Annotated in this window: 162 protein-coding genes, 1 tRNA gene and 2 pseudogenes; 88 read left to right on the plus strand and 77 right to left on the minus strand. The window is 69.3% G+C overall.

The window, feature by feature from the left end; translation table 11 throughout:
• Positions 1-30: 30 nt before the first annotated feature.
• The 6 genes from pheT to infC all read right to left on the minus strand — a co-directional run bounded on the left by pheT (position 31) and on the right by infC (position 6,255).
• Positions 31-2,604, minus strand: a complete 2,574-nt coding sequence (pheT, locus tag QMK34_RS02000) for a phenylalanine--tRNA ligase subunit beta (protein WP_326410715.1) — start codon at positions 2,602-2,604, stop codon at positions 31-33.
• Positions 2,605-3,672 (minus strand): phenylalanine--tRNA ligase subunit alpha, encoded by a 1,068-nt coding sequence (gene pheS / locus QMK34_RS02005; protein WP_326410718.1) that lies wholly within the window; start codon positions 3,670-3,672, stop codon positions 2,605-2,607.
• A 381-nt stretch (positions 3,673-4,053) separates the two neighbouring features.
• On the minus strand, positions 4,054-4,899 hold the full coding sequence (locus QMK34_RS02010; protein WP_326411063.1) for a TrmH family RNA methyltransferase: 846 nt from the start codon (positions 4,897-4,899) through the stop codon (positions 4,054-4,056).
• Positions 4,896-5,276 (minus strand): 50S ribosomal protein L20, encoded by a 381-nt coding sequence (gene rplT / locus QMK34_RS02015; RefSeq protein WP_326410721.1) that lies wholly within the window; start codon positions 5,274-5,276, stop codon positions 4,896-4,898. Before rplT ends, QMK34_RS02010 begins: the two co-directional genes overlap by 4 nt.
• Positions 5,277-5,339: 63 nt before the next feature.
• Positions 5,340-5,534 (minus strand): 50S ribosomal protein L35, encoded by a 195-nt coding sequence (gene rpmI / locus QMK34_RS02020; protein ID WP_326410723.1) that lies wholly within the window; start codon positions 5,532-5,534, stop codon positions 5,340-5,342.
• A 67-nt stretch (positions 5,535-5,601) separates the two neighbouring features.
• Positions 5,602-6,255 carry a translation initiation factor IF-3 gene (gene infC, locus QMK34_RS02025; protein WP_326410725.1) on the minus strand — a complete coding sequence of 218 codons (654 nt, stop codon included), beginning with the start codon at positions 6,253-6,255 and terminating at the stop codon, positions 5,602-5,604.
• Positions 6,256-6,471: 216 nt separating this feature from the next.
• On the opposite strand from infC, the gene QMK34_RS02030 reads away from it, so the two are divergent.
• The 3 genes from QMK34_RS02030 to QMK34_RS02040 are packed head-to-tail and all read left to right on the plus strand — an operon-like array spanning position 6,472 to position 8,540.
• On the plus strand, positions 6,472-6,831 hold the full coding sequence (locus tag QMK34_RS02030) for a DUF1844 domain-containing protein (protein ID WP_326410727.1): 360 nt from the start codon (positions 6,472-6,474) through the stop codon (positions 6,829-6,831).
• A 58-nt stretch (positions 6,832-6,889) separates the two neighbouring features.
• Entirely contained in the window at positions 6,890-7,534 is a 645-nt protein-coding gene (locus QMK34_RS02035) for a GntR family transcriptional regulator (protein WP_326410729.1), read from the plus strand.
• Between the two features lies 1 nt (position 7,535).
• Positions 7,536-8,540, plus strand: coding sequence for a 1-aminocyclopropane-1-carboxylate deaminase (locus QMK34_RS02040; RefSeq protein WP_326410731.1), 1,005 nt, complete (start codon positions 7,536-7,538; stop codon positions 8,538-8,540).
• Between the two features lie 65 nt (positions 8,541-8,605).
• Here the strand turns inward: QMK34_RS02040 and QMK34_RS02045 are convergent, their stop codons facing one another.
• Genes QMK34_RS02045 through QMK34_RS02055 form a run of 3 tightly spaced genes read right to left on the minus strand, consistent with a single transcriptional unit; the run spans position 8,606 to position 10,718 of the window.
• Positions 8,606-8,992 (minus strand): RidA family protein, encoded by a 387-nt coding sequence (locus tag QMK34_RS02045; RefSeq protein WP_326410733.1) that lies wholly within the window; start codon positions 8,990-8,992, stop codon positions 8,606-8,608.
• A complete protein-coding gene (locus QMK34_RS02050; RefSeq protein ID WP_326410735.1) occupies positions 8,989-9,753 on the minus strand; it encodes an IclR family transcriptional regulator in 765 nt (254 codons plus the stop codon). The genes QMK34_RS02045 and QMK34_RS02050 overlap by 4 nt, the downstream gene beginning before the upstream one ends.
• A complete protein-coding gene (locus tag QMK34_RS02055) occupies positions 9,750-10,718 on the minus strand; it encodes a sugar kinase (RefSeq protein ID WP_326410737.1) in 969 nt (322 codons plus the stop codon). Before QMK34_RS02055 ends, QMK34_RS02050 begins: the two co-directional genes overlap by 4 nt.
• A 112-nt stretch (positions 10,719-10,830) precedes the next feature.
• Between QMK34_RS02055 and QMK34_RS02060 the strand changes: the two genes are divergently transcribed.
• From QMK34_RS02060 to QMK34_RS02095, 8 genes are all read left to right on the plus strand, one after another.
• Positions 10,831-12,150, plus strand: a complete 1,320-nt coding sequence (locus tag QMK34_RS02060) for an amino acid deaminase (RefSeq protein ID WP_326410739.1) — start codon at positions 10,831-10,833, stop codon at positions 12,148-12,150.
• 11 nt (positions 12,151-12,161) lie between these two features.
• Positions 12,162-13,757: an N-acyl-D-amino-acid deacylase family protein gene (locus QMK34_RS02065; protein ID WP_326410741.1), complete on the plus strand. Its 1,596-nt coding sequence runs from the start codon at positions 12,162-12,164 to the stop codon at positions 13,755-13,757.
• Positions 13,754-15,139, plus strand: coding sequence for a GntP family permease (locus QMK34_RS02070; RefSeq protein ID WP_326410744.1), 1,386 nt, complete (start codon positions 13,754-13,756; stop codon positions 15,137-15,139). The genes QMK34_RS02065 and QMK34_RS02070 overlap by 4 nt, the downstream gene beginning before the upstream one ends.
• A gap of 30 nt (positions 15,140-15,169) precedes the next feature.
• On the plus strand, positions 15,170-16,300 hold the full coding sequence (locus QMK34_RS02075) for a lactonase family protein (RefSeq protein WP_326410746.1): 1,131 nt from the start codon (positions 15,170-15,172) through the stop codon (positions 16,298-16,300).
• 72 nt (positions 16,301-16,372) lie between these two features.
• On the plus strand, positions 16,373-17,659 hold the full coding sequence (locus tag QMK34_RS02080; RefSeq protein ID WP_326410748.1) for an extracellular solute-binding protein: 1,287 nt from the start codon (positions 16,373-16,375) through the stop codon (positions 17,657-17,659).
• 6 nt (positions 17,660-17,665) lie between these two features.
• Positions 17,666-18,616 carry a carbohydrate ABC transporter permease gene (locus tag QMK34_RS02085; RefSeq protein ID WP_442785081.1) on the plus strand — a complete coding sequence of 317 codons (951 nt, stop codon included), beginning with the start codon at positions 17,666-17,668 and terminating at the stop codon, positions 18,614-18,616.
• Entirely contained in the window at positions 18,613-19,479 is an 867-nt protein-coding gene (locus tag QMK34_RS02090; protein WP_442785085.1) for a carbohydrate ABC transporter permease, read from the plus strand. Before QMK34_RS02085 ends, QMK34_RS02090 begins: the two co-directional genes overlap by 4 nt.
• Before the next feature lies 1 nt (position 19,480).
• A complete protein-coding gene (locus QMK34_RS02095; RefSeq protein ID WP_326410756.1) occupies positions 19,481-20,875 on the plus strand; it encodes a beta-N-acetylhexosaminidase in 1,395 nt (464 codons plus the stop codon).
• 139 nt (positions 20,876-21,014) lie between these two features.
• Here the strand turns inward: QMK34_RS02095 and QMK34_RS02100 are convergent, their stop codons facing one another.
• Together QMK34_RS02100 and QMK34_RS02105 are read right to left on the minus strand one after the other, a co-directional pair.
• Positions 21,015-21,683: a response regulator gene (locus QMK34_RS02100; RefSeq protein WP_326410759.1), complete on the minus strand. Its 669-nt coding sequence runs from the start codon at positions 21,681-21,683 to the stop codon at positions 21,015-21,017.
• Positions 21,680-23,314 (minus strand): sensor histidine kinase, encoded by a 1,635-nt coding sequence (locus QMK34_RS02105; protein ID WP_326411066.1) that lies wholly within the window; start codon positions 23,312-23,314, stop codon positions 21,680-21,682. Before QMK34_RS02105 ends, QMK34_RS02100 begins: the two co-directional genes overlap by 4 nt.
• Before the next feature lie 179 nt (positions 23,315-23,493).
• Between QMK34_RS02105 and QMK34_RS02110 the strand changes: the two genes are divergently transcribed.
• On the plus strand, positions 23,494-24,828 hold the full coding sequence (locus QMK34_RS02110) for a cation:dicarboxylate symporter family transporter (RefSeq protein WP_326410761.1): 1,335 nt from the start codon (positions 23,494-23,496) through the stop codon (positions 24,826-24,828).
• Positions 24,829-24,956: 128 nt separating this feature from the next.
• On the opposite strand, the gene QMK34_RS02115 is transcribed toward QMK34_RS02110, so the two are convergent.
• Positions 24,957-25,367: a winged helix-turn-helix transcriptional regulator gene (locus tag QMK34_RS02115; protein ID WP_326410763.1), complete on the minus strand. Its 411-nt coding sequence runs from the start codon at positions 25,365-25,367 to the stop codon at positions 24,957-24,959.
• A gap of 104 nt (positions 25,368-25,471) precedes the next feature.
• Here QMK34_RS02115 and QMK34_RS02120 point away from each other — a divergent pair, with 104 nt between their 5' ends.
• Positions 25,472-25,744, plus strand: a complete 273-nt coding sequence (locus tag QMK34_RS02120; protein WP_326410766.1) for a hypothetical protein — start codon at positions 25,472-25,474, stop codon at positions 25,742-25,744.
• Here the strand turns inward: QMK34_RS02120 and QMK34_RS02125 are convergent.
• The 4 genes from QMK34_RS02125 to QMK34_RS02140 all read right to left on the minus strand — a co-directional run bounded on the left by QMK34_RS02125 (position 25,720) and on the right by QMK34_RS02140 (position 28,071).
• Positions 25,720-26,169 (minus strand): SRPBCC family protein, encoded by a 450-nt coding sequence (locus tag QMK34_RS02125; RefSeq protein WP_326410769.1) that lies wholly within the window; start codon positions 26,167-26,169, stop codon positions 25,720-25,722. The genes QMK34_RS02120 and QMK34_RS02125 overlap by 25 nt on opposite strands.
• Entirely contained in the window at positions 26,166-26,855 is a 690-nt protein-coding gene (locus QMK34_RS02130) for an anti-sigma factor family protein (protein WP_326410771.1), read from the minus strand. The genes QMK34_RS02125 and QMK34_RS02130 overlap by 4 nt, the downstream gene beginning before the upstream one ends.
• Positions 26,852-27,403, minus strand: a complete 552-nt coding sequence (locus tag QMK34_RS02135) for a sigma-70 family RNA polymerase sigma factor (protein WP_326410773.1) — start codon at positions 27,401-27,403, stop codon at positions 26,852-26,854. Before QMK34_RS02135 ends, QMK34_RS02130 begins: the two co-directional genes overlap by 4 nt.
• Before the next feature lie 149 nt (positions 27,404-27,552).
• Positions 27,553-28,071, minus strand: coding sequence for a COG4315 family predicted lipoprotein (locus tag QMK34_RS02140; RefSeq protein ID WP_326410776.1), 519 nt, complete (start codon positions 28,069-28,071; stop codon positions 27,553-27,555).
• A 194-nt stretch (positions 28,072-28,265) separates the two neighbouring features.
• On the opposite strand from QMK34_RS02140, the gene QMK34_RS02145 reads away from it, so the two are divergent.
• On the plus strand, positions 28,266-28,925 hold the full coding sequence (locus tag QMK34_RS02145) for a fibronectin type III domain-containing protein (protein WP_326410778.1): 660 nt from the start codon (positions 28,266-28,268) through the stop codon (positions 28,923-28,925).
• Between the two features lie 4 nt (positions 28,926-28,929).
• Here the strand turns inward: QMK34_RS02145 and QMK34_RS02150 are convergent, their stop codons facing one another.
• The 3 genes from QMK34_RS02150 to QMK34_RS02160 form a co-directional block, all read right to left on the minus strand.
• Positions 28,930-29,331, minus strand: coding sequence for a hypothetical protein (locus tag QMK34_RS02150; protein ID WP_326410780.1), 402 nt, complete (start codon positions 29,329-29,331; stop codon positions 28,930-28,932).
• An 87-nt stretch (positions 29,332-29,418) separates the two neighbouring features.
• Positions 29,419-32,274: an excinuclease ABC subunit UvrA gene (gene uvrA, locus QMK34_RS02155; protein WP_326410782.1), complete on the minus strand. Its 2,856-nt coding sequence runs from the start codon at positions 32,272-32,274 to the stop codon at positions 29,419-29,421.
• 87 nt (positions 32,275-32,361) lie between these two features.
• Positions 32,362-33,606, minus strand: coding sequence for an acyltransferase family protein (locus QMK34_RS02160; protein ID WP_442785086.1), 1,245 nt, complete (start codon positions 33,604-33,606; stop codon positions 32,362-32,364).
• A gap of 125 nt (positions 33,607-33,731) precedes the next feature.
• Between QMK34_RS02160 and QMK34_RS02165 the strand changes: the two genes are divergently transcribed.
• The 3 genes from QMK34_RS02165 to QMK34_RS02175 all read left to right on the plus strand — a co-directional run bounded on the left by QMK34_RS02165 (position 33,732) and on the right by QMK34_RS02175 (position 37,025).
• Entirely contained in the window at positions 33,732-34,409 is a 678-nt protein-coding gene (locus QMK34_RS02165; protein WP_326410787.1) for an MBL fold metallo-hydrolase, read from the plus strand.
• Positions 34,410-34,539: 130 nt separating this feature from the next.
• Complete coding sequence (locus tag QMK34_RS02170; RefSeq protein WP_326410789.1) at positions 34,540-35,790, plus strand: ATP-binding protein; 1,251 nt, start codon at positions 34,540-34,542, stop codon at positions 35,788-35,790.
• Between the two features lie 131 nt (positions 35,791-35,921).
• Positions 35,922-37,025 carry a hypothetical protein gene (locus QMK34_RS02175; protein WP_326410792.1) on the plus strand — a complete coding sequence of 368 codons (1,104 nt, stop codon included), beginning with the start codon at positions 35,922-35,924 and terminating at the stop codon, positions 37,023-37,025.
• Between the two features lie 64 nt (positions 37,026-37,089).
• Here QMK34_RS02175 and QMK34_RS02180 read toward each other — a convergent pair whose 3' ends face one another.
• The 5 genes from QMK34_RS02180 to QMK34_RS02195 form a co-directional block, all read right to left on the minus strand.
• Positions 37,090-37,494, minus strand: a complete 405-nt coding sequence (locus tag QMK34_RS02180) for a type II toxin-antitoxin system VapC family toxin (protein ID WP_326410794.1) — start codon at positions 37,492-37,494, stop codon at positions 37,090-37,092.
• Positions 37,495-37,605: 111 nt separating this feature from the next.
• Positions 37,606-37,716, minus strand: a complete 111-nt coding sequence (locus QMK34_RS47655; RefSeq protein WP_442785087.1) for a hypothetical protein — start codon at positions 37,714-37,716, stop codon at positions 37,606-37,608.
• Positions 37,717-37,957: 241 nt separating this feature from the next.
• Complete coding sequence (locus QMK34_RS02185; RefSeq protein ID WP_326410796.1) at positions 37,958-40,126, minus strand: xanthine dehydrogenase family protein molybdopterin-binding subunit; 2,169 nt, start codon at positions 40,124-40,126, stop codon at positions 37,958-37,960.
• Positions 40,126-41,076, minus strand: coding sequence for an FAD binding domain-containing protein (locus QMK34_RS02190; RefSeq protein WP_326410798.1), 951 nt, complete (start codon positions 41,074-41,076; stop codon positions 40,126-40,128). Before QMK34_RS02190 ends, QMK34_RS02185 begins: the two co-directional genes overlap by 1 nt.
• The gene (locus QMK34_RS02195) at positions 41,063-41,515 is read right to left on the minus strand and encodes a (2Fe-2S)-binding protein (RefSeq protein ID WP_326410800.1); all 453 of its coding nucleotides are present in this window, start codon (positions 41,513-41,515) and stop codon (positions 41,063-41,065) included. Before QMK34_RS02195 ends, QMK34_RS02190 begins: the two co-directional genes overlap by 14 nt.
• A gap of 215 nt (positions 41,516-41,730) precedes the next feature.
• On the opposite strand from QMK34_RS02195, the gene QMK34_RS02200 reads away from it, so the two are divergent.
• The gene (locus QMK34_RS02200) at positions 41,731-42,303 is read left to right on the plus strand and encodes a TetR/AcrR family transcriptional regulator (protein WP_326410802.1); all 573 of its coding nucleotides are present in this window, start codon (positions 41,731-41,733) and stop codon (positions 42,301-42,303) included.
• Positions 42,304-42,341: 38 nt separating this feature from the next.
• On the opposite strand, the gene QMK34_RS02205 is transcribed toward QMK34_RS02200, so the two are convergent.
• From QMK34_RS02205 to QMK34_RS02235, 7 genes are all read right to left on the minus strand, one after another.
• Positions 42,342-42,932 (minus strand): DUF7711 family protein, encoded by a 591-nt coding sequence (locus tag QMK34_RS02205; protein WP_326410804.1) that lies wholly within the window; start codon positions 42,930-42,932, stop codon positions 42,342-42,344.
• Positions 42,933-42,988: 56 nt separating this feature from the next.
• Positions 42,989-44,197: an endonuclease gene (locus tag QMK34_RS02210; RefSeq protein ID WP_326410806.1), complete on the minus strand. Its 1,209-nt coding sequence runs from the start codon at positions 44,195-44,197 to the stop codon at positions 42,989-42,991.
• Positions 44,198-44,348: 151 nt separating this feature from the next.
• The gene (locus QMK34_RS02215; protein ID WP_326410808.1) at positions 44,349-47,486 is read right to left on the minus strand and encodes a helicase HerA domain-containing protein; all 3,138 of its coding nucleotides are present in this window, start codon (positions 47,484-47,486) and stop codon (positions 44,349-44,351) included.
• On the minus strand, positions 47,483-48,106 hold the full coding sequence (locus QMK34_RS02220; RefSeq protein ID WP_326410811.1) for a hypothetical protein: 624 nt from the start codon (positions 48,104-48,106) through the stop codon (positions 47,483-47,485). Before QMK34_RS02220 ends, QMK34_RS02215 begins: the two co-directional genes overlap by 4 nt.
• A gap of 53 nt (positions 48,107-48,159) precedes the next feature.
• The gene (locus QMK34_RS02225) at positions 48,160-49,233 is read right to left on the minus strand and encodes a hypothetical protein (protein ID WP_326410813.1); all 1,074 of its coding nucleotides are present in this window, start codon (positions 49,231-49,233) and stop codon (positions 48,160-48,162) included.
• Positions 49,230-49,754 (minus strand): DUF4365 domain-containing protein, encoded by a 525-nt coding sequence (locus QMK34_RS02230; RefSeq protein WP_326410815.1) that lies wholly within the window; start codon positions 49,752-49,754, stop codon positions 49,230-49,232. The genes QMK34_RS02225 and QMK34_RS02230 overlap by 4 nt, the downstream gene beginning before the upstream one ends.
• A 233-nt stretch (positions 49,755-49,987) precedes the next feature.
• Complete coding sequence (locus QMK34_RS02235) at positions 49,988-50,812, minus strand: DUF1684 domain-containing protein (protein ID WP_326410817.1); 825 nt, start codon at positions 50,810-50,812, stop codon at positions 49,988-49,990.
• A gap of 191 nt (positions 50,813-51,003) precedes the next feature.
• Between QMK34_RS02235 and QMK34_RS02240 the strand changes: the two genes are divergently transcribed.
• From QMK34_RS02240 to QMK34_RS02250, 3 genes are read left to right on the plus strand one after another with little or no spacing between them, the layout of a single operon-like run.
• Positions 51,004-51,654 (plus strand): hypothetical protein, encoded by a 651-nt coding sequence (locus tag QMK34_RS02240; RefSeq protein WP_326410819.1) that lies wholly within the window; start codon positions 51,004-51,006, stop codon positions 51,652-51,654.
• A gap of 44 nt (positions 51,655-51,698) precedes the next feature.
• On the plus strand, positions 51,699-52,412 hold the full coding sequence (locus QMK34_RS02245) for a DUF5710 domain-containing protein (protein WP_326410821.1): 714 nt from the start codon (positions 51,699-51,701) through the stop codon (positions 52,410-52,412).
• Between the two features lie 38 nt (positions 52,413-52,450).
• The gene (locus tag QMK34_RS02250) at positions 52,451-52,831 is read left to right on the plus strand and encodes a YchJ family protein (RefSeq protein WP_326410823.1); all 381 of its coding nucleotides are present in this window, start codon (positions 52,451-52,453) and stop codon (positions 52,829-52,831) included.
• A gap of 414 nt (positions 52,832-53,245) precedes the next feature.
• Here the strand turns inward: QMK34_RS02250 and QMK34_RS02255 are convergent, their stop codons facing one another.
• Complete coding sequence (locus tag QMK34_RS02255) at positions 53,246-53,437, minus strand: hypothetical protein (RefSeq protein WP_326410825.1); 192 nt, start codon at positions 53,435-53,437, stop codon at positions 53,246-53,248.
• Positions 53,438-53,564: 127 nt separating this feature from the next.
• Entirely contained in the window at positions 53,565-54,197 is a 633-nt protein-coding gene (locus QMK34_RS02260; protein WP_326410827.1) for an FAD-dependent oxidoreductase, read from the minus strand.
• Positions 54,198-54,395: 198 nt separating this feature from the next.
• On the opposite strand from QMK34_RS02260, the gene QMK34_RS02265 reads away from it, so the two are divergent.
• Positions 54,396-57,773, plus strand: a complete 3,378-nt coding sequence (locus tag QMK34_RS02265) for a glycosyl hydrolase 2 galactose-binding domain-containing protein (protein WP_326410830.1) — start codon at positions 54,396-54,398, stop codon at positions 57,771-57,773.
• Between the two features lie 78 nt (positions 57,774-57,851).
• Here QMK34_RS02265 and QMK34_RS02270 read toward each other — a convergent pair whose 3' ends face one another.
• From QMK34_RS02270 to QMK34_RS02280, 3 genes are all read right to left on the minus strand, one after another.
• The gene (locus tag QMK34_RS02270; protein ID WP_326411068.1) at positions 57,852-59,261 is read right to left on the minus strand and encodes a carboxylesterase/lipase family protein; all 1,410 of its coding nucleotides are present in this window, start codon (positions 59,259-59,261) and stop codon (positions 57,852-57,854) included.
• A gap of 85 nt (positions 59,262-59,346) precedes the next feature.
• Complete coding sequence (locus tag QMK34_RS02275; protein ID WP_326410834.1) at positions 59,347-60,579, minus strand: HNH endonuclease signature motif containing protein; 1,233 nt, start codon at positions 60,577-60,579, stop codon at positions 59,347-59,349.
• Between the two features lie 525 nt (positions 60,580-61,104).
• Entirely contained in the window at positions 61,105-62,622 is a 1,518-nt protein-coding gene (locus QMK34_RS02280; protein WP_326410836.1) for a family 20 glycosylhydrolase, read from the minus strand.
• A 165-nt stretch (positions 62,623-62,787) separates the two neighbouring features.
• On the opposite strand from QMK34_RS02280, the gene QMK34_RS02285 reads away from it, so the two are divergent.
• Together QMK34_RS02285 and QMK34_RS02290 are read left to right on the plus strand one after the other, a co-directional pair.
• Entirely contained in the window at positions 62,788-64,647 is a 1,860-nt protein-coding gene (locus QMK34_RS02285) for a Na+/H+ antiporter (protein ID WP_326410839.1), read from the plus strand.
• A 19-nt stretch (positions 64,648-64,666) separates the two neighbouring features.
• The gene (locus QMK34_RS02290; protein WP_326410841.1) at positions 64,667-65,350 is read left to right on the plus strand and encodes a histidine phosphatase family protein; all 684 of its coding nucleotides are present in this window, start codon (positions 64,667-64,669) and stop codon (positions 65,348-65,350) included.
• An 11-nt stretch (positions 65,351-65,361) separates the two neighbouring features.
• Here QMK34_RS02290 and QMK34_RS02295 read toward each other — a convergent pair whose 3' ends face one another.
• Positions 65,362-66,159 carry an ABC transporter permease gene (locus QMK34_RS02295; RefSeq protein WP_326410844.1) on the minus strand — a complete coding sequence of 266 codons (798 nt, stop codon included), beginning with the start codon at positions 66,157-66,159 and terminating at the stop codon, positions 65,362-65,364.
• Positions 66,160-66,806: 647 nt separating this feature from the next.
• On the opposite strand from QMK34_RS02295, the gene QMK34_RS02300 reads away from it, so the two are divergent.
• Positions 66,807-67,481, plus strand: a complete 675-nt coding sequence (locus QMK34_RS02300; RefSeq protein WP_326410846.1) for a helix-turn-helix domain-containing protein — start codon at positions 66,807-66,809, stop codon at positions 67,479-67,481.
• On the opposite strand, the gene QMK34_RS02305 is transcribed toward QMK34_RS02300, so the two are convergent.
• Positions 67,453-68,706: an MFS transporter gene (locus QMK34_RS02305; protein WP_326410848.1), complete on the minus strand. Its 1,254-nt coding sequence runs from the start codon at positions 68,704-68,706 to the stop codon at positions 67,453-67,455. The two genes, QMK34_RS02300 and QMK34_RS02305, sit on opposite strands and share 29 nt — an antisense overlap.
• 75 nt (positions 68,707-68,781) lie before the next feature.
• On the opposite strand from QMK34_RS02305, the gene QMK34_RS02310 reads away from it, so the two are divergent.
• Positions 68,782-69,333, plus strand: a complete 552-nt coding sequence (locus QMK34_RS02310) for an ArsR/SmtB family transcription factor (RefSeq protein ID WP_326410851.1) — start codon at positions 68,782-68,784, stop codon at positions 69,331-69,333.
• Here QMK34_RS02310 and QMK34_RS02315 read toward each other — a convergent pair.
• Positions 69,308-70,483: an LLM class flavin-dependent oxidoreductase gene (locus QMK34_RS02315; protein ID WP_326410854.1), complete on the minus strand. Its 1,176-nt coding sequence runs from the start codon at positions 70,481-70,483 to the stop codon at positions 69,308-69,310. The two genes, QMK34_RS02310 and QMK34_RS02315, sit on opposite strands and share 26 nt — an antisense overlap.
• A gap of 103 nt (positions 70,484-70,586) precedes the next feature.
• On the minus strand, positions 70,587-71,036 hold the full coding sequence (locus QMK34_RS02320) for a group II truncated hemoglobin (protein WP_326410856.1): 450 nt from the start codon (positions 71,034-71,036) through the stop codon (positions 70,587-70,589).
• A 145-nt stretch (positions 71,037-71,181) separates the two neighbouring features.
• Here QMK34_RS02320 and QMK34_RS02325 point away from each other — a divergent pair, with 145 nt between their 5' ends.
• Positions 71,182-71,397: a hypothetical protein gene (locus tag QMK34_RS02325; protein WP_326410859.1), complete on the plus strand. Its 216-nt coding sequence runs from the start codon at positions 71,182-71,184 to the stop codon at positions 71,395-71,397.
• Positions 71,398-71,453: 56 nt separating this feature from the next.
• Here the strand turns inward: QMK34_RS02325 and QMK34_RS02330 are convergent, their stop codons facing one another.
• On the minus strand, positions 71,454-72,116 hold the full coding sequence (locus QMK34_RS02330; RefSeq protein WP_326410861.1) for a M4 family metallopeptidase: 663 nt from the start codon (positions 72,114-72,116) through the stop codon (positions 71,454-71,456).
• Positions 72,117-72,215: 99 nt separating this feature from the next.
• Positions 72,216-73,709, minus strand: a complete 1,494-nt coding sequence (locus QMK34_RS02335; protein WP_326410863.1) for an FGGY-family carbohydrate kinase — start codon at positions 73,707-73,709, stop codon at positions 72,216-72,218.
• A 91-nt stretch (positions 73,710-73,800) separates the two neighbouring features.
• Here QMK34_RS02335 and QMK34_RS02340 point away from each other — a divergent pair, with 91 nt between their 5' ends.
• The 5 genes from QMK34_RS02340 to QMK34_RS02360 all read left to right on the plus strand — a co-directional run bounded on the left by QMK34_RS02340 (position 73,801) and on the right by QMK34_RS02360 (position 77,678).
• A complete protein-coding gene (locus QMK34_RS02340) occupies positions 73,801-74,781 on the plus strand; it encodes a LacI family DNA-binding transcriptional regulator (protein WP_326410866.1) in 981 nt (326 codons plus the stop codon).
• 335 nt (positions 74,782-75,116) lie between these two features.
• Entirely contained in the window at positions 75,117-75,698 is a 582-nt protein-coding gene (locus QMK34_RS02345; RefSeq protein WP_326410868.1) for a DNA-binding protein, read from the plus strand.
• A gap of 50 nt (positions 75,699-75,748) precedes the next feature.
• On the plus strand, positions 75,749-76,405 hold the full coding sequence (locus QMK34_RS02350) for an RES family NAD+ phosphorylase (protein WP_326410870.1): 657 nt from the start codon (positions 75,749-75,751) through the stop codon (positions 76,403-76,405).
• A gap of 77 nt (positions 76,406-76,482) precedes the next feature.
• Positions 76,483-77,091: a ClpP family protease gene (locus QMK34_RS02355; protein ID WP_326410872.1), complete on the plus strand. Its 609-nt coding sequence runs from the start codon at positions 76,483-76,485 to the stop codon at positions 77,089-77,091.
• Positions 77,088-77,678 carry a ClpP family protease gene (locus QMK34_RS02360; protein ID WP_326410874.1) on the plus strand — a complete coding sequence of 197 codons (591 nt, stop codon included), beginning with the start codon at positions 77,088-77,090 and terminating at the stop codon, positions 77,676-77,678. The genes QMK34_RS02355 and QMK34_RS02360 overlap by 4 nt, the downstream gene beginning before the upstream one ends.
• 11 nt (positions 77,679-77,689) lie before the next feature.
• Here QMK34_RS02360 and QMK34_RS02365 read toward each other — a convergent pair whose 3' ends face one another.
• From QMK34_RS02365 to QMK34_RS02375, 3 genes are all read right to left on the minus strand, one after another.
• The gene (locus QMK34_RS02365) at positions 77,690-78,007 is read right to left on the minus strand and encodes a helix-turn-helix domain-containing protein (RefSeq protein WP_326410876.1); all 318 of its coding nucleotides are present in this window, start codon (positions 78,005-78,007) and stop codon (positions 77,690-77,692) included.
• A 389-nt stretch (positions 78,008-78,396) separates the two neighbouring features.
• The gene (locus QMK34_RS02370; protein ID WP_326410878.1) at positions 78,397-80,334 is read right to left on the minus strand and encodes a S9 family peptidase; all 1,938 of its coding nucleotides are present in this window, start codon (positions 80,332-80,334) and stop codon (positions 78,397-78,399) included.
• A gap of 35 nt (positions 80,335-80,369) precedes the next feature.
• Positions 80,370-81,335, minus strand: a complete 966-nt coding sequence (locus QMK34_RS02375; RefSeq protein WP_326410880.1) for a TerC family protein — start codon at positions 81,333-81,335, stop codon at positions 80,370-80,372.
• Between the two features lie 318 nt (positions 81,336-81,653).
• On the opposite strand from QMK34_RS02375, the gene QMK34_RS02380 reads away from it, so the two are divergent.
• The 4 genes from QMK34_RS02380 (at position 81,654) to QMK34_RS02395 (ending at position 86,892) form a co-directional block, all read left to right on the plus strand.
• Positions 81,654-84,545, plus strand: coding sequence for an alpha/beta fold hydrolase (locus QMK34_RS02380; RefSeq protein ID WP_326410882.1), 2,892 nt, complete (start codon positions 81,654-81,656; stop codon positions 84,543-84,545).
• Positions 84,538-85,488 (plus strand): ABC transporter permease, encoded by a 951-nt coding sequence (locus QMK34_RS02385; protein WP_326410884.1) that lies wholly within the window; start codon positions 84,538-84,540, stop codon positions 85,486-85,488. Before QMK34_RS02380 ends, QMK34_RS02385 begins: the two co-directional genes overlap by 8 nt.
• 26 nt (positions 85,489-85,514) lie before the next feature.
• The gene (locus QMK34_RS02390) at positions 85,515-86,273 is read left to right on the plus strand and encodes an enoyl-CoA hydratase/isomerase family protein (protein ID WP_326410886.1); all 759 of its coding nucleotides are present in this window, start codon (positions 85,515-85,517) and stop codon (positions 86,271-86,273) included.
• A gap of 196 nt (positions 86,274-86,469) precedes the next feature.
• On the plus strand, positions 86,470-86,892 hold the full coding sequence (locus QMK34_RS02395) for a hypothetical protein (protein ID WP_326410889.1): 423 nt from the start codon (positions 86,470-86,472) through the stop codon (positions 86,890-86,892).
• A 40-nt stretch (positions 86,893-86,932) separates the two neighbouring features.
• Here QMK34_RS02395 and QMK34_RS02400 read toward each other — a convergent pair whose 3' ends face one another.
• Together QMK34_RS02400 and QMK34_RS02405 are read right to left on the minus strand one after the other, a co-directional pair.
• Positions 86,933-87,970 carry an LLM class F420-dependent oxidoreductase gene (locus QMK34_RS02400; protein WP_326410891.1) on the minus strand — a complete coding sequence of 346 codons (1,038 nt, stop codon included), beginning with the start codon at positions 87,968-87,970 and terminating at the stop codon, positions 86,933-86,935.
• On the minus strand, positions 87,970-88,467 hold the full coding sequence (locus tag QMK34_RS02405; RefSeq protein WP_326410893.1) for an SRPBCC family protein: 498 nt from the start codon (positions 88,465-88,467) through the stop codon (positions 87,970-87,972). Before QMK34_RS02405 ends, QMK34_RS02400 begins: the two co-directional genes overlap by 1 nt.
• A 76-nt stretch (positions 88,468-88,543) precedes the next feature.
• Between QMK34_RS02405 and QMK34_RS02410 the strand changes: the two genes are divergently transcribed.
• From QMK34_RS02410 to QMK34_RS02420, 3 genes and pseudogenes are all read left to right on the plus strand, one after another.
• Positions 88,544-89,056: a winged helix-turn-helix transcriptional regulator gene (locus QMK34_RS02410; RefSeq protein ID WP_326410895.1), complete on the plus strand. Its 513-nt coding sequence runs from the start codon at positions 88,544-88,546 to the stop codon at positions 89,054-89,056.
• A 69-nt stretch (positions 89,057-89,125) separates the two neighbouring features.
• On the plus strand, positions 89,126-90,571 hold the full coding sequence (locus QMK34_RS02415; protein ID WP_326410897.1) for a S28 family serine protease: 1,446 nt from the start codon (positions 89,126-89,128) through the stop codon (positions 90,569-90,571).
• Positions 90,572-90,629: 58 nt separating this feature from the next.
• Positions 90,630-90,824: pseudogene (locus QMK34_RS02420) on the plus strand (VOC family protein); the annotation flags it as partial.
• A 68-nt stretch (positions 90,825-90,892) separates the two neighbouring features.
• Here QMK34_RS02420 and uvrB read toward each other — a convergent pair.
• The 3 genes from uvrB to QMK34_RS02435 are packed head-to-tail and all read right to left on the minus strand — an operon-like array spanning position 90,893 to position 95,009.
• On the minus strand, positions 90,893-93,052 hold the full coding sequence (gene uvrB, locus QMK34_RS02425) for an excinuclease ABC subunit UvrB (RefSeq protein WP_326410899.1): 2,160 nt from the start codon (positions 93,050-93,052) through the stop codon (positions 90,893-90,895).
• A 32-nt stretch (positions 93,053-93,084) separates the two neighbouring features.
• Entirely contained in the window at positions 93,085-93,723 is a 639-nt protein-coding gene (locus tag QMK34_RS02430; protein ID WP_326410901.1) for a carboxymuconolactone decarboxylase family protein, read from the minus strand.
• 11 nt (positions 93,724-93,734) lie between these two features.
• On the minus strand, positions 93,735-95,009 hold the full coding sequence (locus QMK34_RS02435) for a DUF5685 family protein (RefSeq protein WP_326410903.1): 1,275 nt from the start codon (positions 95,007-95,009) through the stop codon (positions 93,735-93,737).
• 184 nt (positions 95,010-95,193) lie between these two features.
• On the opposite strand from QMK34_RS02435, the gene QMK34_RS02440 reads away from it, so the two are divergent.
• From QMK34_RS02440 to QMK34_RS02460, 5 genes are all read left to right on the plus strand, one after another.
• Positions 95,194-95,730: a DUF402 domain-containing protein gene (locus QMK34_RS02440; RefSeq protein WP_326410905.1), complete on the plus strand. Its 537-nt coding sequence runs from the start codon at positions 95,194-95,196 to the stop codon at positions 95,728-95,730.
• Between the two features lie 108 nt (positions 95,731-95,838).
• Positions 95,839-96,747: an ABC transporter ATP-binding protein gene (locus QMK34_RS02445; protein WP_326410907.1), complete on the plus strand. Its 909-nt coding sequence runs from the start codon at positions 95,839-95,841 to the stop codon at positions 96,745-96,747.
• A gap of 9 nt (positions 96,748-96,756) precedes the next feature.
• Positions 96,757-97,500 carry an ABC transporter permease gene (locus QMK34_RS02450; RefSeq protein WP_326410909.1) on the plus strand — a complete coding sequence of 248 codons (744 nt, stop codon included), beginning with the start codon at positions 96,757-96,759 and terminating at the stop codon, positions 97,498-97,500.
• Between the two features lie 49 nt (positions 97,501-97,549).
• A complete protein-coding gene (locus QMK34_RS02455) occupies positions 97,550-98,833 on the plus strand; it encodes a sensor histidine kinase (protein WP_326410911.1) in 1,284 nt (427 codons plus the stop codon).
• Entirely contained in the window at positions 98,830-99,456 is a 627-nt protein-coding gene (locus QMK34_RS02460) for a response regulator transcription factor (RefSeq protein WP_326410913.1), read from the plus strand. Before QMK34_RS02455 ends, QMK34_RS02460 begins: the two co-directional genes overlap by 4 nt.
• 66 nt (positions 99,457-99,522) lie before the next feature.
• Here QMK34_RS02460 and coaE read toward each other — a convergent pair whose 3' ends face one another.
• On the minus strand, positions 99,523-100,707 hold the full coding sequence (gene coaE, locus QMK34_RS02465) for a dephospho-CoA kinase (RefSeq protein ID WP_326410915.1): 1,185 nt from the start codon (positions 100,705-100,707) through the stop codon (positions 99,523-99,525).
• Positions 100,708-100,925: 218 nt separating this feature from the next.
• Here coaE and QMK34_RS02470 point away from each other — a divergent pair, with 218 nt between their 5' ends.
• On the plus strand, positions 100,926-101,159 hold the full coding sequence (locus tag QMK34_RS02470; RefSeq protein ID WP_326410918.1) for a hypothetical protein: 234 nt from the start codon (positions 100,926-100,928) through the stop codon (positions 101,157-101,159).
• A gap of 193 nt (positions 101,160-101,352) precedes the next feature.
• Here QMK34_RS02470 and QMK34_RS02475 read toward each other — a convergent pair whose 3' ends face one another.
• Positions 101,353-102,054 carry an OsmC family protein gene (locus tag QMK34_RS02475; RefSeq protein ID WP_326410920.1) on the minus strand — a complete coding sequence of 234 codons (702 nt, stop codon included), beginning with the start codon at positions 102,052-102,054 and terminating at the stop codon, positions 101,353-101,355.
• A 299-nt stretch (positions 102,055-102,353) separates the two neighbouring features.
• Between QMK34_RS02475 and QMK34_RS02480 the strand changes: the two genes are divergently transcribed.
• Positions 102,354-102,992, plus strand: a complete 639-nt coding sequence (locus QMK34_RS02480) for a TetR/AcrR family transcriptional regulator (RefSeq protein ID WP_326410923.1) — start codon at positions 102,354-102,356, stop codon at positions 102,990-102,992.
• Between the two features lie 240 nt (positions 102,993-103,232).
• Here QMK34_RS02480 and rpsA read toward each other — a convergent pair whose 3' ends face one another.
• Positions 103,233-104,750, minus strand: coding sequence for a 30S ribosomal protein S1 (gene rpsA, locus QMK34_RS02485; protein WP_326410925.1), 1,518 nt, complete (start codon positions 104,748-104,750; stop codon positions 103,233-103,235).
• A gap of 323 nt (positions 104,751-105,073) precedes the next feature.
• On the opposite strand from rpsA, the gene QMK34_RS02490 reads away from it, so the two are divergent.
• The 6 genes from QMK34_RS02490 to QMK34_RS02515 all read left to right on the plus strand — a co-directional run bounded on the left by QMK34_RS02490 (position 105,074) and on the right by QMK34_RS02515 (position 111,094).
• Positions 105,074-105,958, plus strand: a complete 885-nt coding sequence (locus tag QMK34_RS02490) for a class I SAM-dependent methyltransferase (RefSeq protein WP_326410927.1) — start codon at positions 105,074-105,076, stop codon at positions 105,956-105,958.
• The gene (locus tag QMK34_RS02495) at positions 105,955-106,863 is read left to right on the plus strand and encodes a GNAT family N-acetyltransferase (protein ID WP_326410929.1); all 909 of its coding nucleotides are present in this window, start codon (positions 105,955-105,957) and stop codon (positions 106,861-106,863) included. The genes QMK34_RS02490 and QMK34_RS02495 overlap by 4 nt, the downstream gene beginning before the upstream one ends.
• Positions 106,860-107,786: a GNAT family N-acetyltransferase gene (locus tag QMK34_RS02500; RefSeq protein WP_326410931.1), complete on the plus strand. Its 927-nt coding sequence runs from the start codon at positions 106,860-106,862 to the stop codon at positions 107,784-107,786. The genes QMK34_RS02495 and QMK34_RS02500 overlap by 4 nt, the downstream gene beginning before the upstream one ends.
• A 121-nt stretch (positions 107,787-107,907) precedes the next feature.
• On the plus strand, positions 107,908-108,609 hold the full coding sequence (locus QMK34_RS02505) for an ABC transporter ATP-binding protein (protein WP_326410933.1): 702 nt from the start codon (positions 107,908-107,910) through the stop codon (positions 108,607-108,609).
• Positions 108,606-110,501, plus strand: a complete 1,896-nt coding sequence (locus tag QMK34_RS02510) for a YhgE/Pip domain-containing protein (RefSeq protein ID WP_326410935.1) — start codon at positions 108,606-108,608, stop codon at positions 110,499-110,501. Before QMK34_RS02505 ends, QMK34_RS02510 begins: the two co-directional genes overlap by 4 nt.
• Entirely contained in the window at positions 110,498-111,094 is a 597-nt protein-coding gene (locus tag QMK34_RS02515; protein WP_326410938.1) for a TetR/AcrR family transcriptional regulator, read from the plus strand. Before QMK34_RS02510 ends, QMK34_RS02515 begins: the two co-directional genes overlap by 4 nt.
• Positions 111,095-111,120: 26 nt before the next feature.
• Here the strand turns inward: QMK34_RS02515 and QMK34_RS02520 are convergent, their stop codons facing one another.
• The 5 genes from QMK34_RS02520 to polA form a co-directional block, all read right to left on the minus strand.
• A complete protein-coding gene (locus QMK34_RS02520; protein WP_326410940.1) occupies positions 111,121-111,510 on the minus strand; it encodes a MarR family winged helix-turn-helix transcriptional regulator in 390 nt (129 codons plus the stop codon).
• Positions 111,511-111,580: 70 nt separating this feature from the next.
• Positions 111,581-111,706: a Scr1 family TA system antitoxin-like transcriptional regulator gene (locus QMK34_RS02525; RefSeq protein WP_326410943.1), complete on the minus strand. Its 126-nt coding sequence runs from the start codon at positions 111,704-111,706 to the stop codon at positions 111,581-111,583.
• 22 nt (positions 111,707-111,728) lie between these two features.
• On the minus strand, positions 111,729-111,941 hold the full coding sequence (locus tag QMK34_RS02530; RefSeq protein WP_326410945.1) for a Scr1 family TA system antitoxin-like transcriptional regulator: 213 nt from the start codon (positions 111,939-111,941) through the stop codon (positions 111,729-111,731).
• Between the two features lie 43 nt (positions 111,942-111,984).
• Positions 111,985-113,472, minus strand: a complete 1,488-nt coding sequence (locus tag QMK34_RS02535; protein ID WP_326410947.1) for an ArnT family glycosyltransferase — start codon at positions 113,470-113,472, stop codon at positions 111,985-111,987.
• Between the two features lie 152 nt (positions 113,473-113,624).
• The gene (gene polA, locus QMK34_RS02540; protein WP_326410949.1) at positions 113,625-116,369 is read right to left on the minus strand and encodes a DNA polymerase I; all 2,745 of its coding nucleotides are present in this window, start codon (positions 116,367-116,369) and stop codon (positions 113,625-113,627) included.
• A 61-nt stretch (positions 116,370-116,430) separates the two neighbouring features.
• Between polA and QMK34_RS02545 the strand changes: the two genes are divergently transcribed.
• The 6 genes from QMK34_RS02545 (at position 116,431) to QMK34_RS02570 (ending at position 122,320) form a co-directional block, all read left to right on the plus strand.
• Positions 116,431-116,871 (plus strand): PaaI family thioesterase, encoded by a 441-nt coding sequence (locus QMK34_RS02545; RefSeq protein WP_326410951.1) that lies wholly within the window; start codon positions 116,431-116,433, stop codon positions 116,869-116,871.
• A gap of 618 nt (positions 116,872-117,489) precedes the next feature.
• Positions 117,490-118,647: a branched-chain amino acid ABC transporter substrate-binding protein gene (locus QMK34_RS02550; RefSeq protein WP_326410953.1), complete on the plus strand. Its 1,158-nt coding sequence runs from the start codon at positions 117,490-117,492 to the stop codon at positions 118,645-118,647.
• Between the two features lie 110 nt (positions 118,648-118,757).
• Complete coding sequence (locus tag QMK34_RS02555) at positions 118,758-119,720, plus strand: branched-chain amino acid ABC transporter permease (RefSeq protein WP_326410956.1); 963 nt, start codon at positions 118,758-118,760, stop codon at positions 119,718-119,720.
• Positions 119,717-120,847 (plus strand): branched-chain amino acid ABC transporter permease, encoded by a 1,131-nt coding sequence (locus QMK34_RS02560; protein ID WP_326410958.1) that lies wholly within the window; start codon positions 119,717-119,719, stop codon positions 120,845-120,847. Before QMK34_RS02555 ends, QMK34_RS02560 begins: the two co-directional genes overlap by 4 nt.
• A complete protein-coding gene (locus QMK34_RS02565) occupies positions 120,844-121,617 on the plus strand; it encodes an ABC transporter ATP-binding protein (RefSeq protein ID WP_326410960.1) in 774 nt (257 codons plus the stop codon). Before QMK34_RS02560 ends, QMK34_RS02565 begins: the two co-directional genes overlap by 4 nt.
• The gene (locus tag QMK34_RS02570) at positions 121,607-122,320 is read left to right on the plus strand and encodes an ABC transporter ATP-binding protein (protein ID WP_326410963.1); all 714 of its coding nucleotides are present in this window, start codon (positions 121,607-121,609) and stop codon (positions 122,318-122,320) included. The genes QMK34_RS02565 and QMK34_RS02570 overlap by 11 nt, the downstream gene beginning before the upstream one ends.
• A 62-nt stretch (positions 122,321-122,382) precedes the next feature.
• On the opposite strand, the gene QMK34_RS02575 is transcribed toward QMK34_RS02570, so the two are convergent.
• Together QMK34_RS02575 and QMK34_RS02580 are read right to left on the minus strand one after the other, a co-directional pair.
• Positions 122,383-122,910: a hypothetical protein gene (locus QMK34_RS02575; protein WP_326410965.1), complete on the minus strand. Its 528-nt coding sequence runs from the start codon at positions 122,908-122,910 to the stop codon at positions 122,383-122,385.
• A 106-nt stretch (positions 122,911-123,016) separates the two neighbouring features.
• Positions 123,017-123,631, minus strand: a complete 615-nt coding sequence (locus QMK34_RS02580; protein WP_326410968.1) for an ANTAR domain-containing response regulator — start codon at positions 123,629-123,631, stop codon at positions 123,017-123,019.
• A gap of 171 nt (positions 123,632-123,802) precedes the next feature.
• Between QMK34_RS02580 and QMK34_RS02585 the strand changes: the two genes are divergently transcribed.
• Positions 123,803-123,879, plus strand: a tRNA-Leu gene (locus tag QMK34_RS02585).
• A 269-nt stretch (positions 123,880-124,148) separates the two neighbouring features.
• On the opposite strand, the gene QMK34_RS02590 is transcribed toward QMK34_RS02585, so the two are convergent.
• From QMK34_RS02590 to QMK34_RS02610, 5 genes are all read right to left on the minus strand, one after another.
• Entirely contained in the window at positions 124,149-124,907 is a 759-nt protein-coding gene (locus QMK34_RS02590) for a GAF and ANTAR domain-containing protein (RefSeq protein WP_326410970.1), read from the minus strand.
• 378 nt (positions 124,908-125,285) lie between these two features.
• The gene (locus QMK34_RS02595; RefSeq protein WP_326410973.1) at positions 125,286-125,726 is read right to left on the minus strand and encodes a hypothetical protein; all 441 of its coding nucleotides are present in this window, start codon (positions 125,724-125,726) and stop codon (positions 125,286-125,288) included.
• Between the two features lie 122 nt (positions 125,727-125,848).
• Positions 125,849-126,025 (minus strand): hypothetical protein, encoded by a 177-nt coding sequence (locus QMK34_RS02600; protein ID WP_326410975.1) that lies wholly within the window; start codon positions 126,023-126,025, stop codon positions 125,849-125,851.
• Between the two features lie 58 nt (positions 126,026-126,083).
• Positions 126,084-126,314, minus strand: coding sequence for a hypothetical protein (locus tag QMK34_RS02605; protein WP_326410978.1), 231 nt, complete (start codon positions 126,312-126,314; stop codon positions 126,084-126,086).
• Between the two features lie 19 nt (positions 126,315-126,333).
• Positions 126,334-127,362 (minus strand): LacI family DNA-binding transcriptional regulator, encoded by a 1,029-nt coding sequence (locus QMK34_RS02610; protein ID WP_326411070.1) that lies wholly within the window; start codon positions 127,360-127,362, stop codon positions 126,334-126,336.
• Positions 127,363-127,587: 225 nt separating this feature from the next.
• Between QMK34_RS02610 and QMK34_RS02615 the strand changes: the two genes are divergently transcribed.
• The 5 genes from QMK34_RS02615 (at position 127,588) to QMK34_RS02635 (ending at position 132,601) form a co-directional block, all read left to right on the plus strand.
• Positions 127,588-128,874, plus strand: coding sequence for an ABC transporter substrate-binding protein (locus QMK34_RS02615; protein WP_442785082.1), 1,287 nt, complete (start codon positions 127,588-127,590; stop codon positions 128,872-128,874).
• A gap of 79 nt (positions 128,875-128,953) precedes the next feature.
• Positions 128,954-129,943 carry a carbohydrate ABC transporter permease gene (locus tag QMK34_RS02620; protein WP_326410982.1) on the plus strand — a complete coding sequence of 330 codons (990 nt, stop codon included), beginning with the start codon at positions 128,954-128,956 and terminating at the stop codon, positions 129,941-129,943.
• Positions 129,943-130,806, plus strand: a complete 864-nt coding sequence (locus tag QMK34_RS02625; RefSeq protein WP_326410984.1) for a carbohydrate ABC transporter permease — start codon at positions 129,943-129,945, stop codon at positions 130,804-130,806. The genes QMK34_RS02620 and QMK34_RS02625 overlap by 1 nt, the downstream gene beginning before the upstream one ends.
• 2 nt (positions 130,807-130,808) lie before the next feature.
• Entirely contained in the window at positions 130,809-132,227 is a 1,419-nt protein-coding gene (locus QMK34_RS02630) for a GH1 family beta-glucosidase (protein ID WP_326410986.1), read from the plus strand.
• A 41-nt stretch (positions 132,228-132,268) separates the two neighbouring features.
• On the plus strand, positions 132,269-132,601 hold the full coding sequence (locus QMK34_RS02635; protein ID WP_326410988.1) for a hypothetical protein: 333 nt from the start codon (positions 132,269-132,271) through the stop codon (positions 132,599-132,601).
• Positions 132,602-132,869: 268 nt separating this feature from the next.
• On the opposite strand, the gene QMK34_RS02640 is transcribed toward QMK34_RS02635, so the two are convergent.
• Entirely contained in the window at positions 132,870-133,667 is a 798-nt protein-coding gene (locus QMK34_RS02640; RefSeq protein WP_326410991.1) for an alpha/beta hydrolase family protein, read from the minus strand.
• Positions 133,668-133,975: 308 nt separating this feature from the next.
• On the opposite strand from QMK34_RS02640, the gene QMK34_RS02645 reads away from it, so the two are divergent.
• The 4 genes from QMK34_RS02645 to QMK34_RS02660 all read left to right on the plus strand — a co-directional run bounded on the left by QMK34_RS02645 (position 133,976) and on the right by QMK34_RS02660 (position 137,795).
• Entirely contained in the window at positions 133,976-134,809 is an 834-nt protein-coding gene (locus QMK34_RS02645; protein ID WP_326410993.1) for a polysaccharide lyase family 7 protein, read from the plus strand.
• Positions 134,810-135,201: 392 nt separating this feature from the next.
• Positions 135,202-136,428 carry an HNH endonuclease signature motif containing protein gene (locus QMK34_RS02650; RefSeq protein WP_326410995.1) on the plus strand — a complete coding sequence of 409 codons (1,227 nt, stop codon included), beginning with the start codon at positions 135,202-135,204 and terminating at the stop codon, positions 136,426-136,428.
• Positions 136,429-136,742: 314 nt separating this feature from the next.
• Positions 136,743-137,009, plus strand: a complete 267-nt coding sequence (locus QMK34_RS02655; RefSeq protein ID WP_326410996.1) for a DUF6924 domain-containing protein — start codon at positions 136,743-136,745, stop codon at positions 137,007-137,009.
• A gap of 36 nt (positions 137,010-137,045) precedes the next feature.
• Positions 137,046-137,795: a class I SAM-dependent methyltransferase gene (locus QMK34_RS02660; RefSeq protein WP_326410998.1), complete on the plus strand. Its 750-nt coding sequence runs from the start codon at positions 137,046-137,048 to the stop codon at positions 137,793-137,795.
• 33 nt (positions 137,796-137,828) lie between these two features.
• On the opposite strand, the gene QMK34_RS02665 is transcribed toward QMK34_RS02660, so the two are convergent.
• Entirely contained in the window at positions 137,829-138,056 is a 228-nt protein-coding gene (locus tag QMK34_RS02665; protein WP_326411000.1) for a hypothetical protein, read from the minus strand.
• A gap of 42 nt (positions 138,057-138,098) precedes the next feature.
• Between QMK34_RS02665 and QMK34_RS02670 the strand changes: the two genes are divergently transcribed.
• The 3 genes from QMK34_RS02670 to infA all read left to right on the plus strand — a co-directional run bounded on the left by QMK34_RS02670 (position 138,099) and on the right by infA (position 139,935).
• Positions 138,099-138,671: a hypothetical protein gene (locus tag QMK34_RS02670; RefSeq protein WP_326411002.1), complete on the plus strand. Its 573-nt coding sequence runs from the start codon at positions 138,099-138,101 to the stop codon at positions 138,669-138,671.
• Between the two features lie 224 nt (positions 138,672-138,895).
• The gene (locus tag QMK34_RS02675) at positions 138,896-139,663 is read left to right on the plus strand and encodes a GNAT family N-acetyltransferase (protein WP_326411004.1); all 768 of its coding nucleotides are present in this window, start codon (positions 138,896-138,898) and stop codon (positions 139,661-139,663) included.
• Between the two features lie 50 nt (positions 139,664-139,713).
• Complete coding sequence (gene infA / locus QMK34_RS02680) at positions 139,714-139,935, plus strand: translation initiation factor IF-1 (protein ID WP_326411006.1); 222 nt, start codon at positions 139,714-139,716, stop codon at positions 139,933-139,935.
• A gap of 159 nt (positions 139,936-140,094) precedes the next feature.
• Here infA and QMK34_RS47660 read toward each other — a convergent pair.
• The 3 genes and pseudogenes from QMK34_RS47660 to QMK34_RS02690 all read right to left on the minus strand — a co-directional run.
• A pseudogene (locus QMK34_RS47660) lies at positions 140,095-140,361 on the minus strand (2-oxo acid dehydrogenase subunit E2); the annotation flags it as partial.
• The gene (locus QMK34_RS02685; RefSeq protein ID WP_326411008.1) at positions 140,336-140,563 is read right to left on the minus strand and encodes a 2-oxo acid dehydrogenase subunit E2; all 228 of its coding nucleotides are present in this window, start codon (positions 140,561-140,563) and stop codon (positions 140,336-140,338) included. The pseudogene QMK34_RS47660 and the gene QMK34_RS02685, both read right to left, overlap by 26 nt.
• Positions 140,564-140,888: 325 nt before the next feature.
• Positions 140,889-141,050, minus strand: a complete 162-nt coding sequence (locus QMK34_RS02690) for a hypothetical protein (protein WP_326411010.1) — start codon at positions 141,048-141,050, stop codon at positions 140,889-140,891.
• 88 nt (positions 141,051-141,138) lie between these two features.
• Between QMK34_RS02690 and QMK34_RS02695 the strand changes: the two genes are divergently transcribed.
• Positions 141,139-141,711, plus strand: a complete 573-nt coding sequence (locus QMK34_RS02695) for a TIGR03086 family metal-binding protein (protein WP_326411012.1) — start codon at positions 141,139-141,141, stop codon at positions 141,709-141,711.
• A gap of 7 nt (positions 141,712-141,718) precedes the next feature.
• Here QMK34_RS02695 and QMK34_RS02700 read toward each other — a convergent pair whose 3' ends face one another.
• Positions 141,719-142,189, minus strand: coding sequence for a thioesterase family protein (locus QMK34_RS02700; RefSeq protein ID WP_442785088.1), 471 nt, complete (start codon positions 142,187-142,189; stop codon positions 141,719-141,721).
• A 228-nt stretch (positions 142,190-142,417) separates the two neighbouring features.
• Between QMK34_RS02700 and QMK34_RS02705 the strand changes: the two genes are divergently transcribed.
• Positions 142,418-143,389 carry a hypothetical protein gene (locus QMK34_RS02705; protein ID WP_326411016.1) on the plus strand — a complete coding sequence of 324 codons (972 nt, stop codon included), beginning with the start codon at positions 142,418-142,420 and terminating at the stop codon, positions 143,387-143,389.
• A 131-nt stretch (positions 143,390-143,520) separates the two neighbouring features.
• On the opposite strand, the gene QMK34_RS02710 is transcribed toward QMK34_RS02705, so the two are convergent.
• The gene (locus tag QMK34_RS02710) at positions 143,521-143,991 is read right to left on the minus strand and encodes a GNAT family N-acetyltransferase (RefSeq protein WP_326411018.1); all 471 of its coding nucleotides are present in this window, start codon (positions 143,989-143,991) and stop codon (positions 143,521-143,523) included.
• 171 nt (positions 143,992-144,162) lie between these two features.
• Between QMK34_RS02710 and QMK34_RS02715 the strand changes: the two genes are divergently transcribed.
• On the plus strand, positions 144,163-144,879 hold the full coding sequence (locus QMK34_RS02715; RefSeq protein ID WP_326411020.1) for an SDR family oxidoreductase: 717 nt from the start codon (positions 144,163-144,165) through the stop codon (positions 144,877-144,879).
• 170 nt (positions 144,880-145,049) lie between these two features.
• Here QMK34_RS02715 and QMK34_RS02720 read toward each other — a convergent pair whose 3' ends face one another.
• On the minus strand, positions 145,050-145,877 hold the full coding sequence (locus QMK34_RS02720) for an NmrA family NAD(P)-binding protein (RefSeq protein WP_326411023.1): 828 nt from the start codon (positions 145,875-145,877) through the stop codon (positions 145,050-145,052).
• An 81-nt stretch (positions 145,878-145,958) separates the two neighbouring features.
• Here QMK34_RS02720 and QMK34_RS02725 point away from each other — a divergent pair, with 81 nt between their 5' ends.
• Positions 145,959-146,903, plus strand: a complete 945-nt coding sequence (locus QMK34_RS02725) for an AraC family transcriptional regulator (RefSeq protein WP_326411026.1) — start codon at positions 145,959-145,961, stop codon at positions 146,901-146,903.
• A gap of 52 nt (positions 146,904-146,955) precedes the next feature.
• Here QMK34_RS02725 and QMK34_RS02730 read toward each other — a convergent pair whose 3' ends face one another.
• Positions 146,956-147,837, minus strand: a complete 882-nt coding sequence (locus QMK34_RS02730) for an SDR family oxidoreductase (RefSeq protein ID WP_326411029.1) — start codon at positions 147,835-147,837, stop codon at positions 146,956-146,958.
• Positions 147,838-147,922: 85 nt separating this feature from the next.
• Between QMK34_RS02730 and QMK34_RS02735 the strand changes: the two genes are divergently transcribed.
• Complete coding sequence (locus tag QMK34_RS02735) at positions 147,923-148,501, plus strand: TetR/AcrR family transcriptional regulator (protein WP_326411031.1); 579 nt, start codon at positions 147,923-147,925, stop codon at positions 148,499-148,501.
• 26 nt (positions 148,502-148,527) lie between these two features.
• Here QMK34_RS02735 and QMK34_RS02740 read toward each other — a convergent pair whose 3' ends face one another.
• A complete protein-coding gene (locus tag QMK34_RS02740; protein ID WP_326411034.1) occupies positions 148,528-150,918 on the minus strand; it encodes an excinuclease ABC subunit UvrA in 2,391 nt (796 codons plus the stop codon).
• 124 nt (positions 150,919-151,042) lie between these two features.
• Positions 151,043-151,387 (minus strand): VOC family protein, encoded by a 345-nt coding sequence (locus tag QMK34_RS02745; protein WP_326411036.1) that lies wholly within the window; start codon positions 151,385-151,387, stop codon positions 151,043-151,045.
• Positions 151,388-151,580: 193 nt separating this feature from the next.
• Between QMK34_RS02745 and QMK34_RS02750 the strand changes: the two genes are divergently transcribed.
• The 7 genes from QMK34_RS02750 (at position 151,581) to QMK34_RS02780 (ending at position 157,058) form a co-directional block, all read left to right on the plus strand.
• Positions 151,581-152,207: a DinB family protein gene (locus QMK34_RS02750; protein ID WP_326411038.1), complete on the plus strand. Its 627-nt coding sequence runs from the start codon at positions 151,581-151,583 to the stop codon at positions 152,205-152,207.
• Positions 152,208-152,406: 199 nt separating this feature from the next.
• Entirely contained in the window at positions 152,407-152,790 is a 384-nt protein-coding gene (locus QMK34_RS02755) for a DUF5684 domain-containing protein (RefSeq protein ID WP_326411040.1), read from the plus strand.
• An 86-nt stretch (positions 152,791-152,876) separates the two neighbouring features.
• On the plus strand, positions 152,877-153,935 hold the full coding sequence (locus tag QMK34_RS02760) for a medium chain dehydrogenase/reductase family protein (RefSeq protein WP_326411042.1): 1,059 nt from the start codon (positions 152,877-152,879) through the stop codon (positions 153,933-153,935).
• 97 nt (positions 153,936-154,032) lie between these two features.
• Positions 154,033-154,437 (plus strand): cupin domain-containing protein, encoded by a 405-nt coding sequence (locus QMK34_RS02765; RefSeq protein ID WP_326411044.1) that lies wholly within the window; start codon positions 154,033-154,035, stop codon positions 154,435-154,437.
• A gap of 124 nt (positions 154,438-154,561) precedes the next feature.
• A complete protein-coding gene (locus QMK34_RS02770) occupies positions 154,562-155,185 on the plus strand; it encodes a TetR/AcrR family transcriptional regulator (protein WP_326411046.1) in 624 nt (207 codons plus the stop codon).
• Positions 155,182-156,357 carry a GDSL-type esterase/lipase family protein gene (locus QMK34_RS02775; RefSeq protein WP_326411048.1) on the plus strand — a complete coding sequence of 392 codons (1,176 nt, stop codon included), beginning with the start codon at positions 155,182-155,184 and terminating at the stop codon, positions 156,355-156,357. The genes QMK34_RS02770 and QMK34_RS02775 overlap by 4 nt, the downstream gene beginning before the upstream one ends.
• Before the next feature lie 32 nt (positions 156,358-156,389).
• Positions 156,390-157,058, plus strand: coding sequence for a GNAT family N-acetyltransferase (locus tag QMK34_RS02780; protein ID WP_442785083.1), 669 nt, complete (start codon positions 156,390-156,392; stop codon positions 157,056-157,058).
• Positions 157,059-157,108: 50 nt separating this feature from the next.
• On the opposite strand, the gene QMK34_RS02785 is transcribed toward QMK34_RS02780, so the two are convergent.
• Entirely contained in the window at positions 157,109-159,775 is a 2,667-nt protein-coding gene (locus QMK34_RS02785; protein ID WP_326411050.1) for a helix-turn-helix transcriptional regulator, read from the minus strand.
• A 215-nt stretch (positions 159,776-159,990) separates the two neighbouring features.
• Between QMK34_RS02785 and QMK34_RS02790 the strand changes: the two genes are divergently transcribed.
• The 5 genes from QMK34_RS02790 to QMK34_RS02810 form a co-directional block, all read left to right on the plus strand.
• Entirely contained in the window at positions 159,991-160,314 is a 324-nt protein-coding gene (locus QMK34_RS02790) for a hypothetical protein (RefSeq protein WP_326411052.1), read from the plus strand.
• Positions 160,311-161,690 (plus strand): FAD-dependent oxidoreductase, encoded by a 1,380-nt coding sequence (locus QMK34_RS02795; protein ID WP_326411055.1) that lies wholly within the window; start codon positions 160,311-160,313, stop codon positions 161,688-161,690. The genes QMK34_RS02790 and QMK34_RS02795 overlap by 4 nt, the downstream gene beginning before the upstream one ends.
• Positions 161,690-162,400: a DUF6875 domain-containing protein gene (locus QMK34_RS02800; protein WP_326411057.1), complete on the plus strand. Its 711-nt coding sequence runs from the start codon at positions 161,690-161,692 to the stop codon at positions 162,398-162,400. Before QMK34_RS02795 ends, QMK34_RS02800 begins: the two co-directional genes overlap by 1 nt.
• The gene (locus tag QMK34_RS02805) at positions 162,397-165,627 is read left to right on the plus strand and encodes an amino acid adenylation domain-containing protein (RefSeq protein WP_326411059.1); all 3,231 of its coding nucleotides are present in this window, start codon (positions 162,397-162,399) and stop codon (positions 165,625-165,627) included. Before QMK34_RS02800 ends, QMK34_RS02805 begins: the two co-directional genes overlap by 4 nt.
• Positions 165,624-167,409: condensation domain-containing protein (locus QMK34_RS02810; RefSeq protein ID WP_326411061.1), on the plus strand; the 1,786-nt coding region annotated here is incomplete at its 3' end. The genes QMK34_RS02805 and QMK34_RS02810, both read left to right, overlap by 4 nt.

Below are 167,409 nucleotides of genomic sequence, written 5' to 3' on the forward strand. Positions count from 1 at the left end.
CCCCCCCCCCCCCCCACGACCAGGCTGGTCCTAGGTGCGCAGCTTGACGCCGAAGCGCTTGCCAACGGCGGTGACGGCCGCGTCGCGGGCCTGGGTGGCCTCGTCGACGGTGAGCGTCCGATCCGGCGCGCGGAAGCGGAGCTTGTAGGCCAGCGACTTCTTGCCCTCGCCGACCTGCTCGCCCTGGTAGACGTCGAACAGCGAGATCTCTTCGAGCAGCTCGCCCGCGCCGTCACGCAGCTCGCTCGCGAGCTCCGCCACGGCCAGCCCGGCGTCGGCGACCAGCGCCACGTCGAGCAGCACCGGCGGATAGCCGGAGATACGCGGAGCGGGGCGGCCCTCCGGCAGCGGGATCGCGTCGAGGTCCAGCTCCATCGCCACGGTCCGCGGCGGCAGGCCGAGGGCCTCGACCACCTTCGGGTGCAGCTCACCGGCATGCCCGACCGGCCAGTCCCCCACCCGCAGCTGAGCGCAGCGGCCCGGGTGCCAGGGCAGCAGGTCCGCGGACTGGACCGTCAGCTCGACACCGGCCGCCGCGGCGACGGGGCGGGCGGCCTCGACGGCGTCGGTCCAGGCTGCCGCCTCACCGGAGCCCCACCAGCCTGCCCGCTGACGCTGACCGGTCAGCACGACGGCGACATGCACCGGCTGCGGAGGCACGGCGGCCTCGAGCAGCGCGAGCTCGTCGTCGGCAGGCCGGTGGCCGACACCGGGGGCCGGCACCCGCAGCGGGTTCGGCGCGGGCAGCACGACCTGGCCGATGTGGAACAGCGAGACGTCCTTGAACCCACGGGAGACGTTGCGCTGCAGGGTTTCGAGGAGCCCGGGCAGCAACGTGGTCGCCATCCGGTCCTTGTCAGCCTCCAGCGGGTTGCGCACCCGCAGGGTGTTGCGCCGGACGTCGTCCGCCGCGAGCCCGAAGGCGTCCCAGACGGAGTCCGCGATGAACGGGAAGGGCAGCACCTCGACGTACCCGGCCTCCGCCAGTGCCCGCGACACCGTCCGGCGGCGACGCTGGACGTCGGTGAGTCCGGTCCCGGCCGGGGCGGCGGGCAGCGTCGACGGGATGCTGTCGTATCCCTCCAGGCGCAGCACCTCTTCGACGAGGTCCGCGGGCTGGACGAGGTCAGCACGCCAGCTGGGCGGGGTCGCGGTGACCGAGGAGACCCCGTCGTCGCTGGTGGAGAGCTTGACCTTGCAGCCGACCTGCTGGAGCCGGTGCGCCGTCGCGCCGGGCTTGTAGCGCACCCCGGCCACCTGGTCGGGCAGGCTTATCGGCATGGTCACGGGCGGGAGCGGCTCGACGACGCCCTCGTCGGTGCGGCCGGGCTGGATACCACCGTCGCCGTACTGCTTCAGCAGCTTCGCGGCGAGTTCCACCGCCGCGGCGCAGAGCTGAGGGTCGGTGAACCGCTCGAACCGCTTGGCCGCCTCGGAGAACAGCTTGTGCCTTCGCGCTGTCCTGCTGATGGCGGCCGGGTCCCAGTGCGCCGCCTCGAGCAGGACGTCGGTGCTGTCCGGGGTGATCTCGGTGCTGGCGCCACCCATGGTGCCGGCCAGCGAGATGACGCCGGAGTCGTCGGCGATGATCACGTCGTCGGCGTCGAGTGTGCGCTCGACATCGTCCAAAGTGGTCAGTTTCTCACCGGGCTTCGCCTTGCGCACCACCAGATCGCCCTTGACCGAGCTGGTGGCGAAGGCGTGCAGCGGGTGCCCGAGCTCGAGCATCACGTAGTTGGTGACGTCCACCGCGAGCGAGATCGACCGGATGCCGGACAGCATCAGCCGCCGTCGCATCCACCACGGGCTCGGCGCGGTCGCGTCCAGGCCGGTGACCCGGCGCAGCACGAACCGGCGGCAGCCCTCGGTGTCCTCGATGTGCACCGGCCAGGCGTCACCCTCGGCCTCGGGGATCTCGATCTGGGCCGGGTCGCCGAACGGGACGTCGAGCGCGTTGGACAGCTCCCTGGCCAGGCCGCGGATCGACAGGGCGTACCCACGGTCCGGGCTGGGGGTCACCTCGATGACGGTGTCGTCGAGCCCCAGCAGGGCCTTCGCGTCGTCACCGGGGCTGGCCGTGCCCGGCGGCAGCACCAGGATGCCCGAGTGCTCCTCACCGAGCCCGAGCTCGCGGGCGGAGCAGATCATGCCGTCGCTGACCCGGCCGTAGGTCTTGCGCGCGGCGATCTCGAAGCCGCCGGGCAGCACCGCGCCCGGGAGCGAGACGACGACGAGGTCGCCTTCGTCGAAGTTCCGCGCGCCGCAAATGATCCCGCGTGTCTTGTAGCCGGAGGGACGGTCGTCGTCCTCGTCGTCCTCGTCCACCAGATCAGCTGTCAGATCGGCTGTCAGATCATCGTCGGCGGCGTCGGCCGAACCGTCCTCACCGACCTCGACCCGGCAGAACCGGACGGGCTTCTTGAACTCGGTCAGCTCTTCGATCTCGGCCACCCTGCCGACCACGAGCGGCCCGGTCACCGGGCCGAGCTCGCTCAGGTCGTCGACCTCGATACCGATGCGCACGAAGGCGTCGGCCAGGTCCTGCGGGGTGACGTCCTCGCCGAGGCCGAGGTGCTGGGTCAGCCAGCTAACCGCGACTCGCACTCAGGCCTCCGTTCCGAAGGGGAGGGTGAATCTGATGTCACCCTCCACCATGTCGCGCATGTCCGGGATTCCGTTGCGGAACTGCAGGGTGCGCTCGATGCCCATGCCGAAGGCGAAGCCCGAGTACACCGCGGGGTCCACGCCGCAGGCCCGCAGGACGTTGGGGTTGACCATGCCGCAGCCGCCCCATTCGACCCAGCCGGGGCCGCCCTTCTTCTGCTCGAACCAGACGTCCACCTCGGCGGACGGCTCGGTGAAGGGGAAGAAGTGCGGCCGCAGCCTGGTCTTCGAGTGCTCGCCGAACATCTCCTTCGCGAAGGTGTCCAGCGTGCCCTTGAGGTGCGCCATCGTGATGCCCTTGTCCACCGCCAGGCCTTCGACCTGGTTGAACACCGGGGTGTGGGTGGAGTCGAGCTCGTCGGTGCGGTAGGTCCGGCCGGGGCACACGACGTAGACCGGCAGGTCGCGGTGCAGCAGCGTGCGTGCCTGCACCGGCGAGGTGTGCGTGCGCAGCACCAGGCGGGAGTCCTCGTCGCCGACGTAGAACGTGTCCTGCAGCTGGCGCGCCGGGTGGTCCTTGCCGAAGTTCAGCGCGTCGAAGTTGAACCACTCGGCCTCGAGCTCGGGCCCTTCGGCCACCTCGTAGCCCATCCCGACGAAGACGTCGACGACCTGCTCGCAGAGTGTGGTGATGGGGTGCCGGGCGCCCCGCGGGAGGCGATCCCAAGGCAGGGTGACGTCGACGGCTTCGTCGCGCAGCACCCGCTCGTCACGCTCGGTCTGCAGCTGGGCGCGGCGCGCGTCGAACGCGCCCTGGACGGCCTGCCTGGCTTCGTTGACCAGCTTGCCGGCCTCGGCCTTCTCCTGCTTGGGCAGCGCGCCGATCTCCCGGCGGGCCAGCATCAGCGGGGCCTGGTCACCCAGGTGGGCCGGCTTGACCGCGGCCAGCGCCTCGAGATCCGGCGCCGCCTCGAAGTCCTTTTCGGCCTTCAGCGTCGCGGCTCGCAGCGTTTCCGGGGCGAGCGCCCCGGCCGGCTGCGGATCCTGCTTTTCGGTGGCTCCGGACATAACTCCTCGGCGTCCAGCTGGGACTGGGGTTGGGGCGGCGGCCGCGAGATCGCGGGCACCGTGGTTTCAAGCTTGCTGATTCTATGGGATCGCCTTGAACGGCCGACCGGTCACCCTTGGCTGATGGACCTGTGTTCAGCGCGTGACGAACGCGCGGGGGAGGCCGGCTCCGGTAAACGGGCTGGACACGACCCCGTCGACGGCGAATCGTACGGCGCGGTCTGGTGGATCGCCGAAAGCGTCGAGGTCACGATCGAGACCAGCAACACCCACACGAGTGAGACCCACGCGCGGGCGAACAGCGGTTCCGGACTGCGCGTACGAACGAGCGGGCCAGCCCATGGAATCCCCCACCAGCCAAGAAAAAGTGATGCGGTGAGACTACTCGCCGCGGCTCCGGACGGCCATCGCGTTTGTGTAGACACAGACGGCGGCGGCCGTCGCCAGGTTCAGGCTCTCGGCCTTGCCGTAGAGCGGGATCCGGACGGCTTCGTCGACCGCGTCCAGCACGTCGCCCGGCAGGCCGTGCGCCTCGTTGCCGAACACCCACGCGACCGGGGTGTCGAACACGACCTGGTCCAGCTCGGTCTCGGCGTAGCCGTGCGCGGCGAGGGTGCGCAGCCCGGCGGCCGCACAGGCGGCCAGTGCCGCGTGCACGTCGCGGACGCGGGTGATCGCGAGGTGGAACAGGCTCCCGGCCGCGGCACGCACGCATTTGCCGTTGTGCGGGTCGACGCTGTCGCCCGCCAGCACCACGACGTCGGCTCCGGCGGCGTCGGCGACCCGGATCACGGTGCCCGCGTTGCCAGGGTCGGACACGTCCACGAGCACGACGACCAGCTTGGCGTCCGGGCCGAGGGCAGTCCCGAAAGGACGGTCCACGAGGGCGCACACCGCGACGATGCCCTGGGGCGTCACGGTTTCCGACAACCCCTCGGCGGCACGGTCGGTGATCCGCGAGATCGGCACGCCCGCCTCACGGGCGATCGCGAGCAACGGCTCGTGCTGCTCGGCCGCGCGGGGCGTCACGAACAGCTCGTACACCGTTCCGTCGCCTTCACGGGCGTGGCCCAGCGCGGCCTCGACCGCGTTGGCACCCTCGGCGAGGAAGCGGCGCGCCTTCTCCCGCTCGGAGCGCCTGGTCAGTTTGCGCGCAGCAACAACCCGGGGGGTCCGTTCGGTGAACGGTTCCGCCCCGGGTCGTGGAAGTGCGCTGCGACCGGTCAGGCCGACTTCTTCTCTTCGCCGGTGTTCACGTTCGCCTTGGCCAGCTCGGCCAGTGCGGTGAACGCCGCGGCGTCGTTGACCGCGAGGTCAGCGAGGATCTTGCGGTCGACCTCGACACCCGCGGTCTTGAGACCCTGGATGAAGCGGTTGTAGGTCACGCCGTTGGCGCGCGCCGCCGCGTTGATACGGGTGATCCACAGCTGGCGGAAGTCACCCTTGCGGGCACGGCGGTCCCGGTAGGCGTAGTTGAGCGAGTGAAGCGTCTGCTCCTTGGCCTTGCGGTACAGCCGCGAACGCTGGCCGCGATAACCGCTGGCCAGTTCGAGAGTCGCGCGACGCTTCTTATGGGCATTTACCGCCCGCTTGACGCGTGCCACTGGTCCATCCTGTCGATTCGGGGGCCGGAAAAGCCCCGGGTGGTTAGAGCAAGTTCTGCGGAGTCAGAGGCCGAGGAGGCGCTTGACCCGACCGACATCGTTCTTGGCGATCTCGGTGGTGCCCTCGAGACGGCGCGAGTACTTGCTGGACTTCTTCTCCATCAAGTGACGACGGCCGGCCTTCTGGCGACGCAGCTTGCCCGTGCCCGTGACGCGGACCCGCTTGGACGTGCCACTGTGCGTCTTCATCTTCGGCATTACGTTGTCCTCTTTCGTGCGGCGGCACACCGGAGACCGGTGTGCCGCTGACATGTGCTGGTCGGCGCTACGCCTCGGCGGGCGGCTCGGCGTCGGCGGACTCCTCGTCCTTCGACACCTTGGCCTTCGCCGGCTTCACGTTCTTGTGCGGAGCCAACACCATGATCATGTTGCGACCGTCCTGCTTCGGCGACGATTCCACGAAGCCGAGCTCGGTCACCTCGTCCGCCAGCTTCTGCAGCAGGCGGAAGCCCAGCTCCGGCCGCGACTGCTCGCGTCCACGGAACATGATCGTGACCTTGACCTTGTTCCCGGCGGCGAGGAAGCGCGAAACGTGACCCTTCTTGGTCTCGTAGTCGTGCTGGTCGATCTTGGGCCGCAGCTTCTGCTCTTTGATGACGGTGAGCTGCTGGTTACGGCGTGACTCGCGGGCCTTCTGCGCGCTCTCGTACTTGAACTTGCCGAAGTCCATGAGCTTGCAAACCGGCGGGCGTGCCTGCGGCGCGACCTCGACGAGGTCGAGGTCGTTCTCCTGAGCGAGCCGCAGCGCATCCTCGATCCGGACGATGCCGACCTGTTCACCGGCCGGTCCGACGAGGCGGACCTCCGGTACCCGGATTCGGTCGTTGATGCGTGTCTCGGCGCTGATGGGGCCTCCTTGGTCCGAGGTAAAATCTTCTACCGTTTCGACCTGGTGCCCACAGACGAAAGGCCCCGCCATCAGTCACCTGATGTTCGGGGCCCACTCTTTTTCCGATCGCACTCCGCCACCGCGAGCCGAAGGCCCACGAGGACTGAACACTTCGCCCTGGGTGACCTCTCGATCGCCTGGGCGAGACCGGACCCGGAAACCTGTACGGTCACACGGGTGGGAGCGGGGCTCCACTTGCCGCCCCCGATTGCTCGGGAGCTGGTCGCACGTGGAAGGGTACCAGACGTGTCTGAACAACCCGCTGAGCAGCCCCCCTATTCCCCGGACGTCCGCGATCTGGAGGACATCCCGAGCGTCGAAGTGATCAGCAGGGCGGCCGTGATGCTGCTCTCCGCCGGGGCCGAACGCCTCGGCCTCGCCGACGCCGAGCCCGAGAACTCGCCGCACCGTGACCTCGACGAGGCGCGGCGGCTCATCACCGCGCTCGCTGGGCTGATCACCGCGTCGGCCGAGTACCTCGGCCTGCACGCGGGCCCGCTGCGCGACGGTCTCCAGTCGCTCCAGAAGGCGTTCCGCGAAGCCTCCGCCGTGCCCGACGCACCCGGTCAAGGACCCGGCGAGAAGTACACCGGTCCAGTTTACTGACACTTCATTCCGGCTGGAAACCTTCCCAGCCGGTCCTCGATCAATTAACATTTTAGATGTGAGTGAGTTAGCCAAGGTGTCCCGCGCCCTGCTGCGGGACGAGGCCTACGAGAGCATCCGGCGCGCCATCGTGGACGGCAGCCTGCCGCCGGGGGCCAACCTGCGTGACGCCGACCTGGCGGAGCAGCTGGGACTGTCCCGCGCGCCGGTCCGCCAGGCACTGACCCGCCTGGCCGCGGACGGGCTGGTCGACTCAAAACCCCAGAGCTACACGAGGGTCGCCGCAGTCGTCCCCGACGACGTCCGCGACGCCCTGCACCTCGTGCGGACGCTGCACGAGTTCGCGGTGCGGACCGGCACCCCGCGGATGGGCCCCGCCGAGGTCTCGACGATGCGCGCGGCGAACGCCCGGTTCGCCGCCGCGATCGCGGCCGGGGACCCCGCCGCGGCGATCGCCGCCGACGACGAGGTCCACGACGTCCCGGTCGCGACCTGCGGCAACCACGCCGTCGCCGCCACGCTCGAGCGCTACACCCCGCTACTGCGGCGCCTGGAGTACGCGCGGTTCAGCACCCTGCCCGCCCACCACTCCGTCCGGCGCCACGACGAGCTGATCGACGCCATCGAGGCCGTCGACGTCGACGGCGCCTGCCGAGTCACCGCCACCATCTGGACCGAACTCGAACGACTTCTGGAGGACTGACATGTCACTGGGTGACTTCCCCCGCTATCCCCTGCTGTTCGGCCCCTCCCCCGTGCACCCGCTGGAGCGGCTCACCGCCCACCTCGGTGGCGCGAAGGTGTGGGCCAAGCGCGAAGACGTCAATTCGGGGCTGGCGTTCGGCGGCAACAAGACCCGCAAGCTCGAGTACCTGGTGGCCGACGCGCTCGCGGCAGGCGCGGACACGCTGATCTCGATCGGCGGGGTCCAGTCCAACCACACCCGCCAGGTCGCGGCGGCCGCGGCCCGCGCCGGACTGAAAGCCGTGCTGGTGCAGGAAAGCTGGGTCGACTGGGCGGACCCGCTCTACGACCGGGTCGGGAACATCCAGCTGTCCCGGCTGCTCGGCGCGGACGTCCGGCTGGTCGACGCGGGCTTCGGGGTCGGGTTCAAGCAGAGCTGGGAGAACGCCGTCCGGGAGATCGAGGAAGCGGGCGGCAAGCCGTACGCGATCCCGGCGGGTGGCTCCGACCACCGCCTCGGCGGCCTGGGTTTCGCGAACTGGGTCGTGGAGTTGGAGGCGCAGGAACGAGAACTCGGCGTCCACTTCGACACGATCGTCGTCTGCTCGGTCACCGGCAGCACCCAAGCCGGGATGATCGCGGGCGCCGCGCTGAGCGACCGCCCCCGCCGGATCCTGGGGATCGACGCCTCGGCGAAGCCCACCGAGACCCGCGACCAGATCACCCGGATCGCCCGGAACACGGCCGAACTCATCGGCGCGCGCGAGGTCACGCCGGACGACGTGCTGCTGGACGAGCGCTACCACGCGGGGATCTACGGCATCCCGGACGAGTCCACGCTGGACGCCATCCGCACGTGCGCGCGGCTGGAGGGCGTGATCACCGACCCGGTGTACGAGGGCAAGTCGATGGCCGGGCTGATCGACCTCGTGTCGCGCGGTGAGATCCCGCGCGAGTCGACCGTCCTGTACGTCCACCTGGGTGGGCAGCCCGCGTTGAACGGGTACACGAGCGTGCTCGGCTGAAGTGTCATGAAAGGGTCTTTCAGGGCAAAAATTGCCCTGAAAGACCCTTTCATGACACATGAGGGTCAGTCGCCGAGCACGGCCAGCACGTCGATCTCGACGAGCAGGCCCGCGGGCAGGCCGACGTAGACGGTGGTGCGGGCCGGGTGCGGGCCTTCGCCGACGAGGGTGTTGTAGACCTCGTTGAACTCGGCGAAGTGCGCGGTGTCGGTGAGGTACACCCGCACCATCATCGCGTCGGCGAAGCTCGAGCCGCCTGCCGCGAGGACCGTTTCGATGTTCTTGAAGGTCTGCTTGGTCTGCTCGACGACGTTGTCGCCGACCACGGCGCCGGTGGCGGCGTCGAACGCGACCTGACCGGCGACCTGCAGGATGTTGCCCTTGCGGACCGCCTGGGAGAACGCGGCCGGCGGCGGCGGCGCCTGCTCCGTGCTGATCGCGGTCTTGCTCATTTCAACTGCCCCTTTCGGTTCTCCGTCCATCCACTGTGGACGGAAGCTTCGGTGGTCGCGGCGACGAGTTCGGGGACCAGCGCGAGCAGTCCCTCGTAGTCGAGCAGCACCTTCGGCACGGACATCGAGGCCGCGGCGAGCACGTCACCGTTCGGCCCGCGCACCGGTGCGGCGACGCAGTGGATGAAGTCCTCGTGCTCGGCGTTGTCGACGGCGTAACCGCACTCCGCGACCTTCTCGAGCTCTGCGAGGTAGGCCGCCGCGTCCTTGATGGTGTTCGACGTGAGCACGACGTAGTCGATGGCCTCGGCGATCGTCTCGCGGCGAGGCTGGGGCATCGCGGCCACCAGCACCTTGCCGACCGCGGTGCAGTGCAGTGGCGCGCGCTTGCCGATCCTCGAGTACATGCGCACCGAGTGGCGGCCCTCGTACTTGTCGATGTAGACGACCTCGCCCTCCTCGTAGGTGGCGAGGTGGACCGTGTGCCCGGTACGCGCGTTGAGCGCCGCGAGCGCGGGCTGCGAGCTGCGCCGGACGTCGCGATCTTCGAGTGCCTGGTTGGCGAGGTCGAACAGCGCGCTGCCGAGGCGGTAGTACCTGGTCCCCTCGCGGCGGACGAAGTGGTGCGACTCGAGCGTGCGCAGCAGCCGGAGCACGGTCGACTTGTGCACGCCGACCTCCTCGGCGAGCTGGTCGAGGGTCTTCGCCTCCCGCGCCAGACCCGCCAGGATCGTGAGCGCCTTGTCGAGACTCTGGCTCACGTGAGCACTCCTTCGTCGGTCAGCCGGGCGGCGCTCCAGGCGTCTTCGTCGGCGCCGAGCAGGGTTTCGATCACGGAAGCCGGGAGCGGTTCCCCGACGTCATCGTGGGTCAGCAGGGTGGCGGCGGCCTGCAGGTGCCCCCGGCGCAGGCGTGTCGCGGGGTCGGCGCCACGCAGCGTGGCCGCGAGGAAACCGGCTGCGAACGCGTCTCCCGCGCCGACCGGCTCGACGACCTCCACGCGCAGTGCGGGAGAGAACAGGGAGACCTCTTCGACGAGAGTGGCGCCGCGCTCGCCGTGTTTGACGACCAGCGTCTTCGGCCCGGGAAGCAGCGCGCGCAGCTTGCCGGGGTCGCCTGTGCCCCAGACCGTCTGCGCTTCGTCGTCCCCGGTGAGCACGATGTCGGCCAGCCCAGCGAGCTCGGTCAGGACGCGACTGTCCCGCCCGGCCCACAACGCGGGCCGGAAGTTGACGTCGAAGGAGATGAGGGTGTCCCCTCGCGGACGCTCCAGCAGCGCACGCACCAGGGCGAGACAGCTGTCCGACAAGGCCGGGGTGATCCCGCTGAGGTGGATCACCTTGACCGCGTCGAGGTCGAGGTTCGATAACAGTTCGGGGCCCATCCCGGAGGCCGCCGAGCCCGTCCGGTAGTACCGCACGGGGCTGCCGTGGGCGCCGCTTTCCTTGATGTAGAGCCCGGTCGGGCGCACCGGATCGACGGCCACCGCGCTCACGTCGACCCCGGCCGCGCCGATCTCGCGCAGCAGCACGCGGCCGAACGGATCGTCGCCGACGGCGCTCACCCAGCCGCTGGTGACGCCGAGCGCGGGCAGGTGACAGGCCACATTGGACTCGGCGCCGCCGAGGGTCCGCAGCCAGGTCCGCACCTGCTCGGGCGGGCCCTGTTCGGCAGGCACGAACAACACCATCGACTCACCGACGCAGAGCACCTCAGGCGCGGTCATCACTTCCAGTCTCCCCATCGTTCACCCCGTTGACCTGTCGAGACTCGGATGCTACACCTATGACGCGCATCCTGCGCAACGTCCGTTGCAAAATACGCAACCGAGGTGAGTAATGGCTTCGAACCGGAGTGCGGCCTGCACGCTGGACCCCACCGCGCTCGCGTCCATCCGAGAAGAGCACCTCGGCCGGCGCCACCGGTCCCTCTCCCCTGTCCTCGAAGGGCTGACGCTCGACGAGGCTGCCCAGCGCCGGACAGCCCTGTTCGGCGACGGCTTCTTCGGCCCCTTCGTGGTGCTCGACGGTGAAGCGCTCGAACACAACCTCAGCACGATGAGCGCGTGGTGCGCGGCTCGCGGAGTGGCACTCGCACCGCACGGCAAGACCACGATGGCGCCCCAGCTGTTCGCCCGGCAGGCCGCCCACGGCGCCTGGGGCATCACCGCGGCGAACGCGGGCCACCTGCGGATCTACCGCGAGTTCGGCGTCTCCCGGATCCTGCTGGCGAACCAGCTGCTCGACCCGTCAGCGCTGCGGTGGCTGGCGAACGAGCTCGACGGCGATCCCGCGTTCGAGTTCAGCTGCTGGGTCGACTCGGTCCGCGGGGTGGAGCTGATGACCAAAGCCCTGCAGGGCGCCCGGCGCCAGGTGGACGTCCTGGTCGAGCTGGGCGGCGAAGGTGGACGCACCGGCGTCCGCGACACCGCCACCGCATTGGCCGTGGCCGAGGCCGCCCACGCGAGCCCGGCGCTGCGGCTGCGCGGCACCGGCGGGTACGAAGGCGCGCTCTCGCACGACACCGACGAAGCGGCCCTCACCAAGATCAGCTCCTATGTGGACGGTCTCCGCGAGCTGGTGATCTCGTTGGCGGAAAAGGGACTTCTCGACCAGACTGAGCAAATCCTCGTCACCGCGGGCGGCAGCGCCTACTTCGACCGTGTCGCCGACTCGCTGACCACCGGCTGGCCCGAGGGCCTCGACGTACTGCCGATCCTGCGCAGCGGCGCATACCTGACCCACGACGACGGCTTCTACCGCGAGATCTCCCCGCTCGGCGCGCATTCGCGCATCGCGGGCGTCGAGTCGCTCCGGCCAGCACTGCGGGCCTGGGCCCAGGTGACGTCGAAACCGACGGACGAGCTGGCGCTGCTCACCATCGGCAAGCGCGACGCGTCCTTCGACGAAGGCCTGCCCGAACCGCAACTGCACCGCAAGCCCGGTCAGGACGCCGTCGCGCTCGACGGCCACACCGTCACCAAGCTCAACGACCAGCACGCGTTCCTCGCACTGCCGGCAGGATCGCCGATCGAGGTCGGCGACTGGGTCGGGCTCGGGCTCTCGCACCCGTGCACGGTGTTCGACAAGTGGCCGCTGATCCCGGTGGTGGACACCGACGGTGAGACCGTCCTCGACTTCGTCCGCACCTACTTCTAGAAGGAAGTGTCATGGACCTCGTCTTCCGCGGCGCGCTGGTCGCCGACGGCACCGGAGACCCGCTCACCCGGCGCGACGTGGGGGTGACCGGTGCTCGCATCACCAGCGTCGCCGCGTCCGGCTCGCTGACCGGCCAGCGCGTGATCGACGCCGACGGGCTCGTGCTCGCGCCCGGGTTCATCGATATGCACTCGCATTCCGACCTGCAGCTGCTCGCCGAACCCGACCACCTGGCCAAGCTCTCTCAGGGCGTCACGACCGAGGTCCTCGGGCAGGACGGCCTGTCCTACGCCCCGGTCGACGACGCGGTGCTCGAAGCTCTGCGTCAGCAGCTCGCGGGCTGGAACGACGACCCGGCGGGCTTCGACTGGAACTGGCGCTCGGTCGGCGAGTACCTCGACCGGCTCGACCAGGGCGTCGCGGTGAACGCCGCGTACCTGGTGCCGCAGGGCACCGTGCGGATGCTCGCCGTCGGCTGGGACGACCGGCCCGCGACCGACGCCGAGCTCACCGCGATGAAGGACCTGATCGCCACCGGCCTGCACGAAGGCGCGCTGGGCATGTCATCCGGCCTGACCTACACCCCGGGCATGTACGCCGACACCGTCGAGCTGATCGAGCTGTGCCGGGTGGTCGGCGAACTCGGCGGCTACTACAGCCCGCACCACCGCAGCTACGGCAAGGGCGCGCTGGAGGCGTTCGCCGAGATGGTCGACGTCTCGCGCCGGTCCGGTTGCCCGCTGCACCTCGCGCACGCGACGATGAACTTCTCCGTCAACAAGGGCAAGGCCCCGCAACTGCTGGAGTTGCTGGACAACGCGCTCGACGACGGCTGCGACATCACCCTCGACACCTACCCGTACCTGCCCGGCGCGACCTACCTCTCCGCGCTGCTGCCCAGCTGGGCGACCGAAGGCGGACTGGACCCCACCATGGCCCGGCTGTCCGATGTGGACACCCGTGAGCGGATCCGCACGGAGATCGAGGAAACCGGGTCCGACGGGGCGCACGGTGTGCCGATCGACTGGGACGTCATCGAGATCAACGGCGTCCGAGGGGAGCACAACTCCGCGCTGGTCGGCTACTCGGTGGCCGCGTCCGCGCGCACCCTCGGCATCCCGCCGTCCGAGCTGTACTTCGACACGCTGCTCGACGAACGCTTGGGCACCTCGTGCCTGATGCACGTCGGCCATGAGGAGAACGTCCAGGCGATCATGCGCCACCGCACGCACACCGGCGGAAGTGACGGCCTGCTGGTCGGGGCCCGGCCGCACCCGCGCGCGTGGGGCACGTTCCCGCGCTATCTGTCCCGATACGTCCGGGAGCTCGGGGTGCTCGACCTGGCCGAATGCGTCGCGCACCTGACCGGCCGCGCGGCACGACGGCTCCGGCTGCCCGACCGCGGCCTCATCCGCGAGGGTTACGCCGCGGACCTCGTGCTGTTCGATCCCGAGACCGTCCGCGACACCGCGACGTTCGACGACCCGCGTCGCCACGCCGCCGGAATCCCCCATGTCTTCGTCAACGGCATCGCCGCCATCGACGACGGTCACCCGACCGGCGCCCTTGCCGGGCACTCGCTGCGGAACCCCAGGAGGGGCCGATGATCAACTGGCTGCAACACTCGACAGGGGGCCTGCTGACACTCGCCGTGGTGTCGATCGCCCTCCTGCTCATCCTGATCGTCAAGGTCAAGATCGAGCCGTTCATCGCGTTGATCGTGATCGGCCTGCTGACCGCGCTGGCCGCCGGACTGCCGGTCGGCACGATCGTCGGCACGGCACAGAGCTCCGCGAACTCCTTGCTGGAAAAGGGGTTCGGCGGGATTCTCGGGCACATCACCGCGATCATCGGGCTCGGCACCCTGCTGGGGTCGATCCTGGAACGGTCGGGCGGCGCCCAGGTGCTCACTTCGGCCCTGCTGCGCGCGTTCGGGGAAAAGCGCGCGCCGCTGGCGATGGGCATCGCCGGGCTGATCTTCGGTATCCCGGTCTTCTTCGACATCGGCATCTTCGTGCTGGCGCCGCTGGTCTACGTCGCCGCGAAGCAGGGCGGCAAGTCGCTCGTGCTGTACGCACTCCCGTTGCTCGCCGGGCTTTCGGTAACCCACGCGTTCCTGCCGCCGCACCCTGGCCCCGTGGCCGCGGCCGGGCTGCTGCACGTCGAGCTCGGCTGGATCATCCTGATGGGACTCGTCTGCGCGATCCCGGCGTGGTTCGTCGGCGGCATCCTGTACTCGATCTGGATCGGCAAACGCATCCACATCGAGGTCCCCGACGAAATGATCGTCACCGATGGCACCGAGGTGGACGAGAACGCTCCTTCGCTCGGCCTGGTCGCCGGGATCATCGCGGTTCCGCTGGTGCTGATCCTGGCAGGCACGTTCGGCAGCATCTGGCTGCCCAAGGACTCGACGCTCGCCGGGGTGGCCGCGTTCATCGGCACGCCCGCGGTGGCGCTGACCATCTCGGTGCTGCTCGCGTCCTGGCTGCTCGGCATCCGCCGGGGCATCAACGGGAAGGCGCTGAACGAGCTCGCGGGCAAGGCGTTGCGGCCGGTCGCGATGATCCTGCTGGTGGTCGGCGCGGGAGCGTTCTTCGGCGCTGTCCTCTCGGCCACCGGAATCGGCAAGGCAGTCGCGGGTTCGCTGAGCGACGCCGGGCTGCCGGTCATCCTCGCCGCGTACGTCATCAGTTGCGGTATGCGCATCGCGCAGGGTTCGGCGACGGTCGCGATCGTGACCACCAGCGGCATCATCGCCCCGACGGTCACCCAGCTCGGCTATTCGCAGATCCAGCTGGCCCTGCTCGTCGTCGCGATCTCGTCGGGCTCGATCATCGCCTCGCACGTCAACGACGGCGGGTTCTGGATCGTCTCGCGGTACTTCAACATGTCCGTGCCGGAAACGCTGAAGACGTGGACGGTCTTGGAAACAGTCCTTTCCCTTTCCGGTTTCGGCGTGGCAGCATTGCTCATGGCAGTGGTCTAAACCATACGAAACCCTCTGGGAGAAACCACGATGACCGGACTCAACCGCCGTACCTTCCTCGGCGCCGCGGGCGCCGCGGGACTCGGCACCATTCTCGGTTCCCAGCTCGCCAACGCGGCCGTGCCCTGCGGCCCGCGGGGCGCCTCGGCTGTTTTCATCAGCAGCTACACCAAAACCGGCCACGGACTGGATGTCGCTCACCGGGACGCCGGTGCTTCCGCGCTGAAGGTCGACCGGACGATTCCCGGCATCAACAACGCGTCCTGGTTCGACGTCAGCGCCGACCGCAAGACGCTCTACGTGACCAACGAGGACGACGAGGGCGGCCAGATCTCGGCGCTGAGCCTGGCCGACCCCACCAAGCCCAGGCTGCTCAACAAGAAGTCGTCCAAGGGCGACGCGCCGACGCACCTGTCCGTCCACTCCAGCCAGAAGTACGTGCTGGCCGCCAACTACAACAGCGGCAGTGTCGTCGTGCTGCCGATACTGGCAGGCGGCAAGCTGGGCGACGTCGTGGACCTCGCCCAGCACAAGGGCACCGAGCGTGACCCGCACGCGCACCAGGTGGTCAACGACCCGACCGGCAAGTGGGTGGTCTCGGTCGACCTCGGCGCGGACTCGGTCTACGTCTACAAGCTCAACGTCTCCACCGGCAAGCTGACGCTGAACCAGCAGCTCAAGCTCCCGTCCGGCTCCGGTCCCCGGCACCTGACGTTCCACCCGAGCGGCAAGTACGCCTACATCCTCGGCGAGCTCCGCGCCGAGGTCACCGTGGCCAGGTGGAACTCCACCACCGGCAAGCTGACCGCGGGCCAGGTCGTCCCGGCCGTGCCCGCGGGCACCCCCGGCGACCAGTTCCCCGGCGACGTCCAGGCCTCTTCGGACGGCCGGTTCGTCTACGCGAGCGTCCGCGGTTCCGACACCCTCGCCACCTTCACCGTCGCCGACGGTGGCAAGTCGCTGAAGCTCGTCAGCAACGTCCCGGTCGGGGGCGTGTACCCGCGCCACGTGACGCTCGACCCGACCGAGAACTGGTTCTACGTCTCGTGCGACACCTCCGGGACGCTGAGCTGGCTGCCGCGCGACCCGGCGACCGGGCTGCCCGGCGCCGTCGCGGGATCGCTGTCCATCCCGCAGGTCAATTCCGTCCGTTTCCTCTGACGTTCGTCTAGAACCTCCTGGGTGGCACGCCGCGCCACCCAGGAGGCCCACGCATTCTGGGAGGACCCACTCATGAGAACTCGACACTTCGTGGCCGGGCTCGCCGTGCTGGCGCTGGCCGTCGGCTGCGCCCCGGCCCAGTCGGGCCCCGCGGCCGCGGGCGGCGACGAAAAGACCGGCACCGTCCGGGTCTGGCTGTTCGACGAGGCCAACCGCGCGCCGAAGGAGGCGGTGGTCAAGACGGCCATCACCGAGTTCAAGGCCGCCCACGCGGGCGTCGAGGTCGACGTGCAGTGGATCCCGGTCGAAGGCCGCGCCGACAAGTTCTCCGGTGCCTTCAACGACCCGTCCAACGCGCCGGACGTCGCGGAGTTCGGCAACACCGACGTCGCGAGCTACGCCGCCACCAAGGCTTTGGCCGATCTGACCGGTGACCTCTCGGCGTGGAAGGAAGGCACCGACATCATCCCGTCGGTGCTGGACACCGCGAAGGCCGACGGCAAGACCTACGGCCTGCCCTGGTACACCGGTATCCGCGCGTTGTACTACCGCACCGACATCTTCACCGAGCTCGGCCTCAAGCCCCCGGCAACGCTCGCCGAGCTGATCGACTCCGCCCGCAAGATCCGCGCCGCCAAGCCGGACCTCTACGGCATCTCCGTCGGTGGCAAGTACACCTACGCGATGCTCCCGTTCCTCTGGGCCTCCGGTGGCGAACTGGCCAAGTCCGACGGTGCGAAGTGGACGTCCACAGTGGACTCTGACCAGGCGAAGGCCGGTGTCACGGCGTACGCGAACCTGCTCAAGGACGACATCTGCCCGCCCGCGTCGTGCGCCAACCTCACCGGCACGCAGAGCGTCCAGGCCTTCTCCGGCGGCAAGGCCGGGATGACCATCGGTGGCGACTTCAACCACAAAGCCATCGAGCAGGGCACGGTCAAGGGCAAGTACGCCGTGGTCCCGATCCCGGGTACCACGGCGGGATCCATCGCCCCGGCGTTCGCCGGTGGAAACCTCCTCGGCGTGTTCAACGCGACCAAGCACCGCGGCCTCGGCACCGAGTTCATCGAGCTGCTCGGCGGCGCGAAGTACCAGGACAAGATGTACACCGCGATGGGAAACCTGCCGACGCTGGGCAGTGTCCAGCAGAAGCTCGCCGCCAGCGACCCGTTCCTGAAGCCGTTCGTCGACACGCTGAAGGCGGGCACGAAGTTCGTGCCCGCCACCCCGGCGTGGTCGAAGATCGACAGCCAGAACGTGCTGCCGACCGCCGTCCAGCAGATCGCGACCGGCGGCAAGGACGCCAACGCCGCACTGGCCGACGCGGTGGCCGCGATGAACAAGGCCTTCGGTGGCTAGCCAGTGGTGACCCAGGAGCTCACCAGTCCCGTCGCCGCCCCTCCCAGGCGCCGCCCCAAGCGGCCCCGGGACGGGCGCGCGGCGGCGCTCTACCTCGCCCCGGCGGGCATCCTGCTCGCAGCGATCCTCGCGTACCCGATCTACCAGCTCATCCTGATCTCGTTCTACGACTACGGCCAGCCGCAGGCCGCGGGTACCGCGCCCCTGGTGTTCATCGGCTTCGACAACTACGCCGAACTGCTCGACAGCGTCACGTTCTGGACCGTGCTCGCCAAGACCGTCGGGTTCGCCGGGGCTTGTGTGGTGGGCAGCCTGATCGTCGGCACCGGGCTTGCGGTGCTCTCCACCCGGGTCCGCGCGCTGCCCCGCATGCTGCTGTTCCTCGCCGCGCTCGGCGCTTGGTCGACACCGGCAATGGCGGGCTCGTACGTCTGGCTGTTCCTGTTCGACACCGACTTCGGCCTGGTCAACGAGATACTGAACGCCATCGGGTTCACGAGCATGGCGCACCACTCGTGGACGTTCGGCACGTTCGGCGCCTTCGGGCTGGTGGCCGCCGAGGTGATCTGGTGCTCGTTCCCGTTCGTCATGGTGACGATGTACGCGGCTCTCCAGGGCGTCCCGGACGAGGTCGTCGAGGCCGCGCAGCTCGACGGCGCCTCCTCGTGGCGGACCACCTGGTCGATCCTGCTGCCGATGGTGCGGCCGCTGCTGATGATCGCCACCATCCAGTCGATCATCTGGGACTTCAAGGTCTTCACCCAGATCTACGTGATGACCAGCGGCGGCGGCGTCGCCGGGCGCAACCTCGTGCTCAACGTCTACGCCTACCAGCAAGCCTTCGCGGGCCAGGAATACGGCCTCGGCGCCGCCATCGGAGTCGTGATGACCGTGCTCCTGCTGTCCATCACCGGACTTTACGTCCGCTCACAGCGACGGAGTGACTCGTGGCTGTGATCGCCGCACGCAGACGGAAAGTCAAGAAGCCTGGACGGCTGGTCGCGGAGATCGTCACCGTGGTGATCGCCGGGCTGGTCGCGTTCCCGCTCTACTGGATGGTCCTCTCGGCACTCAAGCCCACCGGGGAGATCCAGTCCGCGAACCCGCGCCCGTGGACGTTCTCACCCTCGTTCGACAGCTTCGAGCGCGTCCTGACCGTCTCGGGCTTCGGCCGATTCTTCCTCAACAGTGTCATGGTCGCGGTCGCCGTCGTGGTGCTGTCGCTGCTGTTCTCGTTCCTGGCGGCGGTGGCGCTGACGCGGTTCAACTTCAAGGGCCGCACGGTGCTGCTGGTGATGCTGCTGGTCGCGCAGATGGTGCCGATCGAGGCACTGACCATCCCGCTGTTCTTCCTCATGCGGTCGGTCGGCGACGTGGCACCGGCGTTCGGGCTGAACGAACTGGGCTCGCTGGTGCTGGTGCACCTGGCGTTCAGCCTGCCGTTCGCGATCTGGATGCTGCGCGGCTTCGTCGCGGCGGTGCCGGTGGAACTGGAAGAAGCCGCGAAGCTGGACGGCGCGAGCCGGCTGCGGTTCACCTGGCAGATCCTGTTCCCGCTGGTGGCGCCCGGACTGGTGGCGATCAGCGTGCTGGCGTTCATCCACGCCTGGAACGACTTCCTGTTCGCGAAGACGTTCATCATCTCCAAGACCGAGAACCAGACGCTGCCGCAGGCGATCCTGGTGTTCTTCAAGCCCGAAGACACCGACTGGGGCGCGGTGATGGCGTCCTCGACCCTGATGACCATCCCCGTGCTGGTGTTCTTCGTTCTGGTGCAACGCAAACTCGTGTCCGGTATGGCCGGCGCGGTGAAAGGCTGAGATGCCGGACTTCGACACGCTGCTCCCCCGTCCCGCCGCGGCCATCCGCGCGGACGGCGAGTGCGCTTGGCCCGCCGAGGTCACCGTGCGCACCTCGGCCGACCTGCCTGCCGAAGGCTACCGGCTGGAGATCGAACCGGACGGCGTCACCCTGCACGCGGCCGACGCGGCGGGTGAGTTCTACGGGCGTCAGACGCTGCGTCAGCTCGCGGGCCCAGCGGAGTTCCGGGCGGCGTCCATCCACACGGGACAGTCCACTGTGCCCTGTGGGGTGATCGCCGACCACCCTCGGTTCGGCTGGCGGGGCTGCCTTTTGGACGTCGCCCGGAATTTCCGCACCAAGGCGGAGGTGCTGCGGTTCGTCGACCTGCTGGCCGCGCACAAGCTCAACGTGCTCAACCTGCACCTGACCGACGACCAGGGCTGGCGCGTCGAGATCCCGGCGTACCCCCGGCTGACCGAGGTCGGCTCGTGGCGCGCGTCGTCGATGGTCGGCAGGCACGACGGGCCGGAGCGCGACGGCAGGCCGCACGGCGGGTTCTACACCGTCGACGACCTGCGCGAGATCGTCGCGTACGCCGCCGAGCGCGCGGTGACCGTGGTCCCGGAGATCGACATCCCCGGGCACGCAAGGGCGGCCATCGCGGCGTATCCCGACCTCGGGCTCGCCGGGGACAATCCCCAGGTGTGGAACTCCTGGGGCATCAGCACTTCCCTGCTGAACCCGACGGAGTCCACACTGGACTTCTTCCGCGCGGTGTTCGACCAGCTGCTCGACATCTTCCCGTCGCCGGTGATCGCACTGGGCGGCGACGAAGTGCCCGGCGCGACCGGCGAACACGGCGAGTTCGTCCGCCTGCTGGCCGAGCACCTCGCCACGCGCGGACGGCGTGCGATGGGCTGGGACGAGGTCCTGGACATCGAAGGCCTGCCCCCGATGGTGATCGGCGCCTGGCAGGAGGCGGCAGCCGGGATCCGCGCGGCCGACGCGGGCCACGACGTCGTGATGTGCCCCGAGGAGTCGGTGTACCTCGACCACCGCCAGTCCGACCACCCGGACGAGCCGATCCCGGTCGGCTACCTGCACACGCTCGAAGACATCTACGCCTACGACCCCATCCCGGGCGAGCTGACCGAGATGCTCGGCACGCAGGCGCAGGTGTGGACCGAGCACCTGGACTCGGCGCGGCGCGTGGACTACGCGGTGTTCCCGAGGCTGTGCGCGTTCGCCGAGGTCGCGTGGAGCGCACCGGAAGGCCGGGACTTCGCGGAGTTCCTCCCCCGGCTCCGCGACCACCACCTCCCCCGGCTCGACGCACTCGGCGTCGAATACCGGCCCCTCGACGGCCCCCGCCCCTGGCAAACCCGCCCCGGCGTCCCCGGCCGCCCCCGCTGACCCCGGACACCGGCACATCCGGGTTTCGATGCCCCTGAAGGCCACCATGACGGCGTTTACCGCGTTCAGGGTGCCATTGTGGGGCATATACGGGCGGCTGCGCGGGGCCGCCCGCCGAGCCGGATAGGTCGTTATACGGTCAGGTTTTCGCCCGGTACCAGACTTCGGGGCGGCCGACCTGGCCGTAGCGCGGTTCGCGCTGGGCGAGCCCGTTGTCGGCGAGGTACTCCAGGTACCGGCGCGCGGTGACGCGGGACGCGCCGATGACCGTCGCCGCGCCGCCGGCGGAAAGCCCGTCGGCGGCCGCGGCGAGCGCCTCGGTGATCGCGTCGAGGGTCTGCGTGCTCATCCCCTTGGGCAGCGGTCCCCGGTCCGGGGTCCGCAGGGAGGCCAGCGCGCGGTCGACGTCGGCCTGGCCGCTGACCTCGCCCGAAGCGCCGCGGAACTCGGCGTAGCGCTCCAGTTTTTCGCGCAGGGAAGCGAAAGTGAAGGGTTTGAGCAGGTACTGGACCACGCCGGCGGAGACCGCGGCCTTCACCAGCGCGAGGTCGCGCGCCGAGGTCACCGCGATGACGTCGATCGGCAGCCCGGCCGCGCGCAGCGAGCGGCAGACCGCGAGCCCGTGGGTGTCGGGCAGGTAGAAGTCGAGCAGGACCAGGTCCACCGGCTCCCGCTCGCAGAAGCGCAGCGCGTCGCCACCGGAGTGCACGACCCCGGCCACGCTGAAACCGGCAAGCCGCTCGACGTAGACGCGGTGTGCCTCGGCGGCCACCGGTTCGTCCTCGACCACCAGGACCCTGATCGTCACCCGTGCTCCCGTCGTGGCAGGCGGACGGTGAACACGGCGCCGACCTCACGGCCGAGCACGATGTCCCCGCCGTGGCGGCGGACGGCCTGGGCGACGAGCGCGAGCCCGAGTCCGTGCCCCTCCCCCGGTTTGGTCGACCAACCGCGCCGGAACACGTCCGAGGCGGCGTCCTCGGCGACCCCCGGCCCGGTGTCGGCGACCCGCAGGACCAGGCCGTACAGATCGGACCGCGCGGTGACGACCACCCCGGGACGGCCTGCTCGCCCGGCGGCCGCCTCGATCCCGTTGTCGATCAGGTTGCCGAGAATGGTGACCAGGTCGCGGGCGGGCACGGCGGTGGCGCTGTCCTCGATCACGGTGTCCGGGGTGATGGTCAGCTCGACACCCCGTTCGCTGGCCTCGGCCGCCTTGCCGAGCAGCAGCGCCGCCAGCACCGGTTCGGCGACCGCGCCGACCACCCGGTCGGTGAGCTCCTGCGCCAGCGCCAGCTCGGCGGTCGCGAACTCGACGGCCTCGTCGGGACGGCCGATCTCCACCAGTGACACCACGGTGTGCAGCCGGTTGGCCGCTTCGTGCGCCTGCGACCGCAACGCCTCGGCGAGCCCGCGGACGGTGGTGAGCTCTCCTGTCAGTGCTTGCAGCTCGGTGTGGTCGCGCAGGATCACCACGGTGCCCAGCGCCCGGCCGCGCGACCGCACCGGCGCGGTGCCGACCACCAGCACCCTGCTGTCGGTGAGGTGGAGCTCGTCCGCCCGTTCCCGCTCCGAGGTGAACGTCTCGGCCAGCTCCGGCGGCAGGTCCAGCTCGTCCAGCCCCTTGCCGACGGGATCACCGTCGACGCCGAGCAACTCCCGCGCGCCGTCGTTGCAGAGCACCACCCGGCGGTCTCCCCCGACCAGCAGGACCCCTTCGCGGACGGACCGGAGCACGGCCTCGTGGTACTCGAACAGGTGGCGCAGCTCGTCCGGTGCGATCCCGCGGGTCTGACGCCGCAGCCGCGCGCTGACCAGGTAGCTGCCCGCGCCGCCGACCACCAGCGCGACCGCCGCGACCCCCAGCAACGGCCACAGCCGCTCCCGCAGCTCGGCCGAGATCGTCGCGACGGTGATGCCGACGGCGACCAGCGCGACCACCCGGTGTCCCGCGTCGAAGACGGGCAGGACCACACGCGCCGACGGGCCGAGGGAGCCGCTGTAGGTCTCCTGTACCGTTCCGCCGCGCTGGGCGTCCGCGATGGTGCCGATGAACCGCTGCCCGATCAACGCGCGGTTCGGGTGGGTGTAACGGATCCCGGCCGGGCTCATGATCGTGATGAAGTCGACCCCGGTGTCCGCACGGACACGTTCGGCGTACGGCTCCAGCATGACGCTCGGGTCCGGAGTGGACGCTGGAGTCGATACAGGGGTCGATACGGCCGCGAGCACGCTCGGCGCGTCGGCCACGGTGGCCGCGACGGCCCGGACCTGGTCGAAGGCGCGGTCCTTCGTGGCCCGTTCGGAATCGGCGTAGGCGAAGGCGAGCCCGGCCGCGACCAGCGCGGCGAGGATGACCAGCTGCAGCACGAGCAGCTGGCGGGCCAGGCTCCAGCGCTGAGGCCGCGGCGACGGGGTCACCCGTCCATACCAGCACACCCGCGGCCCGGCCGGTGGGCGGCCCGCCGGTTCCCACCCCGGCAGGCACCCGACCTGTGACAGATTGGCGAACTCGCGTTCGACCACGGTGGCACGAACTCAATGAACACAACCGTGACCCAGCTCACCAGGCCAGCCATAGTGACCGGCAACCCCGACAGACCCCTGAGCTGGAGGCAATGGTGCCCACACCGAACCCCGACGTGGCCCCGCGCCGCCGGGACAAGACGCACTACCTGTACCTGGCGGTGATTGTCGCCGTGGTGCTGGGCATCATCGTCGGCTTCGCGGCGCCGGACTTCGCCAAGGACCTCAAGTCGCTCGGCACCGGGTTCGTGAACCTGATCAAGATGATGATCTCCCCGATCATCTTCTGCACGATCGTGCTCGGCATCGGCTCGGTCGCCAAGGCCGCGAAGGTCGGCAAGGTCGGCCTGCTGGCGCTCGGCTACTTCCTGGTCATGTCGACCTTCGCGCTGGCGATCGGCCTCGTCGTCGGCAACCTGCTGCACCCCGGCTCCGGGCTGCACCTCAGCCCCGCCGACGCGGCGAGCGCGCACAAGCAGGCCACCGGCAGCGAGGGCAGTGTCGACTTCCTGCTGGGCATAATCCCGAAGACGCTCGTCTCGGCGTTCACCGAGGGCGAGGTGCTGCAGACGCTACTGGTCGCGCTGCTCGCCGGGTTCGCGCTGCAGAAGCTGGGCGCCAAGGGCGACCCGATCCGGCGAGGCATCGAGCACATCCAGCGGCTCGTGTTCCGGATCCTCGCGATGATCATGTGGGCGGCGCCGATCGGCGCGTTCGGCGCGATCGCCGCCGTGGTCGGCAGCACCGGCTGGGGCGCGCTGCGGAGCCTGCTGGTGATCATGCTCGGCTTCTACGCCACCTGCCTGATCTTCGTCTTCGGTGTGCTGGGCACCGTGCTGTGGCTGGGCGCGCGGGTCAGCATCTTCAAGCTGCTCAAGTACCTGGGCCGCGAGTTCCTGCTGATCCTGTCGACCTCGTCCTCGGAATCGGCCCTGCCGCGGCTGATCGCGAAGATGGAGCACCTCGGTGTCAGCAAGCCCGTCGTCGGGATCACCGTCCCGACGGGCTACTCGTTCAACCTCGACGGCACCGCGATCTACCTGACGATGGCCACCCTGTTCATCGCCAGCGCCCAGGACAAACCGCTCGGGCTGGGTGAGCAGATCTCCTTGCTGCTGTTCATGATCATCGCGGCGAAGGGCGCGGCCGGGGTCAGCGGCGCGGGCATCGCCACGCTCGCCGGCGGCCTGCAGTCGCACCGCCCGGAACTGGTCGACGGCGTCGGGTTCATCCTCGGCATCGACCGGTTCATGTCCGAAGCCCGCGCGCTGACCAACTTCGCGGGCAACGCGGTCGCCACGGTGCTGATCGGCTCCTGGACCAAGGAGTTCGACCGCGACCGGTCGGAACTGGTCTTCGCGGGCCAGGCGCCGTTCGACGAAGCCACCCTGCTCGACGAGCACGAACCCGAACCCGCCAAGGAGTAGTGCTCACGCAGGGATGACGCGGTGCCTCGACCCCCTGGAGGCACCGCGTGACCGAAAAAACGATGCCGTCGTGCGAGCGTCCCCCGTGCTCGCACCACGGCATTGCCATTCTCATCGTCATGTCCTGCTCAAACCCGCGCCTTCTCCCTTGCCGCGAACGCCGCCGCCTCGTCGTAGGTGTCACGCGCGCACGCGATGCCTTCGCGGTGTCGCTCCGCCCAGCCGACGAGTTCGAGCAGTGACGCGTAGAGCTCCTTCGCCATGCCGGTGGCGACGTACTCCACTTTCGGCGGCACAGTCGGGTAAACGGTCCTGTCCAGCAGGCCGTCGCGCTCCAGGTTGCGCAGGGTCAGCGTCAGCATCCGGCGGCTGATGCCCTTGATCGACCGCTCCAGCTCGGTGAACCGGACCGGCCCCTGGCTGGCCTCCAGCAGGATGCCGATCGCCCATTTGCCGCTGACCCGGTTGATCACCTCGAGCACCGTGCAGGCGTCCCCGTGCTTGACCTGGTCGGTCACATCGCTGGTCCCCTGAGACATGAAAGTGCCTCCTTTCGCCGCTTTGGATAGTCACACATGATGGCAACTGTTACAAGAGATGCACTGAGCTTGTACAGGGGAAACACCGTCATGAAGGGGAGATCATGCCCGAAAACGTCCGTTCACGACCGCTCGCACTGGTCTTCGCGGCCCGGCTCACCACCCGCTTCGGCGCGCGGCCGGTACTGGTGACGGGCCTGGCCGTGGTCACCGACGCGCTCGTCCTGCTCGCCAGGGTCCCGGCCGACGGGAGCTACGGCGTGGACCTGCTCCCGGCGCTGGTGCTGCTGGCCGCCACGGTCGTCGCGGCGACGGTGCTGCGACGACGTCCGGTACCCGAGATCGAGCAGCGTCAGCTCTGCGCCACGGCGAGGTAGCTCCGCAGTCCGCGCTGGCCACGGCGCATCATCAGCGCGTGGTTGGCGCGGAACAGCGGCCGCCCGATGACGTCGAGCCGGCGCAGCAACGGTTTGGTCGCCGTCACCTCCTGGGTGATCTCGAGGCTGGTGTCCCGGCCTGCCCCCAACACCCGGCCGGCCAGCACGCCTTCGAGGTCACCGCTGAGCCGCACCCGCATCAGCCCGGCCCGTTCGTCCTGCTCGTCGCGATGCATCCGCAGCACCAGCGCGTACGGCAGGCGGGACCGGCAGACCAGCTCGGCGGTGTCCTCGTCGACCTGCCGGACCGACCGCACATCGGACCACCATCGCGGATACTCGGCCAGGTCGACGACCGCGCCGAAGACCGCCGACGGCTCGGCGGCGAGCGACCAGACGCTGCGGAACCGGTACAGCCCGCTCATGCCGTCGCCGAGACCAGTTTCCGGCCGTCCATGGTCACCACGTCGACGGATTTGACCTCGTCCGGCGCGATCAGTGCCGAACCGTCGAGGCCGGTGCCCTCACGCTCGCCCTTCGCCGAGACCAGCCAGCTGCCCGCGACGACCGACTCACCGCTCTTCGAGACGACCAGGACCTGGCATTTCTCGCCCTCCCGGACGCCTTCGACCGACAGATGCAGCTTCACCCAGCCCGCGGCCGGTGTCAGCCGGACGGCCAGTTGCGCGCCGGTGGCGTCGTCGATGGCCTTCAGGTCCTTCCCCGGAAGCGGGGCGCTCGTGGACGGCGGCGGGAGCGCGACGTTCGACGGCGCTGTCTGCCTGCCGACGAGGATTCCCGCGCCGAGTGCGACGACGACCAGAGCGGCGGCACCGGCGACAGCCAGAAACCTGGACTTCCGGGGTTCCTCCGCCCGGACCCGGCGCAGGGTGCGCTGCAGCAGCAGCTCCCCGCCCTCCGGCGGCCCGTCGAGGAACGCCTCCGGTGGCACTTCGTCGAGCTCGGCGCGCAGCTGCCCGAGCTCGTAGACCTCACGGCGGCATTCGGCGCAGGTGACGAGATGGCGCTCGAACTCCGTGGCCTCCGCCGAATCGAGCGCGCCGAGGACGTAGGCGCCGAGCCGGGCGTGTCCGTGTTCCACCGCACTCATCGCACTGCCTCCCTTCCGCTGCCCGACATCGCGGCCCGCAGGGCGCGCAACGCGTAATAGGACCGGGATTTCACGGTACCCGCGGCGACGCCCAGTCTCTCGGCGGCTTCCGCCACGGTCCGTCCCCGGTAGTAGATCTCCACCAGTACTTCCCGATGTTCGGCCGACAGGCCGTCCATCGCGCCCAGCACCGCCATGGAGTCGACCACGCCCTGGGCGTGATCACGCTCCACGGCCGGGGTCGGGACGCCCTCCGGGGGCTCCGCGACCTCGTGTGGCCGGGACGCTCTGGCCCGTGCGCGGTCGGTGATGATGTTGCGGGCCACGGTGAGCAGCCAGCCGCGCACCGAGCCCTTGCCGTCGGTTTCGAGGTCGTCGGCGTGTTTCCACGCCCGGACCAGCGTCTCCTGAACCACATCTTCGGCCGCCGCGCGATCGCCGGTCAACCTGGTCGCGTAGGCGAGCAGGCTCCGTCCGTGCTCGGTGTACAAGTGCCGGATCAGGTCTTCGCCCTTGGCCTTTTTGGGCCGCCAGCCTCCGATCGCCACCCGCGTCCTTCCGCCGGTCGTGTGGGTCGGCGAGGACGTTACTGCAAGGCGGAGGGTGAACGGTGATCGCTGGGCCCCACCGGCCACGATCGAACTGCTCATCAGCGATCGCCTCTCGCTGTGCCGGGGATGGACGCTCGTGTCCGGGCTCAGTAGCCGTAGCCGCCGTCGGCGGGCGCCTGCGCGGCCTGGACGGCGGCCTTCTTCCCCTCCGGGGTCGCGGCGAACCAGGTCTGGTTCACGCCCTGGCCGTTGGTCTGACCGGGTGCGGTGTCCTTGGCGAAGGTGTAGAGCGGCCAGCCGGCGAGGGTGAGCTGCATGGTGCCGTCCGTGCGGGTGATCACGGCGACGAGGTTCTGGTCGACGCCCTGCACGGTCGCCGCGCCGGAGCCGGCCACCGCGGGCGGCCACATCGCGACGCACTGACCGTCGCAATGGGACACGGACGGCTTGGCGGTGTCCTTGTCGAAGCGGTACAACGTCTTCCCGGCGGAATCGGTGACGACCTTGCCGAGGTCGCCGACGTCGGCGGCGACGAGCTGCGCGCCACCGGCGGCCGGGCCCGGCGCGGCCGGAGCGGCCGAGTCCGAGGTGCTGCCGCACGCGGTCAGGAGCGCCAGACCGGCGAACGCCGCGGCAGAGGCGACGGCGAGGCGAGTAGGGTTCACGGTGGACCTCCGAGGGAGTGAGCGGGTCCCGCGGTACTTCGCGGTGACACCCTCAACACGGAAGCCCGGCCCGAACGGTTCATCCGGGTTCGGACTGCTCGGCGGTCCCGCTCACCGGCACACTCTTGTTCGATCACCCGCCGCGCTCGTAGGCTCACCCGCACCTCCGCCGCCGGAACGACAGGAGGTCGCCGATGTCGAAGCCGCTCGCACCGGCCTGGGGCCCGCTGGCCATGGTGGCGCTGTTCGGCGTCACCGCCTGCACCTCGCCGCCGCCCGCGCCGCCATCCGCTCCCCCGCCGCCGACAGCGGGCTTCACCGCCACCCTGGTGTCGCCGACGGACATCGTGCTGCGCTGGCCGGACGACGACTCCGGCGTCGCCGGGCGGATGGTCGAATACGCGACAGCGCCCGAGGGCCCGTTCACGACGTTGCAGTTCCTGCCCGCGCGCCAGAGCAGCTACACCCACCCGGACCTGATCCCGGAGACGCCGTTCTACTACCGGCTGCGGCCGTTCTCGGGCCCGGTCACGGACCCGATCGAGGTGGGCGCCTCGCCGGGCGGCTCCGGTGGGGACCCGGCTGCGCCGGGAGACCCGCTGGCCGTGATCATCGACAGCAACGACAACGTGCGCTTCACCTGGACCGACCGCGCACAGGGCGAAAGCGGCTACCTGCTCGAAGTGCGCAAGCCCGGCTCGGCCGAGTTCGTCCCGGTCGAGGTCGCCGATCCCGACAGCACGTCCAGCGTGCTGGCCGAACTACCGGACGAGCATGGCGCGGCTTACCGGATCCGCGCCTTCTTCTACGGCCCGCAGTCCCCCGTCGTGCACCAGACCACCGGCAAGGACTGACTGCTCAGGACGTCTCGGGATAGAGCAGCCGCGCTCCGCGCAGGACTTCCGCCCGCAACCGGTCCGCCGGTTCGTCCGGGTAGGCGATGACCGGGTCACTGAGCATCGCGATGGCCTGTGCCGCGCGGATGCGCTCGCGCAGATCGGGATCCGGGCCCGCGACCACCCGGTTGGCCTGCGTCATCAGCTGGGGAAACCGGCGGATGACCGCGTCCTGCACCGCGAGCGCCAGGTCGGAGACCAGGTTGTTGCGCAGGACGTACCGGTGCTTCAGGTACACGTCGAGCACGCGCTCGAGGACGTCCCACCGGCTACCCGGCTGCTCGATCGCCGCCTGGAAGTCGTCCAGGAAGGGCTCGGCGAGCGCGCCGAGGATGTCCGACTTCGCCGGGAAGTGGTAGAGCACCGCGGTCTTGGTCAGGCCGAGCTGTAACTGCCCCTGAAGGCCACCTTCACGGCGTTTTACGCCGTGAAGGGGGCCTTCAGGGGCTTCTCAGGCGAGGACCTGCTTCAGGAACTGGCCGGTGTGGCTCTCCTCGACCGTCAGCAGGTGCTCCGGGCTGCCCTCGGCGACGACCATGCCGCCGCCGGAACCGCCCTCGGGGCCCATGTCGATGACCCAGTCCGAGGTCTTGATGACGTCGAGGTTGTGCTCGATGACGATCACCGAGTTGCCCTTGTCGACCAGCCCGTTGATCACACCGAGCAGCTTGCGGATGTCCTCGAAGTGCAGGCCGGTGGTCGGCTCGTCGAGGATGTACACCGTCTTGCCGGTGGACCGCTTCTGCAGCTCGCTGGCCAGCTTCACGCGCTGGGCCTCACCGCCGGACAGCGTCGGCGCGGGCTGCCCGAGCCGGACGTACCCGAGCCCGACGTCGGCCAGCGTCGCCAGGTGCCGGTGGATCGCCTTGATCGGCTCGAAGAACTCGGCGGCCTCCTCGATCGGCATGTTGAGGATGTCCGCCACCGTCTTGCCCTTGTAGTGCACTTCCAGGGTCTCGCGGTTGTACCGGTCGCCCTTGCACACCTCACACGGGACGTAGACGTCCGGCAGGAAGTTCATCTCGATCTTGATCGTGCCGTCACCGGCGCAGGCCTCGCACCGGCCGCCCTTGACGTTGAACGAGAACCGGCCCTGCTGGTACCCGCGGACCTTCGCCTCGGTGGTAGAGGCGAACAGCTTGCGCACGTGGTCCCACACGCCGGTGTACGTCGCCGGGTTGGACCGCGGGGTGCGGCCGATCGGCGACTGGTCGACACGGACCAGCTTGTCGACCTCGGCGAGCCCGTTGATCCGCGTGTGGCGGCCCGGCACCTGGCGGGCGCCGTTGAGCTTGTTCGCCAGCACGGTGGCCAGGATGTCGTTGACCAGCGTGGACTTGCCCGAGCCGGACACGCCGGTGACCGAGACGAGGCAGCCGAGCGGGAACGCCACGTCCAGCGAGCGCAGGTTGTGCTCGCGGGCGCCGACCACGGTGAGCTGCCGCTTCTTGTCGATCGGCCTGCGCAGCGCCGGGACCTCGATCTTGCGGCGGCCGGCCAGGTAGTCGCCGGTCAGCGATCCCTTGGCCTTCAACAGCTTCTTGTACGGTCCACTGTGGACGATGTGGCCGCCGTGCTCACCGGCGCCGGGGCCGATGTCGACCACCCAGTCGCTCGAGCGGATGGTGTCCTCGTCGTGCTCGACGACGATCAGCGTGTTGCCGAGGTCGCGCAGCCGGGTCAGCGTCTCGATGAGCCGGTGGTTGTCCTTCTGGTGCAGCCCGATGGACGGCTCGTCGAGCACGTACAGCACGCCGACCAGGCCGGAGCCGATCTGCGTGGCGAGCCGGATGCGCTGCGCCTCGCCGCCGGACAGCGTGCCCGAGGCACGATCCAGCGAGAGGTACGTGAGGCCGACGTCGAGCAGGAACCGCAGGCGGGCCTGGATTTCCTTCAGCACGGCGCCCGCGATCACGGTCTCGCGCTTGCCAAGGGTCAGCCCGTCGAGGAACTCCGACGCCTCCGAGATGGACAGCGCGCAGACCTCGGCGATCGACCGCTCGCCCTTGGTGCCATGTTCGAGCGTGACCGCGAGGATCTCCGGCTTGAGCCGCGTGCCCTGGCAGACCGGGCAGGGCACCTCGCGCATGTAGCCCTCGTACCGCTCGCGCATGTACTCGGACTCCGTCTGCTCCTGACGGCGCTCGAGGAACGGGATGACGCCCTCGAAGTTCGCGTAGTAGGAGCGCTGGCGGCCGTAGCGGTTCTTGTAGCGGACGTGGACCTGCTCGTCGACGCCGTGCAGCACCGCCTTCTGGATCTTGGCGGGCAGCTTGCGCCACGGCATGTCCATCCGGAAGCCGATGGTCTCCGAAAGGGACTCGAGCAGGCGGATGAAGTAGTCGGCGCTCTGGCCGCCCGCCCACGGCGCGATCGCGCCCTCGCCGAGCGACAGCTCGTCGTCGGGGACCACGAGCTCCGGGTCGACCTCCTTGCGGATGCCGAGGCCGGTGCACTCGGGGCACGCGCCGTACGGGGCGTTGAACGAGAACGACCGGGGCTCGAGGTCCTCGATGGCCAGCGGGTGGCCGTTCGGGCAGGCGAGGTTCTCGGAGAAGCCGCGGATTCGGTGCGGGTCGTCCTCGGCCAGGTCGACGAAGTCGAGCTCGATCAGGCCGTCCGCGAGCCGCAGCGCCGTCTCGACCGAGTCGGTGAGACGCTGGCGCGAGCTCGACTTGACCGACAGCCTGTCGATCACGACGCCGATCTCGTGCTTCTCCTGCTTCTTCAGCTTCGGCGGGTCGGTGAGCTGGTGGATCGTGCCGTCCACCACCACCCGCGCGTAACCCTGCTGCTGCAGGTTCGCGAACAGGTCCTGGTACTCCCCCTTGCGACCGCGCACGACCGGGGCGAGCACCTGGAAGCGGGTGCCCTCGTCCATCTCGAGCACCTGGTCGACGATCTGCTGCGGGGTCTGCTTGCTGATCGGCTCGCCGCACTTCGGGCAGTGCGCCTTGCCCGCCCGCGCGTAGAGCAGCCGGAGGTAGTCGTAGACCTCGGTGATGGTGCCGACGGTCGACCGGGGGTTGCGGGAGGTCGACTTCTGGTCGATCGACACCGCGGGCGAGAGGCCCTCGATGAAGTCGACGTCCGGCTTGTCCATCTGCCCGAGGAACTGCCGGGCGTACGCCGAGAGTGACTCCACGTAACGCCGTTGTCCCTCGGCGAAGATGGTGTCGAAGGCGAGACTCGACTTGCCGGACCCGGACAGGCCGGTGAATACGATGAGGCTGTCGCGGGGCAGGTCGAGATCCACGCCGCGCAGGTTGTGTTCGCGGGCGCCGCGAACAACAAGGCGATCAGCCACGCCAGGGTCCCTTCAGAGTTCATTTTGCGTCATCAAGCTTGAAGCGCGCCGCGGCGTCGAACGAGTGCACGGGCGGCTGCGGTCATGCTAGGACGCACCACCGACAGAAACCGGCGCCACGCCTTCCACCTGCGACGGAGCGGCACCTGGAGCACCTTCGGCCACCGGTTCGGCGGGAACCGGACGGCCCCGCCGTGCGGTCAGGACCCGATGGACAGGACGCTCCACGAGCTTCGTGAGCAGCCAGCCGCCGAGCACCGCCGCGCCCAGCACCGCGACCAGCCGTAGCCAGCCGGGGACACCGCGATCGAGCAGCACCCTCGCCAGGATATAACCGAGCTCCTGGTGCACGAGATACAGCCCGAACGAAATTCCGGCGATCCAGGTGATCACCGGCCTGAGCCGCCGGACGAAAGGCACATCCCAGTCCGGCCCGCGCGCCGCCAGGCAAACCAGGATAAGCATGACCGCGAACCCCACGATCGAGGGAACCCGTTCCGGATCGATCGGCGTCGGGTGGTGCAGCGGGAACATCTGGAGGTCCTGCGCGGCGACGGTGGCCACGAGCAGCAGGCCCAGGTGCCAGGTCGGCAGTCGGCGCTGCGCCCAGAACCAGGCGGCGACGCCGAACGCGAACGCGTTCAGCCGGTGCAGCCCGAGCCCGAAGAAGATGTTGTTCAGCGCCGGCGGGATGGTCTCCGGGGTGAACACGACGAACCGGATGACCACGGGCACGGCGATGAGCGCCCACAGCAGGACCACGACCCGGCGGTCGGTGCGCCACCGGCGCGGCCACAGCAGCGCCGCCGCGGTGAAGGCCATCAGCTGGACCGGCAGTGTCCAGTAGGAGCCGTCGAGGTACTGGAAGTCGAACGACCACGCCTGGATCATCGTCAGGTTGGCGAACAGGTCCAGCCCGGTCGGCGTGTACCACGGCACGGGTCCGGCGTTCAGGGCTTCCGAAGGCACGCCGAACAGGAAGCCGCCGATCCCGCCGGGGAGGGCCTGCCCGTTAAACAACGTGACCGCGTACCGGGTGACCACGTAGGTGAGCAGCACCGCGACCAGGTACACCGGTACGAGCCGCGCGACCCGGCTCCACAGCCAGCGGCCGGGGGAACCCTTGCGCAGGCTCGCGCAGACGAAGTACGCGGAGATGGTGAGCAGGATCGACGCACCGAACTGAGCTGTCACCCGGAAGGGGTACCCCGAGAGCTCGGGATGCAGCAGGGCCGACTGGTGTGTGACGTGTCCCAGCATCACCGCGACGATGGCGACGACCCGGAGGATGTCCCAGCTGATCCGGCGCGGGGTGCGCTGCCCGGTCGGCACTGCGGAGTTCGGCACGGTCGTCCTGTGGCTCGGCGGGGAGGGGGACTCGCGGAGCCTACGTGCCGAGACTGAGAGCCGGATGTGTGGGTGGAACCGCTTGCAGGGAAACGACTACGGTGTGCCAGGTGAACATCGTCGAGAACTACACCGGCCACGTCGAGCCGGGCGGCGACGCCGCTCGGCGGACGCTGGACGCGCTCACCGTCACCAAGTTGTCGGTCGGGCCGATGGACAACAACGCGTACCTGCTCGTGTGCCGCGACGGGAACGACGCGCTGCTGATCGACGCGGCCAACGACCCCGAGCGCATCTCCGACCTGATCGGCCACGGCCCCGACCGCCCCGCGCTCCGCACGGTCGTCACGACCCATCAGCACCAGGACCACTGGCAGGCGCTGGGCGCGGTCGCCGGCGCCAACGGCGCCAACACCGCCGCCCACCCCCTCGACGCCGGGCCCCTCCCGGTGCCGCCGGACTTCCTCGTCGAGCACGGCGACACGCTGACCGTGGGCGAGGTCACCCTCGAGGTGATCCACCTGCGCGGCCACACCCCCGGCTCGATCGCCCTGCTCTACCGCGACCCGGCGGGCCACGGCCACCTGTTCACCGGTGACTCCCTGTTCCCAGGCGGTATCGGCCGGACGACCTCGCCGGAGGACTTCGCGTCACTGCTCGACGACGTGTCGACGCGGCTCTTCGACGAACTGCCGGACGACACGTGGGTCTACCCGGGCCACGGCGACGACACCACCCTGGGTGCCGAGCGGCCGAAGCTCGCGGAGTGGCGCGAACGCGGCTGGTGACTTCCCCGCGCAGATACCGTCCAGATGACCACCAACATACCGTCCAGATGACCACGTTGTTACCGACCAGATGACCACCAACATACCGACCAGATGACCATTGATCTTGCCAATAGGGCACACTGTCACCATGCCTCAGCCCTACGACTTGATCCCACGCCGCGCCGAGTCCCTGGTTCACGAGGCGCTTGAGGACACGCGCGTCGTCTTGGTCAATGGAGCTCGCCAGGCCGGCAAGAGCACGCTGACCAGACTCGCCACCGGCCGCCAGCCGACGGTTATCCGCCTGCTCGACGACCCGGCGACGTTGCGTGCGGCTCAAGACGACCCGACGGCATTCGTAGAGCACGACAGTCTCATGGTCATCGATGAAATACAGCTGGTCCCAGAACTTCTGCAGCCGATCAAAGTGTCGGTGGACCTGGATCCGACACCCGGCCGCTACCTCCTGACGGGCTCATCGCGGATCCTGGCCTTGCGAACCCTCCCCGACGCGCTGCCCGGCCGTATGGAGGTGATCGAACTATGGCCGTTCTCCCAGGGAGAGATGCATGGAGCACCCGACCGGTTCGTGGACACCGCATTCCGGCACGGCCCCGAGATCGACCACTCATCAGAACTGCGCCGCCGCGACTACCTGGAACGCCTTGTGGTGGGCGGCTTCCCCGAAGCCACGCGTCGCACCCCTCGCCGCCGAACTGCCTTTTTCGACTCGTACCTGTCAACCTTGATCGAACGCGACGTCCTGGAACTGGCGAGCATCGAGCGTCGCGGCGACTTGCTCAAACTGATCGCACTTCTTGCCGGGCGTGCCGGGGGGCTACTGGAACCATCATCGCTTGCCGCTCAGTCCGGTATCCCCAGAACCACCCTGATTCGCTATCTTGAATTGCTGGCGTCGGTCTTTCTCATCAAGAGTGTCCCCGCCTGGGCCACCGGCCAAACTCGGCGTGCGGTAGGCACACCGAAACTTGCGTTCGTAGACACCGGTATCGCATGTCACCTCATCGGCCAAGACCCAGGGCGGCTGGGCGAGCCCAGCGGAGCCGCAGGATCGATGATGGAGAACTTCGTGGTGATGGAACTGGCCCGCCAGCTCACCTGGTCCGAGGAGCGCGGACGGCTGTACCACTACCGTACCAAGGACAAGCAGGAGGTTGACGCGGTCATCGAGACGCCTGACGGCAGGGTGATCGGCGTGGAGGTCAAAGCGGGCGCGACAGTGCGCACCGAAGACCTCACCGGCTTGCGTAATCTCGCCAACCACCTCGGCGATCGATTCGTCGCCGGGTACGTGTTCTACACCGGCCAGCAGACTTTGCCGTTCGGAGGCAAGATCAAAGCCCTTCCTTTGGACGCACTCTGGAGCCTCACTCCATAGTCCCGCCGAAGCAACATCACCGGTATTCACCGCTGACGCGATACTCTGTTCCCTGGCGGCCGAAACTCGCGGAGTGGCGCGAACGCGACTGGTGAGGTGGCCGGGACCCTCGCTGGATGGGACACTGAAGCGTGGATCTTGATCACGCGCGGAAGATCGTCGGTTCGTACGCCCACCTGCACGGAGAAAGCAGTGACGGACTCGTCCGCCGCGTCATGAACGCACCGGGCTTCGTCAATCCCGGCAAGCCTCTGTCCTCGGCCAGCAGTTTGGAACAAGGTGTGGTGCTTCGACCGATCGAAGCACTACACCAACTCGCTTATGCGACAGCGTCCCACTACCAAGACGATGTGCTCGAGATAGGGATCGCGTTCGGCGGCCTCTTGGCTCGCCGGTGGTTCGCTTGGACTGGAGCAGGCCGCGCCCCCGTCAGCATCGTCGACGTGGATGTAGCATTGGATGGTCGCTATGTTTTCGCTGGCGGAGCGCGACGCCCAGTGCGGAAAATCGGAAAATATCGCCCCGACTATCTCCTTATCGCCGCTGATCCCCAAGCCCGCGGCAATTACCGGATCCGCACGCTCGAATGCAAGGGAACCAAAAACCCCAGTACCGCTATTAAACAGCTCGGAAAGGCAGTCCAGCAACTCGACGGCATCACCGTCGATGGGAGAATTCTCCCTGGCCTCGCCACTTCCATAATCGCCTCCAACGACGCGCTTTCGTACCTCGCGATCGATCCCGCCGACGGGGAAGAGCCAGCATACGAAGTCAACTCGGCCACGATCGATGAGGCTCGCCACTTTCGATTACGAGAAGACACCGGGGATCTGCCATCACTCGCGCTCGCAAACGCTGCGGTGAGCGCATCGTGGGCGATGCTCGCCGACTTCGGCGGCAACTTCACCGCACTCGAACACTGGGTGCCCGACGTCATGCGCACCCGACTCACGCGTCGCCCGCGAGATCGTGAGCACTTTGACACGCCATTCGGAAGAGCCGTCGGCACCAGCGTCACGTTCAGTTTCGCAGGAAGGCAGGTCACCGCCAGGAATGCGATCAGCGAAGCTGTCGACCTGGAACTCGGTCAGGACACAGCCGAACGTGTCATCGAATCTCAGGCCAGATTCGCCGAACAATTACCCCAGCCTGAATATCAAGTGGGGCTGGACGACTCGAACGAGTTTTACTCGGCTACGACCGACGGATCGATCTTCTCGCTGAGCTTCCGATAGGCCATCGCACTCTCCCACGCAGCGCCGACCAACGGAGCCAGGTCGCGGGTCAGATCGAAGCCGTTCAGACGGCGATGACCTCGATCATGCTGTCCAGCCCTTTGAAGTCGTCTGCGTTTCCGGTGTAGAGCGGCAACTCTCGCGAGGACGCGATGGCGGCGATCATCAGATCCATCCGGCGAGGCCGCGGGTCCCGCTTCGCCACGAGAACCAACGCAACCAATGTCCCATAGCGGGCGGCCGCCTCACCGTCGAACGGCAGCGGCGCGAAGTCGACGATGGCGGCACCGAGCTTCTCGGTACGCGCCGCACGGACAGCGGCGTCCTTCGCCACCACCACCCCCTGATGCAACTCAGCCATGGTGATGGCGGTGAGTTCCGGAATCTTGGGCAGCGCCACAGGGTCGAGCAGACCAAGGTCGAGGTAAGTGCAGGTGTCGAGCACACCTGTCTCATGACGCTCAGCCACGGCTTCGACTCCACGGATCATCGGCGCCAACACGGTCCTCGGCGCCGAGGAACTCGTCTGCTTCCTCGCACATCCGGACAGTATCCACTGGGGGCAGCTTTCGGTGTCGCTCTACCAACTCCTCAGCGGTAGGGCGACGCCTGCGCGGTATCGCCGCAACTCGGCTACCTCCACACCATTGCGAGTGACGTGGTACGTCTCACCTGCCTCGACTCCGTCCATGACGGCAGCAGAGTTGTTGCGGAACTCCCGCTGAGTGATCACCTTCACAAAGCAGCTGGTGATCCGCACGTGTTTCCACTGCAAAACCGTCTACCCAGTACTCGGGCTACGCCTGGGACTGCGAGCACTGGCACGAAAGACCCGCAGTCCCCTGATCGCCCGGCCGACGACGAAGAATGGCCTCGATCCCCTGTGGGAGAAGGGATCGAGGCCATCCGTTACGAGAATCCCAAACGCGGCGCTAGACCAGCAGGTCCTCGATCGTGATGGGGATGTGCCGGACGCGGACGCCGGTGGCGTTGTGGATGGCGTTCGCGACCGCCGCCGCCATGCCCACCATGCCGATCTCGCCGACGCCCTTGGCCCCGAGCGGGTTGTGCAACGTGTCCGGGTATTCCACGAACTCGACCTCGACTTCGGGGATGTCGGCGTTCACCGGGAGCAGGTAGCCCGCGAAGTCGCCGTTGGCCAGCCGTCCGCTCTCCTCGATCTCCAAGCCCTCGTGCAGGGCCGAGGAAACTCCCCAGATCATCCCGCCCGCGATCTGGCTGCGAGCCGTCGTGGCGTTGATGATGCGGCCCGCGTCGAACACACCGAGCATGCGGGACACGCGAGCTTCGCGCGTCCACTTGTGCACACGGACCTCGCAGAACTGCGCGCCGAAGGAGCAGAACGAGTGCTTCGTCAGCTCCTCGCCGGGCGCCGACGAACCGATCGCGGAGATCGACGGACGGTCCAGTGCCCGCAGGAGCTCGCCGAAAGGCATCGCCCGGCCATCCGTGAACACGCGACCGTCCGCGTAGGAAACCTCCGCGCCCTCGAACGGCGCGCCCGGGGACGAGGCCAGTGCCAGCAGGGCGTCGATCACCTGTGACGCGGCGACCATGATCGCCGAGCCCGCGCTGGCGGTGGCCGTCGATCCGCCGGACATGCCGCCCGGCGGGAAGGCGGAGTCGCCCAGCCGTGGGGTGACCCTGTCTTGCGCGATGTCGAGTGACTCGGCGCCCACCAGGGAAAGCACCGTCAGCAGGCCGGTTCCCGGGTCCGCGCCGCTGGTCGAGACCACGGCCGTCTCGTCGTCGCGCAGGGTGACCTCGATCGAGGCCGGGAAACGGAGCGCGGGGAACATGGCCGTGGCCATCCCGACGCCGACGAGCCAGTCGCCGTCGGTGTGTCCCCCGGGCGTGCGGTTCGCCCAGCCGAAGCGGGCCGCCCCGACGCGGTAGCACTCGTCGAGGTGCTTGCTCGACCAGAGCAGGTCGTTGCCGGGAGGCGCGGTCGAGTTGTTCTTCAGGCGCAACTCGATCGGGTCCATGGTGAGCGCGATCGCCAGCTCGTCCATCGCGCTCTCCAGCGCGAAGGAACCCGGCGCTTCGCCCGGCGCCCGCATGAAGGTGGTCGGCGGGACGTTCAGCGGCACCATTTTCTGGCTCAGCGCGAGGTTCTGGGTGGAGTACCACTCCTTCGAGGTGCCGTGCGAAGTCGGCTCGACGAACGAGCGGTCCACCGGGGTGGAGCACCACGAGTCGTGGCGCACCGCGACCAGCGAGCCGTCCGCGGTGGCGCCGAGGGCGATCTTCTGCACCGTCGCCGCGCGGGTCGCGGTGGCGGTGAAGACCTGCTCCCTGGTCAGCGCGACCTTGACCGGCCGCTCGTGGATCTTCGCCGCCGCCGCGGCCAGGAACGCCGCGACGGACGTGCGGGCCTTGCCACCGAAGGCTCCGCCCACGAACGGGTTGACCGAACGCACCGACGCGATATCCACGTCCAGCGCCGCGGCCAGGTCCATCGCCTGGAGGTTGGACCCCTGGTTACCGCTGTACATCGTCAAGACGCCGGAGTCCCACACCGCGACAGCCGAATGCGGTTCCATCGCGGCATGGGCCTGCGTCGCGGTGGAGTAGGTGGCCTCGACCACCACGGGACTGGCCGCGAGCGCGTCCTCAATGGACTCGACACCGGGCGCGAGGACATTGAGCGTCGAGGACCCGCCATCCCTGCCCGGTGCGTCCTCGGCGGACGCGAGCCCGTCCTGCAGGGAGGTCAGGGCCGGACGCTGGTGGTAGGAGACCTCGACGGCCATCGCCGCGTCCCTGGCCTGCTCGAAGGTCTCCGCCACCACGAGGCCGATCGGCTGCCCGTAGTACACGACTTCCTTGTCCTGCAAGGGAACCCAGGTGTCACCCAGCATCTGGCCGGTCGGCGTCCGCAGCTCCAGCGGGTCGAAAGGCGAATACACGCCAAGCACCCCCGGCGCGCTCCTGGCCGCCGTCACGTCCATGCCCCGGATCTCGCCGTTGGCGATCGTGCTGACCACGACGCAGCCGTACGCCATGCCGGGAAGATTGTGGTCCAGCCCGTACCTGGCCTGACCGGTGACCTTCAGCGGGCCGTCCAGACGACTGGGCATCAGCGACTCCCCTCGATCAATGCGCGGACCACGGTCCGCTTCAGCAAGGACACCTTGAACTCGTTGCCGGACAACGGCTTAGCCCCTTCGGCCGCCACCGAGGCGGCGGCCTCGAACGTCTCCAAAGTCGCGGGCGCACCGCGCAGCGCGGCCTCGACCGCGCCCAGCCGCCACGGCCTGGTCGCCACGCCGCCGACGGCGACCCTGGCGTCGACGATGTGCGAGTCCCGGATGTCCATCGCGACCGCCGCGGAGCACAGCGCGAACTCGTAGGACTGCCTGTCCCGCACCTTGACGTAGGTGGAGCGCTGGGCCCAGTCCAGGCGGGGAACCACGATCTCGGTGATCAGTTCACCGGGACGCAGGTCGTTCTCGACCTCCGGGGTGGCACCGGGCAGCCGGTAGAAGTCGGCCAGCCGCACGGTCCGGGTGCCCGAGGCGCCGGTCAGCCGGATCTCGGCGTCCAGCGCGACCAGTGCGACGGCGACGTCGCTGGCGTGGGTGGCCACGCACGAGTCGCTCGTGCCCAGCACGGCGTGCATCCGGTTGGCCCCCGAGACGGCCGAGCAGCCGCTGCCGGGTTCACGTTTGTTGCAGGCCGTGCCGACGTCGCGGAAGTAGCCGCACCGGGTGCGCTGCAACAGGTTGCCGCCGAGGCTGGCCATGTTGCGCAACTGCTGGGAAGCGCTCAGCAGCAGGGCGCGGGAGATGGCCGGGTACACGCCGGGGTGCTCGGCGACGTCGCTCATCCGCTCCAGTGCGCCGATCCGCAGGCCGTCGCTGGTGTCGATGCCGCGCAACGGCAACGCGTTGATGTCCTGGACATGCCGGGGCGTCAGGACGTTGAGCTTCATCAGGTCGACAAGGGTGGTCCCGCCGGCGAGGAAGGTCCCCGGCGAGGCGAGGGCGGCTTCGACGGTCTCTGGCGCCGTCAGCTCAAAGGGTCGCATCGGCCCGCCTCGCCTGTTCGACGGCAGCGACGATGTTCGGGTAGGCCGCGCACCGGCAAAGGTTGCCGGACATGAACTCCCGGACGTCCTCGACGTCCTGCTCGACCGCCGCGACCGCCGACATGATCTGGCCGGAGGTGCAGAACCCGCACTGGAGTGCGTCCCGGTCAAGGAAAGCCTGCTGAACCGGGTGCAAGCGCTCCCCGTCGGCCAGTCCGTCCACAGTGGTCACCGGCCGCTTCACGGTCGCGGCCAGGGTGAGGCAGGCGAGTACGGGCCTGCCGTCGACGTGCACGGTGCAGGCGCCGCACTGACCGCGGTCGCAGCCCTTCTTCGGGCCGGTGATGTCGAGGCGCTCACGGAGCGCGTCCAGCAGCGTCACGCCGGGGTCGACGTTCAACTGTTCTTGCCTGCCATTGACTTCGAGGGTGATGTTCACCAAATCTCTTTCCCGCAGACCGCTCGGAACGTCCACAACGGACACAGATGACGTCCGGGCCGGGCCCGTCGCCGAGCGAAACCGGACATCCATCCGGGTATAGTTCGACGCTACCGGATTCTTATCCGCTTCGCAATCATGGAGTAACACCAGCTCCGCCGCCGGGTGCACTACATTCACCTGGGCAAACCGCGGCACGTCACCAGGGAGGGACGATGACGGTCAATCCCCGGCGCGCGGACACGCGGCGCAACCACGAGCGCATCCTCGCGGCGGCGCTGGAGTCGCTGACCGCCTCGGGCGAGCTTTCGTTCAACGCCATCGCGAAGAAGGCGGAGGTGGGCGTCGGCACCGTGTACCGGCATTTCCCCACGCAGGAGGCACTGGTCCTGGCCGTCTACCGGCGCGAGGTACAGCACCTCGTCGACGTCGTGCCGATCCTGCTCGACACGAACACGCCGGAACAGGCCTTCCGGACGTGGACCGGCCACCTGGCCCGCTACATGATGACCAAGCGGGGCCTGGCCAACGCCCTCCTCACCGGCACGACCTCCCGGGAGGAACTGTTCGCCAAGGCCTACGAAACCATGCTCCACGCGGTGTCGACCCTGCTGGAAGCCAACGTCCGCGCCGGCTCGGTCCGCGCCGACCTGGATCCGGAGACCGTGCTGCGCGCGCTCGGCGGGCTGCTGCACCTCAGCCCCCAGAGTGACTGGCGGAGCCAGACGGCGAGTCTCACCGACCTGCTCTGGTCCGGCATGTGCGCGGACAAGGGCGGCGGGAGCTGAGGTCCCCCTGGCTGCCTGTGTTGCCGCGAGGCGCCTGATCACTCACCGCGCTCGCCGTCCACCAGGTCGACATAGCCGTTCGTGGCTTCCCAGAGCGGGTCGGAGACAGCGGTGAGCTTGCCCGGCTTCCACCGGCGCTCCTCGTAGGTCCGGGTCCGTTCTCGCACCGCCTTCAGGCTGACGGCGATGTCGTCTTGCTGCCGGGCGCGGAACTCGTCTTCGGACGGCGCGGGGGCCCGCACGTCCTCGCCCTTACCGGCGCGCAAGGCGTCGAGGACGTCCTCGGCGAGGCCGGTCTCGTGGTCCCAGAACTGGGCGGGCCGGTCGAGCCAGTGGTTCCAGACCGGCGCGTGCGCCGAGCGCCACAGGGTGACAGCCGGCATCTTCGCGGCGCGGGTGCTGTACTCCCAGTGCTCCGCGCCCCGGGGTTTGGTCAGCCAGGCCACTTCGTCCACCGGCAGGTCGACGACCACCCCGACGGTGACCCACGCCAGGTCGTCCTGTGGCTTTCCGAGGATCTCCCACGCCGCCCACAGCTGGGTCACCGGGAGCGTGTACGACGAGTCGGCGACCTGGTTCGCGGCCAGTGCCAGGTCCTTCAGGGTGCGTATCGCGGTCGCCCATTTCATGCGCCGATGCTCCCACCAGGCCGCCGCGCACGGGAAATCCGGGTGGTAGCGCCGCTTCAGTTCCAGATCGAGTTAACCCAGTCGGGACGGTCGATGAACGGGTTGCGGTTGTGCTGGTAGACGTCGTAGATCACCTGGTTGCGGTGCTGTTCGAAGGCGTCCGGCGGGTCCTGGGCGTTCCACTGGCGCAGCACCGACAGGCGGCCGATGTAGGGCGCGGAGCCGTTGTTGACCTTGTCGTCGACCTCGAGGTCGGGGAAGCCGTCGCCACCCTCGTAGCGCACGGCCATGTAGAAGATCATCCGCGCGACGTCACCCTTGTAGGCGTTGGACGGCTCCCAGGAGTCGGCGTCGGTGTAGCTGCCGGGCGCGTCCGCGACCGCGGTGCCGCCGTTGTCGAAGTCCTTGTTGCCGCGCTCCCCGTTCACCGTCACGTTGGCGGGGCGCAGGTGGTGCAGGTCGGTGCCGGGCCCGGTCGCGGTGCCGAAGTCGCCGTGCGACTTCGCCCAGACGTGCTCGCGGTTCCAGTCGTTCACCCCGCCGCCGTTGGAGGTCTTGCTCTGCGAGACGCCGGTGTAGAACAGCAGCACGTCGGCGGCGTTGTTCGGATCCTGGTCGGTGACCTTCAGCGCGTCCCAGACCTGGTCGTAGGTGATCTTGCTGTTGGTGCTGATGATCTGGTGCAGCGCGGTCTTGAGCGCGGCGCCGGTCTTGCCCGCCGCCGGGCCGTAGTAGTCGCCGGGCGCGGGCGTCGTAGTTGGCGGCGTGGTGGTCGGCGGCGTGGTCGGCGGCGCGGTGGTGGTCGTGGGCGGCGGGGTGCTGGTCGGCGTGCCCGACGCCGGGGTGAACGCCGTCGGCGAGGTGAGGCCCGCGTGCGCGAAGTAGGCACCGAGCGGTCCGGTGACGTCGAGCTGGCGGCCCATCAGCGACGGATTGCTCTTCAGGCCGTACGCGGCGCGGAACGCCGCGGTCACCTGGACGTAGACCATCCGGCTGATGCTGGTCTCGGCCGCGGTGTCCGCGAGGGCGAGGGCGGTGTCGCCGGGGAAGTTCGACCGGACGACCGTGCTGGTCGCGGTCGGCTGCCCCACGACGTAACCGCGGACAGTGGCCGCCGCGCCGTTCTGCTGGCCGATCGCCTGGGCGACCGTGATCGGCGACGCGGCGGTGGCAGTGCTCGGGGCTTGCAGGACGAACGCCACCGCGGCGATCGTGACCACCAGCAAGGCCAGCGGTTTCCAGGGGTTACGACGGGCGACGGGCACGGGCGATTCCTCTCCCCAACGTCCGCACGCCCACGATCGAAGATCGTTATCGTTGACACAGCGCGCTTTTCACGCACACGTTAGGGTGAAGCCTGCACCAAAAACAGCCACCATCGTATGAATTTCCGACGTCAGACGTGGTCAGGCGTGGTCAGGTCCGCCGCGCTCGGTCGAGCACCTCCTCGGTGGTCAGCGGGCCACGCGGGTGATGACTCAGCGACATCGGGACGCGGACCTTCTGGAACGCGATACCCTCACCGGTGACGTAGAACTCCCCCGGCGGCATCCGCCCGAGGTCGTAGAGGTCCCTGCCCTTGTTGCGGGCCAGGTTCCGCGCCGCGTCGATATGCGTCGAATGGCTCAGCAGCCCGAAGAACTGGGTGGTCGCGCTCCCCGAGATGCGGTTGTGGACCGCCTTCGGCGACTGGGTCGCGAGGACCAGCCCGAGGCCGTACTTCCTGGCCTGGGTGGCCAGCCGGATGCTGCTCTCCGTGCTCGGCGTGCTCCCGGCCGACGGGGCGAGTTCGTGCGCCTCGTCCATCACCAGCAGGCCGCCGAGCGGGCGATCCCGCGCCGGATGCCGCTTGACCCAGGCGAACAGCTCCATCTGCAACTGGTTGACGAAGCCCTGCTTCTCCTTCATCGAGGGCAGCCCGTCGAGGCTGATGACCGACACCCGGGCCGTCTTGTCCGGCGGCGGGGTGAGCAGCATCCCGGGATCGACCGGGTGGTCCGTCTCACGCAGGAACGGGTCGTTGATCCTGGCCGCCCGGAGCGATTCCGCGATCTCGGCCGCGAACATGGCAGCGCCGGAGAGCTCGCACACCCCGTCCGGCAGATCGGTGAGGACGCCGATGAGCGCGTCCAGGCTCCGGCCGCCCGACCTGCCGAAGTAGGTCACCGTCTCCTTCAGCACCGCCCGGCCGAGTTTCGCCTTCCTGCTGTTGCCGCCGACCCCCGCGCTCGGGGTGAGCGAGGCGACCGCCGCGCTGACGGCGAACTCGAACTCGTCGGCGTCGTCCGAGGCGCCGGCGAAGTCGGGCAGTGGCGGGAAGGTGAGCGGGCGGCCGTTCGCCCGTCCCGGCGTCCAGATCACGACGTCGGTGTCGCTCAGGTACTTCCTGGCCTTGACCTCGTCCCCGTCGAACCAGAGATCCGACGGCTCGGGCCAGGGATCGCCGAGCAGGGCGAGGTCGTTGTTCATGTCGAGCACGATGGACGACACGCCCAGCAGCGCGCTCTCCTCGACGATCCGGCGCAGCAGCACCGTCTTCCCCGAGCCCGGCCCGGCGAAGACCACGACGTGCTTGCGCAGCGACTCGAGCTTGACCCGCACGCTCGCGCCGTCCGCGACGAGCACCCCGATCGGCACCATGGGGACCTCGTCCGGCTGCGGCTCCACCACCGGCTCGGGCACCTCCCGCGCCACCACGGCTTCCGGTGCTTCGACGACCGGGCGGGGTAGGACGGTGGTGAACAGCTCGGTCCCGCTGGCGGGCCGCCGGTCGTCGAGCCAGTCGTAGAGCCCGGGCCGGTGTTCCTCGAACATCTGCCGCAGCGCGCTGAACGTCCTGAGGTCGTCTTCGGTGATCGGCACGGAACAGCCACCGGCCGCCTCGACGTCGTCGAGACGCTTTCGGGTGGCGACCCCCTTGGACCACGGGATGTTCCGGATCAGCACCAGCCTGCGGCCCGTCACGCCGAGCCGGCAACCCGAGGCTTCGACCGCTTTCTTGAGCCTGCTGGCGGCAGCGGTGCCGTTGGGATTGCCGACCGCGCGGAACGACCAGTGCTCCTCGTCCTCCAGCTCCTCGTCGATGGTCTGCCGCAGCCGCGCGTGCAGCGGGGCGACCTTGCCGACCTGGGGAGGGTCCACCGACCAGCTCAGTGCCGGACCGTGTTCCGCGATCCACGCGGTGAGCCCGGCGGACAGCAACAGCGGCATCAGGCCGTTCTCCTCGGCCGGGTCGAGCGGCGCGGTGGCGTCGGCGGCCAGTTTCAGCTCCTCGAACCGGGCGTCGAACCGGTCGAGGTCCTCGCCGGAGGGCAGCGACAGCTGGCCGGAAAGCTCGCCCGACAACGGCAGCGCCTCGACCGCGTCCTCGGTGAAGCTCGCCAGCTCCCGCACCTCCCCGCCGCGCAGGCAGGTGTCGACGTGCTTGCCGATCCGGTTGAGCAGCGCGCGCGGGGTGAGCTGCTTGACGTCGTCGAACGCCGACGGGATCACCGGCCAGGTCGGGTACGGCGGCTCGAAGCCGATCCTGTCGTAGGTCCTGGCGAGCCAGGCCTCGACCAGCTCCTGGCCGATCCGGGCCTCCGGGATGCGGGACAGCGGCGGGGTTTCGGTGAACCGGTCGGGAACGGAGTTGACCGCCTTGTGCTTGATCAGGTCCCAGGACTGCGGGAGACAGGCGACCACGGTCACCGTCCGGCGGGTTTCCTCCCGCAGCAACATGAGCCCGTCGGAGATCAGCGCTATCCGCTGGTCGACGGTGTCGCTGTCCGAAGAGCCGCTGATCGCCGTGGTCGCCTTGGTCGACAAGGTGACCAGGGTGTCGATCTGGTCGACCGCGATGATGCTCGGACCGGTCAGCGCGAGCAGCTTCGAGACGTCGGCCACCACCCGGCGGGGCTCGTGCGGCTGGGCGCGAAAGCCCCATTTGGCCCGGTCGCCTGGCGCCATCTCGTCGGAGGAGGTCAGATAGTCGGCGCCCACGTTCGCGTCCCTGACGTTCGGCGAGGCGGTCAGCGCGAGTGCCCGCGCCGCGTCCTGGCACTCCGTGCCGACCCGCCGGTCGAGGCGTTTGATCGCGCCGACCAGCTCGTCCAATGTGTCCGGCGTCAGCCGCACCACGCCGGTGACGGCGTCAGTGAGCGCGGGTGACAGGCCCGTCGCGGTCGCGAGCCTGCGCAGGAAGGTGTCGAGCTGGCTGAGCCCGTCCTCGCCGTCCTGGGCGAGGCCGCTCTGCAGGGTTTCCACCATCTTCGGCCAGAATCCCGCGCTGTCGTTGAGATTGCTGAGGAAGAAGTAGCCACCCTCCCGGCGCACCTGCTGGCGGAACCAGCCGAGCAGATGCGTCTTGCCCGCACCGCTGCGGCCGTTGAGCACCACGCCGGTCGGGCTGGAGCCGGTGCTGTCCCGCGCGTCCTTCAGGCTCCTGGTCAGCACGCGCTGCGCCTCGAGGTGCAGACCGGCGACGTGGGCCTGCGTCGAGTTCCAGACGTTCTCCTGGGTGAGCGTGGTGTCGAGCCGCAGTTCCGCCAGTGCCTCGCGCTGTTGCTCGGTCATGAACCGTCCATCGAGATCAGGTGGTTTTGCTCGCCACCGATGGTGATCGCCGCGGCGTGGTCCTTCGCGGTGAGGGTCTTCCGGTTGGCCTCCGGGATGATCGTGACCTCCGGGGTGCCGTCGAGCCGGAGCAGGACCTCGTCGACCTCGACCCGCGGTGACCCGTCGAGCAGCGGACGCAAGTCGGTCAGGCTCACCCACGCCTTCGGCCGCTCCGCCAGCTCCTCGTAGGCGGCGCGGATGCGGCCTTCCAGGTCGGGCGGCAATGGAGCGGTGACCTTGAAGACGTCGGCGATCTCGAACCCCTGGCGCAAGACGAACGCGGCGAAAGCGGCCAGCGCCTCGTGGAGCCCGCGGTCCAGCAACCGCGAGCCTGCGGGCGGGGTCGCGGAGAATTCCTCGACACAGCGCTTCCAGCCGAGGCCGGTGAGCGCGTGCCGGTAAGACCTCCCGTGCAGGCGGCTGGTGACCAGCTTCTGCTCGTTGAGGGCGCGCCGGACCGGCCCGGTGATCGTGAAGTTCCGCTTGTCCTTCAGCTCGGGGTTCGACACCTCCTGCCCCTCCAGCATCAGGGCGAGCAGTGCCGCGCGCTGCGCGACCCCCAGTGTGTTCTCCGCCATTTCCGCTACTCCCAATCCCTTGCTCGTGTCCGTGTGGTCCGTGGAAAAAGAGGTCAGCCAGCCAGGACCTCGAACCCGTCGGCGCCGGCGACCAGTTCGGTCCGGCGGCCGCGGCCCGCCAGCTCGCCCCGCGCCCGGACCGGCCTGCCCTCGCGCTGGGCGGCGATCGCGGCCTCGTAGGCGGCGCGACCGGGCAGCCGCACCCAGACGGTCCGGCGCCCGCCGCCCGCGGCGGGCAGGTCGCCACGGACCTCGATCGACCAGTCGTCGTCACGGGACAGGTCCTGCCGCAGGCTCCGCACGAGTCCGGTCACGGTCACGGTGTCGGCCTCGCCGAGCTGACGCAGCTGCTCGGCCGTGGTGCGGATGACCGCCCCTGCGCCCTCCGGAAAACGGTATGTGGCCTCGGGTTTCGGCGACGCCGAGCCGTTCGCCCAGCGGAAGCGGACCTCGAAGGCCGACTGCCCCTCGTCCCCGCCGAGCTCGGCGAGCGACTTGCAGAGGTCGGCCGAGATGCCCGCGGCGAGCAGGTCGCCGACGTCGGGCAGCTCCGGCGCCTCGCCGAGCGCCGACACCGCCGCCTGCAGCCCGGCGGTCACCTTCCGGCCCAGCGGCAGCTCGTCGCCGTCAGCGGTCTCGCCGAGCGGGACCCGGACCGGCAGCACGTAACTCCCTGCCCGCGCCGGACCCAGCTGGACCTGGGACAACAGCCGTTCGACAGCCAGCGGCGCTTCGCCGCGGAAGGACAGCCGAGGACCTTCCACCACCGAACGGGTGACCGCGCGCAAAGCGCCTTCGACGCCTTGCAGCACCTGGAGTCCCTGTCGCAGCGTGGCGAAACCGGACGGCAGCCCGACCGGGAAGACCCTGAACCACTGCGTGTCGGCAGGCGGCATGGTGAGGTCGTGGACGATCTCCTCGCGCGACCGCTGTTCGACCGCGGCGAGCACGTCCACGATCTCGCGCACGCGCAGCTCGCCGTCGCCCATGCCGTCACGGGCGGGCACGAGCACCTCTCCGTCGCCCAGCGACCAGATCGCGGCGCCGCGCCAGTGGTAGGGCTGCCGCTGCCAGCCGTTGTCGCGCAGGTAGCCGGTGATGCCCGCGACGCCCGGCCGGTCGGTCACGCGGTGCTCCTGGCCAGCAGTTCCACGGGGTGGATCAGGTTCAGCAGGCTCTGCGCGGTGAGCACGTTCGACGTCGGGACGCGCAGCGTCCGCCGCCGTCGGGGATCCGGCGTCTCGATCAGCGGTTCGTCCCGCAGCGAGTGGTAGTAGGCGAGGTGCCGAAGCAGCATTCCCTCGGTTTCGAACGTGACGTAGCCACCGCTTTCCGGCGGTGTCCGGACCATTACCAGAAACCGGGGAACAGTGAAATCGGCCCCGGCGAGACGATTGAAGTTGACCTCGTCCAGACCGGCGAAATGCCATTCCGCGCCACGCGGTGTGGCGCTGACCCTCGACCATGTCCTGACCTGCACCTCGACGCCGGGCGACGCCACCCCGCCACCTTTCCCCGGCAACCGCAGGCCCAGGTCGATCCCATCGTTTTCCAGGTCATAGCCGTACACGAGCAGCCCGGCGGCCGCGGCCAGCGCCCGGACGTAGGCCGTCGCGAACCGGCCCTGGTGATTCAGCACATCGAGCACACAACCTCCCCCCGGCTGCGGTCCGGACAAACACAGGGCGGGAGCCTACGCGTGGCCGTCTCCCGATGTCAGCACCTTGAACCCGGATGGACCACGCCGATAACAATCGGATATCGAAGGCTTTTTAATGATCGTTTATTTCACTGACATTTGCTGGACAAATAGCGGACAGATCATTGTCTTTCCGCTGGTTCGACGTGCTGGGCGCTTGCGGGCCCTTCCCGGGCGCAGCGTCACCGGCCGTCCGCGCCCCGTTCGTAGGGCAGCTTCTCCCCCGCCTCGACGGCGAACGGCAGGCGGTTGCCCGCGGGCGGCAGCGGGCAGGTGGCGTAGTCGGTGAACGCGCAGGGCAGGTTGGCCGCGCGGGTGAAGTCCAGCACGACCGTGCCGTCGGCGGCCGCGGCGGGCACCGGGAGCGACCGGTTCGCCGCGTAGGTGGTGACCCCGCTGGTGGCGTCGGTGAACAGGACGCTCAGCCCGCCGTCCTTGCCGTTGAACGCGGTGAGCGTGTGCTCGGCGCCGTCGTGCTCGAACCGCACCACCCCGGGCGCGACGTAGACGTGGCTCAGTCCCTCGACGACTGCGCCGACGGTGGTGGGCCGCGGCTCGTCGAACGGCTCGAACCGCCCGGTCAGCACCCATTCGGGGCGAGGTTCGTACGCGGGCACGCCGTGGAAGTCCCGCAGGACCGGGGCCGCCGGGTCGTGCACCCGGATGAGGTACCCCCCGCGGCGAGCGATCTCGATCTCGACCCCGCCCGCCGAGACCCGCGTTCCGGCGCCGCTGTTGACCAGCTCGATCCGCCGCACCCCGGTGAACGGCTCACCGTCGTGCTTCAGCTCGGCACCCTGGGTGTCGACGTGGGCGGCGTCCTGGTCCTGCCACCAGAGGCCGGGCAGCCCCGGGTACGTCCGCGGTGAGTCCTCGAGCCAGTCCAGCGAAACCAGCGCCAGCCAGCCGTACGGCTCGGCGAGGTCACGCTCTCGCTTGGCCTTCCACTCCCGCCACGCGCCGACGAACCGCGTCGTGTCCGCCGCACCTTGGAGATCCGTGCTCATCGTCGTTTCCTTCCCGTGCCCGGCCTGCCCTGTCCCGGGTGCCAACAACGGGGCCGGAGACCTATTCCCGCTCCCAGCCCGTGGAGGGCGGCGCAGGCTCCGCTGTTCGGGGGGATTTTGCCGCTGGCTCGTCCTTTTGACGGCGAGTGCGAGCAGGATCAACGGTCCGGACGGGGAGGGACGGGTAACCGATGGTGGATCAACCGCGCGACGACAAGGGGCGATGGAAGAAATCCGGCGTGGGGGTCGCGGCGGTGGCCACCGTCGGGGTGGTCGCGATCGCCGGGGGTGGCGGGCTCGGCGGTGCAGCCTCGACGGCCGACTCGGCCACGAGCTCCGGCAGTCACGGCAAATCCTCCGGCAAGTCCTCGGGCAAGGACGCCGCCCGGAAAGGTCAGCGGGACGCGGCCTGGCAGCGGATGGGACTCAAGGTCGTCAAAAAGGCACTCAAGCGGGAACTGCTGTGCTCGACGCGCTCGTTCGGCGAGGTCCAGCGGTTCTTCGTGCGGACGCCTTGCCGCAAGCTGGACCGGATGGTGCTGGCCATCGGCGACGGCGGCGGCAACACCGTCGTGGTGTCGATCGCCTGGGTGCGGATGGCCACGGCCGACGACGCCGCGCGGCTGAAGCGGCTGACCGACACCGACGGCACCGGCAACGTCTCGCCGCTCGGGGCCGCCGCGCTGGGACTGGCCGAGATCCGGTTCGACGGCCACCACTACGACTCCCGCCAGGACGGCTCCCTGGTCGTGATCGCCGAAGCCGCGCCCGCCGGTGGGCAGCCGGACAACGCGGCACTGGACGACGCGGCCGACGTCGCCGACGAGTTCCCGCCGCCCTGAACACAGGCACCCGATACGCTGGGAGCGACGCACGGAGAGGTGGCATGGGCGGCGAACGCGGTTGGCTGGACGTCCCGTACTCGGACAAGGACGAGGCGAAGGCCCTCGGCGCCCGATGGGATCCGCGGGCGAAGCGCTGGTACGCGCCGGGCTCACGCGGGAAGGATCTCCAGCGCTGGGCGGCGCTACCCGAGGTTCCGGACCTGCTGCCGGGCGAGGACCGCGCGTTCGGCTCCGGCTTGTTCGTCGACCTGGTCCCGCGCTCCTGTTGGTTCACCAACGTCCGCTCCTGTGTGGACCAGCGCGACTGGGAACGCCTGCGGCGTATGGTGATCCGCCGCGCGGGCGGGCGCTGCGAGGTCTGCGGGCGGGAGGAGGCGCGCGAGGAGCACCGGTGGTTGGAAGTGCACGAACGCTGGGCCTACGACGCCGCGAACCTCGTGCAGTCGCTTCGACGGCTGATCTGCCTGTGCACCGACTGCCACCAGGTCACCCACCTGGGTCTCGCGCAGGTCAACGGCCTACTGGAGCAGGCGCTGTCCCACCTGATGACGGTGACCGGACTGCCGGAGTCCACAGTGGAGGACCACGTGCACGCCGCGTTCGCCCGGTGGGAGGAGCGATCCCGGTCGTTCTGGACGCTGGATCTCGCCATGCTGACCGACGCGGGCGTCACGATCACCGGCGCACCGGCCGCCGCCGAACGGGACCTGCTGTCCCGGATCGACGCGCTCGTCGACGGCGAGCAACCGGGCTGACCGGCGCGGGACACGGGCGGGCTGACAGAATCGGGCCCATGCGCGCGAAGAACTGCCCCTGTGGCCTCGGTGAGCTCTACGCGGATTGCTGCGGCCGATTCCACGAGGGCGCCAAGACGGCACCGACGGCGGAGCTGCTGATGCGGTCGCGGTTCTGCGCGTTCGCCGTGGCCGACACCGGCTATCTGCTGCGCACCTGGCATTCGAGCACTCGCCCGCGGACGTTGTGGCTCGGCGACGAGCAGCGGTGGACCCGGCTCGAGATCCTCGGCAGGACCGGCGGCGGGCTGTTGCACACCGAGGGCACGGTCGAGTTCCGGGCGCACTACGTCCATCAGGGGCAGCCGGACCACATGCACGAGAACAGCAGTTTCGTCCGCGAAGACGGACAGTGGCTGTACGTGGAAGCCCTCGGCTGACAAACACGAGCCGTCTTTTGCCGTAACTTTCCCCGGCAAAAGGAGGAGACGTGGTTTCTCGAATTCGCTCACCCGTCTGGGCGGTTGACCGTCCGTGCCCTTTTGGATACTTTTTAGCACGCCCGCCGCGCCGATCACCTGAATTCGATTCGCCATTTCCGATGGCCCGTTTCGTTGCCCTCGCCGACGAGGTGTCCACTACAGGCCCACGAAATACTACAAACAATTCGACGAAGACCTGTCGAATCAGGAATTGCCGGCAGTCACCACGATCCGCACCACAAAAGGTGGACGGGATCGAGAACAGCGGGTTCCGGCCGCCTCTCGGAACCCGCTCTGCGCTCTTTCCGCCCGCCCTTGCCAGCCGTTCGGGCTTCCGCCTCGTCGCGGAAGCCCGAACGCGCGCCCCGCGTCTCAGCGCACGCCGAGACGCGGATTCACTTGAGCGTCGAAATCGATGCGATGGCCGTAGAGCCAGTCGAGCGTGCCGGGTTTGGCGAACCTCTTCATCATCGCCGGCATCAGCGCGTCCCGCAGCATCCTGGACACCCCGGTGGCGCTCTTGCCGCGGTTGATCTGCCGCGCGCCGTCATGGACCTTCTTCACCCTCGACTCCCGAAGCCGCTGGTAGGCCAGGAAAGCGGAATCTACGTCGGAGAAGTCGCGCAGGCAGCGAGCGAGCTCGACGGCGTCCTCGATCGCCAGCCCGGCGCCTTGCCCCGAGCTCAGGAGGTCACGTGCGCGGCGTCACCGATGAGCACCATGCGGTCGCGGGACCACCGCCGCGGCGCGGCCATCTGGTGCATCGTGATCCACTCGTAGCGGGCAGGAGACCCCTCGATCGCGCGAGCGGCGGGCGAGCTGTCAGCGGAGAAAAGCTTGACAAGCCGTCGTTTCCACTCCTCGCCACCGATCGCGTCGAGCTCGCCCGGGTGCCGTCAGCGAACTCGGCCGTCACCTGATCGCGCTGGTGACTGACGCCGACCAGGCGCTTGCCGTACTCGATCCGGACACCCCTGTCGAGCGCCTGCGCGGTGAGCGCGGCGTAGAGGTCGGCGCGCCGCAGGCTGACCGTGGTGGTGCCGTCGGACAACGGCGTGCCAGTGGCATCACCGCCCAGCAGCCTGCCGTCGCCAAGGTGCATGACGCCTCTGTCCAGCGGGTAGCCCACCTCCCGCACCGCTTTGTGCGCGTCGAGCTGCTGCAACGCCGAGAGCCCGTTCGTCGACAGGGCCAGCCCGGAGCCCACACCGTGCGCGGCGACCGCGTACGCCTCGTGGACGACCGCCTCCATGCCCACCTGTCTCAGCGCCATCGCCACGACCGGCCCGGCGACCCCGCCACCGATGACCAATGCCTTCTTCATCGTCTTCCTCCCCCAGGTATATCTCTCAGATATTCATTATCTTAGCTAATGAGATACTCGTGTCACGTCCAATCGGACACAAGGCCTGCCGAGGACTGTCCCCGCGACGGCGAGGCGGCTACTATCCCGTAATTGTTAGGAAAGTTGCTTAACAATCAGCCAGGTTCCCCGCCGCCGTGTGCCCGAGGAGGCGCGCTCGTGAGTTTTCGGCAGAGAAGATCCCGGATCCCCCTCCGGCTCCTGACCACCACGGCGCTCGCCGCCGCGGTCTGCGCGGTGGCGGGCGGTCCTGCGGCCACCGGTCAGGAATCGGCCCACGCCTCGCTGTCCGTCACCGACGCGGCGGGCACGGCCACCCCGATCCCCGGCTACCTCATCCAGACCTCGGCGGGGGTGAGTGACGACTCCGCGGTCTCCAAGCCCGGCTTCCCGACCACCGGCTGGTACCCCGTTTCTTCGCGCTCCACCGTGTACGCGGGCCTGCTGCAGAACAACAAGTACCCGGACCCCTTCTACTCCGACCGGATGAAGAACGTCCCGAAGGCGGACTTCACGGTCCCCTGGTGGTACCGCACCGACCTCACCGTCGACGACACCGCGTCACGCACCTACCTCGACTTCAGCGGCGTGCTGTCGAAGGCCGACGTCTGGGTGAACGGCACGCGAGTCGCGACGAAGGACGAGGTCAACGGCGCCTACACCCGCCACGACCTCGACGTCACCGCGCAGGTGCACGCGGGCGCCAACAGTGTGGCGTTCAAGGTCTACCCGAACAACCCGGAGAAGGACCTCTCCATGGGCTGGATCGACTGGGCGCAGACCCCGCCGGACCAGAACATGGGCATCGTGCGGGACGTGCTCGTGCGCCGCAGCGGCGCGGTCGCGCTGCGCGGGGCGCACGTGGTCACGAAACTCGCGCTGCCGTCGCTGAACCACGCGGACCTCACGGTCAAGGCCGACGTCCGCAACGACTCGGCGAGCGCGGTGTCCGCGACCGTGTCGGGCACGGTGGCGGGCACCCCGATCAGCCAGACCGTTTCGCTGGCGGCCAAGGAGAAGAAGACCGTCACCTTCGGCTCGGTCGGCGTCGACAACCCGAACGTCTGGTGGCCCGCCGGGATGGGCGGGCAGTCGCTCTACAACCTCGATCTCACCGCTTCGGTGTCCGGTGCCGCTTCGGACGTGTCACACACGAAGTTCGGCGTGCGGGACATCAAGGCGCCGCTGAACTCCAGCGGCGGGCGGCAGTACAGCATCAACGGACGCCCGCTGCTGATCCGCGGCGGCGGCTGGTCCCCCGACCTTTTCCTTCGGTGGGAACAGAAGTACGTGTCCGACAAGCTGAAGTACGTCAAGGACCTCGGGCTGAACACCGTGCGCCTGGAAGGGCACATCGAGCCCGACGAGTTCTTCGATCTCGCCGACCAGTACGGCATCCTGACGATGCCCGGCTGGGAATGCTGCGACAAGTGGGAGGGCCAGGTCAACGGCAGCGAGAAGGGTGACCCGTGGACAGCAGCGGACTACCCGATCGCGAAGGCGTCGATGACCGGCGAGGCCGAGCGCCTGCGCAACCACCCGAGCGTCATCTCGTTCCACATAGGCAGTGACTTCGCGCCCGACGCGACCATCGAGAAGGGCTACCTCGACGCGCTGAACGCCGCCGACTGGCCCGCCCCGGTGATCTCGGCGGCTTCGGCGAAGTCCTCGCCACAGCTGGGCAAGTCCGGCATGAAGATGAACGGCCCGTACGACTGGGTCCCGCCGAACTACTGGTACGACAAGGCACACGACGTCAGCGGCGGCGCGTGGAACTTCAACTCGGAGACCAGTGCGGGCCCGGACATCCCGACCATGGACACGCTCCAGCGGATGATGTCCGCAAGCGAGCTCGACACGCTGTGGAAGAGCCCTTCGGCAACGCAGTACCACCGGTCCTCTTCGGACACATTCTCGAACCTGAAGATCTACGGCGAGGCCCTTTCCGGCCGTTACGGCGCGCCGTCGAACCTCGCCGACTACGTCCGCAAGGCGCAGCTGGCGCAGTACGAGAACGTGCGGGCGGAGTTCGAGTCGCACGCCAGGAACTACTCCGACAGCTCGAACCCGTCGACCGGGCTGATCTACTGGATGCTCAACAGCGGCTGGACTTCGTTGCACTGGCAGCTGTTCGACACCTACCTGGACCAGAACGGCGCGTACTACGGCGCGAAGAAGGCCAACGAGCCGCTGCACATCCAGTACTCGTACGACAACAAGTCCGTGGTCGTGGTGAACTCCAATCACGACACCGCGAGCGGCCTCACCGCCACGGTGAAGCTGTTCAGCACCGACGGCACGCAGAAGTTCACCCAGACCAAGACCGGTGTGACGATCGCGGGTGACGGTGCGAAGACCACCGCGGTGACCATTCCGTCGGTCTCCGGGCTGTCCACGACGTACCTGGCGAAACTGGTGCTCACCGACTCGTCCGGCAAGGAGGTCAGCCGCAACGTCTACTGGCTGTCCACCAAGTCCGACACGATGGACTGGGCCAACAACGACTGGTACTACGTGCCGACGACCAGCTACGGCGACCTGTCCGGACTCACCAACCTGGCCCAGGTCAACGTCGGCACCATCGCCGGCTCGACCAGCTCGGCCGAAGGCAACACGACCACCACGGTCACGTTGAAGAACAACTCGACCGGCAAGGTCCCGGCGTTCTACGTCGACACGCACGTGGTCGGCGCGAACGGCGCGCCGGTCCTGCCGATCCAGTGGAACGACAACGCGGTCAGCCTGTGGCCGGGCGAGTCGACCACGCTCACCGCGACGTACCGCACGGCCGACCTCAAGGGCGCTTCGCCGTCCGTGCGGGTGTCCGGGTGGAACACCGGGACACAGACCGTCCCGGCCGGTGGTGACAGCGGCGACCAGCAGCCGCCGTCGGTACCGTCGAACCTGCGCAGCACCGGCGTCACGGCGAACAGCGTGTCGCTGGCCTGGGACGCCTCGACCGACAACGTCGGCGTGGCGGGTTACGACGTCACCGCCAACGGCGCGGCGTCGAGCAGTGTCACCGGCACGACGGCGACGGCTTCCGGGCTCACCGCGGGCACGGCGTACACGTTCACGGTCCGGGCGCGCGACGCGGCGGGCAACCCGTCCGGACCGAGCAACCAGCTGACCGTGAGCACCACCGGCGGCAGTGGCACACCGGTGGACTACGAGGCGGAGAACGGCGTCATCGGCCAGGGCGTCGTCGAGTCCAACCACGCCGGGTACAGCGGCACCGGGTTCGTCAACTACGACAACACGGTCGGCAGCTCGGTCGAGTTCACGGTGAACGCGGCCGGTGCGGGTGCGGCCGACGTGGTGCTGCGGTACGCCAACGGGACGACGGCGAACCGGCCGATGGACATCTCGGTCAACGGCACGGTCGTCTCGGCGGGCCAGGCGTTCGCCGGAACGGGTGACTGGACCACCTGGGCGACCAAGACGGTCCGCGTGAACCTCGTGGCGGGGGTGAACAAGATCAAGACCGTCGCCACCACAGCCAACGGCGGCCCGAATCTGGACCGGATCACCTTGTAACGCCTGGTGTCATGAAAGGGTCTTTCAGGGCAAAAAGTGTCCTGAAAGACCCTTTCATGACACCAGGGACCCGAGGGCTCAGCGCCAGAGGAGGCGCTCTGGCTGGGCGGGATCGTCGACCACCGTGCTGACGTCGTCGAAGAGCATGGTCGTGCGGGCGGGCGGGTCGTATGGCGCCCAGCCGGGGTCGCCCGTGGTGACGAACCGGACCCACGCCGAGTGCATCTCGGTCGCCATCGCCTGCAGCCGCGCGCGGTCCGGTTTGACGGCGGCGAACAGGAAGCGCCAGTTCGGGTTGTCCAGGTCGTCGAACATCAGCAGCAGGTCGAGCCCGTGCGGGGCGCCCATGCCGCGGCCGCGCGGGTTGATCCGCCAGTCCAGCCGGTACATCCAGACGTCGCCGCCCGCCGCGTGCTGCGCTTCGGCGAACCGGATCGCCGGGAGCCACCAGTCCCCCGCGGTCAGCGCGTGGTCCCGGACCTGCTGCGCGGGCCAGTCCGGGAGCAGTTCGCGGTACGCGGCCGTCGCCTTCTCGGTCGCCGCGGTGTCGAGCATGGTCGAACCGGTGCCGAGCAGGTTGGCGCCGCCACTCTGCAGCATGGTGAACAGGTCCTGCTCGTCGGCCGTGGTGCCGATCAGCAGCGGGATCCCCGCCGCGACTCCCGCGGCCACCGCGTCGCCAGGACGCTGCGGGAGCACGTCGCCGTCGAGCACCACCCGGTAGGTGACGAGCGTGCCGGACGCCCTCGCGACCCGTTGCTGCGCCTCGAGAATCCGCTTCACCGGCAGGTCCGCAAGCCCGTCCGGAGCGACGTCCAGCTCGCTCAGCACAGCGGCCGCGACGCGGGTCGCCTCCTCAGGAGTGTGGACGACAGACCCGACTCCTGTACCGCTCTGCACCACAGCCTGCGCGAAGAGTCCCTTCGCGGCGGGAACCGTGAGCAGCGTCCCGACCGTGCGGCCGCCGTTGGACTGCCCGGCCAGGGTCACCCGCGCCGAATCGCCGCCGAACGCGGCCACGTTGCCGCGCACCCAGCGCAGCGCCGCGACCTGGTCCAGCACCGAGACGTTGTCGTCGGCGACGCCGGGCAGGTAAAGCATGCCGAGCACCCCGAGCCGGTACGCGAGGGTCACCACGACAACCCCGTGCTCGGCGAACCGCTCCGGGTTGAACTGGTGCGGCGAGCCCATCACGCCACCCCCGCCGTGGATCCACACCAGCACCGGATGCGGGCCGGGCGTCGCGGGAGCGTAAACGTTGAGGTAGAGGCAATCCTCGTCGCCGACGTATCCGTGCCCGCTGATCTCCGGCTGCGGGGCCTTGGCTGCGAGCTTCCCGGCGTCCCGCACCCCCGTCCAGGAGGCGGGCGGACGCGGTGCACGGAACCGCAGCCCGCCCACCGGCGGCGCGGCGTACGGCACGCCAAGGAACCTCCGGACACCGTCGCGTTCGACGCCCCGTAGCACGCCGTCGCCGATCTCGGCCATGGTCTTCACCTGCCCAGGTTAAGCGTCGCGGATAAAGGGCGATCATGGGCGTCGACGACGCCGTTGCCCCGACTCCCTTTCGATCTCAGCGACCGGGGGTCCGGGGTGGGTCGTGTGCGGTGTTGCGGATGGGTCTTCGCTCCGGGTCCAGCCACCCAGGCGGGATCCATTCGATGATTCCGTTACGCAACCGCATATCCCACCCGCCATGGTGGAGTAGGTGGTGATGCCTCTCGCAGGCGAGCCCGAGATTGACGATATCCGTCGGACCCCCAACACCACCAGGGTCACTCCAATACACAATGTGGTGTGGCGTTGCCCATTTCGGGCCTCGTGAACACCCCGGACCGGTACACCCACGATCCCGAATGATCAACGCCCGGCGTTGCGCCGGAGTCGCCGTCCGCACCGCGCGGCCCAGGTCGAGGACTTCACTCGCACCGTTCAGTACTGCCGGTACGGCTTTCGCGTCGCAGCACATCCGCCGCACCTGACTCACACTCAACGCACCGTATCCGTCGAGCATGACTATGCCTGCGCGGCGTTCCAGCTCCTCCAGTCCGATCGTCACCGTCACGACGGCCCGTTCACCGGCCTTGACGGGCAGGTCGGGGGAGCGGGCGGCGAGGTCGAAGATCGCCGCCAGCGCGTCACCGTGGCGCTGCGCCGCCGTCCGCGGATCCCGGTTACCGAACGCATCGACCGGGTCAGGCTTCGCCAACGGAATCAGCATGTTCTCGGCGAAATGCCCGGCCTCAGGATCAAACTCGCCGGAGTACTTCATCCGCCCATCCCGCGTGAACGAGTAGCGAAACTCGCGGTGGGGACGGGACAGGTCCCGCTCACGATCCTCCGGCTTCTTGTCCAGCACATCCCAGTACCCCAGCACCCGCCGCCCGACCTTCCGGACGGTGGCGGGGATCGCCTGCTGCGACAACTCGACCAGGGTGGCCTCGTGCGCCGCGACCTCCTCCACCGACACTGAGTCCGGAGCCTGCGAGAGGACGTGTTCGATCTCGTGGGCGTGTTCCCGGTTGATCTCGCCGGACTCCAACGCCTTCCGCATCAACGGAAGCACCGCAGTAGCCTGAGCAACACGAGCGGAAGCTTCCCTCTTCGACACCCGCAACGACAACGCCAACATCGTCGCCGTATCACGGAAACCCTTCTCCACACACAAACCGCGCTTGTCGATGTCGCCGACGAGATCCAGCATCCGCGCATACACACGACACAAATCCCGCTCGACAGCAAGAAGCCCAGCAGTCAACTCCCCATCGGAAAGCTGCCACACCGGCATCATCTCATCAACACTCACACCCTCACTCTACCCGAACATCTGTTCGAATCACCACCCGTTCAGGTACGACTAGCCACCTTTTTTCCGGCACCAGAATCCCCTACACAACAACGAAAACGAACGAACGCATCCCGCTGGGCGACCGCAAGCGAGCCGCCCCCGGTCGTCCCGCGACTAACACTCGCTATCCGGCGACACCTCACGGACCATCGCTCGCCCCTGCACGTACGGGCCGTCGCCGCGGCCACCCGTCCTCACCAAAAGATCCTGAACAGTAGAGGTTCACCCGACGTTCTCCCGGAAGTCCTCGACATCGCTAGCGGAACAGCCACCCCTCTGGGCAGGGAGTCTTGTGCGTCAGACTTTCTGGCAGAGTTTCGAGGTTGCTCCATGACAGGGAGTTCGATCTTGAGCAGGAGCAACGACCCGGTGCCGGTCGACACGCGGCTGCAACTGATGGAAGCCGCCGCCGAACCCTTTCGGCGCCACAAAGCGGGCTCCGGGAAGACCACCACCCGGCCTTCCCAGAGCCCGCCCCGACAACTACGAACCCGCGGGCCAGGGCACCTGCGAGGACTTGTAGTAGTTGATGCCGAGCAGCTTCCACAATGGACCCTGGGCCGCGAGCCGCTTGCCGAACGCCGTCCAGTCGTGCGTGCTCTGCGGCGACCAGCCGAGTTCGGCGATCGCGGACAGGCGCGGGAACGCCAGGTACTCGAGGTCCGCACTCGTCCTCAGCGTCTCCGTCCACAGTGGAGCATCGACGCCGAGCACCGCGGACTCGGGGACCCCGCTGAGGTAGGCGCCCGGGTTCCAGTCGTAGGACTTCCTCACCTCGGTGAGGCCCGCCCAGTCCTGGCCGAGGGTGGTACTGCTGTTGTACTTCATGTCGAGATAGGCGTGATTGGCGGGCGAGAACACGATCTTCGCGCCGTTCTTCGCCGCCGCGGCCACCGCACTGTCGCTCGTGGTGGTGTCCCAGAACTGGGCTACGGTCGAGGCGAGCGGGGTCGCGTTGACGATCTCGTGCCAGCCGATCGCGCTCTTGCCGTGCGAGGCGGTGATCTGCTGGACGCGGTTCATGAACGTCTCGTAGTCGGCCGGTTTCGTCGACTGCGCCTCGTCCCCGCCGAGGTGCAGGTACGGGCCGGGGGTCAGTGCGGCGAGCTGCCCGATCACCGCGTCGAGGAACTGGTAGGTGACCTCTTTGGACGTACACAGTGTACTGAAGCCTACGTCCGTGCCGGTGTACAAGGCCGGAGCCTTGCCGTCACAGTTTAGCTGCGCGTACGACGCGAGCGCCGCGTTGGTGTGGCCCGGCAGGTCGATCTCCGGGATCACCGTGATGTACCGCTGCTGCGCGTAGGCGACGATGTCGGCGTACTGCGCCTGCGTGTAGTAGCCGCCCGCGCCGCCGCCGACCTGCGTGCTGCCGCCGTAGGTCGCCATCCGTTCCCAGCCGTTGATCATGATCCGCCAGCCCTGATCATCGGCCAGGTGCAGGTGGAAGGTGTTGATCTTGTACCGGGCGAGCTGGTCGAGGTACCGCTTCACCTGGTCGACGGTGAAGAAGTGCCGGGCGACGTCGAGCATCGCGCTGCGGAACCCGAAGCTCGGGTGGTCGACGATCTGCCCGCCCGACACCGTCCCCGGGGGCAGCAGCCGAAGCAACGTCTGGACCCCGGCGAACAGCCCGGCGGCCTTCAGCGCGCGGATCGTGACGCCGGAAGCGGTGATGTCGAGCTGGTAGCCCTGCTCCCCCGCACTCGGCGGCGCGCCGGACAGCAGCAGCGCGATCCCCGCCGCGCCGGTTCCGGGCGCGTGGACCGGGATCGTGTAGCCGGTGGACCTGCGCAGGATGGCAGCCAGGTAGTCGCCGACACCGGTGACGCCGGTGTCGGCGATCCCCACCCCAGCGGCGAGGGTGTACGTCACGCCGCTCACGGGCGTCGCGACGGGGACGACACTGCTGAACGGGATCGGCGGGCTCGCCGCCGACACCGGTGGCCGGGAGCAGTGCCGCCACCCGTACGACGGCGAGTCCTCCCAGTATCCGGGCACGCCGGGGCCGCGCCTTCTGCGTTGCCAGGTAAATCCTCCGTGGAACTCGACGGTTCTCGACAGGGCCACGCAAGGAATGGCGGCGTCCCTCCTTGTGCGGTTCTGATTGAACCAGAAGAACGGCCCCTCGAACCATGCCGCGGCGCGGCGGGTGATGATGGGCCCGTGCACATAGCGGCGGAGATAGTGGCACTGGTGGTGGCGGTCCTCCTGGTGACCGCGGTGGCGCGGCGGCTCGACCTGTCGGCCCCGCTCTGCCTGATCGTCGTCGGCGTCGGCGCTTCGTACGTCCCCGGCGTCCCCGAATACCAGCTCGACCCCGAAGTCGTCCTGCTCGGTCTGCTCCCGCCACTGCTCTACGCGACGGCGATCCGGACCTCACTGATCGACTTCCGGCGCATCCGTGGCCCGATCGCGCTGCTGTCGGTCGGCCTGGTCATCTTCACCACGTTCGGCGTGGGCCTGGTCGCCTGGCTGGTCGTCCCCGGGCTGTCACTGGCCGCCGGTATCGCGATCGGCGCGGTCGTCGCTCCCCCGGACGCCGTCGCCGCCACCGCGGTGGCCCGCCGAGTCGGCCTGCCGCGCAAGGTGGTCCGGCTGCTGGAGGGCGAGAGCCTGTTCAACGACGCGGCCGCACTGGTCGCGCTGAAGACGGCAGTCGCCGCCATCGCGGGCTCGGTGAGCGTCTGGGAGGCGGGCGGCGACTTCCTGCTGGCCGCGGGCGGCGGGATCGCGATCGGGCTGATCGTCGGGTTCGCCTGCGCGATGATCCGGACCAAGCTGGACGAACCCGCGACCGACACCGCCCTGTCGCTCGTGGTGCCGTTCATCGCCTACATCCCGGCGGAGGCGATCCACGGTTCCGGGGTGCTGGCGGTGGTCATCTCCGGGCTGATCCTCGGGCACAAGGCGCCGAGCATGCTCTCGGGCGCGTCCCGGCTGGCCAGCAGGCTGAACTGGCAGACCATCCAGTTCCTGCTGGAGAACATGGTCTTCCTGCTGATCGGGCTGCAGGTGCGCCGGATCCTCGAAGAGGTCGGCCGCAGCGGACTGGGCTTCTTCACCCTCGCCGGGATCTGCGCGGCCGTGCTCGCCGCGACGATCATGACGCGCATCCTCTGGATGGCGGGCATCGGGCTGACCAAACGGCTTCTCGGGCAGCGCAGCTGGCCGTGGTCGTACTCGGCGGTGATTTCCTGGGCGGGGATGCGCGGGGTGGTCACGCTGGCCGCCGCGTTCGTGCTCCCGGCGGACACCCCGCAACGCGCGGTGCTCGTGCTGATCGCGTTCGTCGTCGTGGCGGGCACCCTCGGCTTGCACGGGACGACGTTGCCGCTGCTGGTGCGGCGCCTGAAACTGCCGGCGCCCGACCCGGCGGAGGACGCCCTGCAGGAGGCGGCGGTGCTCAACGACATGACGCGCCTGGCCCTGGCCAAACTCGAGGAGATCAAACGGCCAGAGGACCCGCCCGAGGTGATCGAGCGGCTGCGGGACAGGCTGCAGCACCGCGCGGACTCGGCTTGGGAGCAGCTCGGCAGGCAAAGCGCGTTGCAGGAGACGCCGAGCGACGCCTACCGGCGGCTGCGGCTGCAGCTGATGGAGGTCGAACGCGCGAAGTTCCTCAAGGCGCGCGACCACGGAACGGCCGACGACGACGTGCTGCGCCGCATCCTGGAACGGCTCGACATCGAGGAGTCGATGCTCGACCGCGACGAGCAGGACCTGCCCTCCGTCGACCGCGAGCTGCGCACCCCGGCGGCGACGGCCCGCTCCTGCAAGCACCTCGACAAGGACTGGCCCGAGACCGAACCGAGCGCGAAGGACAGCTGCCAGGAGTGCGTCGACGAGGGCTCGACGTGGGTCCACCTGCGGATGTGCCTCAAGTGCGGGCACGTCGCCTGCTGTGACTCGTCGCCGAAGCAGCACTCGACGCGGCACTTCCACGACAGCCTGCACCCGGTGATGCGCAGCTACGAACCCGGCGAAACCTGGCGTTGGTGCTTCGTCGACAAACAGCTCGGGTGAGGCAGGTAGTTTCAGGGGCATGAGCACCCCAGCAAAGGAGATCGAGTACCGGCAGCACCGGTTCTCCCCGCTCCCCGGCGCCACCGAGATCTTCCTCGTCCGCCACGGCGAGTCCGCCCCCGCGCGGGAAAGCACGCCGTTCCCGATGGTGGACGGCCAGGCCGACCCCGACCTCGCCGTCGAGGGCCGCGACCACGCCGAGCGCGTGGGCGCCCGGCTGGCAGGCGAGCGGCTCGAGGCGCTCTACGTGACGACGTTGCGCCGTACGGTCCAGACCGCCGCCCCGCTCGCCGCGAAGCTCGGCCTCACCCCCGAGGTCGAGCCCGGCCTGCGGGAGATCCACCTCGGCGACTGGGAGGGCGGACTGTTCCGCAAGCACACCGCCGAAGGGCACCCGATCGCCCAGCAGCTGTTCGAGAAGCAGCGCTGGGACGTCATCCCCGGCGCGGAGGCCAACGAGGACTTCGCCGCCCGCGTGCGCGCGGCGATCAGCCGGATCGCGGCCGCGCACCCCGATCAGCGAGTGGCGGCGTTCACCCACGGCGGAGTGATCGGCGAGGTGTTCGCGCAGGCGAGCGCCGGGCAGCCCTTCGCGTTCCTCGGCGCTGACAACGGCTCGATCTCACACCTGGTGGTGCTCGGCGACAGCTGGACCATCCGCCGCTTCAACGACACCTCCCACCTGGAGAACCCGTTCGGCTGAGGTACGTCTCTTCACGAGGTCTGGCCTGGTGAAGGGCGCTTTCGCCAGGTCCACCGCGGGGCAGGTCCACTTCGGCTGATCCGGCCGGAAGCCACCAGCTGCACCGCGACCAGCACCGAGACGGACTCGGCGGCGAGCAGGCCGATCAGCACCAGCACCTGGGTCACCCCGGCCTGCAGCGGGCCGGCGCCGCCGAGCAGCACGCCGACGTAGGCGCCCGGCAACGTCACCAACCCGACCGTCCGGGTCTGGTCCAGCGCCGGGATGAGCGCCTGGCCCGCCGACGGGCGGCAGATCTCCAGCGCGGCGGGCCTGGGCAGGAAGCCGAGCGCGAGTGCCGCCTCGTACTCGCCGTTGCGGGCCTTCAGCTCGTCCAGCGCGCGCCGCGAGGCCTGCGAGTTCGCGCTCATCGCGCCGCCGATGACGATGCCCGCGATCGGCACCACGGCGATCGGCTTCCACGGCACGACCCCGGCGGCGAGCACCAGCCCGAGCACGGGCACGACACCGGCCCCGAGCGCCAGCGCGACCCAGTGCGCCCGCACCGCCACCCCGATCCGCCGGGCGGAGGTGAGAGCCGCGATCGAGAACATGACCAGCACGAACAGCCCGGTCAGCCAGCCCGATCGCAGGATCGCGGTGATCACCAGCGACACCGCGGCCAGCTGCGCGACCGCGCGCACCGCGGCCAGCACCACCGCGCGGCCCTGTCCCAGCCTGCCGAAGTGCACCACGGCGGCGCCGAACAGGGTGAGCACGGCCAGCACCACGAACAGCACCGGCCCGAAGGCGATCGCAGCGTCGGTCACGGAGGTGATCGTGCCCCACCGAGCGGTGACCGCCGTCTTGACTGCCCCTGAAGGCCACCGACCACGGCGTGGTCACCTCGGTCTGCTGCACGAGGTCCGAGCCCTGGGCCACGTAGGTGACGTTGTGCGCGCCCGCGTCCCCGACGAGCCGGTAGGCGACGTCGTGGCTGACCATCTTGGCCACTTGGGAGACCGGCTCGGCCAGCGGCGACTGCCCGGCGGGCGCGCTGTGGGCCGCCTGCGGCCGGGACGTCTTGGGCATGACGTACATCGCCACGGTGACCGCGACCGCGAAGACGCCGAACACGACCACAACGCTGCCCAGGGACTTCAAGCCACCAGTGGCACCCCGGCCGGATGCCGTCGCCGATGGGGTCGCGGTCGGAACACTCATAGGAGAGTTCTTCTCTCGTTCGAGCGCACTCCCGTCGAGTACGTCGACTACTTCTCGCCAAAACGTGACTCCGCGTTAGCCGCTCCGGCCAAGATATCCAACATTCACCCTTTTGGGTGCCCTGGACCAGTAAGCGCAGGTCAGTACGTTCCGCCCAGTGCGCCGAGCCGATCACCGTCCGTACACATCGGACTCGAGCAGCTGCTCACCTGATCTTTCCCGTTCTGTCGGACCACGCGGGCATGATGTCGCCATGTACACCGAGACCGCCGCCCCCGCCGGGTTGCGGTCCGTCGTGCGCTGCCGGTGGCGCTCGGTGGAGGACGCCCCGAAGCGAATAGTCCCCGACGGCTGCCTGGACCTGGTGGCAGGCGCGGGCGAGGTGTTCGTCGCCGGGCCGGACACGGCCGCCTGGACCTCGGTGGCCGGGCCCGGCGTCGTCCAGCGCGGGCTCCGGTTCGTGCCGGGGCAGGCGTCGCGCGTGCTGGGCGTCGCGGCCGACGAGCTGCGGGACGAGCGAGTGCCGCTGCGGGATCTCTGGGGAAGGCACCAAGAAGAGCGGCTGCTGGCCGGGGCTGTTTCCCTGACGGACCTGGTGGTCGAGCATTGGGATCCCGGCGCCGAGCCGGATCGGGCGGTGGCCGAACTGCTCGCGCGGCTCCACAACGGGGCGCCGCGCGTGCGGGCGGCGATGGGACAGCTCGCGGTGAGCGAGCGGCAGCTGCGACGGCGGTTCACCCAGGCCGTCGGGTACGGCCCGGCGACGTACCTGCGCGTCGCCCGCCTGCAGCGCGCGATCGCGCTGGCCCCGCGCACCCCTGGCCTCGCCTCGCTCGCCGCGGCGGCGGGGTACGCCGACCAGGCCCACCTCAGCCGGGACTGCCGCGAGCTGACCGGCCTCACCCCGCGCTCGTTCTTCCCTCGCTGACGCGGTCGGCGTCCCGCTCGGCGGCGGACATGACCTCGTCGGTCACCCCTCGCAGGCCGGCGAGCACGGCGAGCGCCAGCACCCCCATGACGGCGAACATCGCCCGCAGCCCGAAAAGCTGCGCCAGCAGGCCGCCCGCGGCGGCTCCCAGCGGCCTGGTGCCCCAGGAGACCAGGCGGAACGCGCTGCTGAGCCTGCCGAGCAGCCGGTCGGGGGTGATCCGCTGCCGCAGCGAAACCACCACGACGTTCGACACGATGATCCCGGCCCCGCCGACGAAGAACACCGCACCGATCAGGATCGGATTCGCGGTCAGCGCGGGGATCCCGAACGGCAGCACCCCGCACCCGAAGGACAGCGCCAGGGTCCGGGCCCTGCCGAGCCGCCGCTCGACGCGCTCCGCGACGAACGAGCCGCACAAACTCCCCGCGGCGAACATGGTCAGCAGGACACCGAAAGCCGCTTCCGACAACCCCATCGCGGACGCGGGCCCGACGGCGTACAGCACGAAGACCGTCAGCGTCGCACTGCTGGCGAAGTTGAACACCCCGCCCATCATCGCGAAGATCCGCAAAAGCCTGTTGTGCCAAAGGAAACGCAGTCCCTCCACGATTTCGGAACGCAGCGTGGTGCGACGGTCCCGCTCGACCCGGAACGAGCCGCGCACGAGCAGCAGCCCCACCACCGCGACCACCCACAGCGCCACGGGCACCGCGAAAGCGAGGGCAACCCCCGCGGAGACCAGGAAACCGGCCAGCGGCGGCCCGGCGAACTCGCTGGCCATCAGCTCCGCCGCGTACAGCCGCCCGTTGGCCCGCGGCAGCCGATCGCGCCGCACGATCTGCGGGACGATCGACTGCGCCGAGGTGTCGTAGATCGTCTCCGCAACGCCGACACAGATCGCGATGCCGTAGAGGGCCCAGATCGACCCGGTGCCGAGCAGCACCCAGAGCACCAGCACGGCGACCAGCGAGGCCCTGGCGATATTCGCCCCGAGCATCGCCCGGCGCCGGTCCAGCCGGTCGACCAGCGCGCCCACCGGGAGTGCGAACAGCAGCCACGGCAGCGTGAAGGCGAACCCCAGCCCGGCGATCAACGCCGGGGACCGGGTGAACCCGACGGCCACCAGCGGCAGCGCCACCTTCAGGCTCCCGTCCGCCAGGCTCGACAACCCCGCGGCGGTCCACAGCCGCCTGTAGGCGTTTCCCAGCGAAGCGTTCGGCATTGATGGAGGATTACACATCGATGGAGAAAACTCCATCGATGTGTCGGAACTCAACCGATGGACTACGCTCCGGGCATGGACGAGCAGGGGGCCGGACGACGGCAGCGGCGCGCGGCGACGGTCGCCGAGTCGAAAGCGCTCGGGCATCCGCTTCGCGTGCGCATCCTCAGCCTGTGCACACGCCAGGAGCTGACCAACAAAGAGCTGGCCGACCGCCTCGACCGCGACCCCGGCACGGTGCTCTATCACGTCCGCCAGCTGATCGGCGCGGGTCTGCTGAAGCAGGCGCCCGTGCGCACCGGCGAAAGCGGTGCCCTCGAGAAGCCCTACCGGTCCGCGATGCACACCTGGTGGCTGGACGGACCGCTCAACGACGCCGACCCCGAGACCAGGTTCGCTCCCGTCGAGGCGTTCCAGGAGGAGCTGCGCGAGGCGGGTCCGGAGTCCGTCCGGCTCTACGAGCGGCTCGCGCTGCACCTGTCCCCCGCCGACGTCGCCGAGCTGGACCGCCGCATCCTGACCATCCTCGACGAGTACGTCGAGACCGACGACCAGCGCCTCGGCCAGCCCCTGCTCAGCGGCATCTTCCTGCTGCACGAGTTCAAGCGGGATCCAGCTCCGGAATGAGCCCCCCGATCAGCCGGATGCTCTTGAGCACCTCATCGTGCCCGATGCCGCCGATCTGCTGCAGGCACATCATCCGGTCGATGCCGAGCTCGGCGTAGGCCTGGAGCTTCTTGCGGCAGGTGTCCTGGCTGCCGACGATCAGCGAGTCCTGCGCGCTCAGCACGGTGAAGATCTCGTCGTCCGCGACCTGTTCGCCCTGCAGGATCCGGCCGATCAGCAGCTTGGCCTCGCTCGGCGGGTCGTTCGCCTCGCCGCGCAGGAAGTCGCCGGTGAGGCCGCCGCCGTCCGGCGCGTCGATGAGCCGCTGCTGCGTCCGCGTCAACCGCACGAACTCGCTGGCGGCCTCGAAGAAGGTCAACGCCGTGACGGTGTACCAGGCCGCTGCCGCCGCGGCGCCGTTGAGCATCGCCTCCTCGTCGGTGTCGGCGCAGTGCACGAAGGTGAAGAACCCGACCTGGTTGTTCACGAACGCGCCCACCGGTTCCGTGCACCGCTCGGCCGCCGCGCGGTACAACCCGATCATCCGGCTCGCTCGCTCCAGCGACTCCCACATGGTCGTCCCCAGCACCCCAACCCCGCGCTTGCCCGCGTCCTCAAAGGACGCCGGGCTCGCCGCCGCCTGCCACAGCGGCGGGTGCGGCCGCTGCAGCGGTTTGGGCGAGATCGGCACGTCGTCGATCCGGTAAGTCGCGCTGTGGTGGGAAAACCGGTCCGAGGTCCACATCTTCGGCAGCATCTCGAAGGCCTGCTGCGTCTCGGCGCGCGCGTCGTCCGGGTCGATGCCGAACAGGCGCCACTCCGGGATCGTGGACCGGGTCAGGCCGAGCTCGACCCGGCCGCCGCTGAGGTGATCGAGCGTCGCCGCCCGCTCGGCCACCCGGATCGGGTGGTTGAACCGGCCGGGGGCGAGCACGGCGGAGTGCCCGAGCCGGATCCGGCTGGTGCGCTGGGAAAGGGCCGCGAGCATCAGCTCCGGTGCCGAGGAGAGACTGAACTCGCCCGCCCCGTGGTGCTCGACCTGCCACCAGCATCCGTAGCCGAGTTCGTCCGCGAGCACGGCCTGCTCGATGGCCTGGGCGAACCGGACCTGTTCGTGGTCCTCGCTCCACGGCCGGGGGTTCTGGATCTCGTTGAACAGGTCGACTTTCATCGCTGAGCCTCCGTCTGATCCACCGCGCACGGGCACCACACCGGTGAATCAGTCCGTTTGAGCGACGAGTCCGTTACCGAGGTCGCACGATTGGCCGAACCCGTCAGGCCGCGGGACCGTCCCACGACCACCGCGGCACAGCCAGGTCCGCCGGAACGTCCTCGCGCAGCGGATGGGCCAGCACCCCGTCCACCGCCCATTCCATGTAGGCACGCAGGGCCGCGCGGAACTCGGGATCGGCCGGGAGCCCGGCATCGTCGGCCGCCAGCACGAAGCAGTCGACGAACCGGCGGCCCAGGTCGCTCATGTCCCCGTTGCCCGCGTGCATGACCAGCATCGCGGACTGGTCGCCGCAGTCGCGCGAGTAGCCGGGCGGCCCGCCCAGTGCCTCCGCCCAGTAGGCGGCCAGCCGTTCGACGTGCCGGGGATGCTGCCCAGGATGGGAAAACGGGTGGTTCAGCTCGGGATCCCGAAGACACCGCGAGTGATGCGCCGCGGCCAGCGCGAGAAACGCGGGCTCGCCGCCGGCGAACTCGAACAGGGTGGGTCGCATGCGGGAAGCGTGGCACAGCGGAGAGGTAATCGCCACCTGCCCTAACCCCGGGGCCGGGACCTTGTCAAGCATGCGTCCCGCATTTCTTACCGGGCCTCGCCACCGCAGAATGGTCAAGCACCACAAAAGAAACTGGGGGAATCCGATGTCCGAACGCGCCGAACGCTCCTCGTGGTCGAAGGTGCTCTACGCGATCACGCTCCTGTGGGTGCTGGCCACCCTTCTTCAGCTGAGCGTCTGGACGCTCGTCTGCGTGATCAGCTGGCACTTCGTCAACCCGTGGTGGCTGTGGACCGCCGCGATCGGCGGCCTCGTGGTCGCCGGGCCGCACCGGATCGGCCGCCACCCCGTAACGCAGTAGTCCGTGAAGGCCACCCTGAACAGGATGGCCTTCACGGACCCGGTGAGGCAAAGTGGTTACGGCGCCAGGTTGAGCTGGGTGGCCTTCACCGCGTTCGCGACCTGCGTGCAGTCGGCCGTGGTCGTGCCGGCGACGCCGGTCCTGGCGTTGGCGGTGCACGCCGAGTTCAGCGCCACGCCCAGGTCCTTGAACGTGGAGGTCGGCCGCAGCAGGTTCTCCACCTTCCACCACAGGGCGATCGACTTGTTCTCGCCGAGGCCGCGCACGGTCTGGCCGTTGAACGTGTCCCCGTCGGTGATCAGGTAGTCGGCCTTGCCCACCACACCGGCGTTGATGTGCGGGTCGCCGTTCGCGCCGAGCCAGTAGCGGCCGTTGACGCGGTCCGGTCCGGGGCCCTCGCCCGAGTTGGCCGGGTTCTTCATGTCACGGACCTGCCCGATCGAGGAGCCGACGCCGAGCAGCCAGCGGTTGGCGCCGGTGGCGTTGGGGTCGCCCGCCTTGATCGCGATGAACTTGCCGAACACGTCGGAAAGCCCCTCGTTCAGCGCGCCCGCGTAGCCGTCGCCCAGTCCCGAGGTGTGTTGGGTGACGCCGTGGGTGAGCTCGTGCCCGGTGATGTCCAATGTGGTCACACCCTCACCGAACGCCATCTGCTCGCCGTCCCAGAAAGCGTTGGCCCACGGGCACTGCGTGCGGCGGACGCCGTCGCTCTCGGGCAAACCGGGAGAATGATCAAAGAGTCGAAAGTAGGGAGTGGGCCACCTACCCGCCGATCGATGGTATCGGTACAAACCGGACATCGGCCAAGGCCGGTGCCGTCACGGATTGGCGCGCTGCCGCGCGGCGAGGAAGTGCATGGTGTCCACAGTGGACGGATAGAGCGCGCGGTAGTGCCGGTAGAACTCGTCGTAGACGTCGGCGCGCGCCGGGTCCGGCCGGACGACCGTGGCGACGGGGTTCCACGACGAGACGTCCGGCTCCAGCCCGAGCGCGACGGCGGCGAGCAGCGCGTCGCCGAACGCCGCGCCGATGGTCTCCGCGGGCACCTGCTGCTCGGCCCGCGTGACGTCGCTGACGATCCGTGTCCACAGCCCGCCCCGGGTGCCACCGCCCACCGCGACGAGCCGACCGGCCGCCCCGCCCGCGGCGGCCATCGCCTCCAGGTTGTGCCGCACCCCGTACGCCGTGCCCTCCAGCGCCGCCCGGTAGAGCTCGGCCCGGCCGTGCGCGGTGGTCAGCCCGGCGAGGACGCCCCGCGCGTCGGGATCGGGCACCGGCGTCCGCTCACCGGCGAAGTACGGCAACATCAGCAGCCCACGGCTCCCGGCGGGCACCTCGGCGGCCGCCGCGACCAGTTCGGTGAACTCGCCGCCGAACAGCCCGCGCAGCCAGTCGGTGATCGCGCCGGAGGTCGCCATGCCCGCCGCGAGCGAGTACGTGCCCGGCACCACGCCGCGCGTGGTCCACAGGCCGGGCCCCGGCCGGGGGTCGGCGAGCACCTGGACCAGGAACATCGTGGTGCCGTACATGATCATCGTGTCGCCCGGCGCCGAAACCCCCGCCGAAGCCGCCTCGGCCCACGCGTCGACGGTCCCCGCCGTCACCGGGAGCCCCTCGGGGAGCCCGGTCACCGACGCGGCCGCGGCCGTCACCCGGCCGACGACCTCGGTGGGCCAGGCCAGCCGGGGCAGTTCGACGCCCGGCGCCACCGCCGCGGCCCAATCCTCGGCCCAGCGCGCCCCGCGCAGGTCGTACATCGGGTCGCACTGACTCGCCGAGTGGTGGTCGAGCACGTATTCCCCGGTCAGCCGCAGGACCAAATACGAACTCGCCATCAGGAACAGCCGGGCGCGCTCGAAGACCTCGGGCTCGTGCCGGGCCAGCCACCGCCACTTGGGCCCCACGGCCTGCGAAGACAGGGCGCTGCCCCCGCGGCTCAGCACCGCGTCGGCACCGAACTCGCCGGTGAGCTCGGCGATCTCGGCCGTGGCCCTGGTGTCGACGCCGTAGAGGATCGCGGGCCGCAGCGGACGGCCGTCGGAGTCGGCGGGTAGCAGCACCGGCCCGATCCCGCTGACCGCGAGCCCGGCGATCGGCCGCCCGGCGGCAGCGGTCACGAGCTCCCGGCTCAACGCGAGGAAGTCATGCCACCACACGGTTTCCGCGTCGTGCTCGACCCAGCCGGGAGACGGATGGGAGGTGGTGTGCGGGCGCGTGGCCCGCGCCAGTACTGTCCCTTGTGGATCGACCAGCACACCCTTGGAGCTCGATGTGCCGATGTCGATGCCGAGCAGCAGGCCCGGATCCGCCACGACCCCTCCGGTTAGCGGACGGTAAACGATTACCCAGGACGCTATTCTTCCGGTGTGACGGTGTCAAGGAGATGCCAGGACGGAGGTCGCGGTGGCCACCATCAGCGACGTGGCGGCACGGGCCGGCGTGTCGACGGCGACCGTTTCGCGGGCGCTCAACGGTAAGTCCACTGTGGACCCGGCGCTCGCCGCCAGGGTCCAGGAAGCAGCGACTGAGCTGGGCTATCACCCGAACGGCCTAGCCCGCAATCTGCGCCGTCAGGAGACGGCGGTACTGGCGCTGATCATCTCCGACGTCGAGAACCCGTTCTTCACCGCGATCGCCCGCGGCGTCGAGGACCTCGCGCAGACCTCGGGTTACTCGGTGGTGCTGTGCAACTCCGACGAGAACATGGACAAGGAGCGCCGCTACATCGACGTGGCGCTGCAGGAACGCGTCGCGGGCGTCGTGCTCTCCCCCACCGGCCGGTCCACCAACGTCGACCGACTGCGCGCGCTCGGCACGCCGGTGGTCGCCGTCGACCGCCCGCTGCCCGACGCCACCGGCGACCAGGTGCTGGTCGACACCCGCCTGGCCGCGGGCAACGCCACCCGGCACCTGCTCGACGGCGGCTATCGCCGGGTCGGCTGCGTGACCGGACCCGCCGGGGTCCGCACCGCCGACGACAGGCTGGCCGGCTACCTCGACGTCGTCGGCGAGGAGAACGCGCTCTACCGGCGGGCGGAGTACCGCGCCGCAGGCGCCAAGACGGTCACCCTCGACCTGCTCGACGAAGCGCACCCGGACGCGCTGCTGGTGGCGAACAGCACGATGGCGATCGGCGTGCTCGAGGCTTTGGCGGAACGGGGCCTGCGGTCCGGGCGCGACATCGGCATCGTGTCCTTCGACGACGCGCCGTGGACCACGCTGATCGACCCGCCGCTGACCGTGGTCGCCCAGCCCGCCTACGAGGTCGGCAAGGCGGCGGCGGGACTCCTGCTCGCCAGGATCGCCGACAGCACCCGCGAAGCGACCACGACCACTCTGCAGGCGCAGCTGATCGTGCGGCGGAGTTCGCGGAAGCCGGATTAGACCTGCCCCCGGCGGGTGGGGAAGACGTACCCGGAGGACCGGCACGGGGCCGATCGACCGGGCACGCCCCACCCCCTGTGTCCCCCAAGCCGGGCACACCCAGCCGGACCAGTGCGGTGCGGGGCAAGAAATCGATTACTACGGAAAGTAAAGTGCACAGGTCACAGTGTCAAGCCTGCGCGCGGCTGGACAAGGTCGCCTGTTGAGGGCAGACTAACCCGAAATACCTACTCCGTGTGTTTGATATTGTGCGCTACGTGTCGATCTTTGGTGAATTCACCCACAGATCCGGTGAACAACCGCACGAACCCGCACATCCAAGCTACGCTAGGCGTATGTCGCTAGCGCTGGAGAACGTCCTCGCCAAGGCCGGCCTTAAGGTCGACGCCAACGAGTTCCTCACCCTGGTCGAGAACGCGGCGCGCAGGCTGTCACCACCGAACCCGGACCCTTCCCACTACTTTTCACCCGATCAGCGCGAAGCGCTCACGGACGTGGGGCTCGATCTGACTCCGCGTGACGAGTCCGAGCCGGATTTCCGGGCCCGCACCGTCGCCGCGCACGCCGTGCTGGCCGATTCCGCGATGACCGTGACCGAGGCCGCCAAGGCGCTGGGCGTGGACGACAGCCGCATCCGGCACCGCCTCAAGGAAGGCAGGCTCACCGGCTGGAAGGACGCGGGCTGGCGCCTGCCGTCCTGGCAGTTCGCCGGTTCGGGGGTGCTGCCGGGCCTCGAGGTCGTGCTCCGCGCGTTGCCGGAGGACCAGCCCGCGCTGGTGGTGGCCGCGTTCATGAGCACCCCGCAGACCGACCTGGTGATCAACGAGCACCCGGCGACCCCGCGCCAGTGGCTCCTTTCGGGCGGCGATCCCGATCATGTCGCGCGTCTCATCGCCACGCTCGGCTCGCCGTTCTAGGCTGAGCCTCCAGAGCAAGATCACCGACAAGGACGGACGACCCCCTACGCATGGCCCGGCTTCCCCTGCCGCCCGCACGCTCCGTCCTGGTCAAGGAGCTGCACCGGCCCCAGGACGTGGTGGAGGTGCACTCCGGCACCAGGCTGGTCCGCATCTTCACCGCGCACGGCAATCACCCCCAGCAGTGGAACTCGTTCCGCTACACCGGCCCGCTCCCGCACGGCCGGTTCGACCAGCAGACCCCCGGCCGCGGCGGTCAGCCCGTCACCGACCCCGAGAACGGGGTGCTGTACTTCGGCCTGACTGTGCGCACGAGCGTCGCGGAGGTCTACCAGACGACGTCGACGGTCGACCGCAAGACCCGCGGCCCGCGCCTGGTGGTGGTCCGCCCGACGCGGACCCTGCGGCTGCTGGACCTGTCCGGCCTGTGGCCGACGCGGGTCGGCGCCTCGCAGGAGATCTCCAGCGGCCCGAAAAAGATCACCCAGGCCTGGTCACGGGCGATCCGCGCGGCGTTCGGCGACCTCGACGGGCTCTGGTACCGCTCGTCCATGGACTCCGGCGGCCCCTCGCTCGCGCTGTGGGACCCGCCCGCCGGAAACGCGCTGCCGATCGCGCCGGACGTCCTGCTCCCGCTGGACCACCCCGGCCTCGACGTGCCGCTCGGCCGGGTGTGCGAGGAGCTGAACTACACGCTGCTCAACTGAGCGGGTCCTGCTGAGAGCTGATCTGCCCACAGCAGAGAAACCGGCGAACGGCACCGGAGCGGCGGCATGGTCGGAGCATGACCACCGAAACCACGCAGCCGCTGTTCGACCACCGGCTCCGGGAACGCTTCTTCAACCAGCGCGTGCTGGTCCTCGACGGCGCGCTCGACGACGACAACGGAACAGTCCTCGCCACCCAGCTGCTCTCCCTCGCGAGCGAGGATCCCGTCAAGGACATCGCGCTGTGGATCCACTCGCCGGGCGGCTCGGTCCCGTCGATGCTGGCGATCCGCGACGTGATGCGGCTCGTGCCGTGCGACGTGGCCACGCTCGCGCTGGGGCTGGCCTGCAGCGCGGGCCAGTTCCTGCTGTCCGCGGGCACACCGGGCAAGCGCTTCGCACTCCCCCACGCCCGCATCCTGATGCACCAGGGTTCGGCGGGGATCGGCGGTTCGGCCGTGGAGGTGGAGGTGCAGGCCGACGACCTGCGGCACACCAGGGACACGGTGCTGGGTCTCATCGCGGACGACACCGGCAAGCCGATCGACCGGATCTTCGCCGACTCGCTGCACGACCGCTGGTTCACCACCGAGCAGGCACGCGAGTACGGCTTCATCGATCACATCGTCGACAGCCTCAACCAGGTCGTGCCCGTGCTCGGCTCGACGACGGGAGCCCCCGCATGAGCACGTACACCATCCCGAACGTCATCACGCGCACCGTGGGCGGCGAGCGGATCATGGACGTCTACTCGCACCTGCTCTCGGAGCGGATCCTCTACCTCGGCACCGCGATCGACTCGGGGGTGGCGAACGCGTTGATCGCCCAGTTGCTGTTCTTGGAATCGGACAACCCGGAACAGGAGATCAACCTGTACATCAACTCCGAGGGTGGCGACCCGTCCGCGATGCTCGCGCTGTACGACACCATGCGGTTCATCAAAGCGCCGGTGGCGACAACCTGCGTGGGCCAAGCGGTCGCGGCGGGCGCGGTGCTGCTGGCCGCGGGCGAGGCCGGGCACCGCTTCGTGCTGCCCCACACCCGGGTGGTGCTGCACCAGCCCGCGGCGCAGGGCCGCGGCGCCATCCCGGATCTCATCCTCCAGGCCGACGAGGTGGTGCGGGTGCGCACCCAGCTGGAGGAGATCCTCTCGGCGCACACCGGCCACGACGTCGCGGAGCTGCGGCACGACACCGACCGGGACCGCGTGTTCGACGCGGTCAGCGCCGTCGGCTACGGGCTCGCGGACCAGGTCATCGAGGGCCGGGCCTGAGACCAGCGGCCTCAGGCGGCCATGAGCACGGGGCCCGCGGGGCCCGCGCCGCGAAGCCGGCGGACGTCTCCGGCGATGTCGGCGAGCAGGCCGGCCAGGTCGACCCCGAGCGCGCCGGTGACCGCGGCGATCATCTCGCTGGACGGCTCCTTGCGGCCGCGTTCGATCTCGGACAGGTACTGCGGCGAGATACCGGCCCGCTCCGCGACGTCGACCAGCCGCCCGCCCTGTTCCTCCCTCGTCGCACGCAGGCTCCGGCCGAGCACCTCGCGCCACAGCGGTTCCGGCGCGGGGCCGCGGTTCTGGTGGAAGTACAGGATGTCCGCCATCCGCTCACCCTGGCACCGGTCCGGGGCACAGGAACAGTGGTTCCGCTCGTGGCGGAACACTCCACCGGAGGCGTACGGCCTTCGCCTCTGCCTTTCGCGCGATACCTGTCGATTTTTGCCTGTGGTGCCGACGGGAAAGGGGACGGGCTGGCGAAACCGGCCTCGACCGCGGCGGTCGCGAGATCCTTCCCGTCGCTCAACAGGCTTCCCGCGCGGAGCATGCGTGCCCACAGGCGGTATCGCCGGAAACTGGTTCCGGTGTGTTAGCGAAACAGGTGCAGGAATCTGGACGTCGACAAGCCCACGGACCCGGCTGAGGTGAACTGCCCACGTCGTGACGTACGACGCGGGCAGTTCACCTCAGCGGATTGCCGAGGGACAACGGCGCGTCACAGGCGCCGGGACCACCAGTCCAGCACGGACTCGAAGCGCTGTACGCGGTGCCGCGGCTTGCCCGAGCGCGTGAGTTCGTGTCCCTCGCCGGGGAAGAGCAGGAACTCCGACTCCGTCCCGTTGCGCCGCAACGCGACGAACATCCGCTGCGCCTGCTCCAGCGGGCACCGCCAGTCCTGCTCCGAATGGACCACCGCGAACGGGATGTCGATCTTCCCCGCGTACGTCAGCGGGCTGCGCTTGCGCTGCTCCTCGAGGTCGTCACCGACGTACGACCCGGTGAAGAACCAGCCGATGTCCGAGCTGCCCGCGAACGAGTCCCACGCGTTGACCGCGCGCTCGCTCCACGCGGCGCGGAAGCGGCCGCCGTGGTGCGCGGCGAGCCAGCCGGTCATGAACCCGCCGTACGAGCCGCCCATCACGCCGACCCGGTCGGCGTCGAGGGCGGGCGATTCGAGCGCCTTGTCGAGCAGGGTGAGCAGGTCCGACGCGTCCACCGTGCCGAAACCGCCGACGATCGCGCGGCCGTGGGCCTGGCCGTAGCCCGCCGAGCCGCGCGGGTTGCCGAGCACCACCGCGTACCCGGCGGCCGCGCACACCTGGGCCTCGTCGTAGAGGCTCCACTCGTAGGGCGCGAACGGGCCGCCGTGGATCATCAGCAGCACCGGGTGCGGCCCGTCGCCCTCGGGACGGACCAGCCAGCCATGCACCGGGTACCCGTCCGAAGCGGTGGCGTCCAGCTCCTCCATCGGGCGGATTCCCTTGTCCCGCACCGGCTTCGAGTAGTCGGTCAGCACACGGGCGGCAGGCAGGAGCACCACGTCACCGGAGCTCTCCGGGGTCGCGATCACCGCGGCCACGGTGTCGCCGTCTACGGCGAAAGAGCGCACCGCGGACCGCTCCCCCGCCAGCCTGCGAAGCGTGTCCAAGGTCGCGTGGTCGGCGTCGAGCGGGACGGCGCGCAACTCGGCGGCACCCCGCGTACGCACGACGACGAGCGCTTCGCCGCCGAACAGGGCAGGACAGCCGGCACCGGGTTCGCAGTCAACGGTCTCGATGTCGGTCAGGCGGCGCGGGACTCCGGTGTCCGACGAGTCGCCGGACCAGGCGGCGGACCACAGGCCGGTGTTGCGGGCGGTCTCGTCGGTGCCCGCGAACTCGGTGCCGTAGAAGAGGATCGCGCCCCCGGCGACCACCGGTTTCATCGCGGTACCGGCGGTGCGGACCAGCAGCCGGGACTCGCCCCCGCCCGCGGGTACGCCGTAGACGTCGGTCGAGACGGTGTCCTCGACATCCCAGTCCCGGGGAGCGACCACGAGGACGGTCTCACCGTCGGGTGACCACGACGGGTGCTCGACGCTCGCGCGGTCGTCGGTCAGCGGAGCGACCTCCGGCTCGTCGGCGAAGGTGTCGACGACGAACAGGCGACGAGGCCGGTCGCCGAGGAAGCCGACGTCGTCGACGCGGTAGAAGAGCTTGGTGATGCGCCTCGGGGCTTCCTCGGCGGGCGGTGGCTTCTCGCCGTCCGCGTCGGCCGTGCCGTAGCGGCCCGGCTCGGGGACGCGGGCGACGAAGGCGACCCGGCGCGAGTCCGGCGCCCAGACCGGCGCCTCGAGGCCGAGCGGCAGTTCGGTCAGGCGCCTGGCCTCGCCGCCGGACGCCGCCATGACGTGCAGCTGCGGGCGGGAGAGCGACCCCTCGCCGTCACCCGCGCGGAGGAACGCGACCCAGCGGCCGTCCGGGGAGATCGACGGCGAGGAGTCGCGGGACCCGTGGGTCCAGGGCGTCTCCGTGCCGTCGAACCCGATCCGGCGGAGCCCCCCACGGTACGAGTTGGTCTTCAGGTCGGGCCGGGCCACCGCCGTGAGCAGGAGGTCCCCGCGCAGAGCGGGGGCGCCGGGCACCGTCAGGGCTTGGATGTCAGTTGGACGCACAAGGCCCGACGGTACCCGATTGTTAGCAGTTCTAACTACCGTGCGGCGAGTTCGGCGGCTTCGGTGCGCTTGGCCTTCGCCAGGCTGGCGACGGTGGTGACGGCCAGGACCACGACGATCACGCCGAGCGAGACCCAGTTGCTGATGTCCAGCCAGTCCGGCACCACGTGGTACTCGTGCAGCGCGTGCAGGAACAGCTTCGCGCCGATGAAACCGAGGATGACCGCGAGGCCGTAGGACAGGTAGACCAGCTTGGTGACGAGCCCGCCGAGCAGGAAGTACAGCTGGCGCAGGCCCATCAGCGCGAAGGCGTTGGCGGTGAACACCAGGAAGGCCTCCTGGGTGATGCCGAAGATCGCCGGGATCGAGTCGACGGCGAAGAGCAGGTCCGCGCTGCCGATGGCGACGATCACCACGAACATCGGGGTGAGCCAGCGCTTGCCGTCCTTCTTGACGAAGGACTTCGAGCCGTGGAAGTCGTCGGTGACCGGGAAGACCTTGCGGACCAGGCGGGTGACGGCGTTCTCCTGGTACTCCTCGTCCTCGTCCTTCTTACGGACCATGCTGACCGCGGTCCAGATCAGGATCGCGCCGAAGAGGAAGAACACCCAGACGAACTGGTTGATGAGCGCGGCGCCGACGGCGATGAACGCGCTCCGCATCACCAGCGCCAGCAGGATGCCGACCAGCAGCACGCGGTGCTGGTGGATGGCGGGCACCTTGAACGAGGCCATGATGATCATGAAGATGAACAGGTTGTCGACGCTCAGCGAGTACTCGGTGATGTAACCGGTGAAGAACTCGACACCCGGGTCGTGGCCGGCGAAGACGAAGATGCCGATCCCGAAGGCGACCGCACAGCCGATGTAGAAGATGACCCAGCGCGCGGCTTCGCCCGGCTTGACCTCATGCGGCTTGCGATCGACGATGACCAGATCGAGTGCGATCAGCGCGAGCAAACCGCCGACCGTGGCGACCCATAGCCACAGGGGAACAGACATCTGAACTCCAACCTCCGGATAGTGCATAGCAGCAACTAACCGGAGGTCTCTTCCGCCGGTTGTGACACCGGCCGACGGTGCCGGGGGCCCCAGGAGGCCACCGTGCTGACGACACCGCCGCGAAGGAATACTCCCCTCACAGCGTCCTTAGTTTGACCGTTCTTTACCTGGAATGCCAGCTGAGGTTGCCTTCGTCACCAAAAGTATGATGTTACGTGAGTCACTTGTAGTCGAAAACCGCCTTGGGTGGCTGATTCGGTGTCTGATCGGTGTGATGTCGGCGCGACGCTCTCAGGAAACTTCACATACGGTCACCCCGTGCCCCGAATCCCACTCCCCCGCACGCGCGGCGCCCGGCTGACCGCGCTCGGCGCGGTCGTGGTGGTCCTCGCCGCGGCCGCCGTCATCTGGACGACCAGCGGACCACCGCCGTCCACTGTGGTCACCCAGCAGGCCACGATCGACGCGCCCGCCTCGCCCGGCTCCACCGACACCGTGCAGATCGACTCCACGCTGTACCTCCCGGCCAAGACCCCGGCCCCGGCCGTGCTCGTCGCGCACGGCTTCGGCGGCGACAAGAACAGCGTCGACACCGACGCGCGCGAGCTCGCCGAAAAGGGTTTCGTCGCGTTGACGTGGTCCGCGCGCGGCTTCGGCCGCAGCACCGGGCAGATCGCGCTCAACGCCCCGGGCGCCGAGGTCGCCGACGCGAGCAAGCTGATCGACTACCTGGCCACGCGCCACGAGGTCGTCACCGACGCCAACGGCGACCCGAAGGTCGGCGTGACCGGCGGCTCCTACGGCGGCGCGCTGTCACTGCTGCTGGCGGGCACCGACAAACGGGTCGACGCGATCGCGCCGGTGATCACCTACAACGACCTCACCCAGGGCCTCGTGCCGAACACCGGCACCACCGGCGCGGTCGGGGCGCAGACCCCGGCGGCGGGCGCGTTCGGCGCGAACGGCGTGTTCAAGAAGTCGTGGGCGGGCATCTTCTTCTCCGCGGGCTCCGGCTCGGCGGCCTCCGGGAGTCCCAGCGCCGACGCCCCCGAAGCCGGGCAGCAGACCGGCGACACCGGACAGGGGGCGACGACCGGCGGCGGTGGCACCGCGGCCGCGCCCCAGCAGCAGGATCAGCAACAGGGTCGACAACAGGGTCCCGCCGCGAACCCGTGCGGCCGGTTCACCGCCGAGGTCTGCCAGGCCTACACCGAGCTGGCGACCACCGGGAAGGCCAGCCAGAAAACCCTGGACCTGCTGCGCAGCGTGTCGCCCGTTTCGGTGACGAACAAGATCACCGTGCCCACCCTGCTGGTGCAGGGCGAGAACGACACGCTGTTCGGCCTCGACCAGTCCGACGCCACCGCCCGGCAGATCACCGCGGCGGGCGGCAAGGTCAAGACGATCTGGTACACCGGCGGCCACGACGGCGGCAAGCCCGGCCCGCAGCTGCGGGGCAAGATCGCCGACTTCCTCAAGTACTCGCTCACCGGTGAGGGCACCGATCCCGGCACCGGGTTCAGCTACGACGTCCAGGGCACGCTGCGCGCCGACGGCACCCCTTCGGTGCGCACCGTCGAGTCGCCCGCATACCCGGGCCTCACCGGCGCCGGGACCGAGCGGAAGACCATGGCACTCACCGGGCCGTCGCAGCAGGTCGTCCGCCCGGCCGGGGCGAACCCGCCCGCCGTCAGCGGCCTTCCCGGGCTGAACGGACTGGCCAGCAGCTCTTCGCGACTGGGCGCGTTGTTCAGCCTCGATCCGCCGGGGCAGTCCGCGCAGTTCAAGACGCGGGCACTGGACACGCAGACGATCGTCGCCGGTTCGTCGACCATTCGCCTGAAGGTCTCGGCCGACCCTTCGGCGGGCACGCCCCAGTCCGAGGCCGTCCTGTACGCGAAGCTGTACGACATCGCCCAAGACGGCAGCCGCACGCTGCCCGCCAACGCGATCGCGCCCTTCCGGGTGACCGGGCTGCCCGCGGGCGGCTCCCCCGTCGACGTCACGGTGACGCTGCCGGGTGTCGTGCGGCCGATCGAGGCCGGTCATGCGCTGCAGCTGGTGGTCGGCACCACCGACCAGGCCTTCTCCACGCCGCTCGAGCCCGCGGTGTTCAAGGTCGCCTTGGCCGACGGCGCGGCTCTCGCGGTGCCGGTCGTGCCGGGCAAGCAGATCGGCGCGGGCTGGCCGACCGGGCAGCTCGTGGGCATCGCCGTCACGCTGCTGATCGCGCTGGCGGCCGTCGCGTTCGCCGCGATCCGCCGTCGCCGTGCCCACGACGTCGATCCCGAGCTGGCCAAGACGCCGCTGGTGATCGAGAACCTGTCCAAGGCCTACGCCGGTGGGTTCGTCGCGGTGAAGGACCTGTCGTTCCGGGTCGAGCCCGGCCAGGTGCTCGGGCTGCTCGGGCCGAACGGCGCGGGCAAGACGACCACCCTGCGGATGCTGATGGGGCTGATCACGCCGACCTCGGGCCAGATCCGGGTGTTCGGGCACAAGATCACCCCGGGGGCGCCGGTCCTGTCCCGGATCGGGTCCTTTGTGGAGGGTTCCGGCTTCCTGCCGCACCTGTCCGGGAAGCTGAACCTCGAGCTGTACTGGGCGAGCACCGGGCGTCCGGCGGAGCGAGCGCACTTCTCCGAGGCACTGGAGATCGCCGGGCTCGGCGACGCGGTGAACCGCAAGGTCAAGACGTACAGCCAGGGCATGCGGCAGCGCCTCGCGATCGCGCAGGCGATGCTCGGGCTGCCGGAGCTGATGGTGCTCGACGAACCGACCAACGGGCTCGACCCGCCCCAGATCCACCAGATGCGCGAGGTGCTGCAGCGGTACGCGGCGACCGGGCGCACCGTGGTGGTGTCGAGCCACCTGCTGGCGGAGGTCGAGCAGACCTGCACGCACGTGGTGGTCATGCACCGCGGCTCGCTGGTCGCCTCGGGTGAGGTCGGCGAGCTCGCGGCCGCGGGCGGCGAGGCGACGTTCAAGGTCGACCTGCCGGAGGCGGCCGCGGAGGCGCTGCGCGTCGTCGGCGGGGTGACCGGGGTCGACGTCGACGGCGACCTCGTCCACGCGAACCTCGACGGCCTGCCGCGCGCCGAAGCGGTGGCGACGCTGGTGCGAGCCGGTGTCGGAGTGGAGCAGGCCGGGCCCCGGCGCCGCCTGGAAGACGCGTTCCTGGAACTGGTCGGAGAGGGGTCAAGCAATGAGTAAAGAGAAGGACGTCCTCACCGCCGACCACGGCGTGCACACCGATCCGGCCGCGCTGCGCGAGCTGAGCGAAGTCGCGTCGCACGAGAAGACCGAGGTCGGGCCGGACGGCGCTGTCGCCGGGTACCGGGCCGACCGGACGCTGCGGCTCAGTGTCGAGCTGAAGCGTCAGCTCAAACGGCGGCGGACCCAGCTCGTGCTCGGGTTCGTCGCGCTGCTGCCGTTCATCCTGGTGATCGCGTTCGAGGTCGGATCGTCCAACCCGAACCGGCGGACCGGCGGTTTCGTGGACCTCGCCACCGCGAGCGCGCCGAACTTCGTCGTGCTGGCGCTGTTCGTCTCGGGCACCTTCCTGCTGCCGATGATCGTGGCGCTGTTCTTCGGCGACACGATCGCGAGCGAGTCGTCGTGGTCGAGCCTGAAGTACCTCCTCGCCATCCCGGTGCCGCGGCACCGGGTGCTGCGGCAGAAGGCGATCGTGTCGGGTCTGCTGTCGGCGGCCGCGCTGATCCTGCTGCCGCTGGTCTCGCTCGGCGTCGGGGTGATCTGGTACGGCGCCGGGGACGCGATCAGCCCGACCGGCGACGCGGTGGCCTTCGGCGACAGCATCGTCGCGATCGCGCTGTCGACGCTCTACATCGTGGCGCAGCTGGCTTGGGTCGCCGGGCTGGCGCTGCTGCTCAGCGTCATGACCGAGGCCCCGCTGGGCGCTGTCGGCGGGGCGATCCTGGTGTCGATCCTCTCGCAGATCCTCGACCAGATCACCGCACTCGGCGACCTGCGGAACTACCTGCCGACGCACTTCGCGTCGTCGTGGATCGACCTCATCTCGACCGACATCGACTGGACGAACATGGCGAAGGGGATGCTGTCCTCGGTGATCTTCGCCGCGGTGTTCTTCCTGCTGGCCGGGCGGCGGTTCGCGACGAAGGACATCACCAGCTGACCCGTGACTCGCGGTAAGGTCGGGTCATGACCGAGACGATCCACGTGACTGCGGAGGGTGACCTTGCCGTCGTCCGGCTGGACGACGGCAAGGCGAACACCCTGCATCTCGAATCCTGCCGCGAGCTGGTCCGCCGCCTCGACGAGGTGGCGGCGGCCGGGCCACGGGCCGTCGTGCTGACCGGCACCGGGGGCATGTTCTCCGCCGGGGTCGACCTGCGCCGCGTGCACTCCGGCGGCGCGGCGTACGTCGCCGAGTTCCTGCCCGCGCTGTCCGACGCGCTGCTCGCCGTCTTCGGCTTCCCGCGTCCCGTGGTCGCCGCGGTCAACGGCCACGCGATCGCGGGCGGCGCGGTGCTGGCGGCGGCCTGCGACCAGCGCGTACTCAACGCCGCGCACGGCCGTGTCGGCATCACGGAACTGCTCGTCGGACTGCCCTTTCCCTTGGCGGCCATGGAAATCCTGCGATGTGGCTTCGGCGCCGACATCCTGCCCCGGCTCGCCTACACCGGCGGGACGCACGAAGGCGCGGAGGCGCTGCGCCTCGGCCTAGCCGACGAGCTCGCCGAGCCCGACGCCGTGCTCGGCCGGGCGAAAGAGCTCGCGAACCAGCTGGCGCTGATCCCGGCCGAGGCGTTCGCCCACACCAAGGCCCAGCTCCATCAGCCGTTCCATGAGCGGATCGCCGAGCACCGCACCGGCGACGACGCGGCGGTCGAGCGGATGTGGAGCTCGGCGGAGTCGGCCGCGTCCATCAAGTCCTATGTGGACACAGTGCTGGGCTGAACCCGGTCGTCACCAATCGTGACGCCATACGGTGTTGACCACCCGGAAGGGATAGCTCTTTCCGTCATTCATGCGGAAATCGCTATTCATCCTTTCATCGCCCCTCATCGGGTGAAAAGTGGTCCAGCGTCTTCCGTCGGCACCGGAATTCCTTATCTTCAGGGAACAGTCCCGGTAAGAAAGCAGGGCCGTCACCATGACCCAGTCACTCGAGGTTCCCGTCAAGGAATTCTGTGTGGAGTGGACGATGACCGGGGACGATGGCGGCCGGGTCGCGTTCGCCGTCGCGGGGCAGGTGACCCTGTTGGACAACCAGCGTTTCTACAAGATCGACGGGGTGCTCTACATCTCGGAGGGCAGCACCTACTGCCGCGAAATCGGGAACCCGCGGCTGTTCGTCCGCCGCAACGGCGTCGAGGCCAGCGGGCGCCAATGGGGCTGGGAAACAATCTGCGCCCGCAAATCCTGCACCCGATTGTGCGCGATGGACGCCTATTTCGTCCGCACCGGCTACTGGGCCCCCGCCGACCGGAAAATCCAGTTGAGCATCGGCGCCGAAAGCGGCTGGAACCGCAAACGCACCCACAGTTCGACCATCACCGTCCCCCTGGTCGGCTGACCCGCACGCACCAGCCAACACGGCGCAGCGTGCTGGCTGCTCAGGCAGAGACTTCGCGGACCAGTTCGATCGCGCGAGCGAGGGTGGCCAGGCGCTCGTCGAGGGTGTCGCCCGCCGGGTACAGGCGGACGGTGTCGACCCCGGCCTCGCGCCAGCGGCGCAGCCGGTCACGCACCATCGCCTCGGTGCCGATCAACGTCGTCGCCAGCACCATCTCGGCCGGGACGGCGGCCGCGGCCTCGTCGCGACGGCCGTCGAGCCAGAGCTGCTGCACCTTCTCGGCGACGTCCGCGAAGCCGAGCCTGGCGTACGCGTTGTTGTAGAAGTTGCGGCTGCCCGAGCCCATCCCGCCGAGGCTGAACGCCAGCCCAGGTTTGCGCAGCGCGGCCATCTCCTCGACGTCGTCGCCGAACGCGACCTCCGCGCCCTGACAGATGTCCAGCTCGCCGACGTCGCGACCGGCCTTCGCGGCTCCGGCGGCCAAGTGTTCGAAGTACGCCGAAGCGGCTTCCGGGACGAAGCTCGTGCCGAGCCAGCCGTCCGCGACGGCGCCGGTGAGCCGGAGCATCGCCGGGGACAGGGTGGCGAGGTAGATCGGGATGTCCGGGTTCGGCGGCTGGCTGAGCCGGATCGCCTTGCCGTCGCCACCGGGCAGCGGCAGCTGGAAGTGCTCGCCGTCGTACCGCGCCTGCCCGGTGGCGAAGACCTGGCGGATGATCTCGACGGTCTCGCGCATCCGCCCGAGCGGGTGCGCGAACGGCGTGCCGTGCAGGCCCTCCACCACCTGCGGGCCGGACGCGCCGAGTCCGAGCAGGAACCGGTTGCCGGACAGGCGCGCGAGCGTCAGCGCGGTCATCGCGACCAGCACCGGCGAGCGACTGCCGAGCTGGAGGATCCCGGAGCCGAGCAGCATCCGGTCGGTCTTCGCGGCGAGGTAGCCCAGCGGCGAGGCCGCGTCGCAGCCCCAGGCCTCGGCCACCCAGCAGATGTCGACGCCGAGCCGCTCTGCCTCCACCACGTAGGTGACCAGATCGGCCCAGTCGGTGGCCTCGGCGGAGAGCTGGATCGAGATCCGCATCAGGTTTCGTCCGCCTCGGCCAGGGATTTGATGCCCTCGACAGTGGCCAGCATGTTGGTCTGGAACTCCCGAATCCGCCGCTCGACGATCCGCTCCTCCTTCTCCGGCATCTTGTCGATGGCGAAGCTGAGGCCCGAACGGGCCGGGCCGATCCGGACCCCTTGCCGCAGGATGGTGCCCTCGCCGTCGGAGGTCAGCTCGAAGCGCCAGGACGAGGACGGCCGGTCGACGTCGCTGACAGCCCAGGCGAACAGACGTTCCGGTTCGAGGCCGGTCACGAAGCTGGTGGTCTCCCAGCTGCCAAACGCCGGATGGGTGTTGTGGCCGACGAACTTCGCCCCGACCGAGGGCTCGGTGCAGCCCACCCACTCCGCGCCGTCGAACTCGGTCGAGAACCGGGCCGGCAGCCCGATGTCGAGCACCCAGGGCCAGACCGTCGCCGGTGGCGCGGCGATCCGGATCTGGACCTCGTGCTCAGGACAGTCCGAATACTTCACTCGAGGCCCCTTTGCTTCGCTGGTTGACCGGACGGTAACCGAGTGAGTTCGTTAGCGCAACTGTTATGGTACGACGGTGAAACGTACCCCGTTCGCGCAGTGGCCGTGTTCGATCGCCCGCACCGTGGACCTGCTCGGCGACTGGTGGACCCCGCTGGTGCTGCGCGACGCCTTCTACGGCATCAAGCGGTTCGACGAGTTTCAGCGCAGCCTCGGGATCGGGCGGAACGTGCTCACCGACCGGCTCCGGGCACTGGTCGAGGCCGAACTGCTGGAGCGTGTCCTCTACCAGGAAAAACCCGCGCGCCACGAATACGTGCTCACCGAACGCGGCATCGACTTCTTCCCGGTCCTCGCGGCGATGTCCCGGTGGGGCGACCGATGGCTGGCCGGCGAGGCCGGGCCGCCGATCGAAGTGCGGCACGAGTCCTGCGGGCACGACGCCGACGTGACCGTGGTCTGCTCGCATTGCGGCGACCCGGTCAGGCGCCAGGACGTCACCCTGCGCCTCGGCCCCGGCTATCCGCCGAAACTGCGGGAGTGGGCAGCGGCGAGTGGTCGGTTCGACACGGACCGCACCACCCTTTAGTCCCTTGCCGACCGCTGGGGAGTCTGTGAGGATCCGACAGCTGGGGAAATCGAATTCTTGGAGGGGTACATGCGCGGAATGCTGGCCGCATGCTCAACGGTGGTGGCCGCGGTTCTGACGGTGACCGGATTCTCGCCGCTCGCGCAGGCGGCGCCATCGCCAGGCGGCGGTGACATCAAGGCCGCGCTGGCGCAGATTCCGGGGCTCAGCATCATCAAGGAGGACACGGCGCCGACCGGGTTCCGCTTCTTCGAGCTGAACTTCACCCAGCCCGTGGACCACCGCAACCCCCGCGGAGCGACGTTCCAGCAGCGCTACACCCTGCTGCACCACGACTTCGCCGCGCCGACGGTGATGTTCACCAGTGGCTACAACGTCTCGACGGCGCCGAACCGCTCGGAGCCGACGCGGATCATCGACGGTAACCAGCTCTCGATGGAGTACCGCTTCTTCACGCCTTCGCGCCCGGAGCCCGCCAACTGGAGCAAGCAGCTCACCATCTGGCAGGCAGCCGCGGACGAGCACGACGCGGTACAGGCGTTCAAGTCGATCTACCACGCGAAGTGGCTCGCGACCGGTGGCAGCAAGGGCGGCATGACGGCCACCTACTTCCGCCGCTTCTTCCCGAACGACGTCGACGGGACCGTTCCCTACGTCGCGCCGAACGACGTGATCGACCCGATCGACAAGTACAACAAGTTCCTGGCGAACGTGGGCGACGACCCGGGCTGCCGCGACGCGCTCAAGGCCATCCAGCGGGACACGCTGAAGCGCCGCGACGAGTTCGGCAAGATCGCCACCGAGGACGCGACGAAGAACGGCTACACGTTCAAGATCATCGGCTCGATCGACAAGTCGATCGAGGTCTCGGTCATCGACTCGTACTTCGCCTTCTGGCAGTACCAGAAGCAGGCCGACTGCGCGACGGTCCCGAAGGCCGGCGCCCCGGCGGCGGACGTCTGGGCCTGGTACCAGAAGGTCGAGAGCCTCAACACCTACGCCGACCAGGAACTCGAGCCGTATGTCCCGTACTACTACCAGGCGGCCGTGCAGCTGGGCTCCCCCGAGGCGTACGACGGTTACCTGAAGGACCTGCTGCGCTACCCGGGCGCCGACACCCCGAAGAGCTTCATCCCGTCGTCGGTCAAGGTGCCGCATTTCGACTACTTCGCGATGCCCGACATCGACTTCTGGGTCCGCACCCGGGCGCAGCGGATGCTGTTCGTCTACGGCTCGAACGACCCGTGGGGCGCTGAGCCGTTCTCGCTCGGCTTCGGCACCAAGGACTCGTACCGGTACTTCGTGCCGGGTGGCAACCACGGCTCGAACATCGCGCAGCTGCCCGCGGACCAGGCCGCCGCGGCGACCAAGACCGTGCGCCGCTGGGCCGGTCTGCCCGAGACCCCGCCCGCGGCCGCCCAGGCTCAGGCGCAGTCCCGGTCCGAGTCCGCCGTCACCGCCGGGTTCCCTGGCTTCGACGCGGACCCGATCGTGAACGACCGCCCCCGGCTGTGACCTCGTCCTGACCCCGGCTCCGGCTTATCGTCGCCGGAGCCGGAGTCAGGAGAGCGTCATGCCTCGTCCCGTTCATTTCGAGATCCACGCGACCGAACCGGAACGGTCGGCCGCGTTCTACACAGCCGTGTTCGGCTGGAGGATCGAGCGGTGGGGCGCGTCGCCCTACTGGGTGATCAGCACCGGCGAGGGCGACGGCATCGATGGCGGCCTCCTGCAAGCCGACGAGAACGCCCCCGCCCCCGACCGCCCTAAGCCCCGGCGAGTCCCACACTCAGGGGCGCGAGTTCTCCGTTGGCGAACGGCGAGACGGCGTGGGAGCTACTTGATGCCCGCGGCGTCCATGCCGCGGAGCTCCTTCTTCAGGTCGGAGACCTCGTCACGCAGGCGGGCGGCGAGCTCGAACTGGAGGTCGCGGGCGGCCTGCATCATCTGGTCGGTCATCTGCTGGATGAGGTCGGCCAGCTGGGCGCGCGGCATCGACGAGACGTCCTTGTCGACCAGCATGCCCGAGCTGCGCACGCGGTCGCCCTGCTCGGGCTTCTTGCCACGAGAGGAGTTCCGGCCCGAGCCGCCGACCTTGACCAGCTCGTCGGAATCCTCGGCTTCGAGATACACCCGGTCGAGGATGTCGGCAATCTTCTTGCGCAGCGGCTGCGGGTCCACGCCGCGCTCTTCGTTGTAGGCGACCTGCTTCACCCGGCGGCGGTCGGTCTCGTCGATGGCGTGGCGCATCGAGTCGGTGATCTTGTCCGCGTACATGTGGACCTCACCGGACACGTTTCGCGCCGCGCGGCCGATCGTCTGGATGAGCGACGTCCCGCTGCGCAGGAAGCCCTCCTTGTCCGCGTCGAGGATCGCCACCAGCGAGACCTCCGGGAGGTCGAGCCCCTCACGCAGGAGGTTGATGCCGACCAGGACGTCGAAGTCGCCCGAGCGCAGCTGGCGCAGCAGCTCGACCCGGCGCAGCGTGTCGACCTCGGAGTGCAGGTACCGCACGCGGATGCCCAGCTCCAGCAGGTAGTCCGTGAGGTCCTCGGACATCTTCTTGGTGAGCGTGGTGACCAGCACCCGCTCGTCCTTCTCGGCGCGGACGCGGATCTCGTGCACCAGGTCGTCGATCTGGCCCTCGGTCGGCTTGATGACGACCTTCGGGTCGATCAGGCCGGTCGGGCGGATGACCTGCTCGACGAACTCGCCACCGGCCTGCCCCATCTCGTACGGGCCGGGCGTGGCCGACAGGTACACCGTCTGCCCGATCCGGTCGGAGAACTCCTCCCAGGTCAGCGGCCGGTTGTCCATCGCGCTGGGCAGCCGGAAGCCGAAGTCGACCAGGTTCCGCTTGCGGGACATGTCGCCCTCGAACATGCCGCCGATCTGCGGGACCGTCTGGTGCGACTCGTCGATGACCATGAGGAAGTCGTCGGGGAAGTAGTCGATCAGCGTGGCCGGGGCGGTGCCGCCGGGCCTGCCGTCGATGTGACGCGAGTAGTTCTCGATGCCGGAGCAGAAGCCGACCTGGCGCATCATCTCGATGTCGTACGCCGTGCGCATCCGCAACCGCTGCGCCTCGAGCAGCTTGCCCTGCTTGTCCAGCGTGGCGAGCCTTTCCTCCAGCTCCACCTCGATCCCGCGGATGGCCTTCTCCATCCGCTCGGGACCGGCGACGTAGTGCGTGGCCGGGAAGATCCGGACCTCGTCGACCTCGCTCACGATGTCACCGGTGAGCGGGTGCAGGTAGTACAGCTTCTCGATCTCTTCGCCGAAGAACTCGACGCGGATCGCCAGCTCCTCGTACGCCGGGATGATCTCGACCGTGTCACCCCTGGCGCGGAACGTGCCGCGCGCGAACGCGATGTCGTTGCGGGTGTACTGGATGTCGACCAGCGCGCGCAGGAAGACGTCCCGATCCAGCTTGGCCCCGACCGCGAGGCTGCTCGACCGGTCGAGATAGGACTGCGGTGTGCCGAGGCCGTAGATGCAGGACACACTCGCGACCACGATCACGTCACGCCGCGAGAGCAGGTTCATCGTCGCGGAGTGCCGCAGCCGCTCGACGTCGTCGTTGATCGACGAGTCCTTCTCGATGTATGTGTCCGTCTGCGCGATGTACGCCTCGGGCTGGTAATAGTCGTAGTAGCTGACGAAGTACTCGACCGCGTTCTCGGGGAACAGGTCCCGCAGCTCGCTGGCCAGCTGGGCCGCGAGGGTCTTGTTCGGCGCCATCACCAGCGTCGGGCGCTGCAGCCGCTCGATCAGCCAGGCCGTGGTCGCCGACTTGCCCGTGCCGGTGGCGCCGAGCAGGACGATGTCCTTCTCCCCCGCCCTGACGCGTTTCTCGAGCTCGTCGATGGCCGCCGGCTGGTCACCGGCGGGTTTGTAGTCACTGACCACCTTGAACTTGCCGCCCGTCCGCGGGATGTCGGAGACGGGCCGGTGGTCGGACTGGGCGAGCACGGGGTGTTCGGATGCGAAAGCCACGAGAACCAGAGTAGGCGCACCCACCGACAGTTTCAGTCGGGCTGACGGAAGACCCGCACTCCGGTGACCACACCGTCGGTCACGGTGCAGTACAGCAGCCCGTCCGGCACCTCGGCCGCGGCGCCGAAACACTCGGCCACCACCCGGCCGGGACCGGTGGCCTGCGCCTCGACCCTGGTGAACGTCGTGAGCAGGGACAGCACGTCCGGAGTGGCCAGGTCGGGGAAGTCCGCGGGCCGGGCACAGAACTCCAGCACGGCCTCGCGCGCCGCACGCGGCGGCGGGGACGGCACGCCCGCGTCGGCGAAGAGGCGATTGAGCTGGTCGGCGGCGGAAACCGCGCGCGGGAACCCGGCGAACGCGGCCGCTTGCAGCACCACCTCGCAGACCTCCGCCGGGGACAGCCCCGACGCGAGCCCGGTGCGCAGGTGGACGCTCAGCGGCGGGCCGACCATCCCGGCGGCGTCGATGGCGGCCAGCGTCGCCGCCTCCCTGGTCCGGGGATCGAGCGCGGGCCGGTCGTGCAGGTGGCCGTAGACCGTGCCGACGGCGAGCTCGCCGAGCGCGGGGATGGTGGCGAACAACGCGTCGAGCCGCTGCTCACCGCCCTCGACCAGCTCGGCGAAGCGCGCGCGTCCGCGGCGGTTCAGTTCTTCCATCGGTTCCGACATGGCTCTCCCCTCTAGCAACTGCAGTCACAACAGCTGCAGCAGTCACAACAGTCACAGTCGCAGCCCCAGGCTTCGTGCTGCTTCCCGCTCCACGGACCCGGGTACGGGTCACGGCAGCAGAACTGGCAGCTGCAGCACATGTACGACGCGACCGCGCAGCCGAAGACGAGGTTCCGCTTCTTCGCGGGGATCGCGAACTTCGGGGTCCAGCACCAGTTGCCGTCGCCGTCCTTCGGGCCCTGCCGCTTCGGGTTCTTCGGTGGCTTCGGCGGTTCCCCGCCCGAGCCCGGCGCGCCCGGCGGCGGGCGGTGTCCCGGCAGCGGGACCTGCTGCGGGTACGGCTGCTGCTGCGGCAGCGGTCCTGGCCCGATCCAGCCCGGCGGCGGCTGCTGATGGCTGTGCAGTCCCTGCAGTCCCTGCAGTCCCTGCAAGCCATCGTGGCCGAACGAACGGCGTACGGCCTGGCGCAGTTCGTGCACCAGCAGCGCGTGCACGAGCGCGCCGTCGGCGAACTCCGCCTCCCGCAGCGCGAGCTCGACCCCGAGCACCGCGTCCTCGCACAGCCTTCGTGCCTCGTCGAGCCCCGTTCCGGTGATCAGCAAGGGATTCCACGCCCCGGCGGCCTCGTCGGCCACCCGGTCTTCGACCGCGTCGAGCAGGTGGGCGGCGCGGCCGAAAAGCCGTCCGGCCTCCGCGAGCGGCGCCGCGTTTCCCGGCCGCCCGGCGATTACGGCGGTCTGCGCGAACGCGGCGGCCGTCGCCAGTTCGGCGGGCTCGGTCGCGAGCAACGCCGAGTCGCCGAGCCGGACAGCCCGCTCGATCTCGGCCTGCCGGTCGACCGCCTGGGTGATCACCGAGGTGTCGAAGCCGACCCGTGCGCCGGTGCGCCCGCCCTGCTCCGCCCAGCGGGTGGCCACCCGCCGCGCCGCGGCCGCGATGGGCTTGCGGCCGAACGCGCCGTCACGGTCGTCGATGTGGTCGCTCATCTTCGCCGACGCCAGCACCAGCGACACCGCGGCCGCGAGCTGGGCGCCGCCGCCATGGGCGACCGAGATGCCCCGCATCGCGCGCAGCGGGCAGGGCCCGGCGTCCCGTCGTGCCTCCGCCCGCGGTGTCTGGGCCTCGACCAGCGCGGAGATGATCAGCCCGTCGTAGTTCGTCACCACCCTGGCGAACTGGCCGTGCTCGTCACGCAGTGCCAGGCACAAGCCGCACAGATGGGCCAGCCACGCGGCGTGCAGACGGCTGGAAAGCCGGTGCCGGCACGGCCTGATGATCCCGAACATCGCGCGTTCCCCTCGTCCCCCGGTCGTGCTGCTCCGCGCACTTTAGCCAGCCGGACGGCGGTGGCGGGCACGTTCGCGCAACAAGTCGGCTACCACGCACAGTGATCTCGCTCGCCCGGCCATCCACCCGGACGGCGGAACCGAAGAGCGGCGTTTCCGGGGCGCCACCCGGCAGGATGGGCCCATGAGCGCCCTGCACCCGCCCAAGGTCGAGATCTTCGATCCGGTCGCGGCCACCAACACCGATCCGAAGGGGATCGTCCGGGAGGTCGAGGAGTACCGGGAGGAACCGTTCGGGCTGTACGTGGCCCGTCCCGCGCCCGGCCGGCCGCAGTTCCGCTACCTCGAGTCGTGGCTGCTGCCGGAACTCGGCCTGCGGATCACCGACTTCTGGTTCAACCCCGGCCACGAACGCGACCAGGACTTCTACCTCGACGTCGTGCGGGTGCGCCGCGACGGGCCGCGCTGGGTGGCCACCGACCTCTACCTCGACCTGGTGCTCAAGGAGAAGGTGTCGGTCCGGGTCATCGACACCGACGAGCTGCTCGCGGCCAATGCGCAGGGGCTGCTCTCGGCCGAGGACGCCGAAAAGGCGCTCGAAACCACCTACGCCACCGTCGAAGGCCTGGCGTTGCACGGCTACGACCTGAGCGCCTGGCTGTCCACTGTGGACGTCCAGCTGACCTGGCGGCGGCACCCCCGGGATCAACCGATCGGTTGATCCCGCTCACCGGCCGGTGGACCGGAGTCCAGCCGCCGGGACGATCCGCCGGAGGCCTCTCCCGCGGGATTCTCGATCGGACAGCAGCGATCGAGAGGGGAACCCGCCATGGCGGTCATCGAGGTCCGGGACCTCCACAAGCGCTACGGGGACAAGGTCGCCGTCGAGGACGTGTCGTTCACCGTCGAGCGCGGTGAGATCTTCGGCATCCTGGGACCCAACGGCGCGGGCAAGACGACCACCGTCGAATGCCTGGAAGGGATCCGGGTGCCCGACCGCGGCACGGTCTCGGTGCTCGGCCTCGATCCCCAGCGGGACAAGGCCGAGGTGCGCCAGCGGCTGGGCGTCCAGCTGCAGGAGAGCCAGCTGCCCGACAAACTCCGCGTCGGCGAGGCACTCGAGCTGTACTCCTCCTTCTACCGCAACCCGGCCGACCCGGAGAAGCTCCTCACCACGCTCGGGCTCGCCGACAAGCGGGACACCGGCTACAAGAAGCTGTCCGGCGGGCAGAAGCAGCGGTTGTCGATCGCGCTCGCGCTGATCGGCAGCCCCGAGGTCGCCGTGCTCGACGAGCTCACCACCGGCCTCGACCCGCAGGCCCGCCGCGACACCTGGGACCTCATCGAAACCGTGCGCGACCAGGGCGTCACCGTCCTGCTCGTCACCCATTTCATGGAGGAGGCCGAGCGGCTCTGCGACCGGATCGCGGTCATCGACGCCGGCCGGGTGGTCGCCGTCGACACTCCGCACGGGCTGGTCGCCGGGGTCGACGACGAGCAGCGCGTCCGGTTCCGCCCGTCCGGCCCGATCGACGACGAGCTGCTGCGGGCGCTGCCGGCGGTCCGGCGGGTGGAACGCCACGGTGGCCAGGTGATCGTCACCGGTGGCGGCAACGTGGTCGCGGCGGTGACCTCGCTACTGGCCCGCAACCACGTCATCGCCGGGGAGCTGCGTGTCGAGCAGGCGAATCTCGACGACGCGTTCGTCGCGCTCACCGGCCGCAAGCTCGAGAACTGAGGGGGACCCATGTCCGCACTGACCAAGATGACCCAGGTCGAGGCCAAGCTGTTCCTGCGGGACGCCAGGGCGCCGGCGACGCTGCTGGGCCTGCCGCTGGCGCTGCTGCTGGTGTTCGGGCTGATGCCGGGGGTGAACGACCCCGACCCGAAGTACGGCGGCCGCACCGGGCTGGCGGCGGTGATCGCGCCTATGTCGGTCGCGCTCATGCTCGCCATGCTGGCGCTGACGATGTTCCCGAACGTACTGGCGACCTATCGCGAAAAGGGGGTGCTCAAAAGGCTTTCGGCCAGTCCGGTGCGGCCGTCGCGGCTGCTGGTGGCCCAGCTGCTGGTGAGCCTGCTGTCCGCGGCGGTGGTGGTCCTGCTCATCGTGGGGGTGGGCAGGCTCGCGCTGCACGTGGAGCTGCCGCGGAACCTGGCGGCGTTCGCCGTGTCGATCCTGCTGGGCACGGCGTCGCTGTTCGGGCTGGGCCTGCTCATCGCGGCGTTCGCGCCGACCGGCCGGGCAGCGAGCGGCATCGGTGGTGCCGCGCTCTTCCCGCTGATGGCGCTCGGCGGCGTCTGGGTCGCGCGGGAGCAGCTGCCGCCGTTGCTGGGGCACGTCGCCGACGTGCTGCCGCTCGGGGCGACGCTGAGCTCGCTGCGGGAGGCGTGGGCCGGGAACTGGCCGAGTCCGCTGCAGCTGGGTTCGATGGTGCTCGTCGCCGTGGTGTGCACCGCGTTCGCCGCCCGCTTCTTCCGGTGGGAGTGACCACCTGGCCGTAGGGTCGGCTTCGATCATCCCGACCGGAAGAAGAACGATGAACGGGCTCAAGATCGACTGGCGCGGCTCGCTGTGGACGCCCATCGGCGGCGAGGAGACCGGCTGGCGGCCGTGGCACCGGCGGATCGAGCGGTACCTGCCCTACGCGATGCTGCTGGTGAGCACCGTGGCCAGCCTCGCCAAAGGGGGCCAGAGCGGCGACCACCGGCTCGGCACGCTCGTCCTGGCCGGGATCGCGGCGGGCTGGCTGCTGGTCAGCATCACGATGGTCCCGGAGAAACTGCGGGACAACGCGGTCGTCATCACGGTGTCGTTCGCCGGGCTGCTCACGACCGCGAGCCTGCTGGAAAGCCGCGACCTCGTCTTCCTGCTCTTCATGATCGTCGCCCTGCTCCACGCGATGCGGCTGCGGCCCGTCCCGCTGGCCTTCCTGGCCCTCGCGACGACGTCGGTCATGCTCCAGACCCTGCCCGTGGGTGGCCCGGTCAAGGCGTTCGGGACCGAACCGGTCCTCTGGGGGTTCATCGTGGTGGTGCAGACGCTGGCGATCGGCGGGGGCGGGCTGCTCTCGGCGTCGGTCGCGCGGCAGAACGAGGAACGGAGGAAGACGCTCGACGCTCTCGCCGCGGCGCAGGAGGAGAACGCCGGGCTCCAGCGGCAGCTGCTGGCCCAGGCCAGGGAAGCCGGGATGCTCGACGAGCGCCAGCGGCTGAGCCAGGAGATCCACGACACCCTCGCCCAGGGGTTCACCGGCATCATCACGCAGCTCGAAGCCGCGTCGGAGGCACGGGCGAACCCCGGGGAATGGGACCGTCACCTGGCCAACGCCAAGGCGCTGGCCAGGGAGAACCTCACCGAGGCGCGGCGCTCGGTGCGGGCGCTGCACCCGGAGGCGCTGGACTCGGCCACCCTGCCCGACGCGCTGCGCGAGGTGGCCCGGCAGTGGAGCGAGCGCACCGGGGTCGAGGTCCGGTTCACCACCACCGGCTCGGCGCGGGAACTGCACCCGGAGATCGAGGCGACGCTGCTGCGCATCACGCAGGAGGCGCTGGCCAACGTCGGCAAGCACGCGGCGGCGTCGATCACCGGGCTGACACTGTCCTATATGGAGGATCAGGTCACGCTCGACGTCCGTGACGACGGCCGGGGTTTCGACCCGGACGCGCCGCGGTGCCCGCCCGCCGAAGGGGGCTTCGGGTTGCGGGGGATGCGGCAGCGGGTGGGCAGGCTGGCGGGCACACTGCACGTGGAGTCCGAGCCGGGCGGCGGCACGGCCGTGTCCGCCAACGTCCCGGCGATACCCGTGGGAGTGCAGGAATGACCATCACGCTGCTGATCACCGACGATCACCCGATCGTCCGCGACGGGCTGCGCGGCATCTTCACCGGGGACCACGGGTTCGAGGTGGTCGGGGAGGCCGCCACCGGGGACGAGGCGGTCGCGCTGGCCGAGCGGCTGCGCCCGGACGTCGTGCTGATGGACCTGCGGATGCCCGGCAGCGGCGGGGTCGCCGCGATCACCGAACTCGCCCGGCTGCGGAACCCGGCCCGCGTGCTCGTGCTCACGACCTACGACACGGACTCCGACGTGCTGCCCGCGATCGAGGCCGGGGCGACCGGGTACCTGCTCAAGGACGCGCCGCGCGACGAGCTGTTCCGGGCGGTCCGCGCGACGGCACGGGGCGAGGCGGTGCTCTCCCCCGCGGTCGCCAGCCGGATCATGGGGCAGCTGCGGGCGCCCGCGCGGGAACCGTTGTCCCAGCGGGAGATCGAGGTCCTCGCGCTGGTCGCCCGCGGGTCGTCGAACAAGGAAGCGGCGAAGAAGCTGTTCATCAGCGAGGCGACCGTGAAGACGCACCTGCTGCACGCCTACGCGAAACTCGGCGTCAAGGACCGCGCGGCGGCGGTCGCGGTCGCCTTCGAACGCGGCCTCCTCGGCGGCTGACCCACCCCGGCCGCGGAACTCAGGCCCCTGAGCGTAGTTCCACGTTGGCGGGCGTGAGTTCGACGGTCAGGGGGTCCAGGTGGTGTGTGCGGCCCAGGTCTCGGCGCGGGTGAAGGCCGCGTTGACCCAGGTCTGCTTTTCGTCGGTGTACGGCTCGGTCGTGCCGTCCTCGGCGTGCTCGGCGGCCAGGCGGAGCTTGACCTCGGCGTAGGCGTCGCGCTCGCCGGGGTGCGCGCGGATCCAGTCGCGGAACAGCAGGGCGAGGCGCCACGCGGGCGTCTCGAGGGAACGGACGTGCAGGTTCACCGCCCGGCCGGGGTCACCGCCGATGTGGACCCGTTTCGGCCAGGGCTCGCCGCCGTCCTGCGGATCGTCGACCCACTCGCCGCCCGCGGCCGGGAAGCCCGCGGCCGTCAGCGTGTCCGCGAGCGCTTCGGCGTCGGCCAGTTCCGGCACCGTCACCTGGAGATCGATGATGTTCTTGGCGGCCAGTCCCGGCACCGCGGTCGAGCCGATGTGGTCGGCGCGCACCGCCCGCTCCCCCACCGCGAGCCGGATCCTCGTCAGGAGGCGCTCCGCCTGCGCGGGCCAGGTGGCGTCGTAGGGCGCGACCTTGGGCGACCTCGGCGGCCGTGGTCGGCCCAGCCGCACGTTCGCCTCGAACGGGACGAGCCGGTCGGCCCACAGCGCGTCGACCTCGGCGAGCACGACGTCGGCCGCGCCGCCGTTGTCCAGCCAGACGTCGGCGGCGGCGCGGCGCTGCTCGCCGGTCGCCTGCGCCCTGATCCGCGCGCGGGCGTCCGCCTCGGCCATGCCGCGCGCCTCGACGAGCCGCCGGACGCGGGTCTCGACCGGCGCGTCGACCACGATCACCAGGTGATAGGCGGGGGCGAGGCCGTTTTCGACGAGCAGCGGGATGTCGTGGACCACGACGGCGTCGGGCCCGGCCGCCGCCATCAGCTCGGCGGTGCGGGCGCCGACCCGCGGGTGCACGATCGCGTTCAGCTTCTTACGGGCCTCGTCGTCGGCGAACGCCTTGGCCGCGAGCGCCGGCCGGTCGAGCGAGCCGTCCGCCGCGAGGACGTCCTCGCCGAACGCGGCGACGATCTCGGCGAGCCCTTTGCTGCCCCGCTCGACCACCTCCCTGGCGAGGAGGTCGGAGTCGATGAGCACGGCGCCATGCTCGGCCAGCCGGTTCGCCACGGTCGATTTTCCGGCACCGATGCCGCCGGTCAGCCCCACTCTCAGCATGGGATGAACCCTAGCCAGGAAAACCCCGTCACCTGATCAGGGGACACCAACGTGGGTTGCACGTGCAGTCGCACCCCCTATCTGCATACCCCTGGGCGAAGGGCAAGTTCATCGTGACGCGTGACTGAACTGATACGGGTGACACGCCGGGCGATTACCCGCCTTTCTGCGATCAGTTGCGTACCGTGCGCGGCGAAGGTAGCCCACACGGAGGAACGATGGCGGACGGGAAGCACGTCGGAAAGCACCGGCTCGGTGCGCCGGGCCTGATGCACTGTGTTCAGCATCGCCCGGTGGCGGAAGCCCTAGCGGAGTACCGCCGTACCTGGTTGACAGCACTGCTCGTCCCGGCCAAGCACAGCTTCGCCGGTCTCCGCCGCAGGGCGCAGGTCGCCGCACAGGAACGCATCTGGTTCCCGACGGTTCCCGCGGTCACACCGGCGACCTCCTGACCTGTCCACCGGTGGCGCGAAAGCGCGTCCGGTAGGCACTGGGAGTCACTCCGAGCCGCGTCACTTCAAGCGCGCGGGCGAACACCCGGCGGAGTGTCTCCGCCGAGTCGAGCCCGGATGCTCGCGCCACCCTTTCGAGTGGCTCCGTGCCGCCTTCGAGCAGCCGGGCCGTGTCCTAGCTGACCGACCACGGCTACGCCTCGCTGGTCTCGATCACGATCTCCGCGGTCAGTGTGCGGTGTACGGGACACCGGTCGGCGATCTCCATCAGCCTGGCCCGCTGGTCCGCGTCCAGCTCGCCGTCGAGCCGGATCTCCCGGCGGATCCGGCTCAACATCCCCGTCCCGGTCTCGCACTCCGCACAGTCCTTGGCGTGGATCCGGTCGTGGCGCAGCCGCACGGTGGTCCCGGTCAGCGGGATGCCCTTGCGGTCGGCGTACATCCGCAAGGTCATCGCCGTGCAGGTGCCCAGCGCCGAGAGCAGCAGCTCGTACGGATTGGGCCCGGCGTCGTCACCCCCGACGTCGGCCGCCTCGTCGGCCAGCAGCTCGTGCGTGGCGGTGGTGATCTTCTGGGTGTAGCGGCCGGTGCCCGCGTCGGTGACGACTACGGTGCCGGGTTCGTCGGGGCTCATGGGTCGCGCACACTCCGGCCAGCTCGAATTCTCAATGGTCTCAACGAGGTTCTGCCGCCGGAAGCCCGGCACGAACCGTTCTAGCACGTCCGCCTTGACCGTGCCGAACGTCGTTTGTGGACGTTGCCCGGCACCCTCGGTGAACGCCGCGAGGATCCGGCGCTTGAAGTCCGGCGGTGACCAGCGCGACCTCGGGCTCCAGGTGGACGGGGAGCTCGGGCGCGGCGTGCAGTGCGGTGGCCGTCCAGGAGATCCGGGCACGGTCCGCACCGACCCAGTGCGACAGCGGGAACCGGCGGGCTTCGTCAGCACTGTCCGGCACCGGGATTCCGGCGATCCGGGTCAGCGAGGGCGGGTTCATGGGCTGCCTTTCGGACGAGCAACGGTCCACTTTCGACCGTGCCCGCCGCCCGCGGATCGCACCTGGCGGCCACGGGACACAGATCCCACAGAGCCAGCCTGCGCCACGGCGTTCCCAAGACGTCGCGAATATCGTATCTTCTGCAGCAGGCGGATCCGCACACCGAGGTGAACGGTGTCCGCGAAGGGGGTGAGCGCCGATGGCCACTCGTCACCTGGCGACGCAGCCGGCGACCCAGGCCAACCGGGAACGTCTGCTCGACGCGGCATTGACCGTCCTGCTCGACCAGGGGGTCACCCGGCTGACCGTGCGTGCCGTGGCCGAGGCGGCCGGTGCGTCCACGATCGCGGTGTACACGCGGTTCGGCGGCCGCAGCGGCCTGCTCGACGCGCTGTACGAACGGACTTTCGACGCGCTACGCGGGATGCTCGACAGCTTGCCGCCGTCGAGCGAGGACGGGATAGCGGACCTGATCGGGCTGGCGCTGGCCTACCGCCGGTTCGCCTTGGACGGCCCGGCCCGGTACGCGCTGATGTATGAGCGGCCGGTCCCCGACTTCGATCCCGACCCGGAGCTGCGGGCGGTGGTCGTGCATACGACGTTCCGCCTGTTCGTCGAGCGGGTGCGGCAGGTGAGCCCGGACGGCGCCGACGCCCGCTCGTCGGCTTACAGCCTGTGGGCGACGATGCACGGTTTGGTGAGCGCCGAGCTGACCATGGGCTCCCGGGCCCCGCTCGCCGAGTGGTTCATCGCGCCCACTGAAGCCGCGAACGAGCAGGCCTACCTGACAGGCGTGACCGCGATGCTCACCGGCCTCGGCCTCCGCAACACCCACTGACGACACCCCCGCCCAGCCCGCGGACGTCACCGGGCGTGTCCGCAGTCTGTCCACGGGTATCCGCATCTGTGCACTGGTGACTGCCCTGGCCGCGCGCCGACAGTCGGCGTCCGCAACGACCACGATTCGTCGACGAGTTGCGCCCGAGTGTTGGCCGGGGGGGGTGGGAGCGGGACGCAGAACGGCCCCGGTCCGTGTGGACCGGGGCCGTTCTGGTGCTAGTCAGCTAGCGGGCGTGGTTCACGCGCCGCCGGACAGCTTCTCGCGCAGAGCCGCGAGCTGCTCGTCGCTGGCGAGCGTGCCGCCACTCTTCGCTTCGGCCGGGGCAGAGGTGTAGCTCTGCTCGCCACCGTCGCTGCTGCTGCTCGAGGAGCTGCTGGAACTGCTGGTGATGCCGGTCGCGGCGTCGGCAGCGGCTTCCGCGTCGTCCGCGGCGGCCTTGACGACCTGCTTCATGTGGGCCTCGTAACGAGTGTGGGCCTCAGCGTACTGACGCTCCCACTCCTCACGCTGCTTGTCGAAGCCGTCCTGCCACTCCTGGGTGTCCGGGTCGAAGCCCTCGGGGTAGATGTAGTTGCCCTCGGGGTCGTACTCGGCAGCCATGCCGTACTGCGTCGGGTCGAACTCGGTCTCCGGCGTGACGCCCTCGTTCGCCTGCTTCAGCGAGAGCGAGATGCGGCGACGCTCGAGGTCGATGTCGATGACCTTGACCATGACATCGCCGTTGACCTGGACGACCTGCTCCGGGATCTCCACGTGGCGCTCGGCCAGCTCGGAGATGTGGACCAGGCCCTCGATGCCCTCTTCGACGCGCACGAACGCACCGAACGGAACCAGCTTGGTGACCTTGCCCGGCACGATCTGGCCGATCGCGTGGGTGCGGGCGAACTGGCGCCACGGGTCTTCCTGGGTGGCCTTGAGCGACAGCGAAACGCGCTCACGGTCCATGTCGACGTCGAGGACCTCGACGGTGACTTCCTGGCCGACCTCGACAACCTCGGACGGGTGGTCGATGTGCTTCCAGGACAGCTCGGAGACGTGCACCAGGCCGTCGACGCCACCCAGGTCCACGAAGGCACCGAAGTTGACGATGGACGACACGACGCCCTTGCGGACCTGCCCCTTGGCCAGCGCGTTGAGGAACTCGCTGCGGACCTCGGACTGGGTCTGCTCCAGGTAGGCGCGGCGGGACAGGACCACGTTGTTGCGGTTCTTGTCCAGCTCGATGATCTTCGCCTCGAGCTCGCGGCCGACGTACGGCTGCAGGTCGCGGACGCGGCGCATCTCGACCAGCGACGCGGGGAGGAAGCCGCGGAGGCCGATGTCCAGGATGAGGCCACCCTTGACGACCTCGATGACGGTGCCCTTGACGGGCTCGTCCTTCTCCTTGAGCTCCTCGATCGTGCCCCACGCGCGCTCGTACTGCGCACGCTTCTTGGACAGGATCAGACGGCCTTCCTTGTCCTCCTTCTGGAGAACGAGGGCTTCGACCTCATCGCCTACGCTGACAACCTCAGCCGGGTCGACATCGTGTTTGATGGACAGCTCACGCGAGGGGATGACACCCTCGGTCTTGTAGCCGATGTCGAGCAGGACTTCGTCGCGGTCGACCTTGACGATGGTTCCTTCAACGATGTCGCCATCGTTGAAATACTTGATCGTCTTGTCGATCGCAGCGAGGAAGTCTTCCTCCGACCCGATGTCGTTGATGGCGACCTGCGGTGAGGCAGTCGGGGCGGTGACGGTGTCGATGGTCATTAGGCGGGTTGCTCCGGTTATGGATGGGGGATAGTGGGTTTGTAGTTTGTGCGCGCCATGGGCTCCACCGGCATGAGGCGACTACACAGGCAACGTCCCCAGGGAACGACCGCGAGCAGCACCGCAAACGGTGCGCGGCCTGAGCTCGGTACTCGCCAGGCGAGGCTGAGCGGAAGGCAGCGCGAACCCACTGCGCTAACACTTATCCTACGCGGCCACCTGTACACGGCACAATCAGGGTCGCTACCCCGCCGGGACCCGCCGGATAGGCTGGCCTTCGATGCTCCCACCTGGGGAACGATCACTCGGGGAAGGATAGTGGCTTGAACCAGCCCCCGACCACGGCGCCCGCGGGCGCGACCGGCCCGGTCGCGCCCGAAGAGGACCGCCACGCCCGCGCCGAACAGCACCTCGGGACCACCAGCGTGGCCTACCGCGCGGTCACCGGCGGGGAGGCCGCGGCGGCGAACCTCGCGTGGTGGGACGCGGACGCCGACGACTACCAGGCCACCCACGGCGAGTTCCTCGGCGACGCCGACTTCGTCTGGTGCCCCGAGGGGCTGCGCGAGGCCGACGTCGCCCTGCTCGGCGACGTGCGCGGACAGCGGGTGCTGGAGGTCGGCTGCGGCCAGGCCGCCTGCTCCCGGTGGCTGGCGGGCCAGGGCGCCCACCCCGTCGCGACCGACCTGTCGGCCGGGATGCTGCGCCACGCCGCCGCGGGCAACGAGCGGACCGGCCAGGCGGTGCCGCTGGTCCAGGCGAACGCCGAGCGGCTGCCGCTGGCGTCGGGAAGCTTCGACGCGGCGTGCTCGGCCTTCGGCGCGATCCCGTTCGTGGCTTCGGTGGACGCGGTGTTCGCCGAGGTCCACCGGGTGCTGCGGCCGGGCGGGCGGTGGGTGTTCTCGGTGACGCACCCGATGCGCTGGATCTTCCCCGACGACCCTGGCCCGCAGGGCCTCACCGTCACCCAGCCCTACTTCGACCGCACTCCGTACGTCGAGGTGGACGACGACGGCACGGCGACTTACGTCGAGTACCACCGGACCGTCGGCGACTACGTCCGGTCACTGTCCGACGCCGGGTTCGCCATGACCGACCTGATCGAACCGTCCTGGCCCGAGGGCCACACCCGGACGTGGGGTCAGTGGAGCCCCCTGCGCGGCAAGCTGTTCCCCGGCACCGCGATCTTCTGCGCGCACCGCGCGTGACGACGCTGGAAGACCAGCAGAACGCCCGATTCGCCGCCCTCGACCCGCTGCTGCCCCGGATGGGGCGCCTGCCCGCGGGCGAACTGCTGACCGCCGGCGCGGGAGCAGCGGGCGTGCTGACGAAGACGGTGCACCCGCCGGGCTCGTGGCAGAGCCTCTGGGGTCCCGGCGAGGTCTGGGAGCTGCTGCCGGTGCCGGGCGACGCCGCCGCGGCTGGCCTGGCCACCCTGCTCGACGTGTGGCGGGAGCGGATGCGGCGCGAGACGCCCGCACCGGACTCCGCGCGCGTGCTGACCTGGCCGAGCCGGGACGCCGAGGTCACCAGGGTGCTCCTGGACGACGGGTTCGTCCCGTGGATCTCACTCGCGGTGCGCGCGAACGAGCCGGTGGCGGACCCGGGGGCCGACGGTGTGACGGTCCGGCAGGCGACGGAGGGCGATCTGGAGGAAGTCGTCGAGCTGCGGCTCGAGGAACTGCGCTTCTCCGCGCTCGTCGGCACCAGCGTCGTCCGCCCGGAGGCCAGGGAACTGCTCACCCAGGAGGTGCTGCGGAGCAGCCGGTTCGGCGGCCGCATCTGGATCGCGGAGGTCGACGGCGTCGCGGCCGGGGTCGCCTGCTGCGGCTCGCCGGGCCCGTCCCAGGGCGGCGGGCGGCTCCCCGACGGCCTCTGGGGCTACGTCGGCACCCTGTCCGTCGCCCCCGCGGCCCGCCGCCTCGGCATCGGACGGGCACTGATGGCGATCGCGCATCGCGAGCTGAACGGGGTGGACGTACGCGGCACTTTTCTCTTCTACAACCCGGCGAACCCGCTCTCGACGGTGTTCTGGCACCGGCAGGGCTACCGTCCACTGTGGACCACGTGGGGCAGCTCCCCGGTGTGGGGGCGACGGAGGGGGAGATCGTGAGCATCGGCAAGGAGCTGCTCGCCGCGCAGCGGGCGCGCTTCGGCGCAGTCGACAGGCTGCTTCCGGAGCCCGCGCCGCCCGCCGCGGGTGAGCGGCTCGACGCGGCGACCGCGGGCGGTGGGCAGGTCTCCGGGATCCTGCAGCGGCAGGTTCACGGGCCGGGCGAGCTGCCGATGCTGTGGTCGGCGGCCGAGGTCTGGCAGCTCTTCCCGTACCCGGGCGGCAGTGGTGTCGAGGGGATGGACGTCCTGCTGCGCGCGTGGCGGGCCCGGCTGGACGCCGAAAATCCCGGTGCGGATTCCGCCTGCGTGGTCAACTGGCCGAGCCAGGACACCGAGGCGATCCGGGCGTTTCTCGACCACGGCATGGTCGCGCTGTCGTGCCTCGCCGTGCGGACCGGACTCCCACCAGCGGGGAAACCGCCCGGCGGGGTCGTGATCCGCCGGGCCGGGCCCCGGGATTTCGACGCCGCCCTCGCGCTGTCGGGCGCCACCTTCGACTACGCGGGGCTGGTCGCGAGCGCGTGGCGGCCGAACACCGCCGCGCTGCTCTCCCCCGGGCTGAGTGAGGCGCTCGGCGAGGAAAACCCGGCTATCTGGCTGGCCGAGCGAGCCGGGACGCCGGTGGCGCTGGCCCACTACGGCTGGGTCGACTCGACGCTGGGCTCCCCCGAGGGCGAGCTGCTCCCGCCCGGTTTGTGGGGGTATGTGAACAACGTCGTCACCGCGCCCGAAGCCAGGGGCACCGGCGTGGGCCGCGCGCTGATGTCGCACGTGCACGCGGAGCTGCGCGCCGAGGGCGCCGCCGGGACTTACCTCTACTACAACCCGCCGAATCCGCTGTCCTCGGTCTTCTGGCACCGGCAGGGCTATCGTCCACTGTGGACGTCGTGGGAGGCTCGGCCCGCGGGGCGACTCCGGTGATCGCCACCCGGAAGTGTGACGTCCGCCCCGGACGGCCGGTTCCGCTTGCCGCCGGACCCCGGGAGGGCTAATTTTTGAACTGACCAGTCAGTTCAAATGCGCCTTCCCCGCTGGAGCTCCCGTGCAGGTACGAGCCGACAGGGTGTCCCTCGAAGGGCCCCACGGCACGCTGTTACCCCCCACTTCCCTGACCGTCTCGGCGGGTCAGTTCGCGATCGCCCACGGCGAGCCCGGGGTGGGGATCACCGCGTTTGGCCTCGCGCTGGCCGGGCGGATGAAGCCGACCACCGGCCACGTCACCCTGGACGGCGAGACGGCGTCGCTGCGCGAACTGGTCGCGGTCGTCGACGCCCCCGGGGTCAGCGAGCCCGACGACGCGCTGTCCCTGCGCGTAGTCGTCGGCGAGGAGCTCGCGCTCGCCCACCTGCCCGCGGGCAAGGACGATGTCGCCCAGTGGCTGGCCGCGCAGGACCTGTCGGCCTTCGCCTCGACGCGCTTCGAGAACATCGAGCCCGCGCTGCGCACCCGCCTGCTCAGCACGCTGGCCGCGAGCCGTCCTGGCGTTCGGGTGCTGGTGCTCGACACCCCCGACCGGCACACCAGCGACGTCGACAGCTGGGCGCGGCTCGCCCGCGAGCACGCCGAACGCGGCCTCGCCGTGGTCGTGCTGTCCGCGACCACCCCGTTCTCCGCGCTGCCGCATCCGCCCGCCCGCGTCGGCGAGCTCGAGCAGCCGGAACCACTGCAGTGCCAGCCCGTGCCAGTAGACGTAGAAACAGCGCCTCTCGAGGCAGACACGATCGCCGAAGGAGACCAGGCATGAGCAGCCTCCGCATCGCTTTCAACGAACTGCGCAGGCTGAGCGCCGGTACCCTGCCGAAGATCGCGCTGATCGCGCTGGTGTTCGTCCCGCTCCTCTACGCGTCGTTCTACCTCTACGCGAACTTCGACCCGTACTCCCGCCTCGACAAGCTCCCGGCCGCGGTGGTCACCTCCGACGCCGGCGCCAAGGACAGCACCGGGCAGGTCCGCAACGTCGGCCGCGAGGTGACCGACGAACTCGTCGGCTCCGGCACCTTCCAGTGGCACGAGGTCTCCGCCGACGACGCCCGCAACGGCGTGCGCGACGACAAGTACTCGTTCGTCATCGGCATCCCGCGCGACTTCTCCGCGGCGCTGTTGTCTTCTGGCGATTTCCAGCCGCAGCAGGCGACGATCACGCTGACCACGAACGACTCGAACAACTACCTGTCCGGCACGATCGCCAAGCAGGTGGCCGAGCAGGTCCGCAAGACGATCGCGGAGAAGATCGGCAGCGAGGCGGCGAACCGGTTCCTGGTCGGCTTCTCCACCATCTTCGGCAAGATCCAGGAAGCGTCGACAGGCGCGAACAAACTCGCCGACGGCGCCACCCAGCTCAAGACCGGCCAGGCTCAGCTGGCCGACGGCGCTTCCCAGCTCGCGAGCGGGTCTGCGACGCTCGCGACCGGCCTGACAACGTTGAAACAAGGCACCGCCCAGCTGCCGTCTCAGACCAAACAGCTCGCCGACGGCGCCAGTCAGGTCGCCGCGGGGAACCAGAAGGTCTCCGACGCGGCGTCGCTGGCGGCCAAGGCGTCGAGCGACGTCCAGGGCAAGCTCGACGGCTACCGCACCCAGCTGTCACAGGACCTCAAGAACGCGGGCGTGCCCGAAGCGCAGGTCCAGGACATCCTCGCCAAGGCCGACCAGCTCCGCTCCCCCGTCGACCAGGCCAACACCACCATCCAGGGCGCCAACTCGCAGCTGGCGACGCTGGCCGGTGGCGCGCGCCAGGTCTCCGAAGGCGCGGCCAAGCTCGCTTCGGCGTCGCCGCAGCTCGCGGACGGCATCTCCCAGGCGTCCGACGGGGCGAACCAGCTCCGTGACGGCGCCGCGAAGCTGAACGACGGCGAGAAGACGGCCGTGACCGGCACCAAGCAGCTCGCCGACGGTTCGGTCCAGCTGCGCGATGGCCTGGCCGCCGGGCTCAAGGAGATCCCCAACCCCGACGACCCGACCCGCACGGCGACGGCCAACACCATCGCCGACCCGGTCGCGGTCAACTCCGTCGGTGTCGCCTCGGCGGGCACCTACGGCGCGGGGCTCGCCCCGTTCTTCATCTCGCTCGCCACCTGGATCGGCGCGTTCGTCCTGTTCCTGTTGCTGCGCCCGCTCTCCACCCGCGCGCTCACCGCGGGCGCGTCCCCCTTCCGGGTGGCGCTGGGCGGCTGGCTGGCCTCGGCGCTGCTCGGCGTCGCGCAGGTGATCGTGCTGTTCGGTGCGGTGACCTGGCTGGTCGGGATCCACATCGCGCATCCGCTGGGCGCGATCGGGTTCGCGATACTGGTGTCGCTGACGTTCACCTCGGTGGTGCACGCGCTCAACGCGTTCTTCGGCGCGGTCGGCAAGTTCCTCGGCCTGGTGCTGCTGGTGCTCCAGCTGGTCAGCGCGGGCGGCACGTTCCCATGGCAGACGATCCCGGACGCGCTGTACCCGCTGCACATCGTGCTGCCGATGGGTTACGCGATCGACGGGTTCCGGCATCTGCTCTACACCGGTGCCTCGCTGAAGATCCTCGGCGACATCGGCGTGCTGCTCGCCTATCTCGTCGGCGGGATCCTGCTGTCCACGCTCGCCGCCCGGAAGCGTCGCATGTGGACGGTGTCGGCGCTCAAGCCGGAACTGAGCCTGTGAGCGGCCGGGGCGGTGCCACCAAACAGAAACTGTTCGAATCGACGCTGCGGCTCTCGGCCAGCCGCGGCCTGGTCGGGCTGACCGTCGACGACATCGCGGCCGAGGCCGGTGTCGCCAAAGGCACGGTGTACTACAACTTCGGCAGCAAGGACGGCCTCGTCGACGCGCTGCTGCGGTACGGCGTCGGCCTGCTGGCGGATCGACTTCGTGCGGAAGCGGGCGAAGGCGATCCGCTGGCGATCATCGAGGCGCAGGTCGACTCGACGCTGGGGTTCATCGCGGAGTACCCGGGGTTCTCGCAGATCCTGGTCAGCGAGATGTGGCGGACGCCGGGCCAATGGCACGAGACGCTGACGCTGCTGCGCGCGGAGATCATCTCGATCGTGCGTGAGCAGCTGGAGCGGCTCTCCGAGGCCGGACGGCTGCCCGAGGATGTCCAGCCGCCGACCGCGGCGGCCGGACTGTTCGGCACGATGCTGGTCGTCGCGCTGGACTGGCAGGTCTTCCAGCCCCAACGCACCCGCGCCGAAGTCCGCGAGTCGGTGATGGTGCTCATCCGCGGGCTGGGACGCCAGCCGGGTGATACGCACTGAACTGGCCGAGGAGGGCGGCGGGCCGGTCACCGGCCTCGCCGTTCGGCGATCCCCCGAAGCGTCCCGCGCAGCTCGGCGGTGTCCGCGCCGAACAATTCGACGTCGAGCTCGCGGGCGATCTTCGTCGCGGCCCGCACCAGCTCACGCCCTTCATCGGTCAGGGTCAGGCGCAGCGCACGGGCGTCGGACTCGTGGGCGTGACGGAGCAGCAGGCCCCGCTCCGCCAAGGTGCGGATCACCTTCGAGGTCATCATGCGATCGGCCCCGGCCCGCTCGGCGACCTCCTGCTGGGTCGGCGGCCCGCCGAGGTGTTCCAGCCAGCCCGCCGACGCCAGCAGCAGGAACTGGGTGGGCGTGAGCCCAGCCGGGCGGAGGCGGGCCGGACTCCGCCGCGGGAGCAAGTCCCTGAAGGCCACCTTCACGGCGTTAAACGCCGTGAAGGTGGCCTTCAGGGACAGTTGAAGTGCGCAATACGATCGCCGAGTTCTACGCCGCCATCTGCTCGTACTGCGGCATACTGCTCATCAGCAGAAGATACTGAGTCTGTTCCTGCATGACGGCAGGAGAGCCCACCAGCGCGCGAATCGCGCGTTCGTGAACAAATTTGTGCACTGCGGAGAATCCTTGGACTCCACTAGTTTTGGCGGTCCATCCGAGCTTTGACCACAACATCAACCTGGTCTCGGGCGACCACGCCTGCCCATTCGAACAGTGTTCGTGCATAGGGTTCGATCTGATGCAAACCCGGCAACGCCATGGGGTCATAGCCGATGATGGTCCGGGCCAGATTCTCCTGAATGATGATCGACTTCAACGGATCTGTAAGCTGATGGAAGTAGGGGCGCACCCAGTAGAGTCACCTCAACGGATAACCCCTATGCGGGGCGGCACTACGAGTAGTACCGGCGCAGTTGCGGCCAGAACCTCGACCAGTGACCCGAGGTCCCGGCGCACAACGCGATCTTGGTGCCCTGCTCGTCGTTGTCGAGGCCGAGGCCGTTGTCATGGACGGCGACGTCATGGCAGCCGACGAGGAACCTGCGTGCCGGGTCGTCGTTCTCGAACCGGCCGACCAGCACGACCGGCCCGGTCAGGGAGTCGGGCGGCGGACCCCAGTCCGCGTAGGACATGTGGCCGGAGTACGGCTTCGGCAGCCCGATTCCCGGGCCGTACAACTCGACAGCGCCCGCCTGGCCGTAGTTGCCGGTCAGGATCACGGCGGTGGCGCGCTGCCCCGGCGGGATCTGCTGCCAGACCCCGGCGACCGTCTGCACGAACTTCGGCCAGCCGACCTGCTCGCCGGCATCGTTGTTCACCGCCGTCACCGGAGCCAGTGCCGAAGGCGGCAGGATCGGCAGCCCGATCACCAGGGAGATCCCGGCTCCCACCACCGCGGCGATCGTCCAGCCCACCCTGCGGCGGCCACGGTCGAGCCAGCGCAGCGACGGCTCGGCACCCGCGGCCGTCAGCAGGAGCAGCAGCGGGGCCGCGTAGTACGGCTTCCCGCCGAGCAGCAGCAGCGCGACGCAGACGATCGGGTAGGTCAGGGCGAGCGCGCGGGCCCAGCGCAGCGCGGGTTCGCGCCACAACCGCACCAGCCCGGCGATCCACACAGGAACCAGCACCGGGGCCACGTAGACCAGTTGCAGGGGCACGAACATGATCCGGTTCTCGGTGCCGTCGCTCGCGGCGATCCCGGAGGCGACGGACAGCATCGGGAAGTTCTCCGAGGCCTGCCACATCAGGACCGGCGCCGCCAGCACCGCGGCGAGCGGGACGGCCACCAGCAACCACAGGCTGGTCAGCACCGAGCGCGGACCCGTCACCAGCAACGCGAGCCCGAGCGCGGCCACCAGTAGCAGGACCAGCCACTTGTTCGCCAGCCCGATGCCGATCACCGCACCGATCGGCAGCCACCAGCGCCCGTCGCCGGTCCGCAGCAGGCGCAGGGTCAGCAGCCCGAGCGTCACCCACACCAGCAGGTCGAACGTCGAGGTGGACAGCAGGTGGGACACGACGAGCCCGAACCCCGACAACGCCGTCGCCGCCGCGGACAGCACCTGCGGGCCCCGCCCGCCACCCAGCTCGCGCGCGACCAGCGAGACCACGACAACCGTCGCCGCCGCCATCAGTATCGCGACGATCCGCAGGCCGGTCGGGGTCTCGCCGAACAGCGCGCTCGACGCCCTGGCGAGCAACGGCGTGAGCGGCGGCTGGTCGACGTAACCCCAGGCCGGGTGTTTGCCCGCGGCCAGGAAATACAGTTCGTCGCGGAAAAACCCATACCGGCCCGAGAACGCGGCCAGCACCGCGACCTGCGCGAGCACCACCGCGCCGACCGGCCTCAGCGCGAACGACGGCAATCGCTCCTCGGACATAGTCACCCCCGTCACCCGTGCGTCAAACCCTACCGCCGCTCGCCCCAAAATCTCTCGCGAACGCCTGCGCACGGGCCTTCGGCGACCGCCGCTGGTTGAGCGTCGGACTACCACGATTCGTCGACGAGTTGCGGGGTTCGAACCCGCCGGGGCTAGTGGGCGGCGTCGTTCCAGGACCGGCCGTAGCCGACCGAGACCTCCAGCGGCACCGCGAGCTGGTACGCCGAGCCCATGCCCGCACGGACGAGGGCTTCGAGCTCGGTGTGCTCGCCTTCGGCGACCTCGAGCACGAGTTCGTCGTGGACCTGCAGGAGCACGCGGCTGCGCAGCTTCGCCTCCACGAGCGCCTTGTGCACGTTGAGCATCGCGACCTTGATGATGTCCGCCGCGCTGCCCTGGATGGGCGCGTTGAGCGCCATCCGCTCGGCCATCTCGCGGCGCTGGCGGTTGTCGCTGTTGAGGTCGGGCAGGTAGCGGCGGCGGCCGAAGATGGTCTCGGTGTAGCCGACCTTGCCCGCCTCGCCGACCACTGAGTGCAGGTAGTCGCGCACGCCGCCGAAGCGGGAGAAGTACGCCTCCATCTGCGCCTTGGCTTCCTCGTTGGAGATCTTCAGCTGCTGGGCCAGGCCATAGGACGAAAGCCCGTACGCCAGGCCGTACGACATCGCCTTCACCCGGTAGCGCAGCTCCGGGGTGACCTCCTCCGGCGGCAGCGAGAAAGCCTTCGACGCGACGAAGGTGTGCAGGTCCTCACCGGTGTTGAAGGCCTCGATCAGCCCCTCGTCCTTCGACAGGTGGGCCATGATCCGCATCTCGATCTGGCTGTAGTCCGCCGTCATCAGCTCGGCGAACCCGGCGCCGACGACGAAGGCGTCGCGGATGCGGCGGCCCTCTTCGGTGCGGACCGGGATGTTCTGCAGGTTCGGGTCCACAGAGGACAGACGACCGGTGGCCGCGACCGTCTGCTGCAGGGTGGTGTGGATGCGGCCGTCGTCGGCGACGGACTTGATCAGCCCCTCGACCGTGACTCGCAGGCGCGTGGCGTCCCGGTGCTCCAGCATGTGGGCCAGGAACGGGTGCTCGGTCTTCTCGAACAGGCCCTGCAACGCCTCGGCGTCGGTGGTGTAGCCCGTCTTGGTGCGCTTGGTCTTCGGCATTTCGAGCTCGTCGAACAGCACGACCTGCAGCTGCTTCGGCGAGCCGAGGTTGATCTGCTTGCCGATCACCTCGTACGCCGACTCGGCCGCCTGGGTGACCCGGGCGAGGTGGTGCGCCTCCAGCTCGGTGAGCTGCTCGACGTCCACCGCGACCCCGGCGGCCTCCAGCTCGGTGATGACCTCGAGCAACGGCAGCTCGAGGTCGGTGAGCAGCCGGGCGCCGCCGATCTCCTCGAGCTCCTTGCCCAGCGCCGCCGCGAGCTCGAGCACCGCGCGTGCCTTGACCAGCTCGGCCTGGATCTCCTTGAGCTCGAGATCCTCCGCGCCGCCGCCGTCGAGCAGCGAAAGCTGGCCGTCACCGGTGTCGGCGTCCGAGCGCAGCTCGCGGTGCAGGTACCGCAGGGCGAGGTCGTCGAGCTCGAAGGTGCGCTGGCCGGGACGCACCAGGTACGCGGCGAGGGAGGTGTCCATGGCCAGCCCGGCGAACGCCCAGCCGCGGGCGCGCACGGCGTGCAGCGGGACCTTCAGCTCGTGGCCGACCTTGGTGATCTTCTCGTCCGCCAGCCAGGCGGCGAGCGCCTTGTCGTCGGCCTCGTCCATCGTGGTGACGTCGATGTACGCGCCGCCGCCGTTGGGCGCCGCGAACGCGATCGCCTTGAGGTCCGAACGCACGGAAGCGCCGGTGGAACGGAACGAGAGCCCGACCGGCTCGGCGGCACTCGCGTTGGTGGAGAGCCAAGCCGCGAGCGCGCCAGGGTCGAGCTTGTTTCCCTTGACCTCGAAGCCCTCTTCGGCCTCGGGCTCCGCGCTGCTCAGGGTGGCGAACAACCGGTCACGCAGGACGCGGAACTCCAGCTCGTCGAACAGCCTGTGCACCGCGTCGCGGTCCCAGGGGCGCAGCTCGAGCTCGGCCGGGCCCGCTTCGAGCTCGACGTCGCGGATCAGCTCGGTCAGGTGCCTGTTGAGCGAGACCGCGTCGAGGTTCGCGCGCAGTGATTCGCCGACCTTGCCCTTGACCTCGTCGACCCGGTCGATCAGCTCGCCGAGCGAACCGAACTGCTGGATCCACTTGGTCGCCGTCTTCTCCCCCACCCCGGGGATGCCGGGCAGGTTGTCCGAAGGGTCGCCGCGCAGGGCGGCGAAATCCGGGTACTGGGCCGGGGTCAGGCCGTACTTCTCCTCGACCGCCTCCGGGGTGTACCGCGTGAGCTCGGAAACGCCCTTCTTCGGGTACAGCACGGTGACGTGGTCGGTGACCAGCTGCAGGGCATCCCTGTCACCCGTGCAGATGAGGACGTCGAAGTCCTGCGCCTCCGCCTGGGTGGTCAGCGTGGCGATGACGTCGTCGGCCTCGAAATTCTCCTTGGTCAGCGCCGGAATGCCGAGCACGGCGAGGATGTCCTGCACCAGGGAGACCTGGCCCTTGAAATCCTCTGGCGTGGCCGACCGGCCCGCCTTGTACTCCGCGTACGCCTCGGACCGGAAGGTCTTGCGCGACAGGTCGAACGCGACCGCGAGATGGGTGGGTTTCTCGTCGCGCAGGAGGTTGATCAGCATCGAGGTGAAGCCGAAGACCGCGTTGGTCACCTGGCCGGTCTGCGTGCGGAACCGATCGGCGGGCACCGCGAAAAAGGCCCGGTAGGCCATGGAATGGCCGTCGATCAGCAGCAGCCGCGGCCGCTCGGCTGTGGCGGACGCGCCGGTGGTTTTGGCAACGGGTCGGTTCTCACTCGGGCTCACGGAGGCGAGTCTAGGGTGAGGGTCCGACACTCTTACGTGTCGCATGGAATAGGAGCAGTACGTGACCGAGGATGCGGGCGAGATCGCCCTCGACCAGTACGCCGGGATAGACCCGCGCGTCGCCGACCAGCAGTTGAACGACAAGATCGGGATGAAGCTCCTCGAGACGAGCCCCGAACGGGTGGTCGGCACGATCCCGGTCGACGGCAATCTCCAGCCATACGGACTGCTGCACGGCGGCGCGAACGCGGTGCTGGCCGAGGCGCTCGGCTCGGTCGTGGCCGCGCTGAACGCCGGTCCGGACAAGGCGGCCATGGGACTGGAACTGTCCTGCACCCACCACCGGGCGGTCCGCTCGGGCACGGTGACCGGGGTGGCCACCCCGGTGCACGTCGGGCGCGGGACCATCACCACCGAGATCGTGCTGACCGACGACCAGGACCGCCGCACCTGCACCGCGCGGCTCACCTGCGTCGTCCGGGACCGCCCACCAAACGACTGACCCTGCACTCCAGCCGCCCCTGAAGGCCACCTTCACGGCGTCTAACGCCGTGAAGGTGGCCTTCAGGGGCAGTCAACGGTGGTGACCGGTTCGACCAGATCCGGCTGTGCGAACTCCATCGTGACTCCCCGTGCCCTGCGGGTTCCGGCCGGAACCTCCGCCGAAACCCACCGAACCACGGACCGTCGACACTGGGCCAACAGCTTTTCGGGCGCTGACGACAACCGCTGGTTGTGACCGGGCCCCGGCAGCGTCACGGGCGGGCCGGGTGCGGCACGGAGCACGCGAAAGACCAGGAAAATGCCAGGAAACCGGCCAGGAAACCGGTTTTGAATGTCCGGTATTGACATACACCCGAAACACCCGTGTCACCCATTGGCGGCCATTCTTAAGACACACCACGCCGCTCAGTGACCGACCCTGCCCCCAATGCCCCCAAGGTTCGCCCTTTCGTGCAAATACGTCCGGTTCCAACCGTCACGATGTGGACACAGAGTACTGAGAGCAACTGTGCAGAAGTGGGGGTACAGGGATATCTTCCTGCCCTAACCTAGCCCCTGCGTCAGGGGCAACGCCTACCGGCGGCTGGTTGGTTATGGGAGGTAGTCGGTGTCAGCAGTGCGATTTGGACGAGTTCTCGCCCTCGCGGCGGCAACGTCGTTGGTGTTGGCGGGCTGTGCCGGAGGCACCAGCTCGTCCGGCAGCGGGGACGGCTCCACACTCAAGATCGGGTTCATGGGCGACCTGACCGGTGAGAACTCCGGAATCGTGATTCCGCCGAACAACGGCGCGAAGCTTGCGATCGACGAGTACAACGCCACGAACCCCAAGGTCAAGCTCGAGCTGAAGAACTACGACAGCCAGGGCAAGGCCGAGCAGGCCACCTCGCTCGTGACGACGGCCATCGGTCAGGACAAGATCACGGCCCTGATCGGCCCCGCCTTCTCCGGCGAGTCCAAGGCCGTCGGCGGCATCCTCGAGCAGGGCAAGGTCCCGAGCGTCTCGCCGTCCGCGACCAACCCCGGCCTCGCCGGGAACAACTGGAAGTACTGGCACCGCGTCGTCGCGAACGACAACGACCAGGGCCCCGGTATCGCGAACTTCCTGATCGCGGCCAAGTCCCCGAAGAAGGCCTACGTCATCTCCGATGACCAGGAGTACAGCGTCGGCCTGGCGGACGCCTTCGAGAAGACCTTCAAGGACAAGAGCATCCCGACCGAGCGCGACAAGTTCGCGAAGGACGCGTCCGACTACTCCTCGACCGTGCAGAAGGTCAAGGCGGCCAACCCGGACGTCATCACCTTCGGTGGCTACTACGCGCAGGCCGGTCGTCTGCTCAAGCAGCTCCGTGACGGCGGCGTGAAGGCCGTCTTCGCCACCGGCGACGGATCGCTCGACCCGCAGCTGGTCAGCGGCGCGGGTGCCGCGGCCGCCGAGGGCGCCGTCGTCGGCTGCCCGTGCAACATCCCCGACCCGGGTACCCCCGGCGACGATTTCGCCACCAAGTACAAGGCGAAGTTCAACGTCGATCCGGCGATCTACGCGACCGAGGGCTACGACTCGGCGACCGCGATCATCAACGCGGTCAAGGCCGGCAACACCACCGGCGAGAAGATCAACGAGTTCCTGAAGACGGTCGACTTCAAGGGTGTCTCGAAGCAGATCAAGTTCAAGGACAACGGCGAGCCGCAGACCAACGCGATCTACGTGTACCAGATCGTCGGCGGCGTCATCAAGAACCTGGGAGCCTCGACCGAAGCCAAGATCACCGGCTGACGGAGCAGCTAGACCGTCTTAACGGGAGCGGGGGCGCTGTGCAGACCACAGCACCCCCGCTCTCCGCCAATGTGGCGACACCTCGCCCCGTCAGGTAAGGCACTCACGTCATGTTTCAAGACCTGCAAAGCCAGTTTCTCGGCAGCACAGTCGGCGGACTGGTGGCCGGATCCATCTACGCGCTCATCGCTTTGGGCTACACCATGGTCTACGGCGTACTCCGGCTGATCAACTTCGCGCACTCCGAAATCTTCATGATCGGGACGATGACGTCCCTGTTCATCCTGATCACGCTCGCGCCGACCGCGCCGTTCACCGTCTTCTCGATGATCGGGATCCTGCTCCTGCTCGTCGTCGTGTCCGCACTCGTCTCCGGCGGCTCGGCGATCGTGTTGGAGCAAGTCGCCTACCGGCCACTACGCAAGAAGGGCGCGACCCGGCTCGCCGCCCTCATCTCCGCGATCGGCGCGTCGCTGTTCCTGCAGGAACTGTTCGCGCTAGTGATCGTCCCGAAGGTCTTCGACAAGCCGGGCCGCGTGCAGCAGTCCGCGCCCCGGTTCATCCCGCACGACGAGCTGTTCCGCATCGGCAACGGCGTGGTGCGCACCGACCACGTGTTCGTCATCGCCGCCGCCGTCATCGTGATGGTCGTGCTCGACCAGCTGGTGCGGCGCACCCGGATCGGCCGCGGCATCCGCGCGACCGCCCAGGACCCCGAAGCCGCCGTGCTGATGGGCGTGAGCATCGACCGCATCGTGCGCATCACGTTCCTGCTCGGTGGGGCCATGGCCGGTGTCGCCGCCGCCCTGTTCGTCATGGAGTACGAGAACACCGACTACCGGATCGGCTTCCTGCTCGGCATCAAGGCGTTCACCGCGGCCGTGCTCGGCGGAATCGGAAACCTGCGAGGCGCCCTGCTCGGCGGAGTCGTGCTGGGCCTGGTGGAGAACTGGAGCTCGATCTTCCTCGGCTCGGCCTGGAAGGACGTCACGGCCTTCGTGATCCTGGTGCTCGTGCTCATGTTCCGGCCCACCGGCATTCTCGGTGAATCGCTGCAGCGGGCACGCGTATGAAAGGCGAAGCAGAAGTGGCTAACGGCAACGGATCCCGCCAGCCGCGGGGATTCCACCCGATCGACAAGGCGCGGGACTGGTGGGCGGACGCCCCGCAGTGGCAGCGCTACGGCACCTATCTCGTGGTGCTGGTGCTGGCCCTGATCCTGCCCGCGCCCTGGATCGGCTCGTTCATGTCGCCGGACTCGGACTGGACGAACGTCCTCATCTTCCCGATCGGCACCTACATCCTGCTCGCGATCGGCCTCAACATCGTGGTCGGCCACGCGGGCATGCTGGACCTCGGGTTCGTCGCGTTCTTCGCGATCGGCGCGTACACCCTGGCCACGATGAGCACCAAGTACGGCTGGGCGTTCTGGCCGACGCTGGTGCTGGGCATCTTCCTGGCCGCGATGTCCGGCGTGATCCTCGGCGCCCCGACGCTACGGCTACGCGGGGACTACCTGGCGATCGTGACGCTGGGCTTCGGGGAGATCGTCCGGATCACCGCGAACAACACCGACGCGATCGGTGGCGCCCCCGGCATCACCAACATCCCGCACCCCGAACCGATGTTCGGCGTGGAGTTCTTCCTGGACCCTGCACCGTACTACTACCTGATCCTGTTCGCGATCGTGCTGGTGATCGTGTTCTCGGTCCGGCTGCACAAGAGCCGGGTCGGGCGGGCCTGGGCGGCCATCCGCGAGGACGAGGACGCGGCCGAACTGATGGGCGTCCCGACGTTCAAGTTCAAGCTGCTCGCCTTCGCCATCGGCGCCATGATCGGTGGTTTCGCCGGCACGATCTACGCCAGCAAGGCGGTCTACATCGCACCGCCGAACTTCCCGTTCATCCTGTCGGCGACGATCCTGGCCGCGGTGGTTCTCGGCGGTGCCGGCAACCTGCCCGGCGTCATCCTCGGCGCCTTCATCGTCGCGTGGCTGCCCGAGCGGTTCAGGTTCCTGGCCGAGTACCGCATCCTGATCTTCGGGTTCGTCCTCGTCCTGATGATGGCGCTGCGGCCCGAGGGACTGCTGCCGTCGAGGCAACGCAAAGCCGAGCTGAGAGAAGGAACCGGCGGAATGGGTGCGATGGGCGCCGAAGTGGCCGGTCCGGACTCCGAGGCGTCGGCGGAGGTGACCAAATGAGCGCACTGTTCGAGTTCGACAACGTGACCATGCGCTTCGGCGGCGTCACGGCGCTGCGCGAGGTGAGCCTCACCATCAACACCGGCGAGATCTTCGCCCTGATCGGCCCGAACGGCGCCGGCAAGACGACGGTGTTCAACGTCGTCACCGGGGTCTATCAGCCGTCCGAGGGCGAGGTGCGGTTCGACGGGAACCGCGTCGACGGCATGAAGCGGTTCAAGGTCACCAAGAGCGGCATCGCCAGGACATTCCAGAACATCCGGCTGTTCCACAACATGTCGGCGCTCGAGAACGTCATGGTGGGTGCGGACGCGCACCACAAGACCGGCGCGATCGGCGCTGTCCTCGGCCTTCCCTGGCACCGCAAGGAGGAGAAGCGCGGCCGTGAGGCGGCGCGGGCGCTGCTCGACTTCGTCGGTATCTCCAAAGTGGAGCACGAAGCCGCGAAGAACCTCTCCTACGGCGACCAGCGCCGCCTGGAGATCGCGCGGGCGCTGGCGACGGATCCGAAGCTGCTCATGCTCGACGAGCCCGCCGCCGGGATGAACCCGGCGGAGAAGAACGATCTCCAGGTCCTGATCCGCAAGATCCGCGACGACGGCCGCACGGTCCTGCTGATCGAGCACGACATGGGCCTGGTCATGCACATCAGCGACCGCCTGGCGGTGCTCGACTTCGGCCAGCTCATCGCAGAAGGGCTCCCGCACGAGGTGCAGAACAACCAGAAGGTCATCGAGGCGTACCTGGGGGTGGCGGAAGATGCTTCTTGAGGTTCAGGACATCAACGTCCACTACGGGAAGATCGCCGCGCTCAAGGGTATGAGCATCGAGGTCAACGAGGGTGAGATCGTCTCGCTGATCGGCGCCAACGGCGCGGGCAAGACCACGACGCTCAAGACCATCTCGGGGCTGCGGCCCCTGACCAGCGGCCGGATCGTGTTCGACGGCCAGGACATCTCGAAGCTGGCCGGGCACAAGCGGGTCCTGCTGGGCATCGGCCAGTCACCGGAAGGCCGGGGCGTGTTCCCCGGGATGACGGTGCAGGAGAACCTCCTGATGGGCGCGTACACCCGCAAGGGTGACCTCCAGCCGGACCTCGACGAGGTCTACGGGCTGTTCCCCCGGCTGGCCGAGCGGATGACGCAGTTCGGCGGCACGATGTCCGGTGGCGAGCAGCAGATGATCGCCATCGGCCGCGCGCTGATGACCAAACCCAAGGTGCTGCTGCTCGACGAGCCGTCGATGGGCCTGGCGCCGATGCTGATCGCGCAGATCTTCGAGATCATCAAGGAGATCAACTCGCGGGGCACGACCGTGCTGCTCGTGGAGCAGAACGCGCAGCAGGCGCTGAAGCTCTCCGATCGCGCGTACGTGCTGGAGACCGGCCAGGTGGTCAAGAGCGCCCGTGGCGCCGATCTCCTCAACGACCCGCAGGTCCGGGCCGCCTACCTCGGTGGCGATCTGGGCGTCTGACGTGTCGTCGTAGCCGGAAGGGCCCCATCGCACACCGCGGTGGGGCCCTTCCGCGTGTCCGGTCAGCCGAGGCTGATCTCGGTGCCCTGCAGGTTCTTCATGTCGGTGAGCGTCGGGCCGCCGACCGCGCGCAGGGCCACGGCCTTGCGGTCCTTGGGGATGTCGAAGTACAGGTCGAACTCGACCCGCACGTTCGGGCCGAGATCGAAGGTCCCCGGCTGCCGTTTGATCAGCATGGCCTGCTCGTCGGGGCCGACGGTCGCGCCGTTGTCCTCCACGAGGAGCTGGCGTTTGGTGTCGAACGGGACGCTGGACAGCCCGGTGCTTGTCACGACCACGCGGAAGCGGGCGTACTGCCCCTTGGCCTGCCACTCAGCGTGGCTGCCGGTGATGTTCGAGAAACCCGTCGTCAGGCCGATCAGCGTGAACACGGTCGACCCGTTGGTCGCCGGAGGCAGCTTCAACGGCGTCTCGTTCTCACGCACGGGCCGCGGGGGCAGCTCGTAAGTCGGCTTCGCCGGTGGGGCGCTCGAACAACCACCGGCGAGCAACGCGACGACGACGACGGCGGCGGTTCTGCGGCGGGACACACGCAGATTGTGGCACGAGACAGCAGTCACACGAACAGGTGAATCATGTCCGCTGAGCGGCTGTGTTTCGCCCGGCCACCGTCTCCGGCGACCGGGCGAACCGGGATCAGCTGCCGATACTCTCGACGACCGCCTCGGCCACGGCCTTCATGGTCGTGCGGCGGTCCATCGCGGTCCGCTGGATCCAGCGGAAGGCGTCCGGCTCGGTGAGGCCCTGCTGGCTCATCAGCAGGCCCTTCGCCCGGTCGATGACCTTGCGGGTCTCGAGTCGGTCGGTGAGCCCGGCGACCTCGGCCTCGAGCGCCTGGAGCTCGGAGAACCGGCTCACCGCCAGCTCGATGGCCGGCACCAGGTCGCGCTTGGCGAACGGCTTGACCAGATACGCCATCGTGCCCGCGTCCCTCGCCCGCTCGACGAGGTCACGCTGGCTGAAAGCGGTGAGGATGACGACCGGGGCGATCCGGTCGCCGGTGATCTTCGACGCGGCCTCGATACCGTCGAGCTTGGGCATCTTGACATCGAGGATCACCAGGTCAGGCTTCAGTTCGGTGGCCAGACTGATGGCTTGCTCACCATCGCCCGCCTCACCGACGACCTCATACCCCTCTTCGCGGAGCATCTCCACGAGATCGAGCCGAATAAGTGCTTCGTCCTCAGCGACGAGTACCCGACGTTGCGGCAATGCGGCCGCACCATTGGCCTCGGCAGCCTGCTCGCTCACCGGGGTCCTCCTGAATGCTCGACTGGTCGGATGTGCGCGGCTGACCGCGAACTGAAAGCCTACCGGGAACGATCCAGATTCCGAGATGGCGTTCACCACGTCGGGCGCCATCCCACCTGCTGTCCCCGGTGACGGGGGCGACCTGATCATCCCGTAAGGTTCTCTCGTCGCGCCCCCGTAGCCCAACTGGCAGAGGCAACGGATTCAAAACCCGTCCAGTGAGAGTTCGAATCTCTCCGGGGGCACCACCAGCATCCACACAGGGATTGACCTGTGTACTCCGGGCATTACGCGGGGTTCTGCCCTCTTGACCGAAGGCAACGTCACCGTGAGAGTCACCTCGTCGGTCTCGTAGTGAACCTCGCCGCGCGCACCACCTTCACCACAACACGAGACCGCTCGGCGCCCACACCCAGAGGTTGCCGCCATTTGGTCCGAGAACGCGCCCACGGAGCGGCAGGACGTGCCTCGGGGACAGACGATCACGCGACGGTGGCCGAAGAACAAAAGGGGACACTCAGGCGTTGCTGTCGACAATGTCGTTGACGAAGCTGGCGGCGATGTCGCGTACTTTCACGTTGCGCGCTTGGGACTGCTCGACCAGCATCGTGAACGCCTCGTCGGAGGGGATCCGGTGCACCGCCATCAGGATGCCCTTGGCCTGGTCGATCACCGCTCGCGTGGACAACGCTCCCGACAGCTGAGTGGCCTGGTCACGGGCCTGCAGGTACAGCTGCGCATTACGCAGAGCCGCTTCCACGGCCGTGGTGTACAGCTCGAGCAACGCGGCGTCGAGCGCGTCGAACCCGTCACTGCCGCGACCGTAGAGGTTGAGCGAGCCGTGGTACTCGCTGTTGATGAACAACGGCGCCGACAAATAACTGTCCAGCCCGTTGCCCGCGGTCTTGGCGGAGAACACCGGCCATCGCTCAACCGCGATCGCCACCGTGGCCCGGGTGACCTGCCCGGTCGTCGCAGCGTGCAAGCAGGGGCCCTCCCCCGCCGCGTACTGGGCCTCGTCCACATCGACGGCCTCGTCGCCGGCGACCGCCGCGGTGTACGGCTCGCCGTCACGCAACAGCGTCACGCTGGCCAGGTCCGCTTCGCCGATGGCACGCACGACCTGGTGACAGACCCGCTGCAGCACCGTCTGGAGCTGCTCCTCCTGGGCGAGCGCCCCGGAGAGGCCCTCCAGGGCGCCGGTCACCTCGTCGACCTGACGCACCACCGCGCCGATCCCGATCGAATCCGCTGCGTCGTCCCGTTGTCTCGCCATGGTCTGCGGCTTCCTCAAAAGTCGGTCCCCGGAGTCGCTCACCGAGTCCGGGCATCCCACACGCTACGGGCCCGGGCCGCGAGGGACGCACTATGGCGAGCATCTGCCGTGCTGACGCCGCGCGTTTACCCGCGGTGTTTACCGCCTCAGTAATCGGGTAGACGCCAAGAGTAAGAGGAGCTTGGTCGGGCCCGGCCCGGTTCTTCGAGGTCCCGCTCGTACAGACCCGAGTGCGAGCGGGACCGCCCTCCACCACCTCAGTGGTGAGCACCGCCCGCTTTCCCTTGCCCTGCTTGCCCTTGTCGATTTTGCGCGCGACATGTCACCGTCGAGCGGGCTTGGGCCGAGCCGGGCGCGAGGACGCCGCCTGATCCCCGGTCAGCGGCGGCCGGTGGCCAGGATGACGAGGAACTGGCCGCCGCCCGGCTCGATGGTGGCGGTCACCGGCAGTCCTGGCACCAGTCGGGAGAACCGGTCCACCAGCCAATCAGCCGCCGATTGGGCGTCCTGCTTGGTCGGGCAACGGGCCACCATCTCCCGGCCCCCCTTGCGCTCCAGCCTCCCGGCAACGGTGATCAGCGGCGCGGGTTCGACCACGTAAAGAGTGTCCGGCCAGGCGATGACCACCTTGACCGCGCCCTTGCGGGTGTTGCACCCGTGGTGCGCGAGCCGCTCGGCGACCTTGGCCTTCCGGTCGGCGGTCCGGCTGTCGACGCTGGGCCCCCGCGGGTCGTTCACCGACATGCCGGGGTCGACCGGTTCGTCGCACACCCAGCACCGGCCGCCATCGCGCTCGGCCACATCATCAAGGAGACTCACCCGAGCAAACTAGCCTGGCCGACCGCCGCCCCGCGCACCGCACCCAGGCGAGCGCCACCAGCCTCCGTGGTCACCAGGCGACGACATCCTCCTCGCCGAAACCGGCGCGCGGGCCGTTGCTTTCAGCCGCAGCTGACGGGCTTCTCCTCGCCTCGCCTGAGCTCTATTTCAGCTTCCTGGAGAACGGCGCCGTCGGGCCGGGCGCAACGGAACGTCCAATACTCGGCCAGGACGTCGCCGTTCCGGCCGGGCCGCACGGACGGATTGACGTCCCAGCTGCACGCACCGGAAACGGTCATCGTCGAAGTGCAGTGGGGTCAGCGAGTTCCGTGGTCCCACGAAGAACTGCATGAACGTCTACCACTCCCAATGGAAGAAACGGGGCAGCAGATCATCCGGGAGGGGCGCGATGTCCGCCCGCAGCGCCGGGATCATCGCGAACAGCGGGAGGTCGTGCAGGTACGGCGGCGAGTGGTCGATCGTGGTGCGACCGGAATCCAGATCGGCTACGAAAGATCCTTCGACGCGCCCGACGATCTGTTCCAGCCGTCTTGAGCCACGACCCTGACTTTCGGCTGAAGAAGCCACCGGTAAGTGATCAGGGCGGTCAGGCGGACTCGCGCACGGTCATCGTGACCGGCAGTACGTGGCTGCGCGGTTTGATGTCCGCCCCGGCGAGCAGGCTCATCAGCGTCGTCACCATCTGCCGCACCTGCGCACCGGGCTCCTGATGGATCGACGTCAGCGGCGGGTTCATCGCGGGCGCCAAGGTGGCGTGGTCGTCGAAACTGATCACAGCCACGTCACCCGGGATCGAGCGCCCCGCCCCGGTCAGCGTGCGCAAGGCCCCGGCGGCCATCATGTCGCTCGCGACGAACACCGCGTCGAGGTCGGACCTGCGTGCGAGCAGCCGGTCCATCGCGTCCCGGCCGCCGTCGAGGGTGAAGTCCGCCTCCTCCGACAGATCCGCGGGATCGAGCCCGGCCCCCAGCACCGTGGCACGCCAGCCCGCGAGCCGCTGCACGGCCGCCGTCTGGTCCTGCGGACCGGCGATGGTGGCGATGCGGGTACGCCCGGCCGCGACCAAGTGCTCCACCGCCAGCCGCGCACCACCCTCGTTGTCGAAGTCCACCACGTGCACACCCCGGCGGAGATTGCCCGCCTGCCCGCCGAACACGACCGGCAGCCGCAGCAAACGCAACGCCTTGGGCAGCGGGTCGGCCCGATGCGGGGCGAACACCAGCGCGCCGTCCACATGCCCACCTTCCAGAAAGCGCATCGCCCTGGTCAGGTCCTCATGACCGTCCACGAACAACAGCACCATCTGACTGCCCACCTCGGCCAGCTCGCGATAGCCCGCACGCATCACCGACGTCCGGTACGGATCATCCAGCAGCCGGGCCTCCGGCTCGGACAGCACCAACGCCACCGCACCCGTCCGCCGGGTCACCAGCGAACGCGCGGCCTGGTTCGGGAAGTAACCGAGATCCTTCGCCGCGGCGAGCACCTTCTCCTTCGCCCGCGTGCTGACATACGCGTCATCGTTCAACGCACGGGAAGCCGTCGAGCGCGACACCCCCGCGAAAGCCGCGACATCCTCCAGCGTCGGCCGCCCGTCGCCACCCGGTCGCACGATCACCACGTCGTCGCCCTTCACCGAAATCGATCCCTGCCGAAGCTCATCGTAGTACTACCCCGGCCGACGCCGGGAGCGCTCCCACGACGTCACGTCCCGGCAACGGCACCTTGACACCGGCAAGTGCTGGGGGACACACTCGTCTGCGTTCTGGGAGCGCTCCCAATATTGATCCTTTTCCGGGCGCAGCCACACCCACCAGCAAGGGGTTTCGACGTGCGAAGAATGCAAAGAGGCATGATCCTGGCCGCCACGGTGGCCGCGACGGCGGCGTTAGCCACCGCTTGCGGGGGCGGAGATCCGTCGACCCCGGCCGCGCCCGGGGAAAAGGTGGAACTGACGTTGGCCACCTTCACCGAGTTCGGCTACGAGGCACTGATCCCGGAATACGAGGCAGCCCATCCGAACATCAAGATCACCCAGCGCAAGACCGGCCAGGGCGGCCCGTACCACCAAGACCTGATCACCAAACTCGCGGCGGGCTCGGGCCTCGCCGATGTCGCCGCGGTGGAGGAGGGCCACCTGTCCGACATCCTGGACAAGTCGTCGAAGTTCAACGACCTGAGCAAGATCGGCCCGGCCGACGCGGGCCCGGACCGCTGGCTGAGCTGGAAGTACGACGCGGGCAAGGACAAGAACGGCAAGGTCATCGGCTACGGCACCGATATCGGCCCGCTCGCGATGTGCTACCGCAAGGACATGTTCGCCGCGGCGGGCCTGCCCACCGACCCCGGGGCCGTCAAGCCGTTGTTCGCGACCTGGGACAGCTATTTCGACACCGGTGCCCAGTTCGTCGGCAAGTCCGGCGGCAAGGCGTGGTTCGACTCGGCCGCGCAGAACTTCAACGCCATGGTCAACCAGCTCGACGTCGGCTACCTCGGCACCGACGACAAGCTGACCATCGAATCCAACCAGGGCATCAGGTCCGCCTGGGACAAGGTGACCGCGGCGGTGGCCAAGGGCGAGTCCGCCAAGCTCACCGCGTTCAGCAACGAGTGGAACAGCGGGTTCAAACAGGGTGCTTTCGCCACCAAGGTCTGTCCCGCTTGGATGCTCGGCGTGATCAAGGAGCAGGCCGGTCCGGAGAACGCGGGCAAGTGGGCCGTCACCGCGGCCTTCCCCGGCGGCGGCGGGAACTGGGGCGGCTCGTACCTGACGGTGCCGACGCAGAGCAAGCACCCGAAGGAGGCCGCCGAGCTCGCGGCCTGGCTCACCGCCCCCGAACAGCAGATCAAGGCTTTCCAGGCGAAGGGCAACTTCCCGAGCCAGACCAAGGCGCTGACCGACCCCACGCTGCTGACCAAGACCGACAACTACTTCGGTGACACCAAGATCGGCGAGCTGTTCGCCGAGCAGGCCAAGAAGGTCACCAAACCGCAGTACAAGGGCCCGGGTGACGGTCAGATCCAGGAGAACGTCACCAGTCCGGCGCTCCAGGCCGTCGAGCAGGGCAAGTCCGCCGCGGACGGCTGGACCCAGGTCGTCGACGGCGCCAAGAAGATCACCCGCTAGCCGCCGGACCCGCCAGGCTCGCCCCGAGTCGCCTGGCGGGTCCGGTTTCCACTGGCCGACCCGACGAAAAGGACCCCGTATGACCGTGGTCGAGAAGACCGCGCCGGAAACCGCGCCCGGCGGCGCACACCGGACTCCGGCGCCCGCCCGGCCCAGCTTCCGCCACCGGCTGTCCCGTTGGGACGTCAAATACTCCCCATACCTCTACGTGGCGCCGTTCTTCCTGCTGTTCGGCCTGGTCGGGCTCTTCCCCTTGCTCTACACCGCGTACGTTTCGCTGTACGACTGGAAGATCGGCGCCGACGACCCCGGGTTCATCGGCTTCGACAACTACGTCGAGCTGCTGCACGACGCGCAGTTCTGGAAGTCGCTGGCCAACACGCTCAGCATCTTCGTGCTCTCCAGCGGGCCGCAGATCGTCATCGCGGTGCTGCTCGCGGCGCTGCTCAACATGAAGCTGCGTGGCCCGACCGGCTGGCGGGTCGGCGTCCTGCTGCCCTACGCCGCCAGCCTGGTCGCGATCGGCATCATCTTCGCGAACCTGTTCGGACCCAAGTACGGACTGGTCAACGGCCTGTTCGAGCTGCTGGGGCTGGACCGGGTCGACTGGCAGGCCGACCGGCTGTCCAGCCATGTCGCGATCGCGCTCATGGTCAACTGGCGCTGGACGGGGTACAACGCGCTCATCGTGCTCGCCGCCATGCAAGCCATCCCGAAAGAGCTCAACGAAGCCGCGCTGGTCGACGGCGCCGGCGCCGTCCGGCGCTTCTTCAGCGTCACCCTGCCCCTGCTGCGGCCGACGCTGGTCTTCGTGGTGATCACCTCGACGATCGGCGGACTGCAGATCTTCACCGAGCCCAAGCTGTTCGACGCCATGCCCGGCTCCAACAACGGTGGCTCCACCAACCAGTTCCAGACGGTGACCCTCTACATGTTCCAGTCCGCCTTCGAAAACTTCAACCTCGGTTACGCCTCCGCCATCGCGTGGGTGCTGTTCCTGCTGATCCTCGTCATCGCGCTGGCGAACTTCCTGATCACGCGGCGGCTCACCGGGAACGGGGGCAAGTGATGGTGACACTCCCCCAGCTACTCGGCCGTGCCAGGAGCGTGAGCAAGCTCGGCCGTCCCAACGCCGTCGTCTACGGCGTGCTGATCGCCTTCGTCCTCGGTTCGCTCTTTCCCTTCTACTGGTCGTTCCTGGTCGCCAGCCGCGACAGCGGCATGCTCACCGACCAGGTCCCGCCCCTGTTGCCCGGCGGCAACTTCTTCGCCAACGCGGCCAGGGTGTTCGACGCCGTCGCGTTCTGGAAGGCACTCGGCAACAGTCTCATCGTGGCGAGCACGGTCACCCTGACCACTGTGCTGTTCTCCTCGCTGGCGGGATTCGCCTTCGCCAAACTGCGCTTCCGCGGCCGCAACGGCCTGTTCGTGTTCATCATCGTCACCCTCGCCGTGCCCACCCAGCTCGGCATCATCCCGCTGTTCATGGCGATGTCCGAACTGGGCTGGGCGGGCGGGCTCCAGTCGGTCATCGTGCCGAACCTCGTCACCGCGTTCGGGGTGTTCTGGATGCGTCAGTACACAGTGGACGCTCTGCCGTACGAACTCATTGAGGCGGCCAGGATGGACGGCTGCAGCATGATCCGGATCTTCTGGAGTGTCTGCCTGCCCGCGGTCCGCCCGGCCGCGGCGATCCTCGCCATGTTCACGTTCATGACCTCCTGGAACGACTTCCTCTGGCCGCTGGTCGTGCTCGACGCGGGCAACCCGACCATCCAGCTCGCCCTGGAAAAGCTCCAGAGCGGCTACTACGTCGACTACTCGCTGGTGCTCGCCGGGACCACCCTGGCGACCATCCCGATCCTCATCGTCTTCCTCCTCCTCGGCCGCCAGATCGTGGCCGGGATCATGCAAGGCGCCGTGAAAGGGTGACCATGTCTTTGCAGCCCAACGAAGCGAGCACCGAGACGAAGCCGGGCGGCGCGATCTCCTTCCCGCCCGGCTTCGTCTGGGGAGCCGCCACCGCCGCCTTCCAGGTCGAGGGGGCCACCGCCGCGGACGGCCGGTCGGAGTCCATCTGGGACAGGTTCGCCGCCACCCCGGGCGCGGTCGTCAACGGTGACACCGGCGACCCCGCCGCCGACCACTACCGCCGCTACGAGTCCGACATCGGCCTGATGCGCGAACTTGGGCTGGGCGCGTACCGGTTCTCCATCGCGTGGCCCCGGGTGCGCCCGGACGCCGGTGCGCCCAACGCGCTGGGCATCGAGTTCTACGACCGGCTCGTCGACCGGTTGCTCGACGCGGGAATCGAGCCGTGGGCGACGCTGTATCACTGGGACCTGCCGCAAGCGCTGGAGGACAAGGGAGGCTGGGCCGAACGCTCGACGGCGTACCGATTCGCCGAGTACGCCGAGACCATCGCCTCGCGCCTCGGAGATCGGGTCGCGGCCTGGACCACGTTGAACGAACCCTGGTGCGCGGCGATGCTCGGCTATGCCAACGGCCTCCACGCACCCGGGCGCACGGACCCGGAAGCAGCCGTCGCGGCCGCGCACCACCTGATGCTCGGACACGGATTGGCGATGGACGTCATCCGGCGGCACGCGCCGGACACTCCAGCCGGGATCACGCTCAACCTCTACCCGGTAGTGGCGTCGGACCCGTCGTCGGCGGCCGACGCCGACGCCGCCCGGCGCGTGGACGGCCTGCAGAACCGCCTGTTCCTCGACCCACTTCTGAACGGGACCTACCCCGAGGACATCGCCGACGACCTGGAGCCGTTCGGACTCGACCACGTCGTGCGAGACGGCGACCTCGCGGCCATCGCGGCCCCGATCGACCTGCTCGGCATCAACTACTACCGCGGCTACGAGGTCACCGGCACCCCACGCCCAGGCACCGAGCCCGGCGGTCCGGAATGGATCGGCGCGCGGAACCTGGCCTTCGTCTCCGACAACCGGCTACCGCGCACCGACTCCGGCTGGCAGGTCCAGCCGGACGGGCTCACCACCACACTGCTCCAGATCCACCGCGACTATCCGGGCGTGCCGCTCTACATCACCGAAAACGGCGCGTCCTACCCCGACGTCCTGAGCGAGCAAGGCGAAGTCAACGACCACGACCGGATCGCTTTCCTGGACTCGCACCTGCGCGCCGCACACGACGCGATCGCGGCGGGCGTCGACCTGCGGGGCTACTTCTACTGGTCGCTACTCGACAACTTCGAGTGGGCCGAGGGCTACGCCAAACGCTTCGGCCTCATCCACGTCGACTACCAAACCCAGCGGCGCACCCCCAAACAAAGCGCCAACTGGCTCTCGCGCGTGATCAGCCTCAACAGCATCGGCTGAGCTTTCCCCGTTCTGCCAAGGAAGTGGCCCGGCCGCAAGGAATGCGACCGGGCCACTTCGGCGAGAACACCGCTCGCCTGCTGGAGTCCCTCGGTCACCACGTCGAGCCGGCCGCGGCGACCGCGCTGGACGCGCCCGGTCTGTCCGACTCCATGCCGGCTCTGCTCACCGCCGCGGTCACGTGGGAGCTCGACACCTGGTCACAACGCCGGGGTGAGGAACTGCCCTACTCGGCGCTCGAACCGATGAACGCGATGCTCGCCGAGGTGGGCCGATCGGTCACCGCGGTCCAGTGGTCGACCGGATCAACGCCTCACAGCGGTGGGCTCGTGGCGTTGCCGCGCTGGGGGAGGACGAGCTGGACATCCTGCTGACCCCGACCTCGCCCGCGCCCCCCGCCAGGCTCGGTGAACTGGCCCCGGACGGCAAAACTCCGGAAGAGCTGGTCGCCGGTGTCGCGAGAGGTGCTGCCTTTGCACTGGAACGCCGAGGGCCTGCCGATCGGTGTTCAGCTCGCCGCGGCCCACAACCGGGAAGACATGCTGATCCGTCTCGCCGCCAGCTCGAACGCGCTGCCCCGTGGGCCGGGCGGCGGCCACCGGTTGCGTGATCGGCTGTGTGATCGGCTCCTTGATCGGCTCCTCAGTCTGCCTCCGCCAGGTGACGTCGGAACCACGTGGTCAGGCCCGCGTCCACCTCGCGGGCCAGTGGCAGCTGCGGCGCGGGCTCGATGCCGGGCTCGTCGGCGAGCGGATGCGCCAGCCCGGGGATCGACAGCAGTTCGGCCCGGTCCCCCAACGCGTCGACGAGCTGCAACGCGTCGGCACGCAGCCCCGGGTGATCCAGCTCGCCGCTGACGACCAGCAGCGGCGCGCGACCGGCGATGGCGTCCGTTTTGGCGAGGAAGTTCAGGCTGTCGGCGGCTTTCCCGGACTCGGCGTCATACGGGTACTCGCCGGGGAACAGGTCGACGACGGACCGCATCCGGATGGCGCCGTTCACGACAGCGCCGGCGAAGACCGGAATCTCGGTGTCGGCAAGGACCCGCAGCGCGACGGCCCCGCCCAGCGACCCGCCGAGCACGCCGATCGGGCCGTCATCGACCGGCAGCTGGGCACGGATCGACGCCAGCGCGGCCGGGAACTCCTCGGTCGCCTGGTCGACGAACGGGTGCAGAAAGGACATCAGGACGTCCTTGCGCATCAACTCCAGGCCTGCGTCCATCCTGCCGTCGACCATGCGGGCCCCGCACATCGGCATGCCGAGGTGCACCCGCCACGCGGGCAGGTCGTTCATCGGCACCGCGGCCGCGAACGCGGCGTCCGACCTCGGCGCGTCCAGCATGTGCCAGGTGACGATCAGCTGCGCGGAGCCTTCGCCGACCGGCGGCAAGGCGGTGAACGGCACGCCTGCGGCCGTGCCCGTGATCGGTGAGTGCATACCGCCATGGTAGGTCCGCGATGGCGTCCCGGGAATCAGTTATGCCACCGGCGAAATCGGCGCGGCAGACCACCGGGGGGGGCGTCGTGGAAGGCGGAGTCCCCGGCCACCGCGAGCGAATGGACGATGCTCGACACGGCCCCGCTGTCCCACTGACCGTGAACAAACCTTGACAGAAAGCAATACAGATCTTAACCTCCTGCGTTATCGCTCGACGCTTCCGCATCATTTTTTTACGTATGTGAACAAATGATGCGAGAGTCCTCACCCCCGCTTCGTTCGCTTCCCCACCGCGAAAGGACGACACCATGCACAGGCGTGCCATGTTCACCTTTCTCGCGATTCCCGCCTTGCTCGGTGGGACCGCGGTTTCCGCCGGGGCAGTCCCCAGCTCCGGCACCGTCCCAGCACATTTCCAGTCCCATGTCAGCGAATCCGCCTACGCGCCACTCGCCGATCCGTCGGTGGCACCGGGAGGCAACTTCGACCTCGCGACCTGGCAGCTACAGGAGCCGGTGGGATCGCCGGGGTCTCCGACGACGATCTCGTCATCGCGACTGCAAGGCCCGAACGGATTCCAGGACTCATATTTCTACACCGACACCCGCGACGGCGCGATGACCTTCTGGGCGCCGGAAAAAGGGGTCACCACTCCCAATTCCAATTACGCCCGATCCGAGCTGCGCGAAATGAACCGGAGCGGCTCCGCGGCCAACTGGTCGTTAAGCGGTTCACACAAGCTGAGCGCGACACTGCGCGTGGTATCGGTGACGTCCAACGTTTGCGTCGGCCAGGTCCACCTGGGCACCGGCGGCACGTCGACGAAACCGCTGCTCGAACTGTACTACCGCGCCAACGGCGACATCGTGCTCGGCACGGAGGACTCCCCCACCGGGGGCCAGACTTCACACCCGGTCGGCCACGTGTCGCTCGGGAAAACCTGGACCTACACGATCGGCATCTCCGGCGGCAACACCATCGACCTCACGGTAAATGGCACCACCACCCACTATAGCATCCCCTCCTCGTTCAATCAGTACAATCAGTACTTCAAGGCCGGGTCCTACAACCAGTCGTCCTCGGACAGCACAACAAACGGCGCACGAGTCGCTTTCTACGGGCTGACCGTGTCCCACAGCTGACCGAAGAGCATCACCGAGCTCCAGCGACAGCTGGTCACCTGGGCGGAAACCTTGCGGGGTATCCGCCCAGGTCCATACTGGATCCTGTTTTCCGACGGGGAGCTGACCGCCGGACTTCCGGCTGTCGAACGGGATCTATCCTAAGCGAAGGGTCACCCAGGTCCACCCTATATCCACATAGGACGAAAGTGCCGCGACGTGGTCCGCCTGATCCCGACTTGCACGATTACGAAGGTCCCTGAAGGCCACCATGACGGCGTTAAACGCCGTCATGGTGGCCTTCAGGGACCTTCGCTTTTTGTTGTCTTGTAGGGGTTTCTGGCTTCAAAAAAGGTGGTCGGTCGTACCTGAACGGGTGATGATTCGAACAAATGTTCGGGTAGAGTGAGGGTGTGAGTGTTGATGAGGTGGTGCCGGTGTGGCAGCTTTCCGATGGGGAGCTGGCTGCTGGGCTTCTTGCTGTCGAGCGGGATTTGTGTCGTGTGTATGCGCGGATGCTGGATCTCGTCGGCGACATCGACAAGCGCGGTTTGTGTGTGGAGAAGGGTTTTCGTGACACGGCGACGATGCTGGCACTGTCGTTGCGGGTGTCGAAGAGGGAAGCCTCCGCTCGTGTTGCTCAGGCTTCTGCTGTTCTTCCGTTGATGCGGAAGGCGTTGGAGTCCGGGGAGATCAACCGGGAACACGCCCACGAAATCGAACACGTCCTCTCGCAGGCTCCGGACTCAGTGTCGGTGGAGGAGGTCGCGGCGCACGAGGCCACCCTGGTCGAGTTGTCGCAACAAGCGATCCCCGCCACCGTTCGTAAAGTCGGTCGGCGGGCGCTGGGCTACTGGGACGTGCTGGACAAGAAGCCGGAGGATCGTGAGCGGGACCTGTCCCGTCCCCACCGCGAGTTTCGCTACTCGTTCACGCGGGATGGGCGGATGAAGTACTCGGGTGAGTTTGATCCTGAGGCTGGTCATTTCGCGGAGGACATGTTGATTCCGTTGGCGAAGCCTGATCCGGTTGATGTGTTCGGTAACCGGGATCCGCGGACGGCGGCGCAGCGCCAGGGTGATGCGTTGGCGGCGATCTTCGACCTCGCCGCCCGCTCTCCGGATTTGCCGGTCAAGGCTGGTGAACGGGCGGTCGTCACGGTGACGATCGGACTGGAAGAGTTGGAACGCCGCGCAGGCATAGTCATGCTCGACGGATACGGCGCCATGAGTGTGAGTCAATTGCGGCGGATGTGCTGCGACGCGAAAGCCGTACCGGCGGTACTGAACGGCGCCAGCGAAGTCCTCGACCTGGGTCGGGCGGTTCGGACGGCAACCCCGGCGCAACGGCGGGCATTGATCATCCGGGATCGTGGGTGTACCGGTCCGGGGTGTTCACGAGGCCCGAAATGGTCCACGCCACACCACATTGTGTATTGGAGTGATCCCGGCGGTGTCGGAGGCCCGACGGACATCGTCAATCTCGGACTCGCCTGCGAGAGACATCACCACCTACTCCACCATGGCGGCTGGGATATGCTGCTGCGCAACGGAATCATCAAATGGATCCCACCTGCGTGGCTGGATCCGGAGCGAAGACCCATCCGCAATACCGCACACGACCCACCCCGGACCGAGTAAGAGTGCGTCTCCTGTCGTTCGTGTCAGTGATGGAGACGGTGACTTCGAGCGGCAGCCCGGTGAACCGAGTTAGACACGGTCCACCGGTCGTGGTCCCTTTGCGACTCCAGCCGTTGAGGTCCCGGCTGTCGAGTTCGTCCAGCATCGCGTGACGCAAACGAGAAGTAAGGTACAGAAAGATGTCCAAAGGTCACTGAACTCGTGAAACGTGAGATGTCCACGCATACGCTGGGCCACGGTATGGGCCAACAAGATCCGCAAGTACGTTCCGGAGGGTCTGCTCACGGATGTCCGGGTCGTGGATGATCCCGGCTATGACGGTGCGACAGCGCAGGAGCTGCTCGGCCTGGTCCCGGAATGATGCCGGGTACGTGTACCTGGCTGTTGCCGATGAGCTCACCTCAGCGTCGGTGGAGCGGCCACAAGACCACAGCCTGCTCTTCATCGATTTTGGCGATGAGGAAGAATCAGGCGGCACGCGTGCCCCAGCCTCCGAAATCGCCTCGATCGATGCCAATCTGTCGCTGGCGAACGTGGAATTCAGCGAGTACGCCGAAGCTGCGGACGAGTACCAGGCGTAACACCGGGATGCGGGCAGCTGTGCCATGATTGATCGTATGACTCCGGTTCCAGAAAATCACGTGCTGCCCGCACATCCGGCACGGGCAAACGACTATGACAGCTTGGCCGAGGGATATACGGCCGAGAACGAGACCAGCCTCATGAACGCCTACTACGAACGGCCCGCGACCCTGGCGCTTGCCGGGGACGTGACCGGGAGGCGGATCCTCGACGCCGGCTGCGGTTCGGGCCCCCTGTTCGCGGCGCTACGCGACGGAGGTGCCACCGTGAGCGGCTTCGACGGCAGCGCCGGAATGCTGGAGCAGGCCCGGCGAAGGCTCGGTGTCGACGCAGACCTGCGGGTCGCCGACCTGGCCGGTCCGCTGCCCTATCCCGACAACGCGTTCGACGACGTCATCGCGTCGCTGGTGCTGCACTACCTGCAAGACTGGGGACCGACGCTCACCGAGCTGCGGCGGGTGCTGAAGACCGGCGGCCGGCTCATCGTCTCGGTCGACCATCCCTTCTTGATCAACCTTCTGCAGCGCCAGGCCGGGCCAAGGCCCGACTATTTCGAGACGGACAACCGGATCGAAGAATGGACCATGGGCGGCCAGACCGCTCGGCTGAGCTTCTGGAACCGGCCGCTGCACGCGATGACCGACGCCTTCACCGCGGCCGGCTTCCGGATCTCCGTCATCAGCGAACCCCATCCCGTGCCTGCCGCAAGCGAGGTGTTTCCCGATGACTTCCCCATCCTCGACACCTTTCCGAGCTACCTGTTCTTCCTCCTGCACAACGGCTGACCGCCGCGGCGAGCGGGCGGGGCACCTCGGCCGTCAGGTCGGCAGCGGCGGGTAGTCGACGTAGCCGCTGTCGCCGCCGCCGTAGAACTTCGACGAGTCCGGTTCGGCGAAAGGTCCGCCCAGTTCCAGCCACCGGGGGAGGTCCGGGTTCGCCACGAACAGGCCACCGAACGAGATCATGTCCGCGGTCCCGTCTTCGACGAGTGACAGGTCGGCGATGCTCGTGCGGTTCGGCGCGGTGCCGGGATTGAGGATCAGCACGTTCGTCCATTGTGTACGCAACCGGTGCGTCAGGTCCCGGTCGTGCCCTTCGGAGACGCTGAGATAAGCGAGGTGATCATCCCGATGATCGTGTCCAGCCCGGCCTCGACCGGCTACGGGCTCGGCGCGGCCCCCAGCCTGACCGGGATGATCCTGATCCCCGGCGGGTTGCTAGGCGCGACGGCGGCGACCATGGTGACCAGGCTGGAGAGACTGACCGAGCCCCGTGCCTTGATGGTCATCGCCGGTTCGGTCGTCGTCACGTCCGTGGCGTTGCTGCTGCTGGCCGGCGGGCAGGTGGTCTCCGCCACGCTGGGTGGGCTCGGGATGACGGAGGCGATGAACATCGTCGTCGCGGCCATGCCGCCGGAGCGGGTCGCCAGCGTCGGCGGCCTCAACCACGTGCTGCGCAGCATCGGTGGCGCCCTCGGCGGCCAGATCGGCGGCAGCATCCTGGCGGCCGACTTGCTCCCCGGAACGCCGTATTCGAGCTGGTCCGCCTTCAGCACGACGTTCTGGATCGGCTCGGCCATCGCACTGACCGCGGTCGCGGCGAGTTTGTTCCTGCGCCCGCGGGTGAAAGCCGAACCCGAATTCGGCACCAGCCTGGCTTGACGGCCCGCCGGAAAAGGGTTGGGCGGGAGGACGTCCGGGTTGCTACTGTGCGGGAGACCGTGACATCACACCAGGAGGTGAGACCCATGAACGCTGTATCGCGATGGGTGCTCCCCCTCGTAGTCACGATCGGGCGATCGACGTAGGTGTCGCCGGGAGCGCCTCGACAACCAGGCACTCCCGAAAGGCAACACACGATGAATTCTGTGCATTTCACCTCAGGCATGAGAGAGCACACGGTCGCGGTCACGCAGGTCGCGCAACACCAATGGCACGCGCTGGAGGACGACCAGGTGGTCGGCCGCGGCGACGCCACACGCAGGCCCGACGGGCGGCTCTTCCTCAGCATCGACTCGTGGCACGACGCGGTCTTCAACCACCTCGCCGAAACCATGCTGGCGCACCTGCCGAAGCCGCTGTACACGGTGGTCGACGACGCCGACCTTGACTTGACGGCCGGGTGGGAGCGGGTCGGCTTCACTACCCGGCGCCGTGAGTGGGAGTACCTCGTGCCCACCGACCCGCGGGTCACCGGGCTCCATTCGGGGCCGCCGCCGGGCGTGACGATAGTGCCCGTCGGTGAAGCCGCTCAGGGCCCACTGCGCGACTTGGACCGCGCGATTCGCGACGAAGTCGAGTCCACCGTAGGCTGGCAGGCCATGCCTGCCGAGGTGCTGCCCCGCCCAGCCGGGACTACCCTGGTGGACCCGCTGAAGTACGCCGTGGCAGCAGAGTCCGATCGCTACGTGGGACTGGTGCGGCTGGCCGCGGTGGTCCGGCAGCCGCGGATCGGGCTGATCGCGGTCCGGGCAGGCCACCACCGCCGCGGGATCGCGCGGGCGCTGCTGACCCACGTGCTGGGTTCGCTGCACCACTCCGGAATCGAAACGGCATCGGCCGACGTGAACGAAGCCAACAAGGCAGCCATGGCGCTGTTCGACGGCGTCGGTGCCCGGCCTGCGAGCAGCAACCTGGAACTGGTGCTTCGCTGACACCTCACCACCACACCGTACGACCGAACCGATCAGAGAAATGCGAGAACATGTCGAAAACAACAGGAGCCATCGAAGTCGAGGGCACCGTCGTCGAGTGTCTGCGCAACGCACTCTTCAAGGTGGAGCTCGAGAACGGGCACCAGGTGCTCGCCCACATCAGCGGGAAGATACGGAAGAACTACATCAAGATCCTGCCGTTTGACCGGGTGCTGGTGGAGCTCAGCCCGTACGACCTCACCCGCGGCCGGATCCGCTTCCGGTACCGGTAGCGATGACCGGGCTGGTCTCGGAAGGGACCAGCCCGGCCGCCTTACAGTTCCGCGGCCCAGTCGCGGTTTTTGAGGATGTCCTTGACCCGCGGGAGGAACCGCGTACATGGCGTCGATCGCGCGGTGGTCGAAGCTGAGCGCGAGGTTGCCGACCGGGCGCACGGTGACGCAGTGGCCGCCGCCGGGCAGTTTCACCGCCACGGGCCTGGGCCGCACGGCGTCGGTGGCCGGGATCGCGACCTGCGGCTGGTTGATGATCGCCCCGGTCAGCAGGGTGCCGTATGGGCCCGGATTGCTGATCGTGAACGTGCCGCCCGCCAGGTCGTCGGCACCGAGTTCGCGCGACCGCGCCCGGCGTGCCAGCTCGGCGACCTCGCGGCCGAGTGCGCCGAGCCGCTTGTCACCGGCGTCCCGCACGACCGGCACCCACCAGGCCGTCCGCGTCGAGGTCCACCGCGACGCCCAGGTGCACGGCCCCGTACACGAGCAGCTCGTCGTCCCCCACAATGGCGTTGACGTGGGGGAACCCGGCGATGGCGTCGACGACGGCACGGAGGATGAACGGCAGGTAGGTCAGCGGCTTGACCAGGACGGCCTCCACTGCGGAGAAGTCCACTTCGAACGCCATGAAAGTGTGTGGTGACACAGTCCTCCGGCGCCAGCCACGGCGAATACAGCTGATGGTGCTTCGCCGCCGATCCGAAGTCCCAGAGCATCGGTTTCCCGGTCCGCGTCAGCAGCGCGTACCGCGTCATCCTGTCGCCGAGCGCCCCGCCGATCCAGGTCTGGGTCGTGTAGCGGATGTTGTAGAAGTCGAACAGCAGGAAGGCGCCGCATTCGCCGGCTTCGAGGGAGGCGCGGGCCCGTGCCAGCCGATACTCGCGCAGCCTCGGGAAATGGACCCGTTCCTCGAAGTCGACCGCGCCGTGTCCGGGTGCGGGAGCGGGCGGCCGTCAGGCATCCGTGCCCCCGTCCAAGCCGTCGGCCTCCTCAGGGTTCAAGGCCAGCCCGGAGCGCCGGGCCTGTTCTTCGATGAGCACGGCGAAGTCCTGCTCGACGAGCCCGGCGCCGATCGCGGACGCCACCAGCTGCGCGGTCGCGGACGCCACCGGCATCGGCGCCTCCAGTGTGCGCCGCGCTGTGCCAGTGCTGCCGCAAGACGACACGACGGAAACTGTCGGTGGGGAGACTTACGATGCGGTCATGACTGACGCGACCACACGGATCGGCACGATGGCCACCGAAGCGGTGGCCCTGCTCATCGAGGCCGTGGAACGGACTTCGCCGGAGAGCTGGGACCAGCCGTCCAACCTCGACGACTGGAGCCTGCGCGAGCTGGCGGGTCACGCCACCGGGAGCGCGGCGAAGATCGTGACACTCGTCGAGGACGGGGAGGTCTGGGGCCGCTCCGAGCCGCTCGACTGGGTCTGCGAGGACCCGGCCGCACGGCTTCGTGAGCTGGGCGCCCGGCTGCGGGGTGCCCTGCCCGGCGCCGACCTCGACGCGCCACGGGTGTCGCCGGAGGGCGAGGTCCCGCTGCACCGGGCGCTGACCTACCCCGTTTCGGACCTGGTCCTGCACAGCTGGGACCTGCACCGTTCGCAAGGACGGCTGGTCGAGCTGCCCGAGAGCCTCCTGACGTTCTGCCGGGAGCTGGTGGAAACGGTGCCGGAGGACAGGCTGCGGCGCCCCGGTGGGTTCGGGCCCGCCCAACCCGTCACCGAGGGCTCGACCCCGACCGCCCGGCTGATGGCCCACCTCGGGCGGTCGGTTTGAGCGGACCTCAGGCGCGCGGCCAATCGGCCCCGAGAGGGGGCAGGCCGAGCAGTTCCGGGTGGGTGGCGTTCACACGCCACTGCTCGGCCGGGTCGTCGACCAGGCGTCGCCGAGTCAGGTCGAGCAGGCCTGACACGCTTTCGACCTCGGCGATCAGCGTGCCCTCGCCGGTGTTGAGTTCTTGCGTGACACGCCACGTCTTTCTCCCCGGCTCCCACAAGAAGGTGCACGACACGACGAGGTCGGCCGGTTCCGTGAGTTCGCGGCGGAAGCGGACGGTGGTTTCGAGATTGACCGGGCCGAGGCCCGACGCGGTCAACCGGGTGAGGTCCACCCCGGCGGCGGTCAGGCATCGCCAGCGGGCGTGATCGGCGTAGGCCAGGCGGGGGCGGCGGGAACTCGCGATACACCGAGGTCCGCAGCACGCCGCCGTCGGCGACGGCCGCGCGTCGGCGCAGGGGAACGGCCATGGGCCCAGTGTCCCCCAGTCCGAGGTTCACGACCGCTCGGCCGCCCTTACGGACGTCTCGCCTCGCGTGCGGCCCTTCCCTTTGGGGAATCGCTTACCGCGAGTCCGGATCTACAGTCTTCGTGATCATCCACAATGCACGAAGACGTGGGGGAAATGATGCACGGACTCAACCACCGCCTCCGGAAAACCTGGCATACGTGCCGGTTGTTCGTTGTCCTCGGTACGTTGTTCACGATGTTCACCGCGGGTGCCGCAGTGGCGGCCGCGGCTCCCGCGGATCCGGCGTGGAGCGTCGGAATCAGCGCGGACAACGGGAATCCCTATGTCACGCAGTACGTCACCATCACCGCGACCGCGAATCGGACGGTGACCGGGACGCCGTACTGGATCAGCGTCTACGAATACGTCGGCAGCCAGTACCAGCTCATCGCCGAGTGCGGTGGCGGGACCGTGTGCCGAGGCAGCGTCGTGCGCAACCAGGCGGCGTCGGCGACCTACAAGGCGTATGTGTCCCTGAAGCCGATCGGCCCCCCGCCACCGCCGGGGGTGGTGGCCGAGTCCAACCCCGGCCCGCCGCCGGGAGGCGGGTTCCCGCTGCGCGTCGAATGGGGTTGGGGAACCGTCGTGGTGACCACGACGCCGACGACGACCACCGTCGGCGGGCCCGTCACGGTCACCGCCTCGGTGCCCTACGACGTCGCCCCCACCGGTGCGACGCTCGAGGTCTACGGCAACGAGGCCGGCGGCACCACGTTGGCCACCTGCCGCAGTGGTTCGAGCTGCACGGCCACCGTCGCGCAGCCGGCGGCCGGGTTCCACCACTACAACGGTGAGCTGTCCCGCGCCGATCTCTTCTTCTACCTGTTCTCCCAGGGCGCCTACGCGACCTGGTCCACGACAGGGTGGCGCACGTCACTGTCACTGACCCACGTGAGCTCCGGGTCCGCGACCGTCCACGCGACCGCGAACGGCGACGTCGGATCCTCGCCGTACGCGATCACCATCTACGACGAGGCGACCAACCAGACCCTCGCTTCGTGCAAAGCGGGATCGACGTGCGATGCCACGCTCTCGACCGGCCGGTCGACGGTGGACGCGGACCTGGTGGCCTTCGTCTCGGCTCCCTACACCGGTCCCCGGTACCCGGCGAACATTCAGGCCAACTCGAATTCCGTTCTGGTGCACATCCCGGGCATCATCGCCTGACCTTGGCCGCTGCCCGGCCTTGACGGACTCGGTCCGGTGTCGTCCGCATCGCGGGCGTCACCGGCCCGGGTCCGCGTCACCGCACCGGCCGCGAATCTCGCACGTCTGGTGGCCTGTCCTGCTCACCCCCCTCAGCGCTGGGTGGAGCTCTGGTTCGCGTCGCGCCGGTAGCTGTAGTGGATGAACCCCTCGTGGAACTTGCCCACCTTGTCGTACAGCGCGCGAGCCGGGGCGTCTTCCAGCGTGTTCCAGTAGAGGCCGGGGAAGCCCTGCTCCTCGGCGTCCCGCGCCACCCACTCGATCATCGCCGTCGCGATCCCCCGCCGCCGGAGTTCCGGATCCACGAACAGGTCCACCAGATAACACTTTCCGGAGTACCAGACACTGGCGTGGAACAGGTAATGCGCGACGCCGACCACTTCGTCGTCCAACCGGGCGCCGATCGCGCGTATCCGCTCGTCGTCGAGCAGGCGTCGCCAGGTCCGTTCGTAGGCGTCGTCACCGCGTTCGACCTCGAAGAAGGTGTCTTTGCCACGGGCCAGCACTTCCCAGCAGGCGCGGTCGGATTCGGTCAGGAAGCTGATCTCCACCATGGCGTCCATCCTGCCCTCCCGTCAGGTCCGCGGTGGCCCGACATCAGGAAACGGTCGGCTTCGCGTCGAGCGTGGCGGCTTCGACGCCGACGGACTAGATTCGAGGTCATCCCCGGCGATCACCTCACGACGGGCTGAGCAGGGGGAACGATTACGGGCGCATACAACGGAAAAAACGTCGTGATCACCGGCGGCAGCAGCGGGATCGGACTCGCGACGGCGCAACTGCTGGTGGACGGAGGCGCGCGAGTGCTGATCACCGGACGCACCCCGGCCACCCTCGATACCGCCCGTGACCGGCTCGGCGACAACGCGGTGACCATGGTCAGCGATGCGACGTCACTGCCGGCCATGGAAGCGCTGGCCGACCGCGTGCGCACCGAGTTCGGCACGATCGACGCCCTGTTCGTCAACGCGGGCGGCGTGCGGTTCGAGCCTTTCGAATCGATGTCGGAGCAGGTCTACGACGAGTTGTTCACGGTGAACGCGAAGGGGCCGTACTTCACCGTGCAGAAGCTCGTTCCTCTGTTGCGGGAAGGCAGTGGGGTGGTGCTGACCACGTCGGTCGCGAACGTACTGGGCACCCCGATGATCAGCGCCTACTCGGCCGCCAAAGCGGCGCTGCGTTCGATGACCCGCAGCCTCGCCCGGGAGCTGCTGTCGCGGAAGATCCGCGTCAACGCGATCAGCCCCGGTTCGATCGACACGGGCGCGCTGGAGCGGTCCATGCCCGCGGAAGCCGCGCGGCAGACCCGCGCGCAGATGACCGCGGACAGCCCCATGCTGCGCTTCGGCGACCCCGGCGAGATCGCCAAGGCGGTCGCGTTCCTCGCGTTCGACGCCACGTTCACCACCGGTGCCGAGCTCGCCGTGGACGGCGGCGAGTCCCAGCTCTGACCGGTGCCCGGCCGGGGGCCCGGAGTCGGCCGCGGTCGCTGTGATCGTTGCCACCTCGCGCCGCTGTCACGTTCGGCGCTCGAAGGGCTACGAGCGCGCATCGGCACCGTCTCCTGATCGGCTGACAGACCGTCCGAAAAGGACTCAACGGGCGGCCCGCGACGTCCGGGTCAGTTCCAGTGGCCCGCGGCGGCGGCTTCGGCGACGTAGTCCTCGAACGGCTTCGGCCCTCGGCCGAGGGCCCGCTCCACACCGTCGGCAACGGAGTCGCGCGAGCCGGTGCGGACCTCCACGAGGAGCCCGGTGAGCATCCGCGCCGCGGCGGCCGGGACGCCGTTGGCGATCTGGAGCTCGACGAAGGCCTCGGGTTCGATGTCGACGTGCCGGACGGTGCGCCCGGTGGCCTTGCCGATGAGCTCCGCCGCCTCCCCGACGCTGATCGCCCGTGGGCCGGTCAGCGGGTAGGTGTGGCCGCTGTGCCGGTCTTCGGTCAGCGCGGCCGCGGCGACTTCGGCGATGTCCTCGGCGTCGACGAACGGCGTACGCCCGTCACCGGTGGGCAGGGTCAGTGCCCCGTCGAGGACTCCCCTAAGCCAGAAGGCCTCGCTGAAGTTCTGTGAGAACCAGTCCGGCCGCAGGATGGTCCAGTCGACGCCCGCGCCGCGCACCGCCCGCTCGGCGAGCTTGAGGGGATGGCTGTCGTCGGCCTCGTCGACGCCGTGGGCGGACAGCAGCACCAGCCGTCGCACCCCCGCGGCGACCGCTTCGGTCACGAACCCGGGGACGCGCGCCACGCCCATCCCCCCGTTGGGTTCCATGACATAAACGGCGGTGACGCCGTCCAGCGCGGGCGCCCAGGTCTGCTGGTCTTCCAGGTCGAACCGGATGTCGCCGCCGGTCCGGGACGCCGCCCGGACAGGCTGCCCGGCGGCACGGAGGCGGCGAGTGATGCGGCGACCGGTCTTGCCGGTGCCGCCGAGGATCAGGGTGGTGGTCATGTCCCCTAGCGAACTCCGATTCCTGAAGACGATCCATAGTATTTCGTCGCTAATACCTTTGTGATCGTCTAAGGTGGCGGCATGGACGTCCTCAGCGATCTGCTGCACCGGGCCCACGCCAGGAACGCGCTGGTCAGGCAGTTGATCCAGCGGCCGCCCTGGTCCCTGACCTTCGCCGACTCCCCACCGCTCACGGTCATCGCCACGCTCGGCGGCCACGCGTCGATCCGGCTGGACGACTCCGGCGCCGCGCCGACCCGCCTGGCCGCTGGCGACATCGCCCTCGTCAGCGGAACCGGCCACCTCACGATCGCCGACGATCCGTCCACCGCGCCGCAGGTCGTGATCCGCGGCGGCCGGAAATACCGCCCCGGCGGGGGCGACGAGATGACGGGTGACCACCTGAGCCTGGCGCCGCGCACCTACGGCGACGGCCTGCCAGGGGCGACGATCATGCTCCGGGGCGCCTGCGAACTCCGGGGCGACGTCAGCGATCGCCTGCTGGACATGCTCCCGCCGCTGGCGGTCGTTCCCGCCGGGCCGCGAACCAGGGCGGCGCTGGAGCTGCTCACCACCGAGACGGCCTGCGACGAACCCGGCCAGGACGCCGTCCTCCACCGGCTGCTGGACCTCGTGCTCGTACTGGCGCTGCGGGCGTGGTGCGCCAGACCGGAGGCGGCGGCCCCCGCCTGGTACCGGGCATTGGCCGATCCCGTCGTCGGCGACGCGCTGGGCCTGGTGCACGAGGAACCCGCTCGCCGGTGGACGGTCGCCGCGCTGGCCACCGAGGTCGGCATGTCCCGCGCCGCCTTCGCCGCCCGCTTCACCGGCCTGGTCGGCCAGCCGCCGCTCACCTACCTCACCGGCTGGCGGATGACCTTGGGCGCGGACCTGCTCCGCGACACCGAGACGAGCGTCGCCGCGGTCGCCCGCGAAGTCGGCTACGAGGACGCCTTCGCCTTCAGCGTGGCGTTCAAGCGCGCCCGCGGCGTCAGTCCCTCGGCCTGGCGCCGCCAGGCGCGCTGAGCCGGGTCTCGCGCCAGGAAACGGGATCGGCGACCGGCGCGCAGGAATCGTGTCAGGGTTGGAGGTTTTCCAGGTCCTCGAGAAGGCTCGGGTGCTTCGGCTCCCAGCCGAGCGTTTCCCGGGTATGGGTGCTGGACGCGGGTTGGTCGATCGCGAAAATCGGGCCGAGCGGGCCGTAGGTCTCCTGGGGCACCGGCTCGACCGGCAGCCCCAGCCGTCGGCCGACGACCGCCGCGATGTCACGCACCGCGTCGCCCTCGTCGGCCACCGCGTGCCAGGAGGTCCCGGCCGGTGCCTGCTCCAGCGCCAGCCGGAAGAGGACGGCCGCGTCGAGGGCGTGCACCGCAGGCCAGCGCTGCGCGCCGTCACCCGGGTAGCCGGACACGCCGGTTTGGCGCGCGATGCCGGTCAGCAATCCGGCGAATCCGCCTTCGCCCTCGTTGTGGACGGTCCGCGGCAGGCGCACGGCGACCGTCCGGACCCCGCGCGAGGCCAGGTCCAGTGCAGCCGTCACCGCGCGGGCGCGACCGCCGACCAGCCCGTCGGTCCGCAGCGGGTCGGCCTCGGTGGAGCGGCGGCCCGGCAGGTACGGCGTACCCGAGACCGTGACGAAGGGCCGGTCGCTGCCAACGAGCTCCTCGCCAAGAGCCGCGATGGCGGCACTCTCCTCGGCGACCGCCGTCGCGACGGCCTCCGCGGTGCTGAAGTCGGCGCTGAACGCCAGGTGGATCACCCCGTCGGCCTGAGCAGCACCGGTGCGGAGGGCGTCCAGATCGGCGAGGTCTCCCCGCAGGGACTCGGCGCCGGCCGCCTCGACGGCCAGCGCGGACGCCTCGGAGCGAGCGAGCGCCACCACGGTGTGACCGTTGCCGAGCAGCTCGGCGACCACGGCGGAGCCGATCAATCCGGTGCCGCCACTGACGAAAACATGCATGGAACTCTCCTGGAAGTGATGGGACTAGTGTCTCATCACCATACCAGAGTGATGCGACACTAGTCCCATCATCTACGATCGGCCGATGGCACGATGGGAACCAGGGGCGCGGGAACGGCTCGTCGTGGCCGCGGTCGAACTGTTCACCGAGCAGGGATACGACGCCACGACGGTCACGCAGATCGCCGAGCAAGCCGGGGTCACGAGAAGTACCTTCTTCCGGTACTTCCCCGACAAACGCGATCTCCTGGTAGCCGGGCAGGAGACACTGAGCCAGCTGCTGGCCGACGGGATCGCCGAGGCGCCTCAAGGTGCCAGCCCGCTCGAAGCGGTCGCCGCCGGTCTCGAGCGCGCGTCGAGCGCGATGGGCCCGATGAACCGCGAGCTCGGTCCCCGCCTGAAAGCGGCCGTCGCGGCCAGCGCCGAACTCCAGGAGCGTGACGCCCTCAAGAGCGTCGGCCTCGCCGCCGCCATGACCACCGCTCTCGTCGCCCGCGGCGTGCCCGGCCCGACCGCCCATCTCGCGGGCGAGCTGGGCGTCCTCGCCTTCAAGATGGGCTACGCCGGGTGGTCCGAGGCCGACTGCGAAACCGCGGGCGAGCTCGCGCCGTACACCTTGACAGCACTGGACGAACTGCGGGCAGCGAGCGCGTCACTGGGCTGACCGGGCCGGTTTCCGCGGGCCTGGCCTCAGGTGCCGACGTAGGCCGCGAGGTGCTCGCCGGTGAGCGTGGAACGGGCGGCGATGAGGTCGGCGGGCGTGCCCTCGAAGACGATCCGGCCGCCGTCGTGGCCGGCGCCGGGGCCGAGGTCGATGATCCAGTCGGCGTGCGCCATGACCGCCTGGTGGTGCTCGACGACGATGACCGACTTGCCGGAGTCGACGAGCCGGTCGAGCAGGCCGAGCAGCTTCTCGACGTCGGCGAGGTGCAGGCCGGTGGTCGGCTCGTCGAGGACGTAGACACCGCCCTTCTCGGCCATCCGGGTGGCGAGCTTGAGCCGCTGCCGCTCGCCGCCGGACAGCGTGGTGAGCGGCTGGCCGATGGTGAGGTAGCCGAGCCCGACGTCGGCGAGCCGCTCGAGGATCCGGTGCGCCGCCGGTGTCTTCGCCTCGCCGTCCCCGAAGAACTCCCCGGCCTCGGCCACTGACATCGCGAGCACCTCGCTGATGTCGCGGCCGCCGAGGTGGTACTCCAGCACCGAGGCCTCGAACCGCTTGCCGTCGCACACCTCGCAGGTGGTGGCGATCCCGGCCATCATCGCCAGGTCGGTGTAGATGACACCGGCGCCCTTGCAGGCGAGGCAGGCGCCCTCGGAGTTGGCGCTGAACAGCGCGGGCTTCACCCCGTTGGCCTTCGCGAACTCCTTGCGGATCGGGTCGAGCAGCCCGGTGTACGTCGCCGGGTTGCTCCGCCTCGAGCCGCGGATCGCGGTCTGGTCGACCGACACCACGTCCTCGCCCGGCGGGATCGACCCGTGCACGAGCGAGCTCTTGCCGGAGCCCGCGACGCCGGTGATGACGACCAGCATGCCGAGCGGGATGTCGACGTCGACGTCGACCAGGTTGTGCGCCGTCGCGCCGCGGATCTCGAGCGCGCCGGTGGGCGTCCGCACCGTCTTCTTGAGCGCCGCCCGGTCGTCGAAATGGCGGCCGGTGATGGTGTCGCTGGACCGCAGCCCCTCGACGGTGCCCTCGAAGCAGACGGTGCCGCCCGCCGTGCCGGCGCCGGGACCGAGGTCGACGACGTGGTCGGCGATCGTGATCGTCTCCGGCTTGTGCTCCACGACGAGCACCGTGTTGCCCTTGTCCCGCAGCTGCAGCAGCAACTCGTTCATCCGCTGGATGTCATGGGGATGCAGGCCGATCGTCGGCTCGTCGAAGACGTAGGTGACGTCGGTGAGCGAGGAGCCGAGATGGCGGATCATCTTGGTGCGCTGCGCTTCGCCGCCCGACAGCGTGCCCGACGGCCGGTCGAGCGAGAGGTAGCCCAGCCCGATCTCCACGAACGAGTCGAGGGTGTGGCGCAGCGTCGTGAGCAGCGGTGCCACCGACGGCTCGTCGAGCTCGCCCGCCCAGTCCGCCAGGTCGCTGATCTGCATCGCGCAGGCTTCGGCGATGTTGATCCCCTTGACCTTCGACGATCGAGCCGCCTCGGACAGGCGGGTGCCTTCGCACTCGGGGCAGGTGGTGAAGGTGACCGCCCGCTCCACGAACACGCGGATGTGCGGCTGCAGCGAGTCGACGTCCTTGGACAGCATCGACTTCTGGATCTTCGGGATCAGGCCCTCGTAGGTCAGGTTGATGTTTTCGACCTTGATCTTGGTCGGTTCCTTGTAGAGCAGGTCGTTCAGTTCCCTCTTGGTGAACTTGCGGATCGGCTTGTCCGGGTCGAAGAAGCCGCAGCCGCTGAAGATGCGGCCGAACCAGCCGTCCATGCTGTAGCCGGGAATCGCGAGGGCGCCCTCGTTGAGCGACTTGGTGTCGTCGTAGAGCTGGGTCAGGTCGATGTCGTTGACCGAGCCCCGGCCCTCGCACCGCAGGCACATGCCGCCGGTGATGGAGAAACTGCGCCGCTCCTTGACCGTCTTCCCGCCGCGCTCCATCGTGACCGCGCCCGCTCCGCTGATCGAAGCGACGTTGAAGGAGAACGCCTGCGGCGAGCCGATGTGCGGCTTCCCCAGCCTGCTGAAGAGGATGCGCAGCATGGCGTTGGCGTCGGTGGCGGTGCCGACGGTGGAGCGCGGGTCGGCGCCCATCCGCTGCTGGTCGACGATGATCGCGGTCGTCAGGCCGTCGAGCACGTCGACCTCGGGCCGGGCCAGCGTCGGCATGAAGCCCTGCACGAAGGCGCTGTAGGTCTCGTTGATCATCCGCTGCGACTCCGCGGCGATCGTGCTGAACACCAGCGAGCTCTTGCCGGAGCCGGAGACACCGGTGAACACCGTCAGCCTGCGCTTCGGGATCTCGATGCTGACGTCCTTGAGATTGTTCGCGCGCGCGCCGTGCACGCGGATCAGATCATGGCTGTCCGCGACGTGCGGCGCAGGCGACTGCGTGCCCGCTCTGGTGGCCTTGCTCATCGTGTCTCCATTTTGGTCAGCGGGGGCGCCTTCGCGGTCTCCGTCGGCGTCGCCTGGCTCGATCTAACCAGCTTCGAGCGGTAAGTCCGGTCCTCTCTGCACCGGCGCGGTGTCCGGACGGCCCTCACCGGTCCTGGAGCAGCCCGAGGACATTGCCGTCGGAGTCGGTGAAAGTGGCCACCAGGCGGCCGCCACCGACGTCGTGCGCGGGCTCTTTCACGGTGGCGCCCGCCGCCGTCACCTCGGCCAGCTTCGCCTCGATGTCGGGCACGTGCCAGTAGGCCACCGGCGAGGTCGTCCCCCGCGGCCCGCCGTTCGGCACCAGCCCGATGTGCTGCCCCTCGCTGTCGAAGCCGACGTAGTAGGGCCCGTCGGCCGTCGGCGGGACGCCGAGCAGGGCGGCGTAGATCACCTTGGCCGTCGCGAGGTCGGACACGGGATGCAGCACGGTCTTGATTCCCTGGGTCATGGTCACTCCTGTTTTCCCGTGGATCGGCTGTCTACGGCGGTCACGCTAGCCGCGGCCGGGGGCCCGCGCTTCTCGATTCCTGATCGGTCTGGTCGCCCGCCCCACCCCGCGGCACCGGAGTCCCCTGTGGACCGCCGACGCTTCGCCCGCGAAGCCCGCGGAAACTGTCGGTGGTCCGAACTAGGCTCGCGACATGAGCCAAGAATCCTCGGCACGCACTGGAATGGCGGCCGATCTGCACCGGTACCTCCAGGAGTCGCGAGAGAGCGTTCTCGCCTCCCTGGAGGGCTTGAGCGAGTACGACATCCGGCGGCCGATGACGCCCACCGGCACCAATCTGCTCGGGCTGGTCAAGCATCTCGCGAGCGGCGAGCTGGGCTATCTCGGCGAGTCCGCGGGCCGTCCGTTTCCCGTTCCGCTGCCTTGGAACGAAGACGGGTCCGTCTGGGACGGTGCCGACATGTGGGCCACGGCCGAGGAAACCAGGGAGGAGCTGGTTTCCCTGTACCGGGCCGCGTGGCTGCACTGCGATCAGACGGTCGACCAGCTGGGCCTCGACGCGCCGGCGCACGTGGCTTGGTGGCCGGAGGAGCGCCGGGAAACCACGCTGGGGTCCTTGCTCGTCCGTGTCGTGGCCGAGACGGCCCACCACGCGGGGCACGCCGACGTCGTCCGCGAAATGATCGACGGCCAGGCGGGTCGGGATCACGAGGAGCTCGGCGACGCCGCCTGGTGGGCAAGCTACGTCGAACGCATCGAGCAGGCGGCCTCGAGCCACCGAGGTCCCACCCCGGCGGCACCGTCCGAATCCACCACCTGATCGAGCGAACTCGACGGCACAGCGAAACCGCGGACATCTTCACACCGAAACGAGAAAGGTCCGTATATAAGGGTTCTCGCTCTTGACGGGCCCTTTCCGTGGCGGCCCGCGCACGCCGCGGTGAGGCACTAAGGTCACCACACCGGCGTCTCCAGCCCCCGTGTCGGATCCCTCACTCGGAAAGAAGCAGACCTCAACCATGAACTACGAGACAACGACATCCACCGGCGGTTCAGGATTGCCCTTCGGCTTCGGTGGCGCGGGCCTGATCCTCGGCGTGCTCGCGATAATCGCCTTGTGGAAGGTGTTCGGCAAAGCCGGCAGGCCGGGCTGGGCGGCGATCATCCCGTTCTACAACGTCTACACCCTGCTGAAAGTCGCGGGCCGCCCCGGCTGGTGGCTGATCCTGCTGTTCATCCCGCTGGTCAACATCGTGATCGGCATCATCGTGTCCGTCGACGTCGCCAAAGCATTCGGCAAGGGCGGCCTGTTCGGCTTCTTCGGCCTCTTCGTGTTCTCCATCATCGGTTACCTCATCCTGGGCTTCGGCCAAGCCCGCTACCTCCGCACCGGCCCGCGCTGACCCGCGGCGGCCGCCGACAGGGCGACGTTGCACCACCGCCAGTTAGATGTTATAACTTTCATAACAGCTACTAGCGGAGGTGCGCGGTGAACGACGCTCGGCAGGACCACAGTGACCAGGAAAACGGACAGCTGACCCAAGTGGTCCTGCCCGGCAAGGTCGATCCGGACGGGCTCCGGCTGACCCGCGGAGTCGTCCCCGCACCGGCGAAAGGCCAGGTACTGGTCGCGGTGGAAGCCACCGGGATCTCGTTCGCCGAGCAGCAGATGCGCCGCGGCCGCTACTACGACCAGCCGCCGTTTCCCTTCGTACCGGGCTACGACCTGGTCGGCACGGTGGTCTCCACCGGCGACGGGGTCGACCCGGCGCTGCGCGGCCGCCGGTTCGCCGTGCTCACGAAGGTCGGCGGCTGGGCCAGTCACGTGGTGGTCGACGCGGCCAAACTCGTCAGGGTCCCCGACGGCGTCAGCGCCGTCGACGCGGAGACCGTGGTGGTCAACGGCATCACCGCGTGGCAGATGCTGCACGGCAGGGCCCGGATCCACGCCGGGCAGACGATCCTCGTGCACGGCGCGAACGGCGGCGTGGGCTCCACCCTCGTGCAACTGGCCCGCACCGCGGGGGTGCACGTCATCGGCACCGCGTCCGCCCGCCACCACGACGCGCTGCGGGAGCTGGGCGTGATGCCGATCGACTATCGGCACGAGAACGTGCCCGCCCGGGTTCGCGAGCTGGCGCCCGACGGCGTGGACGCGGTGTTCGACCACGTCGGCGGGCGCAGTGTCGTGGACTCCTGGCGCCTGCTCGCCAAGGGCGGGACCCTCGTGTCTTACGGCTCCGCCTCGACGAAGGACGACACCGGCTCCAAACAGCTGCCGGTGCTGAAGATCCTCGCGCGAGTCCTGCTGTGGAACGCGCTGCCAACCGGCCGCAGCGCCAGTTTCTACAACATCTGGGCGGGCCTCAAGCGCGAGGACAAGTTCAACGCCCGGCTTCGCCACGACCTCACCGAGGTCTTCGAAGCCATGCGGTCCGGGCAGCTCACCGCGCAGGTCGCCGATGTCCTGCCGTTCAGCCGCGTCGCCGACGCCCTGCGGCTCGCGGAATCCGGCACCGTCGCCGGGAAGGTCGTGCTGACACCCTGAACCACCTTTTGCCGATACAGCAACTACAGTTGCCAGGTCGTGCACGGGGGTCGCAGTCTGGTGGTCAAGCCGTCGACCACGATCAGGAGGCCACCCGATGACCACCCACGAAAAATCCTCGCTGGGCAACCGCGTCCACCACGTCCGAGCGGGCGAACTGGACGGCAACACCGCGCTCAGCGGCGCCACGGTCGGCTCGCGGCGACTCTGGATGGGCCTGGTGGAGAATCCGCCGTCCAGCTCGACCGACAACCACCACCACGGCGACTCGGAAGCCGGGATCTACGTGGTCAGCGGTCATCCCGTGTTCGTCTACCACGACGGCACGAAGGAAGTACGGATCCCCGCGGGCCCCGGCGACTTCCTGCTGGTGCCCCCGTTCGTCCCGCACCGCGAAGAGAACCCCGACCCGGACGAGCCCGTGGTCGTGGTGATCGCCCGGACCTCGCAAGAGCCCATCAAAGTCCCCCTGCCCGAGCTTTACCACCTCGACCGTCCCTGAAGGCCACCATGACGGCGTCTAACGCCGTCATGGTGGCCTTCAGGGACGACCCGGAACGGCTGTGGTAAATTGCCTATAGGGGTTAGGTAGTTGCCTAGTGAGGTTAGTCGTGAAGGGGGTGGGTATGGGTCGTGCGGGGTTGACCACGGAACGTCTGACCCGGGCGGGCGCGGATTTGGCCGATGAGGTCGGCTTCGACGAGGCGACCGTCTCCGCGCTCGCCAGGCGGTTCGACGTCAAGGTCGCGAGCCTGTACTCGCACGTGAAGAACTCCGAGGACCTCAGGACCAGGATCGCCCTGCTCGCACTGGAAGAACTCGCGGACCGGGGCGCCGCCGCACTGGCCGGACGCGCGGGCAAAGACGCCTTGACCGCCTTCGCGAACGTCTATCGCGACTACGCCCGCGAGCACCCGGGCCGCTACGCCGCTGCCCAGCTGAGGCTCGACCCCGAGACTGCGGCCGCCAGCGCGGGCGGCAGGCACGCGCAGATGATGCGGGCGATCCTGCGGGGATACGACCTCGCGGAGCCGGATCAGACACACGCGGTCCGCCTGCTGGGCAGCGTCTTCCACGGCTACGTCAGCCTGGAAGCCAGTGGCGGGTTCAGCCACAGCGAGCCCGGCCCGCAGGAAACCTGGCCGTGGATCCTGGACGCCCTCGACGCCCTGCTGCGGATTTGGCCGGAATCCCCGCTGGAATCCCCACCGAACAAACCACACCTCTCGAGCACCAGGTTGGAACGATGAGCACCGAACACCACTGGATCACCACCCCCGTCACCGCGGACCTCCTGCGCGGCGCCCTCGAACTGGAGCGCACCGAACGCGGCGTGCTCCCGCACCGGCTGCCGGCCAAGGCCCGTGCAAAGGGCGCCGACGCGCAACTGGCCATGGCCGAGTCCCAGCCGTCGGGCGTCCGGCTGGTCTTCCGCACCAGTGCCACCGCGATCGAACTGGACACGGTGCCCACCAAACGGGTCTACGTGGGCGTCGCGCCCTTGCCGGACGGCGTGTACGACCTGCTCATCGACGGCCACCTGGCCGGCCAGTCCAGTGTGCCGGGCGGCAACACCCTGGTGATCGACATGGCCGCCGGGTCCGCCGAGCACCGGCCGGGCCCGGCGGGCACCCTTCGCTTCACCGGCCTGCCCGGCGGGGTCAAGGACGTCGAGATCTGGCTGCCGCACAACGAAACCACCGAACTCGTCGCGCTGCGCACCGACGCACCCGTCGACCCCGCACCGGCGGGGAACAGCCGGGTTTGGCTGCACCACGGCAGCTCGATCAGCCACGGCTCCAACGCCGCGAGCCCCACCACCAGCTGGCCCGCGCTGGCCGCCCGGCTCGGCGGCGTCGAGCTGGTCAACCTGGGCTTCGGTGGCAGCGCCCTGCTCGACCCGTTCACCGCCCGCACCCTGCGCGACACCCCCGCGGACCTGATCAGCGTCAAGCTCGGCATCAACCTCGTCAACGCCGACCTGATGCGCCTGCGCGCCTTCGTCCCGGCGGTGCACGGCTTCCTCGACACCATCCGCGAGGGCCACCCGGCCACTCCGCTCCTGGTCGTCTCCCCCATCCTGTGCCCCATCCACGAGGACACCCCCGGCCCCAGCGTCCCGGACCTCAGCGGGGGGCAGCTCCGGTTCCGGGCCACGGGCGACCCCGCGGAGCGAGCGGCCGGGAAGCTGACCCTCGCCGTCATCCGGGACGAGCTGAGCCGCCTCGTGAAGCAGCGGGCGGCGGACGACCCGAACCTGCACCACCTCGACGGGCGCGACCTCTACGGCGAGGCGGACTTCGCCGAGCTGCCGCTGCCCGACGAGCTCCACCCGGACGCCGCCACCCACCGCCGCATCGGCGAACGCTTCGCCGCCGCCGCCTTCGCGCCCGGCGGCCCGTTCACCCCCGGCCGCGGCTGAAGGCGGCGGCCGCCCCGGTATCGTCACGGCCGATGATCACGCACCCGAGGCACCCGGAACTGACCCGCCCGGTGCTGTCGGGGTCCGCGGCGCTGTCGGGGTGGAAGGTGCGGCTGCGCGAGATCGAACCGGCCGACCGGCGCACGCTGACCGGGTTCGACCGGGACTCGGCCGACGGGCGGATGCCGCAGGTCGGCGGGCACCGGCATTGGGCGGCACACCGGTCGAGTGCGGCCGATGCGGGTGACGACGACCTCCGGTTCGCGATCGAGACGCTGCACAGCGGGCTGCTGGTCGGGTCGATGTCGGCCAGCCGGGCCGATCCGCGCCCGGACCGGTTCAGCTACAGCATCGGGATCGGGCCACGGCACCGGCGGTGTGGCTATGCCGAGGACGCCATCACCGTCCTGCTGACGCACATGTTCGGGCAACGCCACTACCGCCGATGCGAGGTCGGCATCTACGGCGGCAACCTGGCCTCGCTGACGCTGCACGCCGGGCTCGGCTTCCGGGAGGAAGTCCGCCTGCCCGACACCGAGCTGTCGCACGGGGAAATCAAGTACCTGGTGCGGATGGGCGTCACCGCGGACGAGTTCGCCGGGCTCCACCCGGATTCCACCGAGCCACGCCCGTTCGGCCGCCCCCGGCGCGGACGGCACTGGCGCACCCGCCGGGGCCAGCACTGGGACACCAGCCGTTGACCGCGGGCTGAGCGCTCCGGCCCGGTGAATCAGTCCACAGTGGATTCACCTCAGCCGTTGAGCCGGTGGGCGATGCCCGCGCGGCTGGTGAGGTCGAGCTTGCGCAGCACCTGCCCGACGTGCGCGTCGACCGTGCGGGGGCTGAGGAACAGCTCGGCGGCGATCTCCTTGGTGGCCAGGCCGCGCACCACCATCTCGGCGACCTGCCGTTCGCGGCGCGACAGGCTCCGGTCGGTGCCCGCCACCGGGTTCACCTTGCGCCGCCCGGCGAGCTGACGCTGGACCCGGGTGGCTTCACGCAACAGCGAGCCCGCGCCCGCGGTCTGGAACAGGTCGCGGGCCTCGGCGATCCGCTGGGTCGCGGCGTCGAACGAACCCTGTCGCCCCAGCACGTCCGCGACCACCAGGATCGCGCGGCCGCGGTGCAGCGCCATCGACACCCGGCCGAACGCCACGGCGGCCGAGGAAGCCGCCGCCAAGGCCGCGGGCAGGTCTTCCTTGGCCACCGCGCACGCGGCGCGCGCGAGCATCGCCGTGCCGACCTGGCTGCCCAGTCCGGTCGCGGCGGCCAGGTCCACGGCCTCCGCCGAGAAACGTTCGGCGTCGGCGGGCGCTCCCGCGGCCAGCGCCACGCGGCAGCGGTGGGCGAGCCTGCTCGCCAGCATCGGGTCGGTGCCCAGGTCTGCGGGCGGTTCCAGCGCGCCGGGGAACAGGTCGAGCTCGAAACCCGTCTCGATGAGGATCTGCTCGACCGTCCGCCGCCACCATCCGACGGCCGGGCGGGGCAGCTTCTCGACGGCACGCCACTGGTGCTCGGCCGCGGTCCGTTCTCCCGCGGCGAGCAGGATGCGGAGCTTGATCGCGCCCGCCATCGGCAGCACGTCGCGATGCCCGAAGCGAGCGGCCGCCGTCTCCGCCTCCACCGCGGCCACCGCCGCCTCGCTCAGCCGTCCGAGCTTGAACAGCAGGTAGCTGTGGACCGAGTGCAGATGCGGCAAGCCGTCCTTCGACCCGCAGGCGCGGCTCACCTGGAAGGCCCGGTCGAGCTGGGCCAGCGCGCGGCGGTCGTCGTCGAGGAAGTAGGAGGCCCAGCACAGCGTGGCCGTGCTGTCGAGCACCGACCGCAGCTGGACGTCGTCGAGCAGGTCGAACCGGCTCGCCGCGGCGCGCTGCGCGGTGATCGCCTCCGCCACCCGCCCGGCGCCGATCGCCACGATGGCCTGGACCGCGGACACGGCCGCCCCGACCGCCGGATCCGCCGTGGACCCGGCCGCCAGGCGCCGCAGCCTGCTCGCCGAACCCGCGAAGTCGCCGTCCAGCAGTTCCAGGTGCGCGAGTTCCAGCTCGACCTGCTCGTCCGCCGCGTCGGCCGCCGTGATCGCCGCTTCGGCCAGCACGCGGGCACGCCGGGTCCGGCCGAGGGAGCGTTCGCAGCGCGCAAGGAGCAGCAACACCTCCGGGTGAACGGGACCGGGCCAGGTGGTCAGCGACGCCAGCTGGGCGCGTGCCTGCGCGGGTTGTCCCGAGGAGATCAACGCCTTGCCATGGAGCACGCAGAGCCGGAAGTGCTCGTGTCCCCCGCGCAGCCGCTCGGGCAGATTCGCCAGCGCCACCGAGAGCCAGCGCGCGCTCGCGCCGGGATCGGTGTCCAGCACCTCCTCCCCCGCCACCGCGAGTTCGCCGACCGAGACGAGGTCGTGGCGGCGCAGTGCCTTCTCCAGGTGATAGGCGCGAGCGGTCAGGGGAGCGTCCAGCTCGCGGAGGTGGACGGCCGCGCGGTGATGGGCGCCTGCCCGCCAGCCGTGCCCGGCGAGCCGCCGGGCGGCGGCGCGGACCAGCGGATGCCGGAACCGGACGCCGCGGTCCGAGGCGACCAGCACCCCGCGGCGCAGCAGCCGTTCGAGCAGCTCGGCGACCTCGGTCTCCGGCAGTTCGGTCATCACCCTGACCAGGTCGAGGTCGAGCACGGCGCCGCAGAACACCGCGGCCTGCGCGAACAGCCGCTCCCGTTCGGGCAGCCCGGACACCTCGGCGAACAGGACGCGCTCCAGCGGCAGCATCGGCCGGTCGCGGGCAGCGGGCTGCTCAGTGCCCGCCTCCGGCCAGGTGTGCGCCGGGAGTTCGGCGAGCAGCAGCAGGTACAGCGGGACGCGGTGGGCCTCGGCGGCGATCCGGTCCCGCTCGGCCTGGCCGAAGCCGGGCAGCAGCAGGGCGATCTCCTCGTCGGTGAACGGCGGCAGGTCCAGGTACCGGGTCGGCACACCCGCGACGCGCAGGCTGTGCGTGAACGCGGGCGGCAGCACCTCATCGCGGGCGGAGAGCAGAAGCCCGCAGCCGCCGTTGGGTCTTCGTGCCAGTGAAGCGAGTAGTCGCAGGGACTCCTCGTCGGCCCAGTGCACGTCGTCGACGACCACCAGCGTCTCCCGCCCCGCCAGCAACCGGACGACGCGGTCCTCGGTCACCGGGCCCTCGCCCGGGGGCCCGCCCAGCGTCTCCACCAGGCGCCACGCCAGCCCCGAGGGTGCGGCACCGTCGGGCTCGGAGCCCGCGACGCCGACCACCCTGTCCACCTTGGCCGCCGCGCGGCGCGCGGCCTCGGCGAGCAACCTGCTCTTCCCGATGCCCGGCGGTCCCGCCACCAGCGTGACGCCCGCGGCCGGCCGCTCCAGGCACGCCGCCAGCTGTGCGGACCTGCCGACGAATTCCCCCTCGGTCACCAACTCCCCCTTCGTCCCGGCAGTCGAATTACCGTACTTTCACGGATGCTGCGACTCGCCAATACACGGTTTTATTTGCTTCACAGCCGCGCCCGGAAATCAGCCGGGTAACTGGGGCACAGGCTACTGGCGGTTATGCCGCCCCGGCTATCGGCCAATAGGCAGAACTTTGCCCGCACTTTCGGGCAGCCTCGCGAATACCAGCAGGAGGATCGGTGAACACCAGCGGCCCCACCGGCGTCGGCCGACCGGATTACCTGGCCGGAGTCCGCTATGCGGACACCCGAGGCAGCCACTTCCTGGAATCGGGCGAACACATTCCGCAGCCGCCGACAGCTGGTTCACATTTAGCGGCGATTACTCCCGTCACCCGGAACGCGACCCGTGGTAACCACTGGCACACCTTTTTAGCGGAATCGGTGAAAAACGACCGAACTGTGTATCCGCGAGGCAATACCCGGCACCGTGCAAATATCACCGAACGGTGTGGTCACAATTGCCGTGCCGGATTCACGGCCACCGGAACGGTGCCGGAATGAGCGACGGCAGACGGGTACTAGTGGTCGGGGCCGGGCTCGCCGGCTCGCTCGCCGCCATCCACCTGGCACGGCTCGGGCACCAGGTCGAGATCTACGAGCGGCTCCCCGACCCGCGGACCGCCGCCCGCAACGGCGGCCGGTCCATCAACCTGGGGCTGTCGCAGCGCGGCATCCGGGCGCTTGACGGCGTCGGCCTGCTCGACGAGGTCCTGCGCGTGGCGGCGCCGATGCGCGGCCGGGTCATCCACCAGCGCGACCGCGAGCTGGACTTCCAGCCGTACGGCAGTCAGGAGGACCAGATCCTCCGCTCGGTGCTGCGCGAGGATCTCAACGGGATCCTGCTCACCACGGCACTCGGGCTCCCGAACGTGCGGGCCCACTTCGGCGAGACGTTGACCGGGCTCGACCGCGGCTCCGTGACGAGTGCCCCGGTCTGCCGGTTCACCGGCGCCGGTGGCGAGCACGAGGTGTCCGCCGAGCTGGTCGTCGGCGCCGACGGCGCGTTCTCGGCCGTCCGGACGCGGTTGCTGCGCGGCCTGCCCGCCGACTTCCACCAGCGGTTCCTGCCATGGGGATACAAGGAGTTCGCCGTGCCGGCCGGGCTGCCCGGCGAGCTGCGCAGCGCGCCGGACTCGCTCCACGTCTGGCCGTGCCACGACGGCCTGATCGTCGCGCACCCCAACGTGAACGGCTCGCTGACCGCGACCGTGTTCCTCCCCCTGTCCGGTGACGAGAGCTTCGAGACCCTCACCACCGAGCAGTCGGTGCGGAAGCTGTTCGACACCCGGTTCCCGGACGTGCGGGAGCTGGTGCCGGACGTGGTCGAGCAGTTCCTCGGCCACCCGACCGGGCACCTGGTGACCGTCCGCAGCTCGCCGTGGCAGCACGAGGGCCGGGTGGTGCTGATCGGCGACGCCGCCCACGCGGTGTACCCGTTCTACGGCCAGGGCATGAACTCAGCGCTGGAGGACTGCACGGTCCTGCGGGAATGCCTGGAACGCGACGACTGGGCCGCGGCGCTGCGCACCTTCCAGGAGCGGCGCAAACCCCACACCGACGTGCTCGCGGACCTCTCGGAGCAGAACTTCGACGAGCTGCGCACCCGGCTGGCCTCCCCGCTGTTCCTCGCCCGAAAGAAGGCGGATCTCTTGCTGAGCAAGACTTTCCCCGGTCGCTGGGTCCCGCTCTACACGATGGTTTCCCACACCACGATGCCCTACGCGGACGCGCTGAGCCGTGCGCGAAGGCAGCACACCGTTCTCACCTGGGCGAGCATCGGCACCGCACTCACCACAGCTCTGTGCGGGTACGCGCTCTCCCGCCGCGGGCGGACATCCCGCACCCGCGGACAGCGCCACGACGGAGGCAGACGCTGATGCTCACCCATCCGACCGACCCCAGCCGCGTCCTGGTGGAGCGGAGCGATCTCGATCCGCTCGCCCTGCCCGCGCAGCTGCGCCGCTACGAGATCCACCTGCGCGCCATCTTCGACTGGGGGCAGGGCTATCTGTCCAGCCCACATCCCGAGCTCGGCCGGGCGGGCAACGTCTGCCCGTTCGCGCAGCCTTCCTTGCTGCAGGGGAGGTTCTTCCTCGCGGTCCAGCCGGGGACGCCGACCGAGGGGCCGCAGCTCGCCGCGACGTTGCGGTTCTACCGGAACTGGTTCCTCGACCTGGCGCCGCGGCGGCTGCCCGCCGCGAAGCTGACCACGATCCTGCTGCTGTTCCCGGACGCCCCGCACGACGAGGTCAGCCGGGTGGTCGACGCCGTGCAGAACGCGCTGAAGTCGGAGTATGTCGACGAAGGCCTGATGCTCGGCGAGTTCCACAACGGCCCGCCGCCCAAGGGCGGGCTGTGGAACGCCGCCTTCCGCCCGCTGCGCAGCCCGGTGCCGATGCTGGTGGTGCGGCACATGGTGCCCACCGACTACCCGTTCCTGCGGGACGACACGGAGCAGACCCGCGCCTACCTCCGGCTGTTCGGCGACCAGATCCCGGGCCCGCTGCGCGAACAGGTCGAGAACGACCGGCTCGCGCTCGAACTGACCGAGCCCTGCGCCGACCAGGCCGGGATCGGCGCGCCGTGACCGAATCCGTGTTCCCCTGCTCCCCCGGCCAGGAGCGGCTGTGGTTCCTCGACCGGCTCGACCCCGGCTCCCCGGTCCACAACGTGCCCGCGGTCCTACTGCTTTCGGGTCCGCTCGACGTCGCCGCGCTGCGGCGGGGTTTCACACTGGTTTCGCGGCGGCACGACGTCCTGCGGACGGTCTTCCGTGAGCAGGACGGCGTCGGAGTGCAGGTCGTCCGCGAAGACGGCGGCTTCACGTTCGACCTCCGCGAAGCAGGCACGGACGCCGAGGCCCACGAGGCCGCGGAGGCCGAGATCCGCGCGCCTTTCGACCTGACCGCCGGGCCGCTGGCCAGGGCGCTGCTGGTGCGACAGGCCGAAGACCGGCACGTCCTGGTGATCACCCTGCACCACGGCGTCTCCGACGGCTGGTCGCTCTCACTGCTGCTCGACGAGCTGACCGAATGCTACCGCGCGCTGGTGACCGGCACCGCTCCCGAGCTGCCACCGCTGCCCGGTCAGTACTCGGATTTCGTGCGGTGGCAACGGGATTACCTCGCCGGATCCGAGGGCGCCGAACTGCTCGCAGAGTGGACCGACCGGCTGCGCGGCGCGCCCGAGCTGATCACCCTGCCGACGGACCGGCCCCGGCCCGCGACGGCGTCGCACCGGGGCGGGATCCACGAGTTCGCCTTCCCGGCCGGGCTGACCGGCGCCATCCGGCGGCTCGCCGCCGGGCGCGGCGCCACGGTTTTCATGACCGTCCTCGCGGCCTACCACGCCCTGCTCTCGCGCTACAGCGGGCAGGACGACGTCGTGGTCGGCACCGTCGTGGGCCAGCGCTCGCAGGTCGACACCGAGAACCTGATCGGGTTGTTCGTCAACACCGTCCCGGTGCGGGTTTCGACGGTGGGCGAACCGAGCTTCGGCGAGCTGCTCGACGAGGTCTGTGACGTGCTCGTCGACGCGCTGGGCGGCGCGGAGATCCCGTTCGAGCGGGTCGTCGAAGCGGTCCGTCCCGAACGCAGCCTGAGCCACTCGCCGATCTACCAGGTCGGGTTCAACGGGCACGGCACGAGCGGCGAACCGCCGCGGCTGGCCGGGCTCGAGGTGACCGACTTCGCCGGGCCGCACACGGCGACGACGAAGCTCGACCTCATGCTCGGCGTCCGCGACGAAGGCGAGCGGCTGCACGGCTATCTCGAGTACAGCACCGACCTGTTCGACGGCGAGACGGTCGCCCGCTTCGCCCGGCACCTGCTGACCTTCCTGACCGCGGTCACCGCGGACCCCGCCCTGCTGATCAGCGAGGTCGGGCTGCTCGACGACGCCGAACGACGCGACGCCCTCGCCGCCGGGAACGACACCGCCCAGGCGTTCCCGGCGGTGGCGTCGGCGCTCGACCTCATCGCGGTCCACGTGCGCGAGCGCGGCGACGCGACGGCGATCGCCGGTGCGCTGACCTATCGCGAGCTGGATTCCCGGGCGAACCGGCTGGCCCACGCGCTGCGGCGGCGCGGCGTCGGCCCGGACGTCACCGTGGGCCTGTGTGTGCGCCGGTCGGCCGAGATGGTCGTGGCCCTGCTGGCGATCTGGAAGGCGGGCGGCGCGTACGTCCCGCTGGACACGGCCTGGCCCGTCGAGCGGCTCGCCCACGTCGTGGCGGACGCCGGGGTCCGGATCGCGGTCACCGACCGCGAGAGCACCGAGCGCCTGCCGACCCTGCCCGGCTGGTTCGATGTGGTCGTCGATGTCGACCACGATGTAGACCAGGACTCCGCGGAACCGGCCACCGCACCGTCGGTCGAGCTGGATCCGGCGAACCTCGCCTACGTCGTCTACACCTCCGGTTCCACCGGGCAGCCCAAAGGCGTCGCGGTGCCGCACCGGGGTGTGGTGAACCTGTTGTGCGGCTTCGGCGACCGGCTCGGGGTGACCGGCGACGACGTCTGGGCCTCGGTCACCACGCTCTCGTTCGACATGTCGGTGCGGGAGCTGCTGATCCCGCTGACCCGCGGCGGGTCGGTCGCCGTGATCGGCGAAGCCGACTCGGCAGAGCCCGCGGCGTTGTCGGCGCGGCTCGCCGACTGCGGCGCGACGATCCTGCAGGCAACGCCGACCCGCTGGCGGATGCTGCTGGCGTCGGGCGGGGTGCCCGCGAAGGTGCGCAAACGGCTGAGCGGCGGGGAAGCGCTGAGCCGCGAACTCGTCGACGCACTGACCGCCGACGGTGCCGAGGTGTGGAACCTCTACGGGCCCACCGAAGCCACGATGATCGTGTCCGCCCACGCTGTCGGCCCCGGCGGGGGGACGGTGCCGCTCGGGCCGCCGCTGCCGAACACCCGGCTCTACCTGCTCGACGGCGCGAAGAACCCGGTGCCGCCCGGGATCGCGGGCGAGATCCACCTCGGTGGCGCCGGGGTCAGCCGTGGCTACCGGTCCCGGCCCGGCCTGACCGCGGAGCGGTTCGTCCCCGATCCGTTCACCTGCGACGGCGGGCGGCTGTACGCCACCGGGGACCTCGCGCGCCGCGGTCCCGGCGGGACACTGGAGTTCCTGGGCAGGCTGGACCACCAGGTGAAGATCCGCGGCCTGCGGATCGAACTCGGCGAGATCGAGGCGCGGCTGCGCGCCGACCCCGAGGTGTCCGACGCGGCGGTCCTCGCGCGGACCGTCAGCGCCGACGACGTCCGGCTCGTCGCCTACGTCGTGCCCGCGAGCGCGGGCCCGTCCTGGCCGCCGATACGGGATCGGCTCGCGTCCCGGCTGCCCGCGTACATGGTCCCGGAGGTCGCGGTCCTGCTGCCCGCGCTGCCGCTGACCAGGACCGGCAAGACCGACCGGGCCGCGCTGCCCGAACCGGTGTGGGAGGACCACCGCGCGCCGGACCGGGTCGCCCCGCGCGACGTCGTCGAGCGGGCACTGGCCGGGCTGTGGCGCGAGGTGCTGGCCGTCGGCGAGATCGGCGTGCACGACGACTTCTTCCACCTGGGCGGGCATTCGCTGCTCGCCGCACGCCTGCTGGCCAAGGTGCGCGAGCACTTCCAGGCCGACGTCGGGCTGCGCACACTGTTCGGCGCGCGCACGGTCGCGACGTTCGCCGCCGCCCTGCGCCGGGCGGAAGCCGAGCCCGGCGTCACCGAAGAGATAGCGCTGCTGCGCGAGCAGATCGCCGAACTGCCCGACGACGAGGTCCTCGCCCTGCTCGGTTCCCCCGCTGATCCCCACCCAGGAGCGCATCGATGACACAGCAGGACCGGGACCGGCTGTTCAAGCTGCTGGCCGCGCGCAGCGGGCTCGCCACCGCGACCAGGGAGTCCGCGATCCCCCGCCGCCCCACCGGCGGGCCGGTCCCGCTGCTGCCCGCGCAGCGGCAGCTGTGGTTCCTCGACCGGCTGGGCGCGAGGGACGGGGTGTACACGATCACCCAGTCCTGGCGGCTGTCGGGCGCACTGGACGTCGCCGCGCTGCGCCGGGCGCTGGCCGCGGTCGTCGACCGGCACGAGGCGCTGCGGGCCGGATTCGAGGAGCTCGAAGGCGAACCGGTCCAGGTCATGGCTCCGCCTGGCACCGCCCCCGAACTGTCTATTGTGGACGTAAGACACGCGGCACGGCCGCGGGATCGGGCCGACGCGGTGCTCGCCGCCGAGCGGGCCAGGCCGTTCGACCTGGCGGAACCGCCGCTGGTCCGCGGTCTGCTGGTGGTGCTCGCCCCCGACGTCCACCTGTTCGTGCTGACGGCGCACCACATCGTCGCGGACGCCGCTTCGGTCGGGATCATGCTCCGGGAACTGACCGAGCACTACGGCGGCACCGCCCTGCCGTCCGAGCCACCCGTCCAGTACGGCGACTACGCGGTCTGGCACGCCGGTCATCCGCTCGACGCGGGCGAAAAGTACTGGCACGAAACACTTCACGACGCCCCGGCGCTGCTGGAGCTGCCGACTGACCGGCCGCGCCCGCCCGCCGAGTCCTTCCGCGGCGACGGCCACTCGTTCGTCATCCCGGCCGAGCGGGCGGCGGAGCTCGCCGAGTTCTGCCGCCGCCACGGGGTCACCGCCAACACGGTGCTGCTGAGCGCGTACGTCCTGCTGCTCGCCCGACATTCCGGCCAGGACGACGTCGTCGTCGGGATGCCGATGCGCGACGAAACCGTGCCGGGGATCGAAAACTGCGTCGGCATGTTCGCGAACACCGTCGCCGTCCGCACCCGGCTTCGCGGCGAACCCACGGTCACCGAGCTGCTCACCCAGGTGCAGGAGGCCTGCGTCGGCGCGCTGGAGCACCAGCGGTACCCGTGGGAGCGGGTGGCCCGATCGCTCCGGCCCGCCAGGGATCTCAGCCACAACCCGGTTTTCCAGGTGATGTTCGTGCTCAACGCCACCGGCGACGGGCTCCGGCTGCCGGGGATCGACGCGGAGTGGCTCGACCTGCCGGTGACCACCGCGCGGTTCGACCTGACGCTCGCGCTGGCGACCACCCCGGACGGGATCGAGGGGCGGCTCGACTACGCCACCGACCTGTTCGACGCCAAGACCGTCGCTCGGCTGGCCGAGCACTACGAACAGCTGTTGCGAGCGCTGCTGGCCGCCCCGGAAGCGCCGGTGTCCCGGCTCGACGCGTCGACCGAGGCGGAACGCCGGCGGCTGCGCGACGGCGGGCATCCGGCCGCACCGGCGCCGGTCACCGACGGGACGCCGGTCCACGTCCTCATCACCCGCCAGGCCGCGGAGACCCCGGCCGCACTGGCCGTCACCGAAGGCGGCGAAAGCCTCACCTACGCCGAGCTGATCACCCGCGCGAACGGCCTCGCCGCGCGCTTGCGGGAACACGGTGTCGGGCGGGGAAGCGTTGTCGCGCTGGGACTTCCGGCCGGATGCGCCGCTTTCACCAGCTTGCTCGCCACGCTGCTCGCGGGCGGCGCGTACCTTCCGCTCGACCCGGGCCACCCGCACGCGCGACTCGACTCGCTGCTGGCCGACGCCGCCCCGGCGGCGCTGATCACCACCCGCGAGCACAGCGCTGCCT

This window comes from Amycolatopsis sp. H20-H5, from assembly GCF_035828755.1.
GTDB lineage: Bacteria > Actinomycetota > Actinomycetes > Mycobacteriales > Pseudonocardiaceae > Amycolatopsis.

Excerpts from the sequence above, each read along its gene's own strand:
- QMK34_RS02415 (WP_326410897.1), top strand. The coding sequence starts at position 89,126 with ATGCGCGGAATGCTGGCCGCATGCTCAACGGTGGTGGCCGCGGTTCTG.
- QMK34_RS02455 (WP_326410911.1), top strand. The coding sequence starts at position 97,550 with ATGAACGGGCTCAAGATCGACTGGCGCGGCTCGCTGTGGACGCCCATC.
- QMK34_RS02240 (WP_326410819.1), top strand. The coding sequence starts at position 51,004 with ATGGTGGATCAACCGCGCGACGACAAGGGGCGATGGAAGAAATCCGGC.
- QMK34_RS02260 (WP_326410827.1), bottom strand. The coding sequence starts at position 54,197 with ATGAAGAAGGCATTGGTCATCGGTGGCGGGGTCGCCGGGCCGGTCGTG.
- QMK34_RS02740 (WP_326411034.1), bottom strand. The coding sequence starts at position 150,918 with ATGAGCAAGGCCACCAGAGCGGGCACGCAGTCGCCTGCGCCGCACGTC.
- QMK34_RS02510 (WP_326410935.1), top strand. The coding sequence starts at position 108,606 with ATGAGCAGCCTCCGCATCGCTTTCAACGAACTGCGCAGGCTGAGCGCC.
- QMK34_RS02570 (WP_326410963.1), top strand. The coding sequence starts at position 121,607 with ATGCTTCTTGAGGTTCAGGACATCAACGTCCACTACGGGAAGATCGCC.
- QMK34_RS02720 (WP_326411023.1), bottom strand. The coding sequence starts at position 145,877 with ATGACCACCACCCTGATCCTCGGCGGCACCGGCAAGACCGGTCGCCGC.
- QMK34_RS02125 (WP_326410769.1), bottom strand. The coding sequence starts at position 26,169 with ATGAGCGGGCTGTACCGGTTCCGCAGCGTCTGGTCGCTCGCCGCCGAG.
- QMK34_RS02325 (WP_326410859.1), top strand. The coding sequence starts at position 71,182 with ATGTCCGAACGCGCCGAACGCTCCTCGTGGTCGAAGGTGCTCTACGCG.
- rpmI (WP_326410723.1), bottom strand. The coding sequence starts at position 5,534 with ATGCCGAAGATGAAGACGCACAGTGGCACGTCCAAGCGGGTCCGCGTC.
- QMK34_RS02095 (WP_326410756.1), top strand. The coding sequence starts at position 19,481 with ATGCCGGACTTCGACACGCTGCTCCCCCGTCCCGCCGCGGCCATCCGC.
- QMK34_RS02375 (WP_326410880.1), bottom strand. The coding sequence starts at position 81,335 with ATGTCTGTTCCCCTGTGGCTATGGGTCGCCACGGTCGGCGGTTTGCTC.
- QMK34_RS02640 (WP_326410991.1), bottom strand. The coding sequence starts at position 133,667 with ATGCACTCACCGATCACGGGCACGGCCGCAGGCGTGCCGTTCACCGCC.
- QMK34_RS02400 (WP_326410891.1), bottom strand. The coding sequence starts at position 87,970 with ATGCGGATCTCGATCCAGCTCTCCGCCGAGGCCACCGACTGGGCCGAT.
- QMK34_RS47655 (WP_442785087.1), bottom strand. The coding sequence starts at position 37,716 with ATGGACGGAGTCGAGGCAGGTGAGACGTACCACGTCACTCGCAATGGT.
- QMK34_RS02220 (WP_326410811.1), bottom strand. The coding sequence starts at position 48,106 with ATGGCGGAGAACACACTGGGGGTCGCGCAGCGCGCGGCACTGCTCGCC.
- QMK34_RS02060 (WP_326410739.1), top strand. The coding sequence starts at position 10,831 with ATGGCTTCGAACCGGAGTGCGGCCTGCACGCTGGACCCCACCGCGCTC.
- QMK34_RS02565 (WP_326410960.1), top strand. The coding sequence starts at position 120,844 with ATGAGCGCACTGTTCGAGTTCGACAACGTGACCATGCGCTTCGGCGGC.
- QMK34_RS02470 (WP_326410918.1), top strand. The coding sequence starts at position 100,926 with ATGGCGGACGGGAAGCACGTCGGAAAGCACCGGCTCGGTGCGCCGGGC.
- infC (WP_326410725.1), bottom strand. The coding sequence starts at position 6,255 with ATGGCGGGGCCTTTCGTCTGTGGGCACCAGGTCGAAACGGTAGAAGAT.
- coaE (WP_326410915.1), bottom strand. The coding sequence starts at position 100,707 with ATGCTGAGAGTGGGGCTGACCGGCGGCATCGGTGCCGGAAAATCGACC.
- QMK34_RS02695 (WP_326411012.1), top strand. The coding sequence starts at position 141,139 with ATGACTGACGCGACCACACGGATCGGCACGATGGCCACCGAAGCGGTG.
- QMK34_RS02305 (WP_326410848.1), bottom strand. The coding sequence starts at position 68,706 with ATGCCGAACGCTTCGCTGGGAAACGCCTACAGGCGGCTGTGGACCGCC.
- QMK34_RS02065 (WP_326410741.1), top strand. The coding sequence starts at position 12,162 with ATGGACCTCGTCTTCCGCGGCGCGCTGGTCGCCGACGGCACCGGAGAC.
- QMK34_RS02080 (WP_326410748.1), top strand. The coding sequence starts at position 16,373 with ATGAGAACTCGACACTTCGTGGCCGGGCTCGCCGTGCTGGCGCTGGCC.
- QMK34_RS02765 (WP_326411044.1), top strand. The coding sequence starts at position 154,033 with ATGACCACCCACGAAAAATCCTCGCTGGGCAACCGCGTCCACCACGTC.
- QMK34_RS02205 (WP_326410804.1), bottom strand. The coding sequence starts at position 42,932 with ATGAAATGGGCGACCGCGATACGCACCCTGAAGGACCTGGCACTGGCC.
- QMK34_RS02600 (WP_326410975.1), bottom strand. The coding sequence starts at position 126,025 with ATGACCGTTTCCGGTGCGTGCAGCTGGGACGTCAATCCGTCCGTGCGG.
- QMK34_RS02235 (WP_326410817.1), bottom strand. The coding sequence starts at position 50,812 with ATGAGCACGGATCTCCAAGGTGCGGCGGACACGACGCGGTTCGTCGGC.
- QMK34_RS02755 (WP_326411040.1), top strand. The coding sequence starts at position 152,407 with ATGAACTACGAGACAACGACATCCACCGGCGGTTCAGGATTGCCCTTC.
- QMK34_RS02645 (WP_326410993.1), top strand. The coding sequence starts at position 133,976 with ATGCACAGGCGTGCCATGTTCACCTTTCTCGCGATTCCCGCCTTGCTC.
- rpsA (WP_326410925.1), bottom strand. The coding sequence starts at position 104,750 with ATGACCATCGACACCGTCACCGCCCCGACTGCCTCACCGCAGGTCGCC.
- QMK34_RS02620 (WP_326410982.1), top strand. The coding sequence starts at position 128,954 with ATGACCGTGGTCGAGAAGACCGCGCCGGAAACCGCGCCCGGCGGCGCA.
- QMK34_RS02070 (WP_326410744.1), top strand. The coding sequence starts at position 13,754 with ATGATCAACTGGCTGCAACACTCGACAGGGGGCCTGCTGACACTCGCC.
- QMK34_RS02625 (WP_326410984.1), top strand. The coding sequence starts at position 129,943 with ATGGTGACACTCCCCCAGCTACTCGGCCGTGCCAGGAGCGTGAGCAAG.
- infA (WP_326411006.1), top strand. The coding sequence starts at position 139,714 with ATGTCGAAAACAACAGGAGCCATCGAAGTCGAGGGCACCGTCGTCGAG.
- QMK34_RS02555 (WP_326410956.1), top strand. The coding sequence starts at position 118,758 with ATGTTTCAAGACCTGCAAAGCCAGTTTCTCGGCAGCACAGTCGGCGGA.
- QMK34_RS02130 (WP_326410771.1), bottom strand. The coding sequence starts at position 26,855 with ATGAGTGCGGTGGAACACGGACACGCCCGGCTCGGCGCCTACGTCCTC.
- QMK34_RS02535 (WP_326410947.1), bottom strand. The coding sequence starts at position 113,472 with ATGTCCGAGGAGCGATTGCCGTCGTTCGCGCTGAGGCCGGTCGGCGCG.
- QMK34_RS02345 (WP_326410868.1), top strand. The coding sequence starts at position 75,117 with ATGTCGCTAGCGCTGGAGAACGTCCTCGCCAAGGCCGGCCTTAAGGTC.
- QMK34_RS02560 (WP_326410958.1), top strand. The coding sequence starts at position 119,717 with ATGAAAGGCGAAGCAGAAGTGGCTAACGGCAACGGATCCCGCCAGCCG.
- QMK34_RS02355 (WP_326410872.1), top strand. The coding sequence starts at position 76,483 with ATGACCACCGAAACCACGCAGCCGCTGTTCGACCACCGGCTCCGGGAA.
- QMK34_RS02615 (WP_442785082.1), top strand. The coding sequence starts at position 127,588 with ATGCAAAGAGGCATGATCCTGGCCGCCACGGTGGCCGCGACGGCGGCG.
- QMK34_RS02360 (WP_326410874.1), top strand. The coding sequence starts at position 77,088 with ATGAGCACGTACACCATCCCGAACGTCATCACGCGCACCGTGGGCGGC.
- QMK34_RS02215 (WP_326410808.1), bottom strand. The coding sequence starts at position 47,486 with ATGACCGAGCAACAGCGCGAGGCACTGGCGGAACTGCGGCTCGACACC.
- QMK34_RS02445 (WP_326410907.1), top strand. The coding sequence starts at position 95,839 with ATGGCGGTCATCGAGGTCCGGGACCTCCACAAGCGCTACGGGGACAAG.
- QMK34_RS02170 (WP_326410789.1), top strand. The coding sequence starts at position 34,540 with ATGCCTCAGCCCTACGACTTGATCCCACGCCGCGCCGAGTCCCTGGTT.
- QMK34_RS02350 (WP_326410870.1), top strand. The coding sequence starts at position 75,749 with ATGGCCCGGCTTCCCCTGCCGCCCGCACGCTCCGTCCTGGTCAAGGAG.
- QMK34_RS02040 (WP_326410731.1), top strand. The coding sequence starts at position 7,536 with ATGTCACTGGGTGACTTCCCCCGCTATCCCCTGCTGTTCGGCCCCTCC.
- QMK34_RS02800 (WP_326411057.1), top strand. The coding sequence starts at position 161,690 with ATGCTCACCCATCCGACCGACCCCAGCCGCGTCCTGGTGGAGCGGAGC.
- QMK34_RS02440 (WP_326410905.1), top strand. The coding sequence starts at position 95,194 with ATGAGCGCCCTGCACCCGCCCAAGGTCGAGATCTTCGATCCGGTCGCG.
- QMK34_RS02430 (WP_326410901.1), bottom strand. The coding sequence starts at position 93,723 with ATGTCGGAACCGATGGAAGAACTGAACCGCCGCGGACGCGCGCGCTTC.
- QMK34_RS02395 (WP_326410889.1), top strand. The coding sequence starts at position 86,470 with ATGACCCAGTCACTCGAGGTTCCCGTCAAGGAATTCTGTGTGGAGTGG.
- QMK34_RS02745 (WP_326411036.1), bottom strand. The coding sequence starts at position 151,387 with ATGACCCAGGGAATCAAGACCGTGCTGCATCCCGTGTCCGACCTCGCG.
- QMK34_RS02780 (WP_442785083.1), top strand. The coding sequence starts at position 156,390 with ATGATCACGCACCCGAGGCACCCGGAACTGACCCGCCCGGTGCTGTCG.
- QMK34_RS02315 (WP_326410854.1), bottom strand. The coding sequence starts at position 70,483 with ATGAAAGTCGACCTGTTCAACGAGATCCAGAACCCCCGGCCGTGGAGC.
- pheS (WP_326410718.1), bottom strand. The coding sequence starts at position 3,672 with ATGTCCGGAGCCACCGAAAAGCAGGATCCGCAGCCGGCCGGGGCGCTC.
- QMK34_RS02185 (WP_326410796.1), bottom strand. The coding sequence starts at position 40,126 with ATGCCCAGTCGTCTGGACGGCCCGCTGAAGGTCACCGGTCAGGCCAGG.
- QMK34_RS02320 (WP_326410856.1), bottom strand. The coding sequence starts at position 71,036 with ATGCGACCCACCCTGTTCGAGTTCGCCGGCGGCGAGCCCGCGTTTCTC.
- QMK34_RS02725 (WP_326411026.1), top strand. The coding sequence starts at position 145,959 with ATGGACGTCCTCAGCGATCTGCTGCACCGGGCCCACGCCAGGAACGCG.
- QMK34_RS02245 (WP_326410821.1), top strand. The coding sequence starts at position 51,699 with ATGGGCGGCGAACGCGGTTGGCTGGACGTCCCGTACTCGGACAAGGAC.
- QMK34_RS02270 (WP_326411068.1), bottom strand. The coding sequence starts at position 59,261 with ATGGCCGAGATCGGCGACGGCGTGCTACGGGGCGTCGAACGCGACGGT.
- QMK34_RS02365 (WP_326410876.1), bottom strand. The coding sequence starts at position 78,007 with ATGGCGGACATCCTGTACTTCCACCAGAACCGCGGCCCCGCGCCGGAA.
- QMK34_RS02775 (WP_326411048.1), top strand. The coding sequence starts at position 155,182 with ATGAGCACCGAACACCACTGGATCACCACCCCCGTCACCGCGGACCTC.
- QMK34_RS02705 (WP_326411016.1), top strand. The coding sequence starts at position 142,418 with ATGTTCACCGCGGGTGCCGCAGTGGCGGCCGCGGCTCCCGCGGATCCG.
- QMK34_RS02200 (WP_326410802.1), top strand. The coding sequence starts at position 41,731 with ATGACGGTCAATCCCCGGCGCGCGGACACGCGGCGCAACCACGAGCGC.
- QMK34_RS02655 (WP_326410996.1), top strand. The coding sequence starts at position 136,743 with ATGACGGTGCGACAGCGCAGGAGCTGCTCGGCCTGGTCCCGGAATGAT.
- QMK34_RS02385 (WP_326410884.1), top strand. The coding sequence starts at position 84,538 with ATGAGTAAAGAGAAGGACGTCCTCACCGCCGACCACGGCGTGCACACC.
- QMK34_RS02310 (WP_326410851.1), top strand. The coding sequence starts at position 68,782 with ATGGACGAGCAGGGGGCCGGACGACGGCAGCGGCGCGCGGCGACGGTC.
- QMK34_RS02045 (WP_326410733.1), bottom strand. The coding sequence starts at position 8,992 with ATGAGCAAGACCGCGATCAGCACGGAGCAGGCGCCGCCGCCGCCGGCC.
- QMK34_RS02675 (WP_326411004.1), top strand. The coding sequence starts at position 138,896 with ATGAGAGAGCACACGGTCGCGGTCACGCAGGTCGCGCAACACCAATGG.
- QMK34_RS02750 (WP_326411038.1), top strand. The coding sequence starts at position 151,581 with ATGAGCCAAGAATCCTCGGCACGCACTGGAATGGCGGCCGATCTGCAC.
- QMK34_RS02145 (WP_326410778.1), top strand. The coding sequence starts at position 28,266 with ATGTCGAAGCCGCTCGCACCGGCCTGGGGCCCGCTGGCCATGGTGGCG.
- QMK34_RS02630 (WP_326410986.1), top strand. The coding sequence starts at position 130,809 with ATGTCTTTGCAGCCCAACGAAGCGAGCACCGAGACGAAGCCGGGCGGC.
- QMK34_RS02450 (WP_326410909.1), top strand. The coding sequence starts at position 96,757 with ATGTCCGCACTGACCAAGATGACCCAGGTCGAGGCCAAGCTGTTCCTG.
- QMK34_RS02590 (WP_326410970.1), bottom strand. The coding sequence starts at position 124,907 with ATGGCGAGACAACGGGACGACGCAGCGGATTCGATCGGGATCGGCGCG.
- QMK34_RS02290 (WP_326410841.1), top strand. The coding sequence starts at position 64,667 with ATGAGCACCCCAGCAAAGGAGATCGAGTACCGGCAGCACCGGTTCTCC.
- QMK34_RS02300 (WP_326410846.1), top strand. The coding sequence starts at position 66,807 with ATGTACACCGAGACCGCCGCCCCCGCCGGGTTGCGGTCCGTCGTGCGC.
- QMK34_RS02480 (WP_326410923.1), top strand. The coding sequence starts at position 102,354 with ATGGCCACTCGTCACCTGGCGACGCAGCCGGCGACCCAGGCCAACCGG.
- QMK34_RS02770 (WP_326411046.1), top strand. The coding sequence starts at position 154,562 with ATGGGTCGTGCGGGGTTGACCACGGAACGTCTGACCCGGGCGGGCGCG.
- QMK34_RS02685 (WP_326411008.1), bottom strand. The coding sequence starts at position 140,563 with ATGGCGTTCGAAGTGGACTTCTCCGCAGTGGAGGCCGTCCTGGTCAAG.
- QMK34_RS02660 (WP_326410998.1), top strand. The coding sequence starts at position 137,046 with ATGACTCCGGTTCCAGAAAATCACGTGCTGCCCGCACATCCGGCACGG.
- QMK34_RS02710 (WP_326411018.1), bottom strand. The coding sequence starts at position 143,991 with ATGGACGCCATGGTGGAGATCAGCTTCCTGACCGAATCCGACCGCGCC.
- QMK34_RS02075 (WP_326410746.1), top strand. The coding sequence starts at position 15,170 with ATGACCGGACTCAACCGCCGTACCTTCCTCGGCGCCGCGGGCGCCGCG.
- QMK34_RS02435 (WP_326410903.1), bottom strand. The coding sequence starts at position 95,009 with ATGTTCGGGATCATCAGGCCGTGCCGGCACCGGCTTTCCAGCCGTCTG.
- QMK34_RS02055 (WP_326410737.1), bottom strand. The coding sequence starts at position 10,718 with ATGACCGCGCCTGAGGTGCTCTGCGTCGGTGAGTCGATGGTGTTGTTC.
- QMK34_RS02110 (WP_326410761.1), top strand. The coding sequence starts at position 23,494 with ATGGTGCCCACACCGAACCCCGACGTGGCCCCGCGCCGCCGGGACAAG.
- QMK34_RS02735 (WP_326411031.1), top strand. The coding sequence starts at position 147,923 with ATGGCACGATGGGAACCAGGGGCGCGGGAACGGCTCGTCGTGGCCGCG.
- QMK34_RS02115 (WP_326410763.1), bottom strand. The coding sequence starts at position 25,367 with ATGTCTCAGGGGACCAGCGATGTGACCGACCAGGTCAAGCACGGGGAC.
- QMK34_RS02120 (WP_326410766.1), top strand. The coding sequence starts at position 25,472 with ATGCCCGAAAACGTCCGTTCACGACCGCTCGCACTGGTCTTCGCGGCC.
- QMK34_RS02795 (WP_326411055.1), top strand. The coding sequence starts at position 160,311 with ATGAGCGACGGCAGACGGGTACTAGTGGTCGGGGCCGGGCTCGCCGGC.
- QMK34_RS02390 (WP_326410886.1), top strand. The coding sequence starts at position 85,515 with ATGACCGAGACGATCCACGTGACTGCGGAGGGTGACCTTGCCGTCGTC.
- QMK34_RS02730 (WP_326411029.1), bottom strand. The coding sequence starts at position 147,837 with ATGCATGTTTTCGTCAGTGGCGGCACCGGATTGATCGGCTCCGCCGTG.
- QMK34_RS02250 (WP_326410823.1), top strand. The coding sequence starts at position 52,451 with ATGCGCGCGAAGAACTGCCCCTGTGGCCTCGGTGAGCTCTACGCGGAT.
- QMK34_RS02690 (WP_326411010.1), bottom strand. The coding sequence starts at position 141,050 with ATGCCGGTGGCGTCCGCGACCGCGCAGCTGGTGGCGTCCGCGATCGGC.
- QMK34_RS02635 (WP_326410988.1), top strand. The coding sequence starts at position 132,269 with ATGCGACCGGGCCACTTCGGCGAGAACACCGCTCGCCTGCTGGAGTCC.
- QMK34_RS02460 (WP_326410913.1), top strand. The coding sequence starts at position 98,830 with ATGACCATCACGCTGCTGATCACCGACGATCACCCGATCGTCCGCGAC.
- QMK34_RS02190 (WP_326410798.1), bottom strand. The coding sequence starts at position 41,076 with ATGCGACCCTTTGAGCTGACGGCGCCAGAGACCGTCGAAGCCGCCCTC.